Below are 230,686 nucleotides of genomic sequence, written 5' to 3'. Positions count from 1 at the left end.
GCAAAGTTATCGGTATTGACCTAGGGACAACAAACTCTGTAGTATCCGTCCTTGAAGGCGGAGAAGCTAAAGTGATTCAAAATGCTGAAGGCAACCGCACCACCCCTTCAGTGGTGTCATTCAAAAATGATGAAAGACAAGTCGGGGAAGTGGCGAAGCGTCAAGCCATCACGAACCCGGATACGATAATGTCCATCAAAAGACATATGGGTACCGACCATAAAGAAAAAATTGGCGACAAAGAATATACTCCTCAGGAAATCTCGGCGATGATCCTTCAAAACCTGAAGGAAACTGCCGAGAGCTATCTGGGGGAAAAAGTGGAAAAAGCGGTTGTGACAGTTCCAGCCTACTTTAATGACTCGGAGCGTCAGGCAACCAAAGACGCAGGAAGAATTGCAGGCCTTGAAGTGGAAAGAATCATCAACGAGCCGACTGCAGCGGCACTCGCTTACGGTCTGGACAAGCAGGAAGAAGATCAAAAGGTCCTTGTATTCGACCTTGGCGGCGGTACGTTTGATGTTTCCATCCTTGAACTTGGAGACGGTGTTTTCGACGTGCTTGCGACAGCCGGTGACAACCGCCTTGGCGGTGACGATTTTGACAACGTCATCATCGATCATCTGGTCGATACGTTCAAGAAAGAAAACGGCATTGATTTATCAAATGACAAAATGGCGATGCAGCGACTGAAAGATGCAGCTGAAAAGGCGAAGAAAGATCTCTCAGGTGTATCTTCAACACAGATATCACTGCCATTCATTTCAGCAGGCGATGCCGGTCCGCTTCACCTGGAAACAACGCTGACACGCGCGAAGTTCGAAGAACTTTCCGATGATCTTGTGAAACGTGCCATGGACCCGACAAGGCAGGCAGTGAAGGATTCAGGACTCAGCAAAAATGAAATTGATGAAGTGATACTGGTCGGTGGCTCCACAAGAATTCCAGCCGTACAGGAAGCAATCAAGAAAGAGCTGGGCAAAGAGCCGAACCGCAGTGTCAACCCTGATGAAGTCGTTGCCATGGGTGCAGCGATCCAGGGCGGAGTGTTGTCAGGTGACGTGAAAGATGTCGTGCTGCTTGATGTGACGCCTCTGTCACTCGGTATCGAGACGATGGGCAATGTCATGACCACTCTGATTGAAAGGAACACGACGATCCCGACAAGCAAATCCGAAGTGTTCTCAACCGCTGCAGACAACCAGCCTGCAGTCGATATCCATGTACTTCAGGGTGAGAGGCCGATGGCGAACGACAACAAAACTCTCGGACGTTTCCAGCTGACCGACATACCGCCTGCACCACGCGGTGTGCCTCAGATTGAAGTGACGTTCGACATCGATAAGAATGGTATCGTCAATGTAACTGCAAAAGATCAGGGTACAGGCAAGGAACAGAAGATCACCATCCAGTCTTCATCCAACCTGAGTGACGATGATATCGACAGAATGGTCAAAGAGGCAGAAGAAAATGCTGATGAAGATAAAAAGCGCCGTGAGGAAGTGGAAGCACGCAACGCAGCAGACCAGCTCATTTTCTCAACTGATAAGACCATCGAAGATTTAGGTGATAAAGTTGAGGCAGAAGAGAAGGAAAAAGCTGAAAATGCAAAAGAAGAATTGAAGACCGCTCTGGAAGGCACCGATATGGAAGAAATCAATGCGAAGAAAGCTGCATTGGAAGAAATCCTTCAGGGCATGTCCATGAAAATGTATGAGCAGATGGCTCAGGAACAGCAGGCCGAAGGTGGAAGTGCTGAAGGCGGCGAATCAGGCGACGACGACGTGATTGATGCAGATTTCAAAGAAGTCGATGATGAAGAAGATAAAAAATAATTATTAACAAAAAGTCAAAGCCAATGCATTTGGCTTTGACTTTTTTAAATGTTATGATTTGGAAGTTGGAGGGAGATTCGGATGGCTAAAAGAGACTATTATGAAATCCTTGGTGTGGAGAAGAATGCATCGAAGGATGAAATCAAAAAAGCATATCGAAAATTATCAAAAAAATATCACCCGGACATAAATCAGGACGAAGGTTCTGATGAAAAGTTCAAAGAGGTTGCAGAGGCATATGAAGTCCTCTCGGATGAAGATAAGCGTGCCCAGTATGACCGTTTCGGACATGAAGGGATGAAATCCCAGTTCGGCGGCGGTGGCGGCTTCCAGAGTTCAGGCGGTTTCGGCGGCTTCGAAGATATTTTCAGTTCATTCTTCGGCGGGGGACGGCAGGCCGACCCAAATGCCCCGAGAAAAGGTGATGACCTTCAATATACGATGACCATCGATTTTGAAGAAGCCGTCTTTGGAGTGACCAAAACGATCACCATCAAAAAAGAGGTCTCCTGTGACGTGTGCGACGGCAATGGTGCAAAGCCGGGCACCTCCAAAACCACCTGCAGCATGTGCAGCGGTGCCGGACGTGTAGCAGTTGAGCAGAATACACCTTTTGGACGTATACAGACAGAACGCACATGTCCGACATGTCAGGGCACAGGACAGGAGATCAAAGACCCTTGCAACAATTGTAAAGGTGCAGGGACGGTTACTAAAGATGTGGAGATCGAAGTCACTGTACCGGAAGGTGTGGACAATGGACAGCAGATCCGTGTGCACGGCAAAGGTGAGCCGGGAATCAACGGCGGACCGTCGGGTGATCTGTATATCGTCTTCCGTGTAAGGCCGGATTCCAGATTCACGCGCGATGGCGATGATATCCATTATGAACTGCCGATTTCATTCGCACAGGCTGCACTCGGTGATGAAGTGAAAGTGCCGACCATCAGTTCTGAAGTCGTCCTGACGATACCGGCAGGCACGCAGACAGGCAAACGTTTCCGCCTTAAAGAAAAAGGTGTGAAAAATGTCCATGGTTACGGCTATGGTGACCAGTTCATCACTGTCAAAGTGGTGACGCCGACGAAACTTTCCAACAGGGAAGTTGAAATTTTCAGGGACCTTGCTGAAGAAGGCGGGGAGGTCATCGAAGAACAACAGGAGAATATCTTCGACCGTACAAAACGCTTCTTTAAAGGAGATTGAAGATGAAATGGCATGAAGTGGCAATTCATACTAAAGAAGAAAATGAAGAAAAACTTTCAGCTTATTTGAACACTGTATCCAAAGGTGTCTCCATCGAACACTCCATAGATATCCTGAGGGGGAAGATAGACGATTTCGATGAGAAATTCAGACTGGATCCCAAAGATTACCCTGCTTCCGACATCAGAATATTGGTCTACTTCGATGAAACACAGAATATGGATGCCAAGCTTCAAGAAATTGAGGCTTTCATCGGGGAAGCGGACCTGGCTTCAAAAGAGGACATCCGCATCACACATGAAGTGATCGAGGAAGCCGACTGGGAAAATGAATGGAAGAAACATTTCCACAGTTTCCGGGTATCTGACACATTCGTCATCGTCCCTTCGTGGGAAATGGAAGATTACAAATATCATGAGGCAGACCGCCTAATTAAGTTGGACCCGGGCATGGCTTTCGGGACGGGGGATCATCCGACGACAAGCATGTGCCTCCGCTTCATAGAGAAAACGGTGAAACCGGGCGATTCTATCATCGATGTCGGCACAGGTTCGGGGATTTTGTCGATTGCAGCACACCTGATGGGGACGGACGAAATCAAAGCAACCGATATTGATGAATTATCCATTAAAGTTGCACAAGAAAATTTTGTCCTCAATGACTGTGAGGAAGCGATTCGTCTTGAAACTGCGGATTTGTTGAAGGAAGAAGATGGAAAGTACGACGTGGTGATCGCCAATATACTGGCACATGTCATCGAAGAAATGATTGAAGATGCTTACGTACGTCTCAATTCGAATGGATATTTCATCGCCTCAGGCATCATTGTGGAAAAACATGAACGTATTATGGAGAAGATGAAGACGGCAGGGTTCAGCATCAGGGAAATCCTGGAAGACAACGGCTGGGTAAGCATTTTGGCTGAAAAGGTGTGATGGGACATGCAGAGATATTTTATGTCTGAAACATTAAACTTAAATGAAAAATATGAAATAGATAATGAAGATACGCATCATATGATCAATGTGATGCGTTTTCGTGTTGATGATGCATTTGAGATGATCGACGGTACAACAACGGGGTTTGTATGCAGGATTACAGGCATCGAAGGCAGGAAAGTGGCTTTTCTGACTGAGCAGGTTTTGGATTCAAATACGGAATCGCCGGTCGGCACGACAATAATATGCCCTTTGCTGAAGGGTGAGAAATTCGAATGGATGCTTCAGAAATCGACGGAACTCGGGGCCGTCCGGTTCATCATTTATGAGGCGGACAGAAGTATAGTGAAGCTGGATGATAAAAAAAGGGGAAAACGCCTGGCACGCTTTCAGAAAGTGATCAGGGAAGCGAGTGAACAGAGCAGACGCTTTTCCATTCCTGAAATACACTTCGAAGGCAGGTTGAAGAATGTGGATTTTTCAGATTACGATTCTGCATTCATCGCGTTCGAAGGTTATGCAGGTCAGAAAGCGGTGTCATTCAAAAATCTTGGAGGCGTCGAAACCGGCAAGAAGATCGCCTTCATATTCGGTCCCGAGGGCGGCCTGACGGAGGACGAGGTTGAAGCGGATGCTTCTTTCACACCGCTCTCACTCGGTCCGAGGATCCTCCGTGCGGAAACGGCGCCCCTTTACTTCCTGGCCGCTGTAAGCAGCCTTCACGAATGATGTGCAATTGAATGACTTTTTATATTATGCTATTATATGTAAAGTTATCATAATATTTTTTAAGAAAGATTTGATGGTTATGAATGAAAAGACAATTGCTTTCCACACACTCGGCTGTAAAGTGAACCACTATGAAACAGAAGCGATGTGGCAGATATTCAAAGATGATGGATATGAACGGATAGATCTTGAACAGAACGCCGATGTTTATGTGATCAATACATGCACTGTGACCAACACGGGTGATAAGAAGAGCCGACAGGTCATCCGCCGTGCCATCCGTAAAAACCCGGACGCGGTCATCGCCGTGACAGGCTGTTATGCACAGACTTCTCCTAAAGAGATAATGGATATAGCGGGTGTCGACATCATCATCGGCACTGAAGACCGTGACAAACTGCTCGGTTATGTCAACCAGTACCACCGGGAGCGGCAGCCGATCAACGGCGTCAAAAATATAATGAAGAAGCGTACATATGAGGAAATGGATGTGCCATACTTCACCGACCGTACACGGGCAACTTTGAAGATACAGGAAGGATGCAACAACTTCTGTACCTTCTGCATCATACCGTGGGCCCGTGGGCTGATGCGTTCCAGGGACCCTGAAAAAGTCATCGAGCAGGCACAGAACCTTGTGGAGCAAGGATATAAGGAAATCGTCCTTACAGGCATCCACACCGGCGGCTACGGGGAAGACCTCAAGGATTACAACCTGGCTCAGCTCCTGCGTGACCTGGAGGAAGTGAACGGACTGAACCGTCTGAGGATTTCAAGCATTGAAGCCAGTCAGCTGACCGACGAAGTCATCGATGTCATCAGGGACTCCAATAAGATCGTCAGGCATCTGCATGTACCTATCCAGTCGGCAAGTGATACGGTTTTAAAACGTATGAGAAGGAAATACACGATGGAATTCTTTGAATCCCGTATTTTGAAATTAAAGGAAATCATGCCGAATGTGGCCATTACAAGTGATGTCATCGTCGGATTCCCGGGAGAAACTGAAGAGGAGTTCCAGGAAACCTATGACTTCATCAATAGACACCATTTCTCGGAACTGCATGTGTTCCCTTATTCCATCCGGACCGGGACTCCGGCTGCAAGGATGACTGATCAGATAGATAATGACACCAAAAATGAAAGAGTCAGGCAGCTGATCGACCTGTCAGACCGCCTTGCCTTGGAATATGCAGAAGGGTTCAAAGATGATGTACTTGAAATCATCCCGGAAGAAATCAAGGATGGCAAACTGGTCGGTCACGCCGATAATTATATGAAAGTTGCCATCGATGCTGATGAGACCCTGGTAGGGGAACTCATAAAAGTGAAAGTGACCGAAGCGGGGTATCCACTGAGTCACGGAGAAGTCGTCAAAGTGCTGGAAAAGCCGATGGTGAAAAATTATGCTTATATTGAGCGCATGATTTAAAGTCTACATCCGGAAAGTGCACAAATAATTACTGGAGGCAAAGCTATGAAATTGTCGAAATATATAGACCATACATTATTAAAACCTGTGGTGACGCAGGATGAAATTTTTGAACTCTGCCAGGAAGCGATGGAACATGATTTTTTCAGTGTATGCATCAATCCGGCATGGGTGCAGATGGCATCGGAGATTTTAACGGACAGTGATGTCAAAGTGTGCACGGTGATCGGTTTCCCCCTCGGCGCCTCCACTTCTGAAGTGAAGGCTTTTGAAACGATGAATGCCATCCAGAATGGTGCCGACGAAGTGGATATGGTGATCAACATCGGGGCTTTGAAATCCGGAAACCATGACCTTGTATATAATGATATAAAAGCCGTATGTGATGCAGCAGGGACTTCTGCCCTGGTGAAAGTCATCATCGAAAGCAGCCTGCTCGACAGTGATGACATCGTCAAGGCCAGCGAGCTTGCCAAAAAAGCAGGTGCCGACTTCGTCAAGACTTCGACAGGATTCAACGGGGGAGGTGCAAAAGTGGAGGATGTGGCCCTGATGCGCATGACAGTTGGAGAGGAAATGGGTGTCAAGGCAAGCGGTGGCGTCAAGTCTGCTGAAGATGCCCTCAACATGATTGAGAGCGGTGCGACCCGGATCGGTGCTTCAAGCGGCATCGAAATTGTAAGCGGTGGCACATCCGATTCAGAGTATTAAAAATTAAGTTGACCTGAAAACTTTGTTATATTATAATGTTTGAGTACATAGTAAATGCTATGTGAGATTAACCTTTGGTTATTCGGAGGGAGGGAAATTTATGACTAAAACATCTGTTAATAAAAACGAGCCGATCGAAGATGCACTGCGTCGTTTTAAGCGTAATGTCTCTAAAAACGGCACAATTCAAGAAGCCCGTAAAAGAGAATATTATGAAAAGCCAAGTGTAAAACGCAAGAAAAAATCCGAAGCAGCTCGCAAAAGAAAATTCAGATAAAATATCCTCCCTCGGATAATTTATCATAGACGGACAGTACTGTTATCTTGATAGTACTGTCTTTTTTTTGCATTAGGACGGCACTGTTTATTTATTTTTACAGGTTAAGTATGTATAATGAAGGTGGAGGGGATTTACATGGCTATTAATGATACATTTTTGATTGGAAATATAGTACATACGTTCAGGGATGTCATTACTATGCCTGTAATTGCCTTTATATTGCTAGCTGTTTTCATTATCGGACTGGTCATGCAGCTTTTTTCTGAACGCTTCAACTTTTACGGCCTCTTCTCAATCACTGCGATGGTATTGTTTTTCTCCGGCCATCTCTTAGCCGGTGAAGATAATCTTTGGGCATTAGGATTGTTTGTCATCGGTTCTTTCCTGATAATTCTCGAGTTTTTTGTAATCGGTACCTTTTTGGGGTTATTGGGAGTGATCCTGCTGTTGCTGAGTGTTGTGCTGGTCAGCGGGGACATGATTTTATATTCTATATTTCTGCTGATAATAATTATTATTGCATCTTTTATGGCGGTGGGGCTTATCAAATCCAAGAAAAGAAGAATTCCATTTTTAAACAGGTTGATTTTAAGCGATGCGACCGATGCCGAATCCGGTTATACTTCGTTTGATGACCGGTCCGACCTCATCGGTGTCACAGCGAAGACTTTAACACCCCTGAGGCCGGCGGGTACGATACGTTATGGCGAGAGGCGGATTGACGCTGTTGCTGAAGGGTCCTACATCCCGGCTGATACCGAAGTGAAGGTCATACTTGTTGAAAGTTCAAGAGTTGTAGTACGTCCGATTGAAGATTAGAATAATTTAAAGGAGAGTTTTAATATGGACTTAATGTTTATAGGTGGCGGGTTATTGACGGTTATATTTTTAATCGTAATTGTATTTATCATACTGTCGTTCATCTTGTCCTTTGTTCCGGTCGGTTTGTGGATTTCAGCCATTTCTGCCGGGGTTAAAGTGGGTATTTTCTCACTGGTGGGGATGCGCTTGAGGCGTGTCAAACCGAAACGTGTCATTGAACCGATGATCAAAGGTGACAAAGCAGGTATCAAGCTCAGTGTTAATCAGTTGGAGTCACACTTCCTTGCTGGAGGAAATGTGGATAGAGTAGTGGATGCTTTAATTGCAGCCCAGCGTGCAGACATCAATTTGACGTTCGAACGTTGTGCTGCAATCGACCTTGCAGGCCGTGATGTATTGGAAGCGGTTCAAATGAGTGTCAATCCGAAAGTGATTGAGACACCATTCATCGCAGGTGTGGCAATGGACGGTATAGAAGTGAAGGCCAAGGCGCGCATTACTGTCCGTGCAAACATCGAACGTCTTGTCGGCGGGGCCGGCGAAGATACGATTGTCGCCCGTGTGGGTGAGGGTATCGTCTCCACGATTGGTTCTTCTAACAAACATTCCGATGTGCTGGAAAATCCCGACCGCATATCCCAGACAGTGCTTTCTAAAGGTCTGGATTCAGGAACAGCCTTTGAAATACTGTCCATAGATATTGCAGATGTGGATATCGGCAAGAACATCGGAGCAGACCTTCAGACAGAGCAGGCGGTTGCCGATAAGAACATCGCCCAGGCTAAAGCTGAAGAGCGCAGGGCCATGGCCGTAGCGCAGGAGCAGGAGATGAAAGCCCGCGTCGAGGAGATGAGGGCGAAAGTGGTGGAAGCCGAGTCCAAAGTTCCACTTGCATTTGCGCAGGCACTCGAAAGCGGCAATATCGGGGTAAGCGAATATTATGATCTTAAAAATATCGAAGCAGATACAAACATGAGGGATTCCATCAATAAGATGACAGATCCGACTCGTTCCAAAGATGAAGAATAGGGCGTGATATCATGGAAGTATTACTGCCTCTATTAATATTTGCAGGCGGAGTAATATATTCTATTATAGCCAGCACCGGTAATAAGAATGAGGAAAAAAGGGACATCGATCCGGGTAAAATGGAAAGGCCCGGCCGCTCGGCACCAAGGCCGCGTCAATCTGAGTCGGATACGGGCGGTAGACAGTCGCAGGGCTCCGGCGGTATGTTCGATGAGTTGAAACGCGAATTTCAAAGTGAATACGAAAAAGCCATGGGCCGGACCGGCACCGATACGTCCGCCGGTCCTCCTGAAAGACCGAGCCGCGAAGATGTCAAACGCCGCGTTGAAGAAGAGCGGCGGAAACTTGAAGAACGGCGTCAGCGGGAGAAAAAAGAAACCTCAATGCGCGAGCGTTCCCGCAGGGAGACGTCCAGGGACAGAAAGCCTGTCGAGAGAAAACAGAGTGAAAGAGCCGAGAGGGCAAGAGAAAGAGTCCGTACCGGCGCCGCAGATTCAAATGTGGAGGTTGCAAAACCGGTTGAAGGGGTCGGCAGTGAAATCACAGATGAGCTTCGTTATTCATATGGCGATGACCGGACTTCCGTAGCAGATACAAGGAAGAGTAGTGCATTCTCCTCAAAAGACCTCACATTTGACAACAAGGCGATCGTAAATGGGGTCATCTTCAACGAAATCCTGGGTAAACCCAAATCACGTAAGTGATCTTAACGGTACATGACACTATTGTCATGTGCCGTTTTCATGTTTTAAACAGTCCGAAGATGAGAATATGATAAGTGATCAGGAGGTGTGAATAATGGATGTTGATATTAAAAAAGGTGAAAACATGTTCTTCGTCGGTGAGGATGAATTGAATCCAGAGGCTTATGTATCGTATATTGTGGACGACGAGGGCGACTTCATCATAGACAGCACTCAGGTTGCGAATCAGTTGAGCGGACAGGGCATGGGCAGTGCTTTAGTCGGAATGGTGATCGAGTATGCGCGTGAAGAGGATAAAAAAATCGTTCCCGAGTGTCCTTTTGCCAGGGCAGTCATGGAGAGGGAAGCAGAGACAAAGAAAATGATAAAGTAAAGCAGTTGAGTCAGAGTGATTTCTTGTTATTTTTTTCACAAAATTGTAAAGATGATCTGGTATGTTCGCGGTTTCGTTGGATATAATGGCATTAAGAGGTGACATTATGAAATTCAAGAAACAAAACCAGCACGGGGCATGGGCCATGATTTTCATGCCTCTCCTGCTTGGAATTGCCGCAGGCGGTTTTCATTTTTCACAATTGTTTTACATGGCCGGCTGGCTGCTCATGTTCTTTGCGGCCGATCATGCGCTCATGTTCATCAAGAGGATGAAAAGGAACAAAGAGTTCGGATACTTGAAATCAGCGTTAATGTTCGGGGGCATCGCCATACTGCTCTTCTTATATCCTTTGATGGTGGAATACCGCATCATGTTTTTCTTTATCGTGATGCTGCCGCTGGGACTGATTACTGCTTACTACGCAAAAATCAGGGATGAGAGGAACATCATCAACGACATTGCTGCAATCATGATATTTTCAATAGCGGGTGGCGGTATAGCTTTTTTGAACTCTCATGAGTGGACCCACGGCATCACAACCGTAATTGCAGTCAGCTTTTTATATTTTGTCGGATCGGCGCTGGTGGTGAAAACAGTGGTCAGGGAGCGTAAGAATATCCGGTACCGGAATGCTTCATACATATATCATGCACTGTTGTTCCTCGGAATGCTGGCTTGGCATTATCTTCTCGGCATAGCCTTCGTGGTCGGCATCATCAGGGCGGTGGGTGTCTATGGTAGAGGGTGGACACCTAAAAAATTGGGTATTCTGGAAGTCGTTCATGTGCTTTGGATCAGTGCGTGGGTGGTCGTTTACCTGACTGCTGTACTATGAAGAAGACCTTCATAAGGTCTTTTTCTTTTTCCGGTCTTCCGATTTCCTGTATGTGACACTTGGTGAACAGTGCAGACCGGATGGCCTGGTTGAAGGGGATAAACTTTTCAGCCTTCCGCTAATTGATTGCAGTAGGGTTTTGATAATGGTAAATTTAAGGTAATCACAAAATAATTAAAGGGGTTTGTAAATGCCTAATATAATAAGTATAGAGAGTCTCGAAGAGGCGCAGGCGCTCATCGGGGCGAATGATGCACATATAACATTTCTGGAGGATATGTTCGACGTCACCATCCATACGCTCGGCAATGAAATTACAGTGAGCGGGCAGGATGATGAGAATGTTGAACAGGCAGAGGATGTGCTCATACATTTGCTTAAAATCATCCAGCGTGGGATGAAAGTGAATCTGAGGGATGTTCAATCGGCATCAAGCATGGCTAAAAACGGGACGATTGAATATCTTCTTGATCTATATAATGAAGTGATTGCCAAAGATAATAAGGGCAGGGGCATTCGTGCCAAAACCACCGGACAAAGATTATATATTGAAAACATTAAACGCAGTGACCTGACTTTCGGGATCGGCCCGGCAGGCACAGGTAAGACATTTCTTGCGGTTGTTTTTGCCTGCCAGATGCTGAGGGATGGGCAGGTCAAGCGGATCGTGCTGACCCGTCCTGCCGTCGAGGCCGGGGAGAACCTCGGTTTCCTGCCGGGGGACCTGAAGGAGAAAGTCGACCCGTATCTCAGGCCCTTGTATGACGGTCTTCATACGGTCCTCGGAACGGAGCAGACCGACAGGCTGGTGGAACGGGGCGTCATAGAGGTCGCCCCGCTCGCCTATATGAGGGGGCGTACATTGAACGATGCGTTCTGTATACTTGATGAAGCCCAGAATACTACGGAAATGCAGATGAAGATGTTTCTGACCCGTCTCGGTTTCGGCTCCAAGATGGTCGTCACCGGTGACGAAACACAGATCGATCTGCCGGGAGCCACAAAAAGCGGTTTGATCGAAGCGGTGAGAAGACTTGATGACGTCAAAGGCGTGGCAATCAACCGCATGGATGAGACGGATGTGGTCAGACATCCGCTGGTCTCAAAAATCATTAAAGCCTATGAATAGGGGTGCACTATGCTGACAGTCGATTTTATAGATGATGACGGTTACACTTCGCATGAGGAACAGCAGGAAATCAGCCGGTTGTTGAATTTCGCATTCGGAAAACTGGAGTCCGGGTCAAATGCGGAAATCAGTGTATCGTTTGTGGACAACACGTCGATACGTGAAATCAATCATCAATACAGGGATAAGGATGAAGTGACGGATGTCATTTCTTTTGCCATGGAAGACGATGAATTCAACCTGATACATGAAGAGGCTCCGAGAACACTCGGGGACATCATCATTTCCACCGATCGCGCCGGGGAGCAGGCAGAGGAGTACGGCCACAGCTACAGGCGTGAATTATTATTTTTGTCGCTTCATGGATTCCTCCATCTGCTGGGTTATGATCACTTGGAAGAAGCGGAAGAGAGAGAGATGAACCGGACCCAGGATGAAATTTTGGAAGCGTTTGGAGTTTCGAGAGATGAATAACGATGAACCGCTTTAAATTTGCGCTCCAGGGCATCGATGCATTGTTGAGAAAAGACTTCCATTTTGCCGTGCATCTGCTGATCGCCTTCATTGTCGCAGCAGCAGGATTTTTATTCAGACTGGATACTGTAGAATGGCTTTTCATCATCAGCGCAATATTCATCGTGCTGATCAGTGAAATTTTGAATACAAGCATCGAGTATACGGTTGACCTCGTGACCGGCGAAGTCCATACGCTCGCGAAGTGCGCAAAGGACACGTCTGCGCTTGCCGTATTGCTTGCGGCAATCTACGCCTCAATCACAGGAATGATAATATTCATCCCAAAAATAATCGGGTTCTTTGCCTAGGAGAGTGACTTACATGAATGATGGAATATTCAAGGAAGAATGGCTGAAAGAAGCCATCGAAGCACAGAGCCGCGCATACACGCCATATTCGAATTTCAATGTGGGCGCGCTGCTTGTAACGGAAGATGATCAGTATATATATGGGGCGAATATTGAAAACGCAGCCTACCCTGCAACAATCTGTGCCGAGAGGAGCGCTTTGGTCAGCGCTTATTCGAATAACATCACAAAGTTTAAAGCACTTGTGGTCGTCACGGATGCGGAAGCGCCTGCAAGCCCCTGCGGCGTATGCCGCCAGGTGATGAAAGAGCTGTGCCGCGATGATATGCCGGTATACTTGACGAGTAAGACCGGCGAAGTGATTAAACGCTCGGTGGACGACCTGCTGCCGCTGGGCTTCTCAGGAAAGGACATGAAAAATGAGTGAAGATAAATTTAAATCCGGTTTCATCAGCATCATCGGACGCCCGAATGTAGGGAAGTCGACTTTCATGAATAAAGTGCTCGGCCAAAAGGTCGCGATAATGTCTGATAAACCGCAGACGACGAGAAATAAAATACAGGGTGTATACACGACCGAACAGTCTCAGATGATTTTCATCGATACACCGGGCATCCACAAACCGAAGCATCAGCTCGGGGAGCATATGATGAAAGTCGCACGAAACACTTTGAGGGAAACGGAAGTGATCCTCTTCATCGTCAATGTTGCCGAAGAGATCGGGCGTGGTGATGAGTTCATCATCGAAATGCTTGAGCACACATCCACTCCCATCGTGCTCGTGTTGAATAAAATCGATCTTGTGCATCCGGATGATCTGATCAAACAGATCGAAGTTTATAAGGATAAGCTCAACTTCAGTGAAATCGTACCGATATCAGCGCTCCAGGGCAACAATGTGGATAAGCTTGTGGAAGTCATCGAAAGCTACCTTCCGGAAGGCCCGATGTATTATCCTGAAGACAGGGTGACCGATCATCCCGAGCACTTCATAGTCAGTGAACTCATCCGTGAGAAAGCACTGCATCTCACGAGTCAGGAAATTCCCCATGCCATCGGTGTTGAGGTGGAGAAGATGAAAGCGAATGAGGAAGGCGGAAAGGTCCATGTCCAGGCCACGATCTACGTTGAACGGGAGTCACAAAAAGGCATGGTCATCGGCAAAGGCGGTAAAATGCTGAAGGAAATCGGCAAATTGGCAAGAGTCGACATAGAAAACCTTCTTGGAAGCAAAGTTTATCTTGAACTCTGGGTCAAAGTGCAGAAGGACTGGCGCAATAAAACCAACTTCATACGCTCACTCGGCTACAGGGATGATGAATATTAGGTGATGATATGATTTATCAGCAAAAGGGTATAATGATCCGGCAGACCAATTATAGTGAGTCCAGCCGGATCATTACCATTTTAAATGAAGAGGGCGTGATGGTGCCCTTGATGGCCCGCGGATTCAACAAGCCGAAAAGCTCTTTCATCGTCCTCAGGCAGGGATTCAAGGAGGCATTATTCACCTATAACCGCTTCAAAGGGATAGGGACATTGAATGAAGTCGATGTAATTTCCCATTTCAAGGGCATCAATGAGGATTTTGAAATGTTTGCATACGGCAGTTACATCATGGAATACGTCACGAAAATTTTAAACGACGAGGATGTCACGCCCAAAGATTATGAACTTCTGATGAAAGCCTTTAAATTACTTGAAAAAAAGGACGAAAATGAAAAGAACGCTACTACTGCCATGGTGGCCGCAAAACTGATGCCGCGTTACGGCATCGAGATAAACGTAGATGAATGCGCACTGTGCGGCAGCCGGGAATACAATGTTTTCAGTCATTATTCATTCAAATATCACAGTGTAGTCTGCGATCATTGTCTTGATGAAGAAACCCTGGAGCGGTCTGTGCATATCGGCAACCGTATAATATATCTGGCCGCTTACATGAAAAACGCCAGGCTTGATTTGATTAATTCAATTAATGTGGCCCCGGAAAACGGGAGGAAGCTCTTGAAGTTCACAGAACTGATTTATGATGAGTATGCAGGAGTGTACTTTAAGGCCAGGCGTTTGATCACGTAATGATTAGATGGGACCATACAGAGGGTGAAAAAGATTTTAAAGTTATTCTTATCCCCTTCTGGTCATTGCGGGCGGTCATTGAAAAAACAATGCCATTCCAAGTTCATTATGAGCGACCGGCTTGTCGAATTTCTGATAAAAACCCCGGCAGCTGACTTCAGCTGCCGGGGTTGCATAATCTTAAAATTTGATTCTTTCTTTCAAGAAGCCGTTCACTTCATCTATCGGCATTCTTATCTGTTCCATCGTATCCCTCTCGCGCACCGTCACCATATTGTCCTCCAATGAATCGAAGTCGAAAGTGATGCAGTACGGTGTGCCGATTTCGTCCTGACGGCGGTATCTCTTACCGATCGACTGTGACTCATCGAATTCGACATTGAAGTCAGGGGCAAGTTTTTCAAACACTTTGAAGGCATCGTCACTCAATTTCTTGGATAACGGCAGGACCGCTGCCTTGTATGGTGCCAGGCTCGGGTGGAATCTCATGACAGTTCTGGACTCACCATTTCCAAGCTCTTCCTCTTCATATGCATCACTCATGAAGGCAAGCGTCACCCGGTCGAGTCCAAGCGCCGGTTCGATGACGAACGGAATGAATTTCTCTCCTGATTCCTGGTCATGATATGTGAGATCTTCTTTGGAATGTTCCATATGCTGTCTCAAGTCGAAATTCGTACGGCTCGCAATACCCCAAAGCTCTCCCCAGCCAAACGGGAATCTGTACTCGATATCTGTAGTGGCATTGGAGTAGTGGGACAGCTCATCATCGTCATGGTCGCGCATGCGGAGGTTGCCGTCAGCGAGACCAAGTTCCAGCAGCCAGTTCTGACAGAAATCTTTCCAGTATTTCTGCCATTCGACTTCCGTACCCGGTTTACAGAAGAATTCAAGTTCCATCTGCTCGAATTCCCTTGTTCTGAAGATGAAGTTGCCCGGTGTGATTTCGTTACGGAATGATTTGCCGATCATGCCGATGCCGAAAGGCAGTTTTTTGCGCATGGATCTTTGAACATTCTTATAGTTCACAAAGATGCCCTGGGCAGTTTCCGGACGCAGGAAAATCTCGTTCGTTGAGGATTCTGTGACACCCTGGAAAGTTTTGAACATCAGGTTGAACTGACGGATGTCGGTATAAGCATGTGCACCGCAGTTCGGGCACGTTATATTACGCTCATCGATGATGTTCTTCATTTCATCGAAGCTTAAACCGTCGGCAACAAAATTGTCATCTTCTTTCTGGAGGACATTTTCAATGAGTTTGTCTGCACGATGACGGCTTTTACATTCCTTACAGTCGATCATAGGGTCATTGAAGTTGTTGAGGTGACCTGAAGCTTCCCATGTTTTCGGATTCATGAGGATGGCGGCATCAACACCTACATTATACGGGGATTCCTGGATGAACTTTTTCCACCATGCGGCCTTTACGTTGTTTTTAAGTTCAATACCGAGCGGGCCGTAGTCCCAAGTGTTGGCAAGTCCGCCGTAAATTTCACTGCCCGGGAATACAAAACCCCGTGCCTTTGATAAATTAACAATTTTGTCCATGTCCATACATAACACTCCTTAAAGTAGTTGGTTAAAAATAAAAAAGTCCCAGGATAGCTGTGCTATCCTGGGACGGGTCCATACCCGCGGTTCCACCCAAATTAGTGTGTTCCACTCAACTTTTAATATTCCATTATATTCGATGAATTCAAAACATATGTGCCATTTGAAGTCGTTAAGCTCACACCATCCTTAACTCGCTTAAAGCCATTATATTAAATGTTAATCGGAAGTGCAAATATTTCATTGTATTTCTTTATTTTTCAAGATGTATTATAATTAATCATATTGGGAGTGAGGCCATGGAATTGAACAGCAGGCAGGAAAAGATATTGAAAATCGTCAAACAGCATGGGCCGATAACCGGAAGCAAGATTGCAGAGCAGCTCTCTTTGACAAGGGCGACCTTAAGACCGGACCTTGCGATTTTGACAATGAGCGGTTATCTGGATGCCCGCCCGCGTGTTGGATATTTTTACACCGGAAAGGAACCGGAGGAAATCTTAACCACCAAAATACGGAACATTTTAGTCAGGGATGTACAGAGCCTGCCTATTTTAATCAAGGAGGACACATCCATTTATGAAGCGATTGTCAAGATGTTCCTCGAGGATGTCGGTACTCTGTATGCCATAGATGACAAGAGGGACCTGGTGGGGGTCATATCAAGGAAAGATCTCCTTAAAGGGACTATGGGGAAAAGTGATATTGAAAAGACGCCGGTCAGTGTAATCATGACCCGCAAGCCCCACATTACGACATGTTATCCCAACGATTTGCTGATTTATGCAGCGAATCAGCTGATTGAAAAGCAGATCGACTCCATACCGGTCATAGATAAAGAAGATGGACAGGAAGTGGTGATCGGAAGGATCACCAAAACCAATATCACAAGAGTGTTTGTCAATTTAATGGAATAAGGAGTGTCCCTATGTCTAATATTAAAGTAATCATTGCATCGGATTCAGTCGGGGAAACAGGTGAACTGGTCGCCAAAGCCGCATTGGCGCAATTCGAATCAGACAGTACCTCGGATGTACTGATCAGATATCCTTATATCGATTCAGAGGAGAATATTGATGATGTCGTCGATCTTGCCAAAAGCAAGGGGGCAATTGTGGTCTTCACAATAATCACTCCTAAGTTCAGGCACTACCTGAAAGAGGAACTGAAGAAAGAGGACATTCCTTCTGTGGACGTCATGGGTCCGCTCATGTCCATTTTGGAAGGGAAGGTGGAAGCCCAGCCTTATTATGAGCCCGGACGTGTGCATAAGCTGGATGAAGATTATTTTCAAAAAATCGAAGCGATCGAGTTCGCGGTCAAGTATGATGATGGTAAAGATGCGGGCGGGCTCGACAAGGCGGATATCGTGCTTATTGGTGTGTCAAGGACTTCAAAAACCCCCCTGTCCCAATTCCTTGCGTTGAAAAAATATAAAGTGATGAATATGCCTTTAGTCCCGGAAGTGACTCCGCCCAAAGAGTTGTTTGACATCCCGAAATCCAAATGTATAGGACTCAGGATCAAATCCTCTTCGCTCAATAAAATCAGGAAGGAACGGCTGACCCAGCTGGGCCTGAAGGACACGGCAAGCTATGCGAGGGATGAAAGGATAAAGGAAGAACTTGAATACTTCGATTCAATCGTAGAAAAGATCGGATGCCCTGTCATCGATGTATCTGAAAAAGCCATTGAGGAAACGGCAAATGAGATTATGAAGTACGTAGATGGTAAAATAGATATCAAAGGGTGATAGCTTATGAGTATCCCGCAGGAAACAATAGAATACGTCAGGGAAAGGACCGACATTACCGATCTTGTTTCAGGTTATCTTAAACTTGAAAAACGGGGGCGGAACTACGTCGGTCTTTGCCCTTTTCATGATGAGAAGACACCATCTTTCAGCGTCAGCCCTGAAAAGCAGATCTGCCACTGTTTCGGCTGTAAAAAAGGTGGAAATGTCTTTCAGTTTATAATGGAAATCGAGAACATTTCCTTTACGGAATCGGTGAAGAGACTGGGAAAGCCGCTTGGTGTTGAAATCTCCGCAAATGAAAGCAGGGTCGATGATGATGACATGCAGTTCATCAAAATGCATGAATATGTCTCGGAACTGTTCCATCATATACTCATGCATACCAACGAAGGCGCGGAAGCTTTGAATTACCTCCTGGAAAGAGGGTTCCCAAGCGACCTCCTGAAAAAGGAGAAGGTGGGACTTGCGCCTAAAATGTCTTCATTCACCAAAAATGCAATATTGGAGAAAGGTTTTACAGAAGAGGCGGCTTACAGTGCAGGACTGCTGTCAAGAAATGAAACGAACTTCTCCTATTACGACCGGTTCGTCAACCGTATAATGATTCCCATAAAAAACCACCAGAATTATATCGTTGGTTTCACGGCGAGGAGTCTTGATGGTGCCGAACCGAAGTATCTGAACACACCTGAGACGAAAGTGTTCCAGAAACGTCATCTGATGTTCAATTTGAGTGATGCCAGAAAATCGATCAGGTCGCAGGACGAAATCATTCTGATGGAAGGGCATCTTGATGTATTGAAGGTGAAGTCACTGAAGATAGAGAACATAGTCGGATTGATGGGCACGGCATTAAGTGAGGAGAACATCAATCTCCTGAACCGGCTGGCCTCCAATGTGACACTGATGTTCGACGGTGATGGCGCCGGCAGACAGGCGACGATGGATATTGGTGAGACACTGCTGAAATACGGTCTCAACACTTTTGTCATCCAGTTGCCCGGCGGTATGGATCCTGATGAATATATTGAAAAAAACGGAGGAGAAGCCTTCCGCTACCTCGTGAAGAATGAAAAGCGCCACTATATACATTTCCTGGCCGAAAATCTGCTGAATGAAAGTATGAATAATGACCTGGCATTTTCACAAAATATCAACATTTTGACCGACCTGCTCGCCTTTGTGAGTGATGAAGCCATCAAATCAAGGCTCATCATGCATATAAGTGAGGCATATGATATAGATAAATCTCAAATAGAAAGCAAACTTCCTGTTAGAACATCCCAAAAACGGGAAAGTGTTATACAACACACCGAAAGACTCTCAATAAGGCAAAAAAAAGAGCGCTACTTTTTAAAAGCGCTTATGAATGATAAAAATCTGTTCGACTACGCAAGAGACAGAGTCGATATTGAAGTATTAACGTCAGAGCAATACTATGGTATATTTAAAGGGTTGTGCAATTATTTTGACACTCATGACACATTTGAAGTATCATCATTTATCCACCAACTTCCGAATGACCTGCTGGAAGTCGTTATTAACATTGATAATATCAGGATTCAAAGCGAAGTTTCGAAGGATGAAATCGATGATTATCTGGATGATCTGAGTGGAAAAAGGAACAGTAACAAAGAGAAACAGATCTTATTTGCACGTCTCAGGGAGGCGGAAGCGGATAATGATATTGATCTGCAGGCGCAGATCATGCAGCAGCTTTTGGATATTAACAGCAGATATAAAAGCTAGTCAATATATTTAGGAGGTACATTTATGGCTGAAAATACCGTTGGGACAACCGGAAATAAAGAAGCGGAGTTGTTTACCTCAATTGAACAAGTGAAACAGGTGCTCCTTGAAAAAGGGAAAAAGGAAGGTCATTTATCACATGAGGAAATCGCTGATAAAATGGCCAATTTTGAGCTTGATGCAGATGCAATGGATGAATTTTTTGAAGAACTCGGTGAAAATGATATCCGTTTGATAAATGAAAAAGATGCTGCAGATACAGATGATAAATTGAACCTCCATGACATGAGTGCGCCGCCCGGGGTGAAGATCAATGATCCGGTCCGCATGTACCTTAAAGAAATCGGACGGGTCGACCTCCTCAGCGCGGCAGAAGAAATAGAACTTGCCAAGAGGATTGAAAAAGGCGATGAGGTGGCAAAAAGCCGGCTGGCCGAAGCCAACCTGCGACTCGTGGTCAGCATCGCAAAAAGGTATGTCGGACGCGGGATGCTCTTTCTCGATTTGATTCAGGAAGGGAATATGGGACTGATCAAAGCCGTTGAGAAATTCGATTTTTCCAAAGGCTTCAAATTCTCCACTTACGCGACATGGTGGATCCGTCAGGCGATCACAAGGGCGATTGCCGACCAGGCAAGGACGATCCGCATACCTGTCCATATGGTGGAGACGATCAATAAACTGATCAGAATCCAACGCCAACTGCTTCAGGATCTGGGGCGTGAACCGCTCCCCGAAGAGATCGGTGAAGAGATGGATCTTCCGGCGGATAAAGTCCGTGAAATCCTTAAAATCGCACAGGAGCCGGTCTCACTCGAAACCCCTATCGGCGAGGAGGATGACAGTCATCTGGGGGACTTCATAGAGGACCAGGAAGCACAAAGCCCTTCGGATCATGCCGCTTATGAATTGCTGAAAGAGCAGCTGGAAGATGTGCTCGACACTCTGACCGACCGTGAAGAGAATGTATTGAGACTGCGTTTCGGTCTCGATGATGGACGTACAAGGACACTTGAAGAAGTCGGGAAAGTCTTCGGTGTCACACGCGAAAGGATACGTCAGATTGAGGCGAAAGCCCTGAGGAAGCTGCGTCACCCGAGCAGAAGTAAAAGGTTGAAGGATTTCATGGACTAAGTTCATGGTTCAATGTGTAATTTTATCTACAAAATTATTTTGACATTACTGGTTTTTAATATACAATTATAATTGTATATGCTTATTATAAGGGAGGGTCAACATTTGAATAAGAATCCGATTATACCATTTTTACTTATCATCTTTTTAGGTGTGGGTCTGGTTTTCTTACTTTCTGCACAAGGTGCGAACCAGGAGGAAGAAGGAGAAGAAGTCGCCACTGAAGAAAACGGCGAAGAAGGCTCAGAAGAAAACGGCGAGAACGGTGAAAACGGCGCTTCATCCGGCGACGTGGACGCTGAAGGTGTAGCTCAGAACAGCTGTGCGTCATGTCACGGTGAAGACTTCTCAGGCGGTATGGGGCCGGCACTTGCAGGCACTGATCTGAGTGAAGAGGAATTCACTGAGATCGTGAGGGAAGGCCAGGGCTCAATGCCGGCATTTGACGAGGGTCAGGTGAGCGATGAAGAACTGACTGCAATGTATGAGATGTGGTCAGAATAATATCAAATGAAAAACCTCCACGGCATGTGGGGGTTTTTATTTTAGAGGATGGTTTGAATGATAGATGAAAGATTGAAATACGCAGCAGATCATATAAAGGGGGATAACCTTGCAGACATCGGGTCTGATCATGCCTATCTCCCCATCTATGCTGTCAGGGAAGGACTCATAAAAAGTGCAATATGCGGGGAAGTCGTGCCGGGCCCCTATGAAGCGACGGTTAAAAACATCAGCACTTATGGATATGGTGACAGGATCGAAGCGCGTCTCGGCGACGGACTTAAAATTTTGACCCCCGATGATGAATTGGACACCATCACCATATGCGGGATGGGGGGACCGCTGATAGCGAGTATACTAAGGGACGGTTTTGATAATGTCCGGGATTTCCCGCGTCTCGTTCTGCAGGCCAATAATTACACTCATCCGCTGCGGAAAGCGGTATCGGAATTGAACTACAGCATTGTACATGAAAAAGTTTTGAAGCTCGGGAAGCATTACTATGAAATCATCGTATGCGACCATGGTGAAAGCCGCGAAATGCTGACGGAGAAAGAACTCCACTTCGGTCCTGTGAACCTGGAGCGTCGCGAGGAAGCATTTCTGATGAAGGTAAGGTGGGAATATGAACATCAGAAGAGGATATTCGACAATATAGACGGCGATAAGAATACTGATAAGAGGAATGAAATAAAGTCCAAAATCAAACTTTTAGAAGAGGTGTTGGAAGATGAAGATTAAAGACCTTTTAAAAGAACTGGATGATATCGCTCCTTTCAAGGACAGTGAGGACTGGGACAATACAGGACTCCTGGTCGGGGATATGGAAGATGAAGTGACCGGCATCCTGACGGCCCTGGACTGTTCAATTGATACGGTCTCTGAAGCGGTGGAGAGTGGTTTGAATACGATCATTTCACACCATCCCCTGATATTTCCCAAAATAACTGAGGTGACTGAAGATTTTTACGGAAAGATCATCAGGAAACTGATAAAAAATGACATCAATCTCATTACGATGCATACAAACCTGGATCATCAGCCTAACGGAGTCAGTCATATGATAGCTGAAGCATTGGGTTTTTCAGAAACGGAAATCCTCCTCCCCAAAAAGTATGAACTTAAAAAACTCAGGGTCAATATCCCGGCAGAAGATAAAGAAGCGCTTAAAGAGGGGCTCTCGAAAGGCGGAGTAGGGAACCAGGGTGATTACAGCGAGTGCTTTTTCGAATATCCGATTACTGGTCAGTTCAGGCCGAATGAAAATGCGAACCCGCATATCGGCACGAACAATGAACTTGAAATCGTCGATGAATATGTTGTCGAGGCAATATTCGAATCCCATGAACAGGATAAGGTCATTGAAGCCCTGTTGAAGGTCCATCCGTACGAAGAACCGGCATTCGATATATTCACCATCAATAACGTTCCGAATAAGGGGCTTGGTGTGAAAATCGATTATGAAGGCTCCCTCGAATCATTGGTGGCGCTGCTCGAAGAAAAAACCGGAGCAAGCATTGTAAATGTCGTGAAGGGCAATGATGAGAAGATAATGACGGCCGGCATCATCGGCGGCTCCGGGATGAGCTACGCAACTGACGCCTTCAGGCGGGGAATAGATGTACTGATTACAGGCGATGTCAAATATCATGAGGCATATGATGCAAAGCTTCAGGGCCGCAATATCATTGATGCAGGACACTCCCTCGAATCTTTCATGGCAGAGGGCCTCCGGGATCTGTTAAGGCGAAAGGTGGATACCAAAGCTGAGGCGAGCAGTGTGAATACGGACCCATTCCAGAAAAGAAAATAAAACTCTGTTTTTTTGATGTTTACAGAATTTTTACATCCTCCTAATATACATTTACATGTTCACCATGTCAGGTTAATAAACCGCTGATAATATGTGGAACAGTAATCATATTTAGGAGGGTTTTTTATGAAAAGAATTTCTTTATTGTTGATGGGGATACTATTTACGGCTGTCCTCGCTGCCTGCAGCGGGCAGACTGAAGCGGGAGATGCCGTGGATGCTTCAGACGGTGACGGGGAGGCACGCGGTGATGACTGGCCTGAATCTGTATCATTTGCTGTAGCGGGCATCGAAGGGCAGGAAGAATTGCTGCTGCGCTTTGAAGCATTCGAGGAGACAATGGAAGACATGCTTGATACGGATGTTGAACTGTTTGCACTTTCCGACAGGACCGTCTCTTCCACGGCACTGGAATACGACCAGGTGGACATCGTACTGTCCGGACCCTCTGAATACATATTATCAAAAGAAGCGAAACCCGAAATCGAGCTTGCCGGCGGCGTCCATAGGGCCGAGGGACATTATCATGTCGTCTTCATCGCAAGCGAAGAAAGCGGGATAGAATCACTGGACGATGCAGTGGGTAAAACGATAGCCATGAAAGATACCGGCTCGACATCAGGTCATATCGGTCCCAGCGGCATACTGGTGGACGAGGGTTATGATCTGGATGCGGATTTCGATATTCAACTGCTGGGGGACAATGCGCTGGAATCACTTTTGAACGGTGAGGTCGATGTCATGGCGGACGGCGTCAAACATTGGCATACCATCCAGGAGGAAGGGCTTGGAGATGAATACAGGCTGATCTATGAAGGGGAGCCGCTGCCTGCAGACCCATTCATTTTGAATGATACACTGCCTCAGGCGTTCAAGGATGAGTTCCTGAACATCCTGATGGAAAATGAAGAAGAAGTGCTTAATGCCATATTATCAAGCGAAGAGAATGATAAATATGAAGATGGCGGAATCATCGAAGCTTCTGATGAAGATTACGATAATATGAGGGAAACTTATGAGATTTTAGGTCTGGAAATCGAGGAATAAAATGAATGCCATCGAAGTGAACCAGATCAGAAAAGTATATAATCAGCGAGATGTTGCATTGAATGGGATTTCCTTCACCATTAAAACAGGCGAGAGCATAGTGATACTTGGGCATAACGGCTCCGGGAAGTCCACCCTGTTCCGTACATTGACCGGGTTTGAGGAACCGACCGAAGGTTCCGTCAAATTGCTTGGACGGGGAGTGGATGCCGGGAAGCGGAATCATCTGCGCGAGACGAGGAAAAAGGTCGGTATGGTATTCCAGGCTTTTGGTCTTGTCGATAATGTCTCGGTTTTTCAAAATGTATTGTTCGGTGCATTGGGGCAGGTTAAGTTTGCACCGGCAACCTACAGCTTATTTGCTTCAGATGCCCTCAGGGAGCGCGCAATGGAATGCCTGGACAGGGTGGGGCTTGCCCATCTGTCGGAAAGACGGGCAGACCGGCTTTCAGGCGGTCAGAAACAGCGCATTGCCATCGCCAGGATGCTGATGCAGGATCCTGAAATCATTTTGGCGGATGAACCGATAGCAAGCCTGGATCCGAAAGCCGGCAGGGAGGTCATGGAGCTGCTGAAGGGCATCGCTGAAGAGAGGAACATCACATTGTTGATGATCCTGCATCAGCTGCCGATAGCGAAAAAATATGCTGACCGTTTCATCGCATTGAAGAATGGTGAAGTGTTTGCCGATGGTGATGTCACGGTCATCGATGAGAATTTTGAGACGGCACTGTTTGGTAATGCCGGTCCAGAGGAAGCATCTTCCGATGAGACATCACAGCATATTGAACAGGAGGCCAAAAGCTCATGAGTCCAAAGCCTCCGAAAAGATTTGAAAAGCCGTCGATATGGTCTTTTATACTTATACTCATCGTCCTTGCATTTCTTGTAACAGGGATCAACAATGCAAATATCACATTTAGCCGGATCACAGGCGGAATCATGAATATCGGGGATTTTTTGGCACAGGCTTTCCCCCCTGATTTCAGCCGCTTCGGTCCCATAATGAGTGCCATGATTGAAACTTTTGAAATGGCCCTTGTCGGTACTTTCGCGGGTGTGATCATATCGATCCCAGTGGCGCTTCTGTCTTCCAAAACGACGAACTCTTTTTCATTCCTGCGCTCCTTGACGAAAGGTGCGGTCACGGTCATGAGGACGGTGCCGGACCTGGTATGGGCATTGCTTTTCGTGATCGCTGTAGGGCTCGGTCCTTTTGCGGGGATATTGACGATTACAATCGACACAATCGGATTTTGTGCCAGATTCTTCTCCGAAAGGATTGACGAACTGGATAAAAAGCCTAAAGAGGCACTTGAATCCACAGGATCGGGATACTTCGGCGTCATCACGGGTTCAGTCCTGCCTCAGGCCACCCCGTCATTCGTGGGAACAAGCCTGTTTGCGCTGGAGAAGTCAATCAGGGGTGCGACCGTTCTCGGCCTAGTCGGTGCAGGGGGCATCGGTGTTGAACTCAGTGCACAGATGTCATTGAGGAACTTCGATCAGGCGCTGATGATCATAATCATCATTTTAATACTCGTCCTCGTTGTCGAGAATATATCGCAGAGGATACGCGCAAAATATATATAGTATGGAAAGCAAAGGAGCATTCATCCAGGTGGACTGGAAGAATGCTCCTTTATCAATACTATATCATTTCATGATTTCAACCGGTTTCGGTTTTTTTATTTTAGGCAGGATTTTGTCCTTCGGAACTCTTGATTCCGGTGCTTCATATGATTCTTCGTTGTATTTGTTCAAATACTCGATCACTTCCCTGACGATCGGTGTCGGGGTGGAAGCGCCGGCAGTAACTGCGACGGAATTGATGCCCTTCAGCCACTCCGTATCGAGTTCACTCAGGGAACTGATGCGGTATGCATTCGTGTGTGCGATTTCCTTGGAGACCTGTGCGAGCCTGTTGGAGTTGTTGCTTTTCGGATCACCCACGACGATCAGCAGCTCTGCCTGGTTCGCCTGTTCCGCCACCGCCTCCTGGCGGACCTGGGTCGCCATGCAGATTTCCTGCTGGACTTCGATGTGCGGGTATCTTGACTTCAATTCATCCATCAGGTGACTGACGTCCCACTGGCTCATCGTCGTCTGGTTGGTGACGACGATTTTCCTTTCGTGCAGCACTTCAGGGAGTAAATCAATGTCATCCATCGTCTCGACGAGATGAACGTGTTCCGGGTTTACACCGACCGCACCTTCAGGTTCGGGATGGCCCTTTTTACCGATATAGACGACATCATAACCTTTTTCCGTCTTGTCGCGTATCAGATCATGTGTCACCTGGACATCGGGACATGTTGCATCAATGCAGGTCAACCCTTTTTCTTTTGCCCGCTTTTTAACTTCGGGTGATACCCCGTGCGCCGTGAAAATCACAGTACCTTCGTTGATTCCTTCAAGGATCTCCAGTCTGTTCGGCCCGTCAAGGGTGACGATGCCATCCTCTTCAAAAGCATCCGTCACATGTTTGTTGTGCACAATCATTCCTAATATATATATCGGCCTTGGCAACGACTTGTCCATCGATGCGTTCCTGGCGATCACCATCGCATCGACCACGCCGTAACAATAACCACGTGGTGTTATTTTAATAATATCCATAGAGTTCATTCCTCCTCAACAATCATTATACCTGTTCCGGCATATAATTAAAATCATCATGAAGTCCGAAATTACATTATAGCATGTATCGCGTATTTCAGTTATAATTGAAGTCGAATTCAAAAATGAAAAGGTGATACTATGAGTCACGCATTTAAACGTTTCAAATTCAATGATTCATTACTCGAAGCCATAGAATCAATACATTTCACCCATCCGACACTGGTCCAGGAGAAAGTCATCCCCAAAGTCCAAAAAGGGGAGAACGTCGTCGCGATGAGTGAAACCGGCAGTGGTAAGTCACATGCTTTCTTACTGCCGATCATTGAAAGTATAGATACCGGTCAACATTCGACTCAATCCATAATTCTTGCACCCACAAGGGAACTTGCAAGCCAGCTGTTCCAGATGACCAATGAGATACTGAAGCATTACGAAGATATTAGAACGACTTTGTTCATCGGCGGTACAGATTTCAACAAAGATCTGGAAAAAGCTGAAAAGTCGCCTCAAATCGTCATCGGCACACCGACACGGGTCAGGGAGCTGATGCAGGATGGTGCACTGAGACTCCGGCAGTCGAAGTCCATAGTCATCGATGAAGCGGATTTGATGATAGACCTCGGTTTCCTTGAGGATGTGGATATACTTGCGAATGCATTGCAGGAGGAGGCGCAGTTCCTTGTGTTCTCGGCAACAATCCCGGTAATGCTTCAGCAGTTCCTGCAAAAATATATCGGCCATGTCGAAACGGTCATCGTCGATCAGCCCAAAAACAAAGCTTCCATAGAATATCTGCTTGTCCCTGTAAAAGGGGACGATAAGATGGCCAAAGTCAAGGAACTGACAGAAGTCATCACCCCGTACATCGGAATAATATTTGCAAATTCCAAAACACGTGCAGACGAACTCTTCGAATATTTAAGAAGTGAAAACCTGAAGGTCGGCATCTTTCATGGCGGGCTGAAACCCCGTGAAAGGACGAAAGAAATCAAAAATATCCGGGAATTGAAGTATGAATGGGTCATAGCAAGCGACCTGGCTTCACGCGGCCTGGACATCGACGGTGCTTCCCATGTGATCAACTACGATATCCCAAAAGACATCGAGTTTTTCACGCATCGTGTGGGGCGTGTCGGACGCGGTCAATATGAAGGTGTGGCGATCACAATCTATACGCCTGAAGAAGAAAGTCTGATCGATCAGCTCGAGAAAAAGGGCTATGAGTTCAGGCATGAGGACGTCAGACGGGGAGAACTGCAACCGATCAAATCAAGGACTGAACGCACCAACAGGAAAAAGGTCCAGAAAGATATCGGACAGGACCTCAAACATAAAGTGAGGAAGCCGAAAAAGGTCAAACCTGGCTACAAAAAGAAGATGTCCAGGGAGCTTGGCGAACTGAAGCAGAAAGCAAGAAGACAGCATGCCAAATCAGTGAAGAGAAAAAAATAATCGGTTAAGGATGGTAATATGTTAATAGGGTCACACGTTTCCATGAGTGGTAAAAAGATGCTTGAGGCAGCGAGTGAATCTGCTGCAGATTACGGTGCCAATACATTCATGATTTATACAGGAGCGCCGCAAAATACAAGAAGGAAAAAGATTGAAGACTTGAACATCGAAGCGGGGAAGGCGCATATGGAGGCGCACGGCATGTCCAATATCGTGGTCCATGCGCCGTACATCATCAATATTGCCAACACTGTGCGGGATGGTGTTTTTGAGCACGGTGTGGAATTTTTGCAGGAGGAGATCGTGCGGACGGAACATCTCGGTGCCAAACAGATTGTACTTCATCCTGGAAGCCATGTCGGTGCCGGCGCCGAGGAAGGCGTAAACTCCATCATCAAAGGGCTGAATGAAACGCTGAGTGTGAAACAGGATGTTCAGATTGCCCTTGAAACCATGGCAGGAAAAGGCTCGGAAGTCGGCAGGAATTTTGAAGAGCTTGCAAAGATCATCGACGGTGTCGGAAACAACGAACGCCTCAGTGTCTGTTTCGATACATGCCATGTTCATGACGCAGGTTATGACATCGTCAATGATTTTGACGGGGTGCTGGAAGCATTCGACAAAATCATCGGGATAGACAGAATCAAGGTGATCCATGTGAATGATTCCAAAAACCCTGCAGGGGCCCATAAGGACCGCCATGAGAATATCGGGTTCGGCCATATCGGCTTCGATGCCCTGAATTATATCATCAACCACCCGGAGTTCAAGGCACTGCCAAAAATCCTGGAAACGCCTTTTGTGGGTACGGATAAGAAGAATAAGAAACCGCCGTACAAACATGAAATCGACATGATAAAAGATGGGGAATTCAATCCGGATCTGCTCAAAGAAATCAATCCGGTGATGGCGGAAGCAGAATAATAAAAAGCCGCAGCATTTTTACGCTGCGGCTTTTTCGTAATCATTCCTATTTACAAACCGTAACCATTCCTATATAATAAGATGATCGTATTTTAAAGGGGCGAGAAGATGGCTGAACCAGTCTTTGAAATTAAAGATATATCATACACCTATAAAGATAAACTTGAGCATACACCTGCACTGAAGAATATAAATTTGAAGATAGATAAGGGCGACTTTGTGGCTCTGGTCGGTCCGAACGGCTCCGGTAAGACGACTTTGATCAAATTGATTCTCGGCGTACTGAAACCTCAGCAGGGAGAAATCTATATCAATGGTCAAAGTTCGAGGAGATATAAGGCCGGACAGGAAATAGGATATGTCTCCCAAAAATCCAACAGTTTCGCAAAAGGTTTCCCTGCCTCGGTCAGCGAAGTCGTCATGAGCGGGCTCACCAAACAAAAGGGGCTGTTCAAAAGGTTCACTAAAAAAGACAGGGACAGGCTTGACGAAGTGCTGGGGATGCTTGATATAGGACACCTCAAAGACAAAAATATATCTTCCTTGTCCGGCGGCCAGACCCAGCGGGTCTTCATCGCCAGAGCGCTGGTGAATGATCCGTCGATCCTTGTGCTTGATGAACCGACGGTCGGCATAGATAACAGGCATGTCAAAGAATTTTATGAAGTTTTATTGAAGCTGAAAGAGCGGTCGGTCACCATACTTTTGGTGACGCACGATATCGGGGTCGTAGTCGATAACGCTGATGAGGTCGCGTGCCTGAATGAACATCTTCATTTCCATGGAACCAACCATGAGTTTAAAAATCTTGGCGAAGCCGAATTGTCAAAAATTTATGGTTTTCCTCTTCAGCTCGTGAGCCATGATCATGACAGGGAGTGCTGTATATGATCGAGGCACTCCTTGATTATGAATTTATAAGATATTCATTCATAAGCGGCATCGTTGCGGGACTGATAGCGCCCTTGATCGGCACATTCATCGTCATCAGAAGATTATCGCTGATAGCGGATGCGTTGAGTCACGTGACTCTTGGAGGGATTGCCTTCGGTGTATATCTCTCCACCCTCTTCACATTCACAATCAACCCGCTCATAACCGGAATTATTTTCTCCATTCTGGGCGCGCTGGGGATCGAGAGGCTGCGCAGCGTTTATAAACATTATCAGGAACTGGCGATTCCCATCATAATGAGCCTTGGTATTGCCGTAGGAATCGTATTTCTATCCCTGGCGAACGGGTTCAACCAGGATTTATTCGGCTACTTATTCGGCAGTATCAGTGCTGTCAGCATGAATGATCTGATTCTGATAGTGAGTATAGGCATTATTGTCATCTTATTCATTTTTTTACTGTATAAAGAACTTTTCATGGTTTCATTCGATGAAGAGTATGCAAATGTCATGAATGTCAACCGTTGGATTTATATTGCATTCATCATCGTTGTCGCACTGGTGATCAGTGCTTCGATGAGGATCGTCGGCATATTGATGGTCAGTGCACTGATGACACTGCCTGTAGCCAGTGCGATGAGGATTACATCAAGTTTTAAGCAGTTGATGATTTTGAGTGTAATCTTCGGGGAGACTGCAGTCATCAGCGGTCTGTTCTTGAGCTATCATTTGAATATCTCTCCGGGCGGAACCATAGTCTTAGTATCCATATTGATATTGATGGGCACCATTATTCTTAATAAGTTGGGGGTGAGCAGGAATGGCGGAAGAAATGAAGAAGTACCGGGACAGACTCAGGGATAACGGATTGAAGGTCACAGAGAAAAGAATGACCATGATTGAATTATTTTTGAGTGAAAACCGTTATTTGAGTGCAAAAGAAGTCCAGGAGAAGCTTTACGAAAAATATCCAGGTTTAAGTTATGACACGATATACCGGAATCTGTACACTCTTAAGGAAATTGATGTGTTGGAAAATACCAATCTTGAAGGCGAGATGCAGTTCAAGATTTCTTGTACAGATCATCATCATCATCATTTTATATGCGAAGAGTGCGGCAATACAAAAGTGATTCATTATTGCCCGGTGGAGACTTGGCAGGGTGAGCTTGAGGGTGTAGAAATCACCAGTCATAAAGTGGAGCTTTACGGCCTGTGCAGGGAATGTAAAAGTGTTGCCTGATTAAACACCATACGAATAAAAGGAGCGTGGACAGACTCAGTGTCCACGCTCCTTTTATTTGATTTCTATTTGCTGGCTGCTTCCTCTTTGGCCAGGCGTTCTTTTTCATAATGTGCCTCTGCCAGAATGTCGATTTCCTTTTTAAGCTCATCGACCATCGTTTCCTCAGGGACTTTCCTTACCGTCTCGCCATGCATGAAGAGCAGGCCTTCACCGCGTGCACCGGCTATGCCGATATCTGCCTCACGGGCTTCACCGGGACCATTGACGGCACATCCGAGTACGGCAACTTTAATTGGTGCCTTGATCGTTGAAATGTACTCTTCCACTTCATTCGCTATGGAAATAAGATCGATTTCTATCCTGCCGCATGTCGGACAGGCGATCAGTGTCGCTGCATTGCTGGCAAGACCATAGGATTTCAGGAGTTCTTTGGCAACCTTGACTTCCTCCACCGGGTCGGCCGACAATGAAATCCTGAGCGTGTTTCCGATGCCCTGTGAGATGATGGCACCGAGCCCTGCAGCACTTTTGACCGTGCCGGCGAATAAAGTTCCGCTCTCTGTAATCCCGAGGTGCAGGGGATAATCAAAAGCTTTGGCCGCTTTGGTATATGCTTCGATAGCGAGATTGACATCCGACGCCTTCATCGAAACGATGATGTCGTGGAAATCGAGGTCTTCAAGAATTTTGATGTGGTGCAGTGCACTTTCCACCATACCGTCAGCAGTAGGGTAGCCGTATTTCTTGATGATGTGCCGCTCAAGGCTGCCCGCGTTGACGCCAATGCGGATTGGTATGCCTTTTTCCTTACATGCTTTGACGACTTCCTCCACACGTTCACGCCGACCGATGTTGCCCGGGTTGATGCGGATTTTATCCGCGCCGCCCTCTACAGCCAGCAGCGCAAGTTTGTAATCAAAATGTATATCGACCACGAGTGGTATATTAATCTGTTTTTTTATTTCGGGGATCGCTAAAGCATCTTCTTCTCTCGGGCATGCCACTCGGACAATCTGACATCCGGCTTCCTCTAAACGGTGGATCTCAGCGACAGTCGCTTCCACATCATGTGTTTTGGTCGTTGTCATGCTCTGAATGACAATCTGGTCTTCGCCGCCGATGGTCACGTCGCCGACTTTCACCTGTCTTGTTTTAGTACGATGTGTTATTTCAGACATATCCAAACTCCTCATATAAATACTTTCTTAAATCATCTGTTATTATACTAGATATGACTGTGAAATGTAACTGTTACGAATCGTTTAGTCCATTATTTCTCCAAACGGGAAACTTGATTTCCATATGTGGAGGCAATCCGGCATCGTCTGGATGTTTATAAACAATCATACAAAGGTATGATTATAATGCAGCAGGAACAATTCATTTGTTATTCTCAGACTGACTTGGTATATTTAATATGTAAAATCTTATTGGAGGGGAATTAACTATGGCTTTTGAACTACCAGAATTACCTTATGCATATGATGCATTGGAACCACACATTGACAAAGAAACTATGGAAATTCACCATTCTAAGCACCACAACACTTATGTCACCAAGCTGAATGATGCAGTTAAGGGGACGGACCTTGAATCCAAGGATATTGAAGAAGTGATCAAGAATTTGAATTCAGCACCTGAAGATATCAAGACTGCGGTACGCAATAACGGCGGCGGACATTATAACCACTCATTATTCTGGGAAATGCTGACTCCTGATGCTGCTGAGCCAAGCGGCGAAATCAAAGATGCAATCGAATCCAAATTCGGTTCATTGGATGCTTTCAAAGAAAAATTTGAAGCGGCGGGTGCCGGCCAGTTTGGTTCAGGCTGGGCTTGGCTGGTTGTTAATAACGGAGAACTTGAAGTCGTTTCCACACCAAACCAGGATAACCCGATTACAGATGGTAAAACGCCTGTACTTGGCGTAGACGTATGGGAACATGCATACTACCTCAAGTATCAGAACAAGCGTCCGGAGTACCTTAAAGCATTCTGGAACGTCGTTAACTGGGAGAAAGTGAACGAACTTTATAAAGCGGCTAAATAATTATAAAACAGTCAAAGACGGGACCCGTGTCCCGTCTTTTTTATATCTATAAAATCGCGGCTGTGATAGAATAACTTTAGTATTTTTGTATTGAGGGATGAAGTCCATTGAAAAGAGCAAAAGTGAAAAGTTTAGAGGCATTGAACAGGCAAACATTGAAGGCCAGGATAAATATCATCATATCCATAATATTCTTTCTGTGCCTGATATTGATATTCAGGCTGGGGTACCTGCAGATTGTACAGGGCGATGAATACCAGGAAGAGATTGAGAACGCACAATATGTTGAAATCAACCAGAGTGTCCCCCGTGGTGAAATCTATGACCGGAATGGAAATCTGCTGGTCGGCAACGAATCCAGACCGGCGATTTATTTTACACGTCACAGGAATATGAACAATTCGGAAATCATGGACGTGGCAGAGCAGTTAAGTGAATACATACATATGGATGTGGACATGATTTCCCTCAGGGACAAGCAGGATTTTGTCATTAATCATTATCATGACGAAGTTGCCTCTTTGATGAGTGATGAATACACTCTGCTCCAGGACGGCAATATCAGCAGAGCTGATTTCAACGAAGAATTTTACAACAGGGCGGATGAAGGTTTCGTCGATGAACTTTTATCGGAGGAGGACCTGAATATTCTCGGCATTTATGTGGAGATGGTGAACGCACCTGAACTCAATCCGGCCATCATCAAGAATGAAGGCGTGACGGAAGAGGAATTCGCAAGTGTCAATGCTGCCCTGGATGACCTTGAAGGTATTTCCACAGGAATGGACTGGGAAAGGTACTATCCGTATGACAGTACGCTCAAGGTCATTTTCGGGGAGGTTTCTTCACCGGATGAAGGGGTCCCGAGGGAACTGCTTGAAGAATATCTGGCTCAGGGCTATTCCAGAAACGACAGGGTCGGAAAGACTTATCTCGAGCGGCAGTATGAGGATGTGCTCAGAGGTGAAAAAGAGCAGGTGAAATATTCAACGGATAAATCCGGGAGGATCATCGACCAGGAAACGGTGGAAAGCGGTGAGCCGGGCGATGACTTATATCTGACCATTGATATAGAACTGCAGCTCGAACTGGAAGGACTCGCAGAGCATCATCTCATGTCACTGAGAGAACTTGCCGAAGATGTCAATGCGCGTGATGCAGTGACGGGCGAGATAGATTACACGATCATTCCTGAACATTTGGATACCGTACTGCTGGTCGTACAAGATCCCAATAACGGTGATGTCCTGGCCATGGTCGGCAAGCAGATTGACCAAGATGGTGACATCGTCGACTTCCATTATGGAACGTTGACTTCAACATTTGTACCCGGATCCTCGATCAAAGGTGCGACCATCGTGACGGGTTACCAGGAAGATGTGCTCGATCCCGGGGAAGTCTTGCTCGATGAGCCGCTCCGCTTCAGCGGTGACAATCCGAGGACCTCCTTCTTCAACAGGGACTCAAAGATTCCGATTGATGATCAGGAGGCACTGATGGTGTCGTCAAACGTGTATATGTACAAGGTCGCTTTGAGGCTCGCCGGTATCGAATATGAGGAAGGTATGTCACTGCCCCATGACATTACTGGAGCAGGCCAGAAATTGAGGAACGGATTCAGCCAGTTCGGCCTCGGCGTCTCCACAGGCATCGACCTGCCGAATGAGGCACTGGGACTTTCGCCGGATTTCGGTCAGTACCCTGCCAACAATTATCTATCCCTGTCCATTGGCCAGTACGACACATATTCTGCACTGCAACTGAGCCAATATGTCTCGACCATAGCAACAGGCGGCAAAAGGATGGAGCACAGCCTTGCAAAAGAGGTGAGGGGCAGCAACATGAATGAAGACGGCCCGGTATTGAAAACATTCAATCCGACTGTATTGAACAACGTCAATATTTCAGAAGAGGAATGGCAGCAGGTGCATGACGGTTTCTACGATGTGTTCAACACCCATGACCAATCGACGGACCGCTACGGGACCGGTTGGGATGCTTATCACGAATTGGAGCCGAAAGCGGCGGGCAAGACGGGTACAGCGGAAACTTATAAAGATGGAGATGGTGTATTCAACCAGACATACCTTGGTTATGCCCCGTATGACGATCCGGATATGGCATTTTCAGTCATATTCCCGAATATGCCTTATACCATACCCTTCTTCCCGGCACAGTACTTCGGTGCGGACGTGGTCAACAAGTTCTATGAATTGAAGTACGGCCACGAGGCGGAGGCACCCTTCGATTATGATGTGGGCTGGTTCTACCCACAATTGGAATACGGGGATTACTAAACCTTTCAGATTATATTCTGAAAGGTTTTTTAATGCTCCGGAAATTTACACAAACTTTACAATCCGTTCATTACACATTTACATTCAACCGTTATTGTATGTATGTAACATCAGTTACTACATCGACAAATGGAGGAATTTTAGTATGAAGAAGAGCTTGTTTCTTGCAGCATTGCTTATGAGCTTGATGTTCATTCTTGCTGCCTGTGGCAGCGGGGAAGCGTCTGAAGAGGAAAGTGCAGACGATACAGCCACTGAAGAGTCTGCTGATGATACAGCAGAAGAAGAGTCAATGGTGGAAGAAGGCTCTGAAGACGAAAGTGCATCATCTGAGGGCAGTGGTCCTGCTGTAATGGGTGGGGTCAACGAAGATGATGAGCAGATCGTCGGTGAAGGATCGTCCACAGTATTCCCAATACTTAACGTTCTAGTGGAAGATTTCAATGCTGAACATGGCGTCCCTGTTGAGCTTGGCGGAAACGGAACAGGCACAGGTTTCAGTGCATTGATAGATGGTTCTGCACAGTTTGCGAACGCTTCACGCCCGATCAGTGAAGAAGAGGATCAGCAGCTTTCAGATGAAGACATAGATTACACTGAAGTCCTGATAGCGACTGACGGCCTGACAGTAGCGGTCAACCCTGAAAATGACTTCGTTGATTATTTGACTTTTGAAGAACTTCACACCATTTTCAGTGGCGAAGCATCCAGCTGGTCCGACGTACGTGACGATTTCCCTGATGAAGCGATTTCCGTATATGGTCCTGATCAGTCACATGGTACGTTCGACTTCTTCAATGAAGAAGTCATGGATGAAGAAGGTGTGGACGCCGAACTGATCCAGGACACGAACCAGGTCGTCTCTTCCGTAATTGGTGACCCTAATTCAATCGGATTCTTCGGGTATGCGTTCTATGTCGAAAACCAGGATAATTTGAACGCTGTGCCAATCCAGGGCCCTGACAGTGAGGAAGCTGTGGAACCTACATTTGAAAATGTCATGAGTTTCGATTATCCTTTGGCCCGTCCACTTTACTCTTATGTAGCCACTGAAGCGCTCGAGAATAATGAAACACTTCATACTTTCTGGGAGTTCGTAATCGTGAACTCGGCGGATGCAGCAGAAGCGGTAGGCTATGTACCACTTGAAGAGGAGGCAATTCAGGAAGAGTACGATAAGTTACCCAACAGCTGATCACAAATCAATATAGATTATTGGCCTGAAATGGACGGGATGATTCTCCCCGTCCTTTTTGAACGAAATGGAGGCAAAGCATGAGCAATTATAATATACAAGAAATGATTCAAAAAAATAAATCCAATAAAGGTGCATTCGTCGAAAAGTCGATTCCAGTCATATTATTCCTGATTACATCAGTTTCAGTTTTAGCGACGATCGGCATCCTTTATACGTTGATATCCCAGTCACTGGAGTTTTTCAGCAGAGAATCATTCACTACATTCATCACATCCGCTGACTGGAACCCCTACGGTGCCGAGCCGGAGTTCGGTATATGGGCCCTTATAATGGGAACTTTGAAAGTCGTCGTGATCGCAACGGTCTTTGCAGTCCCTGTCGGTCTCGGGGCGGCGATCTACTTAAGTGAATATGCAACTGAACGTCTCAGGAAGGTCATCAAACCGGTACTCGAAGTGCTTGCAGGCATACCGACGGTCGTATACGGCTTTTTTGCAATCAATTTCGTAACTCCCGTACTTCAGTCGATCTGGTCTGAAATCTCTCTCTACAACGCGGTCAGCGCCGGTCTCGTCGTGGGGATCATGATCATCCCCATGATCGCGAGCCTGAGTGAAGACGCCCTGAGCGCAGTGCCGAACTCGATGCGCGAAGGATCGCTCGGCATGGGAGCAACCAGGCTTGAGACGACTTTCAAGATTGTCCTGTCCGCTGCAGTATCGGGAATCATCGCATCAATCGTCCTTGCAGTATCCAGGGCCATCGGCGAAACGATGATCGTATCGATTGCAGCGGGAAGTACGCCCAATGCGAGTCTTGACATCACATCATCGCTGCAGACGATGACCGGTTTCATAGTCCAGATCACTTCAGGTGATGCGGCATACGGTTCGTCCCTTTATTTCAGTTTATTTGCAGTGGGGATGACATTATTCGTCATTACATTCGCAATGAATATAATATCACAGTGGATCACTAAGCGTTACAGGGAGGAATATTAAATGCAGCTGATTGATAAAAGCGTGATTGCCGGGAAACGTTCAGGCAGGCTGGCACTGAATAATTCGATGAAATGGGCCTTCTTCCTCTGTACTACAGTCGGGTTGGTGGTGTTGGTGACTCTGATCGTGGACACCCTGATGGACGCTGTCGGTTATCTGGATTGGGATTTCCTGACGAGCTTCAGTTCCGCACGTGTGGAATCTGCCGGCTTTTACGGAGCGGTCATCGGGTCACTCTGGCTGATGGTCGTGACGGTCCCGGCCGCAATTTTCCTGTCGGTCGCCACTGCGCTTTACCTGGAGGAATATGCACCTAAAAACAGATTGACCGATTTCATTAAAATCAACGTCTCCAACCTGGCGGGGGTGCCTTCAGTGGTGTTCGGACTTCTGGGGCTCGCAATTTTCGTCCGGGCCATGGCGATGGGAAACTCTGTACTCGCTGCCGGGCTCACCCTTGCACTGATGATCCTTCCGGTCATTGTAGTATCGTCGCAGGAGGCCATCCGCTCCGTGCCGTCCTCGGTGCGTGAAGCATCCATCGGCATGGGTGCGACAAAATGGCAGACGGTTTCAAGGATCATCCTGCCGGCGGCGATACCCGGCATCATTACAGGTATCATACTCGCCATATCACGTGCAATCGGGGAAACGGCTCCGCTTGTCGTCATTGGTGTGCCGACGACACTGCTGGTGACACCCGACGGCGTATTAGACTCTTTCCAGGCCATGCCGATGCAGATTTATGCATGGATCAAAATGCCTCAGGAGGAATTCCAGTACTTGGCCGCAGCCGGCATCATAGTATTGCTCGCAATACTTCTCCTGATGAACTCGGTGGCGATCTTCATTCGTTACAAGTTCTCGCAACGTTATTAATTTGGGGGTAAAATCAATGGTGAATATAATGACAAAAGAAAAGAATACTGTAACACGAGCCGCAGGCACCACTGTCGTGGAAGACAGATTCCGGGACAGCGCAGCAGACGATGGCATCAGAGAACCCGTTTTTAAAACGAATAACTTCAACTTATGGTACGGGGACAATCATGCCCTGCAGGATATCAACCTGACATTCAATCAGAATGAAATCTCAGCGATCATCGGGCCGTCAGGCTGCGGCAAATCGACATTCGTCAAAGCATTGAACCGTATGGTCGAGCTCGTGCCTGTCGTCAGGACCGAGGGCGAGATTCTCTACCTGGAAAATAATATCTTCGACAGGAAGATGACCGTGGAAGAACTGAGGACGAAAGTCGGGATGGTATTCCAGAAACCAAACCCATTTCCAAAATCGATTTATGACAATGTGGCTTACGGCCCGCGTGTCCATGGCATCCGTAAAAAGAAGGTGCTTGATGAAGTGGTGGAGAAAAGTTTACGTGATGCAGCAATATGGGAAGAGGTCAAAGACCGTCTGAATGAAAATGCCTATGGCCTCTCAGGCGGGCAGCAGCAGCGTGTATGCATCGCGAGAGCGCTCGCCACTGAACCCGATGTCATTTTGATGGACGAACCGACCAGCGCACTTGATCCCGTTTCCACGACAAAAGTGGAAGACCTGATGCACGAACTCAAGAAAGATTACAGCCTCATCGTGGTCACTCACAATATGCAGCAGGCAGCGAGAGTATCGGATACGACCTCGTTCTTCTATCAGGGGTATGTCGTGGAACATGACGATACTAAGATCATCTTCGAAAATCCGAGAGATCAGAGAACTGAAGACTATGTCTCCGGAAGATTTGGATAAAGTGGGTTTCAGGGAAAAGTATACGGGTGAACTCCAGGCCCTTGTGGATGAAGTGATCGAGCTGGGTCGTCTATGCTATGAGCGTCTCCAGGGTGTGACCGGCGTGCTCAGCATGGAAGACATCACCCCGGCGAGGGAACTGGTCTTGGGGGATAAGGAAGTGAATAGGAAAGAATACAATATCAACTCGAATGCCGTCACACTCATCACGACCCAGGCACCTGTTGCAACGGATACAAGAATCATCATCTCAAGCATCAAGATCGCCTACGACCTGGAGCGGATCAGTGATAATATTGGAAATCTCGGAGAGGTGAGGAAGCGTGTGAAAATCACGAATGAAAAACTGCTCCTCCGTCTGAGTACGATGGAACAGCTGGCTTCCCTGATGCTTAAAGATGTCCTCACCGCCTATTTGGAACAGGATGCTTCCCTATGCGAAGAAGTTTATGAGAGGGATGAAGATATAGACAGCCTGTTTGTCCATGTGACGACTTCCGATATATTCGAAGAAACCGATTTGTTCGTCACCGGACAGAGTCAATTATGTGCCAAATATCTGGAACGGATCGGTGATCATGTCAAGAATATCGCCGAGCATGTTTATTTCGTACTCACTGGTGACAAGATTGAAAAATTGGATTAAACAAAATGAAAGCACCCGCAGTGGTGCTTTCATTTTGTTTTTAAGACATGTATATTTATAATTGAGTTATATAAGGAAAGTAGGGATCATGAATGTCCAAAAAAGAATCAAGAAAAAAGATGATCGGCCGGCTGTCCGGCCTCGACGAAAGTTATAAGCAGCAGCAGGAGGATGTACTCAAATCCGAGCTGATCGACTATATTAAAAGCAATGATTTCAAATCAGTGGGCATAGTCCTGTCCATGCCCCACGAAATGGATACGGACAAAATCATCCTGAGCCTGCTTGATGATGGCATAGAGGTTTACAATCCGGTCTGCGACTATGAGAAAAAGGTGATGAATTTCCATCCGTTCACCACAATGGATGAGGTGACGCTTGACGAAAAAGGAATCCGGATACCACCTGTGACCACTCCCTTCAATGATTTCGACCTGGTCGTCGTGCCGGGCCTCGTATTTGATGAGGCAGGCTACCGCATCGGATACGGCGGCGGGTTTTATGATAAATTCCTGAAAGATTTTGGGGGACATAAAGTTTCTGTCCTCTTCGAAGAGCAGTTCGGTGAAGTGGAGAAGGAACCGCATGACATACCTGTGGACTTCATCATCACTCCCGACAGAAAACTGAATGCCAAAGCAGGTCGTTGATTGATGTCTGAAATATGGAGAACAGCCTATGAAGTCATAAGATTCACCAATTATTCCTTTTTCAATCATGATGATTACAACAATATCATATGGCTGAAAAACGAAGCGAGCCAGAGCATGATGCTCATCAATGATGGCATGATGTCGGCGGAGAGAAGGGGAATGCTGACAGAGAATGTGATGAGCCGTCACTCGGAATTCTCAAGGATCGCGGGATTCGAGATAAAAAATTTCAAAGTATACCATGAAACGTCTGAACCTTTCAAAGAAAAGGTCAAAGGCGATGGCATCAAAATCACACATAAAGGCATCAGCAGTTACAGCAGCCTGATCAATCATCCATACTACAGGCTCGAAATGCAGCAGCAGACTAAAAAGACGGAACAGCACCATGCGAGAAAAGTGACTTCGTCACATCCACTCGAGTCCCATCTCAGCAAGTATACACCGATGACTTATCTGCTTGTGGCAATCAATGCGGTGCTCTTTATGATAAATGCCTTCCATATCAATATACTGGGGTCACTTACGATGGTTGATCAGCTGGCGGTGAGCTACCATGCTGTACTGAACAATGATTACTACCGCCTGCTCTCAAGCACTTTCCTGCACAGCGGTATGGAGCATTTCCTCTTCAATATGGCAGCCTTGTTCGTACTGGGTAAATTTGTGGAGTCATTATATGGTAAATGGGGTCTGCTGCTTGCCTATGTGTTGACAGGGACGCTTGCCAGCCTGTTTTCACTGATGTTCCTGACGGATGCCGTCTCTCTCGGCGCCAGCGGGGCGATTTACGGACTGCTCGGGCTGATAGTGGTGCATCTTCTGCTCAATAAAAGCATGGGGTATAAGTTGTTGATGCAGGTGGCAATCATATTTATCGCCATAGCATTCCTGTCTTCATTGTTCAGCAATGTCAACCACTATGCGCATGCCGGTGGTCTGATGGCCGGACTGCTGCTCGGGGTGCTCTACAATCCTTACCGTTTTCAGATGAAATGGTACATCGGCGCTGCAGCTGCCTTTATTGCCATGGCGGCAGTACCCATTTTCTTCCTCGGCACCGGAAGCGGAAATTCGGAAGAGAGCGCAGTAGATACGGCAGCACTGGAAGCAATGGGGAACGGGGAGTATGAAGAGGCACTGATGATGGTGAATGAGCGCTTTGCCGAGGGCACGGAGACAGGTCTCACCTATTTTGCTCTCGCTTCTCTGTATGAACATGCAGGCGAAGATGAAAAAGCGCAGGAATATTATGATCTGAGCCTGGAGATGTCACCCGGAAACGAGACCATCGTCAAACACCGGCTGATGGAACTGCGTAAGAACAGACAATATGATGAAATGAAGGGCATCGTCGACGGGCTGGATGAGGTCAACGATCCTGACCTGCAGCTCATCATTGAGGAGTTAGAGTGAATTGAAGAACGATCTGACGTATATAAATGATATACTGTTGCGCTTCGGCATCTATGTATATGATCGCGACATGAGCAACAGACTGATGCTGATGAAGATGGAAATCGAGGAACTTCATAGGAATCAGCTGATAAGCAAGGAAGAATATCTCAATTCCATTTTAATAATCAATGGAAGGATGGCTGAAGAAGAATGATTCTAGCAGTGGATATTGGCGGCACCACATGCAAGCTTGGTATATTCGACCTTTCTCTCAAGCAGATCGCCAAGTGGCAGATTCCGACGGAGACAGGCCGGGAGGGCAGGGATATACTCCCGGCTGTGCATGCGGCATTCAAAAATAAAACCGGTGAGCTGGGCCTTGAGCCCCTTGATTTTACTGGTGTCGGCATCGGTGTGCCGGGACCTGTCGAGTTTGAGTCGGGTACTGTCAATGGCGCGATCAATCTGAACTGGCACACTCATAAAAACGTAAAAGAAGAATTCGAATCCCTCAGCGGCCGCCCTGTGATAGTGGATAATGACGCAAATCTTGCCACGCTGGGTGAACAGGCCTTCGGTGCAGGCCGCGGCTGCAAGGACGTCGTCATGTTCACTCTCGGGACCGGGGTCGGCGGGGGGATCATTACAGATCATCATCTCGTTCATGGTGCGAACGGCAGTGCAGGGGAGATTGGCCATATTAAAGTGGCGGTGGAAGAAGGCTTCATTTGCAACTGTGGCGGCGCAGGCTGTCTTGAAACTGTCGCTTCGACACTTGGTCTTAAGAACATGGCACGGAAATACCATTCGGAATTCAAGGACTCACCTTTGAGGCAGTATATTGAAAATGATACATTGAACGCTCTCACCGTTTTTAAAAATGCGGAAAAGGAAGATCCGCTCAGCTTATTCCTGGTGGAAAGAATGGCTTTTTATCTTGGCATCGGAATCAGTAATGTCACTGTCATGACGAACCCGTCACACATCCTGCTGGGCGGGGGGCTGAGTCAGGCGGGAGAAACCCTGCGCGGCAGAGTGCAGACATATTTTGAAGAATATGCTTTTCCACCTGCGGCAGAGGGTGTTGAAATCTTCCTTGCAGAACTTGGTAACGATGCGGGGATATACGGCGCAGCAAAAATAGTGTCCCAATATATTGGCCGGGCATGACAGAAGACAACCCGCAAGAGTGATCCAATGTCACTTTTGAGGGTTGTCTTCATTATATCTTATAAAAAGTCACTGATGCTGAAACTTTCGCTGAAAGCGAAATTATCTGATGTGATCACACGTTTCAGGACGTAGGCGACGGTCTTTTTATTGTATAATTTATTGGTCTCTTTATACTTTTGAAAGCGGGCGAGATCAGGAAAATCTGTCTCTTGGGAAGACCTGATTTCCTGCTGCATATCCGTGTCGATGATCCCCGGCCTGAAAGTCGCGCTGAAAATTGGGTACTTCAACCTGTCCATTTCGAGCCTCAAGACATCACTGACCATATTCACAGCTGCTTTCGAGCTGCAGTATGCGGCCCAGCCTTCAGTAGGGTTCAAAGCGGCTCCGCTGGACACTGTAAGGATCCTCTTTGCCCCACGGTGGTCCTTGAAGTGATTGACGAAGCCCTTCATGAATAAAGCCGGCGCGAGAACATTGACCTTATAATTATTCAGGAAGCTTTCAGCATCTATATTTGCAACGGACTTCACCGGATCGACGATCCCTGCGTTATTGATCAAAAATATCTCATCGCCATGTTGCGGGTCAATCGAGCTGAAAATTTCATCGACTGATTGTTCCAGCTTATTTTCATCAAGGAAATCTATATGGAATGCCCTGTGGAGAGGATACCCGGTTTCCACTTCACTCCTCGAAATACTGATGATCCTGTCTTCCTGGAACATTTCCAGCAGAGCGTTGCCCAGCCCCCTTGAAGTTCCTGTTATGAATACATATCTCATTGAAATCTCTCCTCATACAAAATATAAAAAAGAGATTAGGGTCTCCTAATCTCCATGATTTAATGTCTAAACTCCAAGTTCCGGGTAGCCGTATGTAAGTATCGTCGCAACCGTGAAGAAGCCGAATGTCAAAGTTGCAGCAACACTGAATACAACAGCCAATATATTTCTTGCTTTAAGTGCACCGATGATGCCCCAGATTGAAAAAGCAGTAACGATGACCATCAGCAATGCAAAAGCATTCAGACCGAAACGAATTGTCACGCCGCCAATTTCAAAGAGTTCTCCTGTGTCTAAGAAAGGCATAGTATTGTAACCCCCCATATTTCTCTTTAAGCTCATTGTTATTGTATAATTAATATTGTACCATGTCTAGAAGAATTTTAGGGAGTGGTTAGATGGATGTTAAAACTTTATCATTGGGGATGCTCGGCACGAATTGTCATTTGCTTATAAATGGAGAAGAAGTGCTGATTGTAGACCCTTCCGACGAGGCAGAGGTCATTGTTGAGGCCATTGATGAAATCGGCCTTCCTGTAGCCGGTATTTTATTGACCCATGCACATTACGATCATATCGGCGCGTTGGATGAAGTCCACGGGAAGTATGGGGTGGATGTCGTTATGAGCGGTGAAGAGAGGGAATGGATCAGGGATCCGCAATTGAACATGTCCGCCAAACGCGCCTCATTAGGCTTCAGTCCCATTGCGAGTGACATCAAACCTGTACTTGTGGAGGAAGGACCGTATTCAATCGGCAGTTTCAGTTTTGAGATATTTCATACGCCGGGTCATTCTCCAGGCAGCTTGAGTTTTTATTTCGAGGGAGAGGGGAAGATATTCTCAGGCGATGTGCTGTTCAAAGGAGGCGTCGGCAGGACGGATTTGCGAGAAGGCAGTTTTGAAGTGCTGATGCGTTCCATCAAGGATAAGCTCTTTCTGCTGGATGGCAGGACGACGGTTTATCCGGGGCACGGCGCAGAGACTTCAATAGAGAAGGAAAAGGCGACGAACCCTTATATATTTCAATAAAAAAAGTTCAAACCCGCGGGGTTTGAACTTTTTTGCTTTTCTAGCCGAAAGCCGGCTCCATCATAAACGTCGTATAATAAGTAAATCCAACGAAGAAGAATACCAGATATGCTGCAAATATATACACATACATTCTCTCAGTCAATTTCATATATCCGAGTAAAATGAAGAATCCTGTCTGGGCAAGGAAGAATAAAGTCATCATCATCATATCTCCCACATAGAACAGAATAGTGAACATCGCTGTCCAGAAACCTAAAGTTTTAAATACCTTATCCATTGGAACAGTCCTTTCATCGAGGTGATATTTATATACATTTCATCATTACTAATTATAAGTAATGTATTTCGTAAAGTAAATAGGGTTTATATTAAATCTGCTGTCAGTTAATTACATAATACTATAATCGTCCTCATTTATATATACCGAATTCAAAAATCTGTGTAATTATCTCAGAAAAGATCAAAACCATGAATTTCAGGCTTATATACAGTAGGAGGGATAATTATGAAAAACAAAATAAGAAATATTTTGGAAAGTGCCAAGGAGAAGCAGGCGTCGGACATTCACATTACACTTGAAAGTGAATGCGGAAGAGTGAAGTTCCGTCAAAAAGGCATGATGAGAGATTTCTCGGAAATCACAAAAGATGAATATAAGCGAATAGTGAATTATTTAAAATTCATCGCTGAACTTGATATCAATGAACATAAAATCCCTCAAAGCGGTAAGACCTCGGTTAATGTGCATGATGCGGAACTGACAATCAGAGTCAGCACATTGCCTCTCACTTTAATTGAGGAAGTCGTCGTCATCAGGATACTTGATTCTTTGACTGAGCGACAGTCGGGAACACTGTTTTTAAATGAAGCTGAGTTCGATTTCTTCAAAGATTACATCCAATTATCCCAGGGGCTCATCCTGTTTACAGGGCCGACAGGGTCGGGAAAATCCACACTCATGTTTAATTTGCTTAACGAGATCATTAAGGATGGGACGCGCCAAATCATCAGCATTGAAGATCCGATCGAATATGAAATTGATGGGATGATCCAAGTCGAGATCAACGAGAAAGCAAATATCTCCTATGAGCCTTTACTCAGAGGTGCACTGAGATGTGACCCGGATGTATTGATGTTCGGAGAGATCAGGGATAAGTCGATTGCAAGGGAATTGATACGTGCAAGCCTTTCAGGACATCTTGTTTTCAGCACTTTCCACAGTAAGTCGGCCATCACCACACTCAGCCGGCTGAAAGATTTCGGTCTTTATGATGAAGAGTTGAAACAGAGCATTTCCCTCATCATTAATCAGAGGATTCTTCATTCAGAGGCTGGAAGCTTCATCATCTATGAGTTTTTAAGTGCGACACAAATCAATGATTATCTTCTGGGTCACCCGGTCGATTATGTGACATTGAACGACCGGATCATTTCATTAAAAGATGAAGGGTATTTAAGTCATGAAGAATTCACTCATTACACACAGAAATTCCAATAAACTCGGTATCTATGATGCACATTTCCTGCAGAAATTGAGTGCGCTGATGAACAGCGGATTTACGATGTACAACGCATTGAAATTTTTGCTTGAACAATACGATGGCCTTAAACCGCATACTAAAGAAGCAGCGCAGAGGATGATAGAAGAGGGGGAAAAACTCAGTGAAATACTGAAGATGCTGGGGTTCAGGAAATCAATAATCATCCAGGTCACTTTTGCCGAAATTCATGGGGAAATGATAAATAATTTAGAAGAATCGTCACTTTATCTGGAAAATAGAAGAGCGACATTTTCAAAAGTGGTCAAGGCCATTCAATATCCACTTCTTCTGATCAGCATATTCATCATTATGCTGATCATTTTAAATTATACCGTCATCCCTCAGTTTGAATCTCTTTACACCTCCGTCGGAGCCGAGGCGGAAGGGATTGTCAGCATATTGACCACACTTTTGGAAGTCCTTCCCAAAACAGTGATTGGGATGATGGCAGGTCTTGTGGTCGGGGGAGTTTTCATTTATACAATAATCAGATATGTCCCGGTTGAAAGCCAGTTGAAAATCCTGCTAAAGATTCCCCTGTTAAAATTTTATGTAGTGAATTACCATACTTACAGGTTTTCCAGGGAATTCGGTTATTTTATAAACAACGGCCTGGAAGTTAAAGAAATCATTGCACTGTTTAAAAATCAGTCTTTAAGCAATTACTTAAGTCACATTGCCGCATTGATTGAAATTGATCTGAATCGGGGGGACTCCCTCTCTGAGGCTGTCAGTCACATCCCAGCCCTGGATAATAAACTTTCGACTTTCATCAGCCACGGGGAACTGAATAGTGATGTCGGAAAGGAACTCGTCATATTCAGTGAATACACGCTTGAAAAGATAATCATGAAAATTGAAAATTTGACGAAAAAAATACAACCGGTGATCTTCACTGTGCTCGGAGTACTGATCATCTGTCTTTATCTGGTGATTGTTCTTCCTATCTTTCAGATGATGTCAGTCGTTGGTTGAAAAATGGAGGATTTAAAATGAAAAAAACATTTATGAAGAAGTGTATTAAAAACGAGGACGGATTTACATTGATAGAGATGCTCCTGGTGCTGCTGGTCATATCCGTGCTGATCATACTCATCATCCCGAATATCGCTGCACAGAGTTCAAATGTACAGAATACAGGATGTGATGCACAGGTGAAAATGGTTCAGAGTCAGGTGGAAGCTTACACATTGAATGAAGGTTCAGATCCGGCTAATATCGGTGCGCTTGTATCTGGTGGTTATATCACCAGTGAACAGACGGCTTGTGCGAATGACGTTCAAATTGTGGTGACAAATGGACAGGCCCAAAGAGCAAGCTCAGGGAACTAGCGGGTTTACAATGATGGAGATGATGCTGACACTTTTTCTTGTCAGCATCATTTTACTGATTTCCGTCAGCACCATTCCTGATTATGATGTTCAAGACATCGATGAAGAACTGGATAGTATCTCATATTTCTTCAAGGCAGCCCAGACCCGGGCGATTTATGAAAAATCCGCACACATCATGATGATGGACCATGAGAATAACCGTTTGATTGCCAGGTCTTTTGACGGCAGGAATGTTTCACAGCATGAACTGAACGGCTGCAGATTGACAGCCAACGGGTTGAAAAGGTTCATGTATATGGCGTCCGGGGATACGAACGCTTTCGGAACGATCAATCTGAAATGCGGGGAGGAGGAAGTGCGTATTGTTTTCCAGATTCAGAAAGGACAGTTCAGAATTGAAAGATGAGGGATTTCTGCTTGCCGACTCACTGTTGTCATTGATGATCTTTGTCATGATAACAAGTATATTACTGCCTGCTGCTTTACTTCTGGTGCAGTATGATGTCAAGACGAAGGAGCAGCTCGACTTCAACAGGCATTTATATATAGTCATGAACGGCTATGAGGACTTCGATGAATTCAAAGATCAGAGTAAAGGATATGTTATCAGTCAGGGTGAGATCTGTGACAAAGATGAAAAGGATTTATGTATTGTTTACAAAAATTGAGGGTTTCAGTTATATCGAAACGTTATTATCCCTCTCAATAATCAGTATGATTGCTTTCATAATGCCCGGTGCCTTCAGTGTATTTTCCCAAATGGAGTTGGTGGATGCCAATATGGAAGGTGATATATTCGTGATGGATATCATAGCGGTTTCAGGAACCGCAGAGGAAGTGATCACCAATGGCAGGGACACCATCACTTTTGAGACGGCCAGGGGACACGAGGAGTACAGGTACCGCAATTCAAGAGTCATCAAGAGTATTAATGGGGAAGGCTTCATCACCATGATGTTCGATGTAGTGGAATGGAAGATCAATGATAAGGAAGAAGTGGTAAGTCTAAAAGTCAAAACGAATGGGGAGTTCGATGAAACGCTTATTATTAAAAAATGACGGATTTATCAGCTTTTCGCTTTATATCGTTTTAATTTATTTGATTACGGTGTACTATCATTTTTATAATAGGTATATGATGATAATAGAAATCAGATCGAACCTGATATTGATTTATGAGAATTACATTCATCAAATAATTGGAATAAGGTGAAATCATGATTTTGACAGGTTTTATGGGCAGCGGAAAAACCACCGTCGGCCGCAGGGTCGCTGAGTTGCTGGGCAGGGAGTTCATCGACCTCGACCATTATATCGTCGAATCCGAAGGGCGGACGATTCCTTCAATATTCGAATCGGACGGTGAGTCCGGTTTCAGGGCAATCGAAAAAGCATCATTGAAAAAGATCATCAACAGCACTGATGCCGTCATTTCGACCGGGGGCGGCATCATTACATATGAGGAATCGAGAAATTTGCTTAAAGATAATGAACACCACACCGTGTATTATTTATCGGCCCCTTTCGAACTTTTGTACGAGCGCATCAAAGATGACGAAAACAGGCCGATGCTGAAACAGGGTTACGAAGCGGTGAGTGCGCTCTATGAATCAAGGGCCCCCTTCTATGAGGAATCCTGCCATTATACGGTCGATGCGGCGCTTTCAGCGGAAGAGACGGCGGGAATACTGCTGGCCCTTGAAAATACGGGCGGAAAATAGTTTTAATGTATCTAATACTTGCCTACCATTTCTTATTATTGGTATAATGCAGTAGTGTACAGAATAACAGTCATATCAGCGTAAGATCAATACTGGAGAGCACGATGAGTCGTCGCCGAAGGAGCAAGCCGTCAAGGTGAATCTCTCAGGTAAAAGAACAGTATTGTGACGCAATCCTGAAGATCATTCAACAGGGCAACTGAGCAGTTGTTCTGTTTTAACTATTTTAAGGAGGAATTTAAATGGCGGAATTGAAGAAAACCCCGTTAAACGAGTATTATCATGAAAGTGGTGCGAAACTTGTAGATTTCGGCGGTTGGGAAATGCCGGTACAATTTTCAAGCATCAAGGAAGAGCACAATGCTGTAAGGGAAAAAGCAGGGATTTTTGATGTCAGCCATATGGGTGAAATCAAAGTGTCCGGCAAGGAAGCTGTAGAATTCCTGAATCATGTGCTGACTAATGATATTAACAAATTGACTGATGAAAAAGCACATTATACTTTCCTATGTAATGAGAAAGGCGGAGTCATCGATGACCTCGTTGCCTACAAACTGGACGAAGAGGAGTATCTGCTTGTGGTCAATGCAGGCAACACTGATACAGACTTCGAATGGCTTAAATCAGTAGAAGGATTCGATGCCAAAGTCGAAAACGTTTCTCCGGAGTGGGGTCAGATCGCAGTTCAGGGGCCTGAGGCCAGAGATATGGTCCAGAAGCATGTTGAAGAAGACATCAGCGGAATCAAGATGTTCGGCTTCAAAAAGAATGTTTCAGTCGACGGCAGTGAAGTCATCCTTTCACAGACAGGCTATACAGGTGAAGACGGCTTTGAAATTTACTGTAAGAGCGAAGACACCGTAAAACTTTGGAAACTCTTCAGAGACGAAGGTGCAGTCGAATGTGGACTTGGTTCCCGAGATACGCTGAGGCTTGAAGCAGGTCTGCCGCTTCACGGCCAGGATCTTACTGAAGAAATTACGCCTATCGAAGCGAAAATGGGCTTTGCAGTCAAAGTTGATAAAGGTGACTTCATCGGTAAAGAAGTGCTGCAGAAGCAAAAAGAAGAAGGCGCAAAACGTAAACTCCAAGGCTTTGAAATCACTGGCAAAGGCATTGCACGTACCGGTTATGAAGCGTACGATAAAGATGGCAATAAAGTTGGTGTAGTGACGAGCGGTACCCAGTCACCCGCCTCCAAACGCTCCATCGGTTTTGTAATGGTGGATACTGATTTCCACGAGCTGGAAAAAGAGTTCATCATAAAAGTCCGCAACAAAGATGTGGATGCTAAATTCGTCAAAACACCTTTCCACAAAAACTAATTAAATCACAGCAGGTCTGGGACTCAAGTCCCGGACCTTTTTTCATGTCACTGTCTGTTCAAATTTGAACAATGATTTATATTGATTATATACCCCTATGGGTATATAATGGGAACAACAGAGACAGGAGGATGAAGTGATGAAAATTGTAATTGTTGGAGGAGTGGCGGGTGGCGCCACAGCAGCCACACGCATCAGAAGGATGGACGAATCAGCAGAAATCATCATGCTTGAACGAGGGGAACATGCCTCCTACTCAAACTGTTCACTGCCTTACTATTTAAGTGATGTTGTGGAGGACAGCAGCAAACTGCTGGTCATGTCAGAAGAAAAATTTTTGGATCAGTATAATATAGATGTCAGGACTCTGAACGAAGTGATTGAAATCGACAGAGATCAAAAAAGAGTGATGGTGAAGGATCTGACGAGCGGAGAAACATATGAAGAGTCCTACGACAAACTGATAGTCTCCCCGGGTGCAAAGCCCATCATGCCAAAGAGCATCGGCGGCATTGCTATGCCCCATGTGTTCTCTTTACGCAATGTAACGGATATAAGAAAAATCGAGGGATATATTGATGAAAATGATGTGAAGCATGTAACCATCGTCGGGGGCGGCTTCATCGGTCTGGAAGTTGCTGAAAATCTGGTTGAGCGGGGCACGCAGGTGGCACTGATCGAGGCGCAGAACCTAGTCATGGCCCCTTTCGATTATGACATGGTGCAGATCCTGCATAAGACACTTCATGATAATGGGGTGGACCTTAAAGTCAATACCGCCCTTGAACGGGTGGAGAAGGACAGGGTTAAATTCAGTGATGGCAACTCACTTCATACAGACATGGTCATCATGGCGATCGGTGTTGCTCCCGAAACAGAACTCGCCTCCCAGGCAGGTCTCGAAATCGGCCGAACCGGCGGCATCAAAGTGGATGCACGCTACCGGACTTCTGATGAAGAGATATATGCCATTGGAGATGCGATTGAAGTCACCCACATGCTCACTGGGGAATCAACACGCCTTGCACTTGCCGGCCCGGCACAGAGGCAGGCACGTACAGTGGCGGACGATATTTTCGGCGGTGAGGCTTTTGAAGCACTGGTCACCGGCACAAGTGTCGTCAGGGTCTTCGACTATAACGCGGCCTCAACCGGGCTCAACGAAAAAATGGCAACTGCCTTCGGAGCCGATTATGGAACCGTCCATGTCATCCCCCCGGACAAGGTCGGCCTGATGCCGGACAGTCATCCGATGCACTTCAAACTTTTATTTGACAAGCACTCGGAAAAAGTGCTCGGTGCCCAGGCAATAGGCAAAGGAAACGCCGATAAGCGGATTGATGTCATCGCAACCCTCATCAAGATGAAGGGGACAATCAAAGACCTTAAAAATCTGGAGCTCGCCTATTCCCCTATGCATGGCACTGCCAAGGATGTCGTCAACGTGGCAGGTCTTGCTGCAGAGAACATACTGAAAGGGGACCTCGCTCAGGTGCCGGTATCAAAAGTTCGCGAGCTCGTCGAAAGTGGTGCCTATATTGTGGACGTACGGGAAGAGAAGGAGTACGCAGCAGGACACCTTAATGGTGCGCATAATATACCACTTTCAAAACTCAGGGAGAGAATGGATGAAATTCCTGAGGACGTCCCCGTATTCCTGCACTGCCGCACCGGTCAGAGAAGTTATAATGCTTTCCGTCTTCTGAGTAATAAAGGGGTTGGAAATATAAAGAATATCAGCGGAGGCTATCTGGGCATCAGTTTCTTTGAGTACTTCAACGATTTGGTTGAAAAAAGAAGTCCGATTGCAGATTCCTACAATTTCAATTAGTCCCGGTGGCTGTATGGAGGATTTCTTTTCAGGACATGCCTGCCGGAAATCATGAGTGACTCCTCTATTGGGGAGGACCTTTGAAAGAACCCGGAAACTCATGCGTATATAAGAATGGCGATTCACCCTGATGGATGAACCGCCATTTTGTTTTGATTTCAGAGGACTTCCCACTCCTCTTATTTATTTTTCGATTTTATTTTACCCGTCCATTTATTGATGCCGTTCTTCAGCATATAGACATCCGTATAGCCTTTTTTCTTCAGCATTTTTGCTGCCCGGATGGAAAGTCTGCCTGTCTGATCGTACAGATAGATCGGTTTATCCTTCCGCAGTGAATTCATTTTGATGGAAAAGTTCATTATCGGGATGTTTCTGGCCCCTATGATATGACCGTGTTCAAACTTTTCCTTCTCTCGTAAATCGACCAACTGCACTTTGCGCATATTTTGTTTAAATTCATCTTCTGACAATGCCTTGACGTTTCTCATGTTCCGAAATCCATTAATCAGTAATATCGCAATCAGTACGGCCAACACGATTAATATCATTAACCAAGTGTCCACTTCTTGTCCTCCTCGTAAATTCAAGCATATTTTATATTATAATTAACTTTCTGTGACTTTTAAAGAGTAAAGTCATGGAAGGGGGCGCAGCGGCGGTAAGTGCGGCAGGCAATAAAATGAAAGCCGCCGGGAATTTTACCGCCGGCGGCCTCCAGACCATCATTTCCTCTTTTTATATTTCCTTTTTGACTTGCGCACAGCGCGTCTGTACTGCCTCTGGCTCGGTGTCAGTATGAAGAAGTAGTACACCGCATACAAAACGGCACCCAGCACCAGTATAAATATGAGTGAGCTGAGGATCATATTCAGCACCATATCCAAATTGAAAACCAGACCCACGACCGCAATGGCTATGAATATATATAGGAGAATTTTTTTCAAGCTTTTTCCCTCCGTACAAGTTGATTGAATGAATGGATGGCAACTTCCACCTGGTCATCCTGTGGGTGCTTGGTCGTCAGGTACTGCAGCCACAGCCCCGGCAGGCCAAGCCATTTAAGGACGGGCACATCCCTCAGCTTATTCGTCAGTTGCAGTACTTCGAACGATAAGCCCAATACTACGGGTATGAGAAGTATCCTGTTGATGACCCGGACATATAAAGGATCCACGGGGACGAACATATAGACGACGAATCCCACCAAAACTGTAAATAATATGAATGAACTGCCACATCTGTAATGCAGTCTGGAGCTGTCCTGCACATTGTCGACGGTGAGCGGCTGATCCGATTCATAAGTATTGATCACTTTATGTTCCGCACCGTGATATTGGAACAGTCTTTTGATCATGGGAGTAAAGGATATCGCATAAATGTATCCAAGTAAGAGGAGGAGTTTGAAAAATGTCTCAAGAGCGACCTGTCCAAAATGACCGGTGACAATTCCTGAAAACATTTCTGCAACAAAGACCGGGATGAGTGTAAACAGGAATTTGCCCACCAAAAAGGAAAGGATGGCCACGATCACAGTTGAAACGACTATCTTAGCAGTGTTGGCGGATTGTTTTTCCTCTTCGATGTTCTCATCATCCTCAGGGTCCCTCTCAAAACGGTCGGTGGCATACTCCATATGCTTCATACCGTATACGCTTGATTCTATGATGGCGACATTGCCTCTCAATATCGGTATCTTCTTTAAAGTCTGCACCCATTTCTTCTGCGGACGTTCCATTTCAAAATATTCAATTTCATCATTCGTTCTCCGTATCGCAGTCACCATATTGCTGGTGGACTGGAACATCACACCTTCAACGACTGCCTGACCGCCAAACTTAGCTTTTTCCATAATCTACGCTACTTTCCTGATTAATAAAATTCACTGATGCCATTCAGGGCGGAGACGCCCTCTTCCACGCCATCCATATTATCATCCTCTGCACCATTTTTTATATGAGCCAGGGCTGCAGGGAATGCCTCATGAGCCAGCTGAAGTGAATTGTGCCTTCTCATCAGCGTTTCATTCAACTCAATTTCAATGACTTCCTCTTCATAAGTATCGATGGTCTCCTCGATATCCTGGATGATGATTTCAATATCATCCTGCACTTCACTGAGCTCCTCAGTTTGCCGGGCCTCCTCGATTAAAGTGCCGAGCGACTCCAGCTCACTTATCAGAGATGAAGAATATTCCTCGACGATGGCCATGTATGCCTGGACATCCTCATCATTTTGTGAAGTTTCCACCTGGGAAATTTCATTCTCCAGAATTTCAAGCCTTTCCCTGTTACGTTCAAGCGCCACGGATTCCGTCTGCAGCATTTCCCCGAGCTCTTCACGCTGCTGCTCCGCAGAAGCGAGTTCCTCTTCCGGGGAAGGGCTGCCGCATGCAGTGAGAATGATTATAAACATACTTATAATTAATAATTTTTTCATACCTCTAACTCCCTAACATCATTTTATTATTTTAACATGTTATGTCATACTTATAAATGAAAAAGAATCTTGATTATTGTAAAATACATTTTGAGGTGAAAACATGACTAAAATCGACAAGGTCCGGGAATTGATTGATTCCGAAGGGATTGATGCTTTACTCATCATGAGTGATTACAACAGAAGGTATCTTTCCGGTTTCACGGGATCGAGCGGCGCTGTGATCATTACAAAGGATGAGAAATATCTGGTGTCCGATTTCAGGTACAATGCCCAGGCACAGGAGGAGGCACGGGACTTTGCATTCGTATTGCAGAAAAATGCCCTGCTTGATTTCCTCATACAGTTTCTGGAAGAGAAGGATTTGAATGTCATCGGCTTTGAAGGGGCGCATGTAAATTACAATACATACAGCCGGCTTGAACAAAAGTTTGATATGAAACCCCTGACGAATGAGATTGAAAAGATCAGAATGCATAAAACATCCGATGAACTTCAGCTGATAAAAAAAGCATGTGAAATTGCAGATGAAGCATATGAGCATATACTGAATTATATTCAGCCGGGCATGAGTGAGCTCCAGGTGAAGAATGAGCTGGAAAGCCATATGACGAAACTCGGTGCAAGCGGTGCAAGCTTCGATACGATTGTGGCAAGTGGATACAGGGGGGCGCTCCCGCACGGTGTGGCTTCTGAAAAGATCATCGAGAGAGGCGAGATGGTTACATTGGATTTTGGAGCTTATTATAAAGGGTATGCCTCCGATATAACACGTTCATTCGCTGTCGGTGAGGTCAGTGAGGAAATGGAGCGCATCCATAATATCGTCCTTGAAGCACAACTTGAATCCCTCGATCGCATCAAAGCCGGCATGACCGGTTCTGAAGCCGACAAAGTGGCACGCGATGTAATTGCAGGACACGGCTACGGGGAGAACTTCGGCCACTCCCTCGGCCATGGCTTCGGACTGGAAGTGCATGAAGGGCCGGCCCTTGCTAAAAGCAGCGATACGGTACTTGCAGAAAACATGTGTGTGACGATCGAACCGGGTATATATGTCGAGGGCCTCGGCGGTGTAAGAATAGAGGATGACTGTGTTGTGACGGAGAACGGACTCGAAAAACTTACACACAGCTCGAAGCAGCTGTTCATTCTATAACTTAATAACAGGAGGAAGAAAATATGATTTCAGTAAACGATTTTAAGACAGGTTTAACGATTGAGACGGACGGCAGTATTTGGAGGGTGACGGATTTCCAGCACGTCAAGCCAGGAAAAGGTGCAGCTTTCGTACGCAGTAAGTTGAAAAATTTAAGGACGGGCGCCATCCAGGAAAAGACTTTCAGGGCCGGTGAAAAGGTTGCACGGGCCCAGATAGACAATATGAAGATGCAGTACCTTTATGCAGATGGGGATACTCATGTTTTCATGGACAATAATTCCTACGAGCAGGTGGAGCTCCAGGCTTCCCAGCTGGAACACGAACTGCAGTTCCTGAAAGCGAATATGAATGTGACCATCATGATGTACGGAAGCGAGACACTCGGGGTCGAACTGCCTAAATCAGTGGAGTTGGAAGTGACGGAAGCTGAACCCGGCATCAAAGGGGATACTGCTTCAGGTGCGACTAAAGCAGCAACGCTGGAAACAGGCGTTTCCGTTCAAGTGCCTCTTTTTGTCAATCAGGGCGATACCGTGGTGGTCAGTACGGATGACGGCTCATACGTGTCAAGGGGATAAAAGCAGAGTTCTCTCTGCTTTTATTATTTTACTTGAATTGGTATGACCACTGAAGTAGAATTATAGAAAGAAATTTTCTTAAGGAGTATTGCTATGAACTTTGATGATCTTGATAAACTTATTGAACGTATGGAAAAGGCCTCCCTCTCCGAAATATCTTACAAGGACGGGGAAGTGGATATTAAATTGAAAAAAGAAATGCAGAAGGAAATGGTGCAGACACCTGCACAGCCCGCGCCGGCTGCCCAAAGCGCCGAAAAGCCGGCCGCTGCAGAATCAGGCCCTGCTGAAAAAGAAGGCGTGCTCGTCAAAGCGCCGATGGTCGGCACTTTCTACAAAGCACCGTCCCCGGAATCCGACCCGTTCGTCGGTGTCGGGGACAAAGTCTCGAATGACAGCGTAGTCTGCATTCTGGAGGCGATGAAACTGTTCAATGAAATCCAGGCAGAAACTTCCGGTGAAATCGCTGAAATTCTTGTCGAGGACGGAGAAATGGTTGAGTATGATCAGCCATTGTTCAGAATAGTATGATTAAAAAAGTACTGGTAGCCAACCGCGGTGAAATTGCAGTAAGAATCATACGTGCCTGCAGTGAGCTTGGAATCGAGTCTGTCAGCATCTACTCAGAGGCTGATGAGAACAGCCTGCACCGGAAGATTGCAACGGAATCCTACTGCATCGGACCAAAATTATCAAAGGACAGCTACCTGGATATGATCAGCATCATCACAATTGCGAAAAAGACCGGGTGTGATGCGATTCATCCGGGCTACGGATTTTTGGCGGAAAACAGTGATTTTGCAGAAATGTGTGAAGCTTCGAATCTCATATTCGTCGGGCCGATGTATGAGACCATCGCTCTGATGGGTGTCAAGGATGTGGCCAAAAATACGATGGAAAAAGCCGGCGTCCCGACTGTCCCCGGCAGCGACGGCGTGATCCAGTCCATTGAACATGCCAAGGAAATCGCTGGGGGTGTGGGTTACCCGGTCATCATCAAAGCAAGTTACGGCGGCGGTGGGAAAGGTATACGTGTCGCGCGTAACCAGGAAGAGCTGATTCAAAATTACAGGATGACGGAACAGGAAGCGGAAAGTGCTTTCGGCAATAAAAGCCTCTATATTGAAAAATACATTGAGAACTTCCGTCATATCGAAATTCAGGTCCTTGGAGATTACCACGGGAATGTGGTCCATCTCGGTGAAAGGGACTGCACGGTGCAGCGCCGCATGCAGAAGCTCGTCGAAGAAGCACCGAGCCCGGTCCTGTCCGAGGCCAAACGTCGGGAAATGGGTGAGACGGCAGTCCGGGCGGCCAAGAGCATCGATTATATCGGTGCCGGAACGATAGAGTTCATCTATGACTTGAATGATGATAATTTTTATTTCATGGAGATGAATACACGCATTCAGGTCGAGCATCCGGTGACAGAAATGATCACGGGGATCGACCTTGTCAAGATGCAGCTCAAGATTGCCATGAGGGAAGTGATCCCCTTCACCCAGGAAGACATCACATTCAACGGCCATGCGATCGAGTATCGGATCAATGCCGAAAATCCATCCAAAAATTTCATGCCTTCAGCCGGTAAAATCACCAATTACATCATTCCGGGCGGGTTCGGCGTAAGAATGGATACAGCAGCTTACAGCGGCTACACCATCCCTCCTTACTACGATTCAATGATCGCAAAACTGATCGTTCACAGCGATTCAAGGGGAGAGGTCATTCAAATTTCAAAAAGAGCACTCGGTGAATTCATCATCGACGGCATCGATACGACGATTCCATTCCACATGAATCTGCTCAGAAACGAAGACTTCATAAATAACAATTACAACACAAACTTTTTAGCTGAAAATGATATCATGTTATAATGGTATCAAGAGGTGATGTCAGTGGAAATTTCAACAAAAAATTCAAATTTGGGTATTATCAATATTTCTCCTGAAGTAATAGAGGTCATAACCAGCATTGCAGTCACGGAAACCCCGGGCGTGCACAGTCTCCAGAATAATTTTGCGAGCGGAAATATAGAGAAGCTCGGTAAAAAGTTCCGCGGGCGCGGTGTCAAAGTCGATTTGAAAGATGATGAAGTCATCCTTTCGATTTATGTGGCATTAAAAGAAGGGGTGAATGTCCATAAGGTGGCTGAGAACATTCAGTCCAATGTCAATCAAACCTTACGCACTATGCTGGAACAGCAGGTCAAAGAAATCAATGTTCACATTGTGAACATCATTAAATAGAGATAGATTGGTGTTATTTATGAACAGACATGAACAGCGAAAGAAAATATTTCAAATACTTTTCCAGATCGACCATGATCTGGTGGCCCTGGAAGACGTGGCTTTTTATGATCTTTATTCGGAACATGACTATATCACGGGTGTCATCGGTTATTATATCGAACATAAAAAAGCGGTGGACAGCAACATCAGCAGACACCTGAGCAACTATACCCTGGAAAGGATTTCCAAGGCGGAGAGGAATGTTTTGAGGATGGCCATCTCGGAGTTGATGCTCCGCGAATCACCGCCAAAAGTGATCATCAATGAAGCTGTCAAGATCATCAAACTTTACGGCGACAGGGACAGCTATAAATTTGTGAACGGTGTGCTTAAGAACTACCCGGAGTTTTATGCAGAAATGGACGAAGAACATGATGGACAATAATAAGTATTTATCAGTGAAGGCACTGACAAAATATTTAAAATACAAATTCGACCAGGACCCGTATCTACGACGGGTCTTTGTTACAGGTGAATTATCAAACGTCAAGCACCATACCAACGGCCATATATATTTCGCATTGAAGGATGGGCAATCTGTCATCAGAGGTGTCATGTTCAGGTCTTCTGCGGGTAAACTGACCTACAACCCTGAAGAAGGGCAGAAAGTGCTCATAGAGGGAAGGATAAGTATATTCGAAATGAATGGCCAATATCAGATCTATGCTGAGGATATTCAGATGGATGGTATTGGCCAGCTTTTTGAACAGCTGGAAAAAGATAAGAAGGCACTTGCCGGAAAAGGATATTTTGATCCCCGTCATAAAAAAGCCCTTCCGAAATATCCGGAGCATATTGCAATAGTCAGTTCGGCCACCAGTGCTGCGGTCAAAGACATGATCACCACATTCGAAAGGCGCTATCCGCTGGTCCGTCTCACTTTGTTGAACACCCTGGTGCAGGGACCTGAAAGCAGGCAGGATGTGATCAGGAAACTCAGGCAGGCGGACACTCTGGGGGTGGATGTCATACTCCTCGCCCGAGGGGGCGGTTCAATCGAGGATTTATGGACCTTCAATGAAAAAGAGGTCGCTCTCGAGGTATTCGGGACCCGGACACCGGTCGTCACCGGGGTGGGGCATGAAACAGACACGACACTGGTGGATCACGTCTCTGATTTGAGGGCACCGACACCGACCGCCGCCGCTGAGCTAACAGTGCCGTTCCATCAGGATATTGCAGAACGGCTGAAGGAGACCGGGTTGAAGATCACCCGCAACCGGATGCAGGCGATCCAATCCGGGAAGCAGGCGCTTCTCCCGTTGTCGGGCTATTACAAATTCAAGACACCGGCCTTACTTTATGATCAGCAGACTGAAAAGCTGATCGTCCAAAAAGATAAACTGTCAAACAGTTTTAACAGGCAGTTCACAGATCATGCGCATTCACTGAGCCGGCTCAAATCGACCCTCACCCACCTCTCCCCGATGCCTGACATCAAAAGAGAGCGTAATCGCCTGGCTGTTATGAATGAAGACCTGGATGATGCCGTCGAAGCGGTCAACCGCGACTTCAGGCAGAAATTACTGAGCAGAATCGATATGCTGGATTCACTCAGCCCGAGCGCAGTATTGAAACGTGGTTACTCTTATACCGTCAAGGACGGCGACGTCGTCAAAAATGCCCGGGACGTTGAAAAAAATGAGGTGATCACCAGCCATTTCCTCAAAGGCAGCATTATCTCAAAAGTGATAGAGGTGAAAAAAGATGAATGAACAAAAAACAGAAACTTTTGAAGAAAAGATGAACAGGCTTGATGAAATAGTGCAGGCGCTCGAAAAAGACGATGTGCCGCTTGAAAAATCACTCGAACTATATAAGCAGGGGATAGAACTGTCACGTGAATGTGAACGTATCCTGAAGGATGCAGAACTGAAAGTGGAAACTTTAAATAAGGATACTGATAATGAAGAATAATATAGAGGAATATATGAAAAGAATCGACGATGTAATATTATCCCACCTGGATGGCGGCCACGTTTCAGGAACCATCACTGAAGCGGGGAGGTATTCAATCAAATCTGGCGGCAAGAGATTCAGGCCGTACTTATTGTTTGCAGCACTGGATGCTTTTTCCACCCCGTTGGAGAGAGGGTTGAAGACTGCCGGCGCGATTGAAATGATCCACACCTATTCACTGATCCATGATGATCTGCCGGCGATGGATGATGACGATTTAAGAAGGGGCAACCCGACGAACCATAAAGTCTACGGAGAGGCTGCGGCCATCCTTGCCGGTGACAATCTGCTGACTGAAGCCTTCCAACTGATTGCCGGGGATGAGCAGCTTGATCCCGCGACCAGACTGGAAGTCATACGTATCATTTCAAATTCTGCAGGTCATAATGGTATGATTGGCGGACAGATGCTGGATATCGAAGCAGAAAACAGGGAAATATCTTTTGAAGAGCTGGAAAAAATCCATAAGTATAAGACGGGCCGGCTGATCAGCGCCCCCGTCCATACCGCACTGGTCATTGCGGGTGCCGAGAATCATACCGCTTCCCATCTTTTGAGTTTTTCCGAGTATCTCGGAATCATTTTTCAAATAAGGGATGATATACTCGACGTCACAGGTGATGTGAAGGTGACAGGCAAAAACACCGGAAGTGATGCGCGTAAAGATAAAGTTACATACGTCAGCACATTCGGTCTTGAAGGTGCTAAAGAACGGATGGAACAGAAAGTGTCACTTGCTGAAGCTGAGCTTGATGCTGTAAGCGGAACAATAGATGTGACCGAACTGAAGAATGTCCTGAACAGATTTGCAATAAGGGACTATTGAATAAATTTCACTTATCGTATTCTTAGATACTGTTAGTAATGCTATAATTGAAAACAGTAAAATTAAAGGTTGGATGTAATATGAATCTCTTTCAAATAGAAAACCCTAAGTTTTTGAAAGATCTGAACATAAAAGAGCTGGAATCGCTTTCTCAGGAAGTCAGGGAATTCCTGATAGAATCATGTGCGATTACAGGCGGTCACATCGGGGCGAATCTCGGTGTGGTCGAACTGTCCATTGCGATGCATAAACATTTCAATTCCCCTGTAGACAAGTTTATTTTCGACGTGGGGCATCAGGCATATATCCACAAGATCCTGACCGGCAGAATCGGTCAGTTCGACACCTTGAGACAGTATAAAGGATTGTGCGGCTTCCCTAAAACACGCGAATCGGAGCATGACGTCTGGGAAGCCGGGCACTCGAGCACCTCTTTGTCTGCAGCAATGGGCATTGCAAAAGCGAGGGACATCAAGGGCGAGGCGTACCATGTCGTACCTGTCATCGGAGACGGGGCCCTGACCGGGGGGATGGCGCTTGAGGCACTCAACCATATCGGCTCCGATAAGACGGATATGACCATCATTTTGAATGATAATGAGATGAGCATTGCCCCCAATGTGGGTGCACTCCATAACATGCTGGGACGCATTAGAACAAACAGCAAATACAACAGTTTCAAGTATGACGTCGAGGATGCGATCCGCAAGATGCCTCAGGTCGGTTCAAGGCTGAGGGATGTTGCGGACCGCATTAAAGACAGCCTGAAGTATCTCGTTGTGGAAGGCATCTTTTTTGAGGAACTTGGAATCAAATACATCGGGCCGGTGGACGGCCATGACTACGAAGACCTTGAGCAGGCGATTGAATCGGCAAAGGATTATAAAGGCCCTGTGATCGTGCATGTCATCACCAAGAAGGGCAAGGGGTATCATCCGGCCGAAGATGACAAGCTCGGGACTTGGCACGGGCTCGGCCCATATAAAATTGATACGGGCGAAGTCCTCGGCAAGAAAAAGACCGTCTCCTGGAGCGAATTCATGTCGAATTCTGTGCTCGAAAAAGCTTACGATGACAACAGCATCGTAGCCCTCACTCCAGCCATGCCGGTCGGCAGCAAGCTGACCAGATTCCAGAAAGAACTGCCCGGCCGCTTCTTTGATGTAGGCATTGCAGAACAGCATGCGGTGACGATGTCGGCGGGACTCGCTTCAAATGGCATGAAGCCGTACCTTGCCATTTATTCCACATTCCTGCAAAGGGGCTATGACCAGCTCCTGCATGATGTCGACCGCCAGAACCTCAATGTTTTCATCGGTATAGACAGGAGTGGGCTTGTCGGTGCAGACGGGGAAACGCATCAGGGAGTATTCGACATCAGCTTCATCACGCCACTGCCGAATATGACGCTCATGATGCCAAGGGATGAGTACGAAGCCTCCCACATGGTCGACTTGGCATTTGCACATGAAGGGCCTGTGGCCCTCAGATATCCGAGGGGCAATGTTCCCGGTGTCGATATCAAGACCCCGCGCGCCTCTTTTGAAATCGGGGATTGGGAGATGGTGAAAGAGGGCGGGGATGTCCATATCATTTCATTTGGACCGACTGTTGCCCTTGCCGAAGATGCAGCAAATGCGCTCGATGGCGAGAAAATCGAAGCGGCTGTGGTGAATGCAAGGTTCATCAAACCACTTGATGAAGATTATCTTCATGAGCTCGGTGCGTCGGGCAGACCACTCGTCGTCGTCGAGGAATCCATGCTTGAAGGCGGACTCGGCAGCATGATTGCGGCTTTCTTCAGCGATCACCACTATACCAACAAATTGAAAAGGATCGGTATAGACAACGAATATATTGAGCATGGTGATGTCAACCTGCTGCTGGAGGATATAGGCATCACTTCTGAAAACATTAAATCCGAAGCAATGAAACTGATTGGGCTAAAACATGAAGAAAGTCCGAATTGACACTTACCTGGAAGAAAACTTCAACATCGGGACACTTGAGGAAGTCAGACGCTTCATCATGGCAGGGAAAGTGTTGAACAAAAATCAGCTGATATATAAACCTTCGGAAATGATCGACCCGGAGAAAGCTGATATCAGGTTCAAAAATTTAAAGTCCTTTGTCTCAAGGGGCGGGCTGAAGCTGAAGCAGGCCCTTGAGGAATTCGAAATAGATCTCGCTGGAAGAATAATGATTGATATCGGCAGTTCGACAGGCGGCTTCACCGACTGTGCCCTGCAGAACGGTGCAGAGCGCGTCTATGCCGTTGATGTCGGAACCAACCAGCTCGACTATAAGCTCAGGATCCACCCGCAGGTCGTCGTCAAAGAACAGACCAATTTCAAAGCCACCGGCCAGGATGACTTCAAGCCTGTGCCCGACATCATGACAATCGACGTTTCCTTCACTTCAATCGTCCCGATTTTGCGGCATGTCAGAAAATTATTCGACCATGAGTATGAAATCCTTGCTTTGATCAAGCCGCAGTTTGAAAGCTTTCTGGAGGAGCGGGAAGCGGACGGCATCATCACTTCCGTGGAAACGCACAAGAACGTGATCCAGAGGGTGGTTTCTGAATGCAAAGAGCTGGACTTACAGCCGGCAGCCATAAGCAAGTCGAAAGTGAAAGGTGCAAAGGGGAACCAGGAATATCTCCTCCACCTGACTCATAATATGGCCGGCAGAGGAAGCTTCACTGCAGAAGACATCCACTTATTATTTTAAGTGGGTGTCTTTTTAGTGCACTTTGACCCCGTGCTGTGATATTATATGTATAAATATACAGCTTTATTATATGGGGGATAAGAATGTCAAACAAGTCGATCAGACAAATCAAGATAAGAGAAATCATCACAAACAACAAGATAGAAACGCAGGAAGACCTTGTAGCCATGCTGAATGATTATAACTTCAATGTCACACAGGCCACCGTTTCCAGGGACATCAAGGAACTTCAGCTGATTAAGGTGCCGACCCCGACAGGTGCGTACGTCTACAGTCTGCCCAAAGACCGTAAATTCCACCCTTTGGAGAAACTGGGACGCTACCTGATGGACAGTTTCGTCAAGCTCGATTATACCCAGAACCTGCTTGTATTGAAGACTCTCCCGGGCAATGCCCAGTCCATCGGGGCGATTATAGATCAGCTGGAATGGGAAGAAGTCATAGGAACCATCTGCGGAGACGATACATGCTTATTGATTTGCCGTGATGAAGATGCACAGCAGACAATCAGGGACCGTATTTTCAATCTGATCTAAAAATTGGAGTGTTGTAAGTGCTCTTACGTTTGAATATTAAAAATTTCGCTATTCTGGAACATGTGGAACTTGATTTCCATACCGGCCTGACCGTGATATCAGGGGAGTCCGGTGCCGGTAAAACCATGATCATCGAATCCATCAATTACCTGTACGGGAAAAGGGCTTCCCAGGAAGATATCAGATATGATACCGAAGGCTCCATCATAGAGGGGGTCTTCGATTTTCCCGACACCCCGAGAATGAAGGAACTGCTGGAAGAATATAATATCTCCGAGGACGAGTTATATATTGTTCGCCGTGAGATCATGCAAAACAAAAAAAGCATCATCAAGCTGAACAATCATATGATCACGCTGTCGCAGCTCAGGACGATCATGGAGGAAGTGGTGAGCATATTTGCCCAGTCTTCACAGCTCGATGCACTTGATAAGCGGAAGCATATACTGTACCTCGATAAATTCCTTGAAATTCAGAATGAAGATATCTTCAGTGAATATCAAAAAGATCATCAAAAGTACCAGGCGATCGTCAAAAAAATCGAGGAGCTGGAATACAGGGACCGTAACCGGAGGGACTCCCTTGAATTGTATCAGCATCAATTCCAGGAGATTTCCGCCCTGGAGTTGAAAGAGGGCGAGGAAGAGCAGCTGGAAGAGGAATTGGAATACTTGATGAACTTCGAAAAGGTATTCGATTCTTTGAGTGCAATCAAAGCGCTCCTGTCTTCGGAAAAAAGCCCGCAGGGTACATTATATGAACTCAATCAACAAGTTGAATCATTATCCCAATACGATTCGGAATTCAAGGATTACAGCCCGACGATCATGGACGGTTATTATATCGTCCAGGAAATCGAGGCGCATGTCACTTCCGCGATGTCGTCCATGGACTATGATGAACAACGGCTGAACCAGATTCAGGAAAGGCTGAACAGCATCAACTTCCTCAAGAGGAAGTATAATAAAACCTATGAGGAACTCCTGTCTTATCTGGAGGAGCTTGATAACGATATACAGGAACTTGAAAATATTTCCCATTCATTTGAAAAGCTGAATTCGGAGAAGGAAGCGCTGCTCGCGGATATGGAGAAAAATGCGGATGCACTCCATACATTCAGGAATGAACGTAAACATTTCCTGGAAAGCCGCATCCAAAAGGAACTGATGGATCTGGAGATGTCCCAGGTGGATTTTGAAATCAAAACAAGGCAGGATAAATTTCATGCAAGAGGATACAGTGATGTCCAGTTCATGATCTCCACAAATAAAGGGGAACCTTTGAAGGAAATGAACAAAGTGGCTTCAGGCGGGGAAATGTCACGTGTCATGCTTGCCATAAAATCCATTTTTGCTGAATATGATCAGCAGTCCATCCTCATCCTTGATGAAATCGACACAGGAGTCAGCGGCGGCGTAGCCACAAAAATGGCGGAAAAGATGAAAATCCTGTCCAGATCCAGGCAGATACTCGTCATCTCCCATCTCCCTCAGGCGGCGGCCATTTCCGACTATCATTTATATATATACAAAGACAGTGATGGGGAACGCACGATCACCAACACCAGATATCTGACGGATGAAGATCATGTATATGAAATAGCCCGCATGCTGAGTGGGCAGGATGTGACGGAAGCAGCCCTTCTGAATGCACGTTCACTGATAAAAACAAACACAACCGTTGATTAATATTTATCAACGGTTGTGTTTTCTTTTTGCTGGAACCTTTCGGCTGCCCGTTTATTCTTTTTCTCGCGGTGCAGGATATATCCGCCGATGAACCAGATACCGGCAACGGAGAGTGCCAGCCCGACGCCAAACTGCAAGGCGGTCATGGTGAATGGGTCATTCAGGACACCGAATACGCTGTCCCTCATCCATTTCACACCGATTCCGGCAAGGATTGCCGGGACCACAAGAATCAATAAAGCTATGATTTTCTGCATATTACTCACCCAATCCTAATGTCCTGATTATTATACAATGTTCTTTTGAATAGTACAATTCTACAAAAATTCTTAATATTCCACGTTTCTTATTTTTTATGTAATTTCATATGCATATATGTATAATAAAAATTGCAGAGGGGAGGAACATCATGGAATTTGATGAAATTTTCAGTCATTTGAATAATGAAATGGTGGCGCTTTCAATTTCACGTGCCGCTGATGAAACGCTTCTCAGACCGGTTCTGAGTCTGATGGAAGAGTACAATATATCCGTACACCTTGTGGATGATGAAAAGCAGCTTAAGAAGCTGTTGGAATCCATGGGGGCGGAATATGCAGGTCATCCCGGCATACGCATCCATCATGCAGGGTCTGACGCTGAAGCAGCGGAAATTGCTGTGGAGCTCGCGGCGGATGGCACATGCGATATACTTATGAAGGGGGCGTTGCCCACTTCCATAATTTTAAAGGCGGTTTTGAATAAGAAGCACGATCTGATCTATAATGAAATTTTGAGCCATATCGCATTGTTCGACGTGCCAAACTATCATAAGGCCTTCATACTTACAGATGCTGCAATGAATATTGCACCGGGGGTTGAGGAGAAGAGGTGCATCATCAATAATGCCGTTGATTTTGCCCACACCCTCAACATTATGAGGCCGAAGGTCGCCCTGTTGTCCGCTGTCGAGAAGATCAATCCAAAGATTTCATCGACTGTGGATGCAAAAGAGGTTATTCGAAGAATTTATGAGGAAAATATGAGACAATTCATAGTGGACGGACCACTCCAGTATGACCTGGCGATTTCCAAAGAATCGGCCGCGGTCAAGAACATCGACTCCGAAGTTGCGGGTGACGCGGATATACTCATCGCACCGCAGATCGAAGCAGGCAATATATTGTACAAGTCGCTTGTCTATTCTGCCGGAGCAAGGGTGGCTGCAGTCATAGTCGGGGCGAAAGTTCCGATAGTGCTTACTTCAAGGGCGGACAGTGCTGAAGATAAATTCAATTCCATATGTCTTGCCATGAAATCATTATCTTAGTCTATAATATTATTGAAGGAGAGTTTTAGATGATATTTGAAAAAATGGAACAATATGATTATGAACAGCTGGTTTTTTGCCATGATGAAGCGAGCGGATTGAAGGCCATCATCTGTATACATGATTCGACATTGGGACCTGCACTCGGCGGTGCCAGAATGTGGAACTATGAGACGGAAGAAGAAGCCATCACTGATGTATTGAGGCTGGCTAAAGGCATGACCTACAAAAACGCGGCAGCAGGACTGAATCTCGGCGGCGGGAAAACGGTCATCATGGGAGATGCAAAAAAAGATAAATCCGAAGCTTTCTTCAGGGCGCTCGGCCGCTATGTCAACAGTCTCGGAGGCAGGTACATCACAGCAGAAGATGTCAACACCACTGTCCAGGATATGGATTACATCTATCAGGAGACGCCTTATGTCTGCGGCATCAGTGAATCATACGGTTCAGGCGGCGATCCGAGCCCGAAAACGGCACTTGGTGTCTACATGGCCATGAAACGTACTGCAAAGGAAGCTTACGGGAATGATTCGCTTTCAGAGAAGACGATTGCAGTACAAGGTGTAGGTGCTGTTGCATATAAAATGTGCGAGTACCTTCATGAAGAGGGCGCCAGACTGATCGTCAGCGATATCAACCAGGAGGCGGTCGACAGAGCTGTCAACGATTTTGGAGCCACGCAGGTCGGACTTGACGAGATTTACAGTGTCGAAGCGGATATATTTGCACCATGTGCACTGGGCGGCATCATAAACGATGAAACGATTCCGCAATTCAAGTTCAAAGCAATCTGCGGCAGTGCAAACAACCAGCTCGATGATGCAGAAAAGCATAGTAATATGCTGGCTGAAAACAACATCGTTTACGCACCCGATTATGTCGTCAACAGCGGGGGCGTCATCAATGTCGCAGATGAACTTGAAGGTTATGATGAGGACAGGGCGGTCATGAAAGTGAAAGGGATATATGAACAGATGGATAAAATCTTCACTATTGCAAAAGAGCAGGGTATATCCACCGCACAGGCGGCAGATCGTCTGGCCGAAACACGCATTGAGCAGATGATGCGTGTAAAGAGCACATTTTCTCTAAATGAAAAAAATCAATTCAATAAAGGAAAATAAATACTTATGCCAGTAAAAATACTCGTTTTGAACTTAGGCAGCACCTCCACTAAAGTTGCATATTTTGAAGATCTGGAGGAAGTGTACGCGGCTACTTTACGGCTTCCCACTGAAGAAGTCAGCCTCCCGCTGATCGAACAAGTGCCTGCCAGATTAAAATCGATTTATGACTTCATGGATCAATACGGCTTAAATGTGAAAGCCCTGGATGTCATCAGTGCCAGGGGCGGTTTATTGAAACCCATCGACGGGGGGACTTACGGCGTGAATGAACAAATGCTGGAAGAGCTGAAAGCCGCCGGCAGCGGGGAGCATGCTTCGAACCTGAGTGCCATACTTGCTCATGAAATCGGGAGCAGCCACGGCATCCAGGCGACGATCACCGATCCGGTCGTCGTAGATGAATTGATGGACGAAGTCAGGGTGACAGGCATAAAAGGGATTGAGAGGGCCTCCATTTTCCATGCACTCAACCAGAAGGCCGTCGCCCGGGACTATGCAGCCAGCATCAACAGGCGGTATGAAGACATAAATGTCATAGTTATACATATGGGCGGGGGCGTAACCGCCGGCGCCCATATGAGGGGAAGGGTCATCGATGTGAATGACGGCCTGTACGGCGACGGGCCGATGAGCCCGACACGGAGCGGTGCACTACCGAACAGGGCGTTTGCAAAATATATACTGGAAAATGAGCTGACGATCGGGGAAGTGGAAAAGGCCATCAGCAAAGAGGGCGGCTTCATCTCTCTGAAAGGCACAGGGGACGCGCTTAAGATCGAGCAGGAGGCGCTGTCGGGAGATCAATATGCACTGGATATCTACAAAGCACTCAGTGTTCAGATCGCCAAAGAGGCAGGGGCCCGTGCAGCAGTTTTGAAAGGTCAGATCGACGCCATTTTATTTACGGGCGGTCTCGCATACAGCGAATTTCTTATCGATCTGATCAGACCATATATTGAATTCTTAGGTGAAATACATGTATATCCGGGAGAAAAGGAAATGCTTGCGCTCGCTGAAGGTGCATATCGTGTGAAGACCGGTGAAGAAATACTCAAGGAATACAAATGAGGGGGAGAACCAATGGCAAATCAGTATGATCTGGTCGTCCTGGGCGGAGGAACGGCGGGCTATGCGGCCGCCATCAAAGCATCCCGGGCAGGCCTGAAAACCGCAATCGTCGAAAAATCCAAACTGGGCGGGACGTGCCTTCATAAAGGCTGCATTCCGACAAAATCATTCCTTAAGTCGGCAGAGACCTTGGCGATGATGAGGAGTGCCGGGGATTTCGGGATCGACAATGTGAATCCGACCTTCGATATGAAAAATATCGTGGCAAGGAAGGACCAGGTGGTTTCCCAGATGCACAACGGGATCCGGCAGCTCATGAAAAAACATAAAGTTGATGTATTTGAAGGTCATGGCCGGATATTAGGGCCGTCACTCTTCTCTCCCATGGCCGGAACGGTTGCGGTTGACAACCCTCATGACGATGAAGGAGAAAGTGAAATACTAGTGAACCAGAATGTTTTGATCTGTACAGGGTCGAGGCCACGTGAACTTCCATTCCTGCCTTTTGACGGGGCCATGATATTATCAAGTGATGACATGATGGTGCTGGAAGAGGTGCCCGACCGCATTGCAATCATCGGAGGGGGAATCATCGGCCTGGAATTCGCAAGCATGCTGAACGACCTTGGGGCGAAAGTCACTGTCTATGAGGCAGGTGAGCGCCTCCTTCCAAATGAAGACCGTGACCTCAGCAACACTTTGAAGAAGTACCTGGAGGAAAAAGGTATCCTCTTTGAGTTGTCAGCGGAGCTGAATGAAAATAATGTGATTTTGGAGAGTGATGCTGTAAAATTCAAAGCAGGGGAAGAACAAATCTACGATAAAGTCCTGGTGGCAATCGGCAGGTCGCCCAATATCGAGGACATCGGCCTGGCCAGCACCAGGATAGAATTGAAGGATGGCTATATACGGACTAATGAATACTATCAGACGAAGGATGACAATATATATGCTGTCGGCGACTGCATTGGTAATTTACAGCTGGCGCATGTTGCCACAAAAGAGGCACTCAATGCCATCACCCATATGACGGATGAAGAACCGTTCAAACTCGATTACAATCAGGTGCCAAGATGTATATACACCTCTCCAGAAGCAGCATCCATCGGAATGACCGAGGATGAACTGAAGGCGGAGGACATTACATTCGAAGTGCATAAAATACCGTTGAATACCGTTGCCAAAGCAGTGATCGAAGGTGATAAGAACGGTTTCGGTAAAATCCTGACCGAGCCGGATACGGGGGATATCCTCGGCGCGAGCCTCGTGGGACCCAACGTGACTGAACTCATCAACGAAGTCTCACTTGCAAAGTTTCTGGATGCTTCTGCACTGGAACTGGGCTCGAGCATACATGCACATCCATCAGTATCTGAAATACTGATGGAACTCGGCCTGGATGCCGAGGGAATGGCTATACACGTTTAAGGAGGTAAATTATGATAAATCATGAAGAAGTCGGCTTGACTGATGGAGATGTTAAAGAAATGTACCGTACCATGCTGCTGTCGAGAAAGCTCGATGAAAGGATGTGGCTGCTCAACCGTGCGGGTAAACTGCCTTTCGTAATATCCTGCCAGGGTCAGGAAGCGACACAGGTAGGCGCGGGATTTGCACTGGACAAAGAAGAAGATGTTCTGAGTCCTTATTACAGGGATCTTGCACTGGCGACCCATTTCGGTATGACCCCGCTTGAAACGATGCTTTCCGCTTTTGCCAAAGACGGGGATATACAAAGCGGCGGACGTCAGATGCCCGGCCACTTCAGCAAAAAAGCCAGCAATATCCTCTCCCAGGGGTCTGCCGTCACCACCCAGGTGCTACATGCTGTGGGCGCAGCCTATAAGTTTAAACTGGATGGTGAAAAGCGGGTGGCTTTGACGACGCTTGGAGAAGGTTCCACAAGCCAGGGTGATTTTCATGAAGGCCTGAATTTTGCAGGAGTACATAAACTGCCGGTGATCTGCCTGATTGAAAACAACAAATATGCAATCAGTGTACCGACACGTCTTCAGTACGCAGTTGATAAACTTTCCGACCGTGCACACGGTTACGGCATGCATGGTGAGCACGTGGACGGCAACGATCCGTTCGCGGTCTATGGAGTGGTCAAGGCGGCGAGGGAACGTGCGGTCAATGGCGAAGGCGCCTCATTGATCGAAGCCATGTCCACCAGACTGACTGCCCATTCTTCCGACGATGATGATTCATACCGTACAATAGAAGAACGTGAGAAAAATAAAGAAGAAGACTGTGTCGTCCTGATGAAGGATTATATGGTCGAAAAGAATATTGCTGAAGAATCATGGTTCCTGGAGATAGAGGAAGAGTTCAAACTGATCGTCAAAGATGCAACCAAAGAAGCCGAAAACGCACCTTACCCAAAGGCGGAGGATGCGCTCAGGCATGTGTATGAGGAGGTAGACAATGGCTAAAATATCTTATTTGCAGGCAATCACCCATGCTCTGGACCATGAAATGGGCAAAGACGATGATGTGTTCATACTCGGTGAAGACGTTGGAAAAAAAGGCGGCGTGTTCAAGGTGACTGACGGACTCCAGGAAAAATACGGTGAACTCCGTTGTCTTGATACCCCGCTTGCAGAATCCAACATCGTCGGTACGGCGATTGGGGCGGCGATGATGGGCAAAAGGCCTGTTGCTGAAATCCAGTTTGCCGACTACATCCTGCCTGCCACAAATCAGATACTGAGTGAGGCTGCAAAAATCAGGTACCGTTCCAATGGGGAGTGGAATTGCCCGATCGTCATCCGTGCACCTTTCGGCGGCGGCATCCACGGAGCCTTATACCACTCACAATCCGTTGAAGCGCTGTTTGCGTCCACACCGGGTTTGAAAGTCGTCATACCATCGACACCAAGCGATGCGAAAGGACTGCTCATCTCGGCCATCAGGGATAACGATCCGGTCTTGTTTTTCGAACATAAAAAAGCCTACCGCCTTTTGAAGGAAGAAGTGCCGGAAGGCGACTATACGGTACCGATCGGCAAAGCAGATGTCAAACGTACGGGCGAAGACATCACGGTCATCACTTACGGCCTCTGTGTCAATTATTCACTGCAGGCAGCCGAGAGGTTATCCAAAGATGGACATGATATTGAAATTCTGGACTTGAGGACCGTCTATCCCCTGGATAAGGAGAGTATCATTGAATCCGCCAGTAAGACAGGAAAAGTTCTGCTCGTCACCGAGGATAACCTTGAAGGGAGCGTCATGAGCGAAGTTTCAGCGATCATCGCAGAGAACTGCCTTTATGACCTCGACGCACCGGTCATGAGGCTGGCAGGTCCGGATGTGCCGGCCATGCCATATTCACCGCTGATGGAAGATTACTTCATGGTCAATCCGGATAAAATAGAAGAGAAGATGCTTGAATTGTTAGAGCACTGATGGAGGGGATAAAGTGACTGAGATTAAAATGCCCAAATTAGGCGAAAGTGTTACTGAAGGCACGATAGAACGTTGGCTCGTCAAACCCGGGGACACGGTTGAGGAGTACGATCCCCTGTGTGAAGTGATCACGGACAAGGTCACGGCCGAAGTGCCGTCGGCCACAGCCGGAACGATAGGAGAGCTCCTAGTCGGTGAAGGTGAAACTGTGGAAGTCGGGGTTGCGATATGCACCCTGGACACTGGGAACGGCGAAGGCACACTTGAAGCAGAGGAAGAGCCTTCCGCAAGTGCAGAGGAGACTGCACCGGCTCCTGAAAAACCTGAGGCACCTCCTGCACAAACTGCCGACAAGCCCCGGGGTGCACGGATTTCTCCTGTGGTGATGCGGCTGGCCAGTGAAAATGATATAGATCTGAGCAAGGTCAACGGCTCGGGCTTCAACGGCAGGATAACTAAAAAAGATATATTGAAAGAGATTGAAGAAGGGCCTGGAACCGCTCCTGCCGGTAAGCCGGTGCCTGGGCATGCACCTGAAAGCACCCAGCCTTCCGTCATGGCCGGTGAAGAAATTCCGGTCACCGGGATACGTGCAGCCATAGCAGATAAAATGGTGCAGTCAGCAACGGAAATACCGCATGCCTGGCTGATGATGGAAGTGGATGCGACCAATCTCGTCAACCTGCGTAATGATCTGAAAGATGATTTTAAAAAGAATGAAGGATTCAATCTGACTTTCTTCAGCTTTTTCGTAAAAGCTGCAGCAGAGACATTGAAGGAATTTCCCATGCTCAACAGTTCATGGCAGGGGGATAAGATTGTAGTGAATAAAGATATCAACATTTCAATCGCTGTCGCAGGTGATGATAAGCTTTATGTGCCTGTCATCAAAAATGCAGATGAACTGACGATCAAAGGTATCGCAAAGCAGGTCAATGAACTTGCGAATCTCGGCAGGCAGCACAAACTCACCTCAGAACATATGGCGGGCGGGACTTTCACCGTCAATAACACAGGCGCTTTCGGCTCCGTCCAGTCCATGGGCATCATCAATCATCCGCAGGCTGCCATTCTCCAGGTGGAATCCATAGTCAAAAAACCTGTGATCATCGACGATATGATAGCGGTCAGACATATGGTGAATTTGTGCCTGTCGATCGATCATCGTGTTCTCGACGGTCTCGTCGCCGGACAGTTTTTAAAGAAGGTCAAAGAGAAAATCGAAAAGATGTCTGCAGAGCATACCTCGGTGTATTAATCTTTACAAAGTAAAATTTTATGGATAAACTGGGATTAACGATAATAATATAAACCTTATCTGCGTGATAAGGTTTATATTGACTAGGAGAGATTCAATAATGAACATGGACTTTAACTTGTACATGAATGATATCGTGACGACTGCCCGCAGTGAGATGCGTGAATCAGGCTACACTGAAATGACGACACCCGAAGAAGTCGATCAACATTTAAATAAAGAGGGGACGGCACTCGTAGTCGTCAACTCGGTCTGCGGCTGTGCGGGCGGGATTGCACGCCCTGCAGCCAAACATGCATTGAATTATGACAAGCTTCCCGATCAGCTGCTTACAGTTTTTGCCGGTCAGGACAAAGACGCGACGGAACATGTCCGCGATAAAGCGCCGGACTTCCTGCCATCTTCACCTTCTTTTGCATTTTTCAAAGATGGAGAAATCGTAGATATGATTGAAAGGCATGAAATTGAAGGGCATGAGACGATGAGCGTCATTACAAACCTTCAGGCATGGTTCGAAGAACATTGTGAAGAGGTATAAAAAAGAGGTCCTGTAAGGACCTCTTTAATTTAGTTAAAATGATGTGATCATGCTCACGCCGAATAGTAAACCTGAAACAACAATCAAAAACACCATGAACCAAATGATTACTTGTCTTACTTTTTTATTCTGCATAAGAATCATCCTTACTTGATTACTGTAATCAGTATATTATACTCGTTTGTCACAATCAATATTATTATGGAGGAAAAGTTATGAATGAAGAACGTTTGATCCGGCAGTTCATGGATATGCTCCAGGTCGACTCGGAGTCGGGCGATGAGCGTCAGATCGCCGACTACTTAAAGACCCACTTCAATCAATTCAATGTCGAGATCATTGAAGATGACAGTGTAGAAATCACCGGACACGGTGCGGGGAACCTCCTGATCCGGCTGAAAGGCACGGAAGATATTGCCCCCGTATATTTTACAGTACATATGGACACCGTCACCCCGGGGAAAGGGATAAAGCCGAAAATTGAAGAAGGTTACATCGTCTCTGACGGCACGACGATACTTGGCAGTGATGATAAGGCGGGCATTGCTGCGCTTGTGGAAGCAATCCATATCATCCAGGAAAATGACATCCCTCATGGCGATATTGAAATCGTGATCACGGTCGGGGAAGAGTCGGGGCTGGTCGGGGCAAAGGCTTTTGATACCGGCCAGCTTAAAAGCGACTTCGGCTATGCCATCGACTCCACCGGGAAAGTGGGCACGGTGGTCACCAGTGCACCGACCCAGAGCAAGGTGGAAGCCCATCTCCACGGCAGGACCGCCCATGCCGGAGTCGCGCCCGAAGAAGGTGTAAGTGCCATCAATATTGCCGCCAAAGCGATCAGTATGATGAAGCTCGGGAGGATCGATTCCGAGACCACTGCCAACGTGGGGCGTATCGAAGGCGGAAGCGCCACGAACATCGTCGCCGATTATGCCTATGTGCTCGCCGAGACGCGCAGCCAGCACCCTGAAAAGATGGAGTCGCAGGCACAGCATATGAAAGAAGCTTTTGAAAAAGCTGCAGAAACATTTGGCGGAAGCGCAGAAGTCAGTATTGAAAAGATGTATGATCACCTCTATGCAGAACAGGACTCGGAAGTGGTGTCCACCGTAAAAACTGCGATAGAGAATATCGGCAGAGAAGCAGATTTCATATCACTCGGCGGTGGGAGCGACGGCAATATATTCAATGGCAAAGGCATACAGACTGTTGTATTGGGCCTCGGTTATGAGAATATTCATACCACCTCGGAAAGAATGCCGATTGAAGAACTGATCAAGGCAACTGAGCTCATCGTGGAAATCATCAAAGTTCAGCAGGCAAAATAAACAAAAAAAGAAGGTGATATCACCTTCTTTTTTTCATTCCAACGCCTGCCATACCTGTAATTTTGAATCGTCATAGTCTATATCAAATGGACTTTTGAGCACTTCAATTGAAAAATCGCAGTTCAGCTCCCTTGTGCTTTTGAAGCGCCATCTTCTGAATATATACCGGTAAATATCCTCCATCAGCATACTCGCCCTTCCTGTCCCCTCAAAAATCGTGAAATCACCCGATTCCGTAAAGGTTTCATTGAAAGGTGAAGCATCCGAAGAAGCCACGCCGACCATCAGTTCCAGTTCATCCCTGACGATCCTCTCATGTAAAATGACCCCTTTGATGCGTCCGCTGTTGAAACCGAGCAATTCATCGATCAAGCCATTTTTCTCGAGGTTTTTAAGCATATTCAATTTGTTGGTGCGGCTGTAATCATTGAGTGAGAAGTATTGTGTGAAACCCACAATCCTGAAGCTCTCCACATAGACTGTGCGGGAAGGGTATTCAGGCTTGTCCACGGGGACGACTTCGAATGTGATGCGCTCGAGCAGATCGAGCGTCCCAATATATTTATCAGTCTCATAAGGGGAGATGCCCATGCTTTCCCTGTACCTGTGCTTGAATTCATCAGCATCCTTGAAGCCATAATATTTCGCAATATCTATCAGTCTGCGATGACCTTCGTAAAGTTCGTATGCAATCTCGGTCATCCTCCGCTTCTGCTGATATTCATAAGGTGTCATACCCACCAGTGAAGTGAATATCGTAATGAAGGATTTCGGTTCGACACCCAATTTATAGAGTGCTTCACTGAAATCGATCTCTTCCCTTAAATGATCTTCTATATATATGATGAATTTTTCAATAAAATTAACAGTCTCCATACTGCCTGATGCCACCTTCAAAGTTCAGTTCTTGTAATATAATTATTTCACTGTCATCTTAAAAACTCAATTATTATGATATAATTGACAAATCAATCAAAACAGGTGATATTTTATGCAATTTACAGTTCTCGGTTCAGGGGCAGGGCTGCCGTCCAAGAAAAGGCACACCCAGAGTTACATATTGGATGCAGTGGATGAAACCAATCAGTACATATTGATAGATGCGGGGGAGGCGTTGCAGCACAGGATACTCCATACAAGCATCAAACCTTCCAAAGTGAGGAGTATATTCATCACGCATTTGCACGGCGACCATATATACGGACTTCCGGGCTTCCTCTCTTCACGTGCACACCAGGGCGGGGAAGATCTGCCGCTGACCATCTACGGGCCGAAGGGACTGGCAAATTGGCTGGACATCACTTTTGAAATCAGCGGTTCCAGACTCAATTACCCGCTCAGCATCGTGGAGGTCGGGCACAAGGACTGTATAGAAATCGACAACTTCAAGGTCCATGTCCGTCTGCTGGACCATAATATAGACAGTTTTTTATATGTCTTTAAGGAAAATGATAAAACGGGAGCACTGGATCCGGACAAACTGAAGGGCATAGGAATCGAACCGGGCCCGTTATATGCTGAAATAAAAAAGGCGGATGTGTTTGAATTCAACGGGGAAACATATCGTACATCGGATTTCACTGGTCCTGATATCACCGGGCGCAAAATTTCCGTTCACGGCGACACAAGGGTGATGGCAGAGCCGGAATATCTTTCACTGATAGATAGGAGTGACGTCATCGTCCACGAAGCGACGTATCTGGATGGTGAACAGGAAAAAGCACACCGCTATTTTCATTCTGAAATAACCAGTGTGCTTGATAATCTAAAAAATATTGATTATGGTGCGCTGCTGATCACCCATCTGAGCAACCGCTATGAGGACGGGTTCTTAAATGAATTGGCGAAGGAGCTGCCTTCAGGCGTCCACCTCACCCACGACTTTTTCGAACATCCCATTTTACGTAATTCTCAAGAAAATAAGTGACTTTCGCGACATAGGCATCCTGATTGCGGTTAAAGCTCTCGACATGTCCTCCGCGGCCGGGGTACCAGGCAATCTTGGGCCCTTTTTTCTTTTCATAAAGTTCTTTCGTCTGATGATAAGGGATGAACTTGTCATTCTTCGAATGGATGAACAATATCGGCTGTTCAATTTTGTCGATGATTCTGATTGGTGATACCTTAAACAATGAAAACCTGCTTCTGAATCTGAAGAAAAGGTTCGTCATGACCAAAACGAATGGAGAAGCGAGCCTTGAATACTGTCCGAAAATGAAGGTCAGCTGATCTGCAAACTTTGAAAATGATGCATCCGAAACATAGAACTTCGCCTTATTCGACAGTTCACCCGCATAGAGCAGCATGGTCGCCGCCCCCATGGATTCGCCGTGAATACCGAATTCGATGTCCTCGCCGTAGTGCTTATGCAGGTAGTCGACTACGCTTTCGAGATCGTATTTTTCATAGAAGCCATAAGTGGAATGTATACCTCCCGAATTGCCATGTCTTCTTGCATCATAAATCACGCAGTTATATCCCATCCCGACGAACATATTCAAATATTTGATGGAGCTGATCTTGTTTTCAGTGACCCCGTGGCACAGCACCACCCATTTATTCGTATCATTCGGATAAACGAAAACAGCATTGATGCTGTAGTCGAATCTGGATGGAATCAGGATATCGTCCTGGGGCAGCTTTCTGAATTCATCCAAATTTATTCTCTTCGCCCGTGTTTCCCTGCGTTTGATCACTTCCACATCACGCAGTTTGAAGAAAAGGGTCTGTGTGGAAGCATAATACCCCAGCGCAGCAATAATGGTGAACACAGAGAGTACACCTGTCCATATCCAAACACCTAAATTTTTCATAATCTGTGAACCTCGTATCTTTCTTTTTTAAACAGCTTTTCCGCTGTCTTCATTTCATTTTCATCCATTGCAGCCGCTTTTTTCAAACTTTCCAAATTCTTCTCCAGCTGCTCCAGTGTGCTTACACCAGTCACGATGACTGCGCCTTTATCGATGAGGTATTTAAATGACAAAGCGGTCAGATCGTCATGATGACGGGCGAGCATCGCGAATATGCGGCTCAACTCCTCCTGCGGGTAATTAAAGATACCATCAGGGAATTTCTCTTTCAAGTGATATTCATGGCAATCGGTGAACAAACCCTGCATGACAGGCCCGCGGGCAAGGATCGTGATGCCATCCAGTGCTTCAAGGAATTCCTCCGGCCGGTTGTCAAGCGGGTTCAACTGCAGCATGAGTGTATCCATATTACTTTTCCTGTAATAATGATCGATCACATTCGGCCGGATGGAGGAAATGCCGTAACTTCTGATCAGACCTTCTGACTTCAGCTCTTCAAACGCAAGGATGGTGTCATCCATATCATCTTCGATGGTACCACCGTGAAGCTGGTAAAGATCTATGTGGTCCATGCCCAGACGGCGGAGCGACATTTTGATTTCAGCCTTGATATACTTCCTTCCCGGATTCCATCCGGTCTTCTGCTGCAGCGACCTGTCAAATTCATTGCCGACCTTGGTGCCGACATAAAGATTATATCTGCTTTGGTACCGCTTCAAAATTTTACCGACTGTTTCCTCATTCCTGCCAAATTGATATAAATCGGCAGTATCAAAGAAGTTTATATGCTGTGATAAAGCGTATTCGATGATTTCTTCAGCCGCAATTTCATCTTCGACCGGTAAATTCATACACCCAAGCGCCATCCGGGAGAAGTTCAACCCGCTTTTGGATTCCGTATATTCCATAATACCTCTCCTTCATATACAGGGATAAGATAACTATACCAATTATTCCATACAAAATTTGAATCATCAAAGCTTTTCGGCCCTTTTTAAAGCAATAATGTTAGTGCTATAATTGATGATATAAAAAAGCTGAGGAGCATCATTATGACTAATCATTAACCATATGATCACTTGAAGGAAGAGGTCATCGAAACTGAGGAAATATTCAACGGCAGGGTCATTAAAGTAACGCACGATAAAATCAGACTGCCTGACGGCGGGACCTCCTGCAGGGAAATCGTCCATCATAAAGGTGCAGTCGCACTGATTGCCATCCACGCTGACCACCTGTATTTTGTCAGGCAGTTCAGGGTGCCGACAGGTGAAGTGCTGCTTGAAATCCCTGCAGGCAAAGTGGAAACGGGCGAAGCGCCGATTGAAACTGCAAAAAAAGAATTGAAAGAAGAAATCGGAGCAGTTGCTGCAAACATCAATAAGTTATATGAGTTTTATACTGCGCCGGGATTCGCCAGTGAGCTCATCCACCTTTACATCGCAGAGGATTTGGAATTTGAAGAACAGGCACTTGAGAAAGATGAATTTCTGGATATCGAAAAGATTCCTACAGACTCGCTTCAGGACGCCCTCGACACAGGAAAATTCCGTGATGCCAAAACCATTATTGCTGTACAATATGTATTATCATATTTATAATTCTCAATTAGAATTACTTTATTTATAATAATTATTAATAACTTTCATTTCATGGGCAAGTTTTGTATAATGTATATGATTAATGATAAAAGTAGGTGGCGTCGTGGAAAAGAGAATCCAGCACATAAAAGAAGCCCTTCATGATGCAAAATATAAATTGACACCACAACGTGAAGTGACACTGAAAGTATTGTTGGAAAATGAAAGTGATCATCTCAGCGCGGAAGATGTTTTTATGAAAGTGAAGGAAAAGTATCCCGAAATCGGTCTCGCAACTGTATACCGCACACTTGAACTTCTCAATGAACTGAAGATCCTGGATAAGATCAATTTTGGTGACGGCGTCTCAAGGTATGACCTCCGCAAGGAAGGTGCAGAGCATTTCCATCATCATCTGGTATGCATCAGCTGTGGATCGGTCGAGGAAATAGAAGAAGACCTCCTGGGAGATGTCGAAAGTATAGTCGAGAGTGATTTTCACTTTAAAATCACAGACCATCGTCTGACTTTTCATGGTGTATGTAAACATTGTACACTGAAGGTGGAGCAGGCCACGGATGATTGATAAGCATATCGATGAATACATCACTTTCCTCAAAATTGAAAAGGGGCTGAGCCCGGCTTCTCTCAGTTCCTATAAGCAGGACTTGAAACATTATTTAAGTTATCTTGATGAGCTGGGCGTCAAATCCTTGGAAAAAGTGGATACCGATATGCTGATCAGTTTCATCAAACATCTGAATGAAAAGGGATTAAGTTCAAAAACGATTTCTAGGACACAGTCGACACTCAGAAATTTCCATCAATTCTTATTGAATCAGGATGTCACGAAAATGAACCCGGCGATCAAGCTGACTGCTGTCCGGGGGGAGAAGAAGCTGCCTGAATATCTGACCATCGAAGAGATGGAAACACTGCTTGCCACACCCGAAGACTCGCCGGCAGGCGTCCGGGACAGCACCATGATGGAAGTCCTTTATGCTTCAGGCATCAGGGTGAGTGAGCTGATCAGCATCAAAAAGCCCGATGTCAATACGGAAATGGGCTTCATCAGGGTGCGCGGCAAAGGCAGTAAAGAACGTATCGTACCGATTACGGACTTTGTCGCCCGTCAGCTGGAACATTATATCGTCAGCATCAGGCCGAGGCTGCTCAAAACCGAAGACACCGAGGATCTTTTCATCACCAACAGGGGCAGGGGATTCACACGTCAGGGTTTATGGAAGACAATCAAAAAGTATGAGGTACTGAGCGGCATCAGTAAAAATATCACTCCTCATACTTTCAGACATTCGTTTGCAACGCATTTAATCGAGAACGGTGCGGACTTAAGAGCTGTCCAGGAGATGCTGGGGCACTCCGATATCAGTACGACCCAGATTTACACACAGATCTCCGCTTCGAAAATCCGCGAAATGTATAAACAATTCCATCCGAGAAAGTAGGTATTATATGTTTAGAAGAGTTCATTTGATAGTACTTGATTCAGTGGGTATCGGTGCGCAGCATGATGCAGCTGAATTCGGGGATGAAGGGGCGCATACTTTAAAGCATCTCCTCGAAGATTCCCCGGTGACACTCGGTAATCTGGAGAAGTTGGGACTCGGCTGCATCGATGAGCTGCCGGGAGTCGGCTGCCCTGAAAAGCCACAGGCATTTTACAGCAAGATGGCAGAAATATCCCGCGGCAAGGATACCATGACCGGACATTGGGAAATAGCTGGACTCAACATTACAGAACCTTTCAAAGTTTATCCCGACGGTTTCCCGGAAGAACTGCTCGACAACATCAGGACGGTGACCGGCAGGGGGATCGTCGGCAACATCCCGGCAAGCGGTACGGAAATCATCAAAGATCACGGGGAGCATCAGATGGAAACCGGCGACCTCATAATATACACCTCCAATGATCCTGTGCTTCAAATTGCGGCGCATGAAGAGGTCATCCCTTTGGATGAACTGTATGATATCTGTGAAAAAGTCAGGGAGATGACCAAAGCGCCTGAATTCCTGGTGGGCCGAGTCATCGCCAGACCTTTCACCGGTACCAATAAGCACGACTTCACAAGGACGGGAAATCGTCACGACTACGCACTGGAGCCATTCGGCAGGACTGTGCTGAACGCCCTTGAGGAAAGCGGGAAGGATGTCATAGCGATCGGTAAGATCAACGATATTTTCACCGGGTCGGGCATCACCGATACAGTCAGAACCAAAAGCAACGACGACGGGGTGGATAAACTGCTCGAAGTGCTTGACCGTGATTTTGAAGGACTGTCATTTTTAAACCTTGTCGATTTTGATGCATTATATGGCCACAGGAGAGATCCGGCGGGCTATTCCAACGCATTGAAGGAATTTGATGAGAGACTCCCTGAAATCATCGAAAAACTGAGGGAAGACGACCTGCTCATCATCACTGCCGATCATGGCAACGACCCCACCCACAAAGGAACTGATCATACGAGGGAATATGTGCCTCTTCTGATGACTTCCAAAAAAGATCTGGACTACGGGCCGGTGCGGCAGAGTGAGACGTTCAGCGACCTGGCTGCAACGATGGCAGAGAACTTTGGCATAGAGTATGAAACGGGCGGAAGAAGTTTATTAAGTGAGATGGTGCCTTATGAAAAATAGAAAAGCCGTTTTTTTGGTCATACTGTTGTTTGCCCTGTTGTGGGGTTTTGCATATTGGTTCCTCATATTCTAAAAAAGCTGCAGACTTTCACAGTCTGCAGCTTTTTGCATTTAATCCCGGGGATTCCGCGACCTTTTCTCCCTGAGCTTTTCGTTCCTCACTTTGATGATTTCCGACCTGTCCCGCAGGCGGTGCTTCTGTACAAGTGTGATGTCTTTTTTGTGGATTTTTGCTATTTGCCTCAGAAATTCCTTCGAAGAGAGCCCGGGCATTGCATAGGCGCGCAGCGCTTCAAACATCTGGCCGGTGAGGGGCAGCAGGAGGGGAGTGAAGGGTTTGCCCCCTATGGCGTCAAGCCGCTCCTTTATGAGCGGTGTGACATCACTCTCCAATCCATATTCAAGATGAGGGAAAGGGCGTTCCTCCAGACGTTTGACAGCACGTCTGTATATTTTGCGTGCGCCATAGAAGTTGTTTCTGCGATAATGGTATTCAGCTGTCGAGAGCTGGATGAAGAAAATTTCATCGTCCTCTTTTGAATAATGCTTTTTCGATTTCCAGGCGTCCTCCATGATTTCATGGCATTCGAAGTAATCTTGCTTTATAATAAATTCGTTATAGTATTTTAACAGAGTGATTTCATCCATAATGATTCTCCAAGATTGAGGTTTTAATATGTTTACTTATGAAGTTAAATTAGATATTTTCGAAGGGCCGCTGGATTTGCTGCTGCATCTGATCAAGGAACTTGAAATTGATATATACGATATACCGATGGCCTCTCTTACAGCCCAGTATATGGAATATATCAATCAAATGAAAGAACTTGAGATCAATGTGGCCAGTGAATATCTGGTCATGGCGAGTGAACTGCTTAAAATCAAGAGTTTCATGCTGTTGCCGGAACCCGTTGCTGTCGAAGAGGATTACACGGACCCGAGAGAACAGCTCATGGAACAGTTGCTGGAGTATCAAAACTACAAGCAGTATGCAGAGGAACTCTTCCAATTGAAAAAAGAGAACGACAGGACGTACATCAAAGCGCCTCATGAATTCGAGGAAGCGGATGAAGAGGCGGACAACCTGGAATTGACCCTGGACCACTTACTTGAAGCATACCAGAAGGTCAGGATGCGGGTCTCGCTGAATCAGAAGCAGATGGTTTCCATCAGACGGGAAGTGATTTCAAAAGAGCATGCGGAGTCCTATATCACTGATAAGTTCAATGGGAAATCATCACTCCGTCTTACTGAATTATTCAGCCTGGATGAATCAAGGGCGATGGTGGTTGCGCTTTTCATGGTAGTGCTGGACTGGGTGAAATCGCATAGAATGATCATCAATATTTTGGATGATGGTGAATACCAATTTGAAAGGCAGCAAAAATATGGAAAAGATTGATATTATTGAAGGTTTGCTTTATATTGCAGGAGATGTCGGGCTGACGGAAGAACAGCTGATCATGCATGTCCCGGTGACGAGACAGCAGCTTCGGCAGGAAGTGGGAAATTATGATAAGCCGCATCTGGATATAAGTCTGCATGGGGAGACTTATTTTCTTAAAACGACGCCCGCGATGGAAAAATATATCATCCGTATACTTCAGGACAAACCGAAGAATAAACTGTCACAGGCCGCCCTGGAAGTCTTATCCATCGTTGCGTATAATCAGCCCGCTTCCCGTGCCATGATAGAGGAACTGCGCGGGGTCCAGTCGGATGGTCCGATCACGACGCTCCTGAACAAAGGTCTGATCATGAAAAAAAACATTGAGAATGAGCGTGCTTCGCACTTTGTCACCACCCGGACTTTTCTTTATGTATTCGGCCTGGAAAGTCTGGAAGAACTGCCGACACAGGATGACATCAAGGAACAGGAAGAAATCGACCTGTTCTTTGATAATTTAAAGGAGGAAGAAAATCATGAGTGAAATAAGACTGCAAAAAGCAATAGCAGACAGCGGCGTCACATCACGCCGAAAAGCAGAACAGCTGATCATCGACGGACGTGTGAAAGTGAACGGCGGTACCGTCACCGAACTCGGAACGAAAGTGCGCAAAGGAGATAAGGTGGAAGTGGACGGCATCCCGCTCACCAAAGAGGAGAAAACATACATCCTATATTATAAGCCGGTTGGCGAAATTTCCTCTGTGGAAGATGAGAGCAAGCGTAAAACGGTGATAACGAAGTTCAAAGCGCTCGATCTGCGCCTTTATCCGGTCGGTCGGCTGGACTACGACACATCAGGCATCCTGCTGTTGACGAATGACGGCGAATTCACACAATACATGACCCATCCCAAATATGAAATTTCCAAAACATACAGGGTGAAGGTCAAGGGCATCCTGAAGAGACATGAGCAGAAGATGATGGCAGAAGGCATCCTGCTTGAAGACGGCAAAACAGCGCCGGCCGATGTAAATGTGGTGCGCGATAAGAAAGATAAGAACATGATCGTCGATGTGACGATCCATGAAGGACGCAACCGTCAGGTCAGGCGGATGTTCGAGCATTTTGACCTTGAAATCCTGAAATTGACCCGCATCAGATATGATTTTCTGACCCTGGAAGGGTTAAGCGAAGGCGATCACAGGTTTTTAAAGCCGCATGAGGTGAAAAAGCTGATCGCCAATGCGAAAGGCTGATTCAGCAATTGTCATAATAATGTCAAACCGTGACTTTGTATGAATGATATAATGGGTGGAGCAAACTAGTTACTGTAGGTGAAATTTATGAAGAAGCAAACGAGGAATATACTCAGGGTGGCCATCATTACAAGCATTGTCGTTTTGGTCGGGGTGACCCTGTGGTTCAACCTGACTTCTGATTCACAGGCCGTGCAGGTCGGTGATGATGCAGTCGATTTCCAGCTTGAGACACTTGATGGTGGAACCGTGCAATTGTCCGAAATCAATGAAGACAGAGGCGTCATATTGAATTTCTGGGGCACATGGTGCGAACCCTGCCGCGAGGAAATGCCTGATATGAACACGATATATAACGAAGGTCACGATGAATATGAACTGATCGCTGTAAATGTTTCGGAAGGGGAACAGCAGATCAATCAATTCCTTATGAGCCTTGATGAAGAACTTTCCTTCCCGATTGCACTGGATCGTAACAGGGACGTGACCAAAGCTTATCAGATCGGACCCCTGCCGACGACGATAGCAATCGATAAAAGCGGAGTTGTCGTTGAAAAGCAGGAATATCAGCTATCTGTAGATGATATCTACAATTTCGTGGAACAATCTACTTCGGAATAGGATGAAGTGTTATGGAATTGAATGAAATAGAATGTGCATCCTGCGGACATGTGAATCCACCGGGCACCCAGCTGTGCCAATCATGCGGGAAGATGATCAACAGCGATTATGACAAAAAGAAGATAAAAGACCTCATGCGCTATGATGGCAGTGCCATCCGGTCCAAAACGAGGTCGAGAAGCATCTTTGATAAAATCTGGATATTCTTCACTTCCATAAAAGTCGGAGTGTCAATCATCCTGTTGATCGCTGTTGCCGCTTCAGTCGGGACGCTTTTCCCCCAGGAATATTTCATCCCTGTAGGAGCGGACCCGCTGCAGTATTATACAGAACATTACGGCACTCTCGGCAGGCTGTACTATGAGCTTGGCTTCCACAACCTGTATTCTTCATGGTGGTTCATACTGCTCATGGGGATGCTTGCATTGTCAATCATTTCAGCAAGCATCGACAGAGGCGTACCTTTGTACAAGTCCCTGAAAAATCCGCGGGCCAAAAAGCACCCGACGTTTTACAGGAGACAACGATTGAACCTGCATGACGCAGATTCAGGCAGCATTGCCGGCGTCATAGAGGGGCTTAAGAAAAAAGGTTATAAAGTCAAATCCGAAGGCCGTCACCACCTTCTCGAAAAAGGAAGGCTTTCAAGATGGGGACCCTACATAAACCATACAGGGCTGATCCTGCTTCTGTTCGGCAGCATGTTGAGGTTTTTCCCGGGCATGTATGTCGACGAGCTCATTTATATCACAGAAGGCGAAACCGTCCAGCTTCCTGAAACGGAAGGTGAATATTATGTCGAGAACAATGAATTCATCGTTGACATCTATGAAGAAGGAGGATCGGTGTTTGACGAGACATTGCAGAACACCAATGAAGTCATCACAAGCAATTATCAGACCGACATCACTTTTTACGAAAACCAGAATGTCGATGTTGTCGGGGCTCAGCCGGATCTGCAGAAAGTTGAAGATTACAGCATACGTGTGAATCACCCATACCGCTTTGATCAGTTTGAACTGTATCAGTCGAGTTATGATAACTCACAGATGAAGTCGATGACTTTTCAGCTGGAAGACAGCAATGAACAAGTAATCGGCGAACCGTTCACCATCGATCTCGATGATCCTGACCGTACTTATGATGTCGGAGACGGTATGGAAGTGAATATGAGGGCATATGCACCGGACTTCGTTGAGATAGATGATAATGGGGCGCTCATCTCGCAGACACCTGTCGCCACGAATCCGGCATTCGTTTTTGAAGTGACAGACGGTGACTCAAGTGAACTCAGTCTGCTGCAGATCATGCTCTCGACCGACATCACACAGGATAATGAATATAATGTAAGGTTCGTGGAAAATGAAAATCACATGGCGACCGTGCTGACTTTGAAGAAAGACCTGACTTTACCGATCATAGCTACCGGGTTCGGCATCTTTCTGATCGGACTCTTCATCGGTTCCTACATCAACCACAGGCGTATATGGATCAATGATGAAGATGGCTTCAGTATCGGTGCCCATACCAATAAAAATTATTTTGGCCTGAAAAAAGATATCGATCCTGTTTTGAAGGAAAACGGCTACGATGAGATATTTGACAGAGATGCAACAGATTTTGATGAAGGCGTCATCATTGGTGAGGAGAAATAAATATGGAATCAACACTTTTATCGATTAGTAACTGGCTGATCACTTCAGCATTCTTCATATTATTAGTGGCACTCGTGCCTCTTTCAATCAGCATAAGGAGCGGGAAGAAGAGATTTGAAAATACGGCCATCATCATGACGGTAGTGGCTTTTGTTATGCAATTGGGCTATTTTATATTAAGATGGACAGCAACGGGACATGCACCGGTATCGAATATGTATGAATTTATCGCGACTTTTTCGATAATGCTAATTCTGGGATATCTGATCACTTATCATTATTATAAAACAAAGGTGCTTGGATTATTTGCAATCCCGGTTTCTCTACTGCTGATTGCATATGGGAGCCTGTTCTCGACCGATGTCAATCCCCTGATCCCATCATTGCAGAGCAACTGGCTTGCGATTCATGTGATCACTGTATCGATCTCCTACGGCATTCTGTCCATGAGTGCCGTTGCGGGGTTCATTTACCTTCTTAAAGCGATACCGCTCAACGAAAAATCATGGCGGGCACGTACTCTGGAGATGATCATGGCAGGTATCGTCATCGTCCTGGTATATATCGGCACGACACTTGTCATGCAGGGTGCAGTGGGTTACAGTGATGAATTCATGTATACCGACCAGCGTGGGGAGACGATGGTTGCAGATTACCACCTGCCAAGTCTCGTGAACTATGCAGAGGCCATACCTGTCGAACATGTCGGTGACAACCAGTATGAACAGGTAGACCACTTCCATGCAGGCATCGATCTGCCACCGGTCATCAATTCACAATCGCTGAATACGGTACTCTGGTCCCTCATCCTTGGAACCCTGGTATATGGCATACTCCGCCTTATTCTAAGGAAACGGCTTTTCGCATTCGTCAAGCCGCTTGCCAACAAAGCCGACCTTAATTTAATGGATGAAATCGGCTACCGTTCAGTGATAATCGGCTTCCCTTTATTCGCACTCGGCGGCATCTTTTTTGCAGCAATCTGGGCGCAGATCGCCTGGAGCAGATTCTGGGGCTGGGATCCAAAAGAGACCTGGGCCTTCATCACGTTCATGTTCTACACCATTTTCCTGCACTTGAGGCTGAACAGGGGATATGAAGGTGAGAAATCCGCATGGCTTGCAGTGGTCGGCTTCCTACTGATACTTTTCAACCTGATTGCAATCAACCTGATCGTTGCAGGGCTTCATTCATATGCATAATTAGAGAAGAGGGTGAATATGACAGAAAAAATTCTTATTGTTGACGACGAAGAACGCATCAGAAAATTATTGAATATGTACCTGGTCCGGGAGGGTTATGAAATCACAGAGGCTGAAGATGGTGAAGAAGCACTGGAACTTGCTTTGGAAAATGATTATGACTGCATTCTTCTTGATCTGATGATGCCTGTGATGGATGGCATAGAAGTGGCCAAAAGGCTGCGCCGCGAGAAATCCACGCCGATCATCATGCTCACTGCCAAAGGCGAGGAAAATAACCGGGTCGAAGGTTTCGAGGTGGGTGCGGATGATTATATAGTGAAGCCGTTCTCCCCTAGGGAAGTGGTTCTGCGCGTCAAGGCCATACTGCGGCGCTCCTCCGAAACTGCCTTCATCCAGCAGGAAACGACGGCAAAAGACGTCATCGTGTATGAACATCTGGTCATCGACAATGATGCGCACCGGGTGCTTGCAGATGATAAAAGAGTGAACCTCACACCTAAAGAGTATGAACTGCTGCTGTTCCTGGCCAAAAGTCCGGATAAGGTGTTCGACCGTGAAGAACTCCTTAAAGAGGTGTGGCATTATGATTTTTACGGCGATCTCAGAACAGTGGACACCCATGTCAAGCGACTGAGGGAGAAACTTAATAAAGTCTCCCCGGAAGCAAGCCGTATGATCCACACAGTGTGGGGCATAGGTTATAAATTCGAGGTCAATGAGCTGTGAGATCATTAAATAGTCTTGTCTCTAAACTGTGGTTGACCATCATTCTGATGGTGACTGCAGTTTTAATTATATTGACGCTGGTTTTAATATTTTTTTTCAGGAGTTATGTCTTCAATACCACCGAGACGATTTTGGAGGAAGACGTCAACAGGGTGGGGGAGGTACTCCTCACAGAACACGACATAGACAGCCTCGGCAATACAAGCCTTCTTCAGGAGGATAACCTGATCATTCTGTACGCTGGTGATCCACTGCTGCCATTGTCAGCGCTCGATGAAGAGATATACAACAGGATGAACACCGAGAATCTGACTGACAGCACATTCATCATTGACGACCTGTACAACAGCATGTATATGATAAAGACTTCCAGCCTCACAAGGTATTTCGATGAAAATCTACACATCATCATGTACAGGGATCTGGATGCCGTGAACCAGTCGATCAGCGGCATCACCATCATCATGTTCTTTACGACAGGCATTCTGATCATCGGAACGACCATTTTCGCCTTTCTTTTACTTAACAGGATCACCCGGCCGCTCATCAATTTGAAGACAGCCGCCTACAATACTTCCCGCGGCAAATACAAGCCTCTTGAAGTGAGAAGCAGGGACGAAATCGGGGAACTGACTCTTGCGTTCAATAAAATGAACAGGGACATCAAGAAGAACATCGAAGCCGTGCTTCATGAGAAAAACCTGCGTGAAGAGATTTTCAGCTCAATGGAAGAGGGTGTGCTGTATTTTGATACGGACGCAGAATTGATCTACAGCAACGCCAAGGGGAACTCCATTTACACCGCACTCTCCTCGAACAGTCATGAGAAGGAGATGTTCCTTGATAATGTTCTGAACATTGCGGATACGAAGACCCCCCAGATTGAACGCCTCAATATGTCCAACCACCATTATCAGGTGTCATATACAGCGGTTGTGAGCGATAATATGACATACGGTACCATCGTCCTGATCAGGGATATCACTGAAATTGTAAAGACGGAAGCGATGCGTGCCGATTTCATTGCGAATGTCTCCCATGAGCTCAAGACGCCGATGGTCATGCTCAGCGGTTATTCGGAGGCGATTCTGGATGGTATAGTCACGGAACCTGAAGAAGTCAATGAAATGATCAAGATAATCAAGGATGAATCGGACAGGATGAACAGGCTGGTCAATGAACTGATAACGATTGCGAGGATGGACAGCGGTTCAGATCTGATGAATATCGAGGGCAATGACCTGATGGGTCTGATCAAAGAAATAACCATGAAATTCAAACACGCCCTGCATGAAAAAGAAATTGATCTTGAAATCGATACTGTGTCGAAACGCGTATTTTTCGACTTTGATTATGGCAAGATAGAACAAGTCATCAACAACCTGATTGACAACGCCATACGTTATACAGAACCGGGTGATAAAATCACATTGACGGTCCGGGATGCAGAGGACGAGGTCGTATTCTCCGTGGCAGACACCGGCATAGGCATCAAAGAAGAGCACCAGGATCGTATTTTTGAACGCTTTTATAAGGTGGACGAATCACGGACGCGCGGTAAACACGGCACCGGCCTGGGTCTGTACATCGTCTCTTCCATCATCAAAAGACATCAGGGGAAAATTGAGTTATACAGTGAACCGGGTGTCGGCACAACCTTTGAAATCATTCTTCCAAAAAATAATCATGAATAGGAGTCAGCCATGGATAGAAACCGTTTAAGGAAACTCATCATCATCAGTATACTTTCTGCAATATCCTTCGTGCTCATGCTGATCAAGTTCCCGCTGCCCTTCATACCCCCGTATCTGACTGTCGATTTGTCTGATATACCGGCATTCATCGGCTTCATACTATACGGGGGGGTCACGGGTTCCTTGATCATCGTATTGAAAATATTGATCTACGGACTGCTTGCCGCGGGGGAACCGATTGGTCCGCTGGCCAATCTGCTGGCCTCCTTTTCACTGCTGCTGCCGGTGTATTTCATCTACGTCAGGAACAAGACTTCAAAATCGATCATCATCGGCTTCATCGTCGGGACGGTTTCTTTGACCCTCGTATTGTCGGTCCTGAATTATTTTGTCCTCCTGCCTCTCTACGGTATGATCATCGATCAGACTGATATCATAGAGAATCTGAGGATCATCGTCACTGCGGGAATCATTCCTTTCAATATCATAAAAGGGATCATCGTCGGTCTCGTCGCTTTCGTCGTTTATAAGAAGTTGATTCCCAAATTGAATAAAATATGAGAAAGAGGCGGTCACGGACCGCCTCTTTTGACTATTCGAATTTTAACGGGTCCCCGTCAAACGGCTCCCTGGCAAGTTTGATCGAGTCGGTCGGACAACCGTTGAAGGCATCGTCAAGATCATCGTATAGTGCTTCCGGCACAGCCGCTGTACCCGTATTATCGTCGAGGATGACATATGCTATACCGTCATCATCATAATCATATATATCCGGGGCTGATGCACCGCATGCCCCACATGCGATGCATGTGTCCATATCCACTATGGTGTATTTTTTCACGCCCATAAATTCACCTCTTAAGAAAATCTTCCTTATCAATTTTATAGTGAAGAATATTCTTTTACAAACAAATACGTTTATTTATGAGTGCTTCACATCTTTGGTCTGATAATGCTTTGAAATTCATACAATTAATAATATAATATATAAGTAAGATTTAAGGTTGAGGAGAATGTCCAATGAAAGACAATTTTTATAAAGATATCAAACATAAACGTACACAGGATGAGGCTGAACAGTCCAAAGGTAAAGCTAAAAACAAAGAAAAAAAAGATAACGTCAAAGAAGATGAAAACAAAACCGAAGAGCAATCGTTCAAACGCAGCGCAAAATATAAAGAGGATGCAAAAAATGCTACGACCCGATTTTCATCCAAAGTCAAAGAATACTTCAACCGGGAGAATCTTGAGAAAGGCAAGGCTTTCTTTGCGGGCAAACTCTCGAGTTATAATGAGAGGTTTTCCGATGAATTGAAGGTGACGAGGGAAAAACTGGACGAATTCAGGAACAGGCCGAAAAATCAAAAGATTGCAGCGGATGAATCCCGTGACGAGCAGGGAGCCGGCAGGAACAAGGGGCTGGTTCCGTTGATCGCCGCCGGTGTCATCATCGTTCCACTCACCCTGTTCCTCGGATTCATCATCATCAGCAATTTCTGGCCTTCAAATGACGGCATGGAACTTGCGACAGATGATGGGGGTACTGAGGAAACTGAAGAGGCTGCGGAAAGCGAAGAAGCTGCAGAAGACGAGGGCCGTGATGAAGGGCTTGAGGATCAGCGCTTCGAGATGGAGAGGCGCATGGCCGAATCCAGGGGGACGGAAGATGATGAATCCGGTGAAAGCGAAGAGGAAGATGTTGAAGTTACCGAAGAGGAAGATCTTGCTTCTGAAAATGTTGAAGCCGTCTACAGCAGTGATGAACTTTCAATCCTTGAAGATATCGCCGGAGATGCGATCGAAGAAAGGGAGGGTGGAGATGAATCCGCGGAGGAAACATCAGATGCTTCGGGAGAGGCTGAAGCCGGACAGGCACAGGATGAAGATGCTTCCGGGGAGGACCAGGAGTCGGTTGGAGCGACCCATGTGGTGGGCGAAGGTGACAACCTTTACCAGATTGCAAGACAATATTATGGCAGCGGATCTGCCGAGAATGTCCAGAGGATACGCGACGCCAACGGCGTCACCGGTAACAACATCAGTCTTGGTCAGGAACTCGTCATCCCCTGATGGGCAGTCCAGCGGAGATGAAGTATCATGAAACGATCATCATCGGGGCCGGACCATGCGGTCTGGCTGCCGCAGTCGAACTTGAAATCAATGATATGGACTATCTCGTACTTGAAGAGTTCAATATCGTCAATGCGATATATAATTACCCGACCCACCAGACTTTCTTCTCCTCATCCGGGAAACTTGCAATCGGCGATCTTCCGTTCATAATCGAAGCCGGCAGACCCGCGAGGAACCAGGCTCTCGTATACTACCGGGAAGTGGTGAGACATTATGGTCTGAACATCAATGTCTACGAGAAAGTGACTTCCGGAAGGAAGACAAGTGAGGGATTCATCATCGATACACTTAAAAGCAGGTATTCCTGCAAATATTTGATCATCGCGACAGGCTATTACGGCCAACCGAATAAACTTAAGGTACCGGGCGGGGATAAGGAGAAGGTGTCCCATTACTTCAAAGAAGCCCATCCTTACTTCAACCGGCATGTCCTGGTGGTCGGAGGCAGAAACTCCAGCGCCGATGCCGCGATAGAACTTGAAAAAGCGGGTGCACATGTCACAGTCATCTATCGGGGGCAGGATTACTCCAAAAGCATCAAACCATGGGTGCTGCCCCACCTGAAATCACTTGGAGACCATGGCAAGATCGATTACCGTTTCAACACGGATCTCCTCGAAATCAAAGAGGAGAATGCAGTGATCAGGACGGGTCCGGAAATGACGGTGCTCAGAAACGATTTTGTCCTGGCAATGACGGGATATCATCCTGACTATGACTTTCTTCGATCATTCGGCATCGGGCTCACTGAACGCGGAGAAAGCTTCATACCGGTGTACGATCCTGCCACAATGGAAACTGATGTGGAGAACCTGTACATCGCAGGCGTCATAGCAGCCGGCGATGATGCAAACACCATATTCATCGAAAATGGACGTTTCCACGGCAGGAAGATCATACCGGATATCATAAAAAAATCAGTCTCTGCAAGGGGAGACTGATTTTTTAATGTTCAAATACATCTTTTATAAGATGACGCTCGAGATTGGAGAGTGCAAGCAGCAGCTTCAGCCTTGCCTTCTGGCCATTGAGGCCGTTTGAGAAGATGATGCCCATCGATTTCAATTCGTAGCCGCCGCCCCGGTAATCGTAGTAACCGCCGACGATGCCGTTGAATGAACGTGAAACGAGGACGGTGACGATACCTGCCTCAAGCACCCGCTCCAGGGCAGGCATGACTCCCGGAGGCATGTTGCCCTGTCCCATGGCTTCGATGATCAGCCCATCATACTCAGCTTTGATCAGAGCGTCGAAGAAAGTTTCATCAAGGCCGACGTGGGCCTTTATCAGACCGACTTTCATCTCCGCATCCACCTCATCGAATTTCATCCGGGGCTTCACCGAATGATGATAGTAGACTTTCTCCTTCGTTAGAAAGCCGACCGGGCCGTGATTCGGACTCTGGAATGTCGCGATATTGGAAGTATGTGTTTTCGTCACGGAATGTGAAGTATGTATTTCATCATTGAAGACGACAAGCACACCTCTGTTTTCAGATTCCCTCTCTGCCGCGACACGTATGCTTGAAAGATAGTTGTACATCCCGTCACTGCCGATTTCATTCGAGGAGCGCATCGCTCCAGTGATGACTACGGGTGGCCGCACATCCAATGCGATGTCGAGGAAGTATGCCGTCTCTTCCAGTGTATCCGTCCCGTGGGTGATGACGAAGCCGTCATAGTCCCTTTCTTTGTCCTGGATGAACTTCCTCAATTCCTTCATGTCATCAACAGTGATGTGCGGGGACGGTTTTTTGATGGGATAGATTTCCACCACACCGACATCGTCGATCATGTGGCTGCCGATGTTCAAAGGGTTTTCCACCCCCTGGCTGACCACGCCATCCGTTTCCGACATGCTGATTGTACCTCCAGTATGTATAGCAAGGATTCTTTTCATTTTCTTCCTCCCGGGACGGTTTTTTAAGTTTATCTTATTAAATGTCTCCAAATTTAAGCTAAGGCCTGAATATATGATAAAATAAAAAGGAACAATCAATCAAGGTGGGTAGATTTCGAATGGATAAAAAAATCAATATCGCAATTGACGGGCCCGCTGCTGCAGGGAAAAGCACCATTTCCAGACGGGTGGCCGAAAAGCTGGGCTATATTTATATCGATACCGGGGCCATGTACAGGGCCGTGACTCTATTATACATAGAAAAAGGAAAAGATATCATCGATTCTCTGGAAGATGTTGAAATCACATTCAAAAGAGGGGATGGAAACCGGGTGCTCCTGAACCAGCGGGATGTCACGGAAGAAATCAGATCTGAGGCGGTGACTTCAAAGGTGAGTGAAATTTCAAGCTTTGAATCTGTGCGCAATTACCTCGTTTCCATGCAGCAGAAACTCGGACAGGAGAGAGGCGTCGTCATGGACGGCAGGGATATCGGAACGACGGTTCTGCCGGAGGCAGAACTCAAGATATTCATGCAGGCATCCCCCAGGGTCAGGGCAGCCAGGCGCCTGATCGAGGAGAAGGATCGCGGCAGCGATATAGACATTGAACAGCTCACGGCCCAGATCATCAAAAGGGATGAGCTGGATATGAACCGTGAAATTTCACCGCTTGTCAAAGCTGAGGATGCTGTATTACTGGACACGACAGAAATGACGATCGATGAAGCAGAAAACTTCATTCTGGAAATTGCGCAAAATAAGATGGGGGAAGTATGACATGTTCTATAAAGTGGCGAGAGCAACGGTAAAAAGATTTTATCATACGCGTTTCAAAATCCGCGTCATCGGGGAGGAGAGAATCCCGGAAACCGGTCCCGTGGTCATCTGCAGTAACCACATTTCAGAGTACGATCCGCCGCTGATCGGCATCAGCACAAGGCGTGAAATGTCCTTTTTTGCCAAAACCGAACTATTCAAAATACCTGTACTGGGCTATCTCATCAAACATCTGAATGCGATTCCGGTCGACCGCGGGAAAGGCGACAGGCAGGCACTCAAGAAATCGGTCGAAGCGCTGAAAGAAGGTAAGATGCTGACCATGTTTCCGGAAGGGACAAGGACAAAGGACGGCAAACTGCAGGATTTGCAGGAAGGTGCCAGCTTCATGGCTGTGAAATCGGGCGCGACGATCGTACCTGCAGCCATAAAAGGCGAGTACAACAGGCATAAAGGCATCACCCTCGTATTCGGCAAACCGATGGATATCAATGACATGGTGGCATCCGGAATGACACGGAAAGAAATCACCAAAGAACTGAAAGTACAAATCAATAATTTACTATTATCATAATAATTACTTGACAAAACCTCATATTTATAAGAAGTTAGGTATATAGTCTATAGTAATGTAATGGAGGCAGGCACATGACGGCAGATAATATCTTGAATGAAGAGAACAATGAAAAGAACGATGAATTGGAAAATTCACAGGTCGAAGTAAACTCACCTGAAGAAGAAAACCAGGGGTCACAGGAGCAGCAATCACAGGAAGATGATTCAACTTCCGGTGGACAGGATGACTCTGAAGCGGCTTCAGAGGGCTCGGACGTCAGCTTTAATGAAGGCGACAAGGTGACTGGCACGGTTTTCAAAGTTGAAGACAAATTTGTCAGGGCACACATTGACGGTTCAGATTTTGAAGGGATCATCCCAATCAGCCAGGTCACCAACAAAAGGATCGAGCATCCTAACGAAGTCGTTGCGGAAGATGATTCCATCGAAGCGGTGGTCATCAAAGTGGAAGATGAAAACGAGCGTCATAATTTGATCCTTTCAATCAGAAAACTGGAAGAAGATCAGAGTTACGATTCACTGATCACTGCCAAAGAGAACGACGAGACGCTTGAAGGAACCGTAATGGAAGTGGTGCAGGCGGGTCTTGTAGTGGATGTTGGGGTCAGAGGTTTCATACCCGCTTCACTTTTATCAGATGAATATGTCGAGGACCTGGAACAATTTGCAGGACAGACGCTTGAAGTCAAAGTCGAAGATATCGACAAAGATAAAAACCGCGTGATTCTGAACCGCAAGAAAATCATTGAATCTCAGAAAAATGATGAGCGCAGGGGACAGCTTCAAAAACTCACTGCTGACACAATCGTCGAAGGGGAAGTCGTCAGGACGACGAATTTCGGTGCATTCATCAATCTTGGTGCAATCGACGGACTCGCCCACATTTCCGAGCTCAGTTATGAACGCGTTGAAAAAGTGGAGGATGCTGTAAACATCGGCGATAAGGTGGATGTCAAAATACTTGATGTCGACGTTGATAATGAACGCGTGAGCCTCTCGATCAAGCAGGCCCAGGCCAGTCCTTTCGAACTTTTCATCAAGGAGCATGACGAAGGTGAAACGCTTGAAGGCACAGTAAAAAGACTGGTTGACTTCGGTGCGTTCGTAGAAGTCGCCCCTGGTGTCGAAGGTCTTGTACACGTTTCCGAGATCAGTCATGACCATGTGGCACAGCCGGCCGATGTTCTGGACGAGGGTGAAAAAATTCAGGTTAAAATATTGTCCCTGAATGCGGATGCCGAGAAAGTGTCGTTGTCAATCAAGGAAACGACAGATCCTGGTGAGAGAAGTACGGCGCCATCAAAAGTTTACAGAGATGAAACTGAAGATGACAGACCGACTTTAGGTGATGTTTTTGGTGATAGATTTAAAAATCTAGATTTATAAATCCATAAAATATTCGAAAATAAAGGGCGATGGGAATCGCCCTTTATTTTGTTTTTATGTTAAAATAATTTTTAAGCAGGGAGGCAAAATCATGTATAAACCGACAATTGCTGTAGTTGGCCGGCCCAACGTCGGCAAATCAACTTTGTTTAACAGGATCATCGGAGAGAGGAAAGCGATTGTGGAGGATACCCCCGGCGTGACGCGCGACCGGCTGTATGCGGATGGCGAATGGCTGAATCATGAATTCAATGTCATAGATACAGGTGGAATCGAGATAAAGGATGAACCTTTTCAGGAACAGATAAAAATGCAGGCTGAAATCGCAATCCTTGAAGCCGATGTCATTTTAATGATCGTGAATGGCAGGGAAGGCGTGACCAGTGATGATATGCACGTCGCCCGTATTTTACAACGATCAAAAAAACCGACGGTACTCCTGGTCAATAAAATCGACAACTTTGAGATGAGGAACGAAATTTATGACTTTTACCAGCTGGGCCTCGGCGACCCGTTCCCTGTCTCCGGCTCGCATGGACTGGGGCTCGGGGATGCACTCGATGCCGCAGTCGGGCATTTCAAAAATATCGAGGCCGAGGTGGAGGCGGACGATTCGATCAGAGTGTCCCTCATCGGCCGTCCGAACGTCGGCAAATCGAGTCTGATCAATGCGATCTTAAATGAAGAAAGAGTGATCGTTTCTGATATTGCAGGGACTACACGGGATGCCATCGACACCGAGTATACGTTCGAAGACGAAGCCTATACTTTGATCGATACGGCAGGTATGAGGAAACGCGGTAAAGTATATGAAGCCACTGAAAAATATTCAGTGCTCAGGGCGACCAGGGCCATCGAACGTTCTGATGTGGTGGTCATAGTCCTGAATGGCGAGGAAGGCATAAGGGAACAGGATAAACGTGTTGCCGGACTTGCACATGAGGCTGGACGGGCGATTGTCATCGTGGTGAACAAATGGGATGCGGTGGAAAAAGATGACAAGACTATGAAGAATTTTGAGGATGACATCAGAAATGAGTTCCAATTCCTGGATTACGCTCCGATCACTTTCCTTTCAGCCAAGACAAAGTCCCGTCTTACGACTCTTTTCCCATTGATCAAAATGGTGAATGATTCCCATAAGAAGCGCGTACAGTCCAGTACATTGAATGAAGTCATCGTTGACAGTGTCAGCATGAATCCAACCCCTACGGATAAGGGCGGGCATCGTCTGAATATCTTTTATGCTACTCAGGTGAGCGTCGCCCCACCTACATTCGTCATGTTCGTCAATGATACCGAACTGATGCATTTCAGTTATAGAAGGTATCTGGAAAATCAGTTGAGACGCGCTTTTGACTTCACCGGGACGCCTATTCATATAATAAGCAGGAAAAGAAATTAAAGGAGCGGGCACTAATGAAGATTTCAGTTTTGGGTACCGGTAGCTTTGGTACAAGCCTGGCAATGGTATTAGCCGACAACCGGCATGATGTGATGATGTACGGAAGGAATCAGGCGGTTGTTGAGGAAATCAACAATCAGCATACGAACGGACACTATTTGAAAGACATCACCCTGCCCGAGGCTTTGTATGCCGTCAGTGATCTTGAAGCAGCGGTGCTGCATGCAGAACTGCTGGTCATCGCGGTGCCGGTCAAAGCAGTCAGAAGCATCACCAGAGAGATTCAAGGCATATTACTTTCCCATAATAAGAAAGTTTTGATCGTTCACGTGGCAAAAGGCCTTGAATTAAATACCCATCTCAGAGTGTCGGAAGTGATTGAACAGGAAACGACAGATCGGACGGTTGAAGATATATGTGTGCTCGGAGGTCCGAGTCATGCGGAGGAAGTCGCCCTGAAATCACCGACGACCGTGAGCACCGCCTCGCTGCACAACAAAGGTGTGGCGACCATACAGGATGTCTTCATGAGCAAATACTTCAGAGTCTACATCAACGAGGACCTCATCGGGGTTGAAATAGGTGGAGCTCTGAAGAATATCATAGCCATCGCTGTCGGTACTCTGCACGGCTTGAACTTTGGTGACAATGCGAAAGCTGCAATCATCACCCGCGGCCTCCAGGAGATCGCCAGACTCGGAACAAAGATGGGGGCCGAGCCCCTGACGTTCCTCGGGCTGTCCGGCATCGGGGATTTGATCGTCACGGCAACAAGCCAGCACTCACGCAACTTCCGCTGCGGAATCATGCTTGCTGAGGGCTTGAGCCTTGAGGAAGCTGAGGAGAAGATGGGCATGGTCGTCGAAGGCGTCAATACGACACGTGCGGCTTATGAGCTCAGTGAGGAGTACGGCGTCGAAATGCCGATCACCAAGGTGCTGCATCAATATCTGTTTGACGAAATCAGTGAAGAAGAAGCATTCTATAAACTGATGATGAGGGAGAAGACCTCTGAGACGATCGGTTTGAAGGAACTGCTTCAGGAGCAATACAAAGATTGGAGTAATCATTAAATTATGTTTGGTATATCCGCAATGGACTTAATGTGGCTGTCCTTCATTTCCATGGGATCCATGGCGATTGCAGCGGTGCTCATCTATGTTGCAAGATACGTCATTAAAATCAGGGTCATCAGCTTTGTCGTCTCGCTGTTCGCGTGGGGACTGCTATTTTTGGCCTTCATCCTGATGATTCCTGTTTTGGGAGGCAGTTAAATGCAATTTTCGAATATTTTAAAGATGACAGTCATGGCGTTCACCGTTATATTTTTAAGTGCATGCATGTATCCTGAATCACAGCGGGCCGGGCAGGTGCCGAGTGAATCCCAGGTGGAGATGGTCCAGCAGGCTGTCGACCGTTTCAGGGAAGATACCGAGGGTTTGCTGCCGATCAGAACAGTATCCGATACACGTGAGTATTTCGAATACCAGATAGATTTCGAAAGGCTGGTGCCGGAATATCTGGATGAAAGGCCATCGATATCGTATGAAGCAGGCGGCTACTATCAGTTTGTCATACTGGATGCAGAAGATGATCCGACGGTCAGGCTTGCAGATCTGCGTATCACGGAAGAAATCCGTTCACTGCAGCTCAGAGTTGATGGAATGGGTGAGCATGTGGAATTCGAGGAGACCATCGGGCCGAATGTTTATAAACTCGACCTCGACTTTTATAACCTCACGGAAAATCCTACAGTGACCAGCCCGTATTCAGGTGGCACATTGAATATATATTATAGCGGCGGGGAGGATTTCATCGTGGACTACAGGGAAGAGATCGGCCGGATGATCGAAGAGAACGATCTGGAGTTTGAAACAGGTGACGATGCCAGGCAGGTATTATATGAGTATACACCGGTCGTACCGATCTATTCCCCTGAAATCACAGTGGATGAAAATAATGACCCCATTTTTATGACAAGTGTCCACAGAAGTGCGCAGTAAAGCCTTTTTTATGGTGAAAAACATCAAAATTCATTGCAGTGCTCAATTGACTGTGTTAAAGTCAAAACATAATGATAAAACATATCATTATACTCATTATGGGAGGTGGACTAGTATGAATAAGACTGATTTAATCAACGCTGTCAGCGATAAGGCTGACCTTACTAAAAAAGAAGCAGGTGCTGCTGTAGACGCAGTATTTGAATCAATTCAGGATTCTTTGAAAAATGGAGAAAAAGTGCAACTGATCGGCTTTGGCAACTTTGAAGTTCGTGAACGTGCCGCACGTAAAGGACGCAATCCACAATCTGGTGAAGAAATAGAGATTGCAGCTTCAAAAGTACCGGCTTTCAAAGCAGGTAAAGCACTTAAAGATGCAGTAAAATAATTTATGTTTTAGGCCTAACGGTTAATGTTAGGTCTATTAATTTATAAGGTGATTTTTTCATGGAAAATCTTATACAACAGATAGAGAAAGATTTGAAAAACAATAAACTGGAACTACATAGTGAACCTTTCTTCAACTTCTTCGCAGATGAGAGCAACATCGTCCAGGGCCCCCATATCTGCCAGGCGGTTTTATTTTTCAATAAAGCACTGCAAATACTGGATATTGAACCTGCTGAAGCAGACAGGGAAGAACATGTCCTCACCGGCGATTATTTTTTCAGTCAGTTCTATAAAATCCTCGCGGCACATAATGAGTATAAAGTGATAAACGATGTCTCCGGCATATCAAAGGTGATCACTTCCAAGAAGTCGGCCTATGCCAGGATTCCTGAAAATCCCTCCCATAAGGAACTGCAGCACCTTTTATTTGCACCTCTTATTTATCTTGTGGATAATGGTTATGCACATGAAAGCCTGTTTAACTTGATCGATCAATACATAGAAGATGTTGATGCAGATCGACTACCTTACATTACGAAGAAGTTCGGGTGACAATAATGGATAAAGAACAACGTGTACATAAAATTTTCAATACCATATCAGATGACTACGATCATATGAACAACATCATCAGCCTGAACCAGCATACGTTATGGAGAAATAAGACCATGGCCCACATGTTTTTGGATGGAGACATGGAAGTTCTGGATGTTTGCTGCGGCACGGGTGACTGGACCGTCCAGCTCGCTTTGAGCGGGGCGGATACCGTCGGTCTTGATTTCAGTGAGAACATGCTAGGAGTGGCTGAAGAGAAGACGGCCGATTTCGGTAATATATCCCTGTTCCACGGCAACGCGATGGACCTCCCTTTCGAAGATGACCGGTTCGATTATGTGACCATCGGGTTCGGCTTAAGGAACCTGCCGGACTACCAGGCTGCAATCAAAGATTTCTACCGCGTCCTGAAGCCGGGCGGCACGCTTGTGATACTGGAGACTTCCACTCCCGAAAACAACTTCGTGAATTATGGTTTTGAAGTGTATTTCGGAAAAATCATGCCGGTTCTCGGCGGATTGCTCGCAAAAAAGAAAGATGAGTACACCTGGCTGTATGAGTCGACCCATTCATTCCTTTCAAAAGAGGCCCTGAAACAGATGCTGGTATCCACGGGTTTTACAAACATTAAAATCATTCCCCATACTTTAGGTACGGCAGCCTCTCACTTTGCCATAAAACCGATAACTGAGGGCTAGGCATGGTCTCATTGAAGAAATATCTCGCACCGGATTTCATCAAAGTCGACAGGCTCATAAAGGAAAGCCTGAAACCTAAAGGTGTCCTGTCCAATGATTTGAGTCTGGAATTATATAAATCAGGCGGGAAGAAAATAAGGCCGACCTTATCCATCTTGGCCGGGCGTCTGGGGAATCCCGACAAGATGGGCGATGTATATAAGGTCAGTGCGAGCCTTGAACTGCTTCATATGGCTACGCTGGTCCATGATGATATCATAGACGACAGTGATATGAGGCGGGGCAGGGCGACGGCATATTATGAGTACGGTTATTTTCAGGCGGTGAGTACCGGCAACCTGCTGTTATCCACTGCAGTTCATCTCGTAAGTGACATAGAACATCCGGAATTTCACCAAACCTATTCCGAGGCGATTGAGCAGATCGTCAGCGGAGAACTGCTGCAATTCAATCACCAGTTCAATTCCGGACAGAGTTATGATGACTATTATAAGAAAATCTACCGGAAGACTGCGCTGCTCATAGTGCTCAGTGTCAGACTGGGGAGCTATGCAAGCCATCTGGATGAAGAGACGATGGAAGATTTGACCGGATTTGCAAAGCATATCGGGTTGAGTTTCCAGATCATAGATGACTGCCTTGACTTCACCGGGAATGAGGCCGCGCTTGGCAAGCCGAAGTTCTCTGATCTTGCGAACGGCCATTTCACTCTGCCCGTGCTGCTTCTCCGGGATCAGGATGAGCGGTTCAGGCAGGATCTGGCGGACTTTAAGGACAGACCGGAACTGCTGGATGAGCTGATATCACAGATAATCGGCTCCGGAGCACTGGAGGAAGCAATGGATATAAGCTCCCGCCACTATGATCAGGCCATCTCACATCTGGAGGGCATCAGTGAACCAGTCAGAAGCTACCTGCTTGAAATTGCAGAAAAACTCGAAAAACGTCTGAAATAAATTAACATTAAAATTAAATAATGATAAAATGGTCACATAACTAAATTATAAGGAGATTTAATAATGGAAAAAACTTTTCTAATGATTAAACCTGATGGGGTTCAAAGAAACCTTGTCGGCCCGATCGTCTCGAGACTTGAAAATAAAGGGTTTAAAATCGTCGGGGCAAAATTGATGCAGGTTTCAGAAGACCTTGCCAAAACACATTATCAGGAACACGAAGAAAGGCCATTCTTCGGTGAATTGGTCGACTTCATCACTTCAGGCCCTGTTTTTGCAATGGTGCTTGAAGGTGAAAATGTGATTTCGACTGCGAGGCTCGTCGTCGGATCCACCAACCCGCAGGAAGCTGCACCGGGGACCATCAGAGGCGACTTCGGTTTAACTGTTGGAAAAAATATCATCCATGGCTCAGATTCACCTGAAAGTGCTGAAAGAGAAATCAACCTGTTCTTTGATGAAGCTGAAATACTGAATTATGATTTGATCAATAAAGAATGGATTTACTAAACATGAAACAATGAGCTGGGTTTTCTACTCAGCTTTTTTTAATATAATTTTAGAAGAGAAGGTGGAACTATGAGATTTTTAACATCCGGGGAATCACATGGCCCGAAACTTACTGCAATCATTGAAGGCTTTCCATCGAATATGCCTGTCGATAAAGGACGCATGGAAGCTGAACTCATAAAAAGACAGGGCGGTTACGGCCGCGGACGCAGAATGAAGATTGAAAAGGATACATTCACTTTTGGAGCGGGCATCAGGCACGGCAAGACGCTCGGCAGCCCGATCATGATTGAACTCTCCAACGATGATTTCAAAAGCTGGACGACGATCATGGGGAGCGATCCACTCAGCCCTGAAGAAGAGGAAAAGATGAAACGTGTCATCACGAAGCCGAGACCGGGCCATGCAGACCTTGTCGGCGGCATCAAATATAATGCACGGGATCTCCGCAATGTCCTTGAGCGCTCATCGGCCCGTGAAACTGCAGCGCGTGTCGCTGTAGGCGCACTCTGCAAGGAATTGCTCCATGCACTTGGCATCGAAATGTCGAGCCGTGTGGTTCAGATAGGAGAAGTCAAAGATGAGGGCGAGTACACTTACGATGAAATCAGTGAAGGTTCCGACCGGTCTTCAGTCCGCATGATTTCTGAGGAACAGACCGCTAAGACGGAAAAGCTGATCGATGCGGCGAAGAAAAACGGCGATTCCATTGGGGGCATCGTCGAAGTGATCGTCAAGAACCCGCCCGTCGGGCTCGGATCATATGTCCATTATGACAGGAAGCTCGATTCGAAGATTGCAGGCAGTGTAATCAGCATCAATGCATTTAAAGGTGTTGAATTCGGCATGGGCTTCAAACTCGCTGAGACTCCGGGCTCGGAAGTCCAGGATGAAATCCTTTACAGCAGTGAAGCGGGTTACACACGCAAAACCAATAATCTGGGCGGATTCGAAGGCGGCATGTCCACAGGGATGCCGATCGTCGTCCGTGCTGTGATGAAGCCGATACCTACACTCTACAAACCTTTGATGAGTGTCGATATCAATACAAAGGAACCGTTCAAGGCCACGGTCGAACGGAGCGATTCCTGTGCTGTGCCGGCAGCTTCCATCGTGTGTGAGCACATGGTTGCAATCGAAATGGCGAAAGCGATCCTGGAGAAGTTTCCTCATGACAGCTTCGAGGAGTTGCAAGATGCAGTCGAAGTCCATAAAGAAAAAGTGAAAGACTTTTAAACATGAAGGAATTCAAGACGACTTATCCAGATGAAAACTACACAGTTCACGTCGGACACGGCATCTTCAATGAGACACTGCAATATTACACATCCGGGTATGACGATGTTTTGTATATAGTGGATGAAAACGTCCATGCCCATTTTAAACACACCGTTATAAAACATATTAAAGCGCCGGTCCTCACCCGTTCGGGCGAGGCTGCCAAAACGGCGGAAGCTTTCATGCAATTGGTGGAAAGCCTGCTTGAACGTGGCATTAAACGCTCAAGCCTGGTCGTGGTGATCGGTGGCGGGGCGACAGGGGATGCCGGCGGTTTTGCCGCATCAGTCACCTTAAGGGGTGTGGATTTCATCCAGGTGCCGACCACCCTCCTGGCACATGATTCCGCCATCGGCGGAAAAACAGCCATCAACTCATCCCACGGTAAAAATCTGATCGGGGCTTTTCACAGGCCACGCGGGGTGATTTACGATCTGGATTTTCTGACAACCCTCCCCGAGCCGGAAATATTGAGCGGTTTCGGCGAAGTATATAAACATGCTTTACTGAACAGCGAAAAAGCAGTGACCGTGTTGATGGACCGCACTGCCGGGGGCATAAAGGCCGAAGACCTTGAAGACAGCATCATTGAAGGAATAAGGACTAAGATGTATTATGTATCCGAAGATGAGTTTGAATCAGGTTCGAGGAAATTTCTGAATCTCGGCCACACACTCGGCCATGCAATAGAATATGAATATAAGATACCCCACGGCCATGCGGTCATGCTGGGATTATATGCGATGATGTTCATTTCCAATAATGAAACAGACTCCGGGCTTTTTGACTTGGAGGCGCATCAGCGGTATTTTTCAAATCTGGGTTACCCAATGGAGATACTGGAGACGCTCGATCCGGTGCGGATGCTCAAATACATGAAACATGATAAGAAGAATACGAGTGATGACACCGTGGGTTTTATATTAATGAATAACGATTTTCAGCCCTATTTTACTGAAATCGGGACCGGAAAAATGGTAAAATATATACGGGCAATGAAGGAGTCATTATGAAATCATTACTGAATCATACATTCACCGGCACCATCCAGGTGCCGGGCGACAAATCCATAACACACAGGGCACTGATGATGGCCTCATTGGCTGAAGGGACCTCTGTCATCCATTCACCGCTTGAAAGTGAAGATACGTTCAGGACTGCTGAGATAATGGGCCAGCTCGGTGTCGAAATCAAAAGGGAAGATGACAGGATGACTGTGGTTTCACCCGGCAGCAGCAACTTCACGACCCCTGAAGGGGTTTTATATACAGGCAACTCCGGAACCACGACACGCCTCCTGATGGGATTGATTGCAGGACTGGGTATCGAGGCGACGATAGAGGGTGACAGCTCGATCGCCGGACGGCCGATGGACCGAGTAGCCACACCGCTCGGGGAAATGGGCGCGGACATCTCCCTCGTCGACGGTAAATATCCTCCGATTGTGATGAAACGGAGCAGCCTCAGCGCGATAGAGTATGAAATGCCTGTAGCCAGCGCCCAGGTGAAAAGTGCCATCCTGTTTGCGGCACTGTATGCGGATGGCGGAACCACCGTCCATGAAAAAGTCAGATCGAGGAATCATACAGAAATCATGCTGGAACAGTTCGGGGTAGATATCGAAGTCGACGGCCTCTCCATCAGTATGAAGGGCGGCCAGTCGCTGAGCGCGAATGATGTCCAGGTGCCGGGAGATATCTCATCCGCCGCTTTCCTCATGGTACTTGCAGCAATCACCGAAGGCTCCGACATTATGATAGAAAACGTCTCTATGAATGAGACGAGGGCCGGCATCATCGACGTGTTCAAACAGATGAATGCAGATATTGAAATCGAGGAGGTCTCCAATGAAGGGGAGGCCATCGGAAATATACATGTCCGTCATTCAAAAGACCTCACTTCATTCGACCTGTCCGGGGAGATCATCCCGAGACTGATCGATGAGATCCCGGTGCTTGCAGTTCTGGGGGCTTTCGGGCGCAGCCCGAGCTTCATAAAAGGTGCGGAGGAGCTGCGTTACAAGGAAACGGACAGGTTGCGGGCGGTCATCGATGAGCTCGTGAAATTCGGCGTCGAGTTTGAAGAGTATGAAGACGGCTTCATGGTGTATCCACTTAAAGAATTGAAAGTCTCAGGCAGGGAGTTCAAAGGCTACCATGACCACCGAATCATCATGATGCTGCTTGTCATGGCCATCTCCACCGGTACTGAAATCAATATAGATGATACATCGGCAATCAACATTTCATATCCGGAGTTTCTAAAGGATTTGCAGAAACTGAAAAAGGCCAGATGAAAGGGTTTTTAAAATGCAGGAAATGATCTACCAGGCGACCGATTCGCTGAACAAGGGAGAATATCCCGAGGAGAAGCTGAATGCCATCGTCCACAATCTTTCTGAAATGAAGGGTACAGGCGACATGGAAGCTTTATTCATAATGGGGGACGCGCTCGTTTCGGGCGGTCTTCATGATTATGCTGAAAAGGTTTATCTGCACCTTTATCATAATACCGACCATGATGACGAGGTCATCGCTTATCTCACCGATCTGATGATTACGGACAACCGGCTGGATGAGGCGCTCAGTCTGATCAACAGTTCAAAAAGAACGCCGGTCGTCCTCATGCTGAAGGCTGAGATTTTTCAGCAGCTCAACATGAACGACATTGCACTGAAATCATTATTTGAGGCTAAATCAATGGCCGATGACCCAATCATTGATTTTGCAATCGCAGAACTGTACTTCCACGATGGTGACTTATCTGAAGCGAACAGGCATTATCAGCTCCTCATAAACCATGGGATTGAACAGGTCAATCAGATCGACGTCAACCTGAGGCTTGCTGAAATCAATATGAACCTTCTGAATCTTGAAGATGCGAAAGAGTGCTTCGCTGCTGCCAGTGACGAAAACTATTCCAACGATGACTGGTATCGCGAAGCCCTTCTCGAATATCAGCTTCAGGACTATGATGAGGCCATCAAGCTTCTTGAAAAAGTCCTTGATAATGAACCATATTATATGAATGCATATATCCTGCTGATGAACATTTACGAAACACAGCATGATTTGCCGGGGGCCGTCGGGATCATGGAGAGATACCTGACCGAGAATGACAGCAATCCACTTGCTTATTTTCATCTGGGACGGCTGCACTTCAGGACCAACCAGCCAGAAAATGCACTGGAGTATTTCAAAAAAGCCATTGAACTCGACCAGGATTATGATGATGCTTATCTGATGCTGTTCGAAACGCTGTTGAAGATGGATGCCGCCGAAGAGATCGACGATTTCCTGGGTGAGTTCGATCATCATACATTGTCAGGCGAATCACTGTACCTGCTCGCCAAAATCCACGCCGTGAACGAAGATGACGAAAAAGCGATGAAGTATTACAGTGAAGCGGCGGGCCTCATAGGCGATTCACTGGAGTTTCATGAAGATTACTATTATTATTTAAGTGAAGTCAGAGACCCTTTACGCAGGGATATACTCGAAAAGTTACTTGAAATGGATCCTTCCAATATCAAATGGCAGGATGAAAAGGAGCGTTTAATGGATGAGGACAGCGAACTATAAGCGTGATTTTCTGGATTACGTTCTCTATCATTATGACTTTCGGGACAGGACGGCTGTGTGGATATTGAATTTCATCAAAGCACATCCGACGATAACCAATTTCATATCCTTTACAGACAGATCATCGGACCGCAGATTGAGGATTGCCGAAGAAACCACCGGGAGACCGACACTGGTCTTTGAAAAAGGCCAGATCATAACGACCGACGGCGAAGTGATATTTCACGACATAAACAGCAACAAGGCATCACCCCTCTATATTGAATTCATCTTCCATGACCGGAACAGGCGATATGAGGCAGTCAAAGAACGGGAAAAGGGCGACGTAGGCAGCCATATCAATTCTCAAATCAGAAATCTTGAGGCGGAGATCGACGCAGCACTGCAGAATAACGACAGGAGTTTGTTTTATGAATTGAGCGATCAGCTGAACAAAGCAAGGTCCATTGAAAGGTGAGCATATGCTATATAAATATGATGATATAAAAGTTCTGAAGGATCAGCTCGAGTTTGTGGATACGGCAATTATCCCGTTTGTAAGTGCAGATATGGACAGCGGGGCACTGTCGTATGCAAATGACATCGAATTGCTCCAGCTGGTCACCATCCAGCTGGAAAAGCAGTTCAAAGGCCGGGTATTCATCACTCCTGCGATGACCACGGTCCAGTCCGACACGACAGTACTTGAGCAGTATGAAGCACAACTCTATGATTACGGGTTCAAAAAAGTGGTGATCATCACCCACCTGGACCTCGGCGAACCCCATACGGCCATACGTCTGAATCACATCCCGCTGCAGGATATGACGAACGATATCAAGTTCGATTTGGTGAACGAAGAAGTCAAGAAAGTGATGAAAACCATCATTTCAATATGGAACAGTTAGTTTTAAGTATAATTACACGATTATCGCATATTGCGCACATTAAAAATTATGAAAGCTTATTGACCGTCAGAATTTAATAGGCTAAAATTGATATGTCCTAGTTATATTTAATGTAAAAGAACGCATGTGCTTGAGGGGGGAAAATATAATGTCGCAAAAAGTTACAAGACGCCAGTTCCTGAACTATTCCTTAATGGGTGTCGGGTCATTCATGGCGGCCGGTATGATACTTCCGATGGGAAGGATGGCACTGGATCCGCTATTCCAGGAAGATGCAGAAGGAGATATGGTGACGACAAGTGTCACTATTGATGAAATTACAGAAGAGCCGATGCAGGTCGACTTCACTTTCGAACAGGAAGATGCCTGGTATACAAGTGAAGTGACTGATTTTGCATGGGTGTTCCGGGACGGTGATGAGATCATCGCATTCTCGCCTGTATGTAAACACCTGGGCTGTACAGTCACATGGGCTGCTGATGATAACAACCCGGAGAGATTCTTCTGTCCATGCCATAATGGCCTGTATGAGAAGAATGGGAATAACGTTCCAGGAACTCCTCCAACTGGGCCATTGGATCAGTTTGAAGTCGGCGAATCCGATGGTTATCTTACAATAGGCCAAGTAGTTCCAAACCAATTAGTATAGGAGGGAAACTAGATGTTCAATAGAATTTATGATTGGATAGACGACCGCATGGATATCACTCCTATATGGAGGGATGTGGCGGATCATGAGGTGCCGGAGCACGTTAACCCTGCCTATCACTTCTCTGCATTCGTCTATTGTTTTGGAGGACTGACATTTTTCATAGTATTGATACAGATTTTATCAGGTATGTTCCTGACGATGTATTATGTACCGGATATCGTTAATGCCTGGAATTCTGTTTACTATCTTCAGCACGATGTAGCAGCTGGTTTGATTGTCAGAGGTATGCACCACTGGGGTGCGAGTTTAGTTGTTGTAATGATGTTCTTACATACGTTAAGAGTATTCTTTACAGGTGCTTATAAGGCTCCTAGGGAATTGAACTGGGTTGTCGGCGTACTGCTCTTCGCAACGATTCTCGGACTTGCATTCACCGGATACTTACTGCCTTGGGATATGAAAGCATTGTTCGCAACTAGAGTAGGGTTGGATATTGCAGGTAGTGTGCCATTCATAGGTGATTGGATCCAGACACTGCTGGCCGGTGACGATACAATCATTGGTGCACAGACATTGACACGATTCTTCGCTATCCATGTATTTTTCCTGCCTGCTGCATTGTTTATCTTGATGGCCGTTCACTTCATCATGATACGTAGACAAGGTATCGCAGGACCACTATAGGAGAAATGGGAGGTAAAAATATATGAAACGTGGAAAAGGACTGACATTTGTCGGAGATTCCCGTGTACAGAAGTATGATAAACCAAAGCTCAATCGTGACTACTCAGAATTTCCAGGGCGTACCGAAGAATTTTACCCTGACTTTCTCTTAAAAGAATGGGTGACAGGCGCAGTCTTCCTGATTGGTATCCTATGTTTGGTGGTTGCACACCCGGCCCCGCTCGAGCGGGTGGCTGATCCGACTGATACAGGATATATTCCTCTACCTGACTGGTACTTCCTATTTCTTTATCAAATACTGAAGTATACTTATGCATCCGGACCGTTCAACGTCATCGGTGCAATCGTTATACCCGGTATTGCGTTTACCGCTCTTTTATTGGCCCCTTGGCTCGATAACAAAAAAGACCGCCACTGGAAACGCCGTCCGATTGCAAGCGGACTCATGCTTGCATCGGTAGCAATCATTTTCTACACGACTTGGGAATCCGTTGCTTACCATGACTGGGAGCAGCAGAACCAACAGGGTGAGATCGTTTTCTCAAACCTTGATGCCGACGATCCCGTGTTCAATGAATTGATACGGACGAACTGTACGAGCTGTCACGGCGGTGAGCTTGCAGGCGGTTCCGGTCCGGGTCTGATTGAACCGGATTATAATCCTGAAACGGTGGAAGCATTCGTAAGAAATGGTGTAGGGGAGATGCCTGCTTTTGAAGGCACCCTGACGGATGATGAAATTGTTGCAATTTCAGAGTTCGTGGCTGATCTTGAAATAGTATCGGCGGATGAGGCCGATAACGTACCTGAATCAGAAGAATAAATTGAACCCCCTTGGTAAAAGGGGGTTTTTTATTAGGTGATGAGGATGAATAAATTAATTGGATTGATGTTCAACAGATGGTTCTTGATACTACTGCTGATAAGTAATTTTATAGGTACGGTATATGGATATTACTGGTACAGGGGACAGATTGCCAATACCGAATGGTACTTCATCCCCTTCGTGCCGGACAGCCCGACTGCGACGCTTTTCCTCTGCATATTGATCGTCCTCATACTGATGAGGAAAAAGTGGGGACTGATCGATGCACTCGCGTTCACAACACTGATCAAGTACGGGGTTTGGGCGGTCGTCATGAACATGCTGACATTCGTGGAGACGGGCTTCATTTCCTGGATCGGGCTCATGCTTGTCGCATCACACGGCATCATGGCTTTACAGGCATTTTTATTCCTGCCTCATCTCGAAATCAAGCCGGTGCATCTCTATATCACCGCCATCTGGCTCTTCCATAATGATGTGATCGACTATGTATACGGCCAGTATCCGGTTTATGGGCAACTGGCGCAATACAGCGATCATATCGGTTACTTTTCATTCTGGCTGACGGTGCTCGTCCTGGTCCTGCTGCATCAGCTTGTACCGAGGCGTAATACATTGACGAACGAATGAATATTAAAGTAAAATATAAGAAGACAATATTAGGAGGGAAATAACTTAATGGGTATCATCCTTTACTTCGTCATATTGATGGTCGTTCCAATGCTTGCCCAGATGAATGTCAAATCCACTTTCAACAAGTACTCTAAAGTACGTTCAACAAGTGGACTGACAGGACGGGAAGTCGCAGAGGAAATCCTACATGAGAACGGCATTTATGATGTGGGTGTCGAAAGGGGCCAGGGATTCCTGAGTGATCATTATGATCCTAAAAACAAGGTCATCCGCCTTTCACCCCACAACTATGATAAGCCGAGCGTGGCAGGCACTGCAGTGGCCGCCCACGAAGTCGGACATGCGATACAGCATGCCACCGGCTACAAATTCCTGAACTTCAGGTCAGCGTTGTTCCCTCTTGCACAATTGGGCACAAATTTCTCATATTTCCTGATCATAGCAGGCATGCTGCTTACCGCAGGTATGGATACGCAGTTTGGAACTACATTGCTCTGGGCAGGTATCGGCCTGATGGCATTTGCAGTCCTCTTCCAGCTGGTGACGCTGCCGGTGGAATTCGACGCATCGAACCGTGCAATGAAGCAGATAGAATCGCTGAATATAGTCAATCAGAAAGAGTACAGGCATGCCAAGAAAGTGCTGAATGCAGCAGCCATGACATACGTGGCGGCGACAGCCGTGGCAGTGGCGGAACTCGTGAGGTTCATACTGATTGCAAGAAGCCAGAGCTAGAAGAACAACTAACAGCCGGAGTGCTCTCCGGCTGTTTTTTTGATTATTTCACATGACACCTTTTTTTCTCTATAATGAACGTATATAAATCAATTTGGAGGCATCTATGAAAATTGCACTGATCGCCCATGACAAGAAAAAAGAAGCATTGATTGCATTTGTGAAAGAAAATGTGGACACTTTCAAAAAGCACGGTTTGTATGCAACCGGCACCACAGGCAAAAAGCTGATGGAAGAGACGGGGCTCAGCATACACCGCTTCAAGTCCGGCCCACTCGGCGGGGATCAGGAGATCGGCGCCCTGGTTGCAAAAGGCGGGATAGATGCAATCATATTTTTCAGGGATCCCTTGACGGCGCAGCCCCATGAACCGGACGTCTCTGCACTGCTGAGGCTCTCAGACGTCTATGATGTGCCTCTTGCGACCAATGAAGGTACGGCAAGTGCCGTAATGCACTATATCAGCATCAACGAAAGCGGGGTGGGGGAATGAAGATAGGCATAACATGCTACCCCGGCGTCGGTGGCAGCGGCATCATTGCAACCGAGCTCGGCATACAGATGGCGAAAAGAGGGCACGAGGTACATTTCATCACTTCCAAAGTGCCCTTCAGACTGACGATCAACCACCCGAACATATATATACATCAGACTGACATCAACAGTTACAGCGTGTTCCAGTACCCGCCATATGATATCACGATCGCGAGTAAAATAGCGGAAGTGATAAAATACCACGAGCTGGATCTCATACACATGCATTATGCAGTGCCTCATGCCGTATGCGGCATACTGGCCAGACAAATGTCCGGCAGTGATGTCAAAATCATCAGTACACTGCACGGCACTGACATCACGGTACTCGGGCATGATGCATCGTTGAAGGACGCAATCAGATTCGGCATCGAGTCTTCCGACATGACCACTGCTGTGTCTGAAAGCCTGAAAAATGATACTTACAGGCTGATCGAGCCCGACAAGGACATAACGACCGTATATAACTTCATCGACGAAACCAAGTTCAACCTGGAGGACAGGGAGCTGGTCAGGGCTCAGCTGAAGAGACAATATGCCATTTCCGAAGATACTAAAGTGATCATGCACACTTCCAATTTCAGGGCTGTCAAAAGAATCGAAGATATAATCAGGGCATTCAACATCGTCTGCCCGAAAGTGGATTCCATCCTTCTCCTCGTCGGGGACGGACCTGAAATGAACAGGATGCGGCAGCTCTCCCATGACCTGGGCCTTGAGGACAAAGTCATTTTTGCAGGACAGCAGACCGATGTCGTCAATCATTATAAGATGTCCGACTGCTTCATGCTGCTGAGCGAACAGGAAAGTTTCGGCCTTTCCCTGCTGGAAGCCATGAATTGCGGCTCTGTCCCTGTCGGTTCGAGTGCAGGGGGGATCAGCGAAGTGATCGAGCACGGGGAAACGGGCTATGTCGTAGATGTCGGTGATTATGAAAGTGCGGCCGTGCACCTGTGCCGTCTACTGACAGACCCGGAAAAGTATGCGGAGTTGAAGAACAATATGCTTGATGATATCGGCATACGCTTCAGGAGCGGGAATATCATTGACCAGTACGAAAATTTATATTTTTCATTAAAAGAGGGTAAATGATGCAAACGTTATTCGAAGCCGGGGCAAAAATAATAAGAAAACTGAATGAGCGTGGTTTTGAAGCATTTTTTGTCGGGGGCTGCGTGCGGGATTTCTACATGGCGAGGGATATACAGGATGTGGATATAACAACGGACGCGAAACCTGAAGAGGTGGAAAGCCTCTTTGAAAAGACGATCGATGTCGGGAAAGTACACGGCACAATCATCGTCATGGCTGAGGGCACCCCTTTTGAAGTCACCACTTACAGGACTGACGGCATATACACCGATCACCGCCATCCGGATGAAGTCATCTTCTCCAATCGTCTGAATGAAGACTTGAAGCGCAGGGACTTCACCATGAATGCGATGGCCATGGCTGAAGATTACACTTTCCATGACCCCTACGAGGGGCGTGAAGCGATAGAGAAGTGTGAGATAACCACCGTCGGATATGCGTCTGACAGATTCGGCGAAGATGCCCTGCGGATGGTCCGCGCGCTCAGGTTCATGTCGGTGCTGGACTTCGGGATTGAAGAGGAGACAGGAGTAGCGATGACAGCCAATGCGCATTTAATGAAACATGTATCAGTGGAACGCATCGTCACGGAATTTAAAAAGATGTATAATGGTGTGGCCCTCGACCAGGCAAAGGTCAAACTGGTCCGCACGGGGTTGGCCCGTCACATCCCGTTCTTCTCTGAAATCACGGACGATGACCTTTTGAAGAGCAGAGTCGATGACCTGCTGGATGAACTGATTGTACAGGTCATCCGTGACCCCTCCTTGAAAGGGTCACTCCATCATTTAAAACTTTCAAATAAAGAACTCCATACCGTCAAAGGATGCGCAGCGCTTCATGAAGCATTGGAAAAGGGCGATCATCCGCTCGAGGTTTCCTATTCATTTGACGAAGATATACTCGAACGGTTCGCCGCCGCCAATGATCAGAATCATCTGACACAGCAGTCGTCATTACTTCAGAAGGCGCAGGCACTCAAGCTTTCCCTTCCGATCAGCAGCAAGAAGGATCTGGAAGTCGACGGCAGGGACCTGATGGAATTGTACAGTTCACGGAGTGGACCCTGGATTAAAGAATGCCTGAACATCATAGAGAGGGAAGTGTTGTTCGGAAGATTGAAAAATAATCATAACGATATAATCGATTGGGTGAAAACACATGTCAAAGTTGAATCAGCAAGTATTGAAATTATTGAGTAAACATGAATTCATATCCGGCCAGAAGATGGCTGAAGCGCTCAGCATATCCAGGACTGCAGTCTGGAAGGCCGTGCAGAACCTCAAAGAAGACGGATATACGGTGAAGTCGGTGGCCAGCAAGGGCTACAAGCTCATCGGGGCATCGAATGAATTGAATGAGACGCTGCTGACCTCAATGATAAAGGACTCAAAACTATTTTCCGAGGTCATCTACCGGGATACTGTGGATTCCACACAAAAAATCGCATTCCAGAAAATCACCGATATTAAAAAGCCATTCATCGTCGTGGCGGGTGAACAGACCGGGGGCAGGGGTCGCTTTAACAGGGAGTGGACCTCTCCTGAAAAATCGGGGCTCTACATGTCTGCAGTCTTTAAACCGGATATTTATTTGAATGAGATCATCAAATTCAACCTCTTCCTTTCACTTGCCATTGCGAACGCAATTGAAGAAACTTTCGACCTTGATGCCGGCATCAAGTGGCCGAATGATATTTACATAGACGGCAAAAAAGTCTGCGGCTTCCTGACTGAAGTGGTCAGTGAGAATAATGTGATACAAAATATCATTTGCGGCATCGGCATCAATCTGTATGAAACAGAGGAGATCACTGCCCTGGAGACGGCGACTTCCATAGAGAATGAAATGAAAAAAAATGGTAGAATGAATAGTGATACAGAATCGTTTTTGACCCGCCTGATCCATGAATTGGAGCAACAGTACCATCAGTTCATGAATACGCCATTTTCATCCATCAAAGAGGAATGGATGGCAAAATCCATCATTTTCGGCAAAGAGATGAGGATTTCAGAAATGAACCGGACATTCTTGGCAAAACCGGTGGATATCACCGATGAAGGTTTTCTGCTTGCAGTGGACCGCTATGGTGAAACACATAAAATAATCAGTGCAGATATTGAATTTTAAAATTTGGTGATATTTAATGATTAATCAAAAGTTCGCTGTTGTCGATCTTGAAACATCCGGCAACAACGTGAATAAAGACAGCATCATCCAACTCAGCATAGTCTTCATCGATAAGAGGGAAGTCACCGGCCAGTATACGACGTTTCTGGGTGACAGGACCGAGCTGTCGGTGTTCATCCAGGATCTGACCAACATAGATGGTGATATGCTCAAAGGCGCTCCGTTGTTCAGGGAGGTGGCCCGTGAACTGTATGAAATGCTGCAGGGCCATGTCTTCGTCGCCCACAATGTGGACTTTGACCTGACGTTCCTTCAAAATCATTTCAGGCACTGCGGCCTGGACTATTCACCGCATTTGACACTGGATACGGTCGAGCTGTCGAAGATCTTCCTCCCGGCTGAAAATAGCTTCCAGCTCGCCGAAATCACTTCGAAAATCGGAATAGAACTATCCAATGCACACCGGGCGGATGAAGATGCGCTTGCCACAGCCAGACTCCTGCTGTTTTTATTCGAAAAGATGGTAAATACGAACAGTGAGACGCTGAAGCAGCTCTATCATTTATCCAAACATTTGAGGTTCAGCCTTGCCGACCTGATCTTCAGCATCCTTTCCGAAGCGGAACTGGAAGCTCCCCCGCAGAATTTGAAAAGATATAATGACTTTTACATCAACCGGACCGATGTATCCACACATGAACTTCCCCAATATACGGTCGGGGAACTGTACGATCGTTACATCGAAGTGACCGGGGCGGAGTACCGGGCAGAACAGCTGAAGCTTGCGAATGAGATCTTCAGCCATTTTGAAAACGGGAGGCATCTTGCTGTCGAAGCATATACCGGAATAGGGAAAACAGGTGCACTGTTGATCGCAGCCATCAGCTTTCATTCCCTTTATCACGAACAGGTGCTGGTTTCCACTTCCAGAAAAATCCTTCAGAACCAGATGGTCAACATTGAACTGGACAGACTGACCCGCGCATTGGAGCTGGACATGGCATTCACCAATTTCAAGGGACGGGAGAATTACCTCGACTTGAACGCGGTGAGTGCACTCCTGGAAATGGAAGATAATAACCCGGAAATCATCCTCCTCAAAATGAGGCTGCTGACATGGCTGCTCGAAACGGAGACCGGAGATTTATCTGAAATAGGCCTGCGGGGACCGGAACAGGCGTATTACAAGACGATGCTCATCCAGACCGGGAGAAGGGAACGCCATTACTACTTCTCCCTTGCACTTGAAAAGGCGAGGCGGGCTCCGATTGTTTTTACGAACCATTACTTCATACAGGATTGTCTGGAACAGCTGGAGGGTGTGAAATATATTATCGTGGATGAAGCGCATCAGCTGAAAAATGCCCTGGATCAACGCACGGAAACGGAATATACTTATCAGGATATGAAGTTTTTTGTCGGACAGATCGGTACACCGAGGCAGAACCGGCTCCTCAGTTCATATATCGAGAATAATGATTTCAGACATGCTTATCTGCTTGAAGATCTGATGGGAAAACTCAATGATCACGTCGATATGCTCTTCAATGCCATCCAGGCGAAGAATCTGAAGAGCGCCGGGAACATCATAGATCGCGCTCTGGAATTCTGTTCAATATTCCTCGGTACCATACGGGGCACTCATTCATACCAGCCGCTCTATAACCATATACATTATTTTTCCGTGACCTTATCGGACCTCGCCCGCGCATTTGAAAAAGAAAACTATCATATTCATCATGACAGGAACATTCAAAGGCTGAAATTCATCGTCAGGAAGCCTGCATTCTCGCTGTTTTCAAAAACTCATGATATTCATTCCCTGATCATGATGTCAGGGACGCTGGAAGTGAAGGGCGCGTTCAAACATCTGGATGGTGTGTTCAACGGCGAGGCTTTCGACACCGCCATCATAAGCAACGAAGCGCTGTTCAGCAATACGAGGCTGTTCATACCAGACGACATACCAGCCTTCGACCAGAATGACGATGAGTATATATACGCAATGCTCGATTACATGTCGATGTATTTAAGCGAGACGGAGAGTAAGCTGCTTGTGATCTTTTCAAGCTACGAACTGTTGAATAAAGTGTACGAACTGACGAAGGAAGTCGAATTATTCGATGACTTCATCGTCCTCAGGCAAAACCGTACCGTCTCCCCGGACAAGCTGCTGATGCAGTATAACCAGCTTGACAATGTGCTGTTGCTTGCAACTTCCAGCTTCAGCGAGGGCATCAACATCGAAGGGACGGATGACAAGTGCATCATGCTGTCCAAGCTGCCTTTTCCGGTGCCGAAAAATGATGGTTTCCAGTCGTTTTATACAGACGATCTGCCCCAGGCGGTATTCCAGTTCAGACAGCTGGCCGGCCGTGTCAAAAGGAATACACAAGATAAAGGCCTCATCCTTCTGCTGGATGACAGAATACTGTACAAGCCGTACAGGAATGCTTTTTTGAAGTACTTCCCCGAAGAAAATATCATCAACGGCTCACGGAAGGCTTTCAAACGGTACCTGGGTGATTTATAATTGTAATGATCTAATATAATTTGTAATGAAAAGGAGCAGAAATATGGAATTATCTCAGCGTGTTCAAAACTTGACGCCAAGTCAGACACTGGCCATCACTGCAAAAGCGACGGAACTGAAGGCGCAGGGTGTCGATATCATCGGTCTCGGCGCAGGAGAACCGGACTTCAACACCCCGGATGAAATCATTGGGAAGGCCTTTGAAGCCGTAAAAGACGGGGCTACAAAATATACACCTGCAGCCGGCATACCGGAGTTGAAATCAGCCATTTCAGAAAAGATGATGAGAGACCATCAGCTCGAATATGAACCGGCCGAAATCTTCGTGGCTTCCGGTGCCAAGCATGTACTCTACAACGTCTTCCAGGCATTGGTTGATGAAGGTGACGAGGTCATCATACCGTCACCATACTGGGTGAGCTACACGGAGCAGGTCAAGCTTGCCGACGGCACACCCGTGCTCATCCATACCGACGAATCGACTTCCTTTAAACTCACACCGGAGCTTCTGAAGGAGAACATCACTGATAATACAAAAATACTCATGCTGAATTCACCGAACAACCCGACAGGAATGGTCTATTCTAAAGCGGAGCTTGAAGCAATCGCAGAAGTCGTACTCGATAACGACCTCATCGTCGTGGCCGATGAAATTTATGAGGTGCTCGTCTATGATACGGAACATTATTCAATCGCTTCCGTGAGCGAGGAGATGAAGGCCCGCACGGTAGTGATCAACGGCGTCAGCAAATCGCATGCAATGACCGGATGGAGAATCGGCTATGCATGCGGCGACAAAGCATTGATCAAAGGACTGACCGGTCTTGCAAGCCAGTCCACATCAAACCCTGCGTCACCCTCACAATGGGCTGCAGTCGCAGCTTACGGGATGGATGAAGGTTTCCTGACTGAATTCAACGAGACTTTCAAAGACCGCAGGGATCATGCCTACGCGCTCTTGGAGGAAATACCCCATACGACGTGCATCAAACCGGACGGCGCATTTTACCTGTTCCCGAACTTCAAGGCGTGCACGGTGAAGATGGGATACGAAACAGTCGACGATTTCGTCAAGGACCTGATTGAAGAAGCACATGTGGCAGTAGTGCCGGGCTCGGCTTTCGGCCTGGATGATAATATCCGTATCAGTTACTCGACGAGCAAGGAAATGATGACCGAGGCGATGACACGCATGAAAAATTTTGTTACTGAGAGGTTAGAAGGAGTTTAAGGATGAAGATCACAATAAAGGAATCACCAAAGTATGAAGGTCAGGAAGTTACAATAGGATGCTGGCTGCTGCAGAAACGCGGCAGCGGAAAGCTGCAGTTCCTGCAACTCAGGGACGGCTCCGGATTTATGCAGGGCGTGGTGGTCAAGGCAAACGACGAAGAATTATTCGATGTGGCCAAAGGTCTGAACCAGGAGACGTCCATGTATGTCACCGGACTGATCAAAAAGGACGAGCGTTCTTCCTTCGGTTATGAGATGGAAGTCGGCAAAATCGATATCATCCATGAGGCGGAAGGGTACCCGATCACACCAAAAGAGCATGGGCCGGAATTCCTGCTCGATAACCGTCATTTGTGGCTCCGGTCAAGGAAGCAGCATGCCGTCATGAACATCAGGAACCAGATCATCAAGAGCACGCATGACTTTCTCTTCGACAACGGTTTTAAAAAGATCGACTCACCCATCCTGACCAACAGTGCACCGGAAGGGACCACCGAATTGTTCCATACGAAATATTTCGATGAAGATGCTTTCCTTTCACAGAGTGGACAGCTTTATGCAGAGGCTGCGGCGATGGCACATGGTAAAGTTTTCACCATGGGACCGACGTTCAGGGCCGAGAAATCGAAGACCCGCCGTCATCTGATAGAATTCTGGATGATCGAGCCGGAGATGGCCTTTTATGAGCATGACGACAGCCTGGAAGTGCAGGAACAGTATGTGGAGTATATCGTGCAGAACGTGCTGGAGCATTGCAGGTTCGACCTCGAGGCTCTCGGCAGGGAGACTGCGGTACTCGAGCAGATAAAAGCACCGTTTCCACGCATCACGTACACCGATGCAATCGAGCTGCTGCATGAAAAAGGCTACGATGACATCGAGTGGGGCGAGGATTTCGGTGCACCGCACGAAACGGAAATCGCAAATCACTATGATAAACCGGTCTTCATCATCAACTATCCGAAAGCGATCAAATCATTCTATATGGAAGAGAACCCTGAAGATCCAAGGACGGTATTGTGTGCGGATCTCATTGCACCGGAAGGTTATGGTGAAATCATCGGCGGCAGTGAAAGGATCCATGACTATGACACATTGAAACAGCGCATTGAAGATTCAGGGCTCAGCACCGATGATTACGAGTGGTATCTGGATCTCAGGAAATACGGCAGTGTACCGCATTCAGGTTTCGGTCTCGGGCTGGAAAGGACGGTCGCATGGCTGTCCGGTGTCCAGCATGTGAGGGAAACTTCCCCGTTCCCTAGATTGCTGAACCGTCTGTATCCTTAATATGAAATAGCAGTATAATGGCAGTGTGTTGCAATTCAATTGTGCACACTGCCATTTATTAGAAAGTGGGTATTACCGTGATGGATAAATATATACGCAACATCACTTTCCCGGTCAATAAAATCCTTTTTGACCATTACAGTGCGCTCGGACTGGATGAAAGTGAGCTGATCATACTGATTAAACTGATGCAGCACCATTCGGATACAAGACCGCTCCCCGATATCACACAATTGATCGAGGGGACGACCCTGTCCGGCAAATCCATCAACATGATCATTCAGCAGCTGATCAGTAAATCCTTCATAGAAATATATAATGAGACCACCGGGGACGGGCACAGGGAAGTTTTGAGCGTCGCACCTGCATATGAAAAGGTCGCCGCTTTCATCTCCCCCGATAAGAACGATGTGAAGGATGAGCATCAGATACAGGAATTGTTTTCATTCGTCGAAAACCTCTACGGCAGGGCACTGTCACCCAGTGAATTTGAACGGATGAACAGCTGGCTTTCAGATTCCAATTATTCGGTGGATATGATCAAGGAATCGGTCAATCTCGCCTATAAGAACCAGATCACATCGCTGCAGTATGTGGAACGTATTTTAAATAACCTGAACCGCACGCCGCTTGAACCGAAAAGGGAGCGCCCGCCGGTCAGGAATTGGCTGAAAGGAGAGAGTCTGGATGATTAGTGGTAAAAAAACCGTTGAAATGCTGGATGTCATCGATGAATTGTTCCCGGATGCAGAAGCGGAGCTCGTCTACAGCAACAATTTCGAACTGACGATCGCCGTGCTGCTGTCCGCCCAGGCCACAGACAATCATGTCAATAAAGTCACAAAAGAACTCTTCAGGAAATATAAAACACCCGAGGATTATGTAGCCGTCCCACTGGAAGAGCTTCAAAATGACATACGATCCATCGGCCTGTACAGGAACAAAGCAAAAAACATCCAAAAACTCTGCCGGGATCTCCTCGATAAGTTCGACGGCATCGTGCCCGGCAATTATGATGACCTGGTGAGCCTTGCCGGAGTCGGACGCAAGACGGCGAACGTGGTGCTGTCCGTGGCCTTCGATGTCCCGAGGATTGCTGTCGACACCCACGTCGAGAGAGTGAGCAAGCGCCTCGGCATCGCACGGTATAAGGACAATGTCACACAAGTTGAAGAAACACTGATGAAGAAGATTCCCGAAGAGAGATGGAGCAAAGCGCATCACCAATTGATATTCTTCGGCAGGTATCATTGTACGGCCCGCAGCCCAAAGTGCGGGACATGCCCGCTTCTGGATGAATGCAGGGAAGGACAGAAGCGTATGAAGCGGAAAACTAATGAAGAAAGCACAGCTAAAAAGTGAATGATTGCATAAAAAAGGACCGGATCATTAATTTTGATCCGGTCCTTTGAATATTTTACGCAGCGTCATCTTCCGCTTCTTCAGTCGGCTCATCGGTGTTACCCTCTGATTCATTGCCGTCACTGCCTTCTTCCGGAGATGATTCATCAGGGGCGGTTTCGTTCCCCTCATCATTCGAACCCTCATCCTGATTCGTGCCCTCGGATTCTGAGCCGCTTTCCTCAGCAGGCTCTTCCCGTACAGGCACTTCATTGACTTCCTCCTCGGTCACAGGGTCTTCAGTGACCGGTGTATCTTCGACTGCTTCCTCCTGTGGGGGGTCATTTTCGGGAGCCTGCCCGTTGTCCTCATCATTGCCGCCGGTGCCCCAGCTCCAGTTCCAGGTGTTGCCGCCGTTATCGCCATCGTCACTGCCGCCATTGCCACCGCCGGTGGTCCCGGAGCCTTCCTGGCTGTATTCTTCAAAATCCTCACTGCCTTGAACGGCAAGTTCACCGTTATTCAGTCTGAGCACACTGTCGGGCTGTTCGAAGTCCTGCCCGTTGTATGTGCTGATGCTCTGCATGATGTCCCTGAAGAACCATTGCGGGGTGATATGTTCATCCGTACCTACGAAAGAAGTCTCACCACCATCCCTGGTCGCTGTAAAACCGGTCCAGACGCTCATCGTATACTCGGGTGTGTAACCCACTATCCATGCATCTTTGGCCGCATTGTCCGGCAGATTCTGCTCTTCACGCAGTTCCCTCGTGTAGGATGTGGTCCCTGTCTTGGCAGCGATGTTCAATCCATCCATGCGGATATAGTCGGCGCTGCCATATGGCTCAAACGTATCCTTCAGTATATCTGTCAGCATATAAGCGGTATAGTCCGCCATGACCTGGTCGGAATCATGTTCGAATTCGACCAGGTCGCCTTCACCCGTGACGACATGCCTGACTGCGTGCGCTTCATTGTATTCCCCGTTATTACCGAGTGCAGAGTAGGCTTCTGCCATCTGCAGCGGTGTGAACATGGAATCCCTGCCGCCGAGCACATCATTGAATGATACTTCGTAGTCGCCTTCGCCGATGGTGGAGTAATCAAAACCGATTCCTTCAGCAAATTCCCGCGGCGCATCATTGCCAGCTTCATCTTTGACGATTTCATAGGCTTTGACCGCAGGGATGTTATAGCTCCTGCTGAGTGCCTCGCGGATGGTCACCTGTCCGTGATTCTGCATATCATAATTGTAGATGCTGATATGATCCAGACCTTCCGGGGAATAAGAGTACTCATCCTGGATCCTCTGATCCGTACGCCACTCAAGTTCCTCGATTGCCGGACCGTAAGACATGAAAGGTTTCATCGTCGAGCCGACGTTTCTCGGTACAAGGGCCTGATTGTGGTCGACCACTTCCTGGTAATCCCTCCCGCCGGAAATCGCGATAAGTTCACCTGTCTGTGTGTCCAGTATCGTCGATGCGATATCAAAATCATCACTTTGGAATTTCGGGTTGTAATAATAATCCCTGTCATCCGTCAGGTTCTGCAGATTTCTCTGGATCCCTGCATCCATGTTCGTATAGATTTCTATGCCGCTCGCCATCAATTCACTGATGTCCGCATTCGTGAAGCTGTCATGGCTGGAAATCTCATTCTTGATGAAATTGATGTATGACGCATACTCCGGATCATCGGGTTCTGTCGATGCCCTGTCCTCATCGCTTCTGTCCACCAGGTTTGCGTAGACATCAAGATTCTGCGCTTCCTCATATTGTTCCGGGGTGATGCGTTCATGCTCGTTCATCAACCTGAGTACGATGTAAGCACGGTCCTCGCCGCGGTTCTCATCAACATACAGGTTGTATCTGTTCGGCAGCTGGGGGAGACCGGCAAGGTAGGCCGCTTCCATCAGATTCAAATCATCGAGTTCTTTATCGAAATAATAAAGGCTCGCTGTCCTTATACCGTAAATGCCATCCGAGTAGTAGATTTTGTTCAGGTACATCTCCAATATCTCATCTTTTGAATATTCCTGCTCCAGCCGGTAGGCAAGGTATGCTTCCTGTGCCTTCCTCTCGATGGTGGTTTCCTCGGTCAGGAACGTCCTTTTCACGACCTGCTGGGTGATTGTGCTTGCACCTTCGGAGCCGAAGCCGTTGAACACATTGCCGACCACTGCCTGGGCGAGTCTCCAGAAGTCGATTGCACCATGCTCGTAGAATCGGTGGTCCTCGACCGCGAGGACCGCATCGACCACGCTGTCCGGCACATCTTCGATCGCAACCGATTCACGTTTCTGGCCCTGATACACCGTGGTCACGAGTTCATCGTTCCGGTCATAAATCTGTGCAGGCACGGGGTCGCGCAACTTCTCTTCGCTGAAAGCCGGAGCCTGCGAGGCATAATAGGCGAACAACATGGAACCCAGCACGAGAAAAATCAATCCGATTAAAACAGTCAGGACGATGATGCGTTTTATGATTGATTTCCTGCTCAGCTTCTTTTTCGTCTCGCCTTTCTTTTTACCGGCCTTCGATCCGGCTCTTCTTTTATAGTCTTCTTTCATTAAAATTCTCCATTCCGAAAATAAATTTCATCCACCGCTTTCAGATAATCGATGCGGGGGTTTAATCCTTCTTTGAGGAGATGACTGTCAGTCCTGACATCTTCAATTGAGATGGACATCTTTTCATCGTTCAAAAACCGCTCCCAATGAACATGGAATTTCCCGATCGGCATCAGATAGGTTTCATCAAGTGTTGAAAATCGGATGATCAGAAAAACGATGCCGCCGTGCGCCCTGCACTGTATCATATGGTCCACCTGGTGGGCATGGATGTTGATCAGGGGGAAGCGGGTTTTATTTTTGGTTTCCTTCGCTTCAAAATCAATGTATCTGCCTTTGTATATGCCGTTATAGTCACTGGTGGAAGGTGTCTTGAAATATGCTTCGTCGATCTTCGCCCGGTTTCTGGATGGATAATCCACGTTGACGATCTGCACCGGGGTCGGTTTCTTATGAATGACTGCACGCGATATCTTTAAATAATGATCATTTGTAATATCGAGGTCTTTCTCCAGGGTCATGCCGCGCTGACCGTATTTCACTTTCCTGCCGGACCCCTGGCGGACATTCCGATATTGTCTCGGCTTGACGCCTTTAGGATATTTCATGTACATCGCCTTTCATTATAATATATGTCATAATATTATACATTAATTAACACACAGGAAACCAATCAATAATTATAAGGAGTGTGACATTTTTGTCAAGAAATGAACAAGCCTCAACATATCGTCAGTTGATGGAAAATATATATGAGAGGTATCAGAGTGCTCTCTCGGGATATGAATATGACTTCAGGACCGAAGTGGAGCCATTTTTGAATGAGAACAAGACACTGGCCCTGGATATACTGGAATTTGATACGGATGCAAGGTTCCATTATAACACGCGCGAAAAAATGTCGTCAGAACTGATGGAATTGCTGATGTCCTGCCACACGTCCAAATTCAGGGAAAGGCATTTTTACGAAAAGTATAAATTCATCAACATGTGGCTCAGGCATGCAGAGAAAGAGGGATTGATGTGAGGGTGCTGATCAGCGGATACCGGCCGTATGAACTGGGCATCTTCAAACCGGATCAGAAGGAAGTGACCGTGCTGAAAGCCTTCATAAGGTCCAAGCTGCTGGAATATATAGATGAGGGCGCGGAATGGTTCATCATCCAGGGGTATACAGGTATTGAACTGTATGCAGCAGAAGTCATCATCGAACTTAAAGAGGCACGGTACGATATCAGACTCGGTGTGCTCATGCCCTTCCACCAGTTTGACGACCGATATAATGAAGTGGATCGGGAAACGCTCAATAAAGTGCTTGCAGAAAGTGACTTTAAGGATTATATTTATAAACAGCCGTACGCCAATCCCGGTATGTTCAAACACATCAACCAATTCCTCATCTCCAATACCGACTGCGCCCTCATCTTCTTCGATGAGGAAGCAGAGGCTAAAGTGCGGTTTCTTTATAACACAATACTTGAATTTTCCGAGAAAAATCCGTATAATATTGAAAGAATACAATTTGATGAGATCAACAGTTTCATCGATACCGGGTTTGAAGATTAAGAGGTGAGGCGATGAGTGAGACAACTTTAAAATTGTCCGCGAAAGACATATTTGAAAAAGAGTTCGAAAAGTCCATCAGAGGTTTCAAACCGCTCGAAGTGGACAGCTTTCTGGATGATGTCATCAGCGACTATCAAAAGATGGCGGATATGAACAACAATGTGAAACGGCTGGAAGAAGAAAATGCCCGCTTGAAAAAAGAGGTTGAAGAATTAAGGATAAGACTGGCCACCAGCTCCCGGTCCCAGGAGAACCAGACTCAAAATCATCAAATCGATATTTTGAAGCGGTTGTCCAGCCTGGAGAAGAAAGTTTTCGGCCAGTCCAAAGTGAATTGATCGAATACGGTATGTCGGATAATCGCTATATCATAGAAGATATAGAGGAAAGTCCATGCTCACACGCACCTGAGACGGGCGTAGTGTTCGTGCCTGACGAAACAATAAGTCAGGGCAGTACGTGAATAACGGCTGACGGCTGTGAAATAACCTAAGTTGACGATATGGTTAGATTAGCTGTAAAAGTGCCACAGAGACGAGCTTATCATGAAAATGATAAGGTGGAACGCGGTAAACCCCTCGAGTGAGCAATCCAAACAAGGTAGGAGCACTTTCTGACGGGAATTCAACCTGATGAGAGATGCTGCAGATGCAGTATAGACAGATGATTATCACCAATGTGCGAGTGTGACTAGTACACGTCTGTAGCACAGCGGTACAGAACATGGCTTACAGACATACCGGACTAGAAACAAGCTCTCCATTTTGATGGGGAGCTTTTATTTTATATAATCAAATTGACGGAATTATAATATGAGGCATGTGGAGGACAAATTATGAATTTTAAAATGCTAGCCAATACACCGATGGGCCTTGAGAGGGTCGTCGCAGATGAAATCGAATCACTGGGATACGATACACGACTTGAAAACGGCCGTGTTTATTTCGAAGGGGATGAGACGGCGATCGTCAGAAGCAACCTGATGCTGCGGACGGCGGACCGGATCAGGATCATCATCGGAGATTTCCATGTGACGACGTTCGATGATCTGTTCGAGAAGACGAAGGCGCTGCCATGGTCGGAAATCCTCGGAGCGGACGCGGAGTTCCCGGTGACCGGCCGTTCCCATAAATCCACACTATACAGTGTGCCCGACGTGCAGCGAATCGTCAAAAAAGCGGTGGTTGAACATTTGAAAGATGCATTCAGTCTGAGCGGCAAACTGAGTGAGACCGGGGCGCGTTACAAGATCGATGTCAACATACTGAAAGACCGTGCGGTGCTGACCATCGATACGAGTGGTGATGCACTGCATAAAAGGGGCTACAGGCGTGAGCAGGGCGAGGCACCCATCAAAGAGACGCTTGCAGCAAGCATGCTGAAACTTGCCAATTACGACGGGACGAATCCGCTTTACGATCCTTTTGCAGGTTCCGGGACCATTGTCATTGAAGCGGCGATGATGGCAATGAACATCGCCCCGGGTTCAAACCGTACATTCGACAGTGAAAAATGGGACATCATCCCCGAAGCGCTGTGGGAGGACACACGGATGAAGCTCGAAGAAGAAGCGTTGTACGACAGGGAAGTGGTGATACGCGCATCCGACATCGATCCGCATATGATGGAAGTCGCAAAGACGAACATCCAGGAGATCGGCCTTCATGATGACATCGACCTTTCCGTCATGGACATTCATGACTTGACGATCGGCCATGATAGAGTCCAGGTCGTCACCAACCCACCTTACGGCGAGCGCATCGGAGAGGCAAAAGCCGTCGAGGAAATGTATCGTACCGTCGGCAGCCTGATGACCCGCCATCCGGATATGAGTGTCTACCTGATGACATCGAACAAGGAATTTGAACATATCGTCGGGAAGAAGGCGACAAAGCGCAGAAAGCTGTTCAACGGCTACATTGAAACGACCTTTTATCAATACTGGGGGCAGCGGTAGATCGTGAATGAAGATTACAAGACTTTAAATGTACTCTACAAACTGAAAAAAGAGATTCTCAAGTCCGACAATGAGACGCTTGTCTCCCAGATAGACCATGCGATATTGAAGGCGTATAAGGAACAGCTCGTCTTCTCATTCATCGGACATTATTCGGCGGGGAAGTCCTCACTGATCAACCATCTGCTTGAAGCAGAGATTCTGCCGTCCTCACCTGTACCGACCACGAGCAATACAGTCGCCGTGCAGATCGGCGGGGGTGATGAGATCAAAGCTTTCCTGAACCAGTATCAGTATGTCCCTGTGGCGGACTATGCGAAGCTGCGTGATTTGAATACGCGTGATATCGATATCAGTGCCATCAACATCGATGTGGCGCATGAAGATTTCACCATGAACACAGTGCTCCAGGATACTCCGGGTGTGGATTCGAACACGGACAGCCACCGGGAGTCCACAAACCGCTTCCTGCTGAACAGTGACCATATCTTCTTCACAGTCGAGTACAACCATGTGGAGAGCGAACATAATATGTCACTGTTGAAGGAGCTTTCCGTGATGAACATCCCCCTGACACTGATCATCAATCAGGTGGATAAACATGATGATGATGAATTATCCATGGACACTTTCCTCTCCAGGATAAAGAACACCCTGAAAGACTGGAATATTGCACCCGACGACATTTTCACGACGAGCATATATCCATGCGAGCATAATGAGGTGGATAAGCTGAAAGCATTCATCCACAGCCGGGAAGCGGACAGGCAGCATCTGCTGGAAGCATACTTTGAAAGGATCACCGGAACGATAGAAGGTGAACAGGTCGAGTATCTCAGTGCAGCACTCGATGCGCTGAGAATCCCCGGGGAAGATGTCGATATTGAAGACGTTGAGGCGGTGAAGTCGCATATCCGGTTTTTGAACGGTGAAATCGAGAAGGTGAAGGTGGAGGCCCTCCACAGTGATGATGCAACACTGAACAGCCATGTCAAAGAAGCGGTCAGGAAAATCGTGCGGGACAGTTATATATTCCCACACGAGGTCAAGGAGGCGATCACCCATTACCTGAACATCCTTGCAGGGGAAGTGAAGGTGCCCGGACTTTTTGGCAAAAAGAAAAAAGAGGAAGCGATGCTCCGGGAAGCGGTGGATGATATCCGGGAAAAATTTGATGCCGTATTCAAGACCGAAGTGAATGCACCCATCAACAGCCTGTTCGGCAGTCTGGGGCTGACAGGGGAGCCCTTCAAATATGAATTCAATGAGGACCTGCTCATAAAAGAAGAGATTGGCCACCTGAATAATCAGTTCATCCTGAACTACATGGATAAATTGAAAGCATCGATCGTCAATGATGTGAGCGGGAAAGTGCAGAGCCATATGCAGAACCTCGTAAAATCCGGCACCGGCTCCGCCCAGGAGGAAGAAGCATTGAAAGATGCTCTCGGGAGATTTGAGGAAATACTTACGCTTCTCAGCCTGATCGATTCCATCGAAACGAAAAGCTACCGCCATTTCTTCATACATCTGGATGAAGAAATCGAAAAGTTGAACCTGACAGAAGCAGTGGAACTTGAAGGTGGAAGCGTCAGATTACCTCAAGCAGCCGGGGACGCGGGACATTACAAGTTCAAGGGCGCAGACGATGAGGACCTCGGGTTTTATCATAAGCTTGCAGCACTGATTGAAGACAATGAACGATACAGTGATTTCCACACCATCATCAAAGAGAAGCTTGCACGCATAGAAGAAGGCAAAGCCAACATCAGTGTATTCGGGGGATTCAGTGCCGGTAAGACGACCTTCATCAACGCCCTGATGAACGAAGGACACCTTGCGATGAGTCCAAACCCGACCACGGCGACGATTACGGAAATCAATGATGCACCTTCCAGTGCACTCACTTATAAAAATGAATCAGAGCTGACGGACACTCTGGGCATGCTGTCGAATCTCCATTATGATTATGTCGAAGACTATTTCAAATGGATAAAGAAAGAGCGCAGCAATGTGCCGGAAACTTATAAACCCTTCCTTGACGGTATATTGAACAAATACGGTGAATATAAAGCTGATCTCGGGACGACGAAGGACATCGGCACCGATGCACTGATCAGCAGGGTGAGTTCCGACGAGGATGCGACATTCATCCATAAAGCATATGTCTCGCTTGAAAATGAAATCACAGAAAAGTACACCCTGGTCGATTCGCCGGGCATCAATTCCATCAACCAGAGACATACAAAAGAAACGAGGAACATCATCTCAGGCAGTGACCTGATCATATATGTCTCATATTACAACCATGTCTTCTCAAGAAGCGATGAAACGTTTTTAAAATATGTCCAGTCGATCAAGGGTGAGGATTTCCCGATCATCTTCATCATCAATGCCGTGGACCTCATGAAAAATGAAGCGGATAAGGAGAAGGTCATCGATTACATGTCGGATGCGTTGATCTCCCTCGGCATCACGAATATGATCTTCCCGGTTTCAAGCAAACAGGCGCTGGAGTCTCATGATGAGGATTTCGAAGAGGCGAAGAAGAATATATTCGACATCACGGATCAGCTGTCCATGTCGGTGCAGATCCAGTCCTTGAAGGAAGCCTGGCGCCAGCTCGCTTCGAACATCAACAGCAATATACGCCAGTACGAGAATGCCGATCTTGAACGGACGAGGATCGAATCCGCAAGACAGTCGCTTCTCCGGGACCTCGCGGACTTCAGCGCATTCCGCCTGGAAAGCCCTCTGCACCAGGAAATCGGTGTGCTCCTCGCATTCATCAGCAGACGGTTCGAGCTGCAGCTCTATGATCATCTGAAAGGCATGATCACGGTATCCGATGCACAGGACAAACGGTTCCTCGTGAAAAAGGAAGCGTTGATCAAAAGCAATATTGAACAGTTCCTGACCATTGAAGTCAGTACAGTGTTCAACGCCGTCTACCGGCAGGCTGAAATGGAAATGCTGCAGGACATCACCCAGTTCAATGAAAGGCTGTCGGATGCCAGCATCAGCCGGGCATTCGTATTCAATGGACCGGCGGAAGATGAACCTGAAATCAGCATAACGACTTCCGGCTTCGACGAATATTCCAAACTGCTGCATCAATCGAGAAATGATCATAAAGCATTCAGGGACAGGCTTCTTGAATTCGCAAAAGATATCAGCGCCCGTCTTGACATCGACCGTCTGGAAGAACAGATGAAACGCCTTGTGAACGATTATTTGACTCTCATACAGGATGATATCGCCGCCCAGAAGCCCGAAATAGAAGGTGCTCTCAAAACACCGCCGGCGGTCATTGTAGAGAGTGATTATGAAGCGGATAAAGTACTGCTCGAATCATTAAGCAGATTAAAGGATGATTAGATGACTATAATGAATCTTGAAACCATTGGACAGCTGAACAGGCAGGAAACCATCCTCCTGGACTGCCGCAATATCATGGATCAGTTTGGTGAATCGGAAAGACTTGTTCAAAGGGATGCGGTGGAATACGCCGTTCATATCCCCCAGATGCCGTTTATGTTCAAGTTCGACGGCCTCAATGAAGGTCGGCACCCGGTTCCTGAGATGAGTGTGGTGGATGCGCTGTATGACAGTCTCACCGAAAGCGGCCGGTATGATGTTTTATTGTTTGCCGATGAAAACAGCTTCTTCCATACCCGATTATATTACCTGTTTCTGCTCTATGGTCATAAAGCCTATTTATACAATGATCGCCTGGCTGCCCTGAAGGGGTCGGGGGAGGAATTCCGGGAGATCGATGTCGATCTTCCGATTCAGTTCGAATCCACGGAGTCTTCATTCAAAGAAGACATTTACCGGTCGATGGAAGAAGTACAGGAACGCCTGGATGATAATGTACTGCTGATTGATGTCAGGAATGAGGAAAGGTATCTCGGCATATCCGAACCGGTGGACTATAAAAAAGGACACATCCCGGGTGCTGTCAACATACCGAACGGGAAGATCCATGCAGAGGGTGTCATCGACTTCGGGGCCCTTGATGATGTCATGGAAAAGTTCAGGGCGTATGAAGAAGTCATCGTCTACTGCGGGTCCGGCATGAGCGCGACCCCGATGTTCACACTGCTCCACCACAAAGGCATCAATGCAAAATTATACGCAGGCAGTTTCTCGGAATGGATCACAGATGATTCCAATCTGATTGAAACTGCACCAAATATACTTTAAGGACTTGGTCAAATGACTGACAAAACACTTGTGATCGACGGGATGGCATTGCTGTTCCGCCATTTCTACGCTACCAGCTTCCGCAATCAATTCATGTACAACAATAAAGAAATTCCGACCAACGGGATACAGGGCATGATCCGTCATACATTCAAGCTGGTCGAACTCACACGTCCGGAAAACCTCGTCGTGACATGGGATATGGGGAGGGAAACGATCCGTAATGAATGGTATGAGGATTATAAGGCGAACCGTGAAGCACCGCCCGAAGAAATGATTCCCCAGTTCGACTATGTCAAGGAGATCATCCATGATATGGGGATATATCAGCTTGGCATTCACGGGTATGAAGCGGATGACATCATCGGCACCCTGGCAGATAACTATGATGACCTGCTCATCGTCAGCGGGGACCGGGATCTCCTCCAGCTTCTCGGGGGCAGCAATGAGATCTGGCTGACAAAAAAAGGGTTTACTGAATACAGGCATTATACAGAGCGTGCTTTCAAAGAGGAGTATGCCATCGCACCCTCGCAGTTCATCGATGTCAAAGCCCTGATGGGGGATACAGGCGACGGATATTTTGGTGTGAAAGGCATAGGTGAAAAGACTGCACTCAAACTGATCCGTGAATATGGCAGTATTGAGAATTTGATTCAAAACATCGATGCGCTGAGCAAGGGCGTCCGGACCAAAATCCTGAATGATATGTCTTCCCTTCAGATGTCCTACAAGCTTGCCAAAATCATCACCGATGTCGATTTCTCACACGATGAATATTTGAAGCACCGAAGACTCACACTGGATAAAGGACAGATTGAAGAGGCCCTCATACGTCACGATCTCAGGATCACCCGCAAGTATATGGATACATTAAACATTTAGGAGAATATCATGGCACTGATATATATCGATGCGGCAGCACGTCAGAACCCTGCGTATGCAGCCGGTGCTGCAGTCATCAAGGAGGAAGGCAGCAGGCTCGAGTTCACCTTCGACCTCGGGGTGGTGGATAATCATGAAGCGGAATGGGCGACGCTTGAACTTGCGCTGGATGAAGCGGTACGCCATGGCATCAATTCCGTCATCATCCATACCGACTCGAAGATCATCACCGACAGCTTCGATAAGCAGTATGTGAAGAATAAAAAATACCGGCCTTATTTCGACAGGATCCGGTCAGCCACGGATGATTTCGATTTATTTTTAATCAGCCATACACCAAGGGAGAGGAACAGATCAGCCGACCGCCTGGCTAAAAAGGCACTTTACGAATACACCAGGGAATGATGAAAGTCATTCCTTTTTTTATATAGCCGTATTCTGTATAATTGATGCAGGAGGTTTGAAATGAAAGAAAAAACCTTATTAAAAATCAACCAACTTGAAGAGAAGTACTGCCATGGCTGCCTGCTGAAAAAAATGAACAGGGAGCAGGGAACCCGTACGAGCGCCCATAAATTCTGCATCACCGAGTGCTCTGTGGGGCTGAGGATACGGAGTCATGGAAATCAACTACAATAGGAGGAATATCAATGGAAATCATAAGAATCGAACCAACGCCGAGTCCGAATACAATGAAAATCACTGTGAGCGAGGAAAAAGGTGATATGAAATCAGCAACATACAGGAAAGTTTCTGAAGAGAATCCAGATTTCATCAATAAGGTGCTCGAGCTCGAAGATGTGACCAGCGTATTCCACGCAATGGATTTCATTTCGGTGGATAAATCACCTAAAGCCGATTGGGAAGAGCTGATCCCTGAAATAGAAAGTACGTTCAGCTCCGACGGTGATGACACGGAAGTAAAAAAAAACCAGTAAATGATTCATATGGTGAAGTGGATGTACAGATACTGACTTTCAAAGGCATCCCTTACCAGGTCAAGTTGAACGATGGAGAAGAACACAGACGTCAGCTGGATGACCGGTTCATCAACGCTGTCGCCGAAGCGACACTGCCCGAAGACAACATCATAATGGGCCGCAAATGGGAAAAGATCCCGACGCGTTACGGCACACCGGAAGAAGTGTTCGCTGAGGTGATTGAAGAGGTCAATGCTCTTCATGACGATGAAACCCTGAAGGAAATGGTGTCTGAGGCGAAGAGCAAACAACCGCCGAAGCCTAAAGCTTACCGCAAAGTGAGCATCGAAGAATTCAAGGCAGCGGCCGACTGGAAAGAGAGGCTCAGCCTTCTTGACCATATGGAGAACCCTGACAAAGATGACTATGAACTGTTGTCGCTTGCCCTGCAGGATGGAAAGATGCAGGTGCGCAGGACAGCCGTTTACCTCCTCGCCATGATTGAAAACGGAGAAACGCTGCCATATCTGAAAATGGGACTCGAAGACAAAGCCGTACCGGTCAGAAGGACGGCCGGGGACGGCTACAGTGACCTCGGCCTGAAAGAGGGGCTGCCGGATATGTATCCACTCCTCGATGACGCAAGTCCCATCGTGCGCTGGCGTGCTGCAATGTTCATCTATGAGGTCGGGGATGAAGAGAGTCTGCCTCATTTGTATGAGTACAAGGAAGATCCTCAGTATGATGTCAGGCTCCAAAAGGAAATGGCGATTGCAAGGATAGAGAAAGGTGAGGCTGCCATGGGCAGTGTCTGGAAACAAATTCAGGAAAGGGAGCGATGATTTGAACCCGTATGAAGAGTACATGAAAGAAGTTGCAAAACCGATGCGCGAAGAGCTCACGAACCGTGAGTTCAAAGACTTGACCACACCGGACACGGTGGATGAATTCATGAATTCACTCGAGGAAGATGACACAGCATTCGTCGTCATCAACAGCGTATGCGGTTGTGCTGCGGGCCTTGCACGTCCCGCAGCGGTTACTGTTGCAGAACAGAACCCGATAAAACCGACACATAAAGCCACTGTATTTGCCGGCCAGGACAGGGAGGCGACTGAAAAGCTGAGGGAATTCATCAGTGAACCGCCATCCAGTCCCTCGTATGCACTGTTCAAAGGCCGTGAACTTGTCCATTTTATGCCGCGCGAACAAATTGAAGGCCGGGACATCAACGATATAATGATGGATTTAAAAGAGTCATTTGATCAGAATATATCATAAAAAAACCAGGAATCTTCATTCCCGGTCATCATTTCAACTATTCTGTTATACACAGTGAGGTGAACCATGCTGCCATCAGAACGAGGCCGATCGAAAATACCATCTCCATAATCAACACTCCAAATAATCAATTTATTATCATATTCAATTATATATAAGTCTGGTGAAAAAGAAAAGAGGGGTAATATGAATAATTTTGACAAGGTATACCATGACCTGCTTGAGCGCATCACAACAGAAGGTTCTTTCAAAGATGACCGTACCGGCACAGGCACGTATTCAGTGTTCGGTCATCAGATGCGTTTCGATTTAACCGAGGGGTTCCCTTTACTCACTACTAAAAAAGTCCTGTTCAAAATGATAGCGACGGAATTGATCTGGTTCATACGGGGTGATACGAACATCAGATTTTTACTTGAGTACGATAATAATATCTGGAACGAGTGGGCCTTCAAAAAATGGGTCGAATCAGAAGAGTATGAGGGCCCGGACATGACGGATTTCGGCCGGCGTGCACTCGAAGATGAAGACTTCAATGCACTTTATCAGGCAGAGATGAAGCAGTTCAAGGAACGTGTCCTGGGGGATGATGAGTTCAGCCGTATGTACGGCAGTCTCGGCAATGTCTACGGTAAGCAGTGGAGGGACTGGGTCGGTCCGGACGGTGAATCCATCGATCAGCTTAAAAATGTGATTGAAGCCATCAAGACGAACCCGGACTCAAGGAGGCATATCATCACGGCATGGAATCCCGCTGAGATCGAATCGATGGCGCTTCCGCCATGCCATTCCTTCTTCCAGTTTTATGTCAAGGACGGCCGGTTGAGCCTCCAGCTTTATCAGAGGAGTGCGGATGTTTTCCTTGGGGTGCCTTTCAACATCGCCAGTTACTCATTGCTCCTCCTGATGGTGGCAAAGGAATGCGGGCTAGAGGCCGGTGATTTCGTCCATACGATGGGTGATGCACATATATACGCGAATCACCTTGAGGCGGTCGATAAGCAGCTTTCCAGGAAGAGTTTCGAACCCCCGGCACTGAAGATCAACACTGATGCCTCAATTTTTGAAATCGATTATGAAGATTTTGAAGTGGTCGACTATGAATCACATTCTTATATCAAGGCACCTATCGCAGTATAGACAGGAGGACGATTATGGTATCTTTAATAGTTGCACACGCCAACCAGAATGTAATCGGGTTCAACGGTGATATGCCGTGGAGCCTGCCCGCCGATTTGAAGCGATTGAAAAAACTGACCGAAGGCAACACCATCGTGATGGGCAGGAACACATTGGATACATTGGGGAAACCTCTTCCCAACCGTAAAAACGTTGTGTTGACGCGCAACGAGGAATTCGTTTCCGAAGGCGTGGAAGTCATCCATGACATCGAGGAAATTAAAGATCTTGAAGGTGAAATTTTCATTTTCGGTGGCGCAGATGTGTATGAACAGACGATGCATCTTGTCGATGAAATGTATATCACCAGAATTCATGAAACTTTTGCAGGGGACACCTTCTTCCCTGATTATGATATAACCGAATGGGAAATCGTGGACATCACCCCGGGTGAAGTGGATGAAAAGAACAAATATGCACATGAATTCCTTCATCTTAAAAGAGAGCTTTAGAAGGCGGTTCCCATGAATATTTGGAAATGGTTGTTCATACTGCTGCTCATGGCGAATGCAGCGACGCTGGCGGCACTGTACTTTTTCTTATCCAATGACTATGATGCACTTGATGTGGAGGAAGAGCTACCGGAAGAATATTCCGAGCATCTGATCACACTCGAGAATCATACCGTAGAATTTCTATTGAACACATACCTTCAGGAAGATGCGGGAAGCAATATGGCAGTGACCATAGATGAGGAAAACATCCGGCTGATGTCGGAAAATGAATATCTTAACATGAACTTTGATACGATATTCATTCTGGAACCATACGTCACCGACTCGGAGCTGATCTTTGAAATCAGTGACATTTCCGTAGGCCAGCTGCCGTTGTCCGAGGACATGTTATACACGTTGATCAGGACGGGGGCAGATCTGCCTGAAGGGATGAGGTTCAGCACAGAATCCAAAGCACTGGTGATTGATAAATCCATGTTCGATGGCTACACGGACTTTTCTGTGGATATTGAAAGTATTGATTATCAAAACAATGCGTGGTATTTTTCTTTTGAAAACGAACTTAATTAATTTATGAGGTGAGCATATTGGCAAAAGCAACATTAGGCGGAGGATGTTTCTGGTGTCTGGTCAAACCATTCGATCAATGGGACGGCATCAACAGCGTGATTTCCGGTTATTCCAACGGAGAAGTGGAAAACCCCACTTACGCACAAGTGAGTACCGGTACGACGGGTCATATCGAAGTGGTGCAGATTGATTTTGATGAGGATGTGATCTCATACGAGGAAGTACTGGAAATTTTCTTCAAGACATTCGATCCGACAGACACCGGAGGCCAGTTCGGCGACAGAGGCAGCCAGTATATGCCTGCAGTGCTGTATCATGACGAACCGCAGAAAGAAACTGCAGAAAGAGTGATTGAAGCGCTCGACAGCAGCAATGTTTTCGACAAACCGATCAATACGCCCGTACTGCCGTTCAAAAGTTTCTACGAGGCGGAAGAGGAACACCAGGACTTCTATAAGAAGAACAGGGGACACTATAATGCATATTATAAAGGTTCCGGCAGAAAAGCATTTTTAGAAAATCATTGGAGTGAATCAAAATGAGTGTAAAAAAGAATATCGATGAATTGAACGAACTGGAATATAAAGTGATGAAAGAGCAGGGCACCGAACCACCTTTTCAGAATGAGTACTGGGACAACTTCGAAGATGGCATATACGTCGATAAAATCAGCGGAAAACCCTTATTCACCTCAAAAGATAAATTCCACTCCTCTTGTGGTTGGCCGAGTTTCGCCAAAGGCGTATCCGATGATATTACAGAGGAGTTCGACGATTCCTTCGGCATGAGACGCACTGAAGTACGGAGCTCGGATTCCGACAGTCATCTGGGTCATGTCTTCGAAGACGGCCCCGAGGAGCTTGGCGGTTTACGCTACTGCATCAATTCTGCGGCTGTGACTTTCATACCCAAGAATGAACTTGAAGAAAAAGGGTATAAAGAGTACGTAGAATACTTTAATGACTGAATGGGAGTTGGTTCGATGTTCAAAAATCTATTTGGTAAGAAAAAAGAACCTGCCGATAAGCTGCTCGAGATAAAAAGTCCGATGAATGGGACCTATGTCAAAATCGAGGATATACCGGATCCTGTCTTCTCAGAAAAAATGATGGGGGAAGGTTTTGGGATAGTGCCTTCGGATGGCGAAGTGGTGTCACCCGTCGACGGTGAAATCATGCAGGTCTTCCCGACTAATCACGCCATCGGCATCAAAGCTGCCAACGGCATAGAGCTGCTGATCCATATCGGCCTGGAGACGGTGGCGATGGAAGGCGAAGGGTTCACCGGGCATGTGAGTGAGGGGGACACCGTCAAAACGGGTGACAGTCTGGTCAGTTTCGACATGGACCTCGTCACAAAGGAAGCAGACAGCACAATCTCACCTGTCATCATCACCAACAGCGACGCCCTGTCATCCTTCAACATTTTGGAAACTGGTGAATTAGCAGGCGGACGGACCGTCGTAGCGAGAGCTGAAATCAGCTGATGAAGGACTATTCTTATTATCAGTATATGAAAACGCGGACCGGCGAGAAATCTGAAGCGAGTACTCTGGCTGAGTTCATAAAGAATGATACGATGTTTCCGAAGCAGGAAACCGAATATCAGGAACTGAGCGAGTATTTGGAACAAAACCCTTATCCGGCCATCACACTCACCACTTTTGATGAAACTTACCGGGATTATCAAGACTGGTTAAACCACTAAGTAAAAGGAGATCCAAGAATGAGCATCCATATTAATGCACAAAAAGGCGATATAGCCGACACGATTCTATTACCGGGTGACCCCCTGAGAGCAAAGTACATTGCCGAAAACTTTTTGGAAGATGTGACCTGCTTCAATGAAGTGAGGAACATGTTCGGTTACACCGGAACTTACAAAGGCAAGCGCATCTCCGTGATGGGCACCGGCATGGGCGTCCCGTCCATTTCAATTTACGTCCATGAACTGATGGAAGAGTACGGCGTGAAGAATCTGATACGGGTCGGCACTTGTGGCGCCATTCAGAAAGATGTGGAAGTGCGTGATGTCATCATTGCCCAGAGCGCATCCACCGATTCATTCCAGAACAGGAAGCTGTTCGGTAATTTCGAATACGCCCCGACCTCGGATTTTGAATTGCTGCTCGCAAGCTATAACGAAGCAAAGAAAAAAGGCCTTGAAGTGAAAGTGGGCAATGTATTTACAGCAGATTCCTTCTATGATGAAAAAGGCGACGTGGAAATGATGGCAAAGTATGGTGTACTGGCACTTGAAATGGAATCAGCGGCACTTTTCACGATCAGCAAAAAATTTGATGCCCGTGCACTCGCCATCCTGACCGTGTCGGATCACGTTTTAACGGGCGAAGCGACATCAAGCGAAGAAAGACAGACGACATTCAATGAAATGATAGAAGTCGCTCTTGATGCTGCAGTGCCATTCGCAGGTGAATGACATATCATTTTGAATTTTTCTTAGAACAGTGGGCCTCCCGCTGTTCTTTTTCTGTTATTATTGGTATTTTACTGATAGAATATAAATATTATGCCATTAGAAGTAAGGTGTGGGTAATTTGAATGAAAACCATGATTCCAAAGAAACAAATGCCAAGTCCAATAGAATAAGCATCAACCCTTTTTGGTTGATCATAACGATACTTGCAGCAGTGATTTTATCCAGTGTCATCACAGCGCTCAGCCTCGAAGCCGGTTCAGAAAAAGCGGTCAATGTAGGCACGGATACAAGAAGCGAATTTTCCAAATTGTACAATGTTTATGATACGATCTCCACTGATTTCTATGACGAAGTTGATAATGAACAACTGATTGAATCAGCGATAGATGGTATGGTGCAAGGCCTGGAGGATCCTTACAGCGAGTATATGAATATGGATGCGACGGAAGCATTCCAGGAAACCGTGACTGGAGATTTTGAAGGTATAGGGGCTGAGGTCATCCAGGAAGGGAACCGCATCATCATCACTTCACCTATGAGAGGCTCGCCGGCTGAAGAGGCAGGTATCGAACCTGGCGACCAGATCATAGAAGTGGACGGGGAAAGCCTGGAAGGCATGAATACTACAGAAGCAGTCCAGCTGATACGCGGTGAGAAGGGGACGGATGTGGTCCTCACGATTGTGCGTGGGGAAGGCGAACCCATAGATATCACCGTCACCCGCGATACCATCCATATAGACAGCGTCACATATGAAGAAGTGGATGGTGTCGGCCATATCAGCATCAACAGATTCCAGCAGGGAACGACGGAAGAGTTTGAAGAAAACATCAACCAGGCTGCTGATGACGGGGTGGAAGACATCATCATCGACTTCCGTTACAACCCGGGCGGTCTTCTATCCGAAGCTGTGACGATGATCAATCAATTTGTGCCTCAGGGGGAAACAGCACTGCTGCTCGAGGACAGTGACGGAGAGCAGGTTCCGCTCAGGACGGAAGGCTCCCATAATGAAAACACAGAAGATATGAATGTCCATATTCTGATCAATGAAGGTTCTGCGAGTGCTTCTGAAGTTTTCGCCGGTGCTCTTGATGATCATTTTGAAGAAGTCGTCATTGCCGGCACACAGTCTTTCGGCAAAGGTGTAGTGCAGCAAACTCAGGAATTCAGTGATGATTCGATGCTCAAATACACCAATACGAAGTGGCTGACGCCTGATGGCCGCTGGATTCATGAAGAAGGTATCGAGCCTGATGTAAATCTTGTGAATCCTGATTATTACAGGGTTGAAATATTGAATGAAGAGGATGTCTACACAGAAGGTCAGGAAAGTGATACAGTCACTTCCATCAAAGTGGCACTGGATACCCTCGGTTATGAAGTCGGGACGATCAACGATGATTACGATGGGACGCTGACTTCAGCAGTCGAAAGCTTCCAGGAAGATAATGACCTTGAACCCGACGGCAATGTCACCGGTGAAACCTCACGCCTCCTCATGTCGGAGCTGAGGAATTACATCAATGAAAATGATGCTCAGCTTGACTATCTGGTGAGTTTCATCAACGATGAACATGATGCCGGCGAAATTGAAGAGATTGCAGAGGAGAATGCCCGCCATATCGAAATTCCGACTTTGGAAGAGCTTCATGAAGAAGCGTCTGAAGATTCAACCGAATAATAATAACGGGTCGCACAAATTTTTGTGCGACTTTTATTGTTTCAAAACTGCAAATGGTTTAAAGTTATAGAATAAACACATTACGGAGGCTGCCATGAAATCTTCAAGACGCAAAGTAGTACTGACCGGCGGCGGCACAGTCGGTCATGTGATGCTGAATAAGCTGCTGATACCTGAATTCCTCAATCAGGGTGCAGAGCCGGTTTATATCGGTTCTAAAAATGGAATCGAAAAAGAAATGATCAGTTCGACCTCCATCCAATACCGTCAAATCTCCAGCGGTAAATTACGGCGATATATATCATTTGAAAATTTAAAGGACATCTTCAAGGTGACCAAAGGCATCTTTGATGCCCGCAGAGTGTTGAAACGGGAGCAGCCTGAATTTGTATTTTCCAAAGGCGGATTCGTCAGCGTACCGGTTGTACTTGCGGCGAAGTCTTTGAAGATACCTGTATATATCCACGAGTCCGACCTGACACCGGGCCTTGCAAATAAGATTTCGGTAAAATTTGCGACAAAATGCTTTGTGACGTTTGAAAAGACTCTGGATTACCTTCCGACAGATAAAACAGAACTCCTCGGTCCCGTGATCCGTGATGAATTATCCGGAGGGCAGAGCACCGCGGGTTATAGAATCACCGGTTTTACAGCAGATAAGCCGGTCCTTTTATTCATGGGGGGATCTCTAGGAGCGAGGTCCATCAACGCGTTCATACGCGATAATATAGAGGCTTTGACTGAAGGCCACCAGGTCATCCATTTGTGCGGCAAAGGCAATACCGATGAAAGTCTGGAGGGTCACGAAAATTATATACAGTTTGAATTTGTGGACGAAGAGCTCGCACATCTGATCAAGATATCCGATGTTGTCATCGGCCGCAGCGGTTCCAACGCAATATATGAATTGCTTTTAAACCAAAAACCCATGATTCTGATACCTCTGCCACTCAGCCAGTCGAGGGGGGACCAGTTGGAAAACGCCCGCTATTTCTCTGCCCAGGGATATGCTGAAGTGATTGAGGAGGAAGTATTGACGCTCGACAACTTTCAGGAGAAAATGGAGGTCATCGTTAAAAACCGTGATGATATCATCATGAAAATGGCACAGTATGACGGAGGGTTCAAACCTGAAACCCTTGTTGGACTGCTGCTGGAGGAGGAAGTGCAGTGAGCCGCACGAAAAAATTATCCTTGTTTCTAGTCTTCACATTGATATTCGGTGTAATCGCCGTCTTTCATGAATCCAGGGCTGGACAGTGGATCGACAGGGAAGTCTATGAGTTCATCTATGCTTCGGAGAGCTTCATCACCACCGCATTGATGCTTGGATTCACCCAAATCGGTGAAGTGATTTCCATGATCATCCTGTCATTGATCATGATTGCCATCCTGATGCTGTACAAACTTAAAATTCATACGCTCTTCCTTGTGATCTCCATGCTCACAAGCAGCATCATGATTCCTGTGATGAAAAATGCGTTCGACAGGGAAAGACCTTCACTGCTCCGCTTGATTGATATCTCAGGCTTCAGCTTTCCCAGCGGGCATGCGACGGGATCGTCCATATTCTTCGGGTCATTGATGACGATCATCAATAAGACATCACTGAACAACAAGGGTATACTCTACGCACTCTGTGCCTTCTTTGTACTGATGATCTCCTCTTCGAGGGTGTATCTCGGTGTACACTATCCGACGGATGTAATCGCCGGAATCACCATCGGTACTGCAGTCGTGATGGGTACAAGCTACCTGCTCCACAATAAGTTCAAAAGGCGCAGTTATATATAATGAGCTTAATGGCAATGCAACCAATTTTGCATTGCCATTTTTTACGGCCGCAATTATAATTAATCTGCATGAGATTAAGATAAGGCGGGTGACTCCGGATGGCTGTAAACTTATATGGATCCATCACACTTGAAAATGAAAGGATCAAACTTATTCCACTACAGTTAAGTCATGCAGATGAACTGCAGGCGATCAATCACGAAAGCATCTGGTCATATATGCTATTCCAGGCAACCACCCTTCCGTTGATGGATGAATGGATCCGGAGTGCCATTGAGCTGAGGGACCAGCTAAAGAGCATCCCTTTTGCCGTGGTATTGAAAACCACCGGTGAAGTGGTCGGCAGTACGAGGATACAGCACATGGATTATGAGAGGCAGAGCTGTGAAATAGGGGCCACATGGTTCGGCACGAAAGCACAGAGGTCTTTCATAAATTCGGACAGTAAATACCTGTTACTGGAATTCTGCTTCGAAACACTGAACATGATGCGTGTCCAGGTCAGGGTGGATGAGAGGAATGAAAGGAGCTCAAGAGCAGTCGAGCGTCTCGGCTTCACCAAGGAAGGCATACTCAGAAAAGAAAGGGCACTCCACGGCATCCCAAGAAACCTGATCATATTTTCAATCATCGATGATGAGTGGCCGGAGGTCAAACGGAATCTGCTGATTAAACACCAGAGTTATATGATGGAAACCCCGGATATATCAGCAAGCTGACACATAATTCATATTATGTGTTTTTTTGTTTTCATATATATGATAATGGTATGATGAAAAAAAGGAAGTGATTGAATTGAAGCATGTGCTTGTCATAGAAGATGAACTCAACCTGGCACGTTTCATAGAACTTGAGCTGAAACATGAGGGTTATGCCGTGACGCTCAGCGCAGACGGCGAAGATGGCCTGGAGAAAGCGTTGAAACAGGATTATGACTGTATACTGCTCGATCTTATGCTGCCTGCACTCAACGGCCTCGAAGTATGCAGGAGAATAAGGAAGGCCAAGAACACACCGATCATCATGATCACGGCAAAAGGGGAGACCTACGACAAGGTCGTCGGTCTCGATTACGGTGCGGATGACTACATAGTGAAACCATTTGAAATAGAAGAGCTGCTCGCAAGGATAAGGGTCATGCTGAGGCGGAACAGCGAATCTGAAAGTCATAACAGGGTACTCTCCCTCCATGGCGTTTCAATCGACACGTCAGCCTACAGGGTCACCATAGATGAACTGGAACTGGAACTCACCAAAACCGAATACGAGCTTCTGCATCTATTATTCAAAAATGTGGGGATCGTCTTAAAACGGGAGCAGATACTTGAAGATGTATGGGGTTATGACAGCGAAGTGGAAACTAATGTCGTCGATGTCTATATACGGTACCTGCGCAATAAACTCAAACCCTTCGATAAACATAAAATCATCGAAACTGTGCGCGGGGTCGGCTATGTGGTAAGAGCATGAACAGGAACTCATTGAAATATAAATGGTTGAGACTCTCCACCCTCATCATCTCTTTCACTTATCTGATTTTCAGTACACTCCTGATTTATTTCACCAGCCTGTATTTGAGGGACCTGGAGGAAAGGGCACTTGACCGGAGTCTGGATGAACTGCAGCATATATATGAATCCCAGCCAATCAACACGATTTCAAGGAATGATATCCTCACGAGTCTTTATGATGAACAGACCATGATCCTCTACACACGGAGCGGTAATATCGTCAGTACCGAACCAGCAGGAGACGTCACCGATTTCGCTGTCGACTTCGTCCCGGTGAGTGATGATGTCATCACAACGCTCGAGACGGAGGACGGCAACTTTCTCGTCGGCCGTTCAAATATCGACTCGATGTACTGGAGTGGCTTCCTGACGGTGATCCACCCGCTGGACAACTACTATCTGATCATCCGGACAATGGTGATGATCGCTTTATTGATAGGCTTCCTGTCGATATTATTCACGTCCATCGTCAGCTATTTTTTCTCAACACAGATGGTCAAGCCGATCCGAAGCATTGCCAACCAGTTGAAAAGGATTGAGGGAGAAGGCGTATCGGAACGTCTGTCATTGAAGACAGATACCGAAGAGACGGATTACATGGTGACTTCCTTCAATAATATGATGGATTCACTGGAGGAATCGTTCAACCAGCAGAAGCAATTCGTGGAAGATGCCTCACATGAACTGAGGACACCGCTCCAGATCGTACAGGGACATTTGAAGTTAATTAACAGATGGGGCAAGGATGACCCGCAGGTGCTCAATGAATCTCTGCAGATTTCGATAGATGAACTTCATCGCATCAATAAACTTGTAGAGGAATTACTGTTGCTCACCAAAAATAATCCGAGGCAGCTCGAAGAGATTGAATCGATCAATATTGTGGAAGAAATCAATTCCCGAGTCAGCACCATGATGAAAGTCCATCCGGATTACCATTTTGCCGTCGAGCACTCTCATGATGACATTCAATTTAAAATAAACAATCACCACTTTGAGCAATTGCTACTGATATTTTTGGACAACGCCGTCAAGTATGATACGGAAAACAAATATATCATCACCAGCACGGAAAAACACGATGATCACTTTGATATAATCATCATGGACCACGGGATAGGCATACCCGAGGAAGATCTTGAAAATGTTTTCAACAGATTTTACAGGGTCGACAAGTCGAGGAGCAGACAACAGGGCGGAAACGGCCTGGGCCTGTCCATCGCGAAGAAGCTGATTGAAAACTATAAAGGCCGCGTATGGGTTGAAAGTGAAGAAGGTAATTTTACAAAAGTTATTATCAGATTCCCATCAAATAAAGACAAATGATAAATTCAGTCTCTTTAAAATACTAAAGTATAGTGCTAAAATGGTAAATGTATAATAAATTAAACACATAATACTAAAGAGGTGCTGCAAAGATGGAAGGGAAAGCCTATGAGGAGGCTCCACTCAGATTCGGGATGAATCTGGGATTGATTCTTGATATTCACGATTCTTACTTGGAAGATCCCGACAGTGTCAGCGAGGAAATGCGCACACTGTTTGAAAGTCTCGGAACATCAGAAGATGGGGGACTGAGCAATGATGCCAAGCAGAATGTTAAGGGGATGCTTCGCCTGCTTGACGAAATCAGGTTGTATGGTCATTTGAAGTCTGACATTTATCCTGTCTATAAGCCGGATATAAAAAATAAACCTGCTCTTGATTTTGAATCACACGGTATTTCAGATGAACTTTTAAAGAACGTCCCCGCATCTCTTGTGAGTCCGCATTTAGGATCACTCTATGAGAATGCGAGCGAGGCCTTCAATCATCTGTATGAGGTCTATACAGGACCGATTGCTTATGAATTCATGCATATCAACGATTCAAAAGAAAGAATCTGGCTGAAAGAAACGATTGAAAATCAGGGAGAGGTCAATTTTGATGCGGAAGATAAGATTGAACTCTTTAAGCTTCTGGCTAAAGTCGAAGGGTTCGAGAAATATCTGCACAAAAACTTTGTGGGTGCCAAAAGATTCTCCATCGAGGGCCTGGACACTTTAGTGCCGATGTTCGATCATTTACTGAAGATGATGGCGGACGAAAATATTCCCAACCTTCAAATCGGCATGGCTCACCGGGGGCGTCTGAACGTTCTGACGCATGTCCTCCAGAAACCTTACGAGATGATGCTCAGCGAATTCATGCACACCGATCCCATGAAATTTCTTCCTGAAGACGGTTCGTTGACATTGACATCCGGCTGGGTCGGGGACGTCAAATATCACCTGGGTGGTTCGAAAGTGAGGACGGATAAAGGAATAGAGCAGCATATCACACTCGCAAACAACCCGAGCCACCTTGAAGTCGTCAGTCCTGTCGTGCAGGGCAAAACGAGGGCTGTTCAGGAAACCACCGACCACAACGGTCTGCCTGAGCTGGATTTCAACCGTTCACTTGCAGTCATGGTCCACGGGGACGCCGCTTTTGCAGCGCAGGGCGTCGTGTTTGAAGCTTTGAACCTCGGCAACCTGAAAGGATACACGACAGGCGGCTCCATCCATGTCATCGCCAATAACCGCATCGGCTTCACCACCGAGGAGTCCGACGCACGTTCGATGGTCCATGCATCCGGAGCTGCACTGAGTTTCAACCTGCCTGTATTCCATGTCAATGCAGACAAGCCTGAACACGTCCTGAGAACAATTGAGCTTGCCTTGAAATACCGCCAGAAGTTCAATAAGGATGCAGTCATCAATCTGGTCGGCTACCGCCGATACGGACACAACGAGATGGATGAACCGAGCACGACCAACCCTATGCTTTATAAAGAAGTTAAATCCCATGATACGATTGAACATGCCTACGGCAATCAGCTTGTGGAAGAAAACATCATTTCCAAAGAGGAAAAAGAAGATATCATCGACGAAGCTTTCAAAGCAATGCGGAAAGCGCATGATAAAATCGATAAAAATGATACCGTTATCAAATCGTCGATTGAAGTGCCTGAAACGATGAAGGAAGGTTTACCGAATGATGAAGATCCTGAAATCACCCATGAAAGATTGAAGGACATCAATGACTCATTATTCAATTATCCTGAAGATTTCACTGTTTTCAAGAAGTTGAAGCAGGTGCTGGACCGCCGTAAACTGCCTTTTGAGGATGACTCTGCACTGGTGGATTGGGCACATGCCGAAGCGCTGGCATTTGCAACGATCAATCAGGACGGCACACCGATCAGACTGACCGGACAGGATTCGCAAAGAGGTACATTTGCACACAGACATGCGGTCCTCCATGACTCGGAGACCGGGGAGGAATACATTCCCCTGCATCATGTCCCTGATGCCAAAGCGACGTTCGACATTTATAACTCACCATTGTCGGAAGCAGCGGTCGTCGGTTTTGATTATGGATACAACGTGGAGAACAAGGAAGCGATGGTCATCTGGGAAGCCCAGTACGGAGACTTTGCCAATATGGCGCAGGTTTATTTTGATAACTTCATGTCATCCGGGAATGCAAAATGGGGTGAAACAAGCGGTTTTACTTTATTCCTCCCCCACGGCCAGGAAGGGCAGGGCTCGGAACACTCGAGTGCCAGACTGGAAAGGTTCCTGCATTTATGTGCGACCAATAATATGACCGTCGCCAATATGACGAGCACTTCAAACTATTTCCACCTGCTGAGGAGGCAGGCAAAATATCTGAATACAGATAAAATGCGTCCGCTTGTGATCATGTCCCCTAAAAGCCTGTTGAGGAATCAACTGGTGAGTGACCCTATTGAAAACTTCATCGGCAACCGTTTCAGGGAGATCATCGTCGAAGATTATGATAAATCCAAGGTTAAAAAAGTCGTCCTCGCCCACGGTAAGATGGCAGTGGACCTGATGTCCCACCAGGATGAAAATCCTTCTGATGCAGTGCTGCTCATCAGGGTCGAACAGCTTTACCCTTTCCCGGGTGATGCAATTAAGGAAATCCTTGAAGGCATTGAAAACCTTGATGAAGTACGCTTTGTACAGGAAGAACCCAAAAACATGGGTGCTTACAGTTCCGTTTTACCGAAAATACTCGATATTCTACCGGCGAATGTCAAACGTTCCTATGTCGGCCGCCCTGTATCATCTTCCCCGGCTGAAGGTGATGCTGAAACTTATAAGAGAATACAGCAAAATATTATAGAAAATGCTATGAAAGTGCAGGAGGATGAATAATGGCAGAAGTTAAAATTCCAGAACTGGCTGAATCGATTTCAGAAGGGACGATTGCGTCCTGGTTAAAAGGTGTAGGTGATCCTGTAGAGAAAGGTGAAAACATCCTTGAGCTTGAAACTGACAAGGTCAACGTCGAAGTGATCAGTGAAGAGTCGGGTGTGATTACAGAACTCAAGGCAGAAGAAGGGGACACTGTGGAAGTGGGGCAGGTTGTCGCAGTCGTTGATGAAAGCGGAGAAGCCTCATCTTCAGAAGATAAGAAGGAAGACAAGCCATCTGAATCCAAAGAAGCAGAGCAGGATGCATCTTCAAAAGACGATGGAAAAGATGAAAAAGAACAAGATGAATCCAAAGAGGACAGCAAAGAGGATGAATCTTCAGATGAAGGTTCGGACCGTATCATCGCTTCACCTGCTGCAAGGAAGCTCGCGCGCGAAAAAGGGCTTTCTCTGAAGGAGATCAATGCAGGCGATCCGAGAGGCCATATCCGTTCCCAGGATGTTGAAAATCATGAGGCTTCCAAAGAAAATCAGGAAACCGCTGATAAAAAGCCTGAAAGCAAGCCTGAGAAAAAACAATCCAATGCCCAGCCCGAAAAGCCGGTCATCAGGGAGAAGATGTCAAGACGCCGCCAGACGATTGCAAAACGTCTGCACGAAGTTCAGCAGAACACTGCAATGCTCACGACTTTCAATGAAGTCGACATGACGAATGTCATGGAGCTCAGAAAGCGGAAGAAAGAAAGTTTCCAGGAAAAGCATGACGGCACAAGGCTCGGCTTCATGTCATTCTTCACAAAAGCTTCAGTAGCTGCCCTGAGGCAATTCCCTGCAGTGAACGCGGAAATTGATGGTGACGAAATGATTTATAAACAGTTCTACGACATTGGCGTCGCGGTTTCAACAGAAGAAGGACTGGTCGTCCCGGTGGTAAGGAATTGTGACAGGAAGACATTTGCAGAAATTGAAGCTGACATTGCCGGTCTTGCATCCAAGGCCATCGATAAGAAATTATCTCTGGAGGAGATGACAGGCGGCTCCTTCACCATCACCAACGGCGGTGTGTTCGGTTCACTGTTGTCCACACCGATCATGAACGGTACCCAGCCGGGCATCCTCGGCATGCACACCATCCAGAAAAGACCTGTCGCAATGCCGGACGGTTCCATTGAAGTCCGTCCTATGATGTACATTGCATTGAGTTACGACCACAGGGTGATCGACGGCAAGGAATCAGTGAACTTCCTCAAGACCATCAAAGAACTGATTGAAAATCCTGAAGACTTGTTGCTCGAAGGTTAAAATATATATAAAAACAAGATACTGTTCAGTATCTTGTTTTTATTATGTTAAAATATAGACACTCAATAAAAGAATGGAGAATGAATGATGCTACACGAAACATGGCAGAATAATAATTTAAAGACAGTGAAAGTCAGCCATACCGATGCAAAAAAGTACAAAGTGGACTCAATGCTGACGGCAGGCAAAACTTATACCGTAGTCAATGAAACTGAAGAATATATATTTGTTAAAGATGATTCAGGAAAAGTCGGCGGTTTCTACAAAACATACTTTGAAGATGCAGATGAATAAAATGCCGGAATTCAAGTTCAAACATGAAGATGAGTCGATACGCAGCGATTCACTGGACATATTGAAACTGGGGAAGAACCTGCTTCTGAAAGGACCTACAGGAGCAGGTAAAACCAGGCTCGCAGATGATCTTGCGGCAAATCTCGGACAGGACATGGTGAGCATCAACTGTTCCGTGGACACCGATATGGAGGCTCTGCTTGGATTCAAGACGATTGAATACAAAGAGGGAAAACAGGAAATCCTTTTTGTGGACGGTCCGGTGGTGCGGGCGATGAAAAACGGTTGTATACTCTACATTGATGAAATCAATATGGCCAAGCCAGAAGTCCTTCCCATACTGAATGCAGCCCTGGACTACCGCAGAACACTGACCAACCCCCTGACCGGTGAAGAGATTACAGCAGATGGCGACTTTCTTGTCATTGCAGCCGTCAATATCGGCTATGCCGGCACCATGCCAATGAATGAAGCATTGCTGAACCGGTTCAATATCGTCGAAATCGATTATGTCGCCGATGAAGCCCTTTTGGAGATTTTACAAAATCAAAGCCTTCAGGATGACAAGGCTGTTTTAAAACAGCTGACTGACTTTCATAAGGACCTCGTCACAATGGCAAGGCAGGGGCAGATATCCAAGGAATCATCCAGCGTGAGAAGTTTACTGGATCTTTCCGACCTCAGCACCATGATCCCCACTGAGAGGGCATTAAAGAGGGCAGTCATTGATAAACTGGACAATGAGCAGGAAAAAACAGCAATATATAATGCGTTCAAATTACATTTTGAGTAGTGATTAAAATATGACATATTCATTTATCAAATTTAATGATGAACTGGTCGATTCAAGAAATATGATGGAGCTGACCGATCTCGCTCGCCTCCTTTTCAAAGACCCGGATTTGACTGTGAACGTTCAAAAGTATTCTTACTTCAATCCATATAAAAATGTATTGAATTTCAGCATGTTTTGGAAGCACAGAAATGACATCACAGAACTTGATGGTTTCAAGCATGACATCTTCACGCATTTCACTGCAGTTGAAACATTGGATTATCCCAAGTATCCTGAGATGAAGAAGCACGATGAATACTTACGCCAGATTTTTTTATCCATAGAGTATTCGAGGCTCAGAAAAAATTCAGTGAAAAAAAGGCCCGTCATTGAAAAACTTCTTCAAAAAGGCGATGCAGTGCTTAAGAACCGATATCTTATAAAGACAACTAATCGCGCAGATGATTTTTTGCAGTTTATGAATTTGAAAATTCTGGAATATGAAGATGAATTTGAATATGAAGGCCTTCATTTTGATATGGAAGCTGTATCCACCGGGGAGAGTATAGCGACAGCGATTTCATTTTACAATAAATTAACTGAAAATTCCGTTATCAATAACTTCACATTTTCACCTATACATGATATCACGTTCAGTGATATTGATGCCCACAATAAGGCCAATGAACAGAGGAAGGATTCCAGGCATCTGTCTTCTGATGAGGATGACATTGATGAGACGGATAAAGGTTTGGTCGATACGAAGACGAGTGGGGCAGCTAAGGATGCGACTGTTCTTGGTGAAGTCGGAGAAGCACTCAATAACCAAAAAACCGAAAGCAGACAGGTGAACATGTATGATGATGAAATTGAGGAATATAATGAAGGTTTCGGAAAAAACCGCGGTGATAATACATTCAGGGACCGGTCTTCCACCAACCGTCATGCCTTTCTGGAAACAGGCAAACCCAAAATCAATCTGAATAAATACCAACAGTACAGGACACTTTACAATCAATATACAATGGTGACCAAGCAGGCGGTGGGGGATATTCAGCAGCTTTTGAATCATAAACAGAATGAGATGCGTATGAACCAATCGAGCGGCAGATTGATGAAGAACCCTGTAATGCCTATGATTGAGGGCAGCCATAAAGTATTCGTCAAAAATCATTCGGAGTCGAAGGAGATTGATGCCGTTTTCACCCTCATCATCGACCAGTCTTTTTCAATGGAACCTCACATGGAAAATACGATTGGAGGCGTCATCGTCTTCAACCATATATTGAAATCTTTGAATGTCAGACACAGGATAATATCACATCACGAGGATACCTTTGAAGTCAGTCCGAACAATTTTCCAAACAGGATATATGAGCATATGAGCTTTGATAAATCCATATATTATCACCCCGTTTCAATACTGGATATCGAAGCTTCGGGAGACAACAGGGATGGCTTCATATTGAAGCATGAAATTTCCATGTTGAAAACACGAAGTGAAGCAGATAAGTTCGTCATCATGTTTTCCGACGGTCTGCCAAGTGCAGAAGACTATAATCAAAGCGGGATCGTCGATACCCACGAGGCGGTCAACATCGCTAGGCGGGAAAATATTAATGTCATCAATGTGTTGATAAGTGAGGACAATGATGAGCAGACCATAGAATCCATAAAAAATATTTACGGTGATAATACCATAATGGTGTCACATGCTTATGAAATTCCTCAAGCTGTGGCAGGAGTACTGAGAAAGATCCTCCTGCATCTTATTAATTGATTTTAGCAAGTTAAATTATCTATAAATATCTGAAAGTTTTAAATCTTGTAGACTTTATGAATTTAATAATGTAGAATAGTTCTATAATTTCAGTTAGATGGGGGCTCTTAAATGGATACAAAAATGAGTACTAAAAATGTTTTTGTTGTAGGTTTTATGTTATTTGCAATGTTCTTTGGTGCAGGTAACCTTATATTCCCACCTGGCCTGGGGTTTGTCAGCGGTGATTATTTCTGGCTGGCAATATTGGGATTCGTCATTACCGGGGTGGGTCTGCCTTTGCTCGGAGTGATCGTCGGATCGATTTCCAAAGAAGGTTATAAAGAATCATTGAAAGCAATCCATCCGGCGTTTGCCATCGGACTGCTCGTAGTCATATATTTGACGATCGGACCGTTCTTTGCCATACCAAGAACTGCGACGACCGCATATGAAATGAGTATCATTCCTTTCCTGGATTCACCAGGCGGAATATCATTATTCATATTTTCCTTATTGTTTTTTATAATTGTTTTTGCACTGAGCTGGCGCCCGGGCACGATAGTGGACAGCATTGGTAAAATTTTGACACCTTTGCTGCTGATCACGATTTCATTGCTCGTTATTACTGCTGTGGTCATGTACATATCGCAACCTGTCAACCCAGCCGGCGAAGGCTTCAATACAGAAGCACCTTTCTCTGCAGGTTTCACTGAAGGCTACCTGACTATGGACGCAATTGCAGCAATCGCCTTCTCTGTGATTGTTTTGAACGCAATCCGCGGTACCGGTGTCAAAGGCAGAAAGGCTTTATTATTCGGAACAATCAAGTCCGCATCTCTGGCTGCTCTTCTTCTGGGTCTTGTATATGTCTCCCTGGGCTGGCTTGGCAACAGGGTGGATCTCGGCGGTACGGCGCCTGACGAACAAAATTTGGGCACGTTCCTGCTGACCTATATTTCAGCTGATGCTTACGGCGGTTTCGGGGCAATTTTGCTGGGCACCATCGTACTGCTTGCTTGCCTCACCACTGCCACAGGATTGATTGTCGCTGTGAGTGAATACTTCAACAGTATTGTTCCAAGAATCACTTACAGGGTGTTTGTCATCATTTTCACATTAATTTCATTCGGTCTGGCAAACCAGGGTCTGGACCAGGTGATCACGACAAGTGTGCCTGTACTGTCCATCATCTATCCGATAGCAATGGCTTCGGTGCTACTGTTGATTGTCAGTTACTTTGTTCCGACTCCACGTCTTGCAATGCAGATTCCAATTGTATTGATCATCATCACAAGCATATTGGCAGTCATCCATAGAAATGGCTGGGTCGAAATGTCCTTCCTTGAAGCCATGCCATTATTCAATGCCTCCTTTGAGTGGATTCCTTTATTGATCATCGGCTATATCGTCGGTTATCTTATTGGCATGAAGAAACCAAGAGTGCAGTATACATGATGTCGAAAGAATTTTAAACAGCGCACAGTGTGCGCTGTTTTTTTATCGCTGTTTATAAGTTTTTCATATAATCACATGACTATTACTTATAGTTAATCTGTATTATAATAAGAGTAACTTATTATATAGAAAAGAGATGATTTGGGTTGAACTATATCATCCCCGTTTTTATCGACGTCATCGTCCCGATTTTAATTCTTCTCGGCATCGGTCTCATACTTCAAAGGAAATTCCAGTTCAGGCTCAGACCGATTGCCAACCTTGTCACTTATTGTTTCATGCCTGCAGCGGTATTCATTAACATTTACTACGCTGAGATAGATCTCCAGTTGGTCTTTCAACTTCTCTTATACCTTTCTTTATTCATTACCATTCTAATCATTTTGAGTAATATCCTCAGCCGTCTGTTGAAGTTGGGGAACGGGGAGGCGGCTGCCTTAAAAAACAGTATCTCCCTTATGAATTCCGGCAATTACGGCCTTCCGGTCAGCCAGCTTGTCTTCAGCTCGAATCCTCTTGGCGTTTCGGTGCAGATCATCGTGCTCGTGGTACAGAACCTCCTGACATTCACTTATGGTCTTTATAATTTGATTTCAGCTTCGAAATCCATCATTGAACTGCTCAGGGACCTCATAAAGCTGCCGATCATACATGCCTTGATCCTTGCCGTCATCTTCAAGATTTTTGAAGCACCGATACCGACACCTCTTCTCGTGCCCGTCGAGCAGCTGGCAGGTGGATTTCCCGCGCTGGCTTTGATATTGCTCGGTGCACAGCTTGAAAGCATAAAAATCCGTTCATTTCATAAAGTCATTCCATGGAGTCTGTTCGGCCGGCTGATAACCGGACCGGTTGTGGCACTGATTTTAATCTTCACTCTCGGGATGGAAGGTGTCATTGCACAGTCACTATTCATCGCCAGTGCTTTCCCGACTTCAAGGAATACAGCGACACTCGCACTGGAATACGATGTTGAACCGGAATTGCATGCACAGATCGTCCTGTACAGTACTCTACTCAGCAGTATAACGGTCACCTTGGTGATATTCCTGTCGATGCAGCTCTTTTAAGCAGTGTTCATCTGTTGGCATATCAGTGGCTGTTACGGCTTTCATGCCCGGTGTGGATCCCTTCATGACACACCCGGACTAAAGTCATACACAGGCAATTAAAGACGAAAAAGCGGCCCCTGCCTGATGTTCATCAGTCAGGGGCCGCTAAATTCATATAATATTTAATATCTGTGTTCTTCTTTCAACTGAAGCAGTCGCTTCTTCAAATCTTCTTCCATTTGAACAAGTTCGGTTTCCGCCTCTTTTCGTTTCTGGGAGCCTTCGGCCTGGATCTGTAAAGTCTCTTCAATTGTAGTGACAAGGTTTTCCTGGGTCACTTTCAAGGTCTCTATATCCACGATGCCGCGTTCATTTTCGCGCGCTGTGCGCAGCGAGTTCTGTTTCAGCATCTCGGAGTTTTTCGTCAGGAGCTCATTAGTGGTATTCGTCACTGCCTGCTGTGCTTTTGATGCGGACTCCTGGCGGAGGAGGGTGAGTGCGATGGCCATCTGATTTTTCCACAATGGTATGCTTGTCAGGATCGAGCTCTGTATCTTTTCTGCCAGGGTCTGGTTGATATCCTGTATCATTCTTATTTGAGGAGCAGACTGCAATGTGATTTGTCTTGATAATTTCAGGTCATGCACCCTCTTTTCAAGACGGTTCAAATACTGCATCATATCATTGACGTCCTGCACGTCCATCTGATTCCCGGACTGATCCGCTTTCTCCCTCAATTCAGGCAGCACTTCCGTTTCAATTTCTTCACGCTTCAATTCCGCAGCTGCAATATAAATGTTGATTGCATCGAAATAATCTTTGTTCTGATCGTATAAGTTATCCAGCAGGTGCACATCTTTGATCAGGACTTCTTTGGCATGCTCCAGCTGTATACTGATGCGGTCGACTTGCGATGCGACACTCTGGTGCTTGGAAATCAGTTCATTGACGGATTTCTTCATCCGGCCGAACAGGCGGCTGACGATGTTCTTCTTTTCATTGGTCAGCTCATCAGGATCGATCTCTTTCAGCTTTTTCATAAGGTTTTCGAGTGTGTCGCCGATCGGCCCCACATCTTTCGACTGCACTTCGTTCAGCATGTGATGGGAGAACTTGGACAGCGCCTGTTGTGCATTGGAACCGTATGTGATGAGTGCATCATTGTCCAGGGGTTCTATCTTCGATTTTATATCCCGGATGCGCTTCATATCTTCTTCACTGAACTGTTCCTTGAATGTCGCAAGTGTACTTTTGCCGCTGGCGCTCCCGGTGGCTTCCTGTTCCGTCTGGGGGGCAGGGTAGTCTGAAGAGGTCTTGGCATCAAACGGGTCACTCAGAAGCTGTTCTTTTAAATCAATGTCATTTTTCTGATTCATTATTGTCACTCCTAAAAACTTTTACTTTTTCCCGTTTTTGATTTGGGATGTTCACTTCTTCCCGTTCATCGGACGGGATATTCACTTTTTTTTCGTCTAATGTGTTGTCGAGCTCCATTTTCCTGCCTGCACGTCTCCTGTTCATGCTTATGATGTCCTTTTCGACTTCCAATGACTGGTAAGCCGGCTGGTTCATATGGGAAAGATTGGACTGTAAGGTCCGTTTGAGCTCCAGCATGGAGAGTCTTGTTTCATGCAGTTTCATCTTCTCTTCTTTTGATTTCCCCGGCATCCTGTATAGAAACAAATACTGTTCAATCGTATTGACTGCCGAGTCCAGGTTGGAGTGGAAAAACTGCTGTACATTGTAAAACACTTTCGGATTGTCTTCGACGGTACTGACAATCGATTTGACGATGCGGTTGATGTCAAAAATGAGCTTGGCATCCTTTAATGTACGGATATTATAATAACTCTGTCTGAGACGGTTCATCTTTTCTTTTGCTTCCTTCAGTTGGGACTGTATATATCTGTACTCACTTTTTGTCAAACCATACTCTTTCAGCTGCCTGTTGAAGCTTACAGACTGAGTAGGGAGATAAGCTGCAAAAAATCCACCCGCCCCGACCATCATGTCAATGAGCAGATGAAAATCAAGAGCAAGCATTGAAACCAGCCCGGTCACAATGGAGACCGGTATGGCGACTATAGTTGCAGTCCAACGTGAAATATTGAATTTCATATGTTAACACCTGCAATCATTATAATGTTTTAAAGTTAGTGTAATCATCATCCGGTTCGACAGATTCAACAGAATAGTCTGCGACACGGGACAGAGGGGCGGGGCCGCTGACCACTGCATCGGTGAACTGTGCAAGGGACGGCTCATCTCCCTGTGCGAACACTTCGACATCCTCCGTCAGATTTTTGGCATACCCCTTTATGCCATATTGATCGGCTATGGCTTTAGTATGATATCTGAATCCCACACCTTGCACTTTTCCGGTTAAAGTAATCAATTTAGCTTCCATGTTCCCACCTCTTATTAATAATTATAAAAGTTTCTGCTTGATATTGCTAATTATTCGCGTATATAATATGGCTATTATCTCAATAAACCGAATAGGGGTTTTAAAAATGTATCAAGTGGCCGTTTTAAAAGCTGATTATGAAGGTTGGTGGCTATTTGAAGGGTGGCAGGAAAAATTGACGGATGTCAGGCGTTTCAGCTCTGAGGAAGCCATGCTTGATTATTATTGGGAACTCGTTGAAAGCATGATGGAAAACTTCCATTCTTATCAGACCGGCAAATATGACCTCATGGCATTCTATAATGCATGTGAGCTTGAATACTGCGAAGAGTGTGAAGAAGATCTCCAGATTTACTATACTCCGATCTGCCTTAAAAATGATGTATTCCTTGAAGTCAGGAAAAATATGAATATTTAATGAATTTGTGTTTGCAAAAAATTGCTATCTTTAGTATACTTTACGTATCAATAAGCAATAGAAGCATGTGTAAGGAAGACTAGATGATCTATTTTTTCGGAACAGTGATTTTATTTGCTATTGTAATATAGTCTTTTGGAGGAACAATTAATGAAACAAGGTACAGTAAAATGGTTTAATGCAGAAAAAGGTTTTGGTTTCATCGAGATTGAAGGAGAAAACGACGTATTCGTTCATTTCTCAGCAATCAATCAAGAAGGTTACAAATCTCTTGAAGAAGGCCAATCAGTAGAATTCGAAGTAGTTGAAGGCGACCGCGGTCCACAGGCTGCCAACGTTGTTAAACTATAATTAAAAACTAATCAACGATTGTCATAAATTGTCAATTGAGCCCCGCCACTGGAAAGTGGTGGGGCTGTTTATTTACAGTAAAAAAAATAAAAACAGGATCCACCTGTTTTTATTCTTCTATGCGCACATCATTCTGGATCAGCTGATCCAACGTCTGCCTCCTGATGACTTCTTTCACTCCGTCCGGTGCAATGAAGATGACGGCCGGCTTGAGCATCTGATTGTAGTTCGAAGCCATCGAATAATGGTATGCACCTGTCGATTTGACCGCTATAAGATCACCGCGTGCCGTATCGGCGGGCAGGGATTTATCTTTCCCGATGATATCACCGGATTCACAAAGCTTGCCAACAACGTTCATGGATATGCTCCCAGTATCGTCTGTCTGCTTCTTGACGGGTATGATATCGTATTCGGCCCCGTAGAGCGGAGTACGGATATGATCGCTCATACCGCCGTCTACGGATACATAGCGGCTTACACCCGGTATCTCTTTTACAGTGCCGACTTCATAGACCGTGACCGCTGCTTCAGCAGTGATCGAGCGGCCGGGTTCAATGATGATGTGCGGCATTTCGAAACCGTACTGTGATGTCACTTCTTTCAGGCGTGTGAAGATTTCATCAAAACCTTCTTCGACCGGGAAACTGATGTCTTCATCCGTATAACGCACACCGAAACCGCCGCCCATATTAAGGATTTCAATGTCGATTTCATGGTCATGCAGCCAGTCGTAGACAGCTGTCAGTGCATTGACGAAAGGTGCCGGGTCGGAAAGTTGTGAGCCCAGATGATAATGGATGCCCTTGAAGTTAAGGTTATCCTTCTTCTCGATTTCCATAATCGCTTTCAGTGCCGTGCCATCCGATATCGAAAGGCCGAATTTGCTGTCGGTCTGTCCTGTCGAGATGAACTCATGTGTATCTACATCCACACCCGGATTGACCCTGAGGAGCACATCGACGGAAGCGTCTGCCATGCTGTCCAAAAGGAGGATTTCATCAAGTGAATCTATAATGAATAAATTGACACCCTGGCTGAGGGCGAATTCAATCTCTTCTCGTGTTTTATTGTTGCCGTGGAACTTGATCCTTCCGGGGTCCATACCGCCCTTGATTGCGGTATACAATTCACCGGAAGAGACCACATCGATTTCCATATCCTCTTCTTTCAACAGCTGAATCATTTGAAGGGAGGTGAATGCTTTGGAGGCATAGGACACCGAATAATGCTCGACATGCGAGGAAAGGACGGCGTGGTACCTTCTCATCATCTCCCTCAAGTATACTTCATCATAGATGATGAGCGGGGTGCCGAAGCGACCGGCAAGACTTGTGACATCCTGTCCGCCGAACTGCAGTTTATCATTATGGTATTCAAGACTCATGGCTGATCTCCTTTGTTAATGTATTGTAGTTCAATGTCGCGAGCTGTTCCGAATTTGCACCGACGCCTTTGAAGGTGTATTCATCAAGGCGCATATCCGGATGGTATATGAAGACCTTGTCATCGACTGAAACCTCTTCATCGACTTCAACGATCATATGGCTCATCATCAGGCTGACGATGGGGTAACGCCTGCCGTTTATCAGGCAGTCGTATTCGGCACGCTTCCTGAGCACACCGTCCCCATAACCGATATCGACGATAGCGACTTTCGTCTTGCGGCCTGCCACGAAAGAGCCGCCGTAACCCATCGGCATATTCTCATCCATTTCCCTGATCTGCACCACAGACGAATAAAGTTCGAAAGGCTGGACGAACAGTTCGTCATTCAGGCCGGAGTAGGGCTTGGAGCCATATAACCCAATTCCGAGCCTTGTATGTGTATGGCCCGGAAGGATGCCGTCACGGACGAAGCTCGCGGTATTCTGGGCATGTACATATTCCGGAGTCATATCCAGCCTGTCAAATTCCGCCAGGAATCCGAGCCAGTTTTTCCGTTCTATTTCATAATTGCCATCAAATTCATCCGCATAGCCGAAATGGCACCATAACCCCTCGAGGAAGAAACGTTCCACTTCATTCATCTGAGCCTGATGATGCAGCACCTGTTCAACTTCTTTGAAATTATCGAAACCCGACCGGTTGAACAACCCGGCATATTCGATATGGATACTGATGCGGGAAAGTTCCTCCCGGTACTTTTCGTAATATGTGAGGGAGGGGAGGGTGATGCTCAAATCGAGCCCTCTGACCGCTTCAAACTCCGTGGTCGGATTCAACAGAAATATCATCGACTGATCAGTAATTGACCTGATTTTCTCCGCCTCTTTCAAGGAAGTCGTCGCAAACGCGGTGATGCCCGCATCCAAAAATGCCCGTACCGCGAATTCAAGACCGAAGTTGTAGGCATTATTCTTCACAACCGCAATGGTCGGCGTGCCGTTTTGAATCTGCCCTGCCTGTAGCACTAATTTCTTTCTGTCTATAGTCAATATTCCGCTCATATCATTAACCTCAATGTTTATAGTTCTTCAATATATTTTCATAATAGTCGGCGACTGTGATCAGTATCGATTCATCAAAGTTGAAAGTTGAAGTGTGTAGACTGCTTGTATACCCTTTTTCCCTGTCGCCTGCGCCGATGAATACGAAATATGTCGGTGCGACTTCACTGTAAAAACTGAAATCCTCCCCGAAGAGATAAGGCTTCTCTTTTATGACAGGTTCAAGCCCCGCAGATTCAACACTTTGATGAGCGAGAGTGCGTAATTCAGGGTCATTTTTGACCGGTGGATACCCCTCATTGTATGTCACTTCCACTTTGCAGTCGTACAACACCTCTGCAGCAGCCCTGATCTTATCCATCTGGCCTTTTATCACTGCGAGATCATCCTCTTCATACGTACGGATCGTGCCTTCGAGATATGCATTGGACGGTACGGTGTTGATTGCTTCCCCGGCATCCATCCGGCCGAGGTGTATGATGTTGCGGTTCAACCCATCCAGATGGAACTGCTGTATCTGCGAGATTTCACGCGTCGTGAACATGAGTGCCTCCAAGGCGGACTTGCCGTGCTGTTTATTGGCGACATGTGCAGATTCCCCTTTGATGTAAAAGCGGTACTCCGTCGCACTGGCAGTCATTTCATGATCCCTGAAAAGTGCGAGGCCGGTTTCTTCATCCGGCATGATATGGATGCCGAAAACAGCATCCATAGCTTCCTTCCCACTCCAGCTGTCCAACAGCTGTTTTGCTCCGGCCATCGTTTCTTCACTCGGCTGGAAGATGAAATAACAATTATGGGGAAGTTTCCCCTCATCGGATAAAGCCTTGCATCTCTTTGCAAAAAGGAGGAGGGCGGCTGTGTGCCCGTCGTGTCCGCAGGCATGCATGACGCCGTCCTCGCTACTTCGGTACGGCACATCGTTCTCTTCATGTATCGGCAAAGCATCAATATCTGCACGGAATCCAAGGGTGGTCTCACTTTCGCCTTTTAAATACGCAACCACCCCTGTAGGGAGTGGTTGCGTATAATTGATTCCAAGAGATTCAAGAACCTCTATGATATAGGATGTTGTTCCGAACTCCTTCATGCTGAGTTCGGGATTTTCATGCAGATATCTGCGATGTTCACTCACAAACTTAATCTCAGTCATTGAGCTTCCTTAATGCTGAAACGATTTCCCTTTTCGAGCCCTCGACTTCGCTCGCCTGTTTGATGACTCTCGCCGGCGTTCCTGCAACGACTGCGCCTGCCGGCACATCTTCGGTAACGATCGCGCCTGCTGCGACGATTGCGCCTTTTCCGACACGTACACCTTCCAGAATGACTGCATTGGCACCGATCAGCACATCATCTTCAATGACGACCGGTGATGCGCTTGGCGGTTCGATGACGCCTGCAAGCACTGCACCTGCACCGACGTGCACATTCTTACCGGTGGTCGCACGTCCGCCGAGTGAAGCATTCATATCGACCATGGTACCTTCACCTACGATGGCACCGATGTTGATTGTTGCACCCATCATAATCACTGCTCCATCTTCAATGACGGCATGTTCACGGATGAAGGCACCCGGTTCGATGCGTGCTTTTGTATTTGTAAGATCTTTTAATGGAATAGCCGAATTTCTGCGATCCTGCTCAATTTCAACCTCCGTAAAAATATCCTCGTTCTGCTGATGGAATGCCTTGAATTCCTCATAATCGGCAAATATCGTCTTTGAGCTCTTGCATCCGAAGACTTTGAAATTTTCAGGGAAGGTGACGTCCCCGAAATTGCCGTTTGCGTATACTTTTACAGGTGTTTCCTTCCTCGCATCCGAGATGTACTGAATGATTTCCTCTGCTGTAAACTTTTCCATTAATTATTCTCCTTTGAACAAATTATTATAATCATAAAAGCCGTTGGCCTTGTGCTGAAGCACCTCTGCCGACTTGATCGCACCATTTGCGAAAATCTCCTTCGACTGGGCGCGGTGCCTGATTTCTATCACTTCATCCAGGCCGGCAAACAGGGCGGTGTGGTCACCGACGATGGTGCCGCCACGGATGGCTGAAACGCCGATTTCTTTGGCGTCCCTCTTCTGATAGACATCTGAACGGTCATACACTGCATGACTGTCACTGCGGTGTTCAAGCGCCGTATCCAGAAGCTTCACCAGGGTGCCGCTCGGGGCATCGACTTTTTTATTATGATGCGCTTCGATCAGTTCCAGATCGAAATCCTCAAGCTGCTCCAGGGCGCTTGCAAGAAGATTATTAAGCACATGTACACCATAACTCATATTGGCACTAAAAAACACCGGTGCGCTCTGACTTCTCGACTTCAACTTTTCGACAATCGTTTCCTTTTCACCGGTGGTCGCAACGACCAGGGGGGTTTTAAAATCTTCATTGATCAAAGGGAGCAGCAACTCCGGGTTTGAAAAATCGATGGCAACATCCGCACCGGCTTCATCGATGGATTCATAAGCCGGGTAAGCTGAGTTGTTTGTACGGGCAACCACACCGGCGATCTCATGGCCCGATTCAAGCAGCAGGCGTTCGGTGATCTGATTCATGGCGCCGTAGCCGATGAGTAATACCTTCATACTTTCGATCCCTCTTTGAATGTTTCATACGCTTGCACTATTTTAGCACGGGTCTCTTCCTCAGCCGGAAGCAGGGGGAGCCTCAGTTCATAATTCCCGAACCCGAGCTCGCTTGTCAGCGCTTTGATCGGTATCGGGTTCACATCGACCTGGACCGCATCTATCAAAGGCATGATGCTAGTGAACGTGTGCTTCGCGTTATAATCGCCCTGGGTCAATCTTGTATAGACATTCTGAAGTTCTCCCGGTATGACATTGCCGACCACACTGATGAGTCCTTTGCCGCCAAGTTGGATGAAGTCTGCAAAATTATCATCATTGCCGCTGTACAGGACAAATTCCTCCTGATCGATCATGTTCAGTAATTTGATCGTGTAGTTCAAGTCGCCGACTGCATCTTTCAGTGCAACGATATTAGGATGTCCACTCAGTTCGAGAACAGTTTCAGGCTCGATCGTCATGCCGGTGCGCGCAGGCACATTATAAAGGATCACCGGGATATCGATTGCATCCGCAATCGCATTGAAGTGGGCGACAAGTCCCCTCTGGTTCGCTTTGTTGTAATACGGGGTGATGAGCATGACACCGTCGGCACCGGCATCCATTGCATATTTTGAGAGGTCGATGGAGTGCATCGTCGAGTTTGTCCCTGTTCCCGCAATCACCGGCACACGCCCTGCAGCCGTTTCAATGCCGACTTTGATCAGTGTTTTGATTTCCTCAGCGGAAAGGGTCGGTGATTCCCCGGTGGTGCCGTTCACGATCAATGCCTGCGTATCATTCTCTATCAGGAACTCTATGTGTCTTCTGAATGCGTCGTAGTCCACTTCGTCATTAATGAACGGGGTCGTCATTGCTACACCGATACCTTCAAAAATTGGATTCATATATAACACTCCTATTAATTATTTGTCGTCCATGATCGATTTCAAGATCTGGACCGTGTTCTGGGCGGCACCCTTCAGCAGGTTATCTCCGACACACCATACATGGAAAGTGTTCTGGAGAGTAGGGTCCCTGCGGATCCTGCCGACGAATATTTCAGGCCGGTCTGCAGCATCCAGCGGCGTCGGATATTCATTCTCACCCGGGTTGTCCATCAATACGATATGCGGATGGTCCTCAAATGACTGCCTCACTTCTTCCACAGTCGCTTCTTTACCAAGCGTAACGTTCATCTGTACTGCATGACTGTTGATGATCGGGACCCTGACACATGTCGCAGTGACTTGAATCGAGGCATCATCCAGTATCTTCTTGGTCTCATCGATCATTTTCTTCTCTTCTTTTGTATAACCATCGTCCAAAAAATCATCTATATGAGGCAGGACATTATTATGGATGGGGTGGGGGTAAGTGGTCGGTTCAGCACCTTTTGCACCTTCCTCAAGATCACGTATACCGCCTTCGCCCGACCCGGAGACACTCTGGTAGGTTGCATAATGCACCCGTTCCACTCCGAATTCATCCTGCAAAGGCTGTAATGCCACGACTGACTGGATTGTGGAACAGTTTGGATTGGCGATGATATTCCTCTTGAATTTAGGCTTATTGATTTCAGGGACGATCAGATCGATATCTTCCTTCATTCTCCAGTAACTCGAGTTATCGATGACGATTGCACCGCTTTCTTCGAATAAAGGTGCGAACTTCTCACTGGTGGAACCACCGGCACTCATGACCACATAGTCATATTTCTTTTTTGCCGCTTCTTCAGTGAGTTCCTGAATCGTATACGTTTCACCGCCAAACTCAACTTCTTTGCCGGCAGAACGTTTTGAAGCAAATAAAACCAATTCATCAAACTTTATTTCATAACGCTCCAGCATTTCCATCATTTTGCTGCCGACAACGCCAGTAGCTCCAACAACCGCAACACTTACCATCGAAATTCCTCCTAAATAGTTTTAAATGCGAGACGGTCCAAGATAATAAAAAAACAAGCCCGGCGTGCCGGACTTGTTAAAGTGTTATATACAAGTGATGCACTCCATTATCTTTAAAATAATGACAAGTCAGTAGCTCTTAACCTTCTGACCCAACAGCCTGTTCCCCGAAAAAACAGATCATTTCGGCATCTTACCCTTTCACTCACCATGACCCCCGGGGATCAATTGCTTGATAAGTTACTGATGATGGATGCGCCTCATCTCGCTATTCAATTATTAAATGCCATTATACACGCTAAATTTCATAAAGTAAACCTTAAACTTTCAAGACGCCTTTATCCTTCAAATATTCCTCATAAGTCGACTCCTTGACGATTGCACCTTCCGGCTTGAGATCAAGCACTTTATTGGCAATTGTATTGATGAATTCGAAGTCATGGGAAGTGAAGATGATCGAACCTTTGAACTTCTTGAGCCCTTCGTTCACAGATGTGATGCTCTCCAAATCAAGGTGGTTCGTCGGCTCATCGAGCAGTATGACATTGGCTTTCGACAGCATCATCTTACTCAGCATTGCACGCATCTTTTCGCCACCGGACAGTACGCTTGCCTTTTTCTTGGCTTCCTCGCCACTGAATAACATCCTACCAAGGAAACCGCGGATGAATGTCTCCGTCTGCTCATCTTCCGGTGCGTATTGACGCAGCCATTCGACGAGGCTCGTATCGATGCCTTCAAAGTATTCCGAGTTGTCTTTCGGCATGTAGCTCTGTGATGTCGTCACACCCCATCTGACTTCACCTTCTTCAGGTTCCATTTCCCCTGCGAGAATCCTGAGCAGGGTGGTGCGGGCAATTTCAGTATGGCCGATCAGAACCACTTTATCATAAGGGTTCAGGGTGAAGCTCACATTATCAAGTACCTTTTCTCCACCGATCGAATGCGTCAGGCCGCTGACGTAAAGCAACTCATTGCCGATTTCACGTTCCGGTGTGAAGTTGACGAACGGATATTTCCTTGAAGAAGGCTTGATGTCCTCAAGCTCGATTTTTTCGAGCGTTTTTTTACGGCTGGTGGCCTGTTTGGATTTTGAGGCGTTCGCGCTGAAACGCGCGACAAAATCCTGAAGTTCCTTGATCTTTTCTTCTTTTTTCTTGTTCTGGTCCTGCGCCATCTGCTGTGCGAGCTGGCTCGACTGATACCAGAAATCATAGTTTCCTACATAGAGTTCAATCTTTCCAAAATCCAGGTCTGCAATATGTGTACATACATTATTCAGAAAGTGACGGTCGTGGGAAACGACGATTACCGTGTTTTCAAAATTGATCAGAAAATCTTCAAGCCATTGTATCGCTTCAATATCCAGGCCGTTTGTCGGCTCATCCAGCAACAGTACATCAGGGTCGCCGAAGAGGCTTTGTGCGAGGAGCACTTTGACCTTCTGGTTGTTTTCAAGCTCAGACATATTCTTATACACAAGGGCACTCTCTATACCCAGGCCGTGAAGCAGGCTTTCTGCATCGCTTTCCGCAGTCCAGCCGCCCATTTCGCCGAAATCTCCTTCAAGTTCTGCAGCACGGATGCCGTCCTCGTCGGAAAAATCCGGTTTCATATATATTTCATCTTTCTCTTTCATGATGCTGTACAAACGTTCGTGACCCATAAGGACGACGTCGATGACCCTTTCATCCTCATAGCCGAAATGATCCTGCTTCAATATGGCAAGACGCTCATCTTTGCCCATTGATACATGACCGGTCTGCGCATCCATTTCTCCAGATAAAATCTTAAGAAATGTCGACTTTCCTGCACCATTCGCCCCGATTAAACCATAACAGTTCCCCGGTGTGAATTTGATATTCACATCTTCAAAAAGTTTACGGTCGCCAAAACGTAAACTTACGTCACTTACTTGTAACATACACATTCTCCTTAAATATATTCCTTAAGCGATAATACCATAAATATGGTACCATTGAAATAACTTAGCAAGAGGAGATATGATGATGAGACAGCAATATCAGCAACTGGCCGATATCATTGAAAAATCTGACAACATAGTATTTTTCACAGGTGCTGGTGTTTCCGTTGCCAGCGGCATACCGGATTTCAGGAGCATGGGTGGCCTGTTTGATGAAATTTCAAACGCCGGTCATTCACCCGAGTACCTGCTGAGCATCGACCATCTGAAGGATGACCCGGGTAGCTTCATCAGCTTTTATAAAAAGCGCCTGCTGCTCGCGGACAAATCCCCGAATCCTGTGCATGATTTCATCGCAGGTCTCGAAGCAGAAGGCAGATCGCTTGGTGTCATCACCCAGAACATCGACGGCCTGCATACCGACGCCGGCAACAGAAAGGTGGATGAACTGCACGGCACGCTGAATCAGTTTTACTGCGTGGAATGCAGGGAAACGTATCATAAGACAGAAATCATTGAACAGGATATGTCCTACTGCCGCTGCGGCGGGGTGGTGCGGCCGGACATCGTTTTATACGGTGAAGCACTGAACGAGTTGACTGTCATGAGTGCGATGGCCAAACTGCAGAAGGCGGATACGCTGATCGTCCTCGGGACATCACTCGTAGTCAACCCGGCAGCTTATCTGACCACTTACTTCAGCGGCGAGGCGTTCGTGATCATCAACAGAGACAGTACGCCGTTCGATGATGAAGCGACGCTCGTGATCAATGACGACATGACGGATGTAATAGATGCAATAACATGACTTGAATTATAGGAGACATTAATATGGAAAATATATCAGGAACAGTACAATTTTTAGAAGTGATCAAAAAGGAAGGTTCCACATATCACCTTGTATACGATGAAGATACATTCATCCGGATGAATGCTTCGTCGACGGAACAGGAATTCGGCATCGGCGAGGAAATCAGTGCCTTCATTTATCCGAACAGGAGTGGCGAGTTGTTTGCAGTTCCGTTGGTGCCGGATGTCGCAGTCGGGAAATTTGGATTTGCGGAAGTGACGGAAGTGGGCAGGGACGGTGCATACATCAATATCGGATCCCCAAGGGAGATTCTGATTCCGTGGGTCGACCTCCCCAAAGTGAAGGACGTATGGCCGAAACCGGGTGATGAGGTTTATACCCAGCTGAGGGCGGAGTCCGATAATCAGCTTTACGGGAAGCTCATTTCCGAGGAAGAGATGAGCGAACGGTTCACTCCGGTCGCACAGGAAGGATTCGAGGCCATCAGGAACAAATGGTTTGAAGCAAGACCGTACAGGCTCCTCCGGATCGGCACTTTCATGCTGACATCCGAAGGGCATAAAGTCTTTGTTCATGAATCCGAGAGGAAAGAGGAGCCGAGACTTGGCGAACTGGTCAAGTTCAGGGCGATCGGCATCAATGAAAAAGGGGAGATAAACGGCTCATTCCTCGAACAGGCATACAAGAGGATGGATGATGACGCAGAAAAAATCCTCGATTACATCACTAAAAATGACGGCATGATGCCAATGTCCGACAAATCGGACCCGGAGGATATCAAAGAGGCCTTCAACATGTCTAAAGGCGCTTTCAAACGAGCGCTCGGCCGCCTGATGAAAGCAGGACGTGTGGAGCAGAAAGACGGCGGCACCTACTTGAAACAGGCACAGCCCCCATCCAACTGAGTTTCTTCAATTTAAAACGCTCTGCATGAGATGCAGAGCGTTTTTTAATGTCCGGTTGCATGTGCAGCCTATGACCACTTTTACATCCACTATGACCAGGCTTTGCAGCATAAGACAGTAATACACTCAAAGTCATGAAATCATTCCATTGAATAACAAGCTTATAAATTCAAAAAGAACATGCATGGCGTCCGCCATGCATGTTCTCCTATCCTTCAATCTCTTCGGTCAGCTTCTCGAGCTCATCCACCAGGTCGCCGATATAAGCGATTGTATCCTTCAATGGCTGGTCTGTCGTCACATCTATCCCTGCCATCTTTGCCAGTTCCACAGGCGGTTTTGTACCGCCCGTCTTAAGCACTTTCAGCCAGTCATCCACAGCCGGCTGTCCTTCATCCAGCACACGTCTGCTCATCTGCGTTGCGATGGTGAGACCCGCAGAGTATGTGTAAGGGTAGAGGCCCATATAATAATGAGGCTGCCTCATCCATGTCAGTTCCGCATTTTCGGAAATGACGACATCATCCCCCCAAAATTCTTCGATGATCCCGCGTTTCAGTTGGTTCAGGTCGGCCGCACTGATGCTTTCATTGTTGTCGACCTTCTTATACACTTCACGCTGATAAGCCGCTTCCAGCAGATGGGTCACGAAGTTATGATAATAAGTCCTCGAAATGATGGAACTGATGACCCAGCGCTTGAATTTCGGATCATCTGAATTTTTGAGCAGGTGGTTCGCCATCAGCATCTCGTTCATCGTACTCGGCGCTTCTATGAAATACATGGAGCTCCTTGCATCAAAGACATTCTGTTCACGGTTGGCATTGTAGAAATGTCCGGCATGTCCAAGTTCATGGGCCAGTACGAACACTTCCGTCATCAATGAAGTCCAGGAGATGAGTATGAAAGGGTGATTTCCGTGAGGGCTTGAGCAGAAAGCCCCGGTGGATTTCCCTTTATTCTTCACGAAGTCGATCCATCTCTCATCATATGCACGGTTCAGCATCTCCGTATAATCTTCACCCATTATGCTGAGTGCATCCAATATATATTTTCTGGAATCTTCGACGCTGATTTCAGGCTCGCTTGCCGGGTCAAGGGAAATTTTCAAATCTTCGTAACGCATTTCTTCGAGACCGTTCACTTTTTTAAGGAGTTTTGCATACTTCCTCATATGAGGTGCAAGGTCCTTCATGATCAGGTCGATTTGACGGTGATACATTTCGCTCTCCACTTCCTGGGGGTGGAGGAGATAATCAATCACCGAATCGAAACCCCTCAGATCGGAGGAAGTCTTCTCTTTCTTCAAATGTATTTCGTAAGTGCCGGCAGTCGTATGTTCATATTCTTTGAGTTTTGAGTAAAACTTTTTATATGCATTCCGACGGACTTCAGGATCCGGGTGACTTTCCAGTTCCCCTTCATAAGCGAGGTATGAAAGCGGGATTTCCTCACCATTCGCCTCGAATGTACCGAAATCGATGTCCAGCAGCTTCGTCTTCTGATACAGGCTGTACGGGCCATTAAAAACGTTGGAGTAGGCGGCAAGTGCCTTTTCGACTTTTGCATCCAGCTGATATGGTTTATCACGCAGCAGGGCATCTATAAACCCTTCGTATTCACCTTCTTTTTCTTTGACGGACTTCAGGAAAGACGCATCCTGAGCGAGCAGATCACTCTTCACGAAACTCGTGGCCGTGCCGAACTGTGTCGTCGCATTGCTGACTTTGCCGCTCAGTCTCTGTGCATCGGCATCTCCCTGGTCCGAAGACATGCGGAGGCTGGCATATGTACCGATTGGAACGAGCTTTTCCACCAGCTTTCTGTAATCATCGATGGCACTGACGGCTGTATCCACTTCATCCAGGTTACCTTCATACTTTTTGACGAAGTCGGCCAACTCCACTTTAATACTCTCAATTGCGCTCTCACAGGCAGAGTCGGATTCAAACAGGGGCGTCAGATCCCATGTATAATTTTCATCCACTTCATGTCTTGATTTTAATTCTCCCATTGGTATTCACTCCTCTTATAATTTCGGAAACCGAAGTATAAAGCCATTATACATGAATATTCTGATAAAACACATAGATTTGGGCAAAAATAGTTTCATCGGGTCGATTTAGGATATTATAACTAATAAATGAGGTGATGAAGTGATAGGTAATCCCTGGTTTTATGTGATAAGTATTCTTACAGTCATGATATTATCTTTTTTGATCCCATTGATCAGGATGAAACATTGGTGGGTGATACCTTTGCTGACACTGGTGACAATGACACTCACCGGTTTCATACTTCCGAACTTTTATGATGACCTGAACTGGGAACCGCTGATCGGCTATGCTGTATTCCTGACTGTAATGTCAGTAACCATGACGATTTTGTCGGTCATGCTTTGGCGTAAAAGGAAAAGTGTGAAAGAGGAGGGGCTTCCCGGACATGGTGATGAACAAGATGAATACAAAAAATGATTCACCACCTTCAAAACAAGCGCAATAATACACTTGTTTGTTTAGGCGTGCAGCAGCTTTGAGGATATCGGTAAAAAAAGGCGGAAATGCCTTCAACAACAGCTAATTGACGATTTCATTAAAAATAAAAATACTAAAAGCCTTTGAAAACCCGGCCTAAGGCCGGGTTTTTTATATCCCTTTTATCACTCTATATCCCTTTTCACTTTAATATGCTACATGGGAAGGCTTACAATATTGATGAGAGTTTTCATTAAAAAGGCAAATATATGAGGGAGGTAACGGGAATGATCAGATTCGACAACGATTATACAGAGGGCGCACATCGATCGATTCTTCAGCGACTGGTGGAAACGAATGAAGAGCAGCTGCCTGGTTACGGTACAGATCACCATACCACTGCTGCAAAAGAATACATTAGGAAACTCAGTGAAAATGATGTGGATGTTCACTTTGTGTCGGGAGGCACCCAGGCCAATTTGACCATCATTTCTTCAGCGCTCCGGCCGCATCAAGGTGTCATCGCTCCCAGCACGGGGCATATCACTGTTCATGAAACCGGCGCAATTGAAGCCACAGGTCATAAAGTATTGGAAATTGAGGCTGAAAATGGAAAGATAAATGCCGGTCAGGTCCGGGAATACGTGGAAAATCATTGGAATGATCCCACCCATGAACATATGCCTCAGCCTAAAATGGTCTGTATTTCGCAGCCGACGGAATCCGGGACATTGTACTCCAAAAAGGAGTTTGAAGCCATCAGAACTGTATGCGATGAGAAGAACCTTTATTTGATGGTTGATGGCGCAAGACTCGGATATGGACTGGCATCTAAGGAAAACGATGTGACTTTGAGGGATCTATCCAACATGTGTGATGTCTATTACATCGGCGGGACTAAAGTCGGTGCATTGTTCGGCGAAGCGATCGTAATCGCGCATGATGGCCTCAAAGAAGATTTCCGCTATATCATCAAGCAGAAAGGCGGTATGCTGGCGAAAGGACGGCTGCTCGGAATACAGTTCGAAGTGCTGTTTGAAAACAATTTATATGTTGAAGTATCGGAACATGCAATCGAGATGGCTGACCTTCTGAATGAAGCGTTCAGAAGCAATGACATAGAAATGTACTTTCCATCCCCCACGAATCAGATATTCCCCATACTGACAAAAAATCAGATGGACCGGTTGAGCTCAAAATATGCATTTCATATTTGGGAACATTTGGATGAGGAAAGAAAAGCCGTCCGTTTCTGTACAAGCTGGTCGACGAAGACAGAGGATGTTGCAGCATTGATCAAAGATATAAACCACTTGTAAGTATGCAGTGGATTTGATGAAAACTTTACAGGGAAACAAAAAATCAGCAACTTACAAGTTGCTGATTTTACTTCTACATATCATTTATCGAAAACCTTCAGCTGCTCTTCATTCGGTTTTTGGGTGAACATGCTGACCCCGAATACGACAAGCAGCGACACGACGATTGCGGGAATCATCGAAGGCAGGCCAAACGGTTCCTGCAGTACATACCAGAGCAGTGCAGTCCCGCCGCCGGCGATGACGCCGGACGTACCTGCAGCTGCTGTCGCGCCTTTCCACAAGTAGCCGGCATAGAGTGGAACGAGCAGGCTAGCACTGTACATGGTGTATGCGAAGACGATTGCCGTGACGATATCCGGCATGACGACCGCAAGGATGAATGCAAGAATCGAAAAGATGATGACTGAAACCTGCCCGACACGCATCAATTCAACATTGCTGACATCCCGTTTCACCAGTTGCTGGTAAAAGTCCCTCGTCAGGTTCACACTGGAACTGAGAAGGATGGAGTTCGTAGATGTTACTATCGCAGCCATCACGACCGCAAGCAGCAGGCCACCGATGAAAGGTGTCATCAGATTCGTCACCACCACTGCGAATACATCCGATTCAGGAACGTCCGGACCGAGGAGCGCCTGTCCGCTGTAGCCGAGCAGCGCAACCAGCCCGTATCCGATCAATGCGGTAGGTATCAGCCACATCAATCCGCGTTTGGCCACTTTGGAACTTTTAGCTGAAAACACCCTTGTGAATATCATGGACTGGGATACTGCAGTGGTACCGAATGAGGCGATTGCCAGCCCAAGTGCCCCGAGGTAAGTGACCTCTGTAAATGGCGAGAAATAATTTTCAGGGAGGGCGGTGAAGACGGCGCCCGGGCCGTCACCCATGTTGAACACCACAATCACACCGAACAATAACCCGCCGAAAATCAAAATGGCCTGGATGGCATCGGTGATGGCGACACCTTTCATGCCCCCGAATAATGAAATCAGGGTAAAAGAGACGATGCTGATGATCATCGCAGGCATCCGGTCAATATCGGTGAATGTTACCAGGATCCCTGTCAAGGCGAGTATCTGTACGGTCACTATCGCGATATCCCCGACGATGATCATCGCGGCACTGACATAACGCGTACTGCTGCTGTACCTCAATGCAAGCATATCCGGGACGGTGAATTGTTCCAGGTTACGGAACCTTTCGGCAAGCAGGAAAGTTGCTGCAATGATACCGAGAATCGCCCCGAGTCCGCTGAACCACCAGTCGATCCCCATGGTATAGAAGCTGCCTGTCCAGCCGACGACGGTTGCGCCGCCGATATAGGTGGCAAACAGTGTTCCGAGCAATACCGGAGTATTCAACCCTCTCCCGGCCAGGGCAAAATCTTCGATGTTTTTCGTATACTTCGCAAAATATACTCCTATTCCAACTACGATGACTAAGTAAGATAAAACTAATACAGTATACATGATGTTACTCATCCCCTTCATTTCTTTAAATTTGAGTATGATCACACCCAGTCTACTATAGAGTAGTATGAATATTCAAAAGAATAAGGAACCTGGAATGAAATTTTATGTAGAACGGGAGCACTATGATTCATTTAAAGGGTCATTTAGGAGTATAATCAGAAGTGGAGGAGGGCGGACGGACCTCACAGACATCAATTGGAAAGGGACTGAAAAGAATGTCATTTGAAGACCTTTATACTCGGGCAAAGGAAGTCAGGAACCGCCGTGAACTGACAAAGTATGCGACAGTCGCAAGCGTCGGCGCTGCACTCCTGGCGGAGAACGGAAAAGTTTATACAGGGGTGTCCATCGTCACCGACTGCGGCACAGGCTTTTGTGCGGAGCACTCGGCAGTGGCTGCTATGGTCACTGACGGGGAGAGCCGGATTTTACAAGTGGTCGCGGCCGGCAAAAATGGGTCCATCCTGCCTCCCTGCGGACGCTGCCGTGAATTCATCAGCCAGATCCACCTCGGCAACATGAGCACCGAAGTGATGATCGGGAAGGACAAAATACTTACAATCAAAGACCTTCTGCCTTATGACTGGAAGGCTGTTGAGGCCCATACAATATAAAAAAAGTGCCTGGAATGAAAATTCCGGGCACTTCTCATTTGATGACTCCGAGTGGTTTCGAACCACCGACCTCTTGCATGTCAAGCAAGCGCTCTCCCGCTGAGCTACGGAGTCAAAATTTTAACGTCTGCTTAATAATATATTATGAATCGGTTTATATGTCAAATGGATGCAGGGATTTAATAGTAGAATATTACTTCAATAGGGTGAAGTGACAAAATTCAATATCGGAAGAACCATTTTTGCTCTAAAGGAAGGGGCCGCAGCCGAAGATGATTGCACAACTTCACAAAGAGACGGAGGACAGGGTGGAACGTCAACCGGTCACTCCGGGAGTCGTGCTGTCGGGAGTTGTGCGATAGTGCAGCACTCAGCTGCTGAATGGTGCCGTACACCGCATAGTCGGAAGATGAGTGATGCGGAGAAAAAGCAGTGACCAACTGCGACCGGGCAGCACCGGTGCCAGTGAGGCCTTATATTTGTGCAAGTGGTGCGCAGACATGATTTTCAATGATAATATACTATATGCTGATTGCACTTGGAATTGATGCATTGGATATATGATGGTAGGGGGAGATCATCCACGGTTTTACCAGCGGCATATAACTTCCTATAATATATGTTATGTAAACTTTAAGATGTATTTCAAAAGGGCGGTATTTTTATGGTATCATAACCATATTAATCTGATATCTGGAGCGATTATTTGTGGGTCTGATCATTTTAGTTTTTATTATTGCCGTCTCAGTGTTCGTGGTATTCAAAAATGCCAAGGAAATGGAATCCGATGCTGATGTTCCCAAAGATAAATACGGGCTCAGTAAACGATTCATGTTCACAGTCATCGGTTCATTTGTATTTTTACTTGTAGCTTTTGTCATCGCGTTTATATACCTTTAATGTCTGTGTGTTTATCTCCATTACAGTCATCTTTCCTTTAAATCATACTTAACCTGGTCAATTTAACTGTAATTGCACTGTTTGATGTACAAAACTTTCCATCCTGTCATTATTTTCATATAAACTTTACTTGGAATGTTTTCTTCCTTCAGTGCATATTGCAGTTTCATTTGTGTTTTTCCTCATGATCTTCTGCCAATCATTTGTGAATTTCTTTGCATATTTATATCCTTTATTACTATATTTCACCCCCCTTTATAATTTTCAAAAAATTCCGAATTATTTATCGATATAAAAGGGCGAAATTACATATCATCCCGCCCTATCACCGTCATATTTTATTGAGTTTCCGTGCTATTTTGAAAATCAGTTTGCGGAACACTTTATCGAATGTTCCCGGCAGTTCTTCTATTTCAATGTTATATCCCTTTTTGAACTTGTAGACGCCGTAGTCTTTGGCATCTTCTGTAAAGTCCCCTGTCAGCCCGAAGAAGTTGAACCGTTTCAGGCCGAGTGCTTTTGCCTTTTTGATCATTTCCCATGTTGCATAGTTCGTGCCTTTGAAGAATGACAGTTCAGGATAGCTGCCGCTGAATAAGTACACCATTTCATGATTGTTATAATAATACATCGCTGCGGACAGGTTCAGTTCCGTGCCGAATTCCGCTTTGTAGCCTTCGACTTTTTCAATTCTCGAGTACTTGCTGTCGAGTTGCTGGTCGATCTGCCCAAGCTTCTTTTTCTGACCCTTCGTCGCCCTGCCCTGTTTTTCCTTATCAAGTATGTCTTCTTTCTCCTCAAGCAGTGCGTCGCGTTCATCTGCCAGTTGATTGAGGTACTCATCCACATTGACATATGTCATCACGAGATACATCTTATCCTTCAACGTTTTCAGCAGGTTTTTGATCTTATGCGAAGGGACCGGGTCGAAACCGATTCTTTCCTCGGTTTCCTTATAGATTTCTATGAAGGTGTCATACTCGTCCTCTTCCAGGTATCTCAGCCTGACCGGCATGATATCCGCCTGTTTTGTGTTGTACCTGGTGGTTGAATCCATATTCTTCATCAGTTCTTGTTCACTTGGGGTGATGTCCAGGACGCCCTGATATCTGAGCAGCTCCTCCGTCACCAGCTGCTTTGTGAAGCCGTGATGGCTGTAGCCAAGGTTTTCATAAATTTTAATGATGTCCGGATTGTTCCTTGCATGCTCAATTCCATTTCCATCCTTATCCCGCATCTGATAAATGTGGTACGGGGAATGGATCAGCTGCAATGCGCCTTTTTGTTGAACATATTCATCAATTTCTTCAAGGAAAAACTTCAGCCGTTCATTATTGAAATCTCTGATCAGCGGACCTGTATGGGATGTGAACAAACGGTATTTCTTCATGACTGATGTGGCACTGAGCATTGTTACACCGATTAATTCATCGCCTTCATACAGACCGAGGAGATGCGTCTCATAAATGGCGGAGATGTAATCATAATATGAATCATCATGCAGGTAATGCATATAACTGTCATATTCACTGATGAATTTTTTGAAAGTTTGTTCATTTACACTCGCTGTATGCATTCAAGTTCAGCCTTTCTGTATTTACTTTGAAATGATCTGGTTCATTTTCGCCTTCACTTTATAAACATTGTACGGCACTGTTTTGATGACTTTTACAAAGTCGCCGACAAGTTCTTCAATCTCCGCATTGAAACCGCGCTTGAACCTGTAGACACCGTAGTCTTCGCCATCTTCACTGAAGTCGCCGCTCACACCGTAGAAATTATAGCGGGCGATGCCATTTTCGATGCAGTATTTCATCATTTCATGGTGCATCATGTAAGGTCCGACGAATTGCGGGTACTTGCTTGTGCTCGCACCTGAGTTATATACCAGTTCATAAGGCGTCTCGAAATATATGCCTGCAGCAAGGTCCAGCGTATTGCCTTCAATCTTCTGTATTTCGCGTGCCTCTTCAAGATCTTCCCCAATCTTGTTCATCTGCTTTTCCATCTCTTTGATCTTGTTGAGCGTCTTATCGTTCTTATTCTCTTTGGCACTTTGCTGGTCATGACGTTTTTTCAGGTCTTCATGTTCTTTCGTCAGATTTCCAATATATTCATCCAGCTCAATATAGGCAAGCGGGACCAGCAGCTTGTCCTTGTAGGTCATTTTAAAGTAGGTGAAGTATTTGAGCGGGTCCGGATGTGTGAAGAAGCCCTGCCTCTCCGAAGTGGCAAGATACAACTTCATGAACTTATCCATCTCATCCACTTCGAGGAACCTGACTTTCACACCGTACTTCTGAGCTTTCTTGATATTCCTTTTGCGCTGTGAATCGAAGGTCTTGACGAGTCCATTGACATCATCATAGCCGCTCACATCCAAGACACTCATCCAGCGGGCCTGTGAGGTTTTGGAATAGCCGCGTGTAAAGCCCTGATGCACATATCCTTCCTCTTCAAGGATTTGAATCAATGCATCCTGGACAGGGTAATCGGCCTTTTCATTCACGTCTTTATCGTACTTCTTATAAATCCAGTTCGGGTCGACCTTCACATAGGAACAGTTATTCTTCTTTAAATACCGTGTCAGTCCCTGAAGATAAAACCTCACGAGATCATGGTCATGATAGTCAAGGACCGGGCCGCGGTTGGAATAGTAAAAGTATTGTCCGAGCCCCGTTGATTTCAACGTGAATAAACATGCTGCAATGACTTCACCGGCATCGTCCTTGACGCCGAGCAGCCTGACGGACTGGCCATCTTCCAACTCCCGGTTGGCCTTATTCTCGATCATCTGAAAAAAGGCGGATTCCTCCCCTTTTTCAATATAATTCTGATATTCCGAGTCAGTTAATTCTGTAAAAATCATCTTCATCCTACCTTCCCAATTTTTGGCGCACTTGATTTAAAGTCTGATACAGGGCGTATGCCGGCCGGTTGACCGGCTGTATGAAATCACCGATATACTCATTGACTTTGGCGTTGAAGCCTTTCTTGAACTGGATGACGCCGTAGTCTTCCGCCTCCGGTGTGAAATCACCGCTGATACCGTAGAAATTATATATATCTATATCATTTTCAAGCGCATAGTTGATCATCTTCCACTGGATCAGGTAACTTCCTGCAAAATGCCTGAAATCGTTGTCACTGCCGCCGGCAAGATACACCACTTCGTGAGGTGTCACAAAATAATAGGCACTCGCCACAGGCAGCTCCCTGCCGTGTTCCTGAAGCAGCGCTTCCCCTTCTTTGAGCTTATCCTCGATGTTGGAGAGCTGTTCACTTAAATTCACGATTTTCTTTTTCTGCTTTTCATTGGAAGGGTCTTTTTCAACTGCATGTTCCGCTTTCTCGATGTTCTTTTTCAGCTTGTCGATATCCTTCTGCGTCGTTTCGTTGTAGCTTTCGAGATCTACATAGACAAGCGGGATCATCACTTTATCCTTGAAGTACTTTTTACGGCTGATGTAGTACTCATCGTCCCTGTCGACGAAGTCCTTCTTCTCGGAAGTATCCTTCATGAACTTGCGGAATACATCAATGTTGTCGAGATCCAGAAATTTGATGCGGAGACCGTGTTTTTCAGCTTTCCTGATATTCCTCTTCCTCAGGCTGTCCATATCGTTCAGCACATCATCTGCGGTCTTGCCGGTGAGATCCAGTATTGAATGCCAGCGGATCTGGATGACGGGATCGAAGCCGACGGAAAACCCTTCGTGACTGAAGCCATGGGATTGGAAGTGATTGAAAATGTATCTCTTACCCATGTCTTTTGTTATTTCCCCGTCATGATTGCGTTCATTGATGACCTCATAAGGGTCCACCCTCAAATGCAGTACATTTTTGGATTTTAAAAACTGCTTCAGACCGGTGAAGAAAGCATCAAACACTTTCCTGTCACTGTAGTCCATTACAGGCCCCCGGTTTGTATAGGCATACTTCATGACTTTCATCACAGGGGTCAGGGTGACTAAACAAGCCGCACGGACTGCGTCTTCTTGTTTGACCCCGACCAGGTAAGTCTCTGTCCCGTTCTCCTTTTTCAGACGGTAGTTTTCCTCCGTCTGGGTGAAATGACTGAAATTGTGATGAGTGAAGTGATTGAACTCTTCTGTCGTTAATTCTGTAAATTCCATTTTGGCACTCCTGTCCCTTTTTTTCACTTTTAGTATATTAGCAGAGTTTCATATGAATTTCATCTTTATATATGTGATCAATCGATTCCTCCCAGTGACCGGAATCGATCATGAAGCACTCGTCCCCCATTATATCATTAAACTTGAGTGTGATTAACAGGGATGCGGTTATTAATACAGGATGTTTCCGGCCGATGGTGAAATATGGGGAAAACCTTCAAAAATTGACGGAGTTGAACAGTCCTGCCCATCACCTCTTATGTCCGGCAATCAGCCCTTCCCTGAGCTTCAGTGTCGAGGCATCCGTCCGGCTGAGGGCACGCATGACGGCAAGCTGGCCGTATTTCACTTTCAGCTCATCCACCGTTTTCATCAACGCTTCTTCTTTGAGCACCTTTTCCATATCTTCAAACAGGGACACCTGCCTGGCACTGTCCGGTATGAAGTTGGTGAGCGAGACGCTGATTGTGCGGTACAGTGCATGCGGCTCTGCGATGTGCCGGAGATGCCCCCAAACGATCTTCATCATCTCATTTTCATTATTGGTGCCTTCTTTGATCGTATGCTGTTTGCGGAAGACTTCCCCGTCTTTCGTACCGACTGAAAACTGCACCGTCCTGGCGAGCCGGTGTGCGAGCCGCAGGCGGTGTGCCACTTCATCAATCTGTTCGAATAAGACCACGTAGACCTCCTCGAATGTATAATCCCTCATCAAAATCTGGCTTTTTGCGATGGAAGGTGAATGGGCCTCATGCTTCTCCCGTATCACACTGAAATCTATCCCATTTGCATGAAGATGCCAGTCGATCCCGATGATGCCAAAATCCCGCTTTAAATAGGCAGGATTATAATGCGCGAGGTCCCCTATATTGAAAATCCCCCGCTCATTGAGTTTCACTTCGCTGCGCCGGTTGATGCCCCAGAAGGCCTTAAGCGGTGTAATTGGCCAGAGCTTCTCCGGGACATCATGATACCGCCATTCGGCGATGCCACCCTCCATTTTCTTGGCTTCAATATCCAGAGCCAGTTTGCTGAGCAGCATGTTTTCACCGATGCCGATGGCGCTGTCGACCTTCGTCTCTTCATGGATCTCCCTGTGGAGCCTTGCTGCCAGCTCATACGGCGATGCGGCAAACAGATGGAAACTGTTCGTGACATCCATGAAGAATTCATCGATGGAATACTGGTGAAAATCTTCCGGCGCGGTATACTGCAGTGCAACTTCCGTTATTTTTGAAGAATAATCCAGATAAGTCTTCATCGAAGGATTAATGATATAAATATCACGGCGGTTCGGAATTTCAAATAATCTTGATCCTGTCCTGACGCCGAGCTTCTTCAGTTCCGGTGTTGCAGCGAGCACGACCGAACCGATGCTTTTCGTGTCGCCGACGACGGCAAGCTTCGTCGTCTTCGGATCCAACCCTTTCAGAATACATGAAACACTTGCGAAAAAACTTTTCAAATCGACGCACAGAATATGACGGTGCGGACAAATATAATAATCATACATACCACCACCCCTTATATACGAACGTGTGTTCGTATATAATATAGCATGTTTCTCTTTCCCGGGTCATTAAAAAAGGCGTCAAAAGACGCCTTTTAAATCATTCGTGTGATATTTCCTCATTTTCTTCCAGGTTTTCTTCAGGGACATGGCTCTCCGGCGCTTCAAGTTCATTATTCAAAAACTGATGCAGCACCTCCCTGTTCCGTTCAAAATCAAGGTCGATGACGTTCCCTGCATGATGTGTATCCACGAACTGATACGATCCCTCCACGGGCAGAGTCAGCGATTCGATGTCCTTATCCCCGCGCACAAGGAACGAAGCGGCCATACGGTAAAGCTCGGCATCCCCCATGCTCGTATTCACATATCCCATGCCCGTGCCCATGGCGTACGGCAGGTTGAGGATGCCCCCGACGGTCAGCACTTCGTCTTTTACGGCAGTCACGACCTGCTGCTGTCGCCTGACACGTCCGAAGTCACCTTCAGCATCCTGGCGGAAGCGTGCATATTCGAGCAGTTCATCACCGTTCAGCTTCTGCTCGCCTGCAAACAGCTCAGTCGTGATCTTCTCAGACATATCCCTTTCAACATCGATCATGATGCCATCTTCATTTATCGCATCCACCACCGATTCGAATGCCTGATAATCGACGATGATATAATCCTCCACCTGGACCCCGAAGTTTTCCTCAACGGTCTGTCTCAAAAGTTCAACACCCCCGAGAGAGAACACCGAGTTGATTTTATAATTCTGGTAGCCTGTAATATCGACATAGACATCCCTCATTATCGAAACAAGCTTCAGATCCTTCTCCATGTAATCATATTGTCCCAGCATCACGACGTCAGTCCGTGTAGCACCATCCTCCTCCCGGTCCGCACCGAGCAGCAGGAACAGTTTTCTTCCATCATTGTTGTCACTGCCGTTGAAGACCATCTCCTCATGATCCACACCATCTTCCCCGGCAGTGTTCAGACCGGAATGATAGGACACAAATATATATAAAACTGCAGTGATCGTTAAAATGATCAAAACAATCGGTATGTATGCTCTTCTCCTCAGTTTAAACTTCTTATGGCGTGCTTCCACGTTCCTGTCCACACGCTTGTATTCATTCTCCATATTCAATCTCCTAAAAATTCTCTAAAAGATATTCTACTCCTAAAAGTGAAATTAATAAAGTAAATGTACAGAAGGCACTTAAAATTGTCTTGCTGCCCAAGATATAGTAATATGAATGAAAATCTTAGGAAATGAGGATTACTATGTATAAGAAGTTCACACTGCTCGCTGTGGCGGTGCTGCTCATATCCATGCTGCCCTCAACTTTAAAGGCAGCTTCGGAATGGGAGAATGCCGTCACCATTTTTGGGGCGGCTCTGGAGAATGATGATGATTTGAGGGTGGATACTGCAGAACTCCTTGGCGTAGAAGACGATGACGAGACCGGGTATGTCTACTCCGGGGACCTTCAGAATTACCTGGGCGTCTCCTATGATGACAGTGTGCTGAAATCCAGCATCCGGATCATCCAAAGAGACCCGGGCCACGGCCTCGAAATCACGCTCAATGAAGAGATGGGCGAAATCACCAAAATCACAGAAGAGACATATCAAAATGCGCTCATCACTTCAGGCGTCACCGATGCCGATGTCACCATAGCCGCAGCAGAAAATGTGACAGGCGAGAGTGCTTTATCGGGCATCTACAAAGCATATGAAGTGCAGGGGGAAGAAATCTCCGAAGAACGTACACAAAACGCACAGGATGAACTTGAAACGATTACGGACATCGCCGAAGAAAACAGTGATGCCGAAGGGTTTTCACAAGTCCAGCTCAACAAGATGATCACCGAGATCAAGATTGAAATCGTCAACAATTACGGCGGTGACGTGAGTGAAGATGAAGTCAGGAACATCGTTGATGAAAAAATGGCGGATAATGGACTTGACGGCATCCTGTCCCAGGACCAGATCGACCGTATCGTCGTCATCATTTTAAATATCCGCGACTCCGGCATATTCTCCGGTGAAGAGGCCGAAAGGCTGATGGAATCTTCAAGGAACCTCATCGATCAGATCACTTCAAGTGATGCATTCAGTGAAGCCCAGGACAGGGCCCAGGAAATCGGTGAGGAAATCCAGGAATCCGGAGCATGGGACTCCTTCGTCACCGCCCTCCGCAACTTCTTCAACAGCATCGTCGATTTTTTCAGAAACTTGTTTTAGATGAAGATGGGGCTGGGACATAAGTCCCAGCTAAAAGCGAATGCCCCCGCAGTAAAATGTGAATTTTACTGCGGGGGCATTTTTATATAAATCGAAGACAAAATAAAGCCCTTCTTATACAATGTAAGTGACGAAACAAACAAAGAAAGAAGGGACTTTATGTATAAAGATTATAACATGAACCAGATCACAATACCATTGAATATAGAAGTGATGATACCGGAAGATGATATCGCCGTCGCGGTGAATGACCTGGTGGAAAGCATCCCGGCTGCGGCGTTCGAAGGATTTGACCATCACTTCGGCGCATCCTCCCATCACCCGAGAATGATGATGAAGATCATCCTGTGCGGGTACGCCCAGTCCGTGTACTCCGGCCGGAAGATCGCAGCGCTACTCACCGACAGCCTGCGGGTGATGTGGCTCTCGCAAAACCGGTGCCCCTCATACCGCACCATCAACCGTTTCAGAATACACCCCCACATGAGCGCGCTCATCGAAGAGGCCTTCATCCAATTCAGGGGACAGCTGCAGGCCAATGATATGATCGATGCGGACGCGATCTTCATCGACGGCACAAAACTGGAAGCCAATGCCAACAAATATACATTCGTCTTCAGGAAAAGCGTGGAAAAACACCAGGAGGCGCTGCGGGCCCAATCGAAGCTGATGTATGACACGATGTACGAAGAGATGATCATCCCGGCATTGATTGAAGAATCGGACGAAGCGATCACGGCCGGGCACCTGAACACCATGCATCAGGCATTGGAGACGGTGGAAACCGATTTGACAGACACCATCGATGCCACTGAGGCTGTTGAAGATCGAAAAGGGATCCGGGCCAGGCGTTCAGTCATCCGGAAGACTAAAAAGAGATGTGCCGACCTGCGGGAGCGGGAAATGAAATATACCGGGCAGCTGGCGACACTCGGTGACCGCAATAGTTATTCAAAAACCGACCCGGATGCGACGTTCATGCGCATGAAGGAGGATCACATACGCAATGGCCAGCTGAAGGCCGGCTACAACCTGCAGGTGGCCAGCAACAATCAGTTTGTCTTAGGCTTTGCCCTCTACCCCAACCCGACCGACACCCGCACATTGGGCCCCTTCCTCAATACGATGCTTGAACAGTTCCAGCATCTGCCGGAAAAGATCGTCGCCGATGCCGGCTATGGCAGTGAAGCCAACTATGAAATGATTGAGGATGATTATGAACGGACGGCGCTCATCCCCTACAACACGTACTACAAGGAACAGAAGAAAGCATACAAGACGGATGAGATGCATCCCGCCAACTGGTCCTATGACGTTGAAAACGACCGGTACATTTGTCCAGACGGGCGGGAAATTCGGTTTGAACGCTATGCGAACCGCACCAATACATACGGCGAGACACGGCAGTTAAAAATATATGCCTCCGATGATTGTTCAGGCTGTGCGCGCTATGACCAGTGCATCAAAAGCGACAGACAGATCAACAAGCGCATCCAAAAGAATATGAACCTGGAGTATTTCAAAGCCCAGGCCCGACGCACGCTTTCAATGAAAGAGAACCGGAAGATCTATCAACAGAGGAAGATAGATATCGAAACGGTTTTCGGAAATTTGAAGGCGAATTTGGCGTTCAAACGCTTCTCCGTCCGCGGCGCACGGAAGGTGAAAATTGAGACCGGCCTCGCGTTACTGGCCCTGAACCTGCGGAAATTCCGGAAGATACAAGCGGACCGTCTGCAGAAATATGGAAAAAGTGGCGATTCATCTGAATTAATCGATGAATCGCCACTTTTCTTAGTTTTCAAAGGGCTTTATGTCCCAGCCCCATTTTTTCTGTAAGATACGCCGGAAATGCCCGTATCAATCATTCTCTTTTCTTTCATCGTAACGATCTCTGTCCCATTCTGCAATCCCGTTTCTGTCGATATCAACATCATCGATGTAGAATACGGGCTGTCTCCCGGCCTTCAGCTGATCGGCATAATCTTTGGATACTTTAAAGACAGTCCCACTCAGTCCGATGATCGCAACGATGTTCGTCACAGCCATCAGCGCCATGAACACATCCGCAGTGTTCCATGCGAGTGTAATGTCCATGACTGCACCAATATAGACCATGCCGATGACGAGCATCTTGAATACAAACAGCACCACCGGATGCTCCTTGATGAAATTAAGGTTGCTCTGGCCGTAGAAATAATTACCTAGAATCGAACTGTAGGCGAAGAGCAGTATGACGATTGCTATGAAGATTGCACCGAAATCCCCCATCTGTGCAGACATTGCTGCCTGGGTGACTTCGATGCCCTGGGTCGCATCTTCACCGAAGCTCAAATCGGAATACATCAGTATGATCACGGCAGTGGCCGTACATACAATCATCGTGTCGAAGTAGACACCAAATGACTGAATCAATCCCTGTTTGACAGGATGGCTCACTGCAGCTGATGCGGCGGCGTTCGGCACGGAACCCATGCCGGCCTCATTCGAGAACAGCCCTCTCTGGAAGCCGTTCAGTATCGCGGCACCCACCGCCCCTGCAAACGCCTCCTGCAGGCCGAATGCACTTGCAAAGATCTGGCCGATCATCGGCAGGATCATGTCGTAATTGATGATCAGCAGCACGAACACGACCGCGAGATAGATCGCCGCCATGATCGGCACTATGTAGCCGGTCACATTCGCAATCCTCTTCGCCCCGCCAAATATGACGAGGGCGGTGAATATGGCGAGGATGATGCCGATGATGCTGCGGTCGATGCCGAAGGCGCCGTTGTATGCGGCAGCGATCGTATTCGCCTGCAGGCCGTTGAAGGCAAATCCGAAAGTGAGGGTGATCAGAATGGCGAAGAACACGGCGAGCCATTTTTGATTCAGCCCTTTTTCCATGTAGTATGCTGGGCCGCCGCGGTAACCGCCCTCCCTGTCCTTCACTTTATACAGCTGACCGAGCGTCGATTCGAAAAATGCGGTGCCTGCACCGATGAATGCAATGACCCACATCCAGAACACCGCCCCGGGACCACCCAGCACAATCGCCGTGGCGACACCCGCCACATTCCCTGTACCGACGCGCGAAGCGGCGCTGATGGTGAATGCCTTGAAAGCGGAAATCCCTTTCGTACCGTCAGGCAGTGTTTCCGGTTTGTCCCGGAGGACGGTGAACATCTGCTTAAACCATCTGATTTGGACAAAGCGGGAGGATAAAGAAAAATAAAGCCCCGCGACAATCAGTATCCCGATGAGGAAATCGCCCCATAAAAGGTCATTCATCACTCCGATGATGTTTTCAAACATGCTTGTAAAACCTTCCAATGAAAAAGCCCCCTTCGTGTTAAACTATTATAACACCGGGGGCTGAAATTAGAACCATTTTTATTTAATTATAGAATCAAAATGCACATCCTTGACTTCACCGAATTCATCCTCATCCACCACGAATGACCCGTTAACATATTTCCCGGTCACACGGATGTTCCTGCCTCTAAGTGTCGAGCGATCCGATTCCGATATGATCAATGCGTTGATATCGTCGGCAAACAACACCGCACCAACCAGCCTGTGCGGCTTTGACTTGATTTCCTTCAGAAGCATCGTACCGACCTGGGCGCGCGCGCCTGTCTCGAACATTGACAAATCCGTACGTTTGGCCGCACCTCTGTTTGATACCGTCAGTAAATATTTCTGATTGCTGATGAGCCCCGCGAAGATGATTTCATCATCCGGCTTCACATTCATCGCCCTGACGCCCTGGGTCCTGAGTCCACTCGTGTTGACCAATTCTACCGGATATCTCAAAGTAAGTCCTTTTGCGGTGACGAACAGCATCTCTTCCGTACCGGTTTCCGATATCTCCAAAGAGATGACCTCATCATCCTTCTTCAGGTTCATATAGGCGATCGGCCTCCTGATCCGCACTGCTTCAAACAAGGACAGTTCACTGCGCTTGATCTGCCCGTTCCTTGTCGTGGAGACCACAGTCACCGGCGCTTTGAAGTCATCGACGGCTGTCGTAAAGATCGGTTCCTCCCCGGGGTCGAGTTTGAAGCGGCTGGACAAATGGACACCATGGTCCTTCCATCGTATTTCAGGTATTTCATGGACTGGGATGATCATATAATTCCCCCGGTTGGTGAAGACGAGCATCTGCTGAAGTGTATGGGATTCAGCAGAATAAACCAGGAAGTCATCTTCCTTCATGCCGATCTCGTCCGGTTCGCTTGCATTGTAGCTCCTGGGGCTCGTCCGTTTGACATATCCGTCTTTCGTGAGTGACAGGATGGTTTCTTCCTGGGGTATGAGCACCTTTTTATCCAGCTCGATATTTTCGATTTCATCTTCCACAGCCGTCAGCCTCTCAGACTTGTACTTCTTCTTTATGTCCCGAAGTTCTTTTTTAATGACGGCCAACAGCCTTTTATCGTCGTTGAGTATTTCATTCAACTGATTGATAGTAAAATCCAGTTCGCTATGCTCGGTTTCCAGCTCGACTATGTCCGTATTGGTCAAACGGTAGAGCTGGAGCATGACGATGGCTTCGGCCTGCGCTTCGGTGAAGCTGTATGCTTCAATCAGATTTTCTTTCGCATTTTTCTTGTTGGCAGACTCCCTGATGACGCGTATCACATCGTCCAGTATGGATAATGCCTTCATCAGCCCTTCAATGATATGCATGCGCTTTTTGGCGCGCTCCAAATCGAATTGGGAGCGTTTATGGATCACTGCTTTCTGGTGGGCGATATAGCTGTTCAATATTTCCTTCAGCCCGAGGAGTTTCGGCGCCCTGTCACTGATTGCAACCATATTGAAGTTATATGTCACCTGCAGGTCTGTCCGCTTGTACAGGTAATTGATGATGCCTTCGACATTGGTGTCCTTACGCAGTTCAATGGCGATCCTGAGGCCCTGCCTGTCACTTTCATCCCGGACTTCAAGGATGCCGTCGACTTTCCTCTCCGCCCGGATTTCATCGATTTTCTTGACGAGGGTCGCTTTATTGACCTCGTAAGGCAATTCACTGATGGCGATGAGCTTCTTGCCCCCGCGCAATTCTTCCGTTTCAACTTTGGAACGTACGACCACCCTGCCCTTTCCAGTCTCATAAGCTCTTTTCAGCTCTTCTTTACCCTGGATGATGCCGCCGGTCGGAAAATCCGGTCCTTTTACGAGTTCCAGCAATTCATCGATTCCGGCCGAAGGCTTATCGATCATCTTCAGAGTGGCATCGATGACTTCACTCAGATTATGAGGAGGGATATCGGTTGCGTAACCGGCGGAAATCCCGGTCGAGCCGTTCACGAGCAGATTCGGGAATTTCGCAGGCAGGACAGTCGGTTCGAAATCGGTATCATCGAAATTGTTCATGAAAGTGACCGTATTCTTATTGATGTCCCGGAGCAGTTCATTAGAAAGCTCCGCCAGTTTCGCTTCGGTATAACGCATCGCAGCCGGCGGGTCTCCGTCGACACTGCCTTTGTTGCCGTGGATCATGATGAGCTCTTCCCTCATCTTCCACTCCTGGCCAAGACGGACCATGGCGTCATATATGCTGGACTCGCCATGCGGATGGTAGTTCCCGATCACATTACCGACCGTCTTTGCACTTTTACGGTAGTTTTTGTCGAATGTATTCCCCGCACGGAACATCGCATAAAGTATGCGCCGCTGCACAGGCTTCAGACCGTCCCTCACGTCGGGTATTGCACGGTCCTGGATCACGTACTTGCTGTAACGGCCGAAGCGGTCGCCGAGTACATCTTCAAGCTTAAGATTTTGAAGTTTTTCAACCATTGGCATCACCTTCCTCGTTCATAAGATCGATTTCATCATTCTCTAGAATGGAGTTCTGTTCTTCAAGTGTGAAGCTTACATTGGACTCAATCCACTTTCTCCTGAGTTCGACATTGTCCCCCATCAGCGTGGTCACACGCTTCAAAGATAGGGCTTCATCGTCGATCGTCACCTGGATCAATGTCCTTGTCTCGGGGTCCATGGTGGTCTCCCAAAGTTGTTCCGCCATCATCTCACCGAGACCCTTATACCTCTGAAGTTCAATATTGCTCCCCATTTCTTCCTGGGCGGTCTCCAGCTCTTCTTCGGTCCAAACATATTTGATGATATCTTTTTTCTTCGATTTCTTCTTCAGTTGGAACAGCGGCGGAAGTGCAATATAAATTTTTCCGGCTTCGAAGAGCGGACGCATATAATTGAAGAAGAAAGTGAGCAGCAGCACTTGTATATGAGCGCCGTCAGTGTCCGCATCGGTCATGATGATCACTTTGTCGTAGTTGGCATCTTCTACTTTGAATTCCGTGCCCACACCGGCGCCGATGGTGTGGATGATCGTATTGATTTCCTCATTTTTGAAGATGTCTTCAAATTTCGCCTTCTCGGTATTGATCACCTTGCCTCTTAAAGGGAGGATGGCCTGGAACTTCCGGTCTCTGCCCTGTTTGGCAGAACCGCCGGCCGAGTCCCCCTCGACAAGGAAGAGCTCATTCTTCTTTGCGTTTTTGCTTTGTGCCGGCGTCAGCTTACCCGACAGCAAAGTATCCTTCCTTTTTTTCTTGCCGCTGCGTGCTTCTTCACGTGCTTTCCGTGCAGCTTCCCTGACATTCCTCGCCTTCAGTGCTTTCTTCACCAGCTGGCTGCTGAGCGCACCGTTTTCTTCCAGATAGAACGGTAATTTATCCACGAGCAGTGACTCGACTGCCGAACGTGCTTCATTGGTGCCGAGTTTGCTCTTGGTCTGACCTTCGAACTGAAGCTGTTCCTCGGGTATCTTGATGGACACCACAGCTGTCAGGCCTTCACGTATATCGTTACCCTCAAGGTTCTTGTCCTTGTCCTTCAACTCGTTGATCTTACGGGCATATTCATTGAAAGCTTTTGTGAACCCGGTTTTGAAACCGACTTCGTGGGTGCCGCCGTCCTTCGTCCGTACGTTGTTGACAAAAGAGAGGATGGTCTCGGTATACTGGTCATTATACTGGAAGCTGACCTCCGCCTCGATCCCCTGATAGTCACCTTTGAAGCGGACGATCCGCCCTATAGAATCTTTGCCTTCATTTAAAAACTCGATGAAGGACTCCAGTCCGTCTTCGTACTGGAATTCCTCCACTTTGTCTTCCTCACCACGCGAGTCGGTGACCGTCACTTTCAATCCGCTCAGCAGGAATGCGGATTCCCTCATCCTTTCAACGATCATTTCATAGTTGAATGAAGTGCCGAGCTTGAATACGTCCGCATCAGGCTTGAAAGTCACGACAGTCCCTGTCTTTTTCGTCTTGCCGGTGACTGTCAGCTTCTGATCGACCGTTCCGCCGTCCTTGAAGGACATCGAATGGACCTTACCGTCCCTGTAGATCTCAAGCTCCAACCATTCACTCAGTGCATTCACGACTGAAGCCCCAACGCCGTGAAGTCCGCCGGAAGTCTTATAACCGCCTCCGCCGAACTTACCACCGGCATGCAGCACCGTGAAGATGACTTCAGGCGTGGGCTTCCTGGACGAGTGCATCCCTGTCGGAACCCCGCGCCCGTTATCGGTGATAGTGATGCTTGAATCTTTATTGAGTGTGATGCTGATTTCATCACCGTAGCCATTTAATACTTCATCCACTGCATTGTCTGCAATTTCGTATACCAGGTGATGCAGTCCTTTGACATCGGTCGAGCCGATGTACATCCCCGGACGCTTGCGTACCGCATCCAATCCTTCCAATATCTGAATTGAATCATCACTGTATGTGTTCGTTTTAGACAAAGAGTCAACCTCCTACAAACATATGTTCGAATTTTTTATCTACCTTACTATTTTTATATAAAATCCCGATCTTTGCAAGCATCTTGTAAAATTCTTTTAATTAACAGTAAGTTTACATAATAAAATTATAGTAAACTTACTGTTTTATAGATTTATAAATGATTATTTATATGGTAAACTATTAGTACCTGATAATAAAGGGGAGCATGAAATGACGAATATTATAATCTTGGTCATCATCAGCTATTTGATCGGGGCCATTCCATTCAGCCTTCTGATAGGTAAGATTTTTTATAAAGTGGATATACGGGAACATGGGAGCGGCAATGTCGGCACCACCAACACTTTCAGGATTTTAGGGAAAAAAGCGGGGATCATGGTGCTGATACTCGATATCCTTAAAGGTGCGCTGCCGGTGTACATCGCGATGTTGATGGCTGTGGATATGCATATTTTCATACCCGGTCTCATCAGTGCCATCGGCCATGTTTATCCTGTGTTTTTGAAGTTCAGGGGCGGCAAAGCCGTAGCTACGGGTTCAGGGGCTGTACTTGCATATAATCCAATCGTCTTCATAATTTTAGTATCTGCATTTTTAATCACTTTAAAGTTGAGCAAGTACGTTTCTTTATCAAGCATCGTTGCGGCCCTGACTTTCATAGGCGTCTCTTTGCTTCTCCAGGATCCCCTCATCATCGCTTTCGCAGTCATCCTGGGTGTGGTGATCATCATCAGGCATATATCCAATATTAAAAGAATCATGAATGGAACAGAGTCCAGGATCACCTTTATGTAATCGCCTTTAAAAACAAGTTAACCCGGTGAAATCATCCGATTTCACCGGGTTTTTTAATGGCTCGATTACTCTTTCAATTTGTTTCTTAAGACAAGTGGCAGTATGCCGCCATGACGGTAGTAGTCGACTTCGACTTCAGAGTCGAAACGTGCCTTGACTTTGAATTCCTTCACTTCACCATCAGTGCTTGTCGCCGTGACATCAATGATATCGCCGGGCTTCACTTCCTCGCCCACTTTGATGTCGAATGTTTCGCTGCCGTCGAGGCCGTGGTCTTCAGCGTTCTGACCGTCCACGAACTGCAGAGGCAGGACACCCATCATCACGAGGTTTGAACGGTGGATTCTTTCATAGCTCGCTGCAATGACAGCTTTGACACCTAAAAGGTTTGTACCTTTGGCTGCCCAGTCACGGCTGGATCCCATACCATAGTCGTCGCCTGCGATGACGACAAGGCCGGTGCCGTCTTCCTGATATTTCATGGCTGCATCATAAATGCTCATGACATCGCCTGTCGGCCAATACGTCGTGAATCCGCCCTCAGTACCCGGTGCAATCTTATTGCGGATACGTATGTTTGCGAATGTACCCCTCACCATCACTTCATGGTTGCCGCGGCGGGAACCGTATGAGTTGAACTCACGTGGTGATACACCCTGCTCGATCAGCCATTTGCCCGCCGGTGTATCTTTGCCGATTGCACCAGCCGGGGAGATATGGTCGGTGGTGACACTGTCACCGAATTTACCCAGCACCCTCAGACCATTCAAGTCATTGATCGAACCTGGTTCTGTAGCCAGATCTTCAAAGAATGTCGGGTTCTGAATGTAAGTGGACTCAGGGTTGAAGTCGTACATCGGTGCATCCGTCGTTTCGATATTATTCCATATTTCATTGGATTGGAAAATATTTTCATACTCTTTACGGAACAATTCAGGTGTAACATTGCTCATCACAGCGTCCCTGACTTCCTGGATGGAAGGCCATATATCTTTCATGAACACATCATTTCCATCTTTATCCTGTCCAAGCGGCTCTTTATTGAGGTCGATGTCCACAGTTCCTGCCAGAGCATAAGCAACGACAAGAGTCGGTGATGCAAGGTAGTTCGCTTTGACAAGCGGGTGGATACGCCCTTCAAAGTTCCTGTTGCCGGAGAGGACTGAAGAAACGAGCATATCATTATCGACGATCGTCTCGGAGATTTCAGGCAGTAAAGGTCCTGAGTTACCGATACAGGTCGTACAACCATAACCGACCAGGTTGAAGCCCAGCTCATCAAGGTAAGGCTGCAGCCCTGCGTCTTCCAGGTAACCTGTGACGACTTTGGAACCAGGTGCAAGTGAAGTCTTGACGTAAGGCGGTACCGTCAGCCCTTTTTCCACCGCTTTTTTGGCAATAAGGCCTGCGCCGAGCATTACGTACGGGTTCGAAGTGTTCGTACATGATGTAATTGCAGCGATGACAAGGTCGCCGGTTTTCAGTTCGGAATTTGATCCGTCCTTGAAATTGACTGTCGCCTTTTTGTCATATTCACTCTCGTCCAGTCCGTGGCCGTGGTTGCCGCTTTCTGCTGTTATGGATTTATGATACTCGTCTTTCATTTTTGAAAGGGGAATCAGATCCTGAGGACGTTTAGGTCCTGCCAGTGACGGCTCGACAGTGGAAAGGTCCAGTTCCACGATATCACTGTATGTCGGTTCAACGTCCGGATCGAAGAACATGTCGTTTTCTTTCAAATATGTTTCTACGACATCAATATGTTCCTCACTGCGTCCCGTCAGCTTGAGGTAATCAAGCGTTTCCTGATCCACCGGGAAAAATGCATTTGTCGCACCATACTCAGGCGACATGTTGGCGATCGTGGCACGGTCGGCAAGAGGCAATTCAGTCACACCGCGGCCGAAATATTCGACGAACTTCCCTACCACACCGTGTTGACGCAGTAATTCCGTGACTCTGAGTGCAAGGTCCGTCGCTGTTGCCCCTTCAGGCAGTGAATTTGTCATGCGTACACCGATGACTTCAGGCACCGGGAAGTAAGATGGTTGACCGAGCATCCCTGCCTCGGCCTCGATACCGCCGACACCCCAGCCTAAAACGCCGAGACCGTTGATCATCGTCGTATGCGAGTCGGTGCCGACGAGTGTATCCGGATAAGTGACGAGCCCGTCATCTTCTTCCCTGACATGCACGACATTCGCGAGATACTCGAGGTTCACCTGGTGGACGATACCTGTAGCCGGCGGTACGGCACGGTAGTTGTCGAATGCTTTCGTCGCCCAGTTCAGGAATTCATAACGTTCTTCATTCCTTTCGAACTCAAGCTCCATGTTCTTCTGGAGTGCTTGATGTGTACCATATTCGTCCACCTGCACAGAGTGGTCGATGACCAGATCCACAGGTACTTCGGGATTGATTTTCTGGACATCCCCACCGACATCATCCATCGCTTTTCTGAGTGAAGCCAGGTCCACGACTGCAGGAACACCGGTGAAATCCTGAAGGATGACACGTGACGGCTTGAACGGCACTTCCGCAGTCCCGAAATCGCCTTCATCCCATTTTGCAAGTGATTCGATATGCTCATCCTTGATCACTGTACCATCATGCTGCCTTAAAACGGATTCAAGCAGCACGCGGATTGAATACGGCAGTTTAGCCGGATCGGAAAAGCCTTTTTCAGCTACTGACTTCAGACTGTAGTAATTGTATGTCTTACCATTTACACTGAATGTCTTTTTGGCATCGCTTTGATAATTTTGCCCCATGTAATGTTGCCCCCTAAAATTAGTCTCATCTACAGTATACCTGATATTATGCCCTTGTAAATGGCGCTCATACATAAGGGTGATACAAAAAAACAACGTATTATGATAACTTAAACTTATTGCAATAGGTGCATAGCATAAAGATTTATTATGAGATCTCAATTATACATTTACCATGGCCTTTATATGCGGCAAATAATACTGTATATTGAAAAATGGATTTAAATGCATATTTCAGGAAGGATGATTTTCATGTGGCAGGAATTCAAGGATTTCATATTACGCGGCAATGTGCTGGATCTCGCGGTGGCAGTGGTCATCGGAGCGGCATTCGGAAAAATCATTGATGCCCTGGTCGAAAACATCATCATGCCTTCGATTGCACTGATGTTCGGAAATACCGACTTTGCTTCGGACTGGGCATACATGGGAATCACCTACGGGGTGTTCATCCAGGCGGTCATCGACTTTTTGATCATCGCAGCTGCAATCTTCATCTTCATCAAAGTGATCAATAAGCTGACAAGGGAGCGCTTTGCCGCCGAAGAGACGGAAGATGAACAACTGGTGCTCCTCAGGGAGATCAGGGATGCCCTGGTCCGGGATGATGAAAATGAAAGGCAAAAATAAAAAACCGGCATATGCCGGTTTTTTCAATATCACTGCAGATTCAGAAGAGTCGCAACGACCAGTGCGATGGAAGCCAGCAACAGCCATAAAAGGGTCAGCTTCCATACAAACTGCACCCATTTCAAGTAAGGGATGCCCGCCACTGCCAGAACCCCCATGAGGGATGCTGACGTCGGGATGATTGTATTCGTGATCGCATCACCGTATTGATAGGCAAGCACTGCAATCTGCCTCGGAATCTCCTGGAGGTCTGCGATCGGCACCATGATCGGCATCGTCGTCACTGCCTGACCGGATCCCGACGGGACGAAGAAGTTGATGATGACCTGGATGACGAGCATGCCGAGGGCAGTGAAAGTGCCGGGAATGTTATCCAGCACGCTGCTCATGGAATGAATGATCGTATCGATGATCACACCGGATTCCAAAACCACCAGGATTGCACGGGCGAAACCGACGATGATGGCACCGAATACGACAAGCTTCATGCCCTCGATGAATGCATCAAAGACGGCATTCACTTTCAATCCGCCGATAAAGCCCGCTAGCAGGCCGATCAAAAAGAAGTTCGCCGACAGTTCGGTCAGGAACCAGTCGTGTACGAAAATGCCATAAATATTGACGATGATGCCGATCAGAAATACGACGAGTATGAGAACATGACGTTTTTTCAGCCGTTCAAATTTAAAGACGTCTTCCGTGAAGTTGATTTGTCCGGCTTCATTCTCGGAGTACACGAGACTTTTGCCGGGGTCTTTCTTGACCTTTTTTGCATAGTGCATGACATAAAGGATGCCGGCGCCAAGTACAAAGAAGTAGACGATCAGCCTGAAACCCCAGCCCGAGAAAATCGGAAGTTCGGCAATGCCGTGGGCAATACCGACTGTGAACGGATTGAACATGCCCCCGATGAAACCGGCAGCCGCCCCGAGTGTGACCATGGCCGTACCGACGATTGCATCGTAGCCAAGAGCAACTGCAAGGACGATGCCGATCGGCACGAAGATGATTGCCTCTTCAGCCATACCCGTCGTGAAACCGAGGATAGAGAAGACCAACATGATCACCGGTATCATCAGCTTTTCATTGCCTTTCACCTTTTCCATCACTTTTTGAATGACCGCCTCTATCGCCCCGGTCGCCCGGATGATCCCAAAAGCACCGCCGATCAGGAAAATATAGAAGATGATGCTTGAAGCTTCGATCAGGCCATTCGGTATGGCCATGAACAGCTCGAAGATGCCGACGGGGCTCTGCTCCACCCCCTCATAGCTGCCGCTGACGACGACAGTCTGTCCATCGACTTCGGTTCGTTCGTACTCCCCTGCAGGTATGATGTAGCTGAGAATCGCCCCGATGATTACAACGGATAAAAGTATCGCGTATGTATGCGGGAATTTCTGACTGATATCTTTCGGGTCCCCTGTCTGTTGTGAAGCCATCTTACTTTCCCCCTTTTCTTTTAATGATATCAGTATCGCCTATTAAAATACAGAATTATTGCATAATTACAAATTAACCTGTAAATAAGGAAACCGGTAAGATATAATTGAATCACACTTATAAAAGGGGGGTTGATCACCATATTAAGGAACATTAAAATGCCACATGCTTTTGTCCTGATTTATTCAATAGTGATCCTGGCGGTCCTGGCCAGTTACATCATACCGGCCGGTGAGTACGAACGGTATGAAGATTCTGAAGGCAGGGAACTCGTCGATCAGACCAGCTTTACATATGTTGAACAGGATCCGGTCAACTTGACCCAGATCTTCACAGTCGTGCCTGAAGGCATGGTGGATGCCGCAGGCATCATCTTCCTGATTTTCATCATAGGCGGTGCTTTCGGAATGATAAACGGCACCGGTGCTATCGAAGCAGGTATCAATAAGATAGTATCTTTACTGAAGGATAAGGAAATCATACTGATTCCGCTGACGATGCTGATATTCTCATTCGGCGGGGCGACATTCGGCATGGCGGAGTCCACTCTGATATTCATCCCGATGGGGGTCATACTCGCACGTTCCCTCGGCATGGATGCCTTGACCGGGATGTCCATGGTGGCACTCGGGGCTGCGGCAGGATTCGCAGGCGGATTCATGAACATATTCACCGTCGGGGTCGCCCAGGAAATTGCAGAGCTGCCTTTGTTCTCGGGTATGGGCTTACGCATCATCGTTCAACTCGTCTTTGTGGCGATCGCTTCGGTCTTCGTCTACCGGTATGGTAAACGGGTGCAGAGAGATAAACAGAACAGCTATGTCTACGAACTGGAAAAAAGAGCGGATTCGGATGCTGAAGGTTACGACTTCAAGGAATTGACCGGCAGGCATATCGCAGTGCTCATCATCGTCTTTGCCGGGCTCGCGCTCATCGTCTACGGTGTCATACAGGGTTGGTCCACCGGCACGGAACTCGCTGCGATATTCCTCGCTATGGGAATATTCTCCGGTCTCGTCGGAGGAAATACCCCGAATGGCATTGCGGACAACTTCATCAAAGGGGCGAAAGATGTCACTTTCGGTGCACTGATCGTCGGTCTGGCAAGGTGTATCCTTTTGATTTTGGAAGACGGCACCATCATCGACACCGTCATTTTCTCAGTAAGCAACATACTTGAAGGGCTGCCGACGGCAGTTGCGGCGGTGGGTATGTTCCTGACCCAGTTCATCATCAACTTCTTCATCCCGTCAGGATCCGGCCAGGCTGCGACGACCATCCCGTTGATGGCGCCGATCGGAGATATCGTCGGTATTCCAAGACAGTCGATTGTGCTGGCTTTCCAGCTTGGTGACGGTTTATCCAACTATCTGTTCCCGACTTCAGCGATCCTCATGGCCGGATTGTCGATTGCCAACATCCCATATGCCAGCTGGCTGAAATTCGTATGGCCGCTCATGCTGACATGGATTCTGGCAAGCGCATTCTTCATGGTTTTGAGTATCATGATCGGATACGGCCCCTTCTAAAATCCAAATATCTTCATGATGAAACGACAAAATCCTCAGATCCCTTAAGAGATCTGAGGATTTTTAATGTCACGACCCCTGATGGCCACTGAAGAACTGTTTTACATTACTGATGAAATACAGGCTGCCGGTGATCAGGAGCAGGTCCCCGTCGAAATCAGCAATGAATTTTTCATAATCGGGCACTTTCTCTTTGCGGGGATGGCTCACTGCCTCGTAAATATCATCGAGTGGGCGTGACTTGAAGAATTCGAACTCCGTCACTTTGAATTCATCTGCGATGTCATTCAGCCTGTCCACCATGGGAGCGATCGGCTTGCCTTTCACTGCAGAGAACAGCACAGTGATCTTCCTGCCGCTGTAATGTTCTTCCATCGCAGCGGCAAGCGCTTCGACGGCTTCATTGTTGTGGGCGCCGTCCGCAATGATGAGCGGAGACTCCTGAAGGACTTCTATACGCCCGCCCCACACCGTCTCTTCCATTGCATCCACCATCTTGTTCAAATTCAATGTCAGCCGGCCACTGTCTTTGAGCTCAAGCAGGGCAGCCATCGCAAGTGCGGCATTTTCACGCTGATGCGCCCCGATCATCTTCAGCTGGATGTTCTCAAAATCATATGCGCCATATTCAAAGTCGAATTCATCAGAACGGTGGAAAATCATGATATCCCGGTCCAGTTCGACACCTTTCGCCTTTTTTTCCTCCAGCACTTTATGGACATATTCCCTTGAGTGCTCATCAGCCACGTTGTAGATGAGCGGCACGCCCTCCTTTATCACACCGGACTTGTCTTTAGTGATGTCGATCAGACTGTTGCCCAGTATCTCGATGTGATCCAGTCCGATGCTCGTCAGCAGAGTCATCACAGGGTCGAATACGTTCGTCGAGTCATAGGTTGCACCGAGACCAGCCTCCACCACCACAAAATCCACAGGAGAAATTCTCCCGAAATAAACGAACATCATCGTGGTGATGATTTCAAACTCGGTGGCCTTCCCGAAATCCGTCTCTGCTTCCATCATCTCACTGACCGGACGCACAATCGTCGCGAGTTCCGCTATCACTTCGTCCGGAACAGGGTTGCCATCCACTGCGATGCGTTCATTGAACACCTCGATATAGGGGGAGGTGAAAGTCCCCACCGTGTAACCATTGGCATTCAGCGCACTTCTCATGTAATTCAGCGTCGACCCTTTACCGTTCGTCCCGACTACATGAATACCATTGATTTTCTCTTCCGGAGAATCCAGCCGGTCAAGCATCCAATGCATCCTCTCCAGTCCCGGTTTGATGCCGAATTTCAACTGATCATGGATCCAGTTCAAACTTTCCTGATAGTTCATTGAATAAAGGCCCCTTTTAAGACAAGTTCTGCAGACGTGATGACACTTCATCATACTGCGCCTGGTACTTGGCTTCTTTTTCTCGTTCCTCAAGCACCACTTTTTCAGGTGCATTCGCTACGAATTTTTCGTTGTTCAGTTTACCGTGCACGCGTTTCAGCTCACCTTCGAGACGCTCTTTCTCCCTGGTGAGACGCTCGATTTCCTGGGCTTTATCTATCAGGCCTGCGAGCGGCAGCACAACTGTGGCCCCTGTGATTACGCTCGTCTTGTCATCATCGTCCTTATCGATTTCAGCTGCGATTTCCAGTGTGCCCGGGTTGCAGAACCTTTCGATGTAATGCCGGTTCGTTTCCACTGCTGTACGCCTTGCATCATCTTTGACTTCTATCTTGATATCGATCGGTTTCGACAGCGGGGTGTTCACTTCGCTTCTTGTCTGGCGCACGGACTTGATGATTTCGACAAGCAGTGCCATTTCTTTTTCCGCAGCCTCATCAATGTGGCTGTCCTCGGCTTCCGGCCACGCACTTGTGACGATTGTACGGTCACCTTCGATCGTCTGATAGATTTCCTCTGTGACGAACGGCATGAATGGATGGAGCATCTTCAGGATTTTATCCAATGTATACAGGAGCACTGAACGTGTCATATGCTTCTCCTGCTCCGTTCCTTCAGACATCGGCACTTTAGCCATTTCAATATACCAGTCACAGAAATCATCCCATATGAAATTGTACAGGAGACGTCCGACTTCACCGAATTCATATTTTTCGGAGAGTCTCGTCACTTCTTTGATCGTAGTGTTCAGATTCGTGAGTATCCACTTGTCCGCCAGTGATTTCTTCCCTTCCAGGTCGATGTCCACCATCTTGAAATCGGGGCCGATGTTCATCAGGGCGAACCTGGAGGCATTCCATATCTTATTGATGAAATTCCATACAGATTCCACTTTTTCGTCACTGTAACGGAGGTCCTGACCCGGTGTCGTGCCCGTGGAGAGGAAGTATCTGAGTGCATCTGCACCGTATTCTTCGATGACATCCATAGGATCTACGCCATTGCCGAGGGATTTGGACATCTTCCGGTTCTGTTCATCACGCACAAGGCCGTGGAGCAGCACATCGTCGAACGGTTTTTGTCCTGTATGTTCAAGAGATGAGAAAATCATCCTCGCCACCCAGAAGAAGATGATGTCATACCCTGTAACAAGCACATTCGTCGGGAAGAACTTTTTAAGATCATCCGTATCTTCCGGCCAGCCCATCGTGGAAAACGGCCATAATGCGCTTGAGAACCAAGTATCCAGCACATCTTCATCCTGTGTCCAGTTCTCCGAGTCTTCCGGTGCCTCCATGCCGACGTACATCTCTCCCGTTTCATTGTGATACCAGGCAGGTATCCTGTGGCCCCACCACAGCTGTCTCGAAATCACCCAGTCACGGATATTCCCCATCCAGGTGTTGAAAGTCTGCTCGAACCTCTGAGGGACGAAGTCAATGCGGTTACCGGTCTTCTGGTTATCCAGTGTATCTTTGGCCAGAGTTTCCATGCTGACAAACCACTGGGTGGACAAATAAGGCTCGACAACAGCGTTGCTGCGCTCAGAGTGGCCGACGGAGTGGACGTGGGACTCTATTTTGATCATCAGTTCCTGCGCTTCCAGGTCTTTCACCAGCTGTCTGCGGCAGTCGAAGCGGTCAAGGCCGGCGTAAGGCCCGCCGAGGTCGTTGATGGAGCCGTCCGTATTCATCACATTGATCCGCTCAAGGTTGTGCCTGTTGCCGATTTCGAAGTCGTTCGGATCGTGTGCCGGGGTCACTTTCATGACACCGGTGCCGAACTCCTTATCGACATAATCGTCAGCGATGATCGGCAGCTTCCTTTCCAATATCGGAAGGATGGCAGTCTTGCCGATCAGGTCCTTATAGCGCTCATCATCCGGATGGACGACGATCGCCGTGTCTCCAAGCATCGTCTCCGGACGCGTCGTGGCGATTTCCAGGTGGCCGGAGCCGTCGCCGATTGGATATTTCACATGATAGAATTTACCTTCCACTTCTTTGTGGATCACTTCGATGTCCGACAATGCAGTCTCAGTGTCCGGATCCCAGTTGATGATATATTCGCCGCGGTAGATCAGACCTTTATTGTACATGTCGACGAACACTTTTTTGACGGCACCGGAGAGGCCCTCATCCAGCGTAAACCGCTCTTTGTCATAATCCAGGCCGAGACCGAGCTTCGCCCACTGGTCGCGGATGAACTCCGCATACTCCTCTTTCCAGTTCCATGCATGTTCCAGAAACTTTTCACGGCCGATTTCATGACTTTTGATGCCTTCATCGCGCAGGCGCGCATCCACTTTCGCCTGAGTTGCGATTCCGGCATGGTCCATTCCCGGCAGGTAAAGCACTTCGTAACCCTGCATGCGCTTCATGCGTGTAATGATATCCTGCAGCGTCGTGTCCCAAGCATGCCCGAGATGCAGACGGCCTGTCACATTCGGCGGCGGAATGACGATTGAGTAAGGCGGCTTCTCAGAATCTGCATCCGATTTGAAATAACCCTCTTCCACCCACTTCTTATATTTACCTTCTTCAACACTCGCTGGATGATACTTTTTCGGCATTTCCATAAATGATTTCTCCTTCCATAATAAAAACCCCACATCCTGTAAATAGGACGGGAGTTCCGCGGTACCACCTAAATTCAGCAATCACTTGCTGCACTTAAATTATTTAACGCATAATTACGTTCAACCCTACTGCAATTTTCAGATTAAATTGATTCCGGTCTACTTTCACCCTGAACTTCGATGTGTTCCCACCAGCCACACATTCTCTGTAAACCCGCTCAGGACTACTCTTCCGGCCTCGTTATTCGATTAAATACATCTTATACAAATCTGCATAAACTGTCAAGCTTCACCGCGTCTGCGCCTTCTGTACCCCAAGTACCAGCTGACGAGCGGTGTGACAATCAGAATGATGAAAAATATACGGAAAATATGATAACTTGAAATCATTGCAATATCCGCACCCATCTCAACCGCCACGATGATCAGCTGGCCGATTCCACCCGGTGCGGCACTCAGAAACAGGTTGTTGAACTCATGTTCCGTGAACAACTGATAAACACCAGCGATGAAAAGTGTGCCGAGAATCAGCAGTATATTCTGTATGAGCATGGAGACGATCATCCGGCCGTTCAGCTGATACAGCAATGAGGTGAGCTGCCTGCCGATTCGGATCCCGAATAAAATCTGCGCCACATTCATGAATTCGATGTTTAATGAAAAATGATGGCCGGTCATGATGTTCCAGATCAATACGGCAAAAATCGGCCCGAGCAGAAAAGGGACCGGAAACCGGATCAGTTTGAATATGTACATTAAAACGAAGGCACCGGCCACGATGAAAAGCATCGACGGTTCAAACACTTCGGTCAACACCGGGGCAGGTTCCCCGTCCCCTGCCCCTGCCGGTTCAAAAGCGAAGAAACTTGCGATGAAAGGCACCAGGATGACGACCAGTACGATCCTCGACATCTGGGTGATCGTCACAAGAAGCATATCCGCCTTTTCATCTTCTTCAGCCATGATCAGCATCTGGCTCAGTGCACCGGGCACCGAAGCGAGTAAGGCGGTCTCGGGGGTGCACTGCGTCATCTTCATGAAAATCACCGATAAACTCAGGCTGAGTATGATGATCAGCAGGCTGACGAAGAAGATGTTCCAAATATCCCCAAGCATTTCCTGCATGGCATCGACTGTGAAATTCGAACCGATTTCGAAACCTATGACGAAGATGCCGAGGTTACCGAGCCATTTCGGAAAATGAAACTCATCCGAAATGAACCTGATGAAAAGGAAGGTGGCGATCATGGATCCGAACAGCCATGGAAGTATGATGCCTATGGCATTCAATGTCCATGATATGGCCAGTGCAAGCAGTAACAGGAGGAGTAAACGGACTATTTTCATAGAGAAAAAACCTTCCTTGAATCAAAAATTGATTAAAAACACAAACCCCCCCTGAGCCAGGGGGGTTTATGTATAAATTATTCAGACCATATGTCTCACATGGCCGCCAGGTCTTCATCTAAAGCAGGCATGGATCCTTCGCTGGGAAGTCTTCACCGTGACATGAGGACCAGCTGTTCCGGGAGATACCTTCAGCATCTGCATCTCCTGATTAAGCGCCGTTGTCTTCTTCAGCATCTTCTTCCTCAGCGCCTTCTTCAGCCTCTTCTTCCTCAGCGCCCTCTTCAGCATCTTCTTCTCCGGCGCCCTCTTCAGCATCTTCTTCCCCGGTGCCTTCTTCATCTTCTACTGCTTGGTCTTGCGCACCTTCTTCACCGTCAACCGGCTCTTCGGACTCACCTGAATCATCACCTGATTCTCCAACTTCCGCACCGGTGTCGGCCGTTTCCTCTCCGCCTTCACCATCGCCGCCGATATGGAAAATCATTAATGGAATGATTAATATGATTACCATGATCGGAATGACCCACACTAATGGATTGCGTATATCTTCTTTCTTATCTTCCTTAGAATGAATAATCATTTCACGGCCCTGGCCCTCGATGTAGGTCTTGCCTTCATCCCTGACACCCTCCATGTTGACTTCCTTATCTGTAAGGTTTTGATCTTTTTTATCACTCATTCACTGTGACCCCCCAAATATTATTCATACCTATTATACACTTAATTGAGTAACTATGAAGCATAATTTTTGGTTACTTTTTACTTATGCGTGCCAGAGCATTGTCAAATGCCGTTATTGTCGCATTTATATCATCCTTGGTATGTTTGGTCGACAGGAACATCCCTTCGAATTGGGACGGAGGCAGATAGATGCCCTCTTTCAGAAGTTCCTGGAAGAGCGTCTTGAACAGGACAAGGTCACTCTCATTGGCACTGTCGAAGTCTTTCACAGGGCCTTCGGTGAGGAAGAACCCGATCATTGAACCTGCACGGTTGACCGTGATCGGCCTGGCATGTCTGCCGAAGACTTCTTTCAATCCATCCTCAAGCAGGTCGGCAAGTTCATTGAAATATACATAACTTTCTTCAGTCAGCTGGCTGAGCGTATGATAACCGCCTGCCATGGCCAGCGGATTACCGGAAAGTGTCCCTGCCTGATAAATGTCTCCGACAGGTGCAACACGTTCCATGATTTCCCTCTTTCCGCCGTAAGCCCCGACCGGCATGCCGCCGCCGATCACCTTGCCGAGGCAGGTGAGGTCGGGCATGACACCGTAATGACCCTGGGCACAGTTGTAACCGACCCTGAATCCTGTCATGACTTCATCAAAAATCAGCAGGGCACCATTATCTTCCGTGATTTCACGGACGTACTGCAGGAAGTCGCCCACCGGAGGTACGACGCCCATGTTTCCTGCGACCGGTTCAACAATCACACCCGCAATATCCTCACCATACTTGTCGAAAGCCTCTTTCAGGCTCTCAGGATCGTTGTAAGGTACGGTGATGGTGTTGAGGGCTGTGCCTTCAGGCACGCCCGGGGAATCGGGAAGCCCCAGTGTCGCAACACCTGATCCCGCTTTGATGAGCAGTGAATCACTGTGACCATGGTAGCAGCCTTCAAATTTAAGTATTTTATTACGGCCGGTGTAGCCTCTTGCCAGTCTGAGTGCTGAAAGTGTCGCTTCCGTACCTGAGGACACCATGCGCACCATTTCAACAGACGGCACGCGGTCTATGACAAGTTCAGCCATTTTGTTCTCCAGTTCGGTCGGTGCACCGAAACTCGTACCTTTCTTCGCCGTTTCCGAAACTTCTGAAATCACTTTGTCATCACTGTGCCCCAGGATCAAAGGCCCGAAGCTCAGGCAGTAATCGATGAATTCGTTGCCGTCGACGTCGTAAAGGCGTGCGTCTTTTGCCCGCTCGATGAACAAAGGGTGGTCACCGACGGATTTGAATGCCCTCGCAGGTGAGTTCACACCGCCCGGCATCAGTTCAACTGCTTCTGCATATAGTGCTTTTGATTTTTCAAACATGATTATACCTCTCCTCGATCAATTTTCTTACAAATATCTTTTGCAAAATAAGTGATGATTAAGTCCGCCCCGGCACGTTTCATGGAAACCATCTGTTCGATGATGACTTCTTCATCGACAAGGCCCATGTCGATTGCCGTTCTCGTCATCGCATATTCCCCACTGACATTATAAGCAACGACGGGCAGGTCCGAATGGTTCCTCACATCGCGGATGATATCCAGGTAGGACAGGGCAGGTTTCACGATCATCATGTCCGCGCCTTCGATTTCATCGCTTTCCAGTTCCCTGAGTGCTTCCAACCTGTTGGCAGGATCCATCTGATAAGTCCTGCGGTCCCCGAACGAAGGTGTCGACTCCGCCGCATCACGGAATGGGCCATAAAACTTGGAAGCATACTTGATGCCGTAGCTCATGATCGGGATATGTCTGAAGCCGTTCTCATCGAGCCCCCTCCTGATCTCGGTAACGAAGCCGTCCATCATATTGCTTGGCGCGATGATGTCGGCGCCTGCCCGGGCCTGTGAAACAGCAGTCCTGACCAGTAAAGGTAAAGTCGAGTCATTATCGACATCTTCCGTATCCGGATCGATCAGGCCGCAGTGGCCATGATCGGTGTATTCGCACAGACATGTGTCAAGTATGACGAGCAGATCCGGATGATGTGCCTTGGACAAGCGGCATGCTTCCTGGACGATGCCATGGTCATGGTATGCACCGCTGCCCACTTCATCCTTTTCATTCGGGACGCCGAAGAAGATGACCGACTTGATGCCGAGGGCTGCCACTTCGTCCAGCTCTTCTTTCAATAAATTCAATGAAATTTGATGAACCCCCTTCATTGAAGGGACTTCCTTCCTGACATCGTCTTTTTCCACCACGAATATCGGATAGATGAGGTCCTCTTTATGGAGGTGGGTCTCCCTCACCATATCCCGCATATTTGCTGTGCGTCTGAGTCTTCTATGACGGTCAAAATTCATTATTACACCTCAAATTTTTCGTTGATTAATTCATACATGCTTTCAAGTGTCGCTTTTTCAGGAGAGATGGACGGCACATTAAACTGGTCAAGCTGATTTTTAGTGACCGCGCCGATCGAGATGACGTTCTTGTCATGCAGTTTTTCCGGCTCGATGTATTTCATGAACACTTTGACACCGGACGGACTGGAAAAGGTCACTATATCGATCTCATCGAGCCCTTCCCTGATCTTTTCCATCGATTGGATATTATCCCGGGGTTCATATATGGAAAGCTGATCCACCATCACCCCATGGGCTGTCAGATGATCTTTCAGATGGGGCCTTGCGGCTTTGCTTGTCGGATAAAGCACCCGTTCACTCTTCACTTCATGAATGGGGAAGTCATCAATGAACCCCTCCTGGGTGTAGACGGACGGTTCAAAGTCGACGGTGTAGCCGTTCTTCACAAGTGCCTCCGTCGTCTTTTCCCCGATGCTTGCCAATCTGGTGAATTTCAAATCCGTCATATACGGCAGGAAGAGCTTGACGGCATTTTTACTCGTCAGTATCAACCAGTCATAATCATGCTTCAAAAACTCTTCTTCAATATCAAGCGGATGGATTGAGATCAGAGGCGCATGTAAAATGTTAAACCGGTCGCTGGTACCGTTCAGCTTTGTCTGGGTCACCAGCACTGTCTTTTTTTCTTCTTTACTGTGCTTCATTGATCTTGTCGATGATTTCCTTGGCCCCGATCTTCTCCATTTCATCAGCCACAAGATTCCCGAGCCCTTCCGGATCAGTCCCGGATTTTTTGACGACGTATTTCTCGTTGCCGTCTTCCGACATGATCAGACCGGTCAGGTAAAGTTCACCGTCTTCAAGCGTCGCATAACCACCGATCGGGACCTGGCAGCTGCCATCCATACGGCGCAGGAACGTCCTTTCTGCAGAGGTGCATATCGCGTCCTCAGTAGAGTGGACCGCCTCCAGCATCTCAGCGAGTTCATGGTCATCTCTCCTGATCTCTATGCCAAGCGCACCCTGTGCAATTGCCGGAATGAATTCTTCGGCATCAAAATACTCCGTGACACGGCTGTCGCCCCAGCCCATCCTTTTAAGGCCGGCGGCTGCAAGTATGATTGCGTCGTATTCCCCCGACTCCATCTTCTTGATGCGGGTGTCGATATTGCCCCTCACCCAGTTCACGGTGATGTCGTCCCGCATCGATTTCAGCTGGGCCGCACGTCTCAGGCTGCTCGTCCCGACGATGCTTCCGGAAGGCAGATCTTTGAACAGCACCTTGTTGTTGGAAAGGAAGGCATCCCTCATATCTTCCCTTTCAGGAATACAGCCGATTTTGAACTGCTCGGGCAGCCGGCTCGGGACATCTTTGAGACTATGGATCGCCATATCGATTTCTTTATTTTCAAGGGCAAGTTCGATCTCTTTGACGAACAGCCCTTTACCGCCGACTTTCGACAACTGGACATCCACTATCCGGTCGCCTTTCGTCACGATTTCCTTTATTTCAAATTCTGCTTCCGGGAATTTTTCTTCAAGCGAAGCGATGAATTGCTTTGACTGTGTCATTGCAAGACCGCTGCGGCGTGAACCAACGATAAACTTTCTCATTAAAATACTCCTTTTTTTAAGTCCAGATATGGAAACTTGAAAATTGTGATACAAATAAGTAATTGATCATGCAAAATATGAACAATACAATGTTCAACATAGCAAATATATAAGTATTGCGCATTTTTTTCAAATAAATGAAGAGCACGATATACAGGAGCACCACAAACGCAGTGCCGATCACTTTGACATCCCATATTATGTCCATACCCATGATTTGTATGCCCCAGTACAGTCCAAGCAGGATGCTGACCGTCATTGTCAGCAGGCCGATCACCAGACTCCTGAGCATGATCTTCCTTGCCGTCTCGATGCTGAATAAGGAGAAGAATGTACGGTTGAAGCGCTTCTTCTTCAAGTTGTCATGTTGTATGAGGTAAATCAGGGAATGCAGCGCCGATATGAAAAACAGCACATAGGCAAGCAGAGCCAGCCCCACGTGTATGATCAGAAGTTCGTTCATCATCATTGTCGCTTCCACTTCCCTGGTCAGCGGCTCAGGATGGAACGTGAATATAGAAAAGAATATGAAACTCAGAAATATGAATCCGAACAGCACCTGTTCACTTTCATTTTTATAATAATATAAAATCCCGAGGATTGATAATATAAGGGATAAGGTGAACATGCCTTCATAGGTGGTGAACACCGGAATCCTCGAAAGGCTGAAAATGAGGCTGATGTAAGTCACCAGGTGCAGAGCTGTTGCACCTGCAATCAAATAAAAGGAAACCTTTCTGGCTTGGCGATTTCTTAAAGCTAAATCGTACGCCAGCACAGAAAGGCCCGTGAAATATAAAAGCATTATAAATTCATTGATGCGGAACACAATATCCATATTCGTCCCCACCCATATCAGTCATATGCAAGTTCTGTATTGATTTTGTGAGTCTCCTGTCGGTATTTCTCCATTTCTCTCTCTCTCACTTCACTGACTTCATCTTCTATGCCAAACAGCATTTCTATTTCCTGAAGCTTTTTTGCAGCTTGTTTATCATTCGCAATTTCCTTCGTATAGATGATCGGATCCTTCAGCATCTGATTGATGATACTCTTCATGTGCTTGCTGATGACAGTGCGTTCGCGCTCGGTCATATCGGGCATTTTACGTTCAACGCTCTCAAACGTCTCTTCATGGATCGTGAGGGCTTTCGTCCTGAGCGCCTGGATCACCGGCGTCACACCGAGCATATTGACCCAGTTCTCAAACTCATCCTGGGATTTTCTGATCATAGCTTCCACTTTCTTCGCTTCCTGCTGGCGCGTTTCGAGATTGGAATCGATCAGACCCTGCAGGTCATCGACATTATACATATATACATTTTCATATTGGGCGGTGCTTGGTTCTATGTCCCTCGGCATCGCAATGTCGATCATTATCAAAGGACGGCCTGCCCTTGATTTCTGGATATCCTCAATCGCTGCTTCAGTGATCACGTAGTTTCTGGAAGCCGTGCTGGAAATGACGATGTCCGTATTCCTCAGATGCGTTTCCAACTCTTCCATGGCAGCATAAGTGCAACCATATTTTGCAGCGAGTTTTTTGGCATTCTCCTGAGAACGGTTGACTATGGTGATATCCTTGATGCCGTTTGAAGTCAAGTTGATCACCGACTGCTCAGACATCTCCCCTGCACCGACCACGACCGCTTTCGTTTCCCTTTTCCGTTCAATGATCTTATTGATCAGCTGGACCGCAGCATAGGAAGTTGAAATCGCATTTTTAGAAATATCCGTGTCATTGTGCCCTTTTTTGGCTACGGTGATCGCCTCTTTGAATAGTTTATTGAAGATGGTCCCCGTCGTTTTTTCATTCTGGGCTCTGATGAAAGCATCACGTATCTGACCAAGTATCTGCGTCTCGCCGAGCACCATGGAATCCAGTCCTGCTGTCACGTAGAACAGATGCTCCACTGCCTCATCCCCGACTTTGACATCGATGATCCTCTTGATCGTGTCAAGTTCCACATCAAACCACTGTGCCAAAAAGTTTTGGGCATAATATTTACCGGTATGCACCTGATCACTCACAATATAGACTTCCGTCCTGTTGCATGTGGAGAGCATCACCGTTTCCAGTATACTTTTTTCAGACCGCAGTTTGTGCAGCGCTGCCGTCAGTTCCATTTCATTGAACTGCACTTTTTCACGTTCTTCAACTGTCGCTTTTCTATAATTTAAACTCAGCGATATTACGTGCATTACATTTCCTCCTACCACCGTTATAAGTAGCAATAATTACCCTAATTGTATCAAATAAACCATGCCATTTCTATATAACATGGTTGAAATTCTATATTAATTAAAATTGTTCTAAACTAGACATAATTGCTCAATGCTTCATACACTTTTGGGAGGTTCTTTTTATCGACGGAGGAAAAATCGATGAGATGATCTTCCGGTTCCACTTCAAGCGTCTCCCTGACCACTTTCAAATGTTTCTGAACTTTGCTCTTCCCTATCTTGTCGGATTTGGTGCATACGACTATTACAGGTATTTCAAGGTGCTTCAGGAAGTCATACATCAGGACATCATCCTGGGTCGGCTTATGACGCAGATCGATCAGCTGCACCACTGCCTGAAGCTCCGCCCTCTCAGCAAGGTAGGACTCGATCAGCCGTCCCCATTTTTCCCGGCTGGTCTTGGACTGTTTTGCGTATCCGTATCCCGGCACATCCACAAATATGAACTGGGAATCTACGTCATAAAAGTTCAGGGTGGCGGTTTTACCAGGTTTGGAGGAGGTTCTCGCTATATTTTTACGTCCGCATACTGCATTGATGAACGTTGATTTGCCCACATTGGAGCGGCCGCTCAGGGCGATTTCTTTCATATTCCCCTCCGGGTACTGGGAAGGGTCCATGGCTGAAAACATGAATTCTATATTATTCGGGTTGATCTTCATAATTTGTACTCCTCATGAAAAAAGCTGTCTGGGCTTCAGACAGCTTTTCTATTTCTATTATGCACTTTTACGATCGATGTTGACCTCTTCGCCATCTGCGTTGTAAAGCAGAGGATCACTTTCATCCATGATCGTATTCCTGGTGATTTTGACCTTTTTGATTTCTTCATTTGAAGGTACATTGAACATGATGTCCACCATACGTTCCTCTATGATCGAACGCAGACCGCGTGCACCGGTTTTACGTTCGATTGCAAGTTCGCTGATTGCATCGAGTGCATCGTCATCGAATTCAAGTTCCACTTCATCGATCGCAAGCATTTTCTTATACTGCTTGACGAGGGCATTCTTCGGTTCTGTAAGGATGGATTTGAGTGCATCAACATCAAGTTCTTCGAGGTGGCTGATGATCGGCACACGACCGATGAATTCCGGTATCAGACCGTAGCTTTGCAGGTCTTCCGGACGTACATTGGACAGTATCGCATCTTTGTCCTCGAGCGCAGCGGAAGGTCCGCCGAAACCGATGACTTTTTCACCGACTCTGCGCTTGATGATTTCGTCCATGCCGTCGAAGGCGCCGCCCAATATGAAGAGGATGTTTTTCGTGTCGATCTGGATCGATTCCTGGTTAGGGTGCTTCCTGCCCCCCTGAGGCGGAACGCTTGCAGTCGTCCCTTCCAATATTTTAAGAAGGGCCTGCTGTACGCCTTCGCCGGATACATCACGCGTGATGGAAGTATTTTCACTCTTGCGCGCAATCTTGTCGATTTCATCGACATAGATGATGCCCTGCTCGGCACGTTCCACATCGAAGTCTGCAGCCTGGATCAGGCGCAGTAGGATGTTTTCAACATCGTCGCCGACATAACCGGCTTCAGTCAGGCTTGTCGCATCAGCAATGGCGAATGGTACATCCAATGTACGTGCCAGGGTCTGCGCGAGCAATGTCTTACCGCTGCCGGTAGGACCGATCAATGAAATATTACTCTTGGAAATTTCAACATCATCATTACTGTTTTCCTGATTGATACGTTTATAATGGTTGTAAACTGCGACACTCAAAGCACGTTTAGCCTTATCCTGCCCGATTACATAGTCATTCAGGGACTCGAGTATCTCCTGAGGTTTTGGAAGCTCTGTGAATACCGCCTTGTGCTCGGTTTTCAGCTCTTCTTCTATTATTTCGTAACACAATTCTATACATTCATTACAAATATACACGCCGCTGCCTGCGATGAGTTTCTTCACCTGTTCCTGGTCTTTACCACAGAACGAACATGTTAAATTTGTATCGTCTTCATTAAATTTGATCATATAAACACCTCTTTTATCATTGTCGTAAACTATACTAGAATTCAGGCCTGAAATCAAATAAATGAACTTGCCGCAACTGATGCCAATAGCTCTGCAACATTGCGTTGCAGAGCTATTTTGATTTAAAGGATTCTACTTTTCTTCTTTGGAGGATTCTTCCGTCTCTTCTGTTTCAGCTTCAGAAGCTTCAACAAGTTTGGCATTATCCACAAGTACATCCAGTGCCTTCTGTACTTTGATGTCCTGTTCAAGCATTGACAGGTCGCCTAAAGTTGATTTGATGTCTTCAACTTTGATTCCGAACTGTTCACTCATTTTCTCAAGCTCTTTATCAAGATCTTCTTCCTTGATCTCGATGTTTTCATCAACTGCGATCTGTTTCAATGTCAGGTTCGTTTTAACACGGTTTTCAGCGTCTTCCTTCATCGTTTCACGGAGCGCGTTCTCATCCTGACCGGACAACTGCTGGTACATTTCTAGGTTGATGCCCTGCTGGGAAAGGTTCTGTTCGAACTCCTGGAGCATTCTGTCAAGTTCCGTCTGGACCATCGCTTCAGGAACATCAATTTCAGCATTGTCACTTGCTTTAATGAGCAGTTCTTCTTTCAGTGAAGTGTCTGCCTGGTTTTCTTTTGCTTCTTTCAGGTCTTTTTCAAGTTTGGCTTTCAGCTCATCCACAGTTTCAACACCCTGATCCAGCTCTTTGACAAGGTCATCGTCAAGTTCAGGCGTCTCTTTCACTTTAATGGAGTTGATTTTGACTTTGAATACTGCAGGTTTACCGGCAAGCTCTTCAGCCTGGTAGTCTTCAGGGAAAGTGACTTCAACATCTTTCTCATCATCCACTTTAAGGCCGGTGAGCTGTTCTTCAAATCCGCCGATGAATGATCCGGAACCGACTTCAAGGTCGAAACCTTCTGCTTTTCCGCCCTCGAACTGTTCGCCGTCGATATAACCGTCGAAGTCCAGGTTCACTGTGTCGCCATCTTCCACTTCACCGTCTTCTTTGACGACCATTTCCGCCTGATGTTCAAGCATGTGCTCGATTTCGTGGTCCACGTCAGCTTCGGTCACTTCCGTCGGAAGCTGTGTGCCTTCCAGACCTTTGTATTCGCCGAGCGTAACTTCTGGCTCCACTGTCACTTTCGCTGTGAAGATAAGGTCTTTGCCTTTTTCCATTTCAACGATATCCACTTCAGGCTGATCAACAGGAGTAATACCTACTTCATCAACAGCTTTAGCATAGTTCGGTGAAAGGACGATATCCAGCGCGTCCTGGTATAAGGATTCTACACCGAAACGACTTTCAAACATTTGACGTGGAACTTTCCCTTTCCTGAAACCTGGAAGTGAAACATCCTTGGAAACTTTCACAAATGCTTCATCCAATGCTTGATTGAATTCCTCTGCAGGTACAGTGACCGTGAGGATTCCTTCGTTACCTTCTTGCTTTTCCCATTTTTGAGACATAGTATAATTCCTCCGTTAATACATTTTTTCATAACCAGTTTAGTATAACATACTAGTATTCCTTATCCAACATCTGACTTTCATTAAGTTTCACTCGTCGTAACGAGGTGTTCCATTTCATCTATCCACTCATAAATACGCCTGTCGGCCTCATATGGATGATCCACATTCAGCAGGTCCAGTATATATTGCAGGTAGCCCTGAACCAATTCTTCTGCCTCAAAATCCGGCTCTTTCGGATAATTGAATATCGCATGGCTCGTCATCAGCAGTGTCGCTTCGCCCACAATCTGCGGTGCCCGGGATTCAAGCACTTCGATCACATCCGGTTCGACATCCTTCATCAATGTGACCTCCTCGAGCGACGGCAGATTGACCGGCACAACATCAACAGGTGCTCCGAACTTATGATGGCGGACTGCTTCGTTGTAACCGATTTCCTTCAAATAAAGCAGCATGAAGGTGACGATGTCGCGCGCATGGATATCCTCGAGGTGTTCCAGCACAAAATCCTTATACCTGATGTCCTTTTCATCGGCAAATGTGCTGAACATCCGGAGTATTTCCTGATGCGACATATCATCGAGGTCGATATCTTCCTCCTGAGTGCCCTTTTCATCCGCCATCCCGGCACTGCGCCTGTACTGGCGGTCATCAATCGCCTTCTTCGCCTTGTGCCTGATTGCTGCGATTTCGATCCGGAAGCCCTGGGGGATCTTCTCCTCCATAATATGATCGGAGAAGTTGATCACTTCATAATACCTCTCCTGCGCATTCAATGCCTTGAGCATTTCGATCATGTGGGTTTCATAATCACCCGTACCCTCATTCAACTGCTTCAGGGCGTAGTCCACAATATCATCATACTCGCCAAGCGCGTCCATGGCTTCGTAGAACATCTCTTCGAGGCTGATATCCGGGGTGCCCATTTTGATGAAGTGATGATACTTTTCCCGGAAAGTTTTAAACTCCCCGTCCTTGAACATGCGGACCAGATCCTTCTCAGCTTTCTTCATGAAGCGCTGGTGGGTCGTTATCTTATCTGCCATAAGCATCACGAATGATCAATTCGCTCCAGGACTCATAAGGAGACAAGCCGGACAGGCCCTCGTTACCGGTCCATTTCAGGGAAAGGGTGTCAGCCTCCATGTTGGCTACACTGTCTTTCTCGACCGACACTTTAAGCACCAGCCCGATGTGCACCCGGCCGACCTCATTCCCGTCATCATTGATCAGACCCATGATTTCGATATTTTTGATATCATCCCCGGCAAGGCCGACCTCCTCTTCAAGCTCCCGCTTGGCGTTGATGGATAGTTTTTCATCAATATCGTCGACATCTTCTATATCGTTCATATGACCGCCCACGCCGATCGACAGCAGACCGTGCAGCCTCTTTTCACCGCCGCCGTCAAGCCTTTCATATACAAGCGTCTCATCATCGCCGGATGAGATGATGACATAGCTGACCAGCTGCTTGTAGGAAGGATCTTCTTCCATATCACCCCGGCGCCTGACTTCATAATCGCTGAAAGTCTCCACTATCGATTTATAACGTGCGTCATCCCTGCCGATGAAACCGTTGAAGGCATTTTCCTCGGAATTGAACAACCTGGTCCGGGGCACCACTAAAATCTGTTCATCAAATTTACTCATATGCTTTCTCCTATTTTATATTTCGCTCACAATCATTCTATAAAACTCATTATTACTTGTAAATCAAATACTGAGGATATATTACTGAACGGGTTAAGTAAAGTATATTTGAATGATGTAATAAAACAACATTAAATTGAAAAATTGATTTGACTTATGACAGGCCTTTTGATTATAATAGAATTTGTCTTAATTAAGTCCTGGTAGCTCAGCCGGATAGAGCAATGGCCTTCTAAGCCATCGGTCGGGGGTTCGAATCCCTCCCAGGACGCTACTTTCATATCATTTAACAAAACCCTGTCAAAAATTAATTTGACAGGGTTTTGTATGTTTTAGGGAATGATTAAAAGTGGGTATACCATATTAAATATTATTTTTTAATATGGTATTTCTTTTCAGTTCCTCAATTATTAGTAAAGTTTCTCAAGGATTTATAATTATTTTCAAGTGATGGATACATTTTTCAATCTTTATAAATGTTCAATCTTCCAACTTTAGAAGTCTGCGCGCATTCCCCTCCATGATCTTGACTCTAATGTCAGGGGGCAGATCACCACCTCTATAATGCTTCATCGCGTAGTCATAAGGTACATTGGGATAGCAGCTCGCATACAGAAACTGACCTTCGAGCCCTTTATTCGCTGCTTCCAGATACTGTTCTGCTCCCGGGAACCCCATGTAGAAATCCGGACAGAGATACAAGTTTGGATAATGGACAGCCACCGCTATGGACTCTTGGACAAAGGGCCAAGCGGCATGTGAAATGATGAGGTCGAGGTCCGGATACTTCTTCAGTACGCGAATCAGCTGTCCGGGGCGGATATAGTCATAGTCAGCCCCGTCAGCCAAAAGTGTAATCAGCATACTGAGCGTCATGCAGAATGGCAGGTCATGCTCTACACATGCCTCAAATATCGGATCCAGTTCTGGGTCACCGATGGGTGTAAGCGGTCTGATCTTGGCGGGATTCGCTGCGACACCATGGAACTTCCCGGTCACGGCATACTTGTGGATGGTCGCCACTGCTTCTTCCACCGTCATATCTTCGATGCCCATGAACCCGAAGAACCGCTCCCCTCCTTTACCGGAGAGGAAATCAAGCAGTTCGTTGTTCGAGCTGCCCGCCTGATTGTTCCTTCCCAGGATCACGGAATGGGTGATCCCCTGTTCGTCCATCTCATCAAGCACATCCAACAGAGTGGAAGCTTTGGTTGGTGTGAGACCCTTCAGCACACTGAACCGCTCCAGCACCGCGGTCCTGCCCTGCTCAAAAAGCGGTTCCCAATTCGGAATCGGCGCCTTCATCTTGAAATCGATTGCCATATCATATATACCTCCTCATCTTGCTGTCAGTCCGCCATCTATTACACATTCGGCGCCGGTAGTATAACTGGATTCATCAGAGGCCAGGTGCAGTACGAGATTGGCTACTTCCTCCTTCGTCAGAACCCTGCCAAGCGGCCGATCACTCGCCACGCTGCCACCTTCGGCGTTCTCCGAAAACATGTTCGTATTCACAAGGCTCGGGTGGATTGAATTGACCCGGATACCGTACTGTCCAAGTTCCAGGGCTCCAACTTTCGTCATCCCCGTCACCGCAAACTTCGAGGCGCTGTAGGCGATGCTCTCCAGACGCCCCCGTATTCCCCCGATGGACGAGATGTTGATGATGGATCCTGTCCCTGCTTTTTTCATGGATGGCACGACAGCTTTCATCCCTAGAAATACCGCCTTCTGATTCACTTCTATTACACGATCATAAGCATCCTCCGGAAATCTTTCCAGTGCAGCACTGTAATTTATGCCTGCATTATTGACCAGCACACTGACAGGACCAAAGGTGTTTTCAGCTTCCTCTATTACGCTCTTCCAGGCATCTGCATCCGTCACATCCTGTTCCAGGAACAAGACATCCGGACCGATATTCGCCTGTAAAGTTTTCCCTGCTTCGACATCCAGGTCCGTAAACACCACCTTTGCCCCTTCAGATGCAAGCTTTTTCACATGGGAAGCCCCCATGCCCCTGGTGCCCCCGGTAACTATTGCAATTTTTCCATCCACCCTTTTCATATAAACTCTCCTATTCATCAACTGTCATTCCCCAGCGCTTACGGTCACATCTTCCCCAAACCACTCAAGCGAATTTATGTCCTAATTATCCTACGCAATTCCAAGCCCTGGGATAGTAATCAATATTAATCCATACTAAAAAACTATGCATTCTATTTCCAACACTATACCATCATACGAGAGATATCACAATCGTATCTGCCCCGTTACTCCAAATACACGATTAAACTTTTGTCATTCTTCTGACCGATGTTATCGCCGCTTTCTTTGTTATACTCACTTTAGGAAGGTGGTGTTACCAATGCATTTAAAGCAATATAGCAAATCCCAAATTTCAAAGGCATCAGAAAAACTTGAAAGCGTCAATAAAACGCCATGCTGTGGCACTCCGGATAAAGAAGTGATGCCGGAAATCACGCAGCTGATCGCGAAAACTGACCAATCACAGATCATCGGTATGGATATGATGACTATAAAATGTAATCATTGCGGCCTGGTTGAGCAGTATGATCCTGTAGTCCTTGGGGCCGAATAGAAGGATGACCTATAATAGAAGTCACGTTTTTATCAACTCTCTTATTTACAATGTGACTTCTTCATTTATATTTAATGATTTCAGACCCTGATAAAATCACATTTATCAGGGGTTCATCGTATTAATTTAAATTTTAATAATCATAAAATACTTTTTTGTTCTTTGTTATGATCTTCTATAAAAGGTTGGGAGGGATAATCCGAAAAAAAGGTGAAAGGTTTTTGATCAACTCAGTAAAGTATAGCAAGGGGAAATTAAATTATGATTACTAATCAAGTCGACTTTCTGATTAAACCTAAGAAGACACTTAAATGAAGAGACTCATATTAGTCTACGAACTTACAATGTTCACACTGGCTGTCATATCGGTTTCGCTGATATGGTCCGAAGCACAGCAATTTCAATTTATAGACCGTCTCGTTTGGTTTATTTTTTTAGTGGATGTCACAATCAGAATCATTTCAACAGACGATAAAAAGAACTGGCTTAAGAATAATTATTTTGATATTGTTGCAATCATACCGTTTGATGCCATTTTTCAATTGGCACGTATCGCCAGGTTATTCAGAGTAATACGTCTTGTATTTATAGGTAAACACTTCCTTAAACCTTTTTTCGGCATCATCAGAACAAATGGTTTAAACAAAGTCATTGCAATGACTTTTATCAGTCTGCTCATCTCAGCCATACCAATCAGAATTTTCGAACCATCTATAGAAACATATATGGATGCAATCTGGTGGACGATCGTCACCACCACGACTGTCGGATACGGTGATATCAGTCCGGAGACAGTAATCGGCAGAATGATCGCAATATATTTGATGTTTGTGGGAATAGGTCTTGTGGGGATGATCACAGGATCAATCGCGACTTATTTCATCACTGAGGATGAGAAAGACACCACGAAAGAATATCTTAAGAAAGAAGTCGATCAGCTGGGCGACCTCTCCAACGGAGAAATAGATCGCTTAGTTAAAATAATTGAAACTTACAAACATGACCATCACCCAAGCCACACAGAAGAACAATGACAACCGGCGGAAACAAAAGCCGGAAAAATTTGGCAATAAACCACTGGAAACATCGATGGATGTACATTGTACTTCCCTCCCGTGATTCTATAGCTGAAAGTTGCAGCCATAGTATGGATGCAACTTTTTTTCTTCAACCAGGTACAGGCACTAAAAAAACCACTGAAAATATTCCATTCCAGTGGTTTTTATCATCTCTATTTATTTTTATCGCCTTTACCGAACTTGTCGATGGTTTCGTTCGCCTTGTTCTTCGCATTTTCAACGAATTCCTTGGCTTTACCGGAGCTTTTCTCCTTCTTGCCTTCGGATTCCATATCCTTATCTCCGGTTGCGTTACCAATCGTTTCTTTCATGTTGCCTTTCTGCTGATCGAATTTACTTTCATCTGCCATATTCAACACTCCTCTGTTTTGATTTAATTATCAATACCACCCATGAGGAGTTTCAAAACATATTAGTACGGCCATTCGCTCTTCAACATGCGGTAAAGTATGCAGTCATGGTAATGGTCATACAGGAATTCATACTCTTTCATGACCCCTTCCGGGATGAAACCCAGAGCCTCCGGAAGTTTCCTGCTTCTGTAATTCATCTCGCCGCAGACGATCTCTATCCGGTTCAGTCCGACCTGCTTGAATCCGTGGTCGATCAGCTGCTTCACCGTCTTCAGCATCAGGCCCCGTCCTTCGAAGTCCTGGGCAAGCCAGTAACCGATCTGCGCGCGCCTCGAATTCGGGTCGATCGTCGTGAACCCGCACATGCCGATGAGCTCTTCACGATAGAAGAGGCCGAGTTCCATCCCCGTGCCCATCTCGATGTTCTGCTGCCATGATTTGATCACTGAAAGGTAGCTGTGCGGGGACTTTGTATAATTCAGCCAGGGCAGCCACCTCTTCAGGAACGTCCGGTTTTCATCCACGACATCGTACAGTTTCTTACGGTCCTTCTGATGTATCTCCCTCAATTCCAGGTCTTCATCTATCCTTATACTGATCATCGTCTCACTTACTTCCTTCTGATGAAATGATTCTCTTCCTCACTGCCGGATTGATTTCACATGCATCCCCCCGGTTCAGGCGGTATCTGTTCCGTGCAATGAACTGATACAGGCGGTTCCTGAAACAGACCGGGACGGCTTTGAAGATGCTGAAGATTTTTGTCCCTGTTGCATCGTTCATCACTTCGATGACCGCGTCACTCTTCATATATAAATCATCCGAATAATACACTACAGAATCAATTTCTTCTGGTAGAATATCATCAAGCTCTTTTATGGACGCAAAATGAATCCGTTCTTTCCGGTCGAGTCTGACGATCGTTTTAGCGAACGTATTGCACATGATGCAATCATCGTCGAAATATAGAATGATAATAACACCCCTCAATCTTGTTAAAATAGGTGATTAAATGAAACAGAGCATACAAATCTTCTTATCCACATATTTCATCATCATCGCGTTGCTTTATCTCATGATGCGCTACACAACATTCAGTATGAACCCGGTCATATATACATTCATCGCTTCACTGCTCATCATTACAGTGATTATACTTTATTTCAAAAAGCAAATCGAGCCCGGCATATTCACAGTCAGCATCGCCGTTCTGTCATTGCTGATGATTTTAAGTCTGGCCGCATAGTAAAAGAAGGGAAAATAACATGGTGTTATTTCCCCTTCCGTCCCTACAGTTCCAGAAGATTGACTTCTTCGAATTTCTCGTGTTCCCTGTTGTAGAATTCCACTGTGTCATTCTCTGTATCCAGTACGCAGTAGCTCGCTTCCCATTCGCCTTTAGGTTGTGAAATGCTGCCCGGATTGATGCAGTAGATGCCATTGATGTTTTCGGTCAGGGCGACATGTGAATGGCCGTAGAGTGCGTATTTCGCTCCGAATTCCAGCGCCCTCTCGCTCAGCACTTCCCTGTCCGGCTTGATATTGTAGAGGTGGCCGTGTGTGAGGAAGATGTTCGTATCCTCATCATGTGACTCGACAGGGAACCTGCTGTCATCGTCCACATTGCCGCGCACTGTACTGAAGTTTTGAAGCTCTCCACTTTCATAGGTGAACTCGCTGTCCCCGAGGTGAAGGTTCAAGTCACCGCCATTGTGTTCCAATGCACCTTGAACGATCCCCTCTTCCCCGTGATTGTCACTGACAATTAAGACTCTCATTGACATTCTCCTTTAATTTGAAGTTAATTTTTCGAAGACTTCCTCATCATTCATCAATTTTTTCAAAGCCTTGCTTCTATGACTGATTTCCCCTTTTTCTTCGCTGTTAATCATGCCAAGGTGAATGCCGTCATCCGTTTTGAATAAAGGATCGTAGCCGAAACCTTCCGCACCATGGGGTGCTTCCAGTATCACACCGTCCAGTATGCCGGTGTATGTCCGTGTCGCCTCCCCCGGTATGCTGAGTGCGATGACGCATGTGAAATGTGCCTTCCTGTCTGCCGCACCCGACATCTCTTTGAGCAATTTGGCGTTGTTGTCGGCGTCGGTTGCATTTTCACCTGCATACCTTGCCGAGTAAATGCCCGGGGCCCCATCCAGCGCATCGGCCGACAGGCCGGAATCGTCACTGATCACGGGCAGCCCGAGCGCTTTTGATGCCGCCTCCGACTTCAATACTGCATTTCCGCTGAAAGTCCCAGCCGTCTCCTCGACTTCAAAATCCGGAAGCAGTCTTTTTATGCCGACCACTTCATAATCTTTGAAGACGGCTTTGAAATCATTGATCTTTCCGCTGTTCCCTGTTGCGATTACAATCTTCCCTGTCATTTTTACACCTTCAATTCTATTTCTCTCATATCGTATTCCAGTTCCGGCAGCCAGTCCCTGAGGATGTACCTGAAACGGCTGCTGTCCCCATTGATCAGTATCTTATGCGTCACTTCCCCCGACGCCACCCTGAACAGGTTATGAAAAGTCAATAATGAACTGACTTCCCGTGCCGTTTCATACCCTGAGTCGATCACTGTCTTCCTGCCGCCGAAGTACCTTCTGATATCCTCTTTCAGCAGAGGATAGTGCGTACATCCCAAAATGACAGTATCCGCATCACTCTGCGTAAGATCTTTCAGTGCCTGATGGATGACGATGCCGGTGACGATATGATCTTTGTAACGCAGTTCTTCAACCAGCGGGACAAATGCGGGGCACGCCCGGCTGGTCACTTTGAAGTCCTGGTTCAGCCTTTTGATCGCATCCGCATATGCTTCCGATTTGACCGTGCCCGAAGTCGCAAGGACCAGCACTTTCTCATTCCGACTGTTCTGTATGGCACTTCTCGCCCCGGGCCCTATGACTCCGATGACCGGAATATCGAGCCGTTCCCTCAGTATGGGCAGTGCGGCTGCAGTTGCAGTGTTACAGGCGATCACAAGCATTTTAATGTCCCTCTCCACAAGATACTCCGCGACCTGAATGGTGTATTCCTTCACCGTCCCAAGGCTCTTTTCACCATACGGGCACCTTGAGATATCCCCGAAATAAAGGATCTGCTCGTTCGGAAGCTGCCGTGTGATCTCCTTCACGACCGTCATGCCACCGACACCGGAATCCATGACGCCGATCGGTCTATCCATGCGTCAGCTTTTCACTTTCACGCAGGATGGATTCAAGCAATTCAGGAAGCATGATCATCTGCTCCTCATCGAGGTGCGCTGTGATGTCGCGTATATACGAAATACGCTTATCAATCACCTTGCGGATGATTTCCTTTCCTTTCGGTTCCATCTCCACAAGCACCAGACGCTTATCCTTCTCGGATTTATAACGGCGGATGAGCTGCAGGTTCTCGAGCTTATCCACGATATCGGTGGTGGTGGAATGTGCGAGATACATCCTGTTGGAGAGTTCCCCGATCGTAATGCCTTCTTTGTCACCCACCCACTGCAGTGCAACGAATTGCGGCGGGGAGATTTCATATTCATTCAGTATTTCCCGACCATGAGCCCTCACATGCACTGAAATATACCTGATGGATTTTTCTATGGAAATGATCAAATCTTTATCTGCCATGCATTCCAGTCCTCACTCTGATTTTCTTTTCATTATATCTTAAATGAACATAAAAAAATAGGAAGAGCTGTATGCTCTTCCCATAATCTGATTAATCGACCTGATGGTCACTGCCGAAGAATGATTTGAACGCGTGGAATGTCGTCTCTCTTTGCATCGCAGCGATTGAAGTGGTCAAAGGGATGCCCTGAGGACAAGCTTTGACACAGTTCTGTGCCATGCCGCACTCGGAAACACCGCCGACACCCATCAAAGCATCCAGCCGTTCGTTCTTGTTCATGCTGCCTGTCGGATGCAGGTTGAAGAGTCTGACCTGGGATACCGCTGCAGCCCCCATGAATTTTGATTTGTCATTGACGTTCGGGCAGACTTCAAGGCAGACGCCGCAAGTCATGCATTTTGACAGTTCATAAGCCGTCTGACGTTTTTTCTCAGGCATTCTCGGACCCGGCCCCAGATCATAAGTACCATCGATCGGCACCCATGCCTGGACGCGCTTCAAGCTGTCGAACATGAATGAACGGTCGATCTGCAGGTCTTTCACGATCGGGAATGTCGACATCGGTTCAAGCTTGATCGGCTGCTCGAACTGGTCGATGAGTGCAGTACAGGATTGTCTCGCCGTACCGTTGATCACCATCGAACAGGCGCCGCAGACCTCTTCAAGACAACTCATGTCCCATGTCACCGGTGTCGTCTTTTCGCCTTTGGCATTGACAGGGTTCCTCTGAACCTCCATCAACGCGCTGATCACATTCATGTTTTCACGGTATGGGACTTCGAAGTCTTCCCAATACGGGCTTGATTCCGGGTTTTCCTGTCTTTTTACTGATAGTTTGATACTTTTATTTTCAGCCATTATTTTTTGGCACCTCCAGCGGATTTTGATGTATAGTCACGTTTACGAGGCGGAATCAGGCTGACATCAACATCTTCATACTCAAATTTCGGTGCCTCCAGAGCTCCCTGGAAATAAGCTTTCGTGGTCTTCAGCCACTCTTCATCATTACGTTCCGGGAAATCCGGTTTGAAGTGTGCACCACGTGATTCGTTACGGTTGAGTGCTCCGATTGTAATCACACGGGCCAGCACAAGCATGTTCCACAGCTGTCTTGTAAAGAATGCTGCCTGGTTGCTCCACTTCCTTGTGTCATTGATGCTGATGTTCTGATAACGTTCCATCAACTCGACAATCTTTTTATCTGTTGCTTCGAGCTTGTCGTTATAACGCACAACCGTGACGTTGTCCGTCATGAGCTCGCCCAGTTCCTTATGGATGACATAAGCATTCTCTTCGCCGTCCATATGCAGGATGTGTTCGAACTTTTCAACTTCAGCCTGTTTCGCTTTTTCATAGATCGATGCGTCAAGATCTTCGTATGAATCTTCGAGGCCCTTGACATAGTCGATCGCCTTCGGCCCTGCAACCATGCCGCCGTATATGGCGGATAACAGTGAGTTCGCCCCGAGACGGTTGCCGCCGTGCTGGGAGTAGTCACATTCCCCTGCTGCAAAAAGGCCGGGGATGTTCGTCATCTGGTCGTAGTCCACGTACAGCCCGCCCATTGAATAATGCACGGCAGGGAAGATTTTCATCGGTACTTTACGCGGATCGTCCCCTGTGAACTTCTCGTATATTTCAATGATGCCCCCGAGCTTGATGTCGAGGTCGCGCGGATCTTTATGTGAAAGGTCAAGGTACACCATGTTTTCGCCGTTGATGCCGAGCTTCTGGTTGACACATACATCGAAGATTTCACGTGTCGCGATGTCACGCGGCACGAGGTTTCCGTAGTCCGGATACTTCTCTTCAAGGAAATACCATGGTTTACCGTCTTTGTATGTCCATATCCTTCCGCCTTCACCGCGGGCAGACTCACTCATCAGGCGCAGCTTATCGTCCCCGGGTATCGCCGTCGGATGGATCTGGATGAATTCCCCGTTGGCGTAGATGGCGCCCTGCTGATAAACGATGGATGCAGCCGACCCTGTATTGATCATGGAGTTGGTGGATTTTCCGAAAATGATGCCCGGTCCACCGGTTGCCATGATCACGGCATCCGATTTGAATGTTTCGATTTCCCCGCTGTCGATCTTTTGTGCAGTGACGCCGCGTGACCTGCCTTCATCATCGATGACGATGCCGAGGAATTCCCATCCTTCATATTTGTTGACGAGACCGTCAACTTCATATTTACGCACCTGCTCATCAAGTGCGTAGAGCAGCTGCTGGCCGGTCGTTGCACCGGCAAATGCCGTCCTGTGATATAGTGTGCCGCCGAAACGCCTGAAATCAAGGAGACCTTCAGGCGTTCTGTTGAAAGTGACACCCATGCGGTCAAGCAGATGGATGATTTCAGGTGCGGCGTCCGTCATTGCCTGTACAGGCGGCTGATTTGCAAGGAAATCCCCGCCGTACACCGTGTCGTCAAAATGTATGGCAGTTGAATCGCCCTCACCTTTTGTGTTCACAGCACCGTTTATACCGCCCTGGGCACATACAGAGTGAGATCTCTTCACAGGCACGATTGAAAACAAATCAACTTCAGCACCTGTTTC

Annotated in this window: 241 protein-coding genes, 2 tRNA genes, 1 other RNA gene, 2 riboswitches and 1 other annotated feature (2 of these 247 running past the window's edge); of the genes, 174 read left to right on the top strand and 70 right to left on the bottom strand. The window is 46.7% G+C overall.

The annotated features are described in order from the left end of the window. The 18 genes from dnaK to recO form a co-directional block, all read left to right on the top strand. A protein-coding gene (dnaK, locus tag BUA12_RS02505) for a molecular chaperone DnaK (RefSeq protein ID WP_072707976.1) crosses the window boundary here: on the top strand, nt 1-1,835 show its 3' portion. It extends 4 nt beyond the left edge of the window; 1,835 of the gene's 1,839 nt are visible here — the last part of the coding sequence; its start codon lies beyond the left edge, outside the window; it ends in the stop codon at nt 1,833-1,835. 81 nt (nt 1,836-1,916) lie between these two features. Beyond that, nucleotides 1,917-3,041: a molecular chaperone DnaJ gene (dnaJ, locus tag BUA12_RS02500; RefSeq protein ID WP_072707974.1), complete on the top strand. Its 1,125-nt coding sequence runs from the start codon at nt 1,917-1,919 to the stop codon at nt 3,039-3,041. Between the two features lie 2 nt (nt 3,042-3,043). After that, a complete protein-coding gene (gene prmA, locus BUA12_RS02495; RefSeq protein ID WP_072707972.1) occupies nt 3,044-3,976 on the top strand; it encodes a 50S ribosomal protein L11 methyltransferase in 933 nt (310 codons plus the stop codon). Between the two features lie 21 nt (nt 3,977-3,997). Further along, complete coding sequence (locus BUA12_RS02490; RefSeq protein WP_245772726.1) at nt 3,998-4,708, top strand: RsmE family RNA methyltransferase; 711 nt, start codon at nt 3,998-4,000, stop codon at nt 4,706-4,708. Nucleotides 4,709-4,787: 79 nt separating this feature from the next. Next, nucleotides 4,788-6,140 (top strand): tRNA (N(6)-L-threonylcarbamoyladenosine(37)-C(2))-methylthiotransferase MtaB, encoded by a 1,353-nt coding sequence (gene mtaB, locus BUA12_RS02485; protein ID WP_072707967.1) that lies wholly within the window; start codon nt 4,788-4,790, stop codon nt 6,138-6,140. Nucleotides 6,141-6,185: 45 nt separating this feature from the next. After that, nucleotides 6,186-6,851 carry a deoxyribose-phosphate aldolase gene (gene deoC / locus BUA12_RS02480; RefSeq protein ID WP_072707965.1) on the top strand — a complete coding sequence of 222 codons (666 nt, stop codon included), beginning with the start codon at nt 6,186-6,188 and terminating at the stop codon, nt 6,849-6,851. 100 nt (nt 6,852-6,951) lie between these two features. Next, nucleotides 6,952-7,128: a 30S ribosomal protein S21 gene (gene rpsU / locus BUA12_RS02475; RefSeq protein WP_072707963.1), complete on the top strand. Its 177-nt coding sequence runs from the start codon at nt 6,952-6,954 to the stop codon at nt 7,126-7,128. Between the two features lie 138 nt (nt 7,129-7,266). Continuing rightward, nucleotides 7,267-7,950 carry an NfeD family protein gene (locus BUA12_RS02470; protein WP_084669842.1) on the top strand — a complete coding sequence of 228 codons (684 nt, stop codon included), beginning with the start codon at nt 7,267-7,269 and terminating at the stop codon, nt 7,948-7,950. A 24-nt stretch (nt 7,951-7,974) separates the two neighbouring features. Then, nucleotides 7,975-8,982: a flotillin-like protein FloA gene (gene floA / locus BUA12_RS02465; protein WP_072707958.1), complete on the top strand. Its 1,008-nt coding sequence runs from the start codon at nt 7,975-7,977 to the stop codon at nt 8,980-8,982. An 11-nt stretch (nt 8,983-8,993) separates the two neighbouring features. Beyond that, entirely contained in the window at nt 8,994-9,686 is a 693-nt protein-coding gene (locus BUA12_RS02460; protein ID WP_072707956.1) for a hypothetical protein, read from the top strand. Between the two features lie 94 nt (nt 9,687-9,780). Further along, nucleotides 9,781-10,059 (top strand): GNAT family N-acetyltransferase, encoded by a 279-nt coding sequence (locus BUA12_RS02455; protein WP_072707954.1) that lies wholly within the window; start codon nt 9,781-9,783, stop codon nt 10,057-10,059. Between the two features lie 106 nt (nt 10,060-10,165). Next, nucleotides 10,166-10,897 (top strand): YwiC-like family protein, encoded by a 732-nt coding sequence (locus BUA12_RS02450; RefSeq protein WP_072707952.1) that lies wholly within the window; start codon nt 10,166-10,168, stop codon nt 10,895-10,897. 190 nt (nt 10,898-11,087) lie between these two features. Beyond that, entirely contained in the window at nt 11,088-12,026 is a 939-nt protein-coding gene (locus tag BUA12_RS02445) for a PhoH family protein (protein ID WP_072707950.1), read from the top strand. Between the two features lie 9 nt (nt 12,027-12,035). Beyond that, entirely contained in the window at nt 12,036-12,500 is a 465-nt protein-coding gene (ybeY, locus tag BUA12_RS02440; protein WP_072707948.1) for an rRNA maturation RNase YbeY, read from the top strand. Between the two features lie 2 nt (nt 12,501-12,502). Beyond that, nucleotides 12,503-12,850 carry a diacylglycerol kinase family protein gene (locus tag BUA12_RS02435; protein WP_072707946.1) on the top strand — a complete coding sequence of 116 codons (348 nt, stop codon included), beginning with the start codon at nt 12,503-12,505 and terminating at the stop codon, nt 12,848-12,850. A gap of 13 nt (nt 12,851-12,863) precedes the next feature. Beyond that, complete coding sequence (cdd, locus tag BUA12_RS02430; RefSeq protein WP_072707943.1) at nt 12,864-13,277, top strand: cytidine deaminase; 414 nt, start codon at nt 12,864-12,866, stop codon at nt 13,275-13,277. Continuing rightward, a complete protein-coding gene (gene era, locus BUA12_RS02425) occupies nt 13,270-14,178 on the top strand; it encodes a GTPase Era (protein ID WP_072707941.1) in 909 nt (302 codons plus the stop codon). The genes cdd and era overlap by 8 nt, the downstream gene beginning before the upstream one ends. Nucleotides 14,179-14,186: 8 nt before the next feature. After that, nucleotides 14,187-14,930 (top strand): DNA repair protein RecO, encoded by a 744-nt coding sequence (recO, locus tag BUA12_RS02420; protein WP_072707939.1) that lies wholly within the window; start codon nt 14,187-14,189, stop codon nt 14,928-14,930. A gap of 180 nt (nt 14,931-15,110) precedes the next feature. On the opposite strand, the gene BUA12_RS02415 is transcribed toward recO, so the two are convergent. Further along, nucleotides 15,111-16,487, bottom strand: a complete 1,377-nt coding sequence (locus tag BUA12_RS02415; protein ID WP_072707937.1) for a glycine--tRNA ligase — start codon at nt 16,485-16,487, stop codon at nt 15,111-15,113. A gap of 296 nt (nt 16,488-16,783) precedes the next feature. Here BUA12_RS02415 and ccpN point away from each other — a divergent pair, with 296 nt between their 5' ends. From ccpN to phnE, 10 genes are all read left to right on the top strand, one after another. Beyond that, complete coding sequence (gene ccpN, locus BUA12_RS02410; protein WP_072707935.1) at nt 16,784-17,401, top strand: transcriptional regulator CcpN; 618 nt, start codon at nt 16,784-16,786, stop codon at nt 17,399-17,401. A gap of 11 nt (nt 17,402-17,412) precedes the next feature. Then, nucleotides 17,413-18,237, top strand: a complete 825-nt coding sequence (locus tag BUA12_RS02405; protein ID WP_072707933.1) for a pyruvate, water dikinase regulatory protein — start codon at nt 17,413-17,415, stop codon at nt 18,235-18,237. Between the two features lie 6 nt (nt 18,238-18,243). Continuing rightward, a complete protein-coding gene (gene dnaG, locus BUA12_RS02400; RefSeq protein ID WP_072707931.1) occupies nt 18,244-19,989 on the top strand; it encodes a DNA primase in 1,746 nt (581 codons plus the stop codon). A 24-nt stretch (nt 19,990-20,013) separates the two neighbouring features. After that, a complete protein-coding gene (gene rpoD / locus BUA12_RS02395; protein ID WP_072707929.1) occupies nt 20,014-21,123 on the top strand; it encodes an RNA polymerase sigma factor RpoD in 1,110 nt (369 codons plus the stop codon). A gap of 105 nt (nt 21,124-21,228) precedes the next feature. Continuing rightward, nucleotides 21,229-21,627: a c-type cytochrome gene (locus tag BUA12_RS02390; protein WP_072707927.1), complete on the top strand. Its 399-nt coding sequence runs from the start codon at nt 21,229-21,231 to the stop codon at nt 21,625-21,627. A 57-nt stretch (nt 21,628-21,684) separates the two neighbouring features. Then, nucleotides 21,685-22,368 carry a tRNA (adenine(22)-N(1))-methyltransferase gene (locus BUA12_RS02385; protein ID WP_072707925.1) on the top strand — a complete coding sequence of 228 codons (684 nt, stop codon included), beginning with the start codon at nt 21,685-21,687 and terminating at the stop codon, nt 22,366-22,368. Continuing rightward, complete coding sequence (locus BUA12_RS02380; RefSeq protein ID WP_072707923.1) at nt 22,358-23,440, top strand: Nif3-like dinuclear metal center hexameric protein; 1,083 nt, start codon at nt 22,358-22,360, stop codon at nt 23,438-23,440. Before BUA12_RS02385 ends, BUA12_RS02380 begins: the two co-directional genes overlap by 11 nt. Before the next feature lie 126 nt (nt 23,441-23,566). After that, entirely contained in the window at nt 23,567-24,487 is a 921-nt protein-coding gene (gene phnD, locus BUA12_RS02375; RefSeq protein ID WP_072707921.1) for a phosphate/phosphite/phosphonate ABC transporter substrate-binding protein, read from the top strand. Nucleotide 24,488: 1 nt separating this feature from the next. Continuing rightward, on the top strand, nt 24,489-25,298 hold the full coding sequence (phnC, locus tag BUA12_RS02370; RefSeq protein WP_072707919.1) for a phosphonate ABC transporter ATP-binding protein: 810 nt from the start codon (nt 24,489-24,491) through the stop codon (nt 25,296-25,298). Further along, complete coding sequence (phnE, locus tag BUA12_RS02365) at nt 25,295-26,080, top strand: phosphonate ABC transporter, permease protein PhnE (RefSeq protein WP_072707917.1); 786 nt, start codon at nt 25,295-25,297, stop codon at nt 26,078-26,080. Before phnC ends, phnE begins: the two co-directional genes overlap by 4 nt. Before the next feature lie 63 nt (nt 26,081-26,143). Here phnE and BUA12_RS02360 read toward each other — a convergent pair whose 3' ends face one another. Next, complete coding sequence (locus BUA12_RS02360) at nt 26,144-27,106, bottom strand: 4-hydroxy-3-methylbut-2-enyl diphosphate reductase (protein WP_072707915.1); 963 nt, start codon at nt 27,104-27,106, stop codon at nt 26,144-26,146. A gap of 141 nt (nt 27,107-27,247) precedes the next feature. Between BUA12_RS02360 and BUA12_RS02355 the strand changes: the two genes are divergently transcribed. The 5 genes from BUA12_RS02355 (at nt 27,248) to BUA12_RS02335 (ending at nt 31,621) form a co-directional block, all read left to right on the top strand. Beyond that, nucleotides 27,248-28,561 (top strand): DEAD/DEAH box helicase, encoded by a 1,314-nt coding sequence (locus BUA12_RS02355; RefSeq protein WP_072707913.1) that lies wholly within the window; start codon nt 27,248-27,250, stop codon nt 28,559-28,561. A gap of 18 nt (nt 28,562-28,579) precedes the next feature. Then, the gene (locus BUA12_RS02350) at nt 28,580-29,485 is read left to right on the top strand and encodes a deoxyribonuclease IV (RefSeq protein ID WP_072707911.1); all 906 of its coding nucleotides are present in this window, start codon (nt 28,580-28,582) and stop codon (nt 29,483-29,485) included. Nucleotides 29,486-29,593: 108 nt separating this feature from the next. Continuing rightward, on the top strand, nt 29,594-30,376 hold the full coding sequence (locus BUA12_RS02345) for a metal ABC transporter ATP-binding protein (RefSeq protein WP_072707909.1): 783 nt from the start codon (nt 29,594-29,596) through the stop codon (nt 30,374-30,376). Further along, nucleotides 30,373-31,242 (top strand): metal ABC transporter permease, encoded by an 870-nt coding sequence (locus BUA12_RS02340; RefSeq protein WP_072707907.1) that lies wholly within the window; start codon nt 30,373-30,375, stop codon nt 31,240-31,242. The genes BUA12_RS02345 and BUA12_RS02340 overlap by 4 nt, the downstream gene beginning before the upstream one ends. Continuing rightward, nucleotides 31,199-31,621, top strand: coding sequence for a Fur family transcriptional regulator (locus BUA12_RS02335; RefSeq protein ID WP_084669834.1), 423 nt, complete (start codon nt 31,199-31,201; stop codon nt 31,619-31,621). The genes BUA12_RS02340 and BUA12_RS02335 overlap by 44 nt, the downstream gene beginning before the upstream one ends. A 65-nt stretch (nt 31,622-31,686) precedes the next feature. Here BUA12_RS02335 and ispG read toward each other — a convergent pair whose 3' ends face one another. Then, nucleotides 31,687-32,802: a flavodoxin-dependent (E)-4-hydroxy-3-methylbut-2-enyl-diphosphate synthase gene (ispG, locus tag BUA12_RS02330; RefSeq protein WP_072707905.1), complete on the bottom strand. Its 1,116-nt coding sequence runs from the start codon at nt 32,800-32,802 to the stop codon at nt 31,687-31,689. A gap of 269 nt (nt 32,803-33,071) precedes the next feature. Here ispG and BUA12_RS02325 point away from each other — a divergent pair, with 269 nt between their 5' ends. The 11 genes from BUA12_RS02325 (at nt 33,072) to BUA12_RS02275 (ending at nt 43,790) form a co-directional block, all read left to right on the top strand. Then, a complete protein-coding gene (locus BUA12_RS02325; protein WP_072707903.1) occupies nt 33,072-33,674 on the top strand; it encodes a superoxide dismutase in 603 nt (200 codons plus the stop codon). 107 nt (nt 33,675-33,781) lie between these two features. Further along, nucleotides 33,782-35,971 (top strand): peptidoglycan D,D-transpeptidase FtsI family protein, encoded by a 2,190-nt coding sequence (locus BUA12_RS02320; RefSeq protein ID WP_072707901.1) that lies wholly within the window; start codon nt 33,782-33,784, stop codon nt 35,969-35,971. A 145-nt stretch (nt 35,972-36,116) separates the two neighbouring features. Continuing rightward, nucleotides 36,117-37,166: a PstS family phosphate ABC transporter substrate-binding protein gene (locus BUA12_RS02315; RefSeq protein ID WP_072707899.1), complete on the top strand. Its 1,050-nt coding sequence runs from the start codon at nt 36,117-36,119 to the stop codon at nt 37,164-37,166. Between the two features lie 80 nt (nt 37,167-37,246). Beyond that, nucleotides 37,247-38,170 carry a phosphate ABC transporter permease subunit PstC gene (gene pstC, locus BUA12_RS02310; RefSeq protein WP_072707897.1) on the top strand — a complete coding sequence of 308 codons (924 nt, stop codon included), beginning with the start codon at nt 37,247-37,249 and terminating at the stop codon, nt 38,168-38,170. Beyond that, on the top strand, nt 38,171-39,049 hold the full coding sequence (gene pstA, locus BUA12_RS02305) for a phosphate ABC transporter permease PstA (protein WP_072707895.1): 879 nt from the start codon (nt 38,171-38,173) through the stop codon (nt 39,047-39,049). 16 nt (nt 39,050-39,065) lie between these two features. After that, the gene (pstB, locus tag BUA12_RS02300) at nt 39,066-39,923 is read left to right on the top strand and encodes a phosphate ABC transporter ATP-binding protein PstB (RefSeq protein ID WP_072707893.1); all 858 of its coding nucleotides are present in this window, start codon (nt 39,066-39,068) and stop codon (nt 39,921-39,923) included. Beyond that, a complete protein-coding gene (phoU, locus tag BUA12_RS02295; protein ID WP_072707891.1) occupies nt 39,901-40,569 on the top strand; it encodes a phosphate signaling complex protein PhoU in 669 nt (222 codons plus the stop codon). The genes pstB and phoU overlap by 23 nt, the downstream gene beginning before the upstream one ends. Before the next feature lie 92 nt (nt 40,570-40,661). Then, on the top strand, nt 40,662-41,219 hold the full coding sequence (locus BUA12_RS02290; protein WP_072707889.1) for a 5-formyltetrahydrofolate cyclo-ligase: 558 nt from the start codon (nt 40,662-40,664) through the stop codon (nt 41,217-41,219). A gap of 3 nt (nt 41,220-41,222) precedes the next feature. Next, complete coding sequence (locus BUA12_RS02285; RefSeq protein ID WP_072708869.1) at nt 41,223-42,638, top strand: rhomboid family intramembrane serine protease; 1,416 nt, start codon at nt 41,223-41,225, stop codon at nt 42,636-42,638. Nucleotide 42,639: 1 nt separating this feature from the next. Next, nucleotides 42,640-42,834 carry a YqgQ family protein gene (locus tag BUA12_RS02280; protein ID WP_072707887.1) on the top strand — a complete coding sequence of 65 codons (195 nt, stop codon included), beginning with the start codon at nt 42,640-42,642 and terminating at the stop codon, nt 42,832-42,834. Beyond that, on the top strand, nt 42,831-43,790 hold the full coding sequence (locus BUA12_RS02275) for an ROK family glucokinase (RefSeq protein WP_072707885.1): 960 nt from the start codon (nt 42,831-42,833) through the stop codon (nt 43,788-43,790). The genes BUA12_RS02280 and BUA12_RS02275 overlap by 4 nt, the downstream gene beginning before the upstream one ends. Nucleotides 43,791-43,849: 59 nt before the next feature. On the opposite strand, the gene BUA12_RS02270 is transcribed toward BUA12_RS02275, so the two are convergent. Both BUA12_RS02270 and BUA12_RS02265 read right to left on the bottom strand, forming a co-directional pair. Then, nucleotides 43,850-44,578, bottom strand: coding sequence for an SDR family NAD(P)-dependent oxidoreductase (locus BUA12_RS02270; RefSeq protein ID WP_072707883.1), 729 nt, complete (start codon nt 44,576-44,578; stop codon nt 43,850-43,852). Between the two features lie 66 nt (nt 44,579-44,644). Next, nucleotides 44,645-44,884 carry a DUF2759 domain-containing protein gene (locus BUA12_RS02265; RefSeq protein WP_084669830.1) on the bottom strand — a complete coding sequence of 80 codons (240 nt, stop codon included), beginning with the start codon at nt 44,882-44,884 and terminating at the stop codon, nt 44,645-44,647. Nucleotides 44,885-44,976: 92 nt separating this feature from the next. Between BUA12_RS02265 and BUA12_RS02260 the strand changes: the two genes are divergently transcribed. Further along, nucleotides 44,977-45,609, top strand: a complete 633-nt coding sequence (locus BUA12_RS02260; RefSeq protein ID WP_072707881.1) for an MBL fold metallo-hydrolase — start codon at nt 44,977-44,979, stop codon at nt 45,607-45,609. A 40-nt stretch (nt 45,610-45,649) separates the two neighbouring features. On the opposite strand, the gene BUA12_RS02255 is transcribed toward BUA12_RS02260, so the two are convergent. Next, a complete protein-coding gene (locus BUA12_RS02255) occupies nt 45,650-45,889 on the bottom strand; it encodes a DUF2626 family protein (protein WP_072707880.1) in 240 nt (79 codons plus the stop codon). Between the two features lie 228 nt (nt 45,890-46,117). On the opposite strand from BUA12_RS02255, the gene comGA reads away from it, so the two are divergent. From comGA to BUA12_RS02205, 9 genes are all read left to right on the top strand, one after another. Then, nucleotides 46,118-47,110, top strand: coding sequence for a competence type IV pilus ATPase ComGA (gene comGA / locus BUA12_RS02250; protein ID WP_072707878.1), 993 nt, complete (start codon nt 46,118-46,120; stop codon nt 47,108-47,110). Continuing rightward, nucleotides 47,073-48,128, top strand: a complete 1,056-nt coding sequence (gene comGB / locus BUA12_RS02245; RefSeq protein ID WP_072707876.1) for a competence type IV pilus assembly protein ComGB — start codon at nt 47,073-47,075, stop codon at nt 48,126-48,128. Before comGA ends, comGB begins: the two co-directional genes overlap by 38 nt. 17 nt (nt 48,129-48,145) lie before the next feature. After that, nucleotides 48,146-48,484 (top strand): competence type IV pilus major pilin ComGC, encoded by a 339-nt coding sequence (gene comGC / locus BUA12_RS02240; RefSeq protein WP_072707874.1) that lies wholly within the window; start codon nt 48,146-48,148, stop codon nt 48,482-48,484. Then, complete coding sequence (locus tag BUA12_RS02235; RefSeq protein ID WP_084669829.1) at nt 48,450-48,893, top strand: prepilin-type N-terminal cleavage/methylation domain-containing protein; 444 nt, start codon at nt 48,450-48,452, stop codon at nt 48,891-48,893. Before comGC ends, BUA12_RS02235 begins: the two co-directional genes overlap by 35 nt. Further along, nucleotides 48,850-49,155, top strand: a complete 306-nt coding sequence (locus BUA12_RS02230) for a hypothetical protein (protein WP_072707870.1) — start codon at nt 48,850-48,852, stop codon at nt 49,153-49,155. Before BUA12_RS02235 ends, BUA12_RS02230 begins: the two co-directional genes overlap by 44 nt. 112 nt (nt 49,156-49,267) lie before the next feature. Beyond that, nucleotides 49,268-49,546 carry a hypothetical protein gene (locus BUA12_RS02225; protein WP_143146061.1) on the top strand — a complete coding sequence of 93 codons (279 nt, stop codon included), beginning with the start codon at nt 49,268-49,270 and terminating at the stop codon, nt 49,544-49,546. A 158-nt stretch (nt 49,547-49,704) separates the two neighbouring features. Continuing rightward, a complete protein-coding gene (locus BUA12_RS02215; protein WP_072707864.1) occupies nt 49,705-50,208 on the top strand; it encodes a shikimate kinase in 504 nt (167 codons plus the stop codon). A gap of 82 nt (nt 50,209-50,290) precedes the next feature. After that, nucleotides 50,291-50,379, top strand: a riboswitch (glycine riboswitch). A gap of 71 nt (nt 50,380-50,450) precedes the next feature. Further along, nucleotides 50,451-51,533, top strand: coding sequence for a glycine cleavage system aminomethyltransferase GcvT (gene gcvT, locus BUA12_RS02210; RefSeq protein ID WP_072707862.1), 1,083 nt, complete (start codon nt 50,451-50,453; stop codon nt 51,531-51,533). Nucleotides 51,534-51,672: 139 nt separating this feature from the next. Further along, entirely contained in the window at nt 51,673-53,364 is a 1,692-nt protein-coding gene (locus BUA12_RS02205) for an FAD-dependent oxidoreductase (protein WP_072707860.1), read from the top strand. 179 nt (nt 53,365-53,543) lie between these two features. Here the strand turns inward: BUA12_RS02205 and BUA12_RS02200 are convergent, their stop codons facing one another. The 4 genes from BUA12_RS02200 to BUA12_RS02185 all read right to left on the bottom strand — a co-directional run bounded on the left by BUA12_RS02200 (nt 53,544) and on the right by BUA12_RS02185 (nt 55,803). After that, complete coding sequence (locus BUA12_RS02200; RefSeq protein ID WP_072707858.1) at nt 53,544-53,915, bottom strand: rhodanese-like domain-containing protein; 372 nt, start codon at nt 53,913-53,915, stop codon at nt 53,544-53,546. A gap of 174 nt (nt 53,916-54,089) precedes the next feature. Then, on the bottom strand, nt 54,090-54,311 hold the full coding sequence (locus tag BUA12_RS02195) for an SA1362 family protein (protein ID WP_072707856.1): 222 nt from the start codon (nt 54,309-54,311) through the stop codon (nt 54,090-54,092). Beyond that, nucleotides 54,308-55,216 carry a DUF1385 domain-containing protein gene (locus tag BUA12_RS02190; RefSeq protein ID WP_072707854.1) on the bottom strand — a complete coding sequence of 303 codons (909 nt, stop codon included), beginning with the start codon at nt 55,214-55,216 and terminating at the stop codon, nt 54,308-54,310. The genes BUA12_RS02195 and BUA12_RS02190 overlap by 4 nt, the downstream gene beginning before the upstream one ends. A gap of 20 nt (nt 55,217-55,236) precedes the next feature. After that, nucleotides 55,237-55,803 carry a putative periplasmic lipoprotein gene (locus BUA12_RS02185; RefSeq protein WP_072707852.1) on the bottom strand — a complete coding sequence of 189 codons (567 nt, stop codon included), beginning with the start codon at nt 55,801-55,803 and terminating at the stop codon, nt 55,237-55,239. 103 nt (nt 55,804-55,906) lie between these two features. On the opposite strand from BUA12_RS02185, the gene BUA12_RS02180 reads away from it, so the two are divergent. The 13 genes from BUA12_RS02180 (at nt 55,907) to recN (ending at nt 67,576) form a co-directional block, all read left to right on the top strand. Beyond that, entirely contained in the window at nt 55,907-56,962 is a 1,056-nt protein-coding gene (locus BUA12_RS02180) for a M24 family metallopeptidase (protein WP_072707850.1), read from the top strand. Between the two features lie 23 nt (nt 56,963-56,985). Further along, nucleotides 56,986-57,543, top strand: coding sequence for an elongation factor P (efp, locus tag BUA12_RS02175; RefSeq protein WP_072707848.1), 558 nt, complete (start codon nt 56,986-56,988; stop codon nt 57,541-57,543). 93 nt (nt 57,544-57,636) lie between these two features. Then, entirely contained in the window at nt 57,637-58,074 is a 438-nt protein-coding gene (accB, locus tag BUA12_RS02170) for an acetyl-CoA carboxylase biotin carboxyl carrier protein (protein ID WP_072707846.1), read from the top strand. Beyond that, complete coding sequence (gene accC / locus BUA12_RS02165; RefSeq protein WP_072708865.1) at nt 58,074-59,420, top strand: acetyl-CoA carboxylase biotin carboxylase subunit; 1,347 nt, start codon at nt 58,074-58,076, stop codon at nt 59,418-59,420. The genes accB and accC overlap by 1 nt, the downstream gene beginning before the upstream one ends. 21 nt (nt 59,421-59,441) lie before the next feature. Next, complete coding sequence (locus BUA12_RS02160; protein ID WP_245772724.1) at nt 59,442-59,792, top strand: Asp23/Gls24 family envelope stress response protein; 351 nt, start codon at nt 59,442-59,444, stop codon at nt 59,790-59,792. 19 nt (nt 59,793-59,811) lie between these two features. Beyond that, nucleotides 59,812-60,219: a transcription antitermination factor NusB gene (gene nusB, locus BUA12_RS02155; RefSeq protein WP_072707841.1), complete on the top strand. Its 408-nt coding sequence runs from the start codon at nt 59,812-59,814 to the stop codon at nt 60,217-60,219. Beyond that, nucleotides 60,206-61,549 carry an exodeoxyribonuclease VII large subunit gene (xseA, locus tag BUA12_RS02150; protein ID WP_072707839.1) on the top strand — a complete coding sequence of 448 codons (1,344 nt, stop codon included), beginning with the start codon at nt 60,206-60,208 and terminating at the stop codon, nt 61,547-61,549. The genes nusB and xseA overlap by 14 nt, the downstream gene beginning before the upstream one ends. After that, complete coding sequence (gene xseB, locus BUA12_RS02145; protein ID WP_072707837.1) at nt 61,542-61,751, top strand: exodeoxyribonuclease VII small subunit; 210 nt, start codon at nt 61,542-61,544, stop codon at nt 61,749-61,751. The genes xseA and xseB overlap by 8 nt, the downstream gene beginning before the upstream one ends. Continuing rightward, nucleotides 61,741-62,619 carry a polyprenyl synthetase family protein gene (locus BUA12_RS02140; protein ID WP_072707835.1) on the top strand — a complete coding sequence of 293 codons (879 nt, stop codon included), beginning with the start codon at nt 61,741-61,743 and terminating at the stop codon, nt 62,617-62,619. Before xseB ends, BUA12_RS02140 begins: the two co-directional genes overlap by 11 nt. Before the next feature lie 80 nt (nt 62,620-62,699). Continuing rightward, entirely contained in the window at nt 62,700-64,589 is a 1,890-nt protein-coding gene (gene dxs / locus BUA12_RS02135; protein ID WP_072707834.1) for a 1-deoxy-D-xylulose-5-phosphate synthase, read from the top strand. Further along, nucleotides 64,570-65,352: a TlyA family RNA methyltransferase gene (locus tag BUA12_RS02130; protein WP_072707832.1), complete on the top strand. Its 783-nt coding sequence runs from the start codon at nt 64,570-64,572 to the stop codon at nt 65,350-65,352. The genes dxs and BUA12_RS02130 overlap by 20 nt, the downstream gene beginning before the upstream one ends. Nucleotides 65,353-65,435: 83 nt before the next feature. Continuing rightward, nucleotides 65,436-65,888 carry a transcriptional regulator AhrC/ArgR gene (gene ahrC / locus BUA12_RS02125; protein ID WP_072707831.1) on the top strand — a complete coding sequence of 151 codons (453 nt, stop codon included), beginning with the start codon at nt 65,436-65,438 and terminating at the stop codon, nt 65,886-65,888. Between the two features lie 17 nt (nt 65,889-65,905). Further along, on the top strand, nt 65,906-67,576 hold the full coding sequence (recN, locus tag BUA12_RS02120; RefSeq protein WP_072707829.1) for a DNA repair protein RecN: 1,671 nt from the start codon (nt 65,906-65,908) through the stop codon (nt 67,574-67,576). On the opposite strand, the gene BUA12_RS02115 is transcribed toward recN, so the two are convergent. Beyond that, nucleotides 67,573-67,833 carry a DUF2627 domain-containing protein gene (locus BUA12_RS02115; RefSeq protein WP_072707827.1) on the bottom strand — a complete coding sequence of 87 codons (261 nt, stop codon included), beginning with the start codon at nt 67,831-67,833 and terminating at the stop codon, nt 67,573-67,575. The two genes, recN and BUA12_RS02115, sit on opposite strands and share 4 nt — an antisense overlap. 152 nt (nt 67,834-67,985) lie before the next feature. Between BUA12_RS02115 and BUA12_RS02110 the strand changes: the two genes are divergently transcribed. The 8 genes from BUA12_RS02110 to BUA12_RS02075 all read left to right on the top strand — a co-directional run bounded on the left by BUA12_RS02110 (nt 67,986) and on the right by BUA12_RS02075 (nt 76,290). Further along, nucleotides 67,986-68,885, top strand: a complete 900-nt coding sequence (locus BUA12_RS02110; protein ID WP_072707825.1) for a phosphate acyltransferase — start codon at nt 67,986-67,988, stop codon at nt 68,883-68,885. A 29-nt stretch (nt 68,886-68,914) separates the two neighbouring features. Beyond that, nucleotides 68,915-70,012 carry a Leu/Phe/Val dehydrogenase gene (locus BUA12_RS02105; RefSeq protein WP_072707823.1) on the top strand — a complete coding sequence of 366 codons (1,098 nt, stop codon included), beginning with the start codon at nt 68,915-68,917 and terminating at the stop codon, nt 70,010-70,012. Nucleotides 70,013-70,018: 6 nt separating this feature from the next. After that, nucleotides 70,019-71,083, top strand: coding sequence for a butyrate kinase (gene buk, locus BUA12_RS02100; RefSeq protein ID WP_072707821.1), 1,065 nt, complete (start codon nt 70,019-70,021; stop codon nt 71,081-71,083). A 12-nt stretch (nt 71,084-71,095) separates the two neighbouring features. Next, nucleotides 71,096-72,511, top strand: coding sequence for a dihydrolipoyl dehydrogenase (gene lpdA, locus BUA12_RS02095; protein WP_072707819.1), 1,416 nt, complete (start codon nt 71,096-71,098; stop codon nt 72,509-72,511). Between the two features lie 11 nt (nt 72,512-72,522). Continuing rightward, a complete protein-coding gene (locus tag BUA12_RS02090; protein ID WP_072707817.1) occupies nt 72,523-73,518 on the top strand; it encodes a thiamine pyrophosphate-dependent dehydrogenase E1 component subunit alpha in 996 nt (331 codons plus the stop codon). Then, complete coding sequence (locus BUA12_RS02085) at nt 73,511-74,494, top strand: alpha-ketoacid dehydrogenase subunit beta (RefSeq protein WP_072707815.1); 984 nt, start codon at nt 73,511-73,513, stop codon at nt 74,492-74,494. Before BUA12_RS02090 ends, BUA12_RS02085 begins: the two co-directional genes overlap by 8 nt. Nucleotides 74,495-74,522: 28 nt before the next feature. Beyond that, nucleotides 74,523-75,752: a dihydrolipoamide acetyltransferase family protein gene (locus BUA12_RS02080; protein WP_072708863.1), complete on the top strand. Its 1,230-nt coding sequence runs from the start codon at nt 74,523-74,525 to the stop codon at nt 75,750-75,752. 100 nt (nt 75,753-75,852) lie between these two features. Beyond that, entirely contained in the window at nt 75,853-76,290 is a 438-nt protein-coding gene (locus tag BUA12_RS02075) for a BrxA/BrxB family bacilliredoxin (RefSeq protein ID WP_072707813.1), read from the top strand. A 33-nt stretch (nt 76,291-76,323) separates the two neighbouring features. Here BUA12_RS02075 and prli42 read toward each other — a convergent pair whose 3' ends face one another. Then, nucleotides 76,324-76,425, bottom strand: coding sequence for a stressosome-associated protein Prli42 (gene prli42, locus BUA12_RS13285; RefSeq protein ID WP_178138212.1), 102 nt, complete (start codon nt 76,423-76,425; stop codon nt 76,324-76,326). Between the two features lie 80 nt (nt 76,426-76,505). On the opposite strand from prli42, the gene BUA12_RS02070 reads away from it, so the two are divergent. Continuing rightward, entirely contained in the window at nt 76,506-77,621 is a 1,116-nt protein-coding gene (locus BUA12_RS02070; RefSeq protein WP_072707811.1) for a M20/M25/M40 family metallo-hydrolase, read from the top strand. Nucleotides 77,622-77,654: 33 nt separating this feature from the next. Here the strand turns inward: BUA12_RS02070 and BUA12_RS02065 are convergent, their stop codons facing one another. Beyond that, complete coding sequence (locus BUA12_RS02065) at nt 77,655-78,497, bottom strand: helix-turn-helix domain-containing protein (RefSeq protein ID WP_072707809.1); 843 nt, start codon at nt 78,495-78,497, stop codon at nt 77,655-77,657. A gap of 115 nt (nt 78,498-78,612) precedes the next feature. Here BUA12_RS02065 and BUA12_RS02060 point away from each other — a divergent pair, with 115 nt between their 5' ends. Then, the gene (locus BUA12_RS02060; protein WP_072707807.1) at nt 78,613-79,548 is read left to right on the top strand and encodes an MBL fold metallo-hydrolase; all 936 of its coding nucleotides are present in this window, start codon (nt 78,613-78,615) and stop codon (nt 79,546-79,548) included. Here the strand turns inward: BUA12_RS02060 and BUA12_RS02055 are convergent. Together BUA12_RS02055 and BUA12_RS02050 are read right to left on the bottom strand one after the other, a co-directional pair. Next, entirely contained in the window at nt 79,493-80,392 is a 900-nt protein-coding gene (locus BUA12_RS02055; protein WP_245772723.1) for an alpha/beta hydrolase, read from the bottom strand. The genes BUA12_RS02060 and BUA12_RS02055 overlap by 56 nt on opposite strands. 38 nt (nt 80,393-80,430) lie before the next feature. Then, nucleotides 80,431-81,342, bottom strand: coding sequence for an aldo/keto reductase (locus BUA12_RS02050; protein ID WP_072707803.1), 912 nt, complete (start codon nt 81,340-81,342; stop codon nt 80,431-80,433). A 171-nt stretch (nt 81,343-81,513) separates the two neighbouring features. Between BUA12_RS02050 and BUA12_RS02045 the strand changes: the two genes are divergently transcribed. The 4 genes from BUA12_RS02045 to deoB all read left to right on the top strand — a co-directional run bounded on the left by BUA12_RS02045 (nt 81,514) and on the right by deoB (nt 84,672). Then, the gene (locus BUA12_RS02045) at nt 81,514-82,035 is read left to right on the top strand and encodes an NUDIX domain-containing protein (RefSeq protein WP_072707801.1); all 522 of its coding nucleotides are present in this window, start codon (nt 81,514-81,516) and stop codon (nt 82,033-82,035) included. Nucleotides 82,036-82,138: 103 nt separating this feature from the next. Continuing rightward, nucleotides 82,139-82,600: a ferric iron uptake transcriptional regulator gene (fur, locus tag BUA12_RS02040; RefSeq protein WP_072707799.1), complete on the top strand. Its 462-nt coding sequence runs from the start codon at nt 82,139-82,141 to the stop codon at nt 82,598-82,600. Continuing rightward, complete coding sequence (xerD, locus tag BUA12_RS02035; RefSeq protein WP_072708861.1) at nt 82,596-83,480, top strand: site-specific tyrosine recombinase XerD; 885 nt, start codon at nt 82,596-82,598, stop codon at nt 83,478-83,480. The genes fur and xerD overlap by 5 nt, the downstream gene beginning before the upstream one ends. Nucleotides 83,481-83,487: 7 nt before the next feature. After that, on the top strand, nt 83,488-84,672 hold the full coding sequence (gene deoB, locus BUA12_RS02030; RefSeq protein WP_072707797.1) for a phosphopentomutase: 1,185 nt from the start codon (nt 83,488-83,490) through the stop codon (nt 84,670-84,672). Nucleotides 84,673-84,783: 111 nt separating this feature from the next. Here deoB and BUA12_RS02025 read toward each other — a convergent pair whose 3' ends face one another. Next, nucleotides 84,784-85,320 carry a DUF309 domain-containing protein gene (locus BUA12_RS02025; protein WP_072707795.1) on the bottom strand — a complete coding sequence of 179 codons (537 nt, stop codon included), beginning with the start codon at nt 85,318-85,320 and terminating at the stop codon, nt 84,784-84,786. Nucleotides 85,321-85,348: 28 nt separating this feature from the next. Between BUA12_RS02025 and BUA12_RS12920 the strand changes: the two genes are divergently transcribed. The 9 genes from BUA12_RS12920 (at nt 85,349) to BUA12_RS01980 (ending at nt 93,780) form a co-directional block, all read left to right on the top strand. After that, complete coding sequence (locus tag BUA12_RS12920; protein WP_072707793.1) at nt 85,349-86,074, top strand: segregation and condensation protein A; 726 nt, start codon at nt 85,349-85,351, stop codon at nt 86,072-86,074. Next, complete coding sequence (gene scpB / locus BUA12_RS12915; protein ID WP_072708860.1) at nt 86,061-86,603, top strand: SMC-Scp complex subunit ScpB; 543 nt, start codon at nt 86,061-86,063, stop codon at nt 86,601-86,603. Before BUA12_RS12920 ends, scpB begins: the two co-directional genes overlap by 14 nt. Beyond that, on the top strand, nt 86,596-87,318 hold the full coding sequence (locus tag BUA12_RS02010) for a pseudouridine synthase (protein ID WP_072707791.1): 723 nt from the start codon (nt 86,596-86,598) through the stop codon (nt 87,316-87,318). The genes scpB and BUA12_RS02010 overlap by 8 nt, the downstream gene beginning before the upstream one ends. Before the next feature lie 87 nt (nt 87,319-87,405). Next, entirely contained in the window at nt 87,406-87,939 is a 534-nt protein-coding gene (locus BUA12_RS02005; protein ID WP_072707789.1) for a redoxin domain-containing protein, read from the top strand. Between the two features lie 11 nt (nt 87,940-87,950). Then, nucleotides 87,951-89,594, top strand: a complete 1,644-nt coding sequence (locus tag BUA12_RS02000; protein WP_084669827.1) for a cytochrome c biogenesis ResB family protein — start codon at nt 87,951-87,953, stop codon at nt 89,592-89,594. Between the two features lie 2 nt (nt 89,595-89,596). Further along, on the top strand, nt 89,597-90,796 hold the full coding sequence (ccsB, locus tag BUA12_RS01995) for a c-type cytochrome biogenesis protein CcsB (RefSeq protein ID WP_072707787.1): 1,200 nt from the start codon (nt 89,597-89,599) through the stop codon (nt 90,794-90,796). Nucleotides 90,797-90,814: 18 nt separating this feature from the next. Beyond that, entirely contained in the window at nt 90,815-91,525 is a 711-nt protein-coding gene (locus tag BUA12_RS01990) for a response regulator (RefSeq protein ID WP_072707785.1), read from the top strand. Continuing rightward, nucleotides 91,522-93,219, top strand: a complete 1,698-nt coding sequence (locus BUA12_RS01985) for a HAMP domain-containing sensor histidine kinase (protein ID WP_072707783.1) — start codon at nt 91,522-91,524, stop codon at nt 93,217-93,219. The genes BUA12_RS01990 and BUA12_RS01985 overlap by 4 nt, the downstream gene beginning before the upstream one ends. 9 nt (nt 93,220-93,228) lie before the next feature. Beyond that, nucleotides 93,229-93,780 (top strand): ECF transporter S component, encoded by a 552-nt coding sequence (locus tag BUA12_RS01980; protein WP_072707781.1) that lies wholly within the window; start codon nt 93,229-93,231, stop codon nt 93,778-93,780. Nucleotides 93,781-93,811: 31 nt separating this feature from the next. Here BUA12_RS01980 and BUA12_RS01975 read toward each other — a convergent pair whose 3' ends face one another. After that, on the bottom strand, nt 93,812-94,060 hold the full coding sequence (locus tag BUA12_RS01975) for a ferredoxin (protein WP_072708856.1): 249 nt from the start codon (nt 94,058-94,060) through the stop codon (nt 93,812-93,814). Between the two features lie 179 nt (nt 94,061-94,239). Here BUA12_RS01975 and BUA12_RS01970 point away from each other — a divergent pair, with 179 nt between their 5' ends. Both BUA12_RS01970 and BUA12_RS01965 read left to right on the top strand, forming a co-directional pair. Beyond that, on the top strand, nt 94,240-95,289 hold the full coding sequence (locus tag BUA12_RS01970) for a LysM peptidoglycan-binding domain-containing protein (RefSeq protein WP_072707779.1): 1,050 nt from the start codon (nt 94,240-94,242) through the stop codon (nt 95,287-95,289). Between the two features lie 17 nt (nt 95,290-95,306). After that, entirely contained in the window at nt 95,307-96,293 is a 987-nt protein-coding gene (locus tag BUA12_RS01965; RefSeq protein ID WP_072708855.1) for a YpdA family putative bacillithiol disulfide reductase, read from the top strand. Nucleotides 96,294-96,297: 4 nt separating this feature from the next. On the opposite strand, the gene BUA12_RS01960 is transcribed toward BUA12_RS01965, so the two are convergent. Further along, nucleotides 96,298-97,251: an asparaginase gene (locus BUA12_RS01960; protein WP_072707777.1), complete on the bottom strand. Its 954-nt coding sequence runs from the start codon at nt 97,249-97,251 to the stop codon at nt 96,298-96,300. Nucleotides 97,252-97,370: 119 nt separating this feature from the next. Here BUA12_RS01960 and cmk point away from each other — a divergent pair, with 119 nt between their 5' ends. The 32 genes from cmk to nth all read left to right on the top strand — a co-directional run bounded on the left by cmk (nt 97,371) and on the right by nth (nt 125,959). Further along, nucleotides 97,371-98,030: a (d)CMP kinase gene (gene cmk / locus BUA12_RS01955; protein ID WP_072707775.1), complete on the top strand. Its 660-nt coding sequence runs from the start codon at nt 97,371-97,373 to the stop codon at nt 98,028-98,030. Nucleotide 98,031: 1 nt separating this feature from the next. Continuing rightward, on the top strand, nt 98,032-98,604 hold the full coding sequence (locus BUA12_RS01950) for a lysophospholipid acyltransferase family protein (RefSeq protein ID WP_072707773.1): 573 nt from the start codon (nt 98,032-98,034) through the stop codon (nt 98,602-98,604). Nucleotides 98,605-98,678: 74 nt separating this feature from the next. After that, nucleotides 98,679-99,992 carry a 30S ribosomal protein S1 gene (gene rpsA, locus BUA12_RS01945; RefSeq protein WP_072707771.1) on the top strand — a complete coding sequence of 438 codons (1,314 nt, stop codon included), beginning with the start codon at nt 98,679-98,681 and terminating at the stop codon, nt 99,990-99,992. A gap of 91 nt (nt 99,993-100,083) precedes the next feature. Continuing rightward, nucleotides 100,084-101,397 carry a ribosome biogenesis GTPase Der gene (gene der / locus BUA12_RS01940; RefSeq protein WP_072707769.1) on the top strand — a complete coding sequence of 438 codons (1,314 nt, stop codon included), beginning with the start codon at nt 100,084-100,086 and terminating at the stop codon, nt 101,395-101,397. A 14-nt stretch (nt 101,398-101,411) separates the two neighbouring features. Continuing rightward, nucleotides 101,412-102,470 (top strand): NAD(P)H-dependent glycerol-3-phosphate dehydrogenase, encoded by a 1,059-nt coding sequence (locus BUA12_RS01935; RefSeq protein ID WP_072707767.1) that lies wholly within the window; start codon nt 101,412-101,414, stop codon nt 102,468-102,470. Nucleotides 102,471-102,473: 3 nt separating this feature from the next. Further along, complete coding sequence (locus BUA12_RS01930; RefSeq protein ID WP_084669822.1) at nt 102,474-102,671, top strand: DUF2768 family protein; 198 nt, start codon at nt 102,474-102,476, stop codon at nt 102,669-102,671. After that, on the top strand, nt 102,672-103,400 hold the full coding sequence (locus BUA12_RS01925) for a YphF family lipoprotein (protein ID WP_072707765.1): 729 nt from the start codon (nt 102,672-102,674) through the stop codon (nt 103,398-103,400). It begins immediately after the preceding gene. Nucleotides 103,401-103,515: 115 nt separating this feature from the next. Beyond that, nucleotides 103,516-103,788 (top strand): HU family DNA-binding protein, encoded by a 273-nt coding sequence (locus BUA12_RS01920; protein WP_072707763.1) that lies wholly within the window; start codon nt 103,516-103,518, stop codon nt 103,786-103,788. A gap of 59 nt (nt 103,789-103,847) precedes the next feature. Then, the gene (locus BUA12_RS01915; RefSeq protein ID WP_072707761.1) at nt 103,848-104,342 is read left to right on the top strand and encodes a hypothetical protein; all 495 of its coding nucleotides are present in this window, start codon (nt 103,848-103,850) and stop codon (nt 104,340-104,342) included. Nucleotides 104,343-104,347: 5 nt separating this feature from the next. Beyond that, complete coding sequence (locus BUA12_RS01910) at nt 104,348-105,043, top strand: demethylmenaquinone methyltransferase (RefSeq protein ID WP_072707759.1); 696 nt, start codon at nt 104,348-104,350, stop codon at nt 105,041-105,043. Between the two features lie 2 nt (nt 105,044-105,045). After that, entirely contained in the window at nt 105,046-105,999 is a 954-nt protein-coding gene (locus BUA12_RS01905) for a polyprenyl synthetase family protein (RefSeq protein WP_072707757.1), read from the top strand. 63 nt (nt 106,000-106,062) lie between these two features. Continuing rightward, a complete protein-coding gene (gene ndk, locus BUA12_RS01900; protein WP_072707755.1) occupies nt 106,063-106,509 on the top strand; it encodes a nucleoside-diphosphate kinase in 447 nt (148 codons plus the stop codon). Nucleotides 106,510-106,578: 69 nt separating this feature from the next. Then, nucleotides 106,579-107,745, top strand: coding sequence for a chorismate synthase (aroC, locus tag BUA12_RS01895; protein ID WP_072707753.1), 1,167 nt, complete (start codon nt 106,579-106,581; stop codon nt 107,743-107,745). Between the two features lie 2 nt (nt 107,746-107,747). Beyond that, nucleotides 107,748-108,800 carry a 3-dehydroquinate synthase gene (locus BUA12_RS01890; protein WP_072707751.1) on the top strand — a complete coding sequence of 351 codons (1,053 nt, stop codon included), beginning with the start codon at nt 107,748-107,750 and terminating at the stop codon, nt 108,798-108,800. Beyond that, nucleotides 108,797-110,083, top strand: a complete 1,287-nt coding sequence (aroA, locus tag BUA12_RS01885; RefSeq protein WP_072707749.1) for a 3-phosphoshikimate 1-carboxyvinyltransferase — start codon at nt 108,797-108,799, stop codon at nt 110,081-110,083. The genes BUA12_RS01890 and aroA overlap by 4 nt, the downstream gene beginning before the upstream one ends. 13 nt (nt 110,084-110,096) lie before the next feature. Next, a complete protein-coding gene (locus BUA12_RS01880) occupies nt 110,097-111,368 on the top strand; it encodes a tetratricopeptide repeat protein (protein ID WP_072707747.1) in 1,272 nt (423 codons plus the stop codon). Next, complete coding sequence (locus BUA12_RS01875) at nt 111,349-111,825, top strand: YpiB family protein (protein ID WP_072707745.1); 477 nt, start codon at nt 111,349-111,351, stop codon at nt 111,823-111,825. The genes BUA12_RS01880 and BUA12_RS01875 overlap by 20 nt, the downstream gene beginning before the upstream one ends. A gap of 4 nt (nt 111,826-111,829) precedes the next feature. Then, nucleotides 111,830-112,255 carry a DUF2487 family protein gene (locus BUA12_RS01870; RefSeq protein ID WP_072707743.1) on the top strand — a complete coding sequence of 142 codons (426 nt, stop codon included), beginning with the start codon at nt 111,830-111,832 and terminating at the stop codon, nt 112,253-112,255. Between the two features lie 148 nt (nt 112,256-112,403). Then, on the top strand, nt 112,404-112,904 hold the full coding sequence (locus BUA12_RS01865; protein ID WP_084669821.1) for a Rieske (2Fe-2S) protein: 501 nt from the start codon (nt 112,404-112,406) through the stop codon (nt 112,902-112,904). A 12-nt stretch (nt 112,905-112,916) separates the two neighbouring features. Next, nucleotides 112,917-113,591, top strand: a complete 675-nt coding sequence (gene qcrB / locus BUA12_RS01860) for a menaquinol-cytochrome c reductase cytochrome b subunit (RefSeq protein WP_072707741.1) — start codon at nt 112,917-112,919, stop codon at nt 113,589-113,591. A gap of 22 nt (nt 113,592-113,613) precedes the next feature. Next, the gene (locus BUA12_RS01855; RefSeq protein ID WP_072707739.1) at nt 113,614-114,414 is read left to right on the top strand and encodes a menaquinol-cytochrome c reductase cytochrome b/c subunit; all 801 of its coding nucleotides are present in this window, start codon (nt 113,614-113,616) and stop codon (nt 114,412-114,414) included. A gap of 45 nt (nt 114,415-114,459) precedes the next feature. Further along, nucleotides 114,460-115,047 carry a DUF1405 domain-containing protein gene (locus BUA12_RS01850; protein WP_072708849.1) on the top strand — a complete coding sequence of 196 codons (588 nt, stop codon included), beginning with the start codon at nt 114,460-114,462 and terminating at the stop codon, nt 115,045-115,047. 48 nt (nt 115,048-115,095) lie between these two features. Then, nucleotides 115,096-115,785, top strand: coding sequence for a zinc metallopeptidase (locus BUA12_RS01845; protein ID WP_072707737.1), 690 nt, complete (start codon nt 115,096-115,098; stop codon nt 115,783-115,785). Between the two features lie 106 nt (nt 115,786-115,891). Next, nucleotides 115,892-116,278: a methylglyoxal synthase gene (gene mgsA / locus BUA12_RS01840; RefSeq protein ID WP_072707735.1), complete on the top strand. Its 387-nt coding sequence runs from the start codon at nt 115,892-115,894 to the stop codon at nt 116,276-116,278. After that, complete coding sequence (gene bshA, locus BUA12_RS01835; RefSeq protein WP_072707734.1) at nt 116,275-117,411, top strand: N-acetyl-alpha-D-glucosaminyl L-malate synthase BshA; 1,137 nt, start codon at nt 116,275-116,277, stop codon at nt 117,409-117,411. The genes mgsA and bshA overlap by 4 nt, the downstream gene beginning before the upstream one ends. After that, entirely contained in the window at nt 117,411-118,613 is a 1,203-nt protein-coding gene (locus BUA12_RS01830) for a CCA tRNA nucleotidyltransferase (protein WP_072707732.1), read from the top strand. Before bshA ends, BUA12_RS01830 begins: the two co-directional genes overlap by 1 nt. Continuing rightward, nucleotides 118,573-119,541: a biotin--[acetyl-CoA-carboxylase] ligase gene (locus BUA12_RS01825; protein WP_072707730.1), complete on the top strand. Its 969-nt coding sequence runs from the start codon at nt 118,573-118,575 to the stop codon at nt 119,539-119,541. The genes BUA12_RS01830 and BUA12_RS01825 overlap by 41 nt, the downstream gene beginning before the upstream one ends. A 16-nt stretch (nt 119,542-119,557) precedes the next feature. Next, nucleotides 119,558-122,074, top strand: coding sequence for a helicase C-terminal domain-containing protein (locus tag BUA12_RS01820; RefSeq protein ID WP_072707728.1), 2,517 nt, complete (start codon nt 119,558-119,560; stop codon nt 122,072-122,074). Nucleotides 122,075-122,117: 43 nt separating this feature from the next. Beyond that, nucleotides 122,118-123,305, top strand: coding sequence for a pyridoxal phosphate-dependent aminotransferase (locus BUA12_RS01815; RefSeq protein WP_072707726.1), 1,188 nt, complete (start codon nt 122,118-122,120; stop codon nt 123,303-123,305). Between the two features lie 2 nt (nt 123,306-123,307). Then, the gene (asnS, locus tag BUA12_RS01810) at nt 123,308-124,597 is read left to right on the top strand and encodes an asparagine--tRNA ligase (protein ID WP_072707724.1); all 1,290 of its coding nucleotides are present in this window, start codon (nt 123,308-123,310) and stop codon (nt 124,595-124,597) included. 80 nt (nt 124,598-124,677) lie between these two features. Beyond that, complete coding sequence (locus BUA12_RS01805) at nt 124,678-125,292, top strand: DnaD domain-containing protein (protein ID WP_084669818.1); 615 nt, start codon at nt 124,678-124,680, stop codon at nt 125,290-125,292. Next, nucleotides 125,285-125,959, top strand: coding sequence for an endonuclease III (gene nth / locus BUA12_RS01800; RefSeq protein WP_072707720.1), 675 nt, complete (start codon nt 125,285-125,287; stop codon nt 125,957-125,959). The genes BUA12_RS01805 and nth overlap by 8 nt, the downstream gene beginning before the upstream one ends. 55 nt (nt 125,960-126,014) lie before the next feature. On the opposite strand, the gene BUA12_RS01795 is transcribed toward nth, so the two are convergent. Both BUA12_RS01795 and recU read right to left on the bottom strand, forming a co-directional pair. Further along, the gene (locus BUA12_RS01795; RefSeq protein WP_072707718.1) at nt 126,015-128,510 is read right to left on the bottom strand and encodes a transglycosylase domain-containing protein; all 2,496 of its coding nucleotides are present in this window, start codon (nt 128,508-128,510) and stop codon (nt 126,015-126,017) included. After that, nucleotides 128,510-129,118, bottom strand: coding sequence for a Holliday junction resolvase RecU (gene recU, locus BUA12_RS01790; RefSeq protein WP_072707716.1), 609 nt, complete (start codon nt 129,116-129,118; stop codon nt 128,510-128,512). Before recU ends, BUA12_RS01795 begins: the two co-directional genes overlap by 1 nt. 92 nt (nt 129,119-129,210) lie before the next feature. Here recU and BUA12_RS01785 point away from each other — a divergent pair, with 92 nt between their 5' ends. The 34 genes from BUA12_RS01785 to BUA12_RS01625 all read left to right on the top strand — a co-directional run bounded on the left by BUA12_RS01785 (nt 129,211) and on the right by BUA12_RS01625 (nt 159,819). After that, nucleotides 129,211-129,537 (top strand): DUF1798 family protein, encoded by a 327-nt coding sequence (locus BUA12_RS01785; protein WP_072707714.1) that lies wholly within the window; start codon nt 129,211-129,213, stop codon nt 129,535-129,537. Further along, nucleotides 129,534-130,076: an SLOG family protein gene (locus tag BUA12_RS01780; protein ID WP_084669816.1), complete on the top strand. Its 543-nt coding sequence runs from the start codon at nt 129,534-129,536 to the stop codon at nt 130,074-130,076. Before BUA12_RS01785 ends, BUA12_RS01780 begins: the two co-directional genes overlap by 4 nt. Nucleotides 130,077-130,087: 11 nt before the next feature. Next, nucleotides 130,088-130,414: a cell division regulator GpsB gene (gene gpsB, locus BUA12_RS01775; protein WP_072707712.1), complete on the top strand. Its 327-nt coding sequence runs from the start codon at nt 130,088-130,090 to the stop codon at nt 130,412-130,414. A gap of 10 nt (nt 130,415-130,424) precedes the next feature. Then, nucleotides 130,425-130,812: RNase P RNA component class B (gene rnpB / locus BUA12_RS01770), an RNA gene on the top strand. 99 nt (nt 130,813-130,911) lie between these two features. Beyond that, the gene (locus BUA12_RS01765; RefSeq protein ID WP_072707710.1) at nt 130,912-132,033 is read left to right on the top strand and encodes a THUMP domain-containing class I SAM-dependent RNA methyltransferase; all 1,122 of its coding nucleotides are present in this window, start codon (nt 130,912-130,914) and stop codon (nt 132,031-132,033) included. Between the two features lie 3 nt (nt 132,034-132,036). Then, entirely contained in the window at nt 132,037-135,411 is a 3,375-nt protein-coding gene (locus BUA12_RS01760) for a dynamin family protein (protein ID WP_072707708.1), read from the top strand. Beyond that, complete coding sequence (locus tag BUA12_RS01755) at nt 135,412-136,239, top strand: sulfurtransferase (RefSeq protein WP_072707706.1); 828 nt, start codon at nt 135,412-135,414, stop codon at nt 136,237-136,239. A gap of 12 nt (nt 136,240-136,251) precedes the next feature. Then, nucleotides 136,252-137,124 carry a 5'-3' exonuclease gene (locus BUA12_RS01750; RefSeq protein WP_072707705.1) on the top strand — a complete coding sequence of 291 codons (873 nt, stop codon included), beginning with the start codon at nt 136,252-136,254 and terminating at the stop codon, nt 137,122-137,124. 9 nt (nt 137,125-137,133) lie between these two features. Continuing rightward, a complete protein-coding gene (locus BUA12_RS01745; protein ID WP_072707704.1) occupies nt 137,134-137,529 on the top strand; it encodes a ribonuclease HI family protein in 396 nt (131 codons plus the stop codon). Between the two features lie 60 nt (nt 137,530-137,589). Beyond that, nucleotides 137,590-137,763, top strand: coding sequence for a zinc-finger domain-containing protein (locus tag BUA12_RS01740; protein ID WP_072707703.1), 174 nt, complete (start codon nt 137,590-137,592; stop codon nt 137,761-137,763). Between the two features lie 11 nt (nt 137,764-137,774). Next, a complete protein-coding gene (locus BUA12_RS13165) occupies nt 137,775-138,062 on the top strand; it encodes a NifU N-terminal domain-containing protein (RefSeq protein ID WP_245772722.1) in 288 nt (95 codons plus the stop codon). A 17-nt stretch (nt 138,063-138,079) separates the two neighbouring features. Then, nucleotides 138,080-138,886 (top strand): virulence factor, encoded by an 807-nt coding sequence (locus BUA12_RS01735; RefSeq protein ID WP_245772721.1) that lies wholly within the window; start codon nt 138,080-138,082, stop codon nt 138,884-138,886. Between the two features lies 1 nt (nt 138,887). Beyond that, on the top strand, nt 138,888-139,325 hold the full coding sequence (locus BUA12_RS01730) for a BrxA/BrxB family bacilliredoxin (protein ID WP_072707702.1): 438 nt from the start codon (nt 138,888-138,890) through the stop codon (nt 139,323-139,325). Nucleotides 139,326-139,511: 186 nt separating this feature from the next. Beyond that, nucleotides 139,512-140,465, top strand: a complete 954-nt coding sequence (locus tag BUA12_RS01725; RefSeq protein ID WP_072707701.1) for a thymidylate synthase — start codon at nt 139,512-139,514, stop codon at nt 140,463-140,465. A gap of 11 nt (nt 140,466-140,476) precedes the next feature. Continuing rightward, nucleotides 140,477-140,956: a dihydrofolate reductase gene (locus BUA12_RS01720; protein WP_072707700.1), complete on the top strand. Its 480-nt coding sequence runs from the start codon at nt 140,477-140,479 to the stop codon at nt 140,954-140,956. A gap of 12 nt (nt 140,957-140,968) precedes the next feature. Beyond that, on the top strand, nt 140,969-141,529 hold the full coding sequence (locus BUA12_RS01715) for a DUF2140 family protein (RefSeq protein WP_072707699.1): 561 nt from the start codon (nt 140,969-140,971) through the stop codon (nt 141,527-141,529). Nucleotides 141,530-141,546: 17 nt separating this feature from the next. After that, nucleotides 141,547-142,071, top strand: a complete 525-nt coding sequence (gene msrA, locus BUA12_RS01710) for a peptide-methionine (S)-S-oxide reductase MsrA (RefSeq protein ID WP_072707698.1) — start codon at nt 141,547-141,549, stop codon at nt 142,069-142,071. Then, a complete protein-coding gene (gene msrB / locus BUA12_RS01705; RefSeq protein WP_072707697.1) occupies nt 142,068-142,496 on the top strand; it encodes a peptide-methionine (R)-S-oxide reductase MsrB in 429 nt (142 codons plus the stop codon). Before msrA ends, msrB begins: the two co-directional genes overlap by 4 nt. Before the next feature lie 15 nt (nt 142,497-142,511). After that, on the top strand, nt 142,512-143,015 hold the full coding sequence (locus BUA12_RS01700; protein WP_072707696.1) for a PTS sugar transporter subunit IIA: 504 nt from the start codon (nt 142,512-142,514) through the stop codon (nt 143,013-143,015). Further along, nucleotides 143,015-143,236, top strand: coding sequence for a YozE family protein (locus BUA12_RS01695; RefSeq protein WP_072707695.1), 222 nt, complete (start codon nt 143,015-143,017; stop codon nt 143,234-143,236). The genes BUA12_RS01700 and BUA12_RS01695 overlap by 1 nt, the downstream gene beginning before the upstream one ends. Nucleotides 143,237-143,254: 18 nt before the next feature. Beyond that, a complete protein-coding gene (gene deoD, locus BUA12_RS01690) occupies nt 143,255-143,968 on the top strand; it encodes a purine-nucleoside phosphorylase (RefSeq protein WP_072707694.1) in 714 nt (237 codons plus the stop codon). Nucleotides 143,969-144,077: 109 nt separating this feature from the next. Then, a complete protein-coding gene (locus BUA12_RS01685; protein WP_435387541.1) occupies nt 144,078-145,652 on the top strand; it encodes a S41 family peptidase in 1,575 nt (524 codons plus the stop codon). 94 nt (nt 145,653-145,746) lie between these two features. Then, nucleotides 145,747-146,826, top strand: coding sequence for an undecaprenyldiphospho-muramoylpentapeptide beta-N-acetylglucosaminyltransferase (gene murG, locus BUA12_RS01680; protein WP_072707690.1), 1,080 nt, complete (start codon nt 145,747-145,749; stop codon nt 146,824-146,826). Beyond that, nucleotides 146,823-147,446 (top strand): phosphatase PAP2 family protein, encoded by a 624-nt coding sequence (locus BUA12_RS01675; RefSeq protein WP_072707688.1) that lies wholly within the window; start codon nt 146,823-146,825, stop codon nt 147,444-147,446. The genes murG and BUA12_RS01675 overlap by 4 nt, the downstream gene beginning before the upstream one ends. 98 nt (nt 147,447-147,544) lie before the next feature. After that, on the top strand, nt 147,545-148,165 hold the full coding sequence (locus tag BUA12_RS01670; protein ID WP_072707687.1) for a GNAT family N-acetyltransferase: 621 nt from the start codon (nt 147,545-147,547) through the stop codon (nt 148,163-148,165). Nucleotides 148,166-148,241: 76 nt separating this feature from the next. Beyond that, nucleotides 148,242-148,916 (top strand): response regulator transcription factor, encoded by a 675-nt coding sequence (locus BUA12_RS01665; RefSeq protein WP_072707685.1) that lies wholly within the window; start codon nt 148,242-148,244, stop codon nt 148,914-148,916. Further along, nucleotides 148,913-150,283, top strand: a complete 1,371-nt coding sequence (locus tag BUA12_RS01660; protein WP_072707683.1) for a HAMP domain-containing sensor histidine kinase — start codon at nt 148,913-148,915, stop codon at nt 150,281-150,283. The genes BUA12_RS01665 and BUA12_RS01660 overlap by 4 nt, the downstream gene beginning before the upstream one ends. 92 nt (nt 150,284-150,375) lie before the next feature. Beyond that, on the top strand, nt 150,376-153,162 hold the full coding sequence (locus BUA12_RS01655; RefSeq protein ID WP_072707681.1) for a 2-oxoglutarate dehydrogenase E1 component: 2,787 nt from the start codon (nt 150,376-150,378) through the stop codon (nt 153,160-153,162). Next, the gene (odhB, locus tag BUA12_RS01650) at nt 153,162-154,463 is read left to right on the top strand and encodes a 2-oxoglutarate dehydrogenase complex dihydrolipoyllysine-residue succinyltransferase (RefSeq protein ID WP_072707679.1); all 1,302 of its coding nucleotides are present in this window, start codon (nt 153,162-153,164) and stop codon (nt 154,461-154,463) included. The genes BUA12_RS01655 and odhB overlap by 1 nt, the downstream gene beginning before the upstream one ends. Before the next feature lie 87 nt (nt 154,464-154,550). Continuing rightward, the gene (locus BUA12_RS01645; RefSeq protein WP_072707677.1) at nt 154,551-154,757 is read left to right on the top strand and encodes a DUF6501 family protein; all 207 of its coding nucleotides are present in this window, start codon (nt 154,551-154,553) and stop codon (nt 154,755-154,757) included. 1 nt (nt 154,758) lies between these two features. Continuing rightward, nucleotides 154,759-155,550 carry an ATP-binding protein gene (locus tag BUA12_RS01640; RefSeq protein ID WP_072708845.1) on the top strand — a complete coding sequence of 264 codons (792 nt, stop codon included), beginning with the start codon at nt 154,759-154,761 and terminating at the stop codon, nt 155,548-155,550. Between the two features lie 10 nt (nt 155,551-155,560). After that, nucleotides 155,561-157,312: a vWA domain-containing protein gene (locus BUA12_RS01635; RefSeq protein WP_072707675.1), complete on the top strand. Its 1,752-nt coding sequence runs from the start codon at nt 155,561-155,563 to the stop codon at nt 157,310-157,312. A 123-nt stretch (nt 157,313-157,435) separates the two neighbouring features. Next, the gene (gene brnQ, locus BUA12_RS01630) at nt 157,436-158,749 is read left to right on the top strand and encodes a branched-chain amino acid transport system II carrier protein (protein WP_072708843.1); all 1,314 of its coding nucleotides are present in this window, start codon (nt 157,436-157,438) and stop codon (nt 158,747-158,749) included. Between the two features lie 146 nt (nt 158,750-158,895). After that, entirely contained in the window at nt 158,896-159,819 is a 924-nt protein-coding gene (locus tag BUA12_RS01625; protein ID WP_072707674.1) for an AEC family transporter, read from the top strand. Nucleotides 159,820-159,983: 164 nt separating this feature from the next. Here the strand turns inward: BUA12_RS01625 and BUA12_RS01620 are convergent, their stop codons facing one another. Genes BUA12_RS01620 through BUA12_RS01610 form a run of 3 tightly spaced genes read right to left on the bottom strand, consistent with a single transcriptional unit; the run spans nt 159,984 to nt 162,208 of the window. Continuing rightward, nucleotides 159,984-161,177, bottom strand: coding sequence for a toxic anion resistance protein (locus tag BUA12_RS01620; RefSeq protein ID WP_072707672.1), 1,194 nt, complete (start codon nt 161,175-161,177; stop codon nt 159,984-159,986). After that, the gene (locus BUA12_RS01615) at nt 161,161-161,919 is read right to left on the bottom strand and encodes a 5-bromo-4-chloroindolyl phosphate hydrolysis family protein (protein WP_072707670.1); all 759 of its coding nucleotides are present in this window, start codon (nt 161,917-161,919) and stop codon (nt 161,161-161,163) included. The genes BUA12_RS01620 and BUA12_RS01615 overlap by 17 nt, the downstream gene beginning before the upstream one ends. A gap of 19 nt (nt 161,920-161,938) precedes the next feature. Further along, the gene (locus BUA12_RS01610) at nt 161,939-162,208 is read right to left on the bottom strand and encodes an acylphosphatase (RefSeq protein WP_072707668.1); all 270 of its coding nucleotides are present in this window, start codon (nt 162,206-162,208) and stop codon (nt 161,939-161,941) included. A gap of 106 nt (nt 162,209-162,314) precedes the next feature. Here BUA12_RS01610 and BUA12_RS01605 point away from each other — a divergent pair, with 106 nt between their 5' ends. Both BUA12_RS01605 and cspA read left to right on the top strand, forming a co-directional pair. Next, complete coding sequence (locus BUA12_RS01605) at nt 162,315-162,626, top strand: DUF1033 family protein (RefSeq protein ID WP_072707666.1); 312 nt, start codon at nt 162,315-162,317, stop codon at nt 162,624-162,626. 150 nt (nt 162,627-162,776) lie between these two features. Then, nucleotides 162,777-162,977 carry a cold shock protein CspA gene (gene cspA, locus BUA12_RS01600; RefSeq protein ID WP_017548994.1) on the top strand — a complete coding sequence of 67 codons (201 nt, stop codon included), beginning with the start codon at nt 162,777-162,779 and terminating at the stop codon, nt 162,975-162,977. A 109-nt stretch (nt 162,978-163,086) separates the two neighbouring features. On the opposite strand, the gene lysA is transcribed toward cspA, so the two are convergent. The 8 genes from lysA to BUA12_RS01560 all read right to left on the bottom strand — a co-directional run bounded on the left by lysA (nt 163,087) and on the right by BUA12_RS01560 (nt 171,828). Then, the gene (gene lysA, locus BUA12_RS01595; RefSeq protein WP_072707664.1) at nt 163,087-164,364 is read right to left on the bottom strand and encodes a diaminopimelate decarboxylase; all 1,278 of its coding nucleotides are present in this window, start codon (nt 164,362-164,364) and stop codon (nt 163,087-163,089) included. Continuing rightward, nucleotides 164,354-165,427, bottom strand: a complete 1,074-nt coding sequence (locus tag BUA12_RS01590; protein ID WP_072707662.1) for an alanine racemase — start codon at nt 165,425-165,427, stop codon at nt 164,354-164,356. Before BUA12_RS01590 ends, lysA begins: the two co-directional genes overlap by 11 nt. Nucleotides 165,428-165,437: 10 nt before the next feature. Beyond that, nucleotides 165,438-166,580, bottom strand: coding sequence for a M20 metallopeptidase family protein (locus BUA12_RS01585; protein ID WP_072707660.1), 1,143 nt, complete (start codon nt 166,578-166,580; stop codon nt 165,438-165,440). Continuing rightward, a complete protein-coding gene (gene dapD / locus BUA12_RS01580) occupies nt 166,573-167,289 on the bottom strand; it encodes a 2,3,4,5-tetrahydropyridine-2,6-dicarboxylate N-acetyltransferase (RefSeq protein WP_072707658.1) in 717 nt (238 codons plus the stop codon). The genes BUA12_RS01585 and dapD overlap by 8 nt, the downstream gene beginning before the upstream one ends. A 3-nt stretch (nt 167,290-167,292) precedes the next feature. After that, nucleotides 167,293-168,018: a 4-hydroxy-tetrahydrodipicolinate reductase gene (gene dapB / locus BUA12_RS01575; protein WP_072707656.1), complete on the bottom strand. Its 726-nt coding sequence runs from the start codon at nt 168,016-168,018 to the stop codon at nt 167,293-167,295. Continuing rightward, entirely contained in the window at nt 168,015-168,905 is an 891-nt protein-coding gene (dapA, locus tag BUA12_RS01570; protein ID WP_072707654.1) for a 4-hydroxy-tetrahydrodipicolinate synthase, read from the bottom strand. Before dapA ends, dapB begins: the two co-directional genes overlap by 4 nt. Before the next feature lie 18 nt (nt 168,906-168,923). After that, nucleotides 168,924-169,904 carry an aspartate-semialdehyde dehydrogenase gene (locus tag BUA12_RS01565; protein ID WP_072707652.1) on the bottom strand — a complete coding sequence of 327 codons (981 nt, stop codon included), beginning with the start codon at nt 169,902-169,904 and terminating at the stop codon, nt 168,924-168,926. Between the two features lie 89 nt (nt 169,905-169,993). Next, a riboswitch (Lysine riboswitch) is annotated at nt 169,994-170,176 on the bottom strand. Between the two features lie 47 nt (nt 170,177-170,223). After that, nucleotides 170,224-171,828, bottom strand: a complete 1,605-nt coding sequence (locus BUA12_RS01560) for an ABC-F family ATP-binding cassette domain-containing protein (protein ID WP_072707650.1) — start codon at nt 171,826-171,828, stop codon at nt 170,224-170,226. Between the two features lie 82 nt (nt 171,829-171,910). On the opposite strand from BUA12_RS01560, the gene BUA12_RS01555 reads away from it, so the two are divergent. Then, on the top strand, nt 171,911-172,636 hold the full coding sequence (locus tag BUA12_RS01555; RefSeq protein ID WP_415735713.1) for an NAD-dependent protein deacylase: 726 nt from the start codon (nt 171,911-171,913) through the stop codon (nt 172,634-172,636). 23 nt (nt 172,637-172,659) lie between these two features. Continuing rightward, nucleotides 172,660-173,544, top strand: a complete 885-nt coding sequence (locus BUA12_RS01550; RefSeq protein WP_072707646.1) for a CvfB family protein — start codon at nt 172,660-172,662, stop codon at nt 173,542-173,544. Between the two features lie 208 nt (nt 173,545-173,752). Here BUA12_RS01550 and pepF read toward each other — a convergent pair whose 3' ends face one another. Beyond that, a complete protein-coding gene (gene pepF / locus BUA12_RS01545; RefSeq protein WP_072707644.1) occupies nt 173,753-175,558 on the bottom strand; it encodes an oligoendopeptidase F in 1,806 nt (601 codons plus the stop codon). A gap of 244 nt (nt 175,559-175,802) precedes the next feature. Between pepF and BUA12_RS01540 the strand changes: the two genes are divergently transcribed. Both BUA12_RS01540 and BUA12_RS01535 read left to right on the top strand, forming a co-directional pair. Further along, nucleotides 175,803-176,018 (top strand): hypothetical protein, encoded by a 216-nt coding sequence (locus tag BUA12_RS01540; protein WP_084669813.1) that lies wholly within the window; start codon nt 175,803-175,805, stop codon nt 176,016-176,018. 287 nt (nt 176,019-176,305) lie between these two features. Further along, the gene (locus tag BUA12_RS01535; RefSeq protein ID WP_072707640.1) at nt 176,306-177,337 is read left to right on the top strand and encodes a threonine aldolase family protein; all 1,032 of its coding nucleotides are present in this window, start codon (nt 176,306-176,308) and stop codon (nt 177,335-177,337) included. An 80-nt stretch (nt 177,338-177,417) separates the two neighbouring features. On the opposite strand, the gene BUA12_RS01530 is transcribed toward BUA12_RS01535, so the two are convergent. After that, on the bottom strand, nt 177,418-178,812 hold the full coding sequence (locus BUA12_RS01530; protein ID WP_178138211.1) for a sodium:solute symporter family protein: 1,395 nt from the start codon (nt 178,810-178,812) through the stop codon (nt 177,418-177,420). A 218-nt stretch (nt 178,813-179,030) separates the two neighbouring features. Here BUA12_RS01530 and BUA12_RS01525 point away from each other — a divergent pair, with 218 nt between their 5' ends. Then, a complete protein-coding gene (locus BUA12_RS01525; RefSeq protein ID WP_072708841.1) occupies nt 179,031-179,429 on the top strand; it encodes a cytidine deaminase family protein in 399 nt (132 codons plus the stop codon). Nucleotides 179,430-179,471: 42 nt separating this feature from the next. On the opposite strand, the gene BUA12_RS01520 is transcribed toward BUA12_RS01525, so the two are convergent. From BUA12_RS01520 to BUA12_RS01490, 6 genes are all read right to left on the bottom strand, one after another. Beyond that, nucleotides 179,472-179,543: transfer RNA gene (locus BUA12_RS01520), tRNA-Val, on the bottom strand. A 1,117-nt stretch (nt 179,544-180,660) separates the two neighbouring features. Further along, the gene (locus BUA12_RS01510; RefSeq protein ID WP_072707634.1) at nt 180,661-181,905 is read right to left on the bottom strand and encodes a peptidoglycan bridge formation glycyltransferase FemA/FemB family protein; all 1,245 of its coding nucleotides are present in this window, start codon (nt 181,903-181,905) and stop codon (nt 180,661-180,663) included. Nucleotides 181,906-181,926: 21 nt separating this feature from the next. After that, nucleotides 181,927-183,198, bottom strand: coding sequence for a peptidoglycan bridge formation glycyltransferase FemA/FemB family protein (locus tag BUA12_RS01505; protein ID WP_072708839.1), 1,272 nt, complete (start codon nt 183,196-183,198; stop codon nt 181,927-181,929). 7 nt (nt 183,199-183,205) lie between these two features. Then, entirely contained in the window at nt 183,206-184,465 is a 1,260-nt protein-coding gene (locus BUA12_RS01500) for an aminoacyltransferase (RefSeq protein ID WP_072707632.1), read from the bottom strand. Between the two features lie 250 nt (nt 184,466-184,715). Further along, nucleotides 184,716-185,978, bottom strand: coding sequence for a Y-family DNA polymerase (locus BUA12_RS01495; protein WP_072707630.1), 1,263 nt, complete (start codon nt 185,976-185,978; stop codon nt 184,716-184,718). Between the two features lie 97 nt (nt 185,979-186,075). Beyond that, the gene (locus tag BUA12_RS01490; protein WP_072707628.1) at nt 186,076-187,101 is read right to left on the bottom strand and encodes an LCP family protein; all 1,026 of its coding nucleotides are present in this window, start codon (nt 187,099-187,101) and stop codon (nt 186,076-186,078) included. 143 nt (nt 187,102-187,244) lie between these two features. Here BUA12_RS01490 and BUA12_RS01485 point away from each other — a divergent pair, with 143 nt between their 5' ends. Together BUA12_RS01485 and BUA12_RS01480 are read left to right on the top strand one after the other, a co-directional pair. Next, entirely contained in the window at nt 187,245-188,207 is a 963-nt protein-coding gene (locus BUA12_RS01485; protein ID WP_178138210.1) for a DUF1002 domain-containing protein, read from the top strand. Nucleotides 188,208-188,366: 159 nt separating this feature from the next. Then, on the top strand, nt 188,367-190,046 hold the full coding sequence (locus tag BUA12_RS01480) for an IS1182 family transposase (protein ID WP_072707624.1): 1,680 nt from the start codon (nt 188,367-188,369) through the stop codon (nt 190,044-190,046). A gap of 21 nt (nt 190,047-190,067) precedes the next feature. On the opposite strand, the gene BUA12_RS01475 is transcribed toward BUA12_RS01480, so the two are convergent. The 3 genes from BUA12_RS01475 to parE are packed head-to-tail and all read right to left on the bottom strand — an operon-like array spanning nt 190,068 to nt 195,972. After that, nucleotides 190,068-191,522, bottom strand: a complete 1,455-nt coding sequence (locus BUA12_RS01475) for an alanine/glycine:cation symporter family protein (protein WP_435387540.1) — start codon at nt 191,520-191,522, stop codon at nt 190,068-190,070. Between the two features lie 60 nt (nt 191,523-191,582). Then, nucleotides 191,583-193,997, bottom strand: coding sequence for a DNA topoisomerase IV subunit A (gene parC, locus BUA12_RS01470; RefSeq protein WP_072707622.1), 2,415 nt, complete (start codon nt 193,995-193,997; stop codon nt 191,583-191,585). Continuing rightward, on the bottom strand, nt 193,990-195,972 hold the full coding sequence (gene parE, locus BUA12_RS01465; RefSeq protein WP_072707620.1) for a DNA topoisomerase IV subunit B: 1,983 nt from the start codon (nt 195,970-195,972) through the stop codon (nt 193,990-193,992). The genes parC and parE overlap by 8 nt, the downstream gene beginning before the upstream one ends. A 211-nt stretch (nt 195,973-196,183) precedes the next feature. Here parE and plsY point away from each other — a divergent pair, with 211 nt between their 5' ends. Beyond that, complete coding sequence (gene plsY / locus BUA12_RS01460) at nt 196,184-196,768, top strand: glycerol-3-phosphate 1-O-acyltransferase PlsY (RefSeq protein ID WP_072707618.1); 585 nt, start codon at nt 196,184-196,186, stop codon at nt 196,766-196,768. Between the two features lie 65 nt (nt 196,769-196,833). On the opposite strand, the gene acnA is transcribed toward plsY, so the two are convergent. Then, nucleotides 196,834-199,539: an aconitate hydratase AcnA gene (gene acnA, locus BUA12_RS01455; RefSeq protein WP_072707616.1), complete on the bottom strand. Its 2,706-nt coding sequence runs from the start codon at nt 199,537-199,539 to the stop codon at nt 196,834-196,836. 252 nt (nt 199,540-199,791) lie between these two features. On the opposite strand from acnA, the gene mscL reads away from it, so the two are divergent. Then, nucleotides 199,792-200,169, top strand: a complete 378-nt coding sequence (mscL, locus tag BUA12_RS01450; RefSeq protein WP_072707614.1) for a large conductance mechanosensitive channel protein MscL — start codon at nt 199,792-199,794, stop codon at nt 200,167-200,169. A 29-nt stretch (nt 200,170-200,198) separates the two neighbouring features. Here the strand turns inward: mscL and BUA12_RS01445 are convergent, their stop codons facing one another. Beyond that, the gene (locus tag BUA12_RS01445) at nt 200,199-201,611 is read right to left on the bottom strand and encodes a YfcC family protein (protein ID WP_072707612.1); all 1,413 of its coding nucleotides are present in this window, start codon (nt 201,609-201,611) and stop codon (nt 200,199-200,201) included. A 159-nt stretch (nt 201,612-201,770) separates the two neighbouring features. Here BUA12_RS01445 and BUA12_RS01440 point away from each other — a divergent pair, with 159 nt between their 5' ends. Then, entirely contained in the window at nt 201,771-203,141 is a 1,371-nt protein-coding gene (locus BUA12_RS01440) for a YfcC family protein (protein ID WP_072707611.1), read from the top strand. Between the two features lie 69 nt (nt 203,142-203,210). Here BUA12_RS01440 and BUA12_RS01435 read toward each other — a convergent pair whose 3' ends face one another. The 15 genes from BUA12_RS01435 to BUA12_RS01365 all read right to left on the bottom strand — a co-directional run bounded on the left by BUA12_RS01435 (nt 203,211) and on the right by BUA12_RS01365 (nt 220,461). Further along, nucleotides 203,211-204,485 (bottom strand): bifunctional folylpolyglutamate synthase/dihydrofolate synthase, encoded by a 1,275-nt coding sequence (locus BUA12_RS01435; protein ID WP_072707610.1) that lies wholly within the window; start codon nt 204,483-204,485, stop codon nt 203,211-203,213. Between the two features lie 16 nt (nt 204,486-204,501). Next, on the bottom strand, nt 204,502-207,123 hold the full coding sequence (locus BUA12_RS01430; RefSeq protein ID WP_072707608.1) for a valine--tRNA ligase: 2,622 nt from the start codon (nt 207,121-207,123) through the stop codon (nt 204,502-204,504). A 40-nt stretch (nt 207,124-207,163) separates the two neighbouring features. Continuing rightward, nucleotides 207,164-207,368 (bottom strand) — a binding site (T-box leader). 37 nt (nt 207,369-207,405) lie between these two features. Further along, nucleotides 207,406-208,470 (bottom strand): AbrB family transcriptional regulator, encoded by a 1,065-nt coding sequence (locus BUA12_RS01425; protein ID WP_072707606.1) that lies wholly within the window; start codon nt 208,468-208,470, stop codon nt 207,406-207,408. Nucleotides 208,471-208,681: 211 nt separating this feature from the next. Next, nucleotides 208,682-209,152 (bottom strand): hypothetical protein, encoded by a 471-nt coding sequence (locus BUA12_RS01420; protein WP_072707604.1) that lies wholly within the window; start codon nt 209,150-209,152, stop codon nt 208,682-208,684. Nucleotides 209,153-209,225: 73 nt separating this feature from the next. Then, entirely contained in the window at nt 209,226-210,512 is a 1,287-nt protein-coding gene (gene hemL, locus BUA12_RS01415) for a glutamate-1-semialdehyde 2,1-aminomutase (protein ID WP_143146059.1), read from the bottom strand. 2 nt (nt 210,513-210,514) lie between these two features. Continuing rightward, nucleotides 210,515-211,495, bottom strand: a complete 981-nt coding sequence (gene hemB, locus BUA12_RS01410; RefSeq protein WP_072707600.1) for a porphobilinogen synthase — start codon at nt 211,493-211,495, stop codon at nt 210,515-210,517. Nucleotides 211,496-211,497: 2 nt separating this feature from the next. Beyond that, nucleotides 211,498-212,202 (bottom strand): uroporphyrinogen-III synthase, encoded by a 705-nt coding sequence (locus tag BUA12_RS01405; RefSeq protein WP_072707598.1) that lies wholly within the window; start codon nt 212,200-212,202, stop codon nt 211,498-211,500. Continuing rightward, entirely contained in the window at nt 212,189-213,112 is a 924-nt protein-coding gene (gene hemC / locus BUA12_RS01400; protein ID WP_072707595.1) for a hydroxymethylbilane synthase, read from the bottom strand. Before hemC ends, BUA12_RS01405 begins: the two co-directional genes overlap by 14 nt. 16 nt (nt 213,113-213,128) lie before the next feature. Further along, nucleotides 213,129-213,950 (bottom strand): cytochrome c biogenesis protein CcsA, encoded by an 822-nt coding sequence (gene ccsA / locus BUA12_RS01395; protein ID WP_072707593.1) that lies wholly within the window; start codon nt 213,948-213,950, stop codon nt 213,129-213,131. 17 nt (nt 213,951-213,967) lie between these two features. Beyond that, nucleotides 213,968-215,314 (bottom strand): glutamyl-tRNA reductase, encoded by a 1,347-nt coding sequence (hemA, locus tag BUA12_RS01390; protein WP_072707591.1) that lies wholly within the window; start codon nt 215,312-215,314, stop codon nt 213,968-213,970. A 116-nt stretch (nt 215,315-215,430) separates the two neighbouring features. Further along, nucleotides 215,431-216,018 carry a ribosome biogenesis GTP-binding protein YihA/YsxC gene (yihA, locus tag BUA12_RS01385; RefSeq protein ID WP_072707589.1) on the bottom strand — a complete coding sequence of 196 codons (588 nt, stop codon included), beginning with the start codon at nt 216,016-216,018 and terminating at the stop codon, nt 215,431-215,433. Between the two features lie 57 nt (nt 216,019-216,075). Further along, on the bottom strand, nt 216,076-217,335 hold the full coding sequence (clpX, locus tag BUA12_RS01380; RefSeq protein ID WP_072707587.1) for an ATP-dependent Clp protease ATP-binding subunit ClpX: 1,260 nt from the start codon (nt 217,333-217,335) through the stop codon (nt 216,076-216,078). A 132-nt stretch (nt 217,336-217,467) separates the two neighbouring features. After that, nucleotides 217,468-218,805, bottom strand: a complete 1,338-nt coding sequence (tig, locus tag BUA12_RS01375; RefSeq protein ID WP_072707585.1) for a trigger factor — start codon at nt 218,803-218,805, stop codon at nt 217,468-217,470. An 83-nt stretch (nt 218,806-218,888) separates the two neighbouring features. After that, complete coding sequence (locus BUA12_RS01370) at nt 218,889-219,854, bottom strand: hypothetical protein (protein ID WP_072707582.1); 966 nt, start codon at nt 219,852-219,854, stop codon at nt 218,889-218,891. Then, entirely contained in the window at nt 219,844-220,461 is a 618-nt protein-coding gene (locus BUA12_RS01365) for an NUDIX domain-containing protein (RefSeq protein ID WP_072707580.1), read from the bottom strand. Before BUA12_RS01365 ends, BUA12_RS01370 begins: the two co-directional genes overlap by 11 nt. A 197-nt stretch (nt 220,462-220,658) precedes the next feature. Between BUA12_RS01365 and BUA12_RS01360 the strand changes: the two genes are divergently transcribed. Then, a tRNA-Arg gene (locus BUA12_RS01360) sits at nt 220,659-220,732 on the top strand. Between the two features lie 209 nt (nt 220,733-220,941). Here the strand turns inward: BUA12_RS01360 and BUA12_RS01355 are convergent. Together BUA12_RS01355 and BUA12_RS01350 are read right to left on the bottom strand one after the other, a co-directional pair. Continuing rightward, on the bottom strand, nt 220,942-221,784 hold the full coding sequence (locus BUA12_RS01355; RefSeq protein ID WP_072707578.1) for an amidohydrolase family protein: 843 nt from the start codon (nt 221,782-221,784) through the stop codon (nt 220,942-220,944). A gap of 15 nt (nt 221,785-221,799) precedes the next feature. Continuing rightward, the gene (locus tag BUA12_RS01350) at nt 221,800-222,531 is read right to left on the bottom strand and encodes an SDR family NAD(P)-dependent oxidoreductase (protein ID WP_072707576.1); all 732 of its coding nucleotides are present in this window, start codon (nt 222,529-222,531) and stop codon (nt 221,800-221,802) included. Between the two features lie 301 nt (nt 222,532-222,832). On the opposite strand from BUA12_RS01350, the gene BUA12_RS01345 reads away from it, so the two are divergent. Then, on the top strand, nt 222,833-223,066 hold the full coding sequence (locus BUA12_RS01345; RefSeq protein WP_072707574.1) for a hypothetical protein: 234 nt from the start codon (nt 222,833-222,835) through the stop codon (nt 223,064-223,066). Nucleotides 223,067-223,377: 311 nt separating this feature from the next. After that, nucleotides 223,378-224,100, top strand: a complete 723-nt coding sequence (locus tag BUA12_RS01340; RefSeq protein WP_072707572.1) for a potassium channel family protein — start codon at nt 223,378-223,380, stop codon at nt 224,098-224,100. Nucleotides 224,101-224,297: 197 nt separating this feature from the next. Here BUA12_RS01340 and BUA12_RS01335 read toward each other — a convergent pair whose 3' ends face one another. From BUA12_RS01335 to BUA12_RS01325, 3 genes are all read right to left on the bottom strand, one after another. After that, nucleotides 224,298-224,495 (bottom strand): CsbD family protein, encoded by a 198-nt coding sequence (locus BUA12_RS01335; protein WP_072707570.1) that lies wholly within the window; start codon nt 224,493-224,495, stop codon nt 224,298-224,300. 62 nt (nt 224,496-224,557) lie between these two features. Further along, complete coding sequence (locus BUA12_RS01330) at nt 224,558-225,100, bottom strand: GNAT family N-acetyltransferase (protein ID WP_072707568.1); 543 nt, start codon at nt 225,098-225,100, stop codon at nt 224,558-224,560. Between the two features lie 4 nt (nt 225,101-225,104). Further along, nucleotides 225,105-225,488 (bottom strand): thiol-disulfide oxidoreductase DCC family protein, encoded by a 384-nt coding sequence (locus BUA12_RS01325; RefSeq protein WP_281248114.1) that lies wholly within the window; start codon nt 225,486-225,488, stop codon nt 225,105-225,107. A gap of 22 nt (nt 225,489-225,510) precedes the next feature. On the opposite strand from BUA12_RS01325, the gene BUA12_RS01320 reads away from it, so the two are divergent. Beyond that, the gene (locus BUA12_RS01320) at nt 225,511-225,744 is read left to right on the top strand and encodes a hypothetical protein (RefSeq protein ID WP_072707567.1); all 234 of its coding nucleotides are present in this window, start codon (nt 225,511-225,513) and stop codon (nt 225,742-225,744) included. Nucleotides 225,745-225,787: 43 nt separating this feature from the next. Here BUA12_RS01320 and BUA12_RS01315 read toward each other — a convergent pair whose 3' ends face one another. From BUA12_RS01315 to sdhA, 6 genes are all read right to left on the bottom strand, one after another. Next, nucleotides 225,788-226,276, bottom strand: a complete 489-nt coding sequence (locus BUA12_RS01315; RefSeq protein WP_072707566.1) for a YfcE family phosphodiesterase — start codon at nt 226,274-226,276, stop codon at nt 225,788-225,790. A gap of 12 nt (nt 226,277-226,288) precedes the next feature. Next, on the bottom strand, nt 226,289-226,885 hold the full coding sequence (rdgB, locus tag BUA12_RS01310) for an RdgB/HAM1 family non-canonical purine NTP pyrophosphatase (protein WP_072707565.1): 597 nt from the start codon (nt 226,883-226,885) through the stop codon (nt 226,289-226,291). A 2-nt stretch (nt 226,886-226,887) separates the two neighbouring features. Beyond that, nucleotides 226,888-227,691: a glutamate racemase gene (gene racE / locus BUA12_RS01305; RefSeq protein ID WP_072707564.1), complete on the bottom strand. Its 804-nt coding sequence runs from the start codon at nt 227,689-227,691 to the stop codon at nt 226,888-226,890. Continuing rightward, nucleotides 227,684-228,127 carry a MarR family winged helix-turn-helix transcriptional regulator gene (locus BUA12_RS01300; RefSeq protein ID WP_072707563.1) on the bottom strand — a complete coding sequence of 148 codons (444 nt, stop codon included), beginning with the start codon at nt 228,125-228,127 and terminating at the stop codon, nt 227,684-227,686. The genes racE and BUA12_RS01300 overlap by 8 nt, the downstream gene beginning before the upstream one ends. Nucleotides 228,128-228,218: 91 nt before the next feature. Next, a complete protein-coding gene (gene sdhB / locus BUA12_RS01295) occupies nt 228,219-228,986 on the bottom strand; it encodes a succinate dehydrogenase iron-sulfur subunit (protein ID WP_084669811.1) in 768 nt (255 codons plus the stop codon). Then, nucleotides 228,986-230,686, bottom strand: the 3' portion of a protein-coding gene (sdhA, locus tag BUA12_RS01290; protein WP_072707561.1) for a succinate dehydrogenase flavoprotein subunit. It continues 69 nt past the right edge of the window; 1,701 of the gene's 1,770 nt are visible here — the last part of the coding sequence; its start codon lies off the right edge, out of view; it ends in the stop codon at nt 228,986-228,988. Before sdhA ends, sdhB begins: the two co-directional genes overlap by 1 nt.

Source organism: Lacicoccus alkaliphilus DSM 16010, from assembly GCF_900142805.1.
Lineage (GTDB): Bacteria > Bacillota > Bacilli > Staphylococcales > Salinicoccaceae > Lacicoccus > Lacicoccus alkaliphilus.
Note: the sequence above shows the minus strand (reverse complement) of the source record. Positions and strands in the feature narration are given on the sequence as shown.

What these genes read in the sequence shown, in the direction of transcription:
- dnaJ (WP_072707974.1), top strand. Translation starts at nt 1,917, where the DNA reads ATGGCTAAAAGAGACTATTATGAAATCCTTGGTGTGGAGAAGAATGCA.
- prmA (WP_072707972.1), top strand. Translation starts at nt 3,044, where the DNA reads ATGAAATGGCATGAAGTGGCAATTCATACTAAAGAAGAAAATGAAGAA.
- BUA12_RS02490 (WP_245772726.1), top strand. Translation starts at nt 3,998, where the DNA reads ATGTCTGAAACATTAAACTTAAATGAAAAATATGAAATAGATAATGAA.
- mtaB (WP_072707967.1), top strand. Translation starts at nt 4,788, where the DNA reads ATGAATGAAAAGACAATTGCTTTCCACACACTCGGCTGTAAAGTGAAC.
- deoC (WP_072707965.1), top strand. Translation starts at nt 6,186, where the DNA reads ATGAAATTGTCGAAATATATAGACCATACATTATTAAAACCTGTGGTG.
- rpsU (WP_072707963.1), top strand. Translation starts at nt 6,952, where the DNA reads ATGACTAAAACATCTGTTAATAAAAACGAGCCGATCGAAGATGCACTG.
- BUA12_RS02470 (WP_084669842.1), top strand. Translation starts at nt 7,267, where the DNA reads ATGGCTATTAATGATACATTTTTGATTGGAAATATAGTACATACGTTC.
- floA (WP_072707958.1), top strand. Translation starts at nt 7,975, where the DNA reads ATGGACTTAATGTTTATAGGTGGCGGGTTATTGACGGTTATATTTTTA.
- BUA12_RS02460 (WP_072707956.1), top strand. Translation starts at nt 8,994, where the DNA reads ATGGAAGTATTACTGCCTCTATTAATATTTGCAGGCGGAGTAATATAT.
- BUA12_RS02455 (WP_072707954.1), top strand. Translation starts at nt 9,781, where the DNA reads ATGGATGTTGATATTAAAAAAGGTGAAAACATGTTCTTCGTCGGTGAG.
- BUA12_RS02450 (WP_072707952.1), top strand. Translation starts at nt 10,166, where the DNA reads ATGAAATTCAAGAAACAAAACCAGCACGGGGCATGGGCCATGATTTTC.
- BUA12_RS02445 (WP_072707950.1), top strand. Translation starts at nt 11,088, where the DNA reads ATGCCTAATATAATAAGTATAGAGAGTCTCGAAGAGGCGCAGGCGCTC.
- ybeY (WP_072707948.1), top strand. Translation starts at nt 12,036, where the DNA reads ATGCTGACAGTCGATTTTATAGATGATGACGGTTACACTTCGCATGAG.
- BUA12_RS02435 (WP_072707946.1), top strand. Translation starts at nt 12,503, where the DNA reads ATGAACCGCTTTAAATTTGCGCTCCAGGGCATCGATGCATTGTTGAGA.
- cdd (WP_072707943.1), top strand. Translation starts at nt 12,864, where the DNA reads ATGAATGATGGAATATTCAAGGAAGAATGGCTGAAAGAAGCCATCGAA.
- era (WP_072707941.1), top strand. Translation starts at nt 13,270, where the DNA reads ATGAGTGAAGATAAATTTAAATCCGGTTTCATCAGCATCATCGGACGC.
- recO (WP_072707939.1), top strand. Translation starts at nt 14,187, where the DNA reads ATGATTTATCAGCAAAAGGGTATAATGATCCGGCAGACCAATTATAGT.
- BUA12_RS02415 (WP_072707937.1), bottom strand. Translation starts at nt 16,487, where the DNA reads ATGGACATGGACAAAATTGTTAATTTATCAAAGGCACGGGGTTTTGTA.
- ccpN (WP_072707935.1), top strand. Translation starts at nt 16,784, where the DNA reads ATGGAATTGAACAGCAGGCAGGAAAAGATATTGAAAATCGTCAAACAG.
- BUA12_RS02405 (WP_072707933.1), top strand. Translation starts at nt 17,413, where the DNA reads ATGTCTAATATTAAAGTAATCATTGCATCGGATTCAGTCGGGGAAACA.
- dnaG (WP_072707931.1), top strand. Translation starts at nt 18,244, where the DNA reads ATGAGTATCCCGCAGGAAACAATAGAATACGTCAGGGAAAGGACCGAC.
- rpoD (WP_072707929.1), top strand. Translation starts at nt 20,014, where the DNA reads ATGGCTGAAAATACCGTTGGGACAACCGGAAATAAAGAAGCGGAGTTG.
- BUA12_RS02385 (WP_072707925.1), top strand. Translation starts at nt 21,685, where the DNA reads ATGATAGATGAAAGATTGAAATACGCAGCAGATCATATAAAGGGGGAT.
- BUA12_RS02380 (WP_072707923.1), top strand. Translation starts at nt 22,358, where the DNA reads ATGAAGATTAAAGACCTTTTAAAAGAACTGGATGATATCGCTCCTTTC.
- phnD (WP_072707921.1), top strand. Translation starts at nt 23,567, where the DNA reads ATGAAAAGAATTTCTTTATTGTTGATGGGGATACTATTTACGGCTGTC.
- phnC (WP_072707919.1), top strand. Translation starts at nt 24,489, where the DNA reads ATGAATGCCATCGAAGTGAACCAGATCAGAAAAGTATATAATCAGCGA.
- phnE (WP_072707917.1), top strand. Translation starts at nt 25,295, where the DNA reads ATGAGTCCAAAGCCTCCGAAAAGATTTGAAAAGCCGTCGATATGGTCT.
- BUA12_RS02360 (WP_072707915.1), bottom strand. Translation starts at nt 27,106, where the DNA reads ATGGATATTATTAAAATAACACCACGTGGTTATTGTTACGGCGTGGTC.
- BUA12_RS02355 (WP_072707913.1), top strand. Translation starts at nt 27,248, where the DNA reads ATGAGTCACGCATTTAAACGTTTCAAATTCAATGATTCATTACTCGAA.
- BUA12_RS02350 (WP_072707911.1), top strand. Translation starts at nt 28,580, where the DNA reads ATGTTAATAGGGTCACACGTTTCCATGAGTGGTAAAAAGATGCTTGAG.
- BUA12_RS02345 (WP_072707909.1), top strand. Translation starts at nt 29,594, where the DNA reads ATGGCTGAACCAGTCTTTGAAATTAAAGATATATCATACACCTATAAA.
- BUA12_RS02340 (WP_072707907.1), top strand. Translation starts at nt 30,373, where the DNA reads ATGATCGAGGCACTCCTTGATTATGAATTTATAAGATATTCATTCATA.
- BUA12_RS02335 (WP_084669834.1), top strand. Translation starts at nt 31,199, where the DNA reads ATGGCGGAAGAAATGAAGAAGTACCGGGACAGACTCAGGGATAACGGA.
- ispG (WP_072707905.1), bottom strand. Translation starts at nt 32,802, where the DNA reads ATGTCTGAAATAACACATCGTACTAAAACAAGACAGGTGAAAGTCGGC.
- BUA12_RS02325 (WP_072707903.1), top strand. Translation starts at nt 33,072, where the DNA reads ATGGCTTTTGAACTACCAGAATTACCTTATGCATATGATGCATTGGAA.
- BUA12_RS02315 (WP_072707899.1), top strand. Translation starts at nt 36,117, where the DNA reads ATGAAGAAGAGCTTGTTTCTTGCAGCATTGCTTATGAGCTTGATGTTC.
- pstC (WP_072707897.1), top strand. Translation starts at nt 37,247, where the DNA reads ATGAGCAATTATAATATACAAGAAATGATTCAAAAAAATAAATCCAAT.
- pstA (WP_072707895.1), top strand. Translation starts at nt 38,171, where the DNA reads ATGCAGCTGATTGATAAAAGCGTGATTGCCGGGAAACGTTCAGGCAGG.
- pstB (WP_072707893.1), top strand. Translation starts at nt 39,066, where the DNA reads ATGGTGAATATAATGACAAAAGAAAAGAATACTGTAACACGAGCCGCA.
- phoU (WP_072707891.1), top strand. Translation starts at nt 39,901, where the DNA reads ATGTCTCCGGAAGATTTGGATAAAGTGGGTTTCAGGGAAAAGTATACG.
- BUA12_RS02290 (WP_072707889.1), top strand. Translation starts at nt 40,662, where the DNA reads ATGTCCAAAAAAGAATCAAGAAAAAAGATGATCGGCCGGCTGTCCGGC.
- BUA12_RS02285 (WP_072708869.1), top strand. Translation starts at nt 41,223, where the DNA reads ATGTCTGAAATATGGAGAACAGCCTATGAAGTCATAAGATTCACCAAT.
- BUA12_RS02275 (WP_072707885.1), top strand. Translation starts at nt 42,831, where the DNA reads ATGATTCTAGCAGTGGATATTGGCGGCACCACATGCAAGCTTGGTATA.
- BUA12_RS02270 (WP_072707883.1), bottom strand. Translation starts at nt 44,578, where the DNA reads ATGAGATATGTATTCATAACAGGAACTTCAAGGGGGCTGGGCAACGCT.
- BUA12_RS02265 (WP_084669830.1), bottom strand. Translation starts at nt 44,884, where the DNA reads ATGCCTTTCTTAGACACAGGAGAACTCTTTGAAATTGGCGGCGTGACA.
- BUA12_RS02260 (WP_072707881.1), top strand. Translation starts at nt 44,977, where the DNA reads ATGGATGTTAAAACTTTATCATTGGGGATGCTCGGCACGAATTGTCAT.
- BUA12_RS02255 (WP_072707880.1), bottom strand. Translation starts at nt 45,889, where the DNA reads ATGGATAAGGTATTTAAAACTTTAGGTTTCTGGACAGCGATGTTCACT.
- comGA (WP_072707878.1), top strand. Translation starts at nt 46,118, where the DNA reads ATGAAAAACAAAATAAGAAATATTTTGGAAAGTGCCAAGGAGAAGCAG.
- comGB (WP_072707876.1), top strand. Translation starts at nt 47,073, where the DNA reads ATGAAGAATTCACTCATTACACACAGAAATTCCAATAAACTCGGTATC.
- comGC (WP_072707874.1), top strand. Translation starts at nt 48,146, where the DNA reads ATGAAAAAAACATTTATGAAGAAGTGTATTAAAAACGAGGACGGATTT.
- BUA12_RS02235 (WP_084669829.1), top strand. Translation starts at nt 48,450, where the DNA reads ATGGACAGGCCCAAAGAGCAAGCTCAGGGAACTAGCGGGTTTACAATG.
- BUA12_RS02225 (WP_143146061.1), top strand. Translation starts at nt 49,268, where the DNA reads ATGGAAGGTGATATATTCGTGATGGATATCATAGCGGTTTCAGGAACC.
- BUA12_RS02215 (WP_072707864.1), top strand. Translation starts at nt 49,705, where the DNA reads ATGATTTTGACAGGTTTTATGGGCAGCGGAAAAACCACCGTCGGCCGC.
- gcvT (WP_072707862.1), top strand. Translation starts at nt 50,451, where the DNA reads ATGGCGGAATTGAAGAAAACCCCGTTAAACGAGTATTATCATGAAAGT.
- BUA12_RS02205 (WP_072707860.1), top strand. Translation starts at nt 51,673, where the DNA reads ATGAAAATTGTAATTGTTGGAGGAGTGGCGGGTGGCGCCACAGCAGCC.
- BUA12_RS02200 (WP_072707858.1), bottom strand. Translation starts at nt 53,915, where the DNA reads ATGATATTAATCGTGTTGGCCGTACTGATTGCGATATTACTGATTAAT.
- BUA12_RS02190 (WP_072707854.1), bottom strand. Translation starts at nt 55,216, where the DNA reads ATGGAAAAAGCTAAGTTTGGCGGTCAGGCAGTCGTTGAAGGTGTGATG.
- BUA12_RS02185 (WP_072707852.1), bottom strand. Translation starts at nt 55,803, where the DNA reads ATGAAAAAATTATTAATTATAAGTATGTTTATAATCATTCTCACTGCA.
- BUA12_RS02180 (WP_072707850.1), top strand. Translation starts at nt 55,907, where the DNA reads ATGACTAAAATCGACAAGGTCCGGGAATTGATTGATTCCGAAGGGATT.
- efp (WP_072707848.1), top strand. Translation starts at nt 56,986, where the DNA reads ATGATTTCAGTAAACGATTTTAAGACAGGTTTAACGATTGAGACGGAC.
- accB (WP_072707846.1), top strand. Translation starts at nt 57,637, where the DNA reads ATGAACTTTGATGATCTTGATAAACTTATTGAACGTATGGAAAAGGCC.
- nusB (WP_072707841.1), top strand. Translation starts at nt 59,812, where the DNA reads ATGAACAGACATGAACAGCGAAAGAAAATATTTCAAATACTTTTCCAG.
- xseA (WP_072707839.1), top strand. Translation starts at nt 60,206, where the DNA reads ATGATGGACAATAATAAGTATTTATCAGTGAAGGCACTGACAAAATAT.
- xseB (WP_072707837.1), top strand. Translation starts at nt 61,542, where the DNA reads ATGAATGAACAAAAAACAGAAACTTTTGAAGAAAAGATGAACAGGCTT.
- BUA12_RS02140 (WP_072707835.1), top strand. Translation starts at nt 61,741, where the DNA reads ATGAAGAATAATATAGAGGAATATATGAAAAGAATCGACGATGTAATA.
- dxs (WP_072707834.1), top strand. Translation starts at nt 62,700, where the DNA reads ATGAATCTCTTTCAAATAGAAAACCCTAAGTTTTTGAAAGATCTGAAC.
- BUA12_RS02130 (WP_072707832.1), top strand. Translation starts at nt 64,570, where the DNA reads ATGAAGAAAGTCCGAATTGACACTTACCTGGAAGAAAACTTCAACATC.
- ahrC (WP_072707831.1), top strand. Translation starts at nt 65,436, where the DNA reads ATGTCAAACAAGTCGATCAGACAAATCAAGATAAGAGAAATCATCACA.
- BUA12_RS02115 (WP_072707827.1), bottom strand. Translation starts at nt 67,833, where the DNA reads ATGCAGAAAATCATAGCTTTATTGATTCTTGTGGTCCCGGCAATCCTT.
- BUA12_RS02110 (WP_072707825.1), top strand. Translation starts at nt 67,986, where the DNA reads ATGGAATTTGATGAAATTTTCAGTCATTTGAATAATGAAATGGTGGCG.
- BUA12_RS02105 (WP_072707823.1), top strand. Translation starts at nt 68,915, where the DNA reads ATGATATTTGAAAAAATGGAACAATATGATTATGAACAGCTGGTTTTT.
- buk (WP_072707821.1), top strand. Translation starts at nt 70,019, where the DNA reads ATGCCAGTAAAAATACTCGTTTTGAACTTAGGCAGCACCTCCACTAAA.
- lpdA (WP_072707819.1), top strand. Translation starts at nt 71,096, where the DNA reads ATGGCAAATCAGTATGATCTGGTCGTCCTGGGCGGAGGAACGGCGGGC.
- BUA12_RS02090 (WP_072707817.1), top strand. Translation starts at nt 72,523, where the DNA reads ATGATAAATCATGAAGAAGTCGGCTTGACTGATGGAGATGTTAAAGAA.
- BUA12_RS02085 (WP_072707815.1), top strand. Translation starts at nt 73,511, where the DNA reads ATGGCTAAAATATCTTATTTGCAGGCAATCACCCATGCTCTGGACCAT.
- BUA12_RS02080 (WP_072708863.1), top strand. Translation starts at nt 74,523, where the DNA reads ATGCCCAAATTAGGCGAAAGTGTTACTGAAGGCACGATAGAACGTTGG.
- BUA12_RS02075 (WP_072707813.1), top strand. Translation starts at nt 75,853, where the DNA reads ATGAACATGGACTTTAACTTGTACATGAATGATATCGTGACGACTGCC.
- prli42 (WP_178138212.1), bottom strand. Translation starts at nt 76,425, where the DNA reads ATGCAGAATAAAAAAGTAAGACAAGTAATCATTTGGTTCATGGTGTTT.
- BUA12_RS02070 (WP_072707811.1), top strand. Translation starts at nt 76,506, where the DNA reads ATGAATGAAGAACGTTTGATCCGGCAGTTCATGGATATGCTCCAGGTC.
- BUA12_RS02065 (WP_072707809.1), bottom strand. Translation starts at nt 78,497, where the DNA reads ATGGAGACTGTTAATTTTATTGAAAAATTCATCATATATATAGAAGAT.
- BUA12_RS02060 (WP_072707807.1), top strand. Translation starts at nt 78,613, where the DNA reads ATGCAATTTACAGTTCTCGGTTCAGGGGCAGGGCTGCCGTCCAAGAAA.
- BUA12_RS02050 (WP_072707803.1), bottom strand. Translation starts at nt 81,342, where the DNA reads ATGGAATATACGGAATCCAAAAGCGGGTTGAACTTCTCCCGGATGGCG.
- deoB (WP_072707797.1), top strand. Translation starts at nt 83,488, where the DNA reads ATGTTTAGAAGAGTTCATTTGATAGTACTTGATTCAGTGGGTATCGGT.
- BUA12_RS02025 (WP_072707795.1), bottom strand. Translation starts at nt 85,320, where the DNA reads ATGGATGAAATCACTCTGTTAAAATACTATAACGAATTTATTATAAAG.
- BUA12_RS12920 (WP_072707793.1), top strand. Translation starts at nt 85,349, where the DNA reads ATGTTTACTTATGAAGTTAAATTAGATATTTTCGAAGGGCCGCTGGAT.
- scpB (WP_072708860.1), top strand. Translation starts at nt 86,061, where the DNA reads ATGGAAAAGATTGATATTATTGAAGGTTTGCTTTATATTGCAGGAGAT.
- BUA12_RS02010 (WP_072707791.1), top strand. Translation starts at nt 86,596, where the DNA reads ATGAGTGAAATAAGACTGCAAAAAGCAATAGCAGACAGCGGCGTCACA.
- BUA12_RS02005 (WP_072707789.1), top strand. Translation starts at nt 87,406, where the DNA reads ATGAAGAAGCAAACGAGGAATATACTCAGGGTGGCCATCATTACAAGC.
- BUA12_RS02000 (WP_084669827.1), top strand. Translation starts at nt 87,951, where the DNA reads ATGGAATTGAATGAAATAGAATGTGCATCCTGCGGACATGTGAATCCA.
- ccsB (WP_072707787.1), top strand. Translation starts at nt 89,597, where the DNA reads ATGGAATCAACACTTTTATCGATTAGTAACTGGCTGATCACTTCAGCA.
- BUA12_RS01990 (WP_072707785.1), top strand. Translation starts at nt 90,815, where the DNA reads ATGACAGAAAAAATTCTTATTGTTGACGACGAAGAACGCATCAGAAAA.
- BUA12_RS01980 (WP_072707781.1), top strand. Translation starts at nt 93,229, where the DNA reads ATGGATAGAAACCGTTTAAGGAAACTCATCATCATCAGTATACTTTCT.
- BUA12_RS01970 (WP_072707779.1), top strand. Translation starts at nt 94,240, where the DNA reads ATGAAAGACAATTTTTATAAAGATATCAAACATAAACGTACACAGGAT.
- BUA12_RS01965 (WP_072708855.1), top strand. Translation starts at nt 95,307, where the DNA reads ATGAAGTATCATGAAACGATCATCATCGGGGCCGGACCATGCGGTCTG.
- BUA12_RS01960 (WP_072707777.1), bottom strand. Translation starts at nt 97,251, where the DNA reads ATGAAAAGAATCCTTGCTATACATACTGGAGGTACAATCAGCATGTCG.
- cmk (WP_072707775.1), top strand. Translation starts at nt 97,371, where the DNA reads ATGGATAAAAAAATCAATATCGCAATTGACGGGCCCGCTGCTGCAGGG.
- BUA12_RS01950 (WP_072707773.1), top strand. Translation starts at nt 98,032, where the DNA reads ATGTTCTATAAAGTGGCGAGAGCAACGGTAAAAAGATTTTATCATACG.
- rpsA (WP_072707771.1), top strand. Translation starts at nt 98,679, where the DNA reads ATGACGGCAGATAATATCTTGAATGAAGAGAACAATGAAAAGAACGAT.
- der (WP_072707769.1), top strand. Translation starts at nt 100,084, where the DNA reads ATGTATAAACCGACAATTGCTGTAGTTGGCCGGCCCAACGTCGGCAAA.
- BUA12_RS01935 (WP_072707767.1), top strand. Translation starts at nt 101,412, where the DNA reads ATGAAGATTTCAGTTTTGGGTACCGGTAGCTTTGGTACAAGCCTGGCA.
- BUA12_RS01930 (WP_084669822.1), top strand. Translation starts at nt 102,474, where the DNA reads ATGTTTGGTATATCCGCAATGGACTTAATGTGGCTGTCCTTCATTTCC.
- BUA12_RS01925 (WP_072707765.1), top strand. Translation starts at nt 102,672, where the DNA reads ATGCAATTTTCGAATATTTTAAAGATGACAGTCATGGCGTTCACCGTT.
- BUA12_RS01920 (WP_072707763.1), top strand. Translation starts at nt 103,516, where the DNA reads ATGAATAAGACTGATTTAATCAACGCTGTCAGCGATAAGGCTGACCTT.
- BUA12_RS01915 (WP_072707761.1), top strand. Translation starts at nt 103,848, where the DNA reads ATGGAAAATCTTATACAACAGATAGAGAAAGATTTGAAAAACAATAAA.
- BUA12_RS01910 (WP_072707759.1), top strand. Translation starts at nt 104,348, where the DNA reads ATGGATAAAGAACAACGTGTACATAAAATTTTCAATACCATATCAGAT.
- BUA12_RS01905 (WP_072707757.1), top strand. Translation starts at nt 105,046, where the DNA reads ATGGTCTCATTGAAGAAATATCTCGCACCGGATTTCATCAAAGTCGAC.
- ndk (WP_072707755.1), top strand. Translation starts at nt 106,063, where the DNA reads ATGGAAAAAACTTTTCTAATGATTAAACCTGATGGGGTTCAAAGAAAC.
- aroC (WP_072707753.1), top strand. Translation starts at nt 106,579, where the DNA reads ATGAGATTTTTAACATCCGGGGAATCACATGGCCCGAAACTTACTGCA.
- BUA12_RS01890 (WP_072707751.1), top strand. Translation starts at nt 107,748, where the DNA reads ATGAAGGAATTCAAGACGACTTATCCAGATGAAAACTACACAGTTCAC.
- aroA (WP_072707749.1), top strand. Translation starts at nt 108,797, where the DNA reads ATGAAATCATTACTGAATCATACATTCACCGGCACCATCCAGGTGCCG.
- BUA12_RS01880 (WP_072707747.1), top strand. Translation starts at nt 110,097, where the DNA reads ATGCAGGAAATGATCTACCAGGCGACCGATTCGCTGAACAAGGGAGAA.
- BUA12_RS01875 (WP_072707745.1), top strand. Translation starts at nt 111,349, where the DNA reads ATGAGGACAGCGAACTATAAGCGTGATTTTCTGGATTACGTTCTCTAT.
- BUA12_RS01870 (WP_072707743.1), top strand. Translation starts at nt 111,830, where the DNA reads ATGCTATATAAATATGATGATATAAAAGTTCTGAAGGATCAGCTCGAG.
- BUA12_RS01865 (WP_084669821.1), top strand. Translation starts at nt 112,404, where the DNA reads ATGTCGCAAAAAGTTACAAGACGCCAGTTCCTGAACTATTCCTTAATG.
- qcrB (WP_072707741.1), top strand. Translation starts at nt 112,917, where the DNA reads ATGTTCAATAGAATTTATGATTGGATAGACGACCGCATGGATATCACT.
- BUA12_RS01855 (WP_072707739.1), top strand. Translation starts at nt 113,614, where the DNA reads ATGAAACGTGGAAAAGGACTGACATTTGTCGGAGATTCCCGTGTACAG.
- BUA12_RS01850 (WP_072708849.1), top strand. Translation starts at nt 114,460, where the DNA reads ATGAATAAATTAATTGGATTGATGTTCAACAGATGGTTCTTGATACTA.
- BUA12_RS01845 (WP_072707737.1), top strand. Translation starts at nt 115,096, where the DNA reads ATGGGTATCATCCTTTACTTCGTCATATTGATGGTCGTTCCAATGCTT.
- mgsA (WP_072707735.1), top strand. Translation starts at nt 115,892, where the DNA reads ATGAAAATTGCACTGATCGCCCATGACAAGAAAAAAGAAGCATTGATT.
- bshA (WP_072707734.1), top strand. Translation starts at nt 116,275, where the DNA reads ATGAAGATAGGCATAACATGCTACCCCGGCGTCGGTGGCAGCGGCATC.
- BUA12_RS01830 (WP_072707732.1), top strand. Translation starts at nt 117,411, where the DNA reads ATGCAAACGTTATTCGAAGCCGGGGCAAAAATAATAAGAAAACTGAAT.
- BUA12_RS01825 (WP_072707730.1), top strand. Translation starts at nt 118,573, where the DNA reads ATGTCAAAGTTGAATCAGCAAGTATTGAAATTATTGAGTAAACATGAA.
- BUA12_RS01820 (WP_072707728.1), top strand. Translation starts at nt 119,558, where the DNA reads ATGATTAATCAAAAGTTCGCTGTTGTCGATCTTGAAACATCCGGCAAC.
- BUA12_RS01815 (WP_072707726.1), top strand. Translation starts at nt 122,118, where the DNA reads ATGGAATTATCTCAGCGTGTTCAAAACTTGACGCCAAGTCAGACACTG.
- asnS (WP_072707724.1), top strand. Translation starts at nt 123,308, where the DNA reads ATGAAGATCACAATAAAGGAATCACCAAAGTATGAAGGTCAGGAAGTT.
- BUA12_RS01805 (WP_084669818.1), top strand. Translation starts at nt 124,678, where the DNA reads ATGGATAAATATATACGCAACATCACTTTCCCGGTCAATAAAATCCTT.
- nth (WP_072707720.1), top strand. Translation starts at nt 125,285, where the DNA reads ATGATTAGTGGTAAAAAAACCGTTGAAATGCTGGATGTCATCGATGAA.
- BUA12_RS01795 (WP_072707718.1), bottom strand. Translation starts at nt 128,510, where the DNA reads ATGAAAGAAGACTATAAAAGAAGAGCCGGATCGAAGGCCGGTAAAAAG.
- recU (WP_072707716.1), bottom strand. Translation starts at nt 129,118, where the DNA reads ATGAAATATCCTAAAGGCGTCAAGCCGAGACAATATCGGAATGTCCGC.
- gpsB (WP_072707712.1), top strand. Translation starts at nt 130,088, where the DNA reads ATGAGTGAGACAACTTTAAAATTGTCCGCGAAAGACATATTTGAAAAA.
- BUA12_RS01765 (WP_072707710.1), top strand. Translation starts at nt 130,912, where the DNA reads ATGAATTTTAAAATGCTAGCCAATACACCGATGGGCCTTGAGAGGGTC.
- BUA12_RS01755 (WP_072707706.1), top strand. Translation starts at nt 135,412, where the DNA reads ATGACTATAATGAATCTTGAAACCATTGGACAGCTGAACAGGCAGGAA.
- BUA12_RS01750 (WP_072707705.1), top strand. Translation starts at nt 136,252, where the DNA reads ATGACTGACAAAACACTTGTGATCGACGGGATGGCATTGCTGTTCCGC.
- BUA12_RS01745 (WP_072707704.1), top strand. Translation starts at nt 137,134, where the DNA reads ATGGCACTGATATATATCGATGCGGCAGCACGTCAGAACCCTGCGTAT.
- BUA12_RS01740 (WP_072707703.1), top strand. Translation starts at nt 137,590, where the DNA reads ATGAAAGAAAAAACCTTATTAAAAATCAACCAACTTGAAGAGAAGTAC.
- BUA12_RS13165 (WP_245772722.1), top strand. Translation starts at nt 137,775, where the DNA reads ATGGAAATCATAAGAATCGAACCAACGCCGAGTCCGAATACAATGAAA.
- BUA12_RS01725 (WP_072707701.1), top strand. Translation starts at nt 139,512, where the DNA reads ATGAATAATTTTGACAAGGTATACCATGACCTGCTTGAGCGCATCACA.
- BUA12_RS01715 (WP_072707699.1), top strand. Translation starts at nt 140,969, where the DNA reads ATGAATATTTGGAAATGGTTGTTCATACTGCTGCTCATGGCGAATGCA.
- msrB (WP_072707697.1), top strand. Translation starts at nt 142,068, where the DNA reads ATGAGTGTAAAAAAGAATATCGATGAATTGAACGAACTGGAATATAAA.
- BUA12_RS01700 (WP_072707696.1), top strand. Translation starts at nt 142,512, where the DNA reads ATGTTCAAAAATCTATTTGGTAAGAAAAAAGAACCTGCCGATAAGCTG.
- BUA12_RS01695 (WP_072707695.1), top strand. Translation starts at nt 143,015, where the DNA reads ATGAAGGACTATTCTTATTATCAGTATATGAAAACGCGGACCGGCGAG.
- deoD (WP_072707694.1), top strand. Translation starts at nt 143,255, where the DNA reads ATGAGCATCCATATTAATGCACAAAAAGGCGATATAGCCGACACGATT.
- murG (WP_072707690.1), top strand. Translation starts at nt 145,747, where the DNA reads ATGAAATCTTCAAGACGCAAAGTAGTACTGACCGGCGGCGGCACAGTC.
- BUA12_RS01670 (WP_072707687.1), top strand. Translation starts at nt 147,545, where the DNA reads ATGGCTGTAAACTTATATGGATCCATCACACTTGAAAATGAAAGGATC.
- BUA12_RS01660 (WP_072707683.1), top strand. Translation starts at nt 148,913, where the DNA reads ATGAACAGGAACTCATTGAAATATAAATGGTTGAGACTCTCCACCCTC.
- BUA12_RS01655 (WP_072707681.1), top strand. Translation starts at nt 150,376, where the DNA reads ATGGAAGGGAAAGCCTATGAGGAGGCTCCACTCAGATTCGGGATGAAT.
- odhB (WP_072707679.1), top strand. Translation starts at nt 153,162, where the DNA reads ATGGCAGAAGTTAAAATTCCAGAACTGGCTGAATCGATTTCAGAAGGG.
- BUA12_RS01645 (WP_072707677.1), top strand. Translation starts at nt 154,551, where the DNA reads ATGCTACACGAAACATGGCAGAATAATAATTTAAAGACAGTGAAAGTC.
- BUA12_RS01640 (WP_072708845.1), top strand. Translation starts at nt 154,759, where the DNA reads ATGCCGGAATTCAAGTTCAAACATGAAGATGAGTCGATACGCAGCGAT.
- BUA12_RS01635 (WP_072707675.1), top strand. Translation starts at nt 155,561, where the DNA reads ATGACATATTCATTTATCAAATTTAATGATGAACTGGTCGATTCAAGA.
- brnQ (WP_072708843.1), top strand. Translation starts at nt 157,436, where the DNA reads ATGAGTACTAAAAATGTTTTTGTTGTAGGTTTTATGTTATTTGCAATG.
- BUA12_RS01620 (WP_072707672.1), bottom strand. Translation starts at nt 161,177, where the DNA reads ATGAATCAGAAAAATGACATTGATTTAAAAGAACAGCTTCTGAGTGAC.
- BUA12_RS01615 (WP_072707670.1), bottom strand. Translation starts at nt 161,919, where the DNA reads ATGAAATTCAATATTTCACGTTGGACTGCAACTATAGTCGCCATACCG.
- BUA12_RS01610 (WP_072707668.1), bottom strand. Translation starts at nt 162,208, where the DNA reads ATGGAAGCTAAATTGATTACTTTAACCGGAAAAGTGCAAGGTGTGGGA.
- BUA12_RS01605 (WP_072707666.1), top strand. Translation starts at nt 162,315, where the DNA reads ATGTATCAAGTGGCCGTTTTAAAAGCTGATTATGAAGGTTGGTGGCTA.
- cspA (WP_017548994.1), top strand. Translation starts at nt 162,777, where the DNA reads ATGAAACAAGGTACAGTAAAATGGTTTAATGCAGAAAAAGGTTTTGGT.
- lysA (WP_072707664.1), bottom strand. Translation starts at nt 164,364, where the DNA reads ATGAGTCTTGAATACCATAATGATAAACTGCAGTTCGGCGGACAGGAT.
- BUA12_RS01590 (WP_072707662.1), bottom strand. Translation starts at nt 165,427, where the DNA reads ATGAGCGGAATATTGACTATAGACAGAAAGAAATTAGTGCTACAGGCA.
- BUA12_RS01585 (WP_072707660.1), bottom strand. Translation starts at nt 166,580, where the DNA reads ATGACTGAGATTAAGTTTGTGAGTGAACATCGCAGATATCTGCATGAA.
- dapD (WP_072707658.1), bottom strand. Translation starts at nt 167,289, where the DNA reads ATGGAAAAGTTTACAGCAGAGGAAATCATTCAGTACATCTCGGATGCG.
- dapB (WP_072707656.1), bottom strand. Translation starts at nt 168,018, where the DNA reads ATGAAGGTATTACTCATCGGCTACGGCGCCATGAATCAGATCACCGAA.
- dapA (WP_072707654.1), bottom strand. Translation starts at nt 168,905, where the DNA reads ATGAATCCAATTTTTGAAGGTATCGGTGTAGCAATGACGACCCCGTTC.
- BUA12_RS01565 (WP_072707652.1), bottom strand. Translation starts at nt 169,904, where the DNA reads ATGGTAAGTGTTGCGGTTGTTGGAGCTACTGGCGTTGTCGGCAGCAAA.
- BUA12_RS01560 (WP_072707650.1), bottom strand. Translation starts at nt 171,828, where the DNA reads ATGTTACAAGTAAGTGACGTAAGTTTACGTTTTGGCGACCGTAAACTT.
- BUA12_RS01555 (WP_415735713.1), top strand. Translation starts at nt 171,911, where the DNA reads ATGATGAGACAGCAATATCAGCAACTGGCCGATATCATTGAAAAATCT.
- BUA12_RS01550 (WP_072707646.1), top strand. Translation starts at nt 172,660, where the DNA reads ATGGAAAATATATCAGGAACAGTACAATTTTTAGAAGTGATCAAAAAG.
- pepF (WP_072707644.1), bottom strand. Translation starts at nt 175,558, where the DNA reads ATGGGAGAATTAAAATCAAGACATGAAGTGGATGAAAATTATACATGG.
- BUA12_RS01535 (WP_072707640.1), top strand. Translation starts at nt 176,306, where the DNA reads ATGATCAGATTCGACAACGATTATACAGAGGGCGCACATCGATCGATT.
- BUA12_RS01530 (WP_178138211.1), bottom strand. Translation starts at nt 178,812, where the DNA reads ATGTATACTGTATTAGTTTTATCTTACTTAGTCATCGTAGTTGGAATA.
- BUA12_RS01525 (WP_072708841.1), top strand. Translation starts at nt 179,031, where the DNA reads ATGTCATTTGAAGACCTTTATACTCGGGCAAAGGAAGTCAGGAACCGC.
- BUA12_RS01510 (WP_072707634.1), bottom strand. Translation starts at nt 181,905, where the DNA reads ATGCATACAGCGAGTGTAAATGAACAAACTTTCAAAAAATTCATCAGT.
- BUA12_RS01505 (WP_072708839.1), bottom strand. Translation starts at nt 183,198, where the DNA reads ATGATTTTTACAGAATTAACTGACTCGGAATATCAGAATTATATTGAA.
- BUA12_RS01500 (WP_072707632.1), bottom strand. Translation starts at nt 184,465, where the DNA reads ATGGAATTTACAGAATTAACGACAGAAGAGTTCAATCACTTCACTCAT.
- BUA12_RS01495 (WP_072707630.1), bottom strand. Translation starts at nt 185,978, where the DNA reads ATGTATGATTATTATATTTGTCCGCACCGTCATATTCTGTGCGTCGAT.
- BUA12_RS01490 (WP_072707628.1), bottom strand. Translation starts at nt 187,101, where the DNA reads ATGGAGAATGAATACAAGCGTGTGGACAGGAACGTGGAAGCACGCCAT.
- BUA12_RS01485 (WP_178138210.1), top strand. Translation starts at nt 187,245, where the DNA reads ATGTATAAGAAGTTCACACTGCTCGCTGTGGCGGTGCTGCTCATATCC.
- BUA12_RS01480 (WP_072707624.1), top strand. Translation starts at nt 188,367, where the DNA reads ATGTATAAAGATTATAACATGAACCAGATCACAATACCATTGAATATA.
- parC (WP_072707622.1), bottom strand. Translation starts at nt 193,997, where the DNA reads ATGGTTGAAAAACTTCAAAATCTTAAGCTTGAAGATGTACTCGGCGAC.
- plsY (WP_072707618.1), top strand. Translation starts at nt 196,184, where the DNA reads ATGACGAATATTATAATCTTGGTCATCATCAGCTATTTGATCGGGGCC.
- acnA (WP_072707616.1), bottom strand. Translation starts at nt 199,539, where the DNA reads ATGGGGCAAAATTATCAAAGCGATGCCAAAAAGACATTCAGTGTAAAT.
- mscL (WP_072707614.1), top strand. Translation starts at nt 199,792, where the DNA reads ATGTGGCAGGAATTCAAGGATTTCATATTACGCGGCAATGTGCTGGAT.
- BUA12_RS01445 (WP_072707612.1), bottom strand. Translation starts at nt 201,611, where the DNA reads ATGGCTTCACAACAGACAGGGGACCCGAAAGATATCAGTCAGAAATTC.
- BUA12_RS01440 (WP_072707611.1), top strand. Translation starts at nt 201,771, where the DNA reads ATGCCACATGCTTTTGTCCTGATTTATTCAATAGTGATCCTGGCGGTC.
- BUA12_RS01435 (WP_072707610.1), bottom strand. Translation starts at nt 204,485, where the DNA reads ATGAACTATCAGGAAAGTTTGAACTGGATCCATGATCAGTTGAAATTC.
- BUA12_RS01430 (WP_072707608.1), bottom strand. Translation starts at nt 207,123, where the DNA reads ATGGAAATGCCGAAAAAGTATCATCCAGCGAGTGTTGAAGAAGGTAAA.
- BUA12_RS01425 (WP_072707606.1), bottom strand. Translation starts at nt 208,470, where the DNA reads ATGAAAATAGTCCGTTTACTCCTCCTGTTACTGCTTGCACTGGCCATA.
- BUA12_RS01420 (WP_072707604.1), bottom strand. Translation starts at nt 209,152, where the DNA reads ATGAGTGATAAAAAAGATCAAAACCTTACAGATAAGGAAGTCAACATG.
- hemL (WP_143146059.1), bottom strand. Translation starts at nt 210,512, where the DNA reads ATGTTTGAAAAATCAAAAGCACTATATGCAGAAGCAGTTGAACTGATG.
- hemB (WP_072707600.1), bottom strand. Translation starts at nt 211,495, where the DNA reads ATGAATTTTGACCGTCATAGAAGACTCAGACGCACAGCAAATATGCGG.
- BUA12_RS01405 (WP_072707598.1), bottom strand. Translation starts at nt 212,202, where the DNA reads ATGAAGCACAGTAAAGAAGAAAAAAAGACAGTGCTGGTGACCCAGACA.
- hemC (WP_072707595.1), bottom strand. Translation starts at nt 213,112, where the DNA reads ATGAGAAAGTTTATCGTTGGTTCACGCCGCAGCGGTCTTGCAATGACA.
- ccsA (WP_072707593.1), bottom strand. Translation starts at nt 213,950, where the DNA reads ATGGATATTGTGTTCCGCATCAATGAATTTATAATGCTTTTATATTTC.
- hemA (WP_072707591.1), bottom strand. Translation starts at nt 215,314, where the DNA reads ATGCACGTAATATCGCTGAGTTTAAATTATAGAAAAGCGACAGTTGAA.
- yihA (WP_072707589.1), bottom strand. Translation starts at nt 216,018, where the DNA reads ATGAAGATCAACCCGAATAATATAGAATTCATGTTTTCAGCCATGGAC.
- clpX (WP_072707587.1), bottom strand. Translation starts at nt 217,335, where the DNA reads ATGATCAAATTTAATGAAGACGATACAAATTTAACATGTTCGTTCTGT.
- tig (WP_072707585.1), bottom strand. Translation starts at nt 218,805, where the DNA reads ATGTCTCAAAAATGGGAAAAGCAAGAAGGTAACGAAGGAATCCTCACG.
- BUA12_RS01370 (WP_072707582.1), bottom strand. Translation starts at nt 219,854, where the DNA reads ATGGCAGATAAGATAACGACCCACCAGCGCTTCATGAAGAAAGCTGAG.
- BUA12_RS01365 (WP_072707580.1), bottom strand. Translation starts at nt 220,461, where the DNA reads ATGAGTAAATTTGATGAACAGATTTTAGTGGTGCCCCGGACCAGGTTG.
- BUA12_RS01355 (WP_072707578.1), bottom strand. Translation starts at nt 221,784, where the DNA reads ATGGCAATCGATTTCAAGATGAAGGCGCCGATTCCGAATTGGGAACCG.
- BUA12_RS01350 (WP_072707576.1), bottom strand. Translation starts at nt 222,531, where the DNA reads ATGAAAAGGGTGGATGGAAAAATTGCAATAGTTACCGGGGGCACCAGG.
- BUA12_RS01345 (WP_072707574.1), top strand. Translation starts at nt 222,833, where the DNA reads ATGCATTTAAAGCAATATAGCAAATCCCAAATTTCAAAGGCATCAGAA.
- BUA12_RS01340 (WP_072707572.1), top strand. Translation starts at nt 223,378, where the DNA reads ATGAAGAGACTCATATTAGTCTACGAACTTACAATGTTCACACTGGCT.
- BUA12_RS01335 (WP_072707570.1), bottom strand. Translation starts at nt 224,495, where the DNA reads ATGGCAGATGAAAGTAAATTCGATCAGCAGAAAGGCAACATGAAAGAA.
- BUA12_RS01330 (WP_072707568.1), bottom strand. Translation starts at nt 225,100, where the DNA reads ATGATCAGTATAAGGATAGATGAAGACCTGGAATTGAGGGAGATACAT.
- BUA12_RS01320 (WP_072707567.1), top strand. Translation starts at nt 225,511, where the DNA reads ATGAAACAGAGCATACAAATCTTCTTATCCACATATTTCATCATCATC.
- BUA12_RS01315 (WP_072707566.1), bottom strand. Translation starts at nt 226,276, where the DNA reads ATGAGAGTCTTAATTGTCAGTGACAATCACGGGGAAGAGGGGATCGTT.
- rdgB (WP_072707565.1), bottom strand. Translation starts at nt 226,885, where the DNA reads ATGACAGGGAAGATTGTAATCGCAACAGGGAACAGCGGAAAGATCAAT.
- racE (WP_072707564.1), bottom strand. Translation starts at nt 227,691, where the DNA reads ATGGATAGACCGATCGGCGTCATGGATTCCGGTGTCGGTGGCATGACG.
- BUA12_RS01300 (WP_072707563.1), bottom strand. Translation starts at nt 228,127, where the DNA reads ATGGCAGATAAAGATTTGATCATTTCCATAGAAAAATCCATCAGGTAT.
- sdhB (WP_084669811.1), bottom strand. Translation starts at nt 228,986, where the DNA reads ATGGCTGAAAATAAAAGTATCAAACTATCAGTAAAAAGACAGGAAAAC.